The 230,686-nt window shown below is 60.7% G+C and carries 205 protein-coding genes, 1 tRNA gene and 13 pseudogenes (1 of these 219 cut by a window edge); 128 read left to right on the top strand and 91 right to left on the bottom strand.

Annotated elements, in window-relative coordinates:
• Both ABID59_RS01090 and ABID59_RS01085 read left to right on the top strand, forming a co-directional pair.
• Positions 1-255 carry the 3' end of a flavin reductase family protein gene (locus ABID59_RS01090; RefSeq protein ID WP_148755363.1) on the top strand. Its footprint begins 327 nt before the window's first position, so the window shows 255 of its 582 coding nt (coding positions 328-582); its start codon lies off the left edge, out of view; it ends in the stop codon at positions 253-255.
• 97 nt (positions 256-352) lie between these two features.
• The gene (locus tag ABID59_RS01085; RefSeq protein ID WP_354082175.1) at positions 353-508 is read left to right on the top strand and encodes a hypothetical protein; all 156 of its coding nucleotides are present in this window, start codon (positions 353-355) and stop codon (positions 506-508) included.
• Positions 509-541: 33 nt separating this feature from the next.
• On the opposite strand, the gene ABID59_RS01080 is transcribed toward ABID59_RS01085, so the two are convergent.
• The 9 genes from ABID59_RS01080 to ABID59_RS01040 form a co-directional block, all read right to left on the bottom strand.
• On the bottom strand, positions 542-1,690 hold the full coding sequence (locus ABID59_RS01080; protein WP_354082174.1) for a M20 family metallopeptidase: 1,149 nt from the start codon (positions 1,688-1,690) through the stop codon (positions 542-544).
• A gap of 175 nt (positions 1,691-1,865) precedes the next feature.
• Entirely contained in the window at positions 1,866-3,251 is a 1,386-nt protein-coding gene (gene flbD, locus ABID59_RS01075; RefSeq protein WP_148755365.1) for a sigma-54-dependent transcriptional regulator FlbD, read from the bottom strand.
• A 53-nt stretch (positions 3,252-3,304) separates the two neighbouring features.
• Positions 3,305-3,655, bottom strand: a complete 351-nt coding sequence (fliN, locus tag ABID59_RS01070) for a flagellar motor switch protein FliN (protein WP_148755366.1) — start codon at positions 3,653-3,655, stop codon at positions 3,305-3,307.
• A gap of 3 nt (positions 3,656-3,658) precedes the next feature.
• Entirely contained in the window at positions 3,659-4,279 is a 621-nt protein-coding gene (locus ABID59_RS01065; protein WP_148755367.1) for a FliH/SctL family protein, read from the bottom strand.
• Positions 4,279-5,370 (bottom strand): flagellar motor switch protein FliG, encoded by a 1,092-nt coding sequence (gene fliG, locus ABID59_RS01060; protein WP_148755368.1) that lies wholly within the window; start codon positions 5,368-5,370, stop codon positions 4,279-4,281. The genes ABID59_RS01065 and fliG overlap by 1 nt, the downstream gene beginning before the upstream one ends.
• A gap of 18 nt (positions 5,371-5,388) precedes the next feature.
• Positions 5,389-7,002 carry a flagellar basal-body MS-ring/collar protein FliF gene (gene fliF / locus ABID59_RS01055; protein WP_354082173.1) on the bottom strand — a complete coding sequence of 538 codons (1,614 nt, stop codon included), beginning with the start codon at positions 7,000-7,002 and terminating at the stop codon, positions 5,389-5,391.
• 188 nt (positions 7,003-7,190) lie between these two features.
• Entirely contained in the window at positions 7,191-7,466 is a 276-nt protein-coding gene (gene sciP / locus ABID59_RS01050; RefSeq protein WP_002714638.1) for a CtrA inhibitor SciP, read from the bottom strand.
• 229 nt (positions 7,467-7,695) lie between these two features.
• Positions 7,696-8,415 carry a flagellar hook assembly protein FlgD gene (locus ABID59_RS01045; RefSeq protein ID WP_354082172.1) on the bottom strand — a complete coding sequence of 240 codons (720 nt, stop codon included), beginning with the start codon at positions 8,413-8,415 and terminating at the stop codon, positions 7,696-7,698.
• 13 nt (positions 8,416-8,428) lie between these two features.
• Positions 8,429-10,057 (bottom strand): flagellar hook-length control protein FliK, encoded by a 1,629-nt coding sequence (locus ABID59_RS01040; RefSeq protein ID WP_354082171.1) that lies wholly within the window; start codon positions 10,055-10,057, stop codon positions 8,429-8,431.
• 348 nt (positions 10,058-10,405) lie between these two features.
• Between ABID59_RS01040 and mnmA the strand changes: the two genes are divergently transcribed.
• From mnmA to ABID59_RS37375, 5 genes are all read left to right on the top strand, one after another.
• Positions 10,406-11,587, top strand: a complete 1,182-nt coding sequence (gene mnmA / locus ABID59_RS01035; protein ID WP_148755372.1) for a tRNA 2-thiouridine(34) synthase MnmA — start codon at positions 10,406-10,408, stop codon at positions 11,585-11,587.
• A gap of 20 nt (positions 11,588-11,607) precedes the next feature.
• Positions 11,608-12,246, top strand: coding sequence for a class I SAM-dependent methyltransferase (locus ABID59_RS01030; protein WP_148755373.1), 639 nt, complete (start codon positions 11,608-11,610; stop codon positions 12,244-12,246).
• 46 nt (positions 12,247-12,292) lie between these two features.
• Positions 12,293-12,655: a hypothetical protein gene (locus ABID59_RS01025; RefSeq protein WP_148755374.1), complete on the top strand. Its 363-nt coding sequence runs from the start codon at positions 12,293-12,295 to the stop codon at positions 12,653-12,655.
• 278 nt (positions 12,656-12,933) lie between these two features.
• Positions 12,934-13,010 (top strand) — tRNA-Met (locus ABID59_RS01020).
• Between the two features lie 238 nt (positions 13,011-13,248).
• Positions 13,249-13,449 (top strand): hypothetical protein, encoded by a 201-nt coding sequence (locus ABID59_RS37375; protein ID WP_502916768.1) that lies wholly within the window; start codon positions 13,249-13,251, stop codon positions 13,447-13,449.
• Positions 13,450-13,542: 93 nt separating this feature from the next.
• Here the strand turns inward: ABID59_RS37375 and ABID59_RS01015 are convergent.
• The 3 genes and pseudogenes from ABID59_RS01015 to ABID59_RS01005 form a co-directional block, all read right to left on the bottom strand.
• Positions 13,543-14,625, bottom strand: a pseudogene (locus ABID59_RS01015) (recombinase family protein); the annotation flags it as partial.
• A complete protein-coding gene (locus ABID59_RS01010; RefSeq protein ID WP_354032223.1) occupies positions 14,534-14,740 on the bottom strand; it encodes a hypothetical protein in 207 nt (68 codons plus the stop codon). The gene ABID59_RS01010 and the pseudogene ABID59_RS01015, both read right to left, overlap by 92 nt.
• 618 nt (positions 14,741-15,358) lie before the next feature.
• Positions 15,359-16,873, bottom strand: coding sequence for a T6SS phospholipase effector Tle1-like catalytic domain-containing protein (locus ABID59_RS01005; RefSeq protein ID WP_354082170.1), 1,515 nt, complete (start codon positions 16,871-16,873; stop codon positions 15,359-15,361).
• Positions 16,874-17,052: 179 nt separating this feature from the next.
• On the opposite strand from ABID59_RS01005, the gene ABID59_RS01000 reads away from it, so the two are divergent.
• Positions 17,053-17,250, top strand: coding sequence for a hypothetical protein (locus ABID59_RS01000; RefSeq protein WP_354082169.1), 198 nt, complete (start codon positions 17,053-17,055; stop codon positions 17,248-17,250).
• Positions 17,251-17,746: 496 nt separating this feature from the next.
• Here ABID59_RS01000 and ABID59_RS00995 read toward each other — a convergent pair whose 3' ends face one another.
• The 6 genes from ABID59_RS00995 to ABID59_RS00970 form a co-directional block, all read right to left on the bottom strand.
• Positions 17,747-18,619 carry a DUF3800 domain-containing protein gene (locus tag ABID59_RS00995; protein WP_354082168.1) on the bottom strand — a complete coding sequence of 291 codons (873 nt, stop codon included), beginning with the start codon at positions 18,617-18,619 and terminating at the stop codon, positions 17,747-17,749.
• Positions 18,620-18,691: 72 nt separating this feature from the next.
• The gene (locus ABID59_RS00990) at positions 18,692-20,638 is read right to left on the bottom strand and encodes a hypothetical protein (protein WP_354082167.1); all 1,947 of its coding nucleotides are present in this window, start codon (positions 20,636-20,638) and stop codon (positions 18,692-18,694) included.
• Positions 20,639-20,646: 8 nt separating this feature from the next.
• Positions 20,647-22,602 carry a DUF7380 domain-containing protein gene (locus ABID59_RS00985; RefSeq protein ID WP_354082567.1) on the bottom strand — a complete coding sequence of 652 codons (1,956 nt, stop codon included), beginning with the start codon at positions 22,600-22,602 and terminating at the stop codon, positions 20,647-20,649.
• 151 nt (positions 22,603-22,753) lie between these two features.
• On the bottom strand, positions 22,754-23,818 hold the full coding sequence (locus ABID59_RS00980) for a CBASS cGAMP-activated phospholipase (protein ID WP_354082166.1): 1,065 nt from the start codon (positions 23,816-23,818) through the stop codon (positions 22,754-22,756).
• Positions 23,805-24,284 carry a type II CBASS E2 protein gene (locus ABID59_RS00975; protein WP_354082165.1) on the bottom strand — a complete coding sequence of 160 codons (480 nt, stop codon included), beginning with the start codon at positions 24,282-24,284 and terminating at the stop codon, positions 23,805-23,807. The genes ABID59_RS00980 and ABID59_RS00975 overlap by 14 nt, the downstream gene beginning before the upstream one ends.
• Positions 24,281-25,537, bottom strand: a complete 1,257-nt coding sequence (locus ABID59_RS00970; protein ID WP_354082164.1) for a nucleotidyltransferase domain-containing protein — start codon at positions 25,535-25,537, stop codon at positions 24,281-24,283. Before ABID59_RS00970 ends, ABID59_RS00975 begins: the two co-directional genes overlap by 4 nt.
• 270 nt (positions 25,538-25,807) lie before the next feature.
• On the opposite strand from ABID59_RS00970, the gene ABID59_RS00965 reads away from it, so the two are divergent.
• Together ABID59_RS00965 and ABID59_RS00960 are read left to right on the top strand one after the other, a co-directional pair.
• Complete coding sequence (locus tag ABID59_RS00965; RefSeq protein WP_354082163.1) at positions 25,808-26,332, top strand: helix-turn-helix domain-containing protein; 525 nt, start codon at positions 25,808-25,810, stop codon at positions 26,330-26,332.
• Positions 26,333-26,341: 9 nt separating this feature from the next.
• Positions 26,342-26,896 (top strand): hypothetical protein, encoded by a 555-nt coding sequence (locus ABID59_RS00960; RefSeq protein WP_354082162.1) that lies wholly within the window; start codon positions 26,342-26,344, stop codon positions 26,894-26,896.
• A gap of 188 nt (positions 26,897-27,084) precedes the next feature.
• Here ABID59_RS00960 and ABID59_RS00955 read toward each other — a convergent pair whose 3' ends face one another.
• The gene (locus tag ABID59_RS00955; protein WP_354082161.1) at positions 27,085-27,357 is read right to left on the bottom strand and encodes a hypothetical protein; all 273 of its coding nucleotides are present in this window, start codon (positions 27,355-27,357) and stop codon (positions 27,085-27,087) included.
• A gap of 188 nt (positions 27,358-27,545) precedes the next feature.
• On the opposite strand from ABID59_RS00955, the gene ABID59_RS00950 reads away from it, so the two are divergent.
• On the top strand, positions 27,546-29,018 hold the full coding sequence (locus tag ABID59_RS00950; RefSeq protein WP_354082160.1) for a helix-turn-helix domain-containing protein: 1,473 nt from the start codon (positions 27,546-27,548) through the stop codon (positions 29,016-29,018).
• Positions 29,019-29,249: 231 nt separating this feature from the next.
• Here ABID59_RS00950 and ABID59_RS00945 read toward each other — a convergent pair whose 3' ends face one another.
• Both ABID59_RS00945 and ABID59_RS00940 read right to left on the bottom strand, forming a co-directional pair.
• On the bottom strand, positions 29,250-29,591 hold the full coding sequence (locus tag ABID59_RS00945; RefSeq protein WP_354082159.1) for an ASCH domain-containing protein: 342 nt from the start codon (positions 29,589-29,591) through the stop codon (positions 29,250-29,252).
• Positions 29,592-29,615: 24 nt separating this feature from the next.
• Entirely contained in the window at positions 29,616-30,773 is a 1,158-nt protein-coding gene (locus ABID59_RS00940) for a hypothetical protein (protein WP_354082158.1), read from the bottom strand.
• A gap of 202 nt (positions 30,774-30,975) precedes the next feature.
• On the opposite strand from ABID59_RS00940, the gene ABID59_RS00935 reads away from it, so the two are divergent.
• Complete coding sequence (locus tag ABID59_RS00935; RefSeq protein ID WP_354082157.1) at positions 30,976-32,178, top strand: hypothetical protein; 1,203 nt, start codon at positions 30,976-30,978, stop codon at positions 32,176-32,178.
• Here the strand turns inward: ABID59_RS00935 and ABID59_RS00930 are convergent.
• The 6 genes and pseudogenes from ABID59_RS00930 to ABID59_RS00905 form a co-directional block, all read right to left on the bottom strand.
• Entirely contained in the window at positions 32,162-33,319 is a 1,158-nt protein-coding gene (locus ABID59_RS00930) for a hypothetical protein (protein WP_354082156.1), read from the bottom strand. The two genes, ABID59_RS00935 and ABID59_RS00930, sit on opposite strands and share 17 nt — an antisense overlap.
• A gap of 175 nt (positions 33,320-33,494) precedes the next feature.
• Positions 33,495-34,016: an ASCH domain-containing protein gene (locus ABID59_RS00925; RefSeq protein ID WP_354082155.1), complete on the bottom strand. Its 522-nt coding sequence runs from the start codon at positions 34,014-34,016 to the stop codon at positions 33,495-33,497.
• A 567-nt stretch (positions 34,017-34,583) separates the two neighbouring features.
• Positions 34,584-35,620, bottom strand: a pseudogene (dinB, locus tag ABID59_RS00920) (DNA polymerase IV).
• Positions 35,621-35,682: 62 nt separating this feature from the next.
• A complete protein-coding gene (locus ABID59_RS00915; protein WP_354082154.1) occupies positions 35,683-36,408 on the bottom strand; it encodes an SOS response-associated peptidase in 726 nt (241 codons plus the stop codon).
• 3 nt (positions 36,409-36,411) lie between these two features.
• The gene (locus ABID59_RS00910) at positions 36,412-36,861 is read right to left on the bottom strand and encodes a hypothetical protein (protein ID WP_354082153.1); all 450 of its coding nucleotides are present in this window, start codon (positions 36,859-36,861) and stop codon (positions 36,412-36,414) included.
• 46 nt (positions 36,862-36,907) lie between these two features.
• Entirely contained in the window at positions 36,908-37,303 is a 396-nt protein-coding gene (locus ABID59_RS00905; protein ID WP_354082152.1) for a hypothetical protein, read from the bottom strand.
• Positions 37,304-37,448: 145 nt separating this feature from the next.
• Between ABID59_RS00905 and ku the strand changes: the two genes are divergently transcribed.
• From ku to ABID59_RS00890, 3 genes are read left to right on the top strand one after another with little or no spacing between them, the layout of a single operon-like run.
• A complete protein-coding gene (ku, locus tag ABID59_RS00900) occupies positions 37,449-38,378 on the top strand; it encodes a non-homologous end joining protein Ku (RefSeq protein WP_354082151.1) in 930 nt (309 codons plus the stop codon).
• Positions 38,379-38,432: 54 nt separating this feature from the next.
• Entirely contained in the window at positions 38,433-38,936 is a 504-nt protein-coding gene (locus ABID59_RS00895; protein ID WP_354082150.1) for an NUDIX hydrolase, read from the top strand.
• Positions 38,933-39,397 carry a metallophosphoesterase family protein gene (locus tag ABID59_RS00890; RefSeq protein ID WP_354082149.1) on the top strand — a complete coding sequence of 155 codons (465 nt, stop codon included), beginning with the start codon at positions 38,933-38,935 and terminating at the stop codon, positions 39,395-39,397. The genes ABID59_RS00895 and ABID59_RS00890 overlap by 4 nt, the downstream gene beginning before the upstream one ends.
• Before the next feature lie 89 nt (positions 39,398-39,486).
• On the opposite strand, the pseudogene ligD reads toward ABID59_RS00890, so the two are convergent.
• Positions 39,487-40,387: pseudogene (ligD, locus tag ABID59_RS00885) on the bottom strand (non-homologous end-joining DNA ligase).
• 149 nt (positions 40,388-40,536) lie between these two features.
• On the opposite strand from ligD, the pseudogene ABID59_RS00880 reads away from it, so the two are divergent.
• Positions 40,537-41,152, top strand: a pseudogene (locus ABID59_RS00880) (cell envelope biogenesis protein TolA).
• Positions 41,153-41,178: 26 nt separating this feature from the next.
• Here the strand turns inward: ABID59_RS00880 and ABID59_RS00875 are convergent.
• Positions 41,179-41,442, bottom strand: a complete 264-nt coding sequence (locus tag ABID59_RS00875) for a hypothetical protein (protein ID WP_354082148.1) — start codon at positions 41,440-41,442, stop codon at positions 41,179-41,181.
• Between the two features lie 748 nt (positions 41,443-42,190).
• Here ABID59_RS00875 and ABID59_RS00870 point away from each other — a divergent pair.
• A complete protein-coding gene (locus ABID59_RS00870; protein ID WP_354082147.1) occupies positions 42,191-44,206 on the top strand; it encodes a ParB/RepB/Spo0J family partition protein in 2,016 nt (671 codons plus the stop codon).
• A 318-nt stretch (positions 44,207-44,524) separates the two neighbouring features.
• Here ABID59_RS00870 and ABID59_RS00865 read toward each other — a convergent pair whose 3' ends face one another.
• Complete coding sequence (locus ABID59_RS00865) at positions 44,525-44,653, bottom strand: hypothetical protein (protein WP_354082146.1); 129 nt, start codon at positions 44,651-44,653, stop codon at positions 44,525-44,527.
• Between the two features lie 259 nt (positions 44,654-44,912).
• Here ABID59_RS00865 and ABID59_RS37370 point away from each other — a divergent pair.
• The 9 genes and pseudogenes from ABID59_RS37370 to ABID59_RS00825 form a co-directional block, all read left to right on the top strand.
• Positions 44,913-45,179: pseudogene (locus ABID59_RS37370) on the top strand (DUF736 domain-containing protein); the annotation flags it as partial.
• Positions 45,180-45,686, top strand: a pseudogene (locus ABID59_RS00860) (TraG/VirB4 family ATPase); the annotation flags it as partial. It abuts the pseudogene before it with no gap.
• Positions 45,683-46,414, top strand: a complete 732-nt coding sequence (gene trbJ, locus ABID59_RS00855; protein ID WP_354082144.1) for a P-type conjugative transfer protein TrbJ — start codon at positions 45,683-45,685, stop codon at positions 46,412-46,414. The pseudogene ABID59_RS00860 and the gene trbJ, both read left to right, overlap by 4 nt.
• Entirely contained in the window at positions 46,414-46,794 is a 381-nt protein-coding gene (gene trbK-alt, locus ABID59_RS00850; protein WP_354082143.1) for a putative entry exclusion protein TrbK-alt, read from the top strand. The genes trbJ and trbK-alt overlap by 1 nt, the downstream gene beginning before the upstream one ends.
• Before the next feature lie 3 nt (positions 46,795-46,797).
• Positions 46,798-48,051, top strand: coding sequence for a P-type conjugative transfer protein TrbL (gene trbL / locus ABID59_RS00845; RefSeq protein WP_354082142.1), 1,254 nt, complete (start codon positions 46,798-46,800; stop codon positions 48,049-48,051).
• Complete coding sequence (gene trbF / locus ABID59_RS00840) at positions 48,051-48,734, top strand: conjugal transfer protein TrbF (protein WP_354033209.1); 684 nt, start codon at positions 48,051-48,053, stop codon at positions 48,732-48,734. Before trbL ends, trbF begins: the two co-directional genes overlap by 1 nt.
• An 86-nt stretch (positions 48,735-48,820) precedes the next feature.
• Positions 48,821-49,765, top strand: coding sequence for a P-type conjugative transfer protein TrbG (gene trbG / locus ABID59_RS00835; protein ID WP_354033208.1), 945 nt, complete (start codon positions 48,821-48,823; stop codon positions 49,763-49,765).
• On the top strand, positions 49,762-50,976 hold the full coding sequence (locus ABID59_RS00830) for a TraB/TrbI/VirB10 family type IV secretion system protein (protein ID WP_354082141.1): 1,215 nt from the start codon (positions 49,762-49,764) through the stop codon (positions 50,974-50,976). Before trbG ends, ABID59_RS00830 begins: the two co-directional genes overlap by 4 nt.
• 9 nt (positions 50,977-50,985) lie before the next feature.
• Positions 50,986-51,228 (top strand): DUF2274 domain-containing protein, encoded by a 243-nt coding sequence (locus ABID59_RS00825; protein WP_354033206.1) that lies wholly within the window; start codon positions 50,986-50,988, stop codon positions 51,226-51,228.
• Here ABID59_RS00825 and ABID59_RS00820 read toward each other — a convergent pair.
• From ABID59_RS00820 to ABID59_RS00800, 5 genes are all read right to left on the bottom strand, one after another.
• Positions 51,201-52,139 (bottom strand): LysR family transcriptional regulator, encoded by a 939-nt coding sequence (locus ABID59_RS00820; RefSeq protein ID WP_354033205.1) that lies wholly within the window; start codon positions 52,137-52,139, stop codon positions 51,201-51,203. The genes ABID59_RS00825 and ABID59_RS00820 overlap by 28 nt on opposite strands.
• 100 nt (positions 52,140-52,239) lie before the next feature.
• Positions 52,240-52,872, bottom strand: a complete 633-nt coding sequence (locus tag ABID59_RS00815) for an acyl-homoserine-lactone synthase (RefSeq protein WP_354082140.1) — start codon at positions 52,870-52,872, stop codon at positions 52,240-52,242.
• Positions 52,873-52,959: 87 nt separating this feature from the next.
• Positions 52,960-53,688 carry a LuxR family transcriptional regulator gene (locus tag ABID59_RS00810; RefSeq protein ID WP_502916774.1) on the bottom strand — a complete coding sequence of 243 codons (729 nt, stop codon included), beginning with the start codon at positions 53,686-53,688 and terminating at the stop codon, positions 52,960-52,962.
• A gap of 401 nt (positions 53,689-54,089) precedes the next feature.
• The gene (locus tag ABID59_RS00805) at positions 54,090-54,476 is read right to left on the bottom strand and encodes a RidA family protein (RefSeq protein ID WP_354082138.1); all 387 of its coding nucleotides are present in this window, start codon (positions 54,474-54,476) and stop codon (positions 54,090-54,092) included.
• Between the two features lie 158 nt (positions 54,477-54,634).
• Positions 54,635-55,177 (bottom strand): RidA family protein, encoded by a 543-nt coding sequence (locus ABID59_RS00800; protein WP_354082137.1) that lies wholly within the window; start codon positions 55,175-55,177, stop codon positions 54,635-54,637.
• A 231-nt stretch (positions 55,178-55,408) separates the two neighbouring features.
• Here ABID59_RS00800 and ABID59_RS00795 point away from each other — a divergent pair, with 231 nt between their 5' ends.
• Both ABID59_RS00795 and ABID59_RS00790 read left to right on the top strand, forming a co-directional pair.
• A complete protein-coding gene (locus tag ABID59_RS00795; RefSeq protein WP_354082136.1) occupies positions 55,409-56,302 on the top strand; it encodes a beta-keto acid cleavage family enzyme in 894 nt (297 codons plus the stop codon).
• Positions 56,303-56,561: 259 nt separating this feature from the next.
• Positions 56,562-57,308, top strand: coding sequence for a glutathione S-transferase family protein (locus ABID59_RS00790; protein ID WP_354082135.1), 747 nt, complete (start codon positions 56,562-56,564; stop codon positions 57,306-57,308).
• A 174-nt stretch (positions 57,309-57,482) separates the two neighbouring features.
• On the opposite strand, the gene ABID59_RS00785 is transcribed toward ABID59_RS00790, so the two are convergent.
• The 7 genes and pseudogenes from ABID59_RS00785 to ABID59_RS00755 form a co-directional block, all read right to left on the bottom strand.
• Positions 57,483-59,576 (bottom strand): methyl-accepting chemotaxis protein, encoded by a 2,094-nt coding sequence (locus tag ABID59_RS00785; RefSeq protein WP_354082134.1) that lies wholly within the window; start codon positions 59,574-59,576, stop codon positions 57,483-57,485.
• A gap of 358 nt (positions 59,577-59,934) precedes the next feature.
• Entirely contained in the window at positions 59,935-60,810 is an 876-nt protein-coding gene (locus tag ABID59_RS00780) for an amidohydrolase family protein (RefSeq protein ID WP_354082133.1), read from the bottom strand.
• A gap of 19 nt (positions 60,811-60,829) precedes the next feature.
• The gene (locus ABID59_RS00775) at positions 60,830-61,213 is read right to left on the bottom strand and encodes a RidA family protein (RefSeq protein WP_354082132.1); all 384 of its coding nucleotides are present in this window, start codon (positions 61,211-61,213) and stop codon (positions 60,830-60,832) included.
• Positions 61,214-61,242: 29 nt separating this feature from the next.
• Complete coding sequence (gene hpaH, locus ABID59_RS00770) at positions 61,243-62,046, bottom strand: 2-oxo-hept-4-ene-1,7-dioate hydratase (protein WP_354082131.1); 804 nt, start codon at positions 62,044-62,046, stop codon at positions 61,243-61,245.
• Positions 62,047-62,049: 3 nt separating this feature from the next.
• Positions 62,050-62,866, bottom strand: a pseudogene (locus tag ABID59_RS00765) (fumarylacetoacetate hydrolase family protein).
• Positions 62,867-62,913: 47 nt separating this feature from the next.
• Positions 62,914-63,219, bottom strand: coding sequence for a flavin reductase family protein (locus ABID59_RS00760; RefSeq protein WP_354082130.1), 306 nt, complete (start codon positions 63,217-63,219; stop codon positions 62,914-62,916).
• Positions 63,220-63,230: 11 nt separating this feature from the next.
• Positions 63,231-64,208, bottom strand: a complete 978-nt coding sequence (locus ABID59_RS00755) for a Bug family tripartite tricarboxylate transporter substrate binding protein (protein WP_354082129.1) — start codon at positions 64,206-64,208, stop codon at positions 63,231-63,233.
• 541 nt (positions 64,209-64,749) lie between these two features.
• On the opposite strand from ABID59_RS00755, the gene ABID59_RS00750 reads away from it, so the two are divergent.
• The 4 genes from ABID59_RS00750 to ABID59_RS00735 all read left to right on the top strand — a co-directional run bounded on the left by ABID59_RS00750 (position 64,750) and on the right by ABID59_RS00735 (position 69,068).
• Positions 64,750-65,958, top strand: coding sequence for an acyl-CoA dehydrogenase family protein (locus ABID59_RS00750; protein ID WP_354082128.1), 1,209 nt, complete (start codon positions 64,750-64,752; stop codon positions 65,956-65,958).
• 167 nt (positions 65,959-66,125) lie between these two features.
• Positions 66,126-67,463 carry an LVIVD repeat-containing protein gene (locus ABID59_RS00745; RefSeq protein ID WP_354082127.1) on the top strand — a complete coding sequence of 446 codons (1,338 nt, stop codon included), beginning with the start codon at positions 66,126-66,128 and terminating at the stop codon, positions 67,461-67,463.
• A 10-nt stretch (positions 67,464-67,473) separates the two neighbouring features.
• Positions 67,474-68,025, top strand: coding sequence for a hypothetical protein (locus tag ABID59_RS00740; RefSeq protein WP_354082126.1), 552 nt, complete (start codon positions 67,474-67,476; stop codon positions 68,023-68,025).
• Between the two features lie 164 nt (positions 68,026-68,189).
• Positions 68,190-69,068, top strand: coding sequence for an HpcH/HpaI aldolase/citrate lyase family protein (locus ABID59_RS00735; RefSeq protein ID WP_354082125.1), 879 nt, complete (start codon positions 68,190-68,192; stop codon positions 69,066-69,068).
• A gap of 221 nt (positions 69,069-69,289) precedes the next feature.
• Here the strand turns inward: ABID59_RS00735 and ABID59_RS00730 are convergent, their stop codons facing one another.
• Positions 69,290-70,105 carry a DNA-binding transcriptional regulator gene (locus ABID59_RS00730; RefSeq protein ID WP_354082124.1) on the bottom strand — a complete coding sequence of 272 codons (816 nt, stop codon included), beginning with the start codon at positions 70,103-70,105 and terminating at the stop codon, positions 69,290-69,292.
• A gap of 243 nt (positions 70,106-70,348) precedes the next feature.
• Between ABID59_RS00730 and ABID59_RS00725 the strand changes: the two genes are divergently transcribed.
• From ABID59_RS00725 to ABID59_RS00640, 18 genes and pseudogenes are all read left to right on the top strand, one after another.
• Positions 70,349-71,542, top strand: coding sequence for a M24 family metallopeptidase (locus ABID59_RS00725; RefSeq protein ID WP_354082123.1), 1,194 nt, complete (start codon positions 70,349-70,351; stop codon positions 71,540-71,542).
• 157 nt (positions 71,543-71,699) lie between these two features.
• Positions 71,700-72,206 (top strand): flavin reductase family protein, encoded by a 507-nt coding sequence (locus ABID59_RS00720; RefSeq protein WP_354082122.1) that lies wholly within the window; start codon positions 71,700-71,702, stop codon positions 72,204-72,206.
• A 133-nt stretch (positions 72,207-72,339) separates the two neighbouring features.
• Entirely contained in the window at positions 72,340-74,142 is a 1,803-nt protein-coding gene (locus ABID59_RS00715; RefSeq protein WP_354082121.1) for a gamma-glutamyltransferase family protein, read from the top strand.
• A gap of 66 nt (positions 74,143-74,208) precedes the next feature.
• A complete protein-coding gene (locus ABID59_RS37365) occupies positions 74,209-74,361 on the top strand; it encodes a DUF1028 domain-containing protein (RefSeq protein WP_502916767.1) in 153 nt (50 codons plus the stop codon).
• Between the two features lie 485 nt (positions 74,362-74,846).
• Positions 74,847-75,953: a hypothetical protein gene (locus tag ABID59_RS00705; RefSeq protein WP_354082120.1), complete on the top strand. Its 1,107-nt coding sequence runs from the start codon at positions 74,847-74,849 to the stop codon at positions 75,951-75,953.
• A 55-nt stretch (positions 75,954-76,008) separates the two neighbouring features.
• Positions 76,009-77,142 carry an HpcH/HpaI aldolase family protein gene (locus ABID59_RS00700; RefSeq protein WP_354082119.1) on the top strand — a complete coding sequence of 378 codons (1,134 nt, stop codon included), beginning with the start codon at positions 76,009-76,011 and terminating at the stop codon, positions 77,140-77,142.
• Complete coding sequence (locus ABID59_RS00695; RefSeq protein ID WP_354082118.1) at positions 77,132-78,049, top strand: cupin domain-containing protein; 918 nt, start codon at positions 77,132-77,134, stop codon at positions 78,047-78,049. Before ABID59_RS00700 ends, ABID59_RS00695 begins: the two co-directional genes overlap by 11 nt.
• Positions 78,050-78,068: 19 nt before the next feature.
• Positions 78,069-79,037, top strand: coding sequence for a DUF6282 family protein (locus ABID59_RS00690; protein ID WP_354082117.1), 969 nt, complete (start codon positions 78,069-78,071; stop codon positions 79,035-79,037).
• 25 nt (positions 79,038-79,062) lie between these two features.
• Positions 79,063-80,427, top strand: a complete 1,365-nt coding sequence (locus ABID59_RS00685; protein WP_354082116.1) for an MFS transporter — start codon at positions 79,063-79,065, stop codon at positions 80,425-80,427.
• Positions 80,428-80,617: 190 nt separating this feature from the next.
• A complete protein-coding gene (locus ABID59_RS00680) occupies positions 80,618-81,694 on the top strand; it encodes an Ldh family oxidoreductase (protein WP_354082115.1) in 1,077 nt (358 codons plus the stop codon).
• 863 nt (positions 81,695-82,557) lie between these two features.
• A complete protein-coding gene (locus ABID59_RS00675; RefSeq protein WP_354082114.1) occupies positions 82,558-83,316 on the top strand; it encodes a helix-turn-helix domain-containing protein in 759 nt (252 codons plus the stop codon).
• Between the two features lie 296 nt (positions 83,317-83,612).
• Entirely contained in the window at positions 83,613-84,782 is a 1,170-nt protein-coding gene (gene pobA / locus ABID59_RS00670) for a 4-hydroxybenzoate 3-monooxygenase (RefSeq protein ID WP_354082113.1), read from the top strand.
• A gap of 15 nt (positions 84,783-84,797) precedes the next feature.
• Positions 84,798-85,190: a protocatechuate 3,4-dioxygenase gene (locus tag ABID59_RS00665; protein ID WP_354082112.1), complete on the top strand. Its 393-nt coding sequence runs from the start codon at positions 84,798-84,800 to the stop codon at positions 85,188-85,190.
• A complete protein-coding gene (locus tag ABID59_RS00660; protein WP_354082111.1) occupies positions 85,183-86,034 on the top strand; it encodes a class III extradiol dioxygenase family protein in 852 nt (283 codons plus the stop codon). Before ABID59_RS00665 ends, ABID59_RS00660 begins: the two co-directional genes overlap by 8 nt.
• Positions 86,035-86,325: 291 nt before the next feature.
• On the top strand, positions 86,326-86,781 hold the full coding sequence (locus ABID59_RS00655) for a nuclear transport factor 2 family protein (protein WP_354082110.1): 456 nt from the start codon (positions 86,326-86,328) through the stop codon (positions 86,779-86,781).
• Between the two features lie 41 nt (positions 86,782-86,822).
• Positions 86,823-88,427, top strand: a pseudogene (gene mdlC, locus ABID59_RS00650) (benzoylformate decarboxylase); the annotation flags it as partial.
• Positions 88,428-88,484: 57 nt separating this feature from the next.
• Complete coding sequence (locus ABID59_RS00645) at positions 88,485-89,936, top strand: aldehyde dehydrogenase (protein ID WP_354082566.1); 1,452 nt, start codon at positions 88,485-88,487, stop codon at positions 89,934-89,936.
• A gap of 138 nt (positions 89,937-90,074) precedes the next feature.
• Positions 90,075-91,460, top strand: a complete 1,386-nt coding sequence (locus ABID59_RS00640; RefSeq protein WP_354082109.1) for an MFS transporter — start codon at positions 90,075-90,077, stop codon at positions 91,458-91,460.
• Here the strand turns inward: ABID59_RS00640 and ABID59_RS00635 are convergent.
• From ABID59_RS00635 to ABID59_RS00600, 8 genes are all read right to left on the bottom strand, one after another.
• Positions 91,440-91,955, bottom strand: a complete 516-nt coding sequence (locus ABID59_RS00635; protein WP_354082108.1) for a DUF4238 domain-containing protein — start codon at positions 91,953-91,955, stop codon at positions 91,440-91,442. The two genes, ABID59_RS00640 and ABID59_RS00635, sit on opposite strands and share 21 nt — an antisense overlap.
• A gap of 354 nt (positions 91,956-92,309) precedes the next feature.
• Complete coding sequence (locus ABID59_RS00630; RefSeq protein ID WP_354082107.1) at positions 92,310-92,699, bottom strand: site-specific integrase; 390 nt, start codon at positions 92,697-92,699, stop codon at positions 92,310-92,312.
• 475 nt (positions 92,700-93,174) lie between these two features.
• A complete protein-coding gene (locus ABID59_RS00625; protein ID WP_354082106.1) occupies positions 93,175-94,290 on the bottom strand; it encodes a TQO small subunit DoxD in 1,116 nt (371 codons plus the stop codon).
• An 18-nt stretch (positions 94,291-94,308) separates the two neighbouring features.
• Complete coding sequence (locus ABID59_RS00620) at positions 94,309-95,046, bottom strand: substrate-binding domain-containing protein (RefSeq protein ID WP_354082105.1); 738 nt, start codon at positions 95,044-95,046, stop codon at positions 94,309-94,311.
• Positions 95,047-95,296: 250 nt separating this feature from the next.
• On the bottom strand, positions 95,297-95,764 hold the full coding sequence (locus ABID59_RS00615) for a hypothetical protein (RefSeq protein WP_354082104.1): 468 nt from the start codon (positions 95,762-95,764) through the stop codon (positions 95,297-95,299).
• A gap of 9 nt (positions 95,765-95,773) precedes the next feature.
• Entirely contained in the window at positions 95,774-96,079 is a 306-nt protein-coding gene (locus ABID59_RS00610; protein WP_354082103.1) for a hypothetical protein, read from the bottom strand.
• A 318-nt stretch (positions 96,080-96,397) separates the two neighbouring features.
• A complete protein-coding gene (locus tag ABID59_RS00605; RefSeq protein ID WP_354082102.1) occupies positions 96,398-99,511 on the bottom strand; it encodes an efflux RND transporter permease subunit in 3,114 nt (1,037 codons plus the stop codon).
• Entirely contained in the window at positions 99,508-100,692 is a 1,185-nt protein-coding gene (locus tag ABID59_RS00600; protein WP_354082101.1) for an efflux RND transporter periplasmic adaptor subunit, read from the bottom strand. Before ABID59_RS00600 ends, ABID59_RS00605 begins: the two co-directional genes overlap by 4 nt.
• A 60-nt stretch (positions 100,693-100,752) precedes the next feature.
• Here ABID59_RS00600 and ABID59_RS00595 point away from each other — a divergent pair, with 60 nt between their 5' ends.
• The gene (locus ABID59_RS00595) at positions 100,753-101,532 is read left to right on the top strand and encodes a hypothetical protein (RefSeq protein WP_354082100.1); all 780 of its coding nucleotides are present in this window, start codon (positions 100,753-100,755) and stop codon (positions 101,530-101,532) included.
• Positions 101,533-101,673: 141 nt separating this feature from the next.
• Here the strand turns inward: ABID59_RS00595 and ABID59_RS00590 are convergent, their stop codons facing one another.
• The 5 genes from ABID59_RS00590 to ABID59_RS00570 are packed head-to-tail and all read right to left on the bottom strand — an operon-like array spanning position 101,674 to position 106,992.
• Positions 101,674-103,875: a molybdopterin cofactor-binding domain-containing protein gene (locus ABID59_RS00590; RefSeq protein WP_354082099.1), complete on the bottom strand. Its 2,202-nt coding sequence runs from the start codon at positions 103,873-103,875 to the stop codon at positions 101,674-101,676.
• A 12-nt stretch (positions 103,876-103,887) separates the two neighbouring features.
• Complete coding sequence (locus ABID59_RS00585) at positions 103,888-104,868, bottom strand: FAD binding domain-containing protein (protein WP_354082565.1); 981 nt, start codon at positions 104,866-104,868, stop codon at positions 103,888-103,890.
• Positions 104,865-105,515 (bottom strand): 2Fe-2S iron-sulfur cluster-binding protein, encoded by a 651-nt coding sequence (locus ABID59_RS00580; protein WP_354082098.1) that lies wholly within the window; start codon positions 105,513-105,515, stop codon positions 104,865-104,867. Before ABID59_RS00580 ends, ABID59_RS00585 begins: the two co-directional genes overlap by 4 nt.
• Before the next feature lie 56 nt (positions 105,516-105,571).
• A complete protein-coding gene (locus tag ABID59_RS00575) occupies positions 105,572-105,979 on the bottom strand; it encodes a cupin domain-containing protein (RefSeq protein WP_354082097.1) in 408 nt (135 codons plus the stop codon).
• On the bottom strand, positions 105,976-106,992 hold the full coding sequence (locus ABID59_RS00570; protein WP_354082096.1) for an aldo/keto reductase: 1,017 nt from the start codon (positions 106,990-106,992) through the stop codon (positions 105,976-105,978). The genes ABID59_RS00575 and ABID59_RS00570 overlap by 4 nt, the downstream gene beginning before the upstream one ends.
• Positions 106,993-107,422: 430 nt before the next feature.
• Between ABID59_RS00570 and ABID59_RS00565 the strand changes: the two genes are divergently transcribed.
• Complete coding sequence (locus tag ABID59_RS00565; RefSeq protein WP_354082095.1) at positions 107,423-107,725, top strand: hypothetical protein; 303 nt, start codon at positions 107,423-107,425, stop codon at positions 107,723-107,725.
• Positions 107,726-108,041: 316 nt separating this feature from the next.
• Here ABID59_RS00565 and ABID59_RS00560 read toward each other — a convergent pair whose 3' ends face one another.
• Positions 108,042-108,287 carry a hypothetical protein gene (locus ABID59_RS00560; RefSeq protein WP_354082094.1) on the bottom strand — a complete coding sequence of 82 codons (246 nt, stop codon included), beginning with the start codon at positions 108,285-108,287 and terminating at the stop codon, positions 108,042-108,044.
• A 348-nt stretch (positions 108,288-108,635) separates the two neighbouring features.
• Entirely contained in the window at positions 108,636-109,685 is a 1,050-nt protein-coding gene (locus ABID59_RS00555; RefSeq protein ID WP_354082093.1) for an NAD(P)-dependent oxidoreductase, read from the bottom strand.
• A 275-nt stretch (positions 109,686-109,960) separates the two neighbouring features.
• Here ABID59_RS00555 and ABID59_RS00550 point away from each other — a divergent pair, with 275 nt between their 5' ends.
• Positions 109,961-110,641, top strand: coding sequence for a response regulator transcription factor (locus tag ABID59_RS00550; protein ID WP_354082564.1), 681 nt, complete (start codon positions 109,961-109,963; stop codon positions 110,639-110,641).
• Positions 110,642-110,701: 60 nt separating this feature from the next.
• Complete coding sequence (locus ABID59_RS00545) at positions 110,702-112,087, top strand: sensor histidine kinase (RefSeq protein ID WP_354082092.1); 1,386 nt, start codon at positions 110,702-110,704, stop codon at positions 112,085-112,087.
• Between the two features lie 191 nt (positions 112,088-112,278).
• On the opposite strand, the gene ABID59_RS00540 is transcribed toward ABID59_RS00545, so the two are convergent.
• Complete coding sequence (locus tag ABID59_RS00540; RefSeq protein WP_354082091.1) at positions 112,279-112,650, bottom strand: hypothetical protein; 372 nt, start codon at positions 112,648-112,650, stop codon at positions 112,279-112,281.
• A 287-nt stretch (positions 112,651-112,937) separates the two neighbouring features.
• Positions 112,938-113,873 carry a winged helix-turn-helix domain-containing protein gene (locus ABID59_RS00535; RefSeq protein WP_354082090.1) on the bottom strand — a complete coding sequence of 312 codons (936 nt, stop codon included), beginning with the start codon at positions 113,871-113,873 and terminating at the stop codon, positions 112,938-112,940.
• 1,150 nt (positions 113,874-115,023) lie between these two features.
• Between ABID59_RS00535 and ABID59_RS00530 the strand changes: the two genes are divergently transcribed.
• The 3 genes from ABID59_RS00530 to ABID59_RS00520 are packed head-to-tail and all read left to right on the top strand — an operon-like array spanning position 115,024 to position 118,896.
• Entirely contained in the window at positions 115,024-117,738 is a 2,715-nt protein-coding gene (locus ABID59_RS00530) for a PAS domain-containing protein (protein WP_354082089.1), read from the top strand.
• Positions 117,735-118,394, top strand: coding sequence for a response regulator transcription factor (locus tag ABID59_RS00525; protein ID WP_354082088.1), 660 nt, complete (start codon positions 117,735-117,737; stop codon positions 118,392-118,394). The genes ABID59_RS00530 and ABID59_RS00525 overlap by 4 nt, the downstream gene beginning before the upstream one ends.
• 43 nt (positions 118,395-118,437) lie before the next feature.
• The gene (locus ABID59_RS00520; protein WP_354082087.1) at positions 118,438-118,896 is read left to right on the top strand and encodes a response regulator transcription factor; all 459 of its coding nucleotides are present in this window, start codon (positions 118,438-118,440) and stop codon (positions 118,894-118,896) included.
• 509 nt (positions 118,897-119,405) lie between these two features.
• Here the strand turns inward: ABID59_RS00520 and ABID59_RS00515 are convergent.
• The 6 genes from ABID59_RS00515 to ABID59_RS00490 all read right to left on the bottom strand — a co-directional run bounded on the left by ABID59_RS00515 (position 119,406) and on the right by ABID59_RS00490 (position 123,577).
• Positions 119,406-120,239: an ABC transporter permease gene (locus ABID59_RS00515; RefSeq protein WP_354082086.1), complete on the bottom strand. Its 834-nt coding sequence runs from the start codon at positions 120,237-120,239 to the stop codon at positions 119,406-119,408.
• Positions 120,229-120,996, bottom strand: a complete 768-nt coding sequence (locus tag ABID59_RS00510) for an ABC transporter ATP-binding protein (protein WP_354082085.1) — start codon at positions 120,994-120,996, stop codon at positions 120,229-120,231. Before ABID59_RS00510 ends, ABID59_RS00515 begins: the two co-directional genes overlap by 11 nt.
• Positions 120,997-121,123: 127 nt before the next feature.
• On the bottom strand, positions 121,124-121,339 hold the full coding sequence (locus tag ABID59_RS00505) for a hypothetical protein (protein WP_354082084.1): 216 nt from the start codon (positions 121,337-121,339) through the stop codon (positions 121,124-121,126).
• Between the two features lie 33 nt (positions 121,340-121,372).
• Positions 121,373-121,534, bottom strand: a complete 162-nt coding sequence (locus tag ABID59_RS00500; RefSeq protein ID WP_354082563.1) for a DUF2158 domain-containing protein — start codon at positions 121,532-121,534, stop codon at positions 121,373-121,375.
• Positions 121,535-121,781: 247 nt separating this feature from the next.
• Positions 121,782-123,131 carry a PQQ-dependent sugar dehydrogenase gene (locus tag ABID59_RS00495; protein WP_354082083.1) on the bottom strand — a complete coding sequence of 450 codons (1,350 nt, stop codon included), beginning with the start codon at positions 123,129-123,131 and terminating at the stop codon, positions 121,782-121,784.
• Positions 123,128-123,577: a DUF2231 domain-containing protein gene (locus tag ABID59_RS00490; RefSeq protein ID WP_354082082.1), complete on the bottom strand. Its 450-nt coding sequence runs from the start codon at positions 123,575-123,577 to the stop codon at positions 123,128-123,130. Before ABID59_RS00490 ends, ABID59_RS00495 begins: the two co-directional genes overlap by 4 nt.
• Before the next feature lie 249 nt (positions 123,578-123,826).
• Between ABID59_RS00490 and fdhD the strand changes: the two genes are divergently transcribed.
• From fdhD to cydB (ABID59_RS00475), 3 genes are all read left to right on the top strand, one after another.
• Positions 123,827-124,654 carry a formate dehydrogenase accessory sulfurtransferase FdhD gene (fdhD, locus tag ABID59_RS00485; RefSeq protein ID WP_354082081.1) on the top strand — a complete coding sequence of 276 codons (828 nt, stop codon included), beginning with the start codon at positions 123,827-123,829 and terminating at the stop codon, positions 124,652-124,654.
• A gap of 156 nt (positions 124,655-124,810) precedes the next feature.
• The gene (locus ABID59_RS00480) at positions 124,811-126,208 is read left to right on the top strand and encodes a cytochrome ubiquinol oxidase subunit I (protein ID WP_354082080.1); all 1,398 of its coding nucleotides are present in this window, start codon (positions 124,811-124,813) and stop codon (positions 126,206-126,208) included.
• A 2-nt stretch (positions 126,209-126,210) separates the two neighbouring features.
• On the top strand, positions 126,211-127,200 hold the full coding sequence (gene cydB, locus ABID59_RS00475; RefSeq protein WP_354082079.1) for a cytochrome d ubiquinol oxidase subunit II: 990 nt from the start codon (positions 126,211-126,213) through the stop codon (positions 127,198-127,200).
• 331 nt (positions 127,201-127,531) lie between these two features.
• Here the strand turns inward: cydB (ABID59_RS00475) and ABID59_RS00470 are convergent, their stop codons facing one another.
• From ABID59_RS00470 to ABID59_RS00435, 8 genes are all read right to left on the bottom strand, one after another.
• Positions 127,532-129,007, bottom strand: a complete 1,476-nt coding sequence (locus tag ABID59_RS00470) for a cytochrome-c peroxidase (protein WP_354082078.1) — start codon at positions 129,005-129,007, stop codon at positions 127,532-127,534.
• A gap of 11 nt (positions 129,008-129,018) precedes the next feature.
• The gene (locus tag ABID59_RS00465) at positions 129,019-129,471 is read right to left on the bottom strand and encodes a hypothetical protein (RefSeq protein ID WP_148742332.1); all 453 of its coding nucleotides are present in this window, start codon (positions 129,469-129,471) and stop codon (positions 129,019-129,021) included.
• A gap of 53 nt (positions 129,472-129,524) precedes the next feature.
• Complete coding sequence (locus ABID59_RS00460) at positions 129,525-130,487, bottom strand: GlxA family transcriptional regulator (protein ID WP_354082077.1); 963 nt, start codon at positions 130,485-130,487, stop codon at positions 129,525-129,527.
• A 57-nt stretch (positions 130,488-130,544) separates the two neighbouring features.
• Positions 130,545-131,588, bottom strand: coding sequence for a ferrochelatase (gene hemH / locus ABID59_RS00455; protein ID WP_354082076.1), 1,044 nt, complete (start codon positions 131,586-131,588; stop codon positions 130,545-130,547).
• 57 nt (positions 131,589-131,645) lie between these two features.
• Positions 131,646-132,947 carry a 5-aminolevulinate synthase gene (gene hemA, locus ABID59_RS00450; protein ID WP_354082075.1) on the bottom strand — a complete coding sequence of 434 codons (1,302 nt, stop codon included), beginning with the start codon at positions 132,945-132,947 and terminating at the stop codon, positions 131,646-131,648.
• A gap of 89 nt (positions 132,948-133,036) precedes the next feature.
• Entirely contained in the window at positions 133,037-134,500 is a 1,464-nt protein-coding gene (locus tag ABID59_RS00445; protein ID WP_354082074.1) for a catalase, read from the bottom strand.
• A 204-nt stretch (positions 134,501-134,704) separates the two neighbouring features.
• Positions 134,705-135,685: an agmatinase gene (locus ABID59_RS00440; RefSeq protein WP_354082073.1), complete on the bottom strand. Its 981-nt coding sequence runs from the start codon at positions 135,683-135,685 to the stop codon at positions 134,705-134,707.
• A gap of 60 nt (positions 135,686-135,745) precedes the next feature.
• The gene (locus ABID59_RS00435) at positions 135,746-136,387 is read right to left on the bottom strand and encodes a glutathione S-transferase family protein (protein WP_354082072.1); all 642 of its coding nucleotides are present in this window, start codon (positions 136,385-136,387) and stop codon (positions 135,746-135,748) included.
• On the opposite strand from ABID59_RS00435, the gene ABID59_RS00430 reads away from it, so the two are divergent.
• A complete protein-coding gene (locus ABID59_RS00430; protein ID WP_354082071.1) occupies positions 136,363-137,511 on the top strand; it encodes a LysR substrate-binding domain-containing protein in 1,149 nt (382 codons plus the stop codon). The genes ABID59_RS00435 and ABID59_RS00430 overlap by 25 nt on opposite strands.
• A 145-nt stretch (positions 137,512-137,656) precedes the next feature.
• On the opposite strand, the gene ABID59_RS00425 is transcribed toward ABID59_RS00430, so the two are convergent.
• Positions 137,657-138,904: a cupin domain-containing protein gene (locus ABID59_RS00425; protein WP_354082070.1), complete on the bottom strand. Its 1,248-nt coding sequence runs from the start codon at positions 138,902-138,904 to the stop codon at positions 137,657-137,659.
• A 237-nt stretch (positions 138,905-139,141) separates the two neighbouring features.
• On the opposite strand from ABID59_RS00425, the gene ABID59_RS00420 reads away from it, so the two are divergent.
• Entirely contained in the window at positions 139,142-141,457 is a 2,316-nt protein-coding gene (locus tag ABID59_RS00420) for an FdhF/YdeP family oxidoreductase (RefSeq protein WP_354082562.1), read from the top strand.
• 23 nt (positions 141,458-141,480) lie between these two features.
• Positions 141,481-141,888, top strand: coding sequence for a thioesterase family protein (locus ABID59_RS00415; RefSeq protein ID WP_354082069.1), 408 nt, complete (start codon positions 141,481-141,483; stop codon positions 141,886-141,888).
• Positions 141,889-141,985: 97 nt separating this feature from the next.
• Here ABID59_RS00415 and ABID59_RS00410 read toward each other — a convergent pair whose 3' ends face one another.
• Both ABID59_RS00410 and ABID59_RS00405 read right to left on the bottom strand, forming a co-directional pair.
• Positions 141,986-142,663 (bottom strand): helix-turn-helix domain-containing protein, encoded by a 678-nt coding sequence (locus ABID59_RS00410; RefSeq protein ID WP_354082068.1) that lies wholly within the window; start codon positions 142,661-142,663, stop codon positions 141,986-141,988.
• Positions 142,664-142,721: 58 nt separating this feature from the next.
• Positions 142,722-143,096 carry a DUF305 domain-containing protein gene (locus tag ABID59_RS00405; RefSeq protein ID WP_354082067.1) on the bottom strand — a complete coding sequence of 125 codons (375 nt, stop codon included), beginning with the start codon at positions 143,094-143,096 and terminating at the stop codon, positions 142,722-142,724.
• Between the two features lie 293 nt (positions 143,097-143,389).
• On the opposite strand from ABID59_RS00405, the gene ABID59_RS00400 reads away from it, so the two are divergent.
• From ABID59_RS00400 to ABID59_RS00390, 3 genes and pseudogenes are all read left to right on the top strand, one after another.
• Positions 143,390-144,292 carry an RNA polymerase factor sigma-32 gene (locus ABID59_RS00400; RefSeq protein WP_354082066.1) on the top strand — a complete coding sequence of 301 codons (903 nt, stop codon included), beginning with the start codon at positions 143,390-143,392 and terminating at the stop codon, positions 144,290-144,292.
• A gap of 226 nt (positions 144,293-144,518) precedes the next feature.
• Positions 144,519-147,697, top strand: a pseudogene (locus ABID59_RS00395) (efflux RND transporter permease subunit).
• 141 nt (positions 147,698-147,838) lie between these two features.
• Positions 147,839-148,957 (top strand): efflux RND transporter periplasmic adaptor subunit, encoded by a 1,119-nt coding sequence (locus ABID59_RS00390; protein WP_354082065.1) that lies wholly within the window; start codon positions 147,839-147,841, stop codon positions 148,955-148,957.
• Positions 148,958-149,319: 362 nt separating this feature from the next.
• Here the strand turns inward: ABID59_RS00390 and ABID59_RS00385 are convergent, their stop codons facing one another.
• Positions 149,320-150,339, bottom strand: coding sequence for an IS30 family transposase (locus tag ABID59_RS00385; protein ID WP_354082064.1), 1,020 nt, complete (start codon positions 150,337-150,339; stop codon positions 149,320-149,322).
• A gap of 217 nt (positions 150,340-150,556) precedes the next feature.
• Here ABID59_RS00385 and ABID59_RS00380 point away from each other — a divergent pair, with 217 nt between their 5' ends.
• Positions 150,557-150,778, top strand: a complete 222-nt coding sequence (locus ABID59_RS00380; protein ID WP_354082063.1) for a hypothetical protein — start codon at positions 150,557-150,559, stop codon at positions 150,776-150,778.
• Positions 150,779-151,202: 424 nt separating this feature from the next.
• Positions 151,203-151,877: a hypothetical protein gene (locus ABID59_RS00375; RefSeq protein WP_354082062.1), complete on the top strand. Its 675-nt coding sequence runs from the start codon at positions 151,203-151,205 to the stop codon at positions 151,875-151,877.
• Between the two features lie 903 nt (positions 151,878-152,780).
• On the opposite strand, the gene ABID59_RS00370 is transcribed toward ABID59_RS00375, so the two are convergent.
• Complete coding sequence (locus ABID59_RS00370; protein ID WP_502916773.1) at positions 152,781-153,023, bottom strand: hypothetical protein; 243 nt, start codon at positions 153,021-153,023, stop codon at positions 152,781-152,783.
• Positions 153,024-153,320: 297 nt separating this feature from the next.
• Between ABID59_RS00370 and ABID59_RS00365 the strand changes: the two genes are divergently transcribed.
• From ABID59_RS00365 to ABID59_RS00355, 3 genes are all read left to right on the top strand, one after another.
• The gene (locus ABID59_RS00365; protein ID WP_354082060.1) at positions 153,321-153,611 is read left to right on the top strand and encodes a hypothetical protein; all 291 of its coding nucleotides are present in this window, start codon (positions 153,321-153,323) and stop codon (positions 153,609-153,611) included.
• 22 nt (positions 153,612-153,633) lie between these two features.
• Positions 153,634-154,041 carry a CidA/LrgA family protein gene (locus tag ABID59_RS00360; RefSeq protein WP_354082059.1) on the top strand — a complete coding sequence of 136 codons (408 nt, stop codon included), beginning with the start codon at positions 153,634-153,636 and terminating at the stop codon, positions 154,039-154,041.
• A 70-nt stretch (positions 154,042-154,111) separates the two neighbouring features.
• Positions 154,112-154,780, top strand: coding sequence for an LrgB family protein (locus ABID59_RS00355; protein WP_354082058.1), 669 nt, complete (start codon positions 154,112-154,114; stop codon positions 154,778-154,780).
• Between the two features lie 107 nt (positions 154,781-154,887).
• Here the strand turns inward: ABID59_RS00355 and ABID59_RS00350 are convergent, their stop codons facing one another.
• Both ABID59_RS00350 and ABID59_RS00345 read right to left on the bottom strand, forming a co-directional pair.
• Positions 154,888-155,220: a c-type cytochrome gene (locus ABID59_RS00350; protein ID WP_354082057.1), complete on the bottom strand. Its 333-nt coding sequence runs from the start codon at positions 155,218-155,220 to the stop codon at positions 154,888-154,890.
• A 10-nt stretch (positions 155,221-155,230) separates the two neighbouring features.
• Positions 155,231-156,472 (bottom strand): molybdopterin-dependent oxidoreductase, encoded by a 1,242-nt coding sequence (locus ABID59_RS00345; protein WP_354082561.1) that lies wholly within the window; start codon positions 156,470-156,472, stop codon positions 155,231-155,233.
• A gap of 154 nt (positions 156,473-156,626) precedes the next feature.
• Here ABID59_RS00345 and ABID59_RS00340 point away from each other — a divergent pair, with 154 nt between their 5' ends.
• Positions 156,627-156,902 carry a hypothetical protein gene (locus ABID59_RS00340; RefSeq protein ID WP_354082056.1) on the top strand — a complete coding sequence of 92 codons (276 nt, stop codon included), beginning with the start codon at positions 156,627-156,629 and terminating at the stop codon, positions 156,900-156,902.
• 81 nt (positions 156,903-156,983) lie between these two features.
• Here the strand turns inward: ABID59_RS00340 and ABID59_RS00335 are convergent, their stop codons facing one another.
• Positions 156,984-157,874, bottom strand: coding sequence for a LysR family transcriptional regulator (locus ABID59_RS00335; RefSeq protein ID WP_354082055.1), 891 nt, complete (start codon positions 157,872-157,874; stop codon positions 156,984-156,986).
• 2 nt (positions 157,875-157,876) lie between these two features.
• On the bottom strand, positions 157,877-158,935 hold the full coding sequence (locus ABID59_RS00330; RefSeq protein WP_502916766.1) for a YeiH family protein: 1,059 nt from the start codon (positions 158,933-158,935) through the stop codon (positions 157,877-157,879).
• A gap of 281 nt (positions 158,936-159,216) precedes the next feature.
• On the opposite strand from ABID59_RS00330, the gene ABID59_RS00325 reads away from it, so the two are divergent.
• The 7 genes from ABID59_RS00325 to ABID59_RS00300 all read left to right on the top strand — a co-directional run bounded on the left by ABID59_RS00325 (position 159,217) and on the right by ABID59_RS00300 (position 165,451).
• Positions 159,217-159,753 carry a DUF305 domain-containing protein gene (locus tag ABID59_RS00325; RefSeq protein ID WP_502916765.1) on the top strand — a complete coding sequence of 179 codons (537 nt, stop codon included), beginning with the start codon at positions 159,217-159,219 and terminating at the stop codon, positions 159,751-159,753.
• A gap of 9 nt (positions 159,754-159,762) precedes the next feature.
• Positions 159,763-161,217: a YncE family protein gene (locus tag ABID59_RS00320; protein ID WP_354082053.1), complete on the top strand. Its 1,455-nt coding sequence runs from the start codon at positions 159,763-159,765 to the stop codon at positions 161,215-161,217.
• Between the two features lie 39 nt (positions 161,218-161,256).
• The gene (locus ABID59_RS00315; protein WP_354082052.1) at positions 161,257-161,781 is read left to right on the top strand and encodes a sigma-70 family RNA polymerase sigma factor; all 525 of its coding nucleotides are present in this window, start codon (positions 161,257-161,259) and stop codon (positions 161,779-161,781) included.
• Complete coding sequence (locus tag ABID59_RS00310; protein ID WP_354082051.1) at positions 161,778-162,551, top strand: anti-sigma factor family protein; 774 nt, start codon at positions 161,778-161,780, stop codon at positions 162,549-162,551. Before ABID59_RS00315 ends, ABID59_RS00310 begins: the two co-directional genes overlap by 4 nt.
• 122 nt (positions 162,552-162,673) lie before the next feature.
• On the top strand, positions 162,674-162,967 hold the full coding sequence (locus ABID59_RS37360) for a hypothetical protein (RefSeq protein ID WP_502916764.1): 294 nt from the start codon (positions 162,674-162,676) through the stop codon (positions 162,965-162,967).
• A 694-nt stretch (positions 162,968-163,661) separates the two neighbouring features.
• Entirely contained in the window at positions 163,662-164,672 is a 1,011-nt protein-coding gene (locus tag ABID59_RS00305) for a bile acid:sodium symporter family protein (protein WP_354082050.1), read from the top strand.
• Between the two features lie 197 nt (positions 164,673-164,869).
• On the top strand, positions 164,870-165,451 hold the full coding sequence (locus ABID59_RS00300) for an NADPH-dependent FMN reductase (RefSeq protein WP_354082049.1): 582 nt from the start codon (positions 164,870-164,872) through the stop codon (positions 165,449-165,451).
• An 81-nt stretch (positions 165,452-165,532) separates the two neighbouring features.
• Here ABID59_RS00300 and ABID59_RS00295 read toward each other — a convergent pair whose 3' ends face one another.
• Both ABID59_RS00295 and ABID59_RS00290 read right to left on the bottom strand, forming a co-directional pair.
• Positions 165,533-166,492, bottom strand: a complete 960-nt coding sequence (locus tag ABID59_RS00295) for a tyrosine-type recombinase/integrase (RefSeq protein WP_354082048.1) — start codon at positions 166,490-166,492, stop codon at positions 165,533-165,535.
• Positions 166,493-166,795: 303 nt separating this feature from the next.
• On the bottom strand, positions 166,796-167,698 hold the full coding sequence (locus ABID59_RS00290; RefSeq protein WP_354082047.1) for a LysR family transcriptional regulator: 903 nt from the start codon (positions 167,696-167,698) through the stop codon (positions 166,796-166,798).
• Between the two features lie 108 nt (positions 167,699-167,806).
• Between ABID59_RS00290 and ABID59_RS00285 the strand changes: the two genes are divergently transcribed.
• From ABID59_RS00285 to ABID59_RS00240, 10 genes and pseudogenes are all read left to right on the top strand, one after another.
• On the top strand, positions 167,807-168,547 hold the full coding sequence (locus ABID59_RS00285; protein WP_354082046.1) for an SDR family oxidoreductase: 741 nt from the start codon (positions 167,807-167,809) through the stop codon (positions 168,545-168,547).
• 47 nt (positions 168,548-168,594) lie between these two features.
• A complete protein-coding gene (locus ABID59_RS00280; protein ID WP_354082045.1) occupies positions 168,595-169,497 on the top strand; it encodes an SDR family oxidoreductase in 903 nt (300 codons plus the stop codon).
• 100 nt (positions 169,498-169,597) lie between these two features.
• Positions 169,598-170,239: an SRPBCC family protein gene (locus tag ABID59_RS00275; RefSeq protein ID WP_354082044.1), complete on the top strand. Its 642-nt coding sequence runs from the start codon at positions 169,598-169,600 to the stop codon at positions 170,237-170,239.
• An 84-nt stretch (positions 170,240-170,323) separates the two neighbouring features.
• On the top strand, positions 170,324-170,824 hold the full coding sequence (locus ABID59_RS00270; RefSeq protein WP_354082043.1) for a lipocalin-like domain-containing protein: 501 nt from the start codon (positions 170,324-170,326) through the stop codon (positions 170,822-170,824).
• A 26-nt stretch (positions 170,825-170,850) separates the two neighbouring features.
• Positions 170,851-171,750 carry an NmrA family NAD(P)-binding protein gene (locus ABID59_RS00265; protein WP_354082559.1) on the top strand — a complete coding sequence of 300 codons (900 nt, stop codon included), beginning with the start codon at positions 170,851-170,853 and terminating at the stop codon, positions 171,748-171,750.
• A 68-nt stretch (positions 171,751-171,818) separates the two neighbouring features.
• Positions 171,819-172,631 (top strand): annotated as a pseudogene (locus ABID59_RS00260) (aldo/keto reductase).
• 191 nt (positions 172,632-172,822) lie between these two features.
• Complete coding sequence (locus tag ABID59_RS00255) at positions 172,823-173,695, top strand: AraC family transcriptional regulator (RefSeq protein WP_354082042.1); 873 nt, start codon at positions 172,823-172,825, stop codon at positions 173,693-173,695.
• A 119-nt stretch (positions 173,696-173,814) separates the two neighbouring features.
• Positions 173,815-174,276, top strand: a complete 462-nt coding sequence (locus tag ABID59_RS00250; RefSeq protein ID WP_354082041.1) for a (2Fe-2S)-binding protein — start codon at positions 173,815-173,817, stop codon at positions 174,274-174,276.
• 2 nt (positions 174,277-174,278) lie between these two features.
• On the top strand, positions 174,279-176,459 hold the full coding sequence (locus ABID59_RS00245) for a xanthine dehydrogenase family protein molybdopterin-binding subunit (RefSeq protein WP_354082040.1): 2,181 nt from the start codon (positions 174,279-174,281) through the stop codon (positions 176,457-176,459).
• A gap of 205 nt (positions 176,460-176,664) precedes the next feature.
• Positions 176,665-177,435 carry an alpha/beta fold hydrolase gene (locus ABID59_RS00240; protein WP_354082039.1) on the top strand — a complete coding sequence of 257 codons (771 nt, stop codon included), beginning with the start codon at positions 176,665-176,667 and terminating at the stop codon, positions 177,433-177,435.
• Between the two features lie 679 nt (positions 177,436-178,114).
• Here ABID59_RS00240 and ABID59_RS00235 read toward each other — a convergent pair.
• Positions 178,115-178,753 (bottom strand): alpha/beta fold hydrolase, encoded by a 639-nt coding sequence (locus ABID59_RS00235; RefSeq protein ID WP_354082038.1) that lies wholly within the window; start codon positions 178,751-178,753, stop codon positions 178,115-178,117.
• A 555-nt stretch (positions 178,754-179,308) separates the two neighbouring features.
• On the opposite strand from ABID59_RS00235, the gene ABID59_RS00230 reads away from it, so the two are divergent.
• On the top strand, positions 179,309-179,860 hold the full coding sequence (locus ABID59_RS00230) for an arsenate reductase ArsC (RefSeq protein ID WP_354082037.1): 552 nt from the start codon (positions 179,309-179,311) through the stop codon (positions 179,858-179,860).
• A gap of 636 nt (positions 179,861-180,496) precedes the next feature.
• Here ABID59_RS00230 and ABID59_RS00225 read toward each other — a convergent pair.
• Positions 180,497-182,002, bottom strand: coding sequence for a CYTH and CHAD domain-containing protein (locus ABID59_RS00225; protein ID WP_354082036.1), 1,506 nt, complete (start codon positions 182,000-182,002; stop codon positions 180,497-180,499).
• 662 nt (positions 182,003-182,664) lie between these two features.
• On the opposite strand from ABID59_RS00225, the gene ABID59_RS00220 reads away from it, so the two are divergent.
• The 7 genes and pseudogenes from ABID59_RS00220 to ABID59_RS00180 all read left to right on the top strand — a co-directional run bounded on the left by ABID59_RS00220 (position 182,665) and on the right by ABID59_RS00180 (position 192,972).
• Positions 182,665-182,838 (top strand): hypothetical protein, encoded by a 174-nt coding sequence (locus ABID59_RS00220; RefSeq protein WP_354082035.1) that lies wholly within the window; start codon positions 182,665-182,667, stop codon positions 182,836-182,838.
• Entirely contained in the window at positions 182,819-183,547 is a 729-nt protein-coding gene (locus tag ABID59_RS00215) for a recombinase family protein (protein ID WP_354082034.1), read from the top strand. The genes ABID59_RS00220 and ABID59_RS00215 overlap by 20 nt, the downstream gene beginning before the upstream one ends.
• Complete coding sequence (locus tag ABID59_RS37355; protein ID WP_502916763.1) at positions 183,514-184,476, top strand: recombinase family protein; 963 nt, start codon at positions 183,514-183,516, stop codon at positions 184,474-184,476. Before ABID59_RS00215 ends, ABID59_RS37355 begins: the two co-directional genes overlap by 34 nt.
• The gene (locus tag ABID59_RS00200; RefSeq protein WP_354082033.1) at positions 184,442-184,873 is read left to right on the top strand and encodes a helix-turn-helix domain-containing protein; all 432 of its coding nucleotides are present in this window, start codon (positions 184,442-184,444) and stop codon (positions 184,871-184,873) included. Before ABID59_RS37355 ends, ABID59_RS00200 begins: the two co-directional genes overlap by 35 nt.
• A gap of 133 nt (positions 184,874-185,006) precedes the next feature.
• Positions 185,007-185,411, top strand: a pseudogene (locus ABID59_RS00190) (IS91 family transposase); the annotation flags it as partial.
• Positions 185,412-185,938: 527 nt separating this feature from the next.
• Complete coding sequence (locus ABID59_RS00185) at positions 185,939-186,271, top strand: DUF3551 domain-containing protein (RefSeq protein WP_354082032.1); 333 nt, start codon at positions 185,939-185,941, stop codon at positions 186,269-186,271.
• 470 nt (positions 186,272-186,741) lie between these two features.
• Positions 186,742-192,972: an AAA family ATPase gene (locus tag ABID59_RS00180; protein WP_354082031.1), complete on the top strand. Its 6,231-nt coding sequence runs from the start codon at positions 186,742-186,744 to the stop codon at positions 192,970-192,972.
• On the opposite strand, the gene ABID59_RS00175 is transcribed toward ABID59_RS00180, so the two are convergent.
• Positions 192,919-193,236, bottom strand: a complete 318-nt coding sequence (locus tag ABID59_RS00175; protein ID WP_354082030.1) for a response regulator transcription factor — start codon at positions 193,234-193,236, stop codon at positions 192,919-192,921. The two genes, ABID59_RS00180 and ABID59_RS00175, sit on opposite strands and share 54 nt — an antisense overlap.
• 341 nt (positions 193,237-193,577) lie before the next feature.
• Here ABID59_RS00175 and ABID59_RS00170 point away from each other — a divergent pair, with 341 nt between their 5' ends.
• From ABID59_RS00170 to ABID59_RS00130, 9 genes and pseudogenes are all read left to right on the top strand, one after another.
• A complete protein-coding gene (locus ABID59_RS00170; RefSeq protein WP_354082029.1) occupies positions 193,578-194,213 on the top strand; it encodes a response regulator transcription factor in 636 nt (211 codons plus the stop codon).
• Positions 194,214-194,761: 548 nt separating this feature from the next.
• Entirely contained in the window at positions 194,762-195,406 is a 645-nt protein-coding gene (locus ABID59_RS00165; RefSeq protein WP_354082028.1) for a helix-turn-helix domain-containing protein, read from the top strand.
• A gap of 464 nt (positions 195,407-195,870) precedes the next feature.
• The gene (locus ABID59_RS00160; protein WP_354082027.1) at positions 195,871-196,800 is read left to right on the top strand and encodes a DUF5050 domain-containing protein; all 930 of its coding nucleotides are present in this window, start codon (positions 195,871-195,873) and stop codon (positions 196,798-196,800) included.
• Positions 196,718-197,779, top strand: coding sequence for a 3-hydroxyacyl-CoA dehydrogenase NAD-binding domain-containing protein (locus tag ABID59_RS00155; RefSeq protein ID WP_354082026.1), 1,062 nt, complete (start codon positions 196,718-196,720; stop codon positions 197,777-197,779). The genes ABID59_RS00160 and ABID59_RS00155 overlap by 83 nt, the downstream gene beginning before the upstream one ends.
• 83 nt (positions 197,780-197,862) lie before the next feature.
• Positions 197,863-199,083 (top strand): acyl-CoA dehydrogenase family protein, encoded by a 1,221-nt coding sequence (locus ABID59_RS00150; protein ID WP_354082025.1) that lies wholly within the window; start codon positions 197,863-197,865, stop codon positions 199,081-199,083.
• Positions 199,084-199,242: 159 nt separating this feature from the next.
• Positions 199,243-199,989: an enoyl-CoA hydratase-related protein gene (locus tag ABID59_RS00145; protein ID WP_354082024.1), complete on the top strand. Its 747-nt coding sequence runs from the start codon at positions 199,243-199,245 to the stop codon at positions 199,987-199,989.
• A gap of 36 nt (positions 199,990-200,025) precedes the next feature.
• Positions 200,026-201,252 (top strand): CaiB/BaiF CoA transferase family protein, encoded by a 1,227-nt coding sequence (locus ABID59_RS00140; RefSeq protein ID WP_354082023.1) that lies wholly within the window; start codon positions 200,026-200,028, stop codon positions 201,250-201,252.
• A 168-nt stretch (positions 201,253-201,420) separates the two neighbouring features.
• Positions 201,421-202,893: a catalase gene (locus tag ABID59_RS00135; RefSeq protein ID WP_354082557.1), complete on the top strand. Its 1,473-nt coding sequence runs from the start codon at positions 201,421-201,423 to the stop codon at positions 202,891-202,893.
• Positions 202,894-203,368, top strand: a pseudogene (locus ABID59_RS00130) (VOC family protein); the annotation flags it as partial.
• A 166-nt stretch (positions 203,369-203,534) separates the two neighbouring features.
• Here the strand turns inward: ABID59_RS00130 and ABID59_RS00125 are convergent.
• Together ABID59_RS00125 and ABID59_RS00120 are read right to left on the bottom strand one after the other, a co-directional pair.
• Positions 203,535-203,984 (bottom strand): hypothetical protein, encoded by a 450-nt coding sequence (locus ABID59_RS00125; RefSeq protein WP_354082022.1) that lies wholly within the window; start codon positions 203,982-203,984, stop codon positions 203,535-203,537.
• A gap of 57 nt (positions 203,985-204,041) precedes the next feature.
• The gene (locus ABID59_RS00120; RefSeq protein WP_354082021.1) at positions 204,042-205,376 is read right to left on the bottom strand and encodes an NAD(P)/FAD-dependent oxidoreductase; all 1,335 of its coding nucleotides are present in this window, start codon (positions 205,374-205,376) and stop codon (positions 204,042-204,044) included.
• Between the two features lie 711 nt (positions 205,377-206,087).
• Here ABID59_RS00120 and ABID59_RS00115 point away from each other — a divergent pair.
• From ABID59_RS00115 to hemA (ABID59_RS00085), 7 genes are all read left to right on the top strand, one after another.
• Positions 206,088-207,488 carry a cytochrome ubiquinol oxidase subunit I gene (locus tag ABID59_RS00115; RefSeq protein WP_354082020.1) on the top strand — a complete coding sequence of 467 codons (1,401 nt, stop codon included), beginning with the start codon at positions 206,088-206,090 and terminating at the stop codon, positions 207,486-207,488.
• Between the two features lie 2 nt (positions 207,489-207,490).
• The gene (gene cydB / locus ABID59_RS00110; protein ID WP_354082019.1) at positions 207,491-208,471 is read left to right on the top strand and encodes a cytochrome d ubiquinol oxidase subunit II; all 981 of its coding nucleotides are present in this window, start codon (positions 207,491-207,493) and stop codon (positions 208,469-208,471) included.
• A gap of 83 nt (positions 208,472-208,554) precedes the next feature.
• Complete coding sequence (locus tag ABID59_RS00105) at positions 208,555-210,513, top strand: FUSC family protein (protein WP_354082018.1); 1,959 nt, start codon at positions 208,555-208,557, stop codon at positions 210,511-210,513.
• Entirely contained in the window at positions 210,510-210,713 is a 204-nt protein-coding gene (locus ABID59_RS00100) for a DUF1656 domain-containing protein (protein ID WP_354082017.1), read from the top strand. The genes ABID59_RS00105 and ABID59_RS00100 overlap by 4 nt, the downstream gene beginning before the upstream one ends.
• 10 nt (positions 210,714-210,723) lie before the next feature.
• A complete protein-coding gene (locus ABID59_RS00095; RefSeq protein WP_354082016.1) occupies positions 210,724-212,010 on the top strand; it encodes an HlyD family secretion protein in 1,287 nt (428 codons plus the stop codon).
• A gap of 416 nt (positions 212,011-212,426) precedes the next feature.
• Positions 212,427-212,588: a hypothetical protein gene (locus ABID59_RS00090; protein ID WP_354082586.1), complete on the top strand. Its 162-nt coding sequence runs from the start codon at positions 212,427-212,429 to the stop codon at positions 212,586-212,588.
• A 753-nt stretch (positions 212,589-213,341) separates the two neighbouring features.
• Positions 213,342-214,664: a 5-aminolevulinate synthase gene (hemA, locus tag ABID59_RS00085; protein ID WP_354082015.1), complete on the top strand. Its 1,323-nt coding sequence runs from the start codon at positions 213,342-213,344 to the stop codon at positions 214,662-214,664.
• A gap of 846 nt (positions 214,665-215,510) precedes the next feature.
• On the opposite strand, the gene ABID59_RS00080 is transcribed toward hemA (ABID59_RS00085), so the two are convergent.
• Positions 215,511-216,092 carry a PepSY domain-containing protein gene (locus ABID59_RS00080; protein WP_354082014.1) on the bottom strand — a complete coding sequence of 194 codons (582 nt, stop codon included), beginning with the start codon at positions 216,090-216,092 and terminating at the stop codon, positions 215,511-215,513.
• Between the two features lie 553 nt (positions 216,093-216,645).
• On the opposite strand from ABID59_RS00080, the gene ABID59_RS00075 reads away from it, so the two are divergent.
• The 15 genes and pseudogenes from ABID59_RS00075 to ABID59_RS00005 form a co-directional block, all read left to right on the top strand.
• Positions 216,646-216,786, top strand: a complete 141-nt coding sequence (locus ABID59_RS00075) for a hypothetical protein (protein ID WP_354082013.1) — start codon at positions 216,646-216,648, stop codon at positions 216,784-216,786.
• Positions 216,787-217,076: 290 nt separating this feature from the next.
• The gene (gene fumC, locus ABID59_RS00070; RefSeq protein WP_354082012.1) at positions 217,077-218,483 is read left to right on the top strand and encodes a class II fumarate hydratase; all 1,407 of its coding nucleotides are present in this window, start codon (positions 217,077-217,079) and stop codon (positions 218,481-218,483) included.
• 172 nt (positions 218,484-218,655) lie between these two features.
• Positions 218,656-219,399 carry a (Fe-S)-binding protein gene (locus ABID59_RS00065; RefSeq protein WP_085403727.1) on the top strand — a complete coding sequence of 248 codons (744 nt, stop codon included), beginning with the start codon at positions 218,656-218,658 and terminating at the stop codon, positions 219,397-219,399.
• Positions 219,396-220,949, top strand: a complete 1,554-nt coding sequence (locus ABID59_RS00060; RefSeq protein ID WP_354082011.1) for a lactate utilization protein B — start codon at positions 219,396-219,398, stop codon at positions 220,947-220,949. The genes ABID59_RS00065 and ABID59_RS00060 overlap by 4 nt, the downstream gene beginning before the upstream one ends.
• Positions 220,946-221,557, top strand: a complete 612-nt coding sequence (locus ABID59_RS00055; RefSeq protein WP_354082010.1) for a LutC/YkgG family protein — start codon at positions 220,946-220,948, stop codon at positions 221,555-221,557. The genes ABID59_RS00060 and ABID59_RS00055 overlap by 4 nt, the downstream gene beginning before the upstream one ends.
• A gap of 17 nt (positions 221,558-221,574) precedes the next feature.
• Entirely contained in the window at positions 221,575-223,215 is a 1,641-nt protein-coding gene (locus ABID59_RS00050; protein WP_354082009.1) for an NAD-dependent malic enzyme, read from the top strand.
• Positions 223,216-223,331: 116 nt separating this feature from the next.
• Positions 223,332-223,871 carry an FUSC family protein gene (locus tag ABID59_RS00045; RefSeq protein WP_354082008.1) on the top strand — a complete coding sequence of 180 codons (540 nt, stop codon included), beginning with the start codon at positions 223,332-223,334 and terminating at the stop codon, positions 223,869-223,871.
• 102 nt (positions 223,872-223,973) lie between these two features.
• On the top strand, positions 223,974-224,687 hold the full coding sequence (locus ABID59_RS00040; protein ID WP_354082007.1) for a YoaK family protein: 714 nt from the start codon (positions 223,974-223,976) through the stop codon (positions 224,685-224,687).
• Positions 224,687-226,108, top strand: a complete 1,422-nt coding sequence (locus ABID59_RS00035; protein ID WP_354082006.1) for an FUSC family protein — start codon at positions 224,687-224,689, stop codon at positions 226,106-226,108. Before ABID59_RS00040 ends, ABID59_RS00035 begins: the two co-directional genes overlap by 1 nt.
• Positions 226,051-226,752 (top strand): FUSC family protein, encoded by a 702-nt coding sequence (locus ABID59_RS00030; protein WP_354082005.1) that lies wholly within the window; start codon positions 226,051-226,053, stop codon positions 226,750-226,752. Before ABID59_RS00035 ends, ABID59_RS00030 begins: the two co-directional genes overlap by 58 nt.
• Entirely contained in the window at positions 226,739-226,942 is a 204-nt protein-coding gene (locus tag ABID59_RS00025) for a DUF1656 domain-containing protein (protein WP_354082004.1), read from the top strand. The genes ABID59_RS00030 and ABID59_RS00025 overlap by 14 nt, the downstream gene beginning before the upstream one ends.
• An 8-nt stretch (positions 226,943-226,950) precedes the next feature.
• Complete coding sequence (locus ABID59_RS00020; RefSeq protein WP_354082003.1) at positions 226,951-227,370, top strand: HlyD family secretion protein; 420 nt, start codon at positions 226,951-226,953, stop codon at positions 227,368-227,370.
• Positions 227,371-227,392: 22 nt separating this feature from the next.
• The gene (locus tag ABID59_RS00015) at positions 227,393-227,839 is read left to right on the top strand and encodes an HlyD family secretion protein (protein ID WP_354082002.1); all 447 of its coding nucleotides are present in this window, start codon (positions 227,393-227,395) and stop codon (positions 227,837-227,839) included.
• A gap of 599 nt (positions 227,840-228,438) precedes the next feature.
• The gene (locus ABID59_RS00010; protein ID WP_354082001.1) at positions 228,439-230,391 is read left to right on the top strand and encodes an adenylate/guanylate cyclase domain-containing protein; all 1,953 of its coding nucleotides are present in this window, start codon (positions 228,439-228,441) and stop codon (positions 230,389-230,391) included.
• An 11-nt stretch (positions 230,392-230,402) separates the two neighbouring features.
• Positions 230,403-230,591: pseudogene (locus ABID59_RS00005) on the top strand (transporter substrate-binding protein); the annotation flags it as partial.
• Between the last annotated feature and the right edge of the window lie 95 nt (positions 230,592-230,686).

Genomic DNA, 230,686 nt, shown 5'->3' with positions numbered 1-230,686 from the left:
GCCCAGTGGGTCACGGCTGTCTCCGGCGTCCCGCTGCTGGTCGGTGCCTTGTCCGCCGTCGATTGCGAGGTCGAGGAGATCGTCGAGCGCCATTCGCACGGCATCGTCATTGGCCGCGTCAGGGACATCAAGAATTCGGCCCGGACCGCGGCGCTCGCCTATTGGCACGGCCAGTATGTGGCGGTGGATCAGGACGAGGATGCCGCAAGGCTCGCCGACGTCAGCGTTCCCGCGCGCGGCCGCCGCGGCGTTTGATCACCGCAGGCATTAGGCTGCGCAGGCTGGCCTTTTCTCCCTCATCGCTCTAGAAGCGCCTTGAGCCTTCTATCCGGGACGGCCATGGAGCGGAACGATGAAGCGCGTCGGGACCTGGGCCTTCTACGCCGTCGGCGCGCTGGCGATCGTTTATCTCGCGCTTTACGCCTATGCGACGCTCCGCGGCCAGCCGTTCGTGCCGGGCGATCCCATCCATATTTTTCGCAAGCCCGACGCGCCGAGTTATTCGTGACGGATTTGTCTAACCCACCTACCGCACCAACATTCACCCCCGCAAAATCGCCAGCGCCAGCGCCTGAGCGCGCGGCACGATGCTGTCGAGCTCGAGATATTCCTCCGGCGAATGGGCGAGGCCGCCCACGGGGCCGACGCCGCAGATGGTCGGCGTCCCGACCGCGGCGGTGAAGCCGGAATCGGCGCAGCCGCCGGAGAACTCGCCTTGCAGCGTGGTGAGGCCGGCCTGCTTTGCGGCGGCCTGATAGTTTTCGAACAGCGCCTTCGAGCTCTCGCTCTGCACCACCGGAACGAATTCGCCCTTGATGGTCAGCACAGCACTCGTGCCGGGCACGTAAGGCGTCGCGACGATCCGTTCGATCTCGGCCATGACAGTGGCACGGTCCTTTGGATCGACGTAGCGCATGTCGATCTGGCCCTCGGCGTAAGGCGCCGTCGTGTTGACCGACTGGCCGCCCGCGACTAGCCCGACATTGAGCGTGATGCCCTTGGTGAGGTCGGTCAACGCATGAATCTGGATGATCTTGTGCGCGAGCTCGCCGACCGCACTGATACCCGCGGCGAAATTGGCGCCGGAATGCGCTGCCTTGCCGGTGACGGCCATATGCATGAAGATGCCGCCCTTACGGCTGGTGACGACATTGCCTGTTGGCCGGCCCGGCTCGGAATTGAACACGGCGCGCGCAGAGCGCCCCTCGCGTTCGATCACCGGCCGCGACGAGGGCGAGCCGATCTCCTCGTCCGAGGTGATCAGCAGCTTGATCGGATGCGGGTTGCCGCCGAATTTATGGAAGGCGGTGGCGACGAAGATGTTCATCACGACGCCGGCCTTCATGTCGGCGACGCCGGGTCCATAAGCGCGCTTGTCCTTGATGGTGAACCGACGACGTCCGGCCTCGCCCTTGCCGAACACGGTGTCGCGATGCCCCATCAACAGCACCGGCTTCTCGTTGCTGCCGGGCTTTGCCACCTCGGCATGGATCGCATCGCCAAACGTGCCGTGGCTCTCCCTGCGCGAGGGAAGGCCGTGCTCGGCAAAATGTCGCTCGAACCGCGCACCGACCGCATCGACGCCTTCCTTGTCATAGGATCCGGAATCGATGTTCACGACATCGCGCAGCAGATCGATCATCGCCTGCCGCTGCGACACCAACCAATCCGTGATTTGAGATTCAGACATCTGGTTCCTCGCGTGGGTCACGTGCGGGGTTATAGGGCCTCGCGTCGTCATGGCCTAGTCGCGTGGCGCGGCCCGGTCATGCGAAGGATGCTGTTGAGGTTGGCAGCCTGCCCTAGAAGCAAAGACGCCCGGGACCAGCCCGGGCATTTGCATTCCCTCGCTATCGACTGGAGCCCTACGCTCCCACCATCGGCATCCGCGGATACTCACCTGGCGTGCCCGCCGGGGTGATCGGGATGCCGCCGTCGGAATATTCATTGAGCTTGTTGCGCAGCGTGCGGATCGAGATGCCCAGGATGTTCGCGGCATGGGTCCGGTTGCCGAGGCAGTGTTTCAGCGTCTCCAGGATCAGATCGCGTTCGACGTCGGCGACGGTGCGCCCCACCAGCGCCCGCGTCACCTGCTCGGCGGCCATGGTCGCGTGCGCCACCGCCGGCACTGTCTTGGCGAGATCGAGGCGATCGCCGTCCGGGGTGAGGATCGCATCGGGTCCGATCTCGTCGCCCTGCGCCATCAGCACCGAGCGGTGCATGGTGTTCTCGAGCTCGCGGACGTTGCCCTGCCAGCGGTTGGTGGAGAGCACGCGGCGCGCTTCCGCCGAGATCGGCCGCACCGGCACGCCGTTGGCTTCGGCATATTTCTTCACGAAATGCTGGGCGAGCTCGAGAATGTCGGCGGGACGCTCGCGCAGCGGCGGGATCTTCAGGTTCACGACGTTGAGGCGGAAAAGAAGGTCCTCGCGGAACGTGCCTTCGCGCACGGCTTCCACCAGATTGCGGTTCGAGGTCGCGATGATGCGGATGTCGACCGCAACAGGCTTGGTGCCGCCGACGCGGTCGATCACGCGCTCCTGGATGGCGCGGAGCAGTTTTGATTGCAGGCGAACGTCCATCTCGGAGATTTCGTCGAGCAGCAGCGTGCCGCCGGTGGCTTCCTCGAATTTGCCGATGCGGCGGGCGATCGCGCCGGTGAAGGCACCCTTCTCGTGGCCGAACAGCTCGGACTCCAGGAGATGCTCGGGGATCGCGGCGCAGTTGATCGAGATGAAGGGCCGCTTGGCGCGGGCCGAGCGGGTATGGACGTAGCGGGCCAGCACTTCCTTGCCGGTGCCGGATTCGCCGGTGATCATCACCGAGGCGTCGGAGCCCGCGATCTGCTGGGCAAGCTTGACGACGCGCGCCATGGCTTCGTCGCGATAGATCAGCTCGCGGGAATCATTGGCCACAGCGGCCAGCACCGCCGCGATCAGCTCCGGATCCGGCGGCAGCGGGATGTATTCCTTGGCGCCGGCGTGGATCGCGGCGACCGCGGCGCGGGCGTCGTTGGTGATGCCGCAGGCGACGATCGGGGCGTGGATGTGCTCGGCCTCGAGCCGCATCACGAGGTCGCGGATGTCGAGGGCGACGTCGACCAGCAGCAGGTCGGCGCCCTTACCGCCGCGCAGCACGCGCATCGCCTGCTCGTGATCCTCGGCGTGGGTCACGGTGGCGCCGTTCTCCATCGCGATCTTGGTGGCGGTGGTGAGCTGGCCCTTCAATGTGCCAACGATGAGAAGCCGCATGTCAGTCTCCTGTCCGTCTGTTCGCGCTATCGCGCGTCATTCCTTTGCAAGCGCTAGCTGCGTTCGGTCCTGATGATTTCAGTCATGGTGACGCCGAGCTTGTCCTCGACCAGCACCACCTCGCCGCGGGCGACGAGCTTGTTGTTGACGTAGATGTCGATGGCCTCGCCGACGCGGCGGTCGAGCTCCAGCACGGTGCCGGGCCCGAGCTTCAACAGCTCGCCGACATCCATCTTGGAGCGGCCGAGCACCGCCGAGACCTGCACCGGCACGTCGAAGACGGCCTCGAGGTCGGCGGCGACGCGCGAGGCATATTCGTCCTCGCTGTAGCTCACATCGGTGCCGGTCGGCGGCAATGGGCCGTTGAGGTCGGGCAGCGGGACCTGTCCGTCGTTGTCGCTCATGGCTTAATTCCCCCTGCGGGACGCGATATAGCGTCCGACCATGTCGTCGATCTTGGCCGCGATGGCGCTGCGCTCCAGCACGACGCCGCCATCGGCCCATTCGATCCGGCAGTCGCCGGTGGCAATGTCGGGCTCGGCCAGGATCACCAGCCGTCCTTCGAATCCGCTCTGCTTGGCGAGCCGCTCGATCTTCTCGCGCGCGCTGTCGTAGAGCGCGTCGTTGATGCGGACCACGAGATGCGGGGTGGCGACCAGATGCGAGAAGCAGTCCTTGACCAGCGCCATGATCTCGCCGAGCGGCTCGGCGGCGACCAAGTCGGCGCACAGCTTGCGGGCCACGGCGACCGCGACGTCAACCGCCTCGGTCTCCATCTTGCTCTCGATATTGCCGATGCCCGACGCGATGCCCCGGATGCCGATGTTGATCTCTTCCATGGCGAGCGCGACGCGGCGGTCGCTCTCGGCCTTGGCCTCGCGCTGGCCTGCGTCAAAGCCGTCCTGATACGCGCGCGCTTCGGCTTCCGCGAGCTTCTGCGCGATCTCGGCCACGGTCGCGGCCTTCTCGCGCGTCCGGTCGGGTGCGGCGAAGTCGGTGTCGAACAGGAATTTGGCCGGAGCGCCCATCAATACACCAGCTCGTCGTCGGCGCGGTTCTTGGTCAGCATGATCTCGCCCTTGGCAGCGAGGTCCTTGGCGAGGTTGACCAGCAGTGCCTGGGCCTCGTCGACGTCGCGCAGGCGAACCGGGCCCATCGCCGCCATGTCGTCCTGGAGCATCTTGGCCGCGCGCGAGGACATGTTGCCGAAGAAGAAGCTGCGGACGTCCTCGTTGGCGCTCTTCAGCGCCACGCCGAGCTTGTCCTTGTCGACGTTGCGCATCAGCGTCTGGGCCGAGCCGGAATCGAGCTTCACGAGGTCGTCGAAGGTGAACATCAGCGCCTTGATGCGCTCGGCCGATTCCCGGTTGTCCTCTTCCAGCGAGGTGATGAAGCGGGTTTCGGTCTGGCGGTCGAAATTGTTGAAGATCTCCGCCATCACCTCGTGGGCGTCGCGGCGACGGGTCTGCGAGAGGTTGGACATGAATTCGGTACGCAGCGTCTTCTCCACGCTCTCGATTACCTCCTTCTGCACCGCCTCCATCTTCAGCATGCGGTTGACGACGTCGAGGGCGAGGTCCTCGGGGAAGATGCCGAGCACGCGCGCGGCATGCTCCGGCTTCAGCTTCGACAGCACCACCGCGATGGTCTGCGGATATTCGTTCTTGAGATAGTTGGCGAGAACCTCTTCCTGCACGTTGGAAAGCTTCTCCCACATGTTGCGCCCCGCGGGGCCGCGGATCTCGTCCATGATGCCGTTGACGCGCTCGGGCGCCAGATATTGCTGGAGCAGCCGCTCGGTGGCGTCGAAATTGCCCATCAGCGCGCCGGACGCCGACATGCGTGAGACGAATTCGAGCAGCATGTCCTCGACCGTATCGACCTCGACGGTGCCAAGCGTCGACATTTCCAGCGAGAGCTGGCGCACCTCGTCATCGTCGAGCAGACCCCAGATCTTGCCGCCATATTGCTCGCCGAGCGCCAGCATCAGGATCGCCGCGCGTTTCGGCCCCGCCACCGCTTCGGTCTTGGCGCCCGCGCGGCTGCCGGCACGCTGACCGAGCGTGGAGATCACGCTGGTGATGTCGTTCGAGTTGGCGTTTTGCCGGTTGCCGGCCATGTCAGTTCACTTCTCGAATCATTTCGCGGGTTCGGTCAGCCATTGACGGATGATGGCGACGGTTTCGTTAGGGTTGCGCTCGGCGAGCTCGCCGACACGATGAACGGACTGGGCGTGGACCTGGCCTTGCACGGTGGCGACGTCGATCGCGCTCGCGGCGCCGCTTGGCAGCAGCGCCTGGCCGCCGGCCGGTGCGGTCTCGTCCAGGGCGGCGGGGCCGGTGAGGGCACCGGAGATGGCGGCGGCAACCTCCTCGGAGGCGAGGATGCGCTTCACCAGCGGGCGGATCACCATGAACATCACGATCAGGCCGAGCAGCATCATCACGCCGAGCTCGACGAAGTACATGACGTCGTCCTTGGTGAACTGCAGCATGCCGAGGAAGCCGCTTGGCTCGGCGATCGGGGCGGTGGAGGGGGCATCTGCAAAGCGCAGATTGACGACCTCGACCTGGTCGCCGCGCTTCTGGTCGAAGCCGATCGCCGAGCGCACCAGGGTGGCGATGCGGTCGAGCTGCTCCTTGGTGCGGTCGGTGTAGGCGAGCTCGCCCTTGTCGTTCTTGGTGTAGATGCCGTCGACCAGCACCGCGACCGAGATGCGGTTGACCCGGCCGGCCTCGGTCACTTCGGTCTTGGTGGTGCGGGAGATCTCGTAATTGTTGGTCTCTTCGGTCTTCTTGCTCTGGTCCTTCGCTGCCGGGCCGCTGTTCTGCTGCTGGCCGGGGAGCTCGTTGTTGACCGTGACCTGGCCGTTATTGTCGGCGGTCATGCTCTGCTCTTCGCGGGTCTGGCTCGAGCGCAGCACGCGGCCTTCGGGATCGAACTTGTCCGAGGTCTGGGTGACCTTGTTGAAGTCGAAATCGGCAGAGAGCTGGACGCGGGCGCGCCCCGAGCCGACCACGGAGGAGACGATGTCCTCGACCTGCTTGCGCATCCGCTTCTCGTAGGCGGTGCGGCGCTCGTCGCCGACCGCCTGCTCCGGATCGGTCTGGGCACCATCGGCAAGCAACGAGCCGGCTTCGTCCACGATCGAGACCCGCTGCGGCTTCAAGCCGTTGACGGCGGAGGCGACGAGGTGGCGGATGGCGCGGATCTGCTGGGCTTCGAGCGATCCACGGACCCGGACCACGATCGAGGCCGACGGCTCTGGCGCCTCGCGCGAGAACAGCGGACGCTCGGGCAGCACGAGGTGGACGCGGGCGGCCTGGATCCGGTCGATGGCGCGGATGGTGCGGGCGAGCTCGCCCTCCAGCGCGCGCAAATGATTGATGTTCTGGACGAAGGAGGTGGTGCCGAGCGCGTCGGACTTGTCGAACACTTCGTAGCCGACCCCGCCGCCCTTGGGCAGGCCGCCCTCGGCGAGCTTCATCCGCAGCCGCGTCACCTTGTCCTTCGGCACCATGATGACGCTGCCTTCATTGCGCAGCTCGAACTGGATGCCCTGGCGCTCCAGGTCCTTGATAATGCCGGAGGAATCCTCGACGCTGAGGTCGGTGAACAGCGTCGTCATCTGCGGCGTGGTGACGCGCATGATGACGAAGGCAAAGAAGCCGATGAGCGCGGCGGTGACCGCGATCATCGCCCCGAAGCGGGCGGCGCCGATACCTTTTAAAAAGTCCGCAAGACCTTGCAAGCAACCGCCCCGAAGCTTCGACCCGCAACTGAGCGGCCGAGTGGGCAATTATTGCCTAGGTGATGGTTTCGATATGGTTAACGAAGGTTAAGAGCTCGGACAAAAGTAGCGCCAAAACGAAACATGAAAAAAATCGGCCTCGCACAGCGGGGCCGATTTTCGTCAAAAGCAGCAGATTTCCGGGTTGCTTACTGGCGATATTGCTGGATGCGGGTGGTGCGAAGGCCCGCCAGACCGTGCTGGTCGATGGAAAACTGCCAGGAGAGGAATTCGTCGACCGTCAGGGTGTACCGGCTGCAGGCCTCTTCGAGCGAGAGAAGTCCGCCACGAACTGCGGCAACGACTTCAGCCTTGCGGCGGATGACCCAGCGTTTGGTGCCGGGGGCGGGCAGATCTGCAATCGTCAGCGGACTGCCGTCCGGCCCGATGACGTATTTTACCCTCGGGCGATGGGGTTCTGTCATGGCGTACTCACAAACTCTCAACCACTGAACTCACTTCGCAACCGTACGCATGCGGGCTTAAAAATCCGCTAAGCCTAAGGCTTCAATACAATTCTCGTTGAAACTTGCGGGAACACGACCGGCCCGGCGGGCAGAAAACGCAATTTCAGCCGGCCGAGCGGGGTCTTCGTAAATACTTTACTAAGAAACAGGGCGCGCAAATCGCGCGTATCGGCGCAAAGCGCGAGGTCTAGCTGCCGCTGCTGCTGCTGGCGGCGACGACGCTCTTCACCTGGTTCAGCGTGTAGCTCTGGCCGTCGATGGTGAGCAGCGGCGGCGACTGGGTCAGGTCGACTGACGACACCGTGCCCTGCACCTGCGCCGAAATGCCGACATTGTTGTTCGAGGCGTCCTTGCCGGTCGCCGAGATCGTGTACTTGCCGTCGGGCCATTGCGTGCCGTCATTGCCCTGGCCGTTCCAGGTGAAGGGAATGTCGCTGCCGGCACCCGCGGAATATTGGCCGGTGAACACGGTCTGGCCGCTGGAGTTGGCGATGGAGATGTTGACCGTGGCGCTGGAGGGCACGTTGAGATGCCAGGTCGCCGACGAGCTCTTCATGGTCGCGGTGGTGCCATCGACCACCGCGGTCTTGCCGACGAAATCCAGCGCCTGGGTCGCCTGCGTGGTCTGCTGCAAGGTGACGAGCTGCGACAGCGAGTCGTTGGTCTTGAGCTGCTGCTCGACGCCGGCGAACTGCACCAGCTGCTGGGTGAACTGGTTGGTGTCGAGCGGATCGAGCGGGTTCTGGTTCTGCAGCTGGGTCGTCAGCAGCGTCAAGAAGGTCTGGAAGTTGCCGGCGAGCGTCGCGCCCGTGGACGAGCCCAGGCTCGAGCTCGACGAGGAGGACGACGACGTTTGCGTCGTGCCGGAGACGACGGCAGGTGCGGTGGCGGAATTCGTGGTGGTCATTTGCGAATACTCCTCACACTCTGATGTCGACGCCGCTGCTCGATCCGAGCATGCGGCCATAGCTGCGGCTCACGGGCGCGGCCGCGGCAGAATCGTCTTCACTGATGATCAGCCGGCGGGAATTGCCGGAATTGTCGTTGTTCTGGCCGGAGTTCTGTCCCGACGAATTCTGGTCGCGCAGGCTGAAGGAGAGTCCGTTGCTGCCGGTCTTGAGGCCGGCATCGTCGAGCGCGCGCTGCAATTGTGGCGCGTCCTGCCGCAGCATCTGCAGTGTCTCCGGCTTCTCGACGGTGAGATGCGAGGTGACCTGGCCGTTGCGGTCGACATTGATGCGGACGTCGATGCGGCCGAGATCGATCGGATCGAGGCTGATGTCGAAGCGCGTCTTGCCGGAGCGCGCGGCGGCCGCGATCTCGACCGGGATGCCGCTGATCGGCACGGCGTTCGATGTCGCCGCGGTCGCTGTCAGCGTCGCGGTGGAGGCGGTGGCCGCCGACGTCGTATTGGTCAGCGGCGCCTGCACGGCGGAGGCGGCTTGCGCGCTGGCGTCGGTCGTCGCAGCAGCAACGGCTTGCGTATCGGCATGGGCGTGCGTGGTCGGCGCGGCCGGCGTCGCATCGGCCGTGCGATTGGCAGCATCGGCCTTGGCGTCGGTCGCGGCGCTGTCGGCCTGCGGCTTGGCGGCTTCCGGATGCGCGGCGGCGTTGGTCGCCGTCGCGGCATTTTGCGCAGTGGTCGCGGCCTGCGCGGTCTTGCCGGTATCCTGGCCGATATTGGAGACGTCGGCCTGGCCTTGCGCGGTCGCTGCAGCCTTGAACGACGTTTTGGGCGTGCCCTGGTCGACCGCGGTGAGCTGCGCGGCGTTCGCCGTCGCATCCGTCGCGGTGCCGTCGGTCGTTGTAGCAGCCGCATCGGCGAGCGCGGACTTCGCATCGGCGGTCTTGCCGTCGGTCTTGGCCGTCTTGCCGGTCGCATCGGTCTTGGCGCCGGCGATCTGCGCCGCGGTCGAGGCGCTGGCGGCGATGCCGGCGGCTGCGATCGTCAGCGGCGAGGAGGCGGTGTTGGCGGCCTGGCCGGCTGTCGCATTCGGATCGACCGGAACCACGGCCGCCGCGACGGGGATAGTGGCCGGATCGGGCGTCGCCGCCGGCGTCGCGGCGGCCTGTGCTGCGGCAGAGGCGTCGACCGCGGCGGCGAGGCCGTCGGTGGTGCCGTCGGTCTTGTCGCCCTTGGCGTCCTTGGTCTCCTGCGACTTGTCGCCCGACTTGGACGCATCGCCCTTGTCCTTGGTATTGGCCGTCGCCTTGGTCGGATCGGCCGGCGTATCGCTCGTGGCTTGCGTCGAGGAATCCGTGCTGTCGCTCGCGGCGCTCTGCGAGGACTGATCGGTCGAGGAAGAGTCGCGCGTGCTCCGGTCGGACGAGGAGGACGACGACGACGAGGACGACGAATCGGTCCGTCTCGGTGTGCTGTCCTGGCTCGCGGACGAGGCGCTGTTGCTGATGGCCTGGGTGTTGCTGTCGACCAGCGCGCCGAAGGAGTCGCTCGGCGTCGAGTCCTTGGTGCTCTGCGACCGGGCAGGCTTCTGCTGCGCGCTGGAAACCTGCGCGCTTGCCGCTACGTCTGACGTGACACCGACCACAGGCGACCCCTCGAAAACATCTTCGGGCTAGAAGGTCAGCAAGGAGCGGGCCAATCCTTCGAATTGTCATTTTATGTAGCGATATCAATATCTTGTGGAATCTGCAGCACCCCCGCCATCTGCGCGAAAACCCCGTCATTTCTGCCGCCCCGGCAAGAATTGCCGTAAGCTTGGGGCGGCCGCGATTGCTTCACCGGAATGCGGCCTATATTAAAGGGTGCTCTCAGCCGCTTTCGACCGGGCAGGCCGTGCCCTTCGGGAACTCTTGGTTCCCGGGGACCGCCAGTGTCCCGGCCAAAGGCACAGAAATCGCGGATCGCGAACGTCGCCGTCACAACTGCTAGGCCCATGCTCAACAGTCTGGATCTCGAAGGCCGTCCCGAGGACACCAGGGTCGTCGTTGCCATGTCGGGCGGCGTCGATTCCTCGACGACGGCTGCGCTGTTGAAGGCGGAGGGCTATGATGTCGTCGGCATCACGCTGCAGCTCTACGACCATGGGGCGGCGACCCACCGCAAGGGCGCCTGCTGCGCCGGCCAGGACATTCATGACGCCCGCGACGTCGCGGCCAAGCTCGGCATTCCCCATTACGTGCTCGACTACGAGGACCGCTTCCGCGAGTCAGTCATCGACAATTTCGCCGACTCTTATGCGCTTGGCGAGACGCCGGTGCCGTGCATCGAGTGCAACCGCTCGGTCAAGTTTCGCGACCTGCTGAAGACCGCGCGCGAGCTGGGCGCGCAAGCGCTCGCCACCGGCCATTACGTCGCCTCGCGCCGCCGCGATGACGGTTCGCGCGCGCTGGTGTGTGCGGCCGACAGCGACCGCGACCAGAGCTACTTCCTGTTCGCGACCACGCAGGAGCAGCTCGATTTCCTGCGCTTCCCGCTCGGCGACATGACCAAGCCCGAGACGCGCGAGCTTGCGCGCCGCTTCGGTCTCTCGGTCGCCGACAAGCACGACAGCCAGGACATCTGCTTCGTGCCGACCGGCCGTTACACCGACATCATCACCCGCCTGCGTCCGAACGCGATGGACCCCGGCGACATCGTCGATCTCGACGGCCGCGTGCTCGGCCGGCATCACGGCATCGCCAATTTCACCATCGGCCAGCGCCGCGGCCTCGGCATTGCCGCCGCCGCGCCGCTGTTCGTGGTGCGGCTCGAGGCGGCCAACCGTCGCGTCGTGGTCGGCCCGCGCGATGCGCTGAGGATGCACCGCATCGCCTTGCGCGACGTCAACTGGATCGGCGGCGGCGACATCGACCGCGCGATCGGTTCTGGCCTCGAGCTGTTCGTCCGCGTCCGCTCGACCCGCAGCCCCCAGCCGGCGTGGCTGCGCGGCGCTGATGGCCATTACGAGGTCGAGCTCGTCGCCGGCGAAGAGGGTGTTTCGCCCGGCCAGGCCTGCGTGTTCTACGACGCGCCCAGTGGCCAGGCCCGCGTGCTCGGCGGCGGCTTCATCCAGAGCGCTGCCGCGAAGGTCGCGAGCAACACGGCGCGGCCGCTCGTGGAAGCGGTGCGCGGCTAAAAGATATCCGGGGCAGGGGCATGGCAGCAGACATCTCGCGGGCCGGGGTCGAGAAGGCCTATGGCCGCTGGGCGCCGGTCTACGATCTCGTGTTCGGCAAGGTGTTCGACGCCGGCCGGCAGTCGACCATCGCCGAGGCCGACCGCATCGGCGGCCGTATCCTCGATGTCGGCGTCGGCACCGGTCTCTCGCTGTCCGATTATTCGCGCACCACAAAGATCTGCGGCGTCGACATTTCCGAGCCGATGCTGCGCAAGGCGCAGGCGCGCGTGCGCGCGCTTCGCTTGAGCAATGTCGAAGTGCTCTCGGTGATGGACGCCAAGAACCTCGCCTTCCACGATGGCTACTTCGACGCGGTGGTCGCGCAATATGTCATCACCGCCGTGCCCGATCCCGAAGGCACGCTCGACGAGTTCGTACGCGTGCTCAAGCCCGGCGGCGAGCTGATCCTGGTTAACCACATCGGCGCCGAAAAGGGGTTTCGCAAGCTCTCCGAGCTCGCGTTTGCGCCGTTCGCCCGCCGCCTCGGCTGGCGTCCGGAATTCCCGTGGCAGCGCCTGGTCGACTGGGCTGCAAAGCACGGCGGCATCACGCTTGCCGAGCGCCGTCCCATGCCGCCGATGGGCCATTTTTCGCTAATCCGCTACCACAAATCGTAATGTTCAGAGGCTGGAACAGAGCGCGCGCTTCGCGCGTTTCCTGTCCATGCGCACGACATCAAACATCATCCTGGCTAGCCTCGTGATTGCAGCCGCCGGCGCCGCGGTCGCGCAGGCGCCGCCCGCCCCGGCGACGCCGCCGCAACAGACCGCGCCGCCATCCCCGCAGCACGCGGCCGACTGCACGCCGCAGGACCGCCCGAACCGCGCCACCACGCCCGACGGCACCACTACCGGCCAGGCCCGGGAACCGCTCGGCGACAAGCTAGCAAAATCCGACGGCGTGCTCTGCCCGCCCGCTGGCGTCGATCCCGAAATGCACGCCCCCGCACCGAGTACGGATGGCAAAATGCCCGTCATCCCGCCCCCCGGTAGCCCCGGCGGCGACCCCACGGTCAAGCCGAAATAGGCCGTAGTGCCGTACCCCAAAACGTCGTCATGCCCGGGCTTGTCCCGGGCATCCACTTCTTGGGACCGCAGATTAAGGCGTGGATGGCCGGGACAAGCCCGGCCATGACGGATTCGGCGGGGAGTTCGGCCCAAAACAGGCTGATCTGTCCCCACGCGGACCTGTCCCGCCGAAGCTTTCGCGAAAGCGGAAGCGAAGGCGGATTGACTTCCCGCCGCCCCCTTCATTATATGCCGCGCGTTCGCGAGATCGGCCTTATCAGGCCTTCGCGACCCTGTGGCGGGGTAGCTCAGCTGGTTAGAGCACGGGAATCATAATCCTGGGGTCGGGGGTTCGAGTCCCTCTCCCGCTACCACCTTTCCCCACACTCCCGTTACTCGGTTGGGGTAGGCGGCTTCTCCGAGCAGGGCATTTAGGCGCCCGGCTATCTCGACCGCTACTCCGCCTGATCTGGCTGGATCCCGAAACACCGTGACCGTATCGACAAGGTCTCGAATGGCTTCTGCGGCCTCCGCGTCGCCGGTTGCGACACTTTTCCCCAATGCGTCTTCCAGCCGATTGAGCTGTTCCTCATACCGGTTCAGGACAGCCGGATGCAGCGCGACTTCTTTTGGGATAGTTGGTTCGTTCTGCAGCGCTTGGATTATCCGCTTTCGTTCGGCATCCAAAGCAGTCGACCGTGGTCCGAGAACAGAGGGATCGCCGTGCCCTTTTGCGATCGCATCTACCAGTCGTTCGATTTCCCTGTTGATTTGACCAAGCTGCTGCTCAAGGCGTTGCCGTTTTGCATTTGATGTTGCCGTGAGGCGCTTCCGCTCCTCGAGATATGTCCTTACGTACTCCGCAATAACCTTCGGCGCGCGCAATTCGGCCTTCAGTCCGCTGAGAACCGCACTTTCGACGGTGTCCAAATAGAAAGTCTTGGCATCAGGACACATGCCGCTCTCGGTCGCAGCCGAGCAGCGAATGCGAACACGCCCCGATTTGTCCCGCCCATTCGTTGCCATGCCCGAGCCGCATGAACCGCAGCGGAGCAAGCCAGACAGCATTCGACGGGGACGACGTTGATGACTCGGATGCGTGCAACTGCGCTCCTGTTTGCGCTGCTGAGCAGCCCTGAACAATTCTGAATCGATAATTGCAAGATGGGGCACTTCGGCTACCTGCCAATCACTCCTTGCATTTGGTCGCGACAGTCGCTTTCCCGTGTCAGGGTCTTTCACCATCCTAACTTTGTTCCAGACGAGACGGCCGACATAGAGCTCGTTCTGCAAAATTCCGGCAGCTCTCTCACGATTGCCGTTGATGGTTGATGCATTCCATGCGCGTCCTCGCGGAGCAGAAACCCTTTCCTTATTCAAATCGTGGGCAATTTCGCGAGGCGTTCGGCCACTCACGTATTCCTGGAAGATGCGTCGGATGACTTGTGCTTCGGCCTCGAGGATCACACGTTCACCGCTTCTTCCCGCGACTGCGGCGTATCCGTACGTCAGGCCGCCGCCGGCCAAACCTTGCTTGACCCGTCCCGCTAGACCGCGACGCACTTTGTGCGCGTTGTCCTCACGATAGAGTTGCCCGACCAGACCGCGAAGGCCAACCAGTACGGTGTTAACGACGCCTTCGTGTACCGCTCGGATCTCGATTCCGAGAAAAGAGAGCCGTTTATGGATACCGGCGAGGTCTTCCATGTCGCGAGAAAGGCGATCGAGCGCCTCGACGACCACTACGTCAAAGGATTCCTCTCGCGCGTGATCCAACATCCGCAGAAGGCCTTCGCGTCCCATGATCGACCCGCCCGAACGTGCACGATCTTCGTAGGTGCGGATAACAGTTAAGCCCTCGCGCTCAGCGTAGGTTCGACAAAGTGAAAGCTGATCTTCAATCGAACGCTCGTTCTGAAGATCCGTCGAAAACCGAGCATAAATCGTTGCCCTTCTCCCCTTCGTTTCGATTGGCGAGTTCTCTTTCATGATCTTCCCTCGCGGCCAGACGGGCAAGTACGCGCGCGAGGCGTAAGATCGCCTCGTCTGGATTTGTCTGCAAGGGCAATTTTCGATTCACATCGGCAGTCATCTCGAGCATCATGCTCGGGCGCCCCTTGAGCGGAAAGGCGACTATGCGTTCGGCGCGGAATCGGATGCTGGAGCGAAGTAAAAGGGATGAGCTCGTAAGAGCGTCGAGGGCCGGAGAAGTCGGTGGCGACATCCCTACAGGCAGCTCTCGGCGATCTTGCAAACCCAGGGAAACGCCGGCACCGTCACAAGCACTCTCTTTTGGTCGATTCACGCTTGGCGCCAGTTCGCTATGAACGGCTGACTATCGATAAGCTCGCTTGCCATCCTCGTGATTGAATCGACCGTCCGTCACGATTCAGTCGGACCACACTGGTGCCGACGCGGCTCGCTGGCTTAACGAGCCGGAAATGTCATCCCCGAAGGTCTCGCTGACTCTCCTGACGAAGCAGCTGACTCTTAATCAGCGGGTCCCAGGTTCGAGCCCTGGTGCGCCCACCAAATAAATCAAGACCTTAGCCAGAGAAACCGTTTGAGAAGGCCGAACTAAAACGGTTTTTCAAACGGTGTTTTTGACGGCCGGGCGGCGAGTGCACTCTCGGCATTGTGATGTGCTCTCCTCGTCTCCGCGGAGGCCAAAGGCGTCTCGAAGGCCGCCCGACAGAACTGCTTCCTCAATGTTGTATCTGGGTCAGAGCCGCCCGACATGGCCGGCATCTTCCCACTTCTGTTCAATGTCATCGGCGACGCATTGGGGCAGCCGCGCCGCGCTCCCATCGAAGTAATGCTTGAAGTCGACGTGGACCCTCATGTTGTCCGGGCGGTAGGCCGCCATGCGGTCGTAGAGGAGAACCGATCCAGCCTCGAAGCGCCGATAGACCGATTTGTGCATCGGTGATCTCGATTCTTCTGTCTCGGGGTCGATCGGCAGGTCACGAACCCCGGCCTTGAGGAAGCCTCCCGCCTGCTCATTGTGCTGGGGACCCGCGGGATTGGGCGACAGCCGTAGCACATTGCCGTCGTGTTTCAGGCCGCCCGGGATGAGCGAAGCTCCGGCGAGCAGCCAGTTCAGCGCCACATCCGACAAGCGGGCCTCGTTCTCAAGATAGCCGCCGCCGACATCAGCATGCACGCCCGGAAACCAGACCTGTTCGAAGTAGAGATTACCGCGTGCGTCGCGTTCGTCCTGCTTCTCGGCCGTGGGCGACCAGCCGACACGTTTGAAGTCGGCGCGGTTCTCGTCGATCGAGATCGCATGTTTGGCGTAGCCGACATTCGGATTCAGCGTTGTGTCATAGAATTTGTGCTTCGGCGGGGCGAAATGCACCGTCAGGAGGCGCTTCAAGAACCCGTAGCCGGGCAAGAATGGCGCGATCTTGAGATAGTTCATGAGAAAAACGATCAGAGCGGTGGCGACGCCGAGGTAACTCAGAATCCAAGCGGCCCATCCCGCCCACGGAAAGACCGGCTGCAGGAAGCCGCCGAGCCAGTGCAGCCCGATTAGTAGCGGAATGCCGGAGGTCACGAGCGCCGTGCCGAGATATTTGTGCCCGAGTGCGGCGACCGTATCGAACACGCCGATGAAGTATGGAAACACGTTCGCCCGCTCGGCGCCGTTGATGGTGGTTGTGCTACCGTACTGCTGTCTGAATTGAGCGGCGATTGCGTCTCGAGTCTTCAGCAGAAACTGCCGGTATCCAAGAATCTTGCGCGAGTAGGATGGGCAGAATTGATAAACATCCTTGACGGCATGCTCGGCCAGCTTGTGGATGCTCTTTGGATCACGGCGCAGGGGCGAGCCATCCGGCATATGCTGCGGGACGCCGCAATAGGTCATGACGCCGGCAACGGATCGGACCGTGTAGGCCCCTCGGCTGAATCCGATCAGAAAGACGCGGTCGCCTTCCTCATAAAGGGCAATGATCGCGGCGTAGCAGTCAACGATGTTCCGAGTGATTCCGAGGCCCGTCGCCATGCTGGCGAGATTGTACAGCCACCGCATCCAGCCAATCTTGAAATGACCGCCATCGGACGCAGAACCGAGACCGGCATCGTAGAAAGCGACCTGTTCGGATGGTTCGACCTTCGTGTCCGGGCCGACGCGGCAGGCGCGGTAGAGCTTGTAAACGTTCGTCCGCGCTTCGTCGAAATTGATGCCGCCGGCCTGGCCTGTGCCGTCGGAAAAGATCACAATATTCTTCGACATTCACACCATCCCCCAAAGTGCGCCAAAAGCCAATCTATATCACAGATTGCGTGAGCCCAACTGTGAGCTGACCCACTTGCGTAGAGCGCGCCCGGACCAGGATATAGAGTCAACTGATCGAGAGTTGCGCCTCAATGCGGCTGTGCTAGTACGCCCACTCTCGAATCGAGGAGCTAAAAGTGGCGAAGAACGCAAAGAAGTCGGCTACAAAGAAGATTGTGCGTCGTGAATACTCAAAGGCTGACGTGAAAGAGCTGCGCGCTCATTCGAAAGCAAAGACGCCCGTTGCAAAAATCGCGAAGCTCACAAAGCGCTCCGAAGGCTCACTCCGCCAAAAGGCCCTCAAGCTCGGAATCCGGCTCGGTCACCAGCGCTAGAGGCGGCATTATGACACTCTTCAATAGAGCGTTCTCGACCAGAACGCTGTTGCAAATCATCTGCGTTCTCGTCGCTGTTGTCGCAATGAAGTTGTTGAGCGCTCACTACGACTTCAGCTGGGCAACTGCAATTGGCGGTTGACCAGAGGAATATCCTGGAAGGCTGAGCAGAAAAGAAGCCCATCTAGTGGCGAGCTATCACGCGGCGTTCAAGCCTACGGCGTAATGGCGCCTTCAAGGCCGCAGGGTAAGAGAGGCTAGTCTAGTCGAAAATCGAGGGCGAACGATTTCCTGATGTGTGCGGCACGCCTTCCAACCAGCGACCAGACCGTTATGAGCGGCCGAATATTAGCTGCCGTCGTTGATTTTGCTGCGTTTCTGTTTGATTTCGATCGCGTTTGCGGTGGTTCGTTCAGGTTGTTTCTGGTGCGAAACTGGTGCGGCGGCAGCCGCTGTCGCTTTTGGCGGCAATCAAACTTCGCGGCAATCGGCCTGTCTATTTGTCGTCCGCGCCTTCGGGATAATAAATGCCTGGCCCTCTGATTTTTGATGGATCTATCCCAGCATCCTGAAGCCGCTTGATCTCGCTTTTCAGAACCTTCCACTGGCCTTTCGATTGAAGGAGCGGCAAACCGGGAAGTTTGCTGTGATGGCCGGCCCATCGGCGCATCATGTCGTCGGGAATTTCTTGAACGAGATGGACGTCCTTGTTGATTAAGCTATTGGTCAAGCCCACTCTGCTTCCTGTTTCGTGCTCACGCCGGATATGCCAGGCCAGCAAATCTGCCGCCTGTAACGGCGCATAGGCGTCGTCACGATCGCTCTTAAAATGTGGGTCGCCGCTTATGAGACGTTGCGCCTCGATCGGCAGATCTTTCCTTAGTGCAGAGAAGAAAAGCCCAATATCAGCATCGACGCCCTGTTGCTCATCGAAAATAAACTCGATCGGAGTGTTCATGCCTTGTTGAGCCGCAAATTGGGCCAGTCCAGCGACCACAGCGAAACACAGGGTGAAATGGGGACGTCCCAATCCGTAGGGAGAAGCCGGCTTCAGTTCGTCCTCGAAGACTTGGCGGTTGAGGGAAAACTCAAATGAGATTGGCCGAAAATGGTCAATGATGGCCGCAAGCTTGTTGACCTTCGCATTCCTCAGGGCTTCGTCCCAGCGCGTGTGATCGAATTGCCCGGTGAGATGATTGGCCTCGGAAGCCTTGAAATATTCAATGGCAGGCCAGGAGCGCAGTTCCGCGCGCCAGATCTCGGAAAAGCGCGTCCACACTTCGGTGCGATGCAGGTAGCCAGTCAGAAACAATCGACGGTCGCCCGTCTGGGCTGCTGAGTCGTCGGCGAATGCTTGCAAGACCGCCAAATCTGGACTCCCTGTGATATCTGGCGCCGATTTGCTGGAAGCAATACAGAGGCGTACTTAAGAAGCCGACGATCAGCGAGCCCAAGGCACACGCCGAGCAACGCTCTGCGGCGGTTGGTTCCCTGTCTTAGGGGCACTATGTCGCGCGATGTGAGCGCCGAGAGCCTTTTTCATTCCCGATGTCACGCGCTCATACTGGCTGAGCATCGTGCCTGACGCGGGAGCCGCGCAGAACACGCTGATGGCCTTTTCACCGAGAATGAGGCTATTTCGCACTTGCTGCATCAGCCCATTCCAGGCGTTCACGTCAGTCGTCGGCCATTGGTCGATATAGCTATCTATCGTGTCGGTGACTCCCTGGAGCGAATCATAAAACGCAACCAGCAAGGTCGCGTCCTTTGCCGGCAACTCGCGAAACTGGGATGCGTCGGGATAAAGCACGGGTCGCGGCGGCTTGAGCGACGCCCAGCTGTCTCCTGGCAACGGTTGTTTGGTCGAGGTGCAAATGAAGTTTACCGTTATTCGTTCCAGCGTCCGGATCTGTTGCCGAAAGATACGAGCGAGCTCGGGCGCGAAGAATTCGTGCAGCGCAAGATCTTTTTCGGGAGGCGCTGCGGGTGCTGCTTGATAGAGCCTAAAATCAGTCGTCACGGTTCGCACCGACGGCATCGCGTTCCAGCCGACGTCGGTGTTGATGAAAACCTCAGCGGCTCCCGGTGCACTGCCGCCGTAGACGCGAAGCAGCATTTTGGTCGGATCGGCCGGGATTAAGTAGTTTCGACCGTTCTCATCGAACAGAAACCACTCGTTAGCGCGCTGAGCCGAACGAAAGGCGAGCGGAACGATGGCCTGCTGCCCGGCAAATATCGCAAACGGACCACGCTCGCCATTCCTAATCTGCTCGTCTGTTCGCAGCGTCAACGGCATGGGCATGCCATCCGGCGTCGCGCGACTGAGTTCGGTCATTTCCACGACGCAGCGGTCGAATTCACGCCGACTGGTATTCGTAACGACTAGGCAGCAGACCGGCTGGTAATCGCCTATTCTTGAGCCTAGGTATTTGATGCCCACCGCGATCTCCGCCGATGGTGGCGGGGCGCCGGCTGCGGTAAGCCATGCCTGAGCCTGATCGGCATCGACGTGAAGATCGCGAAAAATCTGCCCCTTCCATTCGCCCGGGCTGCTCCCAAGCTTCGTTGTGAACAGGTCGTAGTTGTCGACTTGCGCGAGCGCGGTCGGATCGAATTCAAATGTAGCGAAATGTTCCTTCGGGATTTCGACAAGCGCCTCCGTGTCCAGGGCTTGTCCGAAGTCGGCCACATAGCGCCGACCCCAGAACTTGATCGTCCCATCGACTGCGGCTTGCCGGAGGCGGACCGCGAAAGTCCACCAGTCGTTATCGCCGATCGTCGCCGAATGAACGTCGCTGCACCATCCGGCTGCGGTTGCCCATTCGCGCAATTCGGTCAAAGGAACCCGCTTTGATGGGGGAGGCGCGAGGGAGCCGAGGCAAGCGCGAAGGGCATCAGTAAGTTTGTTCGTCAGGGCCTTTCGTTGCCCGGCGCGGACCTCTTGTGTTGAGCCTTCCGGGAGATCGTAAGTCATAGGCCAACGCACGTGCTGCAAATCGAAGGGCAGCGTTTCGTGCGAGGGCTTTCCGTGGGCGATATTCATGACGCAGATGATGCGTTCGTAAGAGAGGCTCCGAAGCGCCCAGCCGTACTCGATCAATACATTTGGATTCGGTGAAGGGCGCCCATCGGGTCGCTTCGCCACAAATGTCATGTCGGCGACGAAAATCTTGGCCGCATCTATCTTTCTAAAGATAGTTTCGACAACAGGCGGTTGGCCCGCGACGCCTTGGGTGTCACTATCGACCGCAAGATCACGATGGGCTTCGGCTATCGACGCATCCTGCCCCAGTTTGGCGCAGGCGTCTTCAAGCGCCTTCCGCACAAAATTGCGCCCAACGTCGTTTGGTGTATCGGTTTGCCAGGAGAAAAAGACCGTTGCAGCCATAGCAGCCATCACGTCGCTTCAGGGGTTGGTGCGTTTGCATCATCTTGCGGCAGGTCGTATGGAATCGTCAGCTGGGTCCTTACCGGAAATAGCGGCAACATGCATAAGTGAAAAGCGAGCCAGCAGCCGTAAATCGCGTCCGCGCCGTAGGCCGCCCCGTCGGGCAACAGGCCGTGCGCCAGCGAATGCCTCAGATGAGGGCCTGATTTCTTAAGAAAGACGTTCTCGATGTCGGTCGTGATCGAACGACCAAAAATCGAATACAGTTCCGGTCGCATTTGCTCAAACAGCACAGAAATCGTTCGATCCTGTTGCGTCATCGTGGCGTCGTCGAAATTCGTCACGTCATGACCGTGGCTTTTCAGAACGTGGCGTAGAGAGTTTTCGATCAAGGGGGTCAGGATATAGAGGCCGCTGACGAAATCGCCTTGGAAGAACCTTAAGAATCCGCGGCTGTAAGTGGCGACCGCGTCCCTTGGGACAAACGCGCTGTACAGCAGCAGGGATACAAAAACGTCGTCCAAAAGGTAGTGCTCGGCTGCAATGGCTAGTCTTGCGGTCTCGATCTTCCCCGCTGCAACGACGTGACGGCGGACGCGCTCATCTTCCGCAATTTGCCGCTCGATCGCGGACGCATTCTCGGCATCGCCGAATCCGGCACCCTCGCTGCGATGAATGACCTTACCTTCACCGTCATGGTGCGTGGCCGCAAACAGCGAGGCCAGCGGATGCTCCCGGATCGATTTGGCCGCGGTGTCTGTCAATTTAGCAGGATCGGGAGACCGTTCCAGCGCCGCGAAGACAAATAACTTGTCCCGCAGGCTGAGCCTTTGCTGTATCTCTTGCTGCACCAGATTCACGATCTCTTCGAGATTGATCGGTATCGTGAAGGGTGACATCTCATCGGCGATTCCCGATTGGACGTCGACGAGGCGATGGCGCAATTCCTTGCGGCGTTCCTTCTTGCCAGGAACGCCATGAAGTTCAGCAATAGCCTCTGAAAGCAAGCTGGCCGCCAGCATTGCGAGCGGCTGTTGTTCGGCCATCCGAGCGAGTTGCTCCGCAGCTTCCGCCTGAGAGCGGCGCTGATCGCTGTCCTTCTTGCCGAGATGAAAAGCGCGCGATGCCAACCGCCGGAGATTGACGATGGTGTGCCCGTCAGTGTCCGAGGCCAGGCCTGGAATAAGAGACTCGACACTTGAGCCGATCTCGGCCGGCTCCGAAACGCCAAAATCCAAATCTAGATGGGAGAACCACAACACAGGGATCGGCGACCGCTGTTCAAGCGACCTTTTCCGAAGGTCGGCGACAAGGTCTCGCGCTGCCGCGCCGGCAGACGGGTCTATCCCTCTCCCCCGGGCAATGGAGAGGGCCCGGCGCAGCAGATCGCGCGCCTCGTGCTTAAGCGCGCCTTTCTCGCTATCGAACCGAAATCTAAGCGCGCCGGCGGCGACCTTTTTCACGATCTCGACATAGGCAGAAATGGCGGCCGTGCCGAGTTGCACACGTTTCCGGTCGAGCAACCAGCAAATGTCAGCAAGACGCGCGCGCAGTACCGGGTGCTTCGCATGAGTCGCTATCTCGGCAAGCACGTCGAGCGGTTCTCCGCGAAAGTCGACAGGCGCCGCCGACCTCCGCCCGTCAGCCCAAGCGACCATAGGACCGAAGGGCTCATTTGGTTCTTTGGCCTTGAGATGCATCCCCATCACGGCCGTCAGCATGCTGAAGACGCGGGCGGCTGGCGTCTCGGGATCGGTGGGAACAGCACTATATATCGCAGCCCGAAACTGCTGGCCGAGCTCATCACTGTCGGCAGATTGCGATCCAACGATTGGCGCCTCGATGTCGAGGCCGAAAAGATCCGTCAAAGATGCGCGCAGCCAGACCGGCGAACCTTGAGGCTCGCTTACGGCGGCCGAGTCATCCGCGACGATTTTTTCTTCCGCATCTTCTGTTGTGTTCATCATGTCGGCCCAAAAAGAACGAAATTCGCACCTGACTCTTCAACCGGCGGCAAAGCCCAGCTGTGCCTATGATTTCAGCCTCTTACATCATGCACGAAAATGGCGAAATTCGCTTAGCGGAGGCTATAGCGGAGATGACCAATCACGTGCGTTATGTTGCGGCTTTTGACGCAGCATTATCGGATGCACGGGGACCATGATACGCCTTGTACGGATCGGCCTTCTCCAGCAGGAAGCGATCTCGGATCATCTGGCCATGTGCGTCCACTAGTTGCGCAGCGATCGGCGGCAACAGTTCTTGCGCGCGATCGTAGTCGTCGAGGCCAATGGGGTTGTCCGGCATCGGAGGAGCATTCAGCCGTACCAGTTGATCTCGCCCAATGAGCAGCCCCGCTTGCCCGGTCGCATTTTGGCTCTGTAGGTGCATCGCCGAGGAAATGATCTCGTACCAGTCGATGACCCCGCCGTGTAAAATCTGGTTTTCTGAGAAGCGAATTTCGGTGTCGCCTGTCCCCAGCGATAGGATGTGCACTTGGCGGCGTTCGAGCTGATAACAGATCAGAGCATCAACGAGCCCAATCATCACGGGATTGTTGGCCCAGACACCGCCATCTGCAAAGAAACGGCCGCCATTTTTATAAACTGGGAAATAGGCCGGTGCTGCGGCGGTGGCCATCGCAATGGTGAGGAGCTGCTCCTTCCAGTCCATTCGATAATCGAAATGATGCGGTGTCTTGAAGACATTGACCTCGGTGAACCCATCGAACGATGGAACGCATAGACGCCGCTCTGCCTCGCCCAGCGTCTTTTCTTGAAAGACGGATTTGAGAAGGCCCTCAAGGATCTTCGGCTCATACCGATAGTGCTGTAGCGCTTGCAGAAACCGCCAGCGTTTTCGTATCTTGAAAATGTCCCAACGCACCGGCGGGAAAACCTTGTCTCCATGGTCGACGTACAAGTCGAGAATGGATTGGGCAGTCTTTCCGATTGAGAGACCCAAGGCGATAATGCCGCCGGTGGACGTCCCGGTTATCAGATCAAAGTAATTGCCGGCTGACTGACCACCAAGGTAACGCTTTTCTAATTCCGCGAGAATGGCGGCAGGCAAGACGCCACGGATGCCGCCGCCGTCAATCGACAAGATGCGGAATGGCTTTCCTTCGGGCCAGGGCAGTTGCTCCCGCAAACCCTGAAGAGTGCCGCTAGATCGCTTCAAGTTCTTTGGCTCCATCGACGACCGGAGTCAGGTGACGACCGCCACCTCGCCATTTCTTTGTGACGAGCCAGCCTTCGTAGAAATAGAGCCACTCGTTGGCCCAAAAAATCGTCGTGTCGGCGATGAGGTCGTCCATGCTCCATTCACGAAGCGAGGGACTGAACAAGCACAGATAGGGAAGTGTTGGGTCGATCTCGCTTCGATAGACGTGCGGGATCGGCCCTTCTTCGTAATCCAGATGGCGCTCCAGTTTTGGCTTGAGCACCTGAACTTTTGGTTGGACGTCGCGCAGGCTATAGTCTTCCAGCACCATCGGTATGCGGTAGCGAACGCGAACAAGATGCTCGCGCTTGTCTGGCGCTAAAATTCCTTCCCAAGTGGCGCTCTGGTCGTATTGCTCAGTCAGCTTGAAATCGGGCCACTGGAAGGCCATGGCCTCGATTTGCTGCTGGATCGATTTAGTCATTCCTTCAGCGTGCCTCCGCCTTCGCGAGTGGCCGCACGGACGGGCGAAGTTCGCAAGCCGGCGGCTACCGCAGGCGCTGCAACTGATGCCGCGATCTTGCCATGCCGTCCAGCGTGAAGCTGCCCGGCTTCCATCTCATGGCGCTGTGCGTCAAGATGGCTCTCGATCGCGTAAGCGGCTGCGGTCTCGCCGAACAGCTTTTTCAAGAGTTCGCTCTTCTCTGCCATGCTCAGCACTTCATTGCGCAGGCGATATAGCTCAGCGATGAGGCGCCGAAGATCAGCATCATACATGTCCTGTGCTTGTTCATTCTCCGGCCAGCGGTCGGTGAAGACATCGGGATGATAAGCTGGATTTCGAACCTCGACTGTTCGACGAGCGCCAAACTTCTGCTGCAATCGAACGCGGATGGTGTTGGCGACGCTGATCGCCTCGTCAATGAGGCTGGTCTTTACGGGACCTGCATCTAGAGAGATTGCTGCCAGCACGACCGAAGGCGGCTTGCGCATTCCACTGCGAGTACTCGACCGAAAGGCGATATCGCGATTGCGCTTGATCAACTGCAGCGCGACAACGCGCGGCGATTTCTCTTCGATGGGGACATGTTCGGGCATCGGCTGCGTCTCAGCCTTGATTTCAAGCGTTCCCTCGACGAGGAGGCGCCGGCCCCTGAATGAGTCATAAAAGGCCTGATCGAATTCGACGCGCTTGTTGAAGTCGTCCGCGAATGCCCACGGGTTGACCGCCTTATGAAAACTCTCGCCCGACTCCTTCTTGAAGTGGAAAAGGTTGCCTGCGCGATCTGGCTCTCCCGCGAGGCGGGCGACCGGCATGAGATCAACAGTCGTGCCGTCCTCGTACTTGACCGTGATGCAGCGGCTGTTCTGCGTCACCATGCCATGATAGCGGCTGCTGGGCGATCCATTGATGGCTTCGAACAACAACCCGAGCATGGTCTTGGGCTCGGAGTGCGGATGGACGTCTAGCTCAATGACGACGTCGACATCATGCTGATTTTTCGCAACCCTCGAAGCGATAGCAGTTCCAGTGGCAAAGCTGCCGCTCGGATAGCATTCGAGCACCTTCTTGTGGAGCGGACTGCCCTCCCGGTCGACATGACCACAGAGGGCGCGGAAGTTTGTTTTCGCGGTTTCGTGTTTAGTTGGGCTCAATTGAATTCGACGAGCGACGTCCATTAGGAGGGCGTCGGCTTGAGAGATCTGGGCCCACGGCCCAGGAAAGGGAGCGTTCATGACCAATCCTCGTGAGTTCCCGGGTTCGGGGTTTGTTCCCACATAGGCGGGCCGTAATGTTTGAACAAGACTGCGCCAATTTGTTTCTTTCTCTCGCGTTGCCTTGACTTTAGGCGCTTTCCGAGTCCCCGAGGTTGCGCCGAGTCGATCCGCAACTATGAGGACACCGGCGCACGTCGTGGGCGCGATAGCAGCCCGCCCACGACGGCTTGACTTTTTGCATGAGGTTAGTCATTTTGCATAACTTTATTCAAAATGACTGGATTTCCCATGCCTGTTGATACCATCTCCGGAACTCAGTGCGCGGCCGCGCGGGCGCTGCTTGGCTGGAGCCAAGATGACCTGGCCCGCAATGCCCAGGTCGCCCGCGCCACCATCGCCAGCTTTGAGGGCAACGGCCGTATCGAGCCCATGCGCAAGAACTTGCTGGCCATCATCGCCGCGCTCGAAGCCGCCGGCGTCGCCTTCATTCCGGAGGATGTCGAGAACGGGCTGGGCGCCGGCGTTCGCCGCCGCAAGCTGGAGCTTCAATACTCGAATACTGTCCGGCCCGTCGGTTGGGACGTAATCTTTCCTGTCCGGTACAAGGGCCAACCATGCTCCGTCACCATCCCGCGCGCGATCATCGACGACATCGACAACAGCAATGACCACACCGACGAGGGCAGGGTCAAAGTGGTGCAAAATGCTCTGCCGCGCTTCCTGATCGCGGTCGAGCAGTTGCTCGGCAACCTTGGCGAGGTGCCGTCCGAGATCACGCTCGATCATGGTGCTTTCACGCGCGGTACCTTCTGAGGGGCCGCCATGTACGAGCCCCCGACCAAGGCCGATCTCGACCGCAATCTCTCATTCATCATGCATGACGCGCGCAAGCGCGCCATGGCTGAGCGAGACCGGATTATCAGCGAAGCAGCTGCGCAAGGTGGGTTGAATAGCCGAGTGCCGATCACGATCGCGGCAGTCGTCGACCCCATTCACCGTGACGCCATCGTGGAGGCCGTCAGGGTCATCCGGGATTTCGTCGAGCGTTTGGAGATGCCGCCGAAGGAGGTCACCGGATGGGCGCGCCCGCATCTCGAAAATCTTGGCAATGTCGTTCTCAGCGCCATTCATCCAGCGCGATATCCAGGCGAGCACCAGCAGGCTGTCCGGCAATATCAAGCGGTGTTCCAGCAGCGCCTCGACGGCGCGCTTCGTGATGTCGAGATTGGATTTATCAAGGGCGCCGGCTTCTCTGCCAAGACCGCAGCTCAGCCGAGAGAGCTGGTTTCGCTAAAGCCCACTTGGCTCGGGATGAGCATTGATCTCAAGGAAATGGGGCGCCGATTTCGGTCACGCTGGCTCAAGCGTCTCCACTAAAGCGAGCCGCCGCTGGGAGCCGGGGAGCGAGCGGCGGCTCTTTTGCCTGCCGCGCCCTGAAAGGAGATTGGGCCGCAGGCTGACGGTGTTGTTCAAGGCGGACACTGACCATCTTGTCCGCCCACGGATCGTGGTCATCTGCAATCCGGGTGCCGCCATCGTAAGACACCACGATCGGAGGGTGTTCGCTAAGCTGCTCTGATGCGCTCCGGCTTCGACTTCTTGGCGCTAGCAATCGCGACGCCGAGCACTGCGCGCGAATCAGGTAGCGCGGCCTCTCCGCTTTCGGGGTCCGGGAACACGTCGGCGCCATTCGGATAGTAATGGCCGAGTTTGAAGGTCTTGGTCCGGTGGTCGACGTAGTAGATGGCGACGGAGGTCTTAGCGCCGCCGTAAACCTCACGCGGAGCACCAGCCCTGGCAGCACGGCATCGATATATTCGACGAACGACCTGGTCCATGGTCGCCCTGAAGATCCCCTCACGGGGCTTTTTCTGCTTTTGAGCCCACGGCAGTCACGCCGCTTGCTTCAAATCTAGCCCGACGCTGTCGTTCTGCTTATGCGCCGGCGCGATCCACGCTGACCTTGCGTCGACTGCGCAAATTGCGTACTACGCAATCTGCGTAGTCGTCAAGTGCGCGGGGCGCGATGTCCATCTCGACCGAAGAACTGCGAAGGTTGCTGCTGTCACCGCCGACGCGCGACATCGCGGCTGTCTTGAAGGAATGGCGGGCCCATCACGGGTTCTCCCAAGCCGATGCCGCGGTCCGTCTCGGAATTCCGGTCCGCACCCTGCAGGGCTGGGAGGCGGGTCGGCCGATGCCCTATCCGTCGTTGCTGCAGCAACCCATCGATATCACCGCCCGCGCTAACGGCGACTTCGGCTTCGTTCAGTCCCAGTTTCCGAGGGAGTTCGCCTCGTTCATCGATTTCGTAGGCCCCGAACGGCTCGACAAGACCTTGGCCAAGGTCGCGCGAAAGCTCGGTACGCTTTCGGTGTCGGTCCGCGCGCTCTACCGCGACCGCTTCTATTTCCACGAACAATGGGGAGCGTTTACGGACGGCCCGAACGCATTCCACCTCGATTTGCGCGATCTTCGCGCGGTGCGGGCCGCGACACTGATCGCGGGGGTCAACAAGATCCGACAGACGTTGTCGCAGAAGGGATCGGACCGGCTGCGATCGATGTTGCTCGACAATCTGCAGCCGGATCGCGACGTCCGGCAGCTTGAGCACGAGATCCGCTGTTACGCCCATTTCACGCGCAAGCGTTACCCCACCAGGTTCGCCGATCTCGAAGAACTCGGAAGGTTCGATCTGCTGGTCGAGACGCCGTCTGGGCCGATCGAGGTTGAGTGCAAGACGGTCACCGAGGACACGGGAAACCAGATCAAGACCGATATGACCGTCGATCTTTCGGAGACGTTCCGGCAACGTGTGCTCAAGAGCCCGCCAGTCCAAGAGTCCGGCGTATTCGAGTTGACTTTCGACAAGCCGACCTCGGTGTGCAGGCACGTCGGCAGCCAGCTACGCGACGCGCTCGGCCCGGATGGCGCGACCTCCGACGCAAAGAGGGACTTCTCGCTTCGATTCGTCCCAAGGACCGATTGGCAGGCACTGCTCGAAGCCGGAAACTTCGAGGAATTCCGCCGGCGCGTCGCGGGCGATCCGAAACTTTCCGAGAACGCGCACTGCATCGTGAAGGCTGACCGTCTCGTGCTCGGTCTGATCCTGATTCCCCACAAGCCGCCGACGATTTCGGCGCGCGTGGTCGACACGATACAGGCAGGTGCATCGCAATGTTCGGGTAGTCGATCCGCGGTCGTGTGGCTTCACTTCATCGGCCTGGCCGAACGCGAATTCGTCAAGCTCGCACAGTTCTCCTCCGATGGGCGTGGCGCTGGTCTCAATGCCCTTGTCGCGGACGCTCTGCATCCGAAGGCCAGCGCGACGGACCGTAGCCACGTCGAGCGAATCCTTTTCAGCGCCATTCCCGACGAACTCACCCGTCAGCCCGCGTTCGGACCGACGCTGTTGCTCGAAGAGTCAGTGTCCCTCGGCGGAAAAGTTTACGACGTGCCGAATCCGTTCTGCAAATTCTCGTCCAATGCGGATCTTTAGGACGCGGTGGGGCAGCATGATCTTCGACGACAAGACGCGTACGCGGACCGACCCAAAAAGCCGGGCGAGGACGAATTCGCTTTCTACGATTCAGCCGCGGACCCCGCCTACTCACCTACAGGGCGCTGTTGTGCGGACGGATGGTCGACTATCCGGAGGTCGTTCTCGAAAGTCCTGAGAGCGCGAATACGATACGGAAAAGCCTATTATCGGTCCGCGAACGCGACGGCATCACTTATCGATGAGCCGTTTAAATCGAATGATCGTGACCGGTTGGTCGGGATCGATCTGCGGATAATAGGTCCTGAGATCGGTCCGAAGTTCCTCGACCGTCGTGAACCCTTCGCAGCGGGCATGCTCTTCGGAAAGGTCGCGGAAGCGCTCCGTGGAGACCGACTTAATCTCGACCCTCAGCGAATTGGCGCCGTCCGTGAGATCGATCGTCGGTTCATCCACGTGTGCGACGCCCAATCTGATGGTGCACGTCTTCCTGCCTTTCTCGGCGGCGGCGAGGTCGCCTCGACTGACCTTTATCCGCCGACGGTAGGTAAACTCCCGGTTCACGATCGCCACGGCGTCGCCTCTTCGTCCGTCGAACTACTTCGAACCTGGCAGCCGAACGCGTCCCGTCCAGAAGTAAAGAGCCAAAATGCCGAGGAAACCACCGGCCACCAAGAGAATGACTCCCGCTGCAAGGTTGTCCTTCAAAATGCCGCCGCCGACGGCCAGCACGACCGCGGTCACAATCGCGGTCATTATTGCCCAATAGCTGCGCCATCCCGTCTTCGACACCTGAAATTTGAGGTTCAATTCCGGGCCGATCGGATAGTTGCCGGACTCTGGTCCGGTCTTGAGCTTCATTTCGCACGATTGCGCATCGATCCTGTCGCTCCCTGCAATATCGGCATCGATCCATTCGTAGGCGTAGCGACGAATATCTAGTTCTCGTCCGTTGAAGGCCCCTAGCGGACCGGTCGCGGTCGCCTCGAAGCGGACCCTTCTCGCCGACGTCGTTTCCTTGCCAGCGGGCTCCTGACCGCTCTCGGGCATGCGGCTTTGGATCTGAAGTCCTATCGCATCGAGCTCGTTGACCGGGAAAAATGCTTGAACGCCCTGGCCGATTCCGGCCGTAGCCGGAGGCGCCTCGAAGACGGGAGCGATCGCCGCGCGCTCGGACCCGGTCGCGACCTGCGCAAGACGCCAAAAGGTGTCGCCGGCGAATTGCGATGGGAAATTGCCCAGCCTGTCGACGACGGCAGCCCAATTCGCCGCGAGTTCGCCCGCACCCAGCGCGGCGTAATCCGGATCGCGGTTGCAGATCGCGATCCATTTCTCGAACGGGACTTCGTTCCGGGCCGCAAGGTCTTGTGCGATGGCGGCGAAGCTCGCTTCATCGGGTGCGGGATATCCGGCCATCTCCAGGTCGAAGTAGTACCGGCCGTCCGCCACCTGGACATGCTTGAGGACGGCAAGCCGGGTAGGGGTCCAGAAGCCGCCGGCCACGGGAATCGCACCTTTCGGGTCAGCATCGCCCTTCTTGAAGGTCTTGGTCTGTGCGTAGGCCAGCAAGACCGGGTTTCCCGCGACACCGGCGCGCTTCGCCGCGTCGACTGCCGCCGTCGACATGTCCTTTTCGCCGTAATCGTAACGGATCGTCGCACCGGGCGGCAACGCGAGAATGTTGTGCACATCGCGGTAGTAATCGCGCTTCGTGCTGGTGTCGAATATCACCCAAAACATAGCTGCTCCGAACATGACCTCCGTGGCAGCCTACCGCAATTTTCGGACCGGAGCGAACCCGTCCGGGTCGATGATGCGCCCGCAGGGAAGCGTTTTTCCGTTGCTTTTCACATGGACGTCGCGAAGGACTCGTTGAGATCGTACCGACTTCGCCGGCAACGCGAGACCGACCGCCGGCGGATGCGAACGTCGAGATACCGCTCTCCGGGAGACCGCCATGGCCGATCCGACCCCGCCCTTCCTCATAGTATTCGATACCAGCACGCATGCGCGCTACTACGGCGACGTGCACGAGGTGCTCGCGCTGCCTGCAGGCGCCATCGTTCGGTACGAATACAAGCGCTCGCTCTGCAAGGCCACGGCCGCCGCGGCCATCGATCGTCTTGCGGCGGATCCCGGCCAATTGCCGGTCCCAGCGCTGCTCATGTACGGTCAGAAGCGGGACTACCAGCAGAGCCAACCCGACCCGGCCGAGATGCTGCGTTGGCAGGACAGCGTCTTCGTGCCGACCCGTTCGGCCAGGATTGTCGCGGTGGCGATCGCGCCGGGCGCGGATGCGGCCTCGGACGTGCTCTACCTGCATTTCGAAGTGCGGGGCTTCGTCGATCCCGATCTGGACGCGATTCCCCGGCTGATCCAGGCACTCGAGGCTGAAGATGCGCTCCCCTTCGGGGACCGCGCGCAACAGCATTGCTGGGTTTCCTTGTTGCCGGCGGCGTCGGCACCGGACAGGGAGAGCCTCGCGAGCGACGATCCTAAATTCTGGTCCAAAGTCGTCGACAAGCTGATCACGCTTCCGACCCAATTCGCGAACGACGTGTTCTGGCGCGTCGTACGGATAGCGAAGGCGGATCGACGCGACGACGTCCAGTTGCCCTTGACCGACCGACGGAGCAACGCGCGCGTCCATACGAACCGCTGGCACCGCGATTACGCGCTCTCCGAAGGCGGCCGGTATGAGATCTTCGTCCAGACCCATTCGCCCGATGCGCACGGGCACCAGATTCCCGGCAACGCGACGGTCGTCCTGACGTCGAACGACGACGACGAGGGGCTCATCAAACTGTCGGCGCGACCTCTCGACATCGTGCCGAACGAGACGTCCTCGCAGCATTTCTCGATTGCCACCGACGACACGATCGACGCGCGCTATTCGGAGATCCGCCTCGAGACCCAGACTCCCGATCATGCGTCGGCGTATCCGGCCGGCTCGATGTGCACGCTGACGTTCGCGATCAGGAAACAACGGTGGCGGCTGGCGGCCGGTTTGATCCTGGTGCTGGCGGGAACGGCATTGGCCGGTTATGCCGCCGCAGCTACCGTTGCCCCCCTAGCCAAAGGAGCGATGGCGACGCTGACGGCGCTCTTGGTGGCGACCGGCGGGTGGATCCTGACGCGGCAGTTCAAGGTCCTGAAGTGAGTTCGCTTCGACCGGACGCCGTCGCGGATTCGTCGGCGGTACGCGACGAATGTTCGGCAAGCAGGTGCGAGAGCTTCACCTTGCTCTGCGGATAGGCGCACGCGTCGTCGTGTTTCTTGCGACGGGCCCTGTTGTGTTCCGCCAGGGAAGCCTGCGTCGCGGTTTCCGGCGCGCCGGTGGAGACCGGCAGGAATTTCTTTGTCCACACGGCGACCACCGTTTCCCAGGAGAGCCGCGGTCGCTTGTTAGTCGGTCTCGGGGTACCCGCGGAAAGATGCTGGCGCGTCTCGCGGCCCAGCATGCCGACATGGATCCCCATCTCGTTGCCGGCGAAGACGCTCCTGTCGATGCCGAGCTTCTTGAGAGCGAACGCCATCGCGCGGTCGGGATCAGTCTCGGATATTGATCCTTCCTCGATGCCGAGGAGATCGCATGCGAGCCGTTTCGTGGTCGTAGACGCGAGCCCGTCGAAATAGGCTCGAAGCGTCGCGCTTCCTTCGCCCGGTTTGACCCGCGCATAGACGTCTCCCTCCGAGCCCGGAGCGGCTTCGATCGATCGGTTCGAAAGCTGCACCAGCCGATGACCCCGGAAGGGCGCGCCGCTGACGCCTTTGCCGGTCGTGGTCACGACGGCGGCAAGGTCGGGGTCGGGCTCGTTCCTGACCGCCCGCCGGAACGCCTCCTGTCCGACGGCGGTGAAGGGTGCGAGCGCCGCCAACCATGCGCCCGAGAGAAGGTTGTAGGGCGGTAGCGCGCACGCGACCGCGAGCTGCATCATTCTGGCCAAGCCGGCCAGTCTAACCGCGCGCGCCGCTTCGTCAAAATTCCGGCTCGTCCGCGGATAGTCCGGCTCCCAGCCGAACGAACCGTCACGCAAGCGCTGGGAGAAGCGGGGGCTTGCGAGAATCGCCGCCCCGATGAGCGGCGTGTGCCCCGTCTGGCCGGCATCCCACAGGAGCAACCCCATGCGCCGGCCGACCAGCTTCCGCGACGTCACGGATTGGCAGGAGCTCAGATAGCGAAGGATGGCATGATGGCGCCGATCGGTGAAATCGACGATTTCCATCACCGGCTGGATGGCGCTCGGCTGGAATAACGCCATTTGCGCGAACACGTCGGGATGATCGGACTCGAACGCCAAAATCTCGTCCGCGCGCTCGAGAAGAAGCTTCCTGTGATGCGCTTCGTGGGCGAGGTGCCAGAAGTCGGGATCGCGTTCGGCGGGATCCGAAATGGCGACGGTGATGCCGCCGTCCGGCGATTTCCCGATCGTGTGCCCGAGGGGCGCAAGATCGAGAAAGAACGAATGTATGAAATCAGACCAACTGGAGTTGAGCGGCGTGATATCGAGGCAGCGCATACCGGACGGCCTCAAGATTGATCTCGGGCAACCTGACCCACGTGACGGCGCCGCTCGGATGCCGGTACGGGATCGGCTTCTCGAACCATTTCGGATCGCTGAACACATACGCGTACGTCTTCGCGTACGGCATCCCTTCGCGCCGGAACAACTCGCGTTCGTCGCGAGGAAGTTCGGACGCCAACGTCAAATCGTCGAGTTCGAGCGGGCCGAGGACGCGGATGAGCTTCGCGGTGCCGTAAGCGTGACCCGTACCGGATTTGATGATGACGACCGGCCCACGAATCTGGGTCGGCTTGCCCCGGATCTCCCAGATCTTTTCGCCGTTCAGAAGCTGGCTCGCGTAGGGGTCCCGTATAAGGAGACCGCGCGGGCCGAATTCCGCGTTTTCTTGATTTTGATGAGCCATCTGCTCATGACCGGACATTACGGACATCTCGTTGGCAGCTAATCCAAAACCAGTCAGATACCGTGTCATGCCCGTTCTCGAAGGTCGGCGTACGGACTACCATAGTGCCCCGCCCGAAGGAGCCACCTTGCAGCCAAACACGGCGCAAATAAAGTCGTCTCGACGAATCGCTCGTACTTATCTGCAGCTTCGCGAAACGTAGCGATAGCCGTCCGCAAGCGGAAGCCCGGTCGGAAGGCAAACGGATTGGAAAATCGAGTTCGTCGAGCCAAGTGCGACCAAGCACTGCCTTTAAACTATTGATATAACGTGGGTTTCGCTCAAGCCCGCTTTCAAGGCCGAATGCAGCCGCTTTTCGCGACCCGCAGCCTAGACGATGTGGACAACACCGACAAGTTAAGCGTCCGAGGGCATGTCCCCAGATTATCGGTGTCCGTGGAAACGACGACGCGCAGCGGACTTTCGGCCGATCGCGATCCGCGCTTCGGTTCGGGACATCGCGCGCCAGTCGCAAAATGAGAGGACCGTTCGAGCGGGAGCGGAAACGACGACGGACGGGCGATGGTCGGAGGCAAGTCTTCGAAGCCGCGCCAGTGCGCGTCCGTCTCCGGGGGGACCCGCAGCGACGTGACGCGACTACATCGGAAGCGCCAGCTGTGGTTCCGCGTCGTCGACATGCTGCAACGCCGATAGTGAGACTCCCAGAAGCCGGACCGGCTTGGGGACCGGCATCTCGTTCTGCAGCAAAGCGATCGATAGGCGCTCCAGTTCGCTACGGCTCGAAACCGAGACGGGCACAGATCTACTGCGCGTGATGATCTCGAAATCGTTGAACTTCATTTTAAGCGTCACCGTGCGTCCCCGGTTACCGGCACCTTCGCAGTATCGCCAGACTTGTCGATGAGCGGCTCGAGTTCGACGACCATGGCCTCGAAGTCGGTGAGGTCGGTGGAGAACGTATTTTCGGCGCCGACAGATTTGCGGATCCGGTCGGCGCGGACCTCACGATTGTCGATGCCCCGCGATATCCAGTAGTAATAGGCGCCAGCCTTGCCGAAGTTTGCCCGCATGAATTCGAGGGACTGGTTACGCATGTCGAGGCCGGTGTTGAGACCGAGGGAGTTCATCTTGGCGCTGGTCGCCGGCCCGATGCCGTGAAACTTACTAACCGGTAAGTTCTCTACGAACGCCGGCCCCGTCTCCGGTGTGATGACGTACTGGCCGTTGGGTTTACGGTGGTCTGAGGCGAGCTTTGCCAGGAACTTGTTGTAGGAGATGCCGGCCGAAGCGTTGAGGCCCGTTACCTCCTTGATTTTCGCACGGATCGCCAACGCGACGTCCCGCGCCAATGGTATGCCTCGCAGATTTTCGGTCACATCGAGGTAGGCCTCGTCCAGCGACAGCGGTTCGATGATCGCGGTGTGCTCGGCGAAGATCTCGCGTATTTGCTGGGAGACCGCCTTGTAGACCTCGAAACGCGGCTTCACGAAGATCAGGTCTGGGCATTGCCGCTTCGCGGTAACCGATGGCATGGCCGACCTGACGCCGAACTTGCGCGCTTCGTAGCTGGCCGCCGCCACGACGCCGCGCTCCCGGGATCCTCCGACGGCGACTGGCTTGCCGCGGAGATCCGGATTGTCCCGCTGCTCCACGGATGCATAGAAGGCGTCCATGTCGATGTGGATGATCTTGCGTTGGCGGTCGGATGGCGCTGCCTGTTCGTAGGGTTCGTCGGTCACGTCGTCGGTCCGGCCTGGTCTTCCTTCACTCCACGGGCGACAATCCGGAGCGTGTCGTTTGGAAGCGGCCGCTGCAGTTTCAGGGCCTCGTCCAGAGGGGCTGTCATCCAGGCTTCGACTTCGTCCGGCGTCGTCAGGATCACGGGCATCGCCTTGGGGTGGATGACGCCGACCTCGGCATTCGACTCCGTCGTGAGGAACGCGTAAAGGTCGTTAGTCGTCTCACCTTCCTTGACCTTCCGGACGGACGTCCAGTTGGTCCAGATACCGGCGAAGCAGGCGAGGGGACGGGTCTCATCGAATGCGAACCAGTTATCACCGCCCTCGCCCTTGTTGAACTCGCTGAAGGAGTTGAATGGTACCACGCACCGGTTTTCGGCTCCCAGCCATCTCGTCCAGTGTTTGCTCTTCACGTTTCGGATGTTCGTCGTGCCGCCGTCCGGCTCCATCCGCAGCAGTTCCTTGAAATCGACGGTCCTGCCCTTGGCCTGCAGCTTCTCGGCCCGTTTCTTCGTGGCATCCATCAGCGCCTTTGACGACGACGGCATCCCCCACCGCGCCCTGGTGAGTTCGCGGCCCTCGGCCCCGTTGCGCACGATCGGTGCCTTGTAATCGGGAAAAACCCCGGGCATCGGCTCCAGATTGCCGACGTATCGGTTCACGACACGAAACAACGCGCTGATTGCGGCCTGGTTGGTCGTGATCGAGTAGAGATTGCACATCGGTCAGGCTTCGGTCCGAGGGTGGCGCGGCTGCCAAGCCAGTTGTAGCAGAGTCGCGGAAGGACGCCGGCCCGCCTTCGCGCATTTGCGGCAGCGCAGCCGGCTGGCGAGATCGTGCACAAAGGTGGTCGGCGGATGCTTCATCGCCGCGAGGTCAACGTCGCTCGGCGTCTTGCAGCGAGCGCACTGGATCTCCAGCCAGGGGAAGCCGCCATTCACCGCTTGATCGATCGTCGGGGATGGATCAATCGGTTCTCCGTCTGACCACATGCGTTCGTTCCAACTCTCGCATAGCAGCTTGTCAGCCTGCTGGATGAGCGCTTCCCCCTTCGCCCGCGTCTCCGCCGATCGGGTGGCCAGGATATTGGCCATCGCGCGCGCCTTACCGAGCTCTTTCGCCAGAGTCTTGCGGTCGCCGCCCGACAGGGGCGTAGGGTGATGCTTCGGGGCCATCCGGACATCCAGGCGCAAAGAGATCGGAACGGCAATCCAGAGCGGGCTACGGCGTCTCGAACGCCGGCCAGCACCCGTCTTCTTCATGCCTGCCGGTGCGCTGCTGGCAGGTGTTGTCGAGCAGTCGCTGCGCGACGTCCTTCCAGACCGCCTTGCCGCCATACAATCGAACTGCATCGGCGGTCTGGATTTCCACGGTTCGCTCGCAGCGGCGGCAGGAGATGCGCAGGACGTGGCGTTGAATTTCCGAAAGACGACGCTGCCGCATCTCGGCCCCGGTCGCGCCGGCGCGAGGATCTTTGAGGACCGATTCCCAGTATTCGGCCGGGAGTGGCGCATCTGGAGCCGCGGCGGAGGGAGCCGGCCTGCGCGCGGCGTCAGCGGCCAGTTTTTCCATCTGCTTCGGGGTCGGCATGCGCCAGCTCGCGGGTCGGTCGGTCATTCCGAATTAGAACATAAAGTGAACAAAAGTCGAGTCCGCTCAAGCCCGCGCCGAGAAAAAATCATCCTTTTGGTAGGGGCGCGGTGTCGGAACCAAGCCGAGCCATTCGTCTTGAATCCGGCATCAGTATCGGAGTTCCCCCGCCATGGCCCCCCGCGCTAACTGGAAAGGCTTCCTGCGTCTTTCCCTCGTCACCTGTCCGGTCGCGCTCTATCCGGCCACGTCGGATTCCGAGAAGGTCTCGTTCAACCAGCTCAACCGGAAGACCGGCCACCGGATCAAGTACGCCAAAGTGGACGCCGACACCGGCGAGGAGGTCGCCAACGAGGACATCGTCAAGGGCTACAAGGTCGACACCGACACCTTTATCGAGGTGACGAAGGAGGAGCTCGAGAACGTCGCGCTGGAATCGACGCGAACCATCGAGATCGACGAGTTCGTCGACCGCAGCGAGATCGACCCGAGGTATCTGATCCGTCCCTACTACCTGGTGCCGGACGGGAAGGTCGGTCACGACGCCTTCGCCGTCGTCCGTGAAACGATCCGTGAGATGAACAAGGTCGCGATCGGACGGGTGGTGCTGACCAACCGCGAGCACATCATCGCCCTCGAACCCATGGACAAGGGCCTGATGGGAACGCTGCTGCGCTACCCCTACGAGGTGCGGTCTGCGGACGAGTATTTCGACGACATCCAGGACGTCAAAGTCACCAAGGACATGCTCGATCTCGCCAAACACATCGTCAATCAGAAGGCGGGCCATTTCGAGCCGGACAAGTTCGAAGACCAGTACGAAACCGCCCTTCTCGATCTCATCAATCAGAAGCGCGCGGGCAAACCGATCACCGCGAAAGTGCGTCCTCGAGGTGAGAACGTCGTTGACCTGATGGACGCGCTGCGCAAGAGCCTCGGACGAGACGCGACGGGCCCGACAGAGGCGCCGAAGAAGACGGCCAAGAAGCCGCGCAAGGCGGCGGTTGGGCAGAAGGAAATGCTGATGCCGATTGCCGGCAAGAAACCGGCCAAGGAGGCCGCGAAGAAGCCGGCGGCTAGATCGCAGCGGAAGTCAGCCTAGCGTGTGGCTAAGCATCCAGTGACGCCAGACGGCCGTTACGCGGCAGGGAGCGATATGGCTGCGCTGAAAAAGACTTCCAGGAGATCGATGTTAAGCGCGGGCATTCTCGCCTACCGCAAGGGCGCTCGCGGGCTTGAGGTCCTGCTGGTTCATCCCGGCGGTCCGTTCTGGCGCAAGAAGGACGACGGCGCCTGGTCCATTCCGAAGGGCGAAATCGATGCAGCGGATGCTCCGGAGCAGGTCGCGCGGCGTGAGTTTGCAGAGGAGCTCGGCCCGAGCGCTTCGATTGGTCGACTCCAACCGCTGGGGGAGGTCCGACAGCGAGGAGGCAAGCGCGTTATCGCATTCGCTGGAGAAGGCCATTTTGACCCGGCGGCGCTGATCAGCAATACTTTCGAGATCGAATGGCCGCCACGAAGCGGTCGACGGCAGACCTTTCCTGAAGTCGACCGCGCGGAATGGTTCGATATCGAGTTCGCGCGGACGAAGATGCTGTCCGCACAGGTAGAGCTTCTCGATCGTCTTTTGGAGATCGCGGTTGAGAGCGGCGGGAAATGACGTTCAGGATCGGAATCATTTCGGACACGCACGGCCTGTTGAGGCCCGAGGCGGAGCGAGGCCTGACGGGCGTCGATCACATCATTCATGCCGGCGACATCGGGCGCCCCGAGATCGTCGACGCGCTTCGCCGGATCGCGCCTGTCACCGCCATCCGTGGAAACGTGGACAGCGGCGAATGGGCTCGCGAATACCCCGACACGAACCTTGTGCGCTTGGCGGGAAAGTCGATCTACGTTCTGCACGACCTGAAGACGCTGCAGGCCGATCTTGGCGCCGACATCGATGTCATCGTCTCCGGGCATTCCCACGTGCCGAAGATCGACACGGTCGGTGGCATTCTCTACCTGAATCCCGGCAGCGCGGGACCGCGGCGGTTTAAGCTGCCGATCACGCTTGCGACGCTCGAAGTCACTTCTGAGGACTTGCGACCGGAAATCCACGAGCTTGGAGGCGACTGAGCGCGCCACCGCGCAGGGCATTTACAGCGGAGGAGGCGAATGCGTTAATTCAATTCGTTTCGCTGGCCGGTTACGCTCGAAGGGAAGCGCTATTTGCGCGGACGTTCTCGCTCGCGCACGACGTCCTTCGCCCGCTTATCGGACCGGAGCCCGAGGTAGACGGGCTGGCGCAGCTCGCCCTTGCTCGTCCACTCCGCGAATTTGACCTCGGCCACCAACGACGGCCTGACCCAGGTTGTGACGGCCTCGTCCTTCACTTTGGCGGAAAGGGTGATTTAGAGACCGTCAGCTTCACTAGCTTGGCATGGAGGTCTTCAAGGACCTTGTGGCTGAAGCCAGTGCCGACATGTCCGATGTAGCGCCATGTATCGTTTTCCCGCACGGCGAGGACCAGGGCGCCGAAGAATGGCCTGGTGCGCCTGGGTGCCGTGAAGCCGGCGATCACCACTTCCTGCCGCTTTGCCGTCTTGATCTTCAGCCAATCCGCCGTCCGGACGCATACGCGCTGTCGGCGCGCTTCGCCATGACGCCTTCCAGACCCTTCCGTTCGGCCTCCGCGAAGAATTTCTTGCCGTACCCCTTGCGGTGAGGACTGAAGGCAATCAGCTTGTCGCGCGGCAGAATCGCCTTCAGCCGCTTCTTGCGCTCGAGGAGAGGCTGCTTGCGCAAGTCTACAGCATTCTCGAACATGAGATCGAACGCGCAATACTTGAGCTTCGCTTCATGACGCAGCGCGTTTTGAAGCAGCTGGAAATGCGAGACGCCATCCTTGCCGATCGCGACAAGCTCACCATCGATCACCGCGTCGCCCTTCACGCCCTCCAGCGCCTTGGCGATCTCGATATAACTGCGGCTGATGATCTTGCCGTTGCGGCTGTAGAGTGCAACCTTACCCCGCCGGATTTCCGCGATCATACGGAAGCCATCGTACTTGTCCTCGAAAACCCAGCCGGGGTCGTCGAATGGCGCGTCGGTGAGCGTAGCGAGCATCGGCTGCAGGCGCTTAGGCAGGGTCGTTAAGAGCGCGTTGCGAAATGCATGGACGTCCTTCAAGGATTAGGGAACGCTTGGGAGCAGCGTCGTGTTCCGCAGGCGCCGCGGCGTGCGCTAAGATCGATCGGGGAGGGCGGATCAGACCGATGGCCAAAAAACTGAAAACCTATCAGACGTCGCTGGGCTTCTTCGATCTGGCGATCGCCGCGCCATCGATGAAGGCGGCGCTGGAGGCGTGGGGCGCTGACAGCAATCTCTTCCATCAGGGCGCGGCGAAGGAGAGCGACGACCCGGACGTTATCGCCGCGACTATGGCAAAGCCCGGCGTCGTTCTCAGGCGCCCGGTTGGAACCGACCGACCTTTCAGCGAACACGCCGAGCTGCCGACCGATCTTGGCGGCGGCGGACCAAAGAAAGCCGCCCGCAAGTCGAATGGCCCAAAGGCGAAGAAGCCTTCCTCTCGCCCCGTCGACAAGGCTACGGAGCGGAAGGCCGCTCTCGCCTACGAACGGGAGCAGACGCGCCGCGAGCTTGAACGGGCGAAGGAAGAGGCCGCCAGGGCAGAAGGACCGTGAACGCCGTCAGCAGGCGGTCGACAAGGCGCAGGCTGCGCTGGACAAGGCTGAGCAAGAGCACGCGAAGCGGGCCGCCGCCATCCAGGCCGAGGTCGAGGCTCTCGAGAAGAGATCGCAAGCCGAAAAAGCCCGCTGGGATAAGGAGAAGGAGCGATTGGAAGCTACGCTGCGGCGCGCGCGGGGTTAGTTTCCGTCTGCTCGGCGCCGGTCCTTCTAATCGGGCGGGCATTCTGGGCAAGTATCACCGATCGAGTTCAGCACGTCGCGAACCTCGGCCGCCGCTGCATCAGGGGAGACGCCTGCGGGCGGTTCTGCGCGGGCGATATCGAAGGCCCGCTCCCTTGCATGCGGATCGGCGCGGTCCTGCATCCAACCGTGCTCCTCGCACTCGCGGATGGCGCCAGCTTCCTGGAGCACGTCAATCGCCCATCCGCGCATCGTCCGTATCGCCGGTCTTCGTTCACTTGTCATCAGCATAGGAATAGCTCCTGAACGGCGAATCGTTTTCTCTATCATTCGTTCCGGCTGCTAGCACATGGCTGGGATTCGCAATGGCGGAAACTCAAGGTTTGGAGTGGTACGCCCCCGCGAACCCGCGAGGAAATCCAAAGCCTCAGCTAGCGCTTCATTTCCGTTTGTGCGCGTCCGGCAAGTGCCGGACCGGGCTCTCGTGAACCGAGCCGCGTAGCGTCTCGGCCGTGCGGCTTCGATCCCTCGCGCACAATAATGTGTCGCTCGCCGGAGGCACTCGCCCTCGGTCCCGCCGTCACTTCGTTCCGGCGTCGCTATCACTGCCCTTCGTTCGGGTGCCTTCTTAACCGGTCTCGCGACTGCACTCGGTCCCGGGTCCCGTCGCTATCGCGTCGGCGCTATGCTGACCCTCCTGCGGGTGCCTTATTCTCTGCCGGGCACGGCTTACACCACCCACCATGCCCCATCTTCTAGACCTAAGGGGGCTCCGCCCCTCGCGCGCGCCAGGGTAAAGCGCCGGCTGGCGCCGGCGCCGATCCGAGCGGTCTCCCCGGTCTTCCGCGCTTTCTCAGATTCTCAACACCGGAAATCCTGGCACGCGCTTGTGCAGACCCGCTCTTCGAGCGGCCCTCTCGGGCGGGCGATCCCCCTCCGCTCGGGTCGCCCTGGCACTTGCTACCCCTGGTCTCGCCGACGGGCAGGGGCGCAGGCGCGGAGTGCGCCCTGCACCCATGAAAGCAAAAGGAGATCGATCATGTCGGCCAAGCAGATTGAACAACTCCCCGAGAACGGAACGCAAGTTCTCATTCCGCTCAACAAGCTCAAGAAGTCCCCGAAGAATGCGCGCAAGACGCCGCACAGCGATGCGGCGATCGAGGCCTATGCGGCGAGCATCGCGGCCAAGGGTATTCTGCAAAATCTGGTCGTCGAGCCAGAGGTCGATGGCGAGGATGCGCCTACCGGGTTCTATTTCGTGACCATCGGCGAGGGCAGGCGGCTTGCCCAGCTTCTGCGGGTAAAGCGGAAGGAGATCAAGAAAACCGAGCCGATCCGGTGCATCGTGGACACCGCGAACGATCCGCACGAAATCAGCTTGGACGAGAATGTCACCCGGGAAAACATGCATCCCGCTGACCAGTTTGAGGCGTTCAAGAAGCTGGCGGAAGAGCGCGGCTTCGGCGCCGAGGAAATCGCCGCCCGCTTCGGCGTGACGCCGCATGTGGTGCGGCAGCGCCTGCGGTTGGGCGCAATTTCTCCGAAGCTGATGCAGGTTTATCGCGAGGGCGATCTGGCTCTTGAGCAGTTGATGGCCTTTGCTATCACCGATGATCATGCCCGGCAGGAAAGTGTTTATGAGCGGCTATCCTATAACCGGGATGCCAGCACCATCCGTCGCATGCTCACCGAAACCCATGTGGCCGCAACCGACCGCCGCGCGCGCTTTGTCGGTATCGAAGCGTACACCGAAGCAGGCGGCTCGATCCTTCGGGACCTCTTCACCGAGGATCGCGGCGGCTATCTGGAAGACGTGGCGCTGCTTGATTTGCTCGTCACGGCAAAACTTGGTCGCGAAGCAGATGCGGTTCGGGCGGCCGAGGGATGGAAATGGACGGAAGCTCATCTTGATTTCCCGCACACGCACGGCATGAGGCGGACCTATCCGCATCCGGTCGAGCTTTCGGCGGAAGACAAGTCCGCCCTTGAGGCGGCGCAGACGGAATTCGACCGCCTCACCGATCGGCACCAGACGGCCGATGAACTTCCTGATGATGTGGACGCCCGGTTCGGCGAGCTTGAGGCCGAGATCGAGCGGCTGGAAGCCAAGCGGCAGGCGTACGACCGCGACGACGTTGCGCGTGGCGGTGCATTCGTGATCCTCAATCACGACGGTGCTATCCGGATCGAACGTGGTTTCATCCGGCCCGCGGACGAAAAGCCGCAAGCCGAAGCGGAGCAAACCACGCAGGCGTCAATGGCAGGCAATCCAGAGGGAGCAGACGGTCAGGCAGCGCAGGATGAGAGCGGGGAGGATGCAGGTGCCGCCGACGAGGAAGAGGACGACCGCCCGCTGTCTGACGTTCTCGTTCGGGACCTCACCGCACATCGCACCTTGGGACTGCGCCTCAATCTGAGCGAACAGTCCGAAACCGCGACCGTGGCAGTGACGCATGCGCTCGCGGCGCAAATCTTCTATTTCGGCGCGGACGCCCATATTGTCGGTATCCAGCCTATCAAGACGGATTTGGCTGGGCATGCGGACGGGATCGAGGACACGCCCGCCGGCAAGGCATGGGCGGACCGCCACGCCAATTGGGCAAGGCAGATGCCTCGCGATGTTGCCGGCCTTTGGACTTTCGTGGCCGAACTCGACCACGATAGCCGCTTGGCCTTGTTCGCCCATTGTGTCGCGCTGACCGTCAACGCGGTCAAACTGCCGTGGGACCGGAGGCCCCGCGCCCTCGCAACAGCCGACCGGCTGGCGGAAGCCGTTTCGCTCGACATGACCGGCTACTGGCGGCCGACGGTGCGCAGCTATCTCGGCCGCGTCACCAAGGCGCGTATTCTGGAGGCGGTTTGCGAAGGCGTGAGCGGTGAGGCGGCCGAGCGTATGGTGGATATGAAGAAGGTCGATATGGCGGAAGCCGCCGAACAGTTGCTGGCCGCGACCGACTGGCTGCCGTCTTTGCTCAGGACGGCCAAGCCCAAGGATCGGTCAGATGAGCAAGTCCAGACGCAGAGCGATGATGCGTATTCGCAAGCCGCAGAATGAGGATTGAGCCGGGGCCGCGCGAGCGGCCCCGGCCAGCTCAAAATTCTCGGCCGCGCGCCTGACCGGCGCGCGGTCGCTTCTTTTTGCGCACAGCGGCGATCGATGCATGGAAGGCCCGTCACGATCCAGACTTCGATCACTCTGATCTACGCCGTCAGCGGCAGCCGAAGGTCACCGCTCTGTCGTGCTCGCCAGTCAGCAGCAGGTGATGAGGCCGACTGCTTTGATCGTGTGTTGACCGGAGTATCGAGATCGCTGCCTGACGGATCATTCCCAAGCATACCTTCGCCGCCGTACGCGAGAGTGCGATCAGGATCGCTAGCGTTTGCCGGGACGCGCCCTTTTTGCCGTTGATGCGCTGGTGTCAGCAGGTGCCCGATTGATCCGGCTGTGTCCTTGTGCTGCGCCGATGTCGGCCGCCATGGTGGTCTCCGTCAGTTCATTCATGGCGCGTCCAACGCAACCTCGAATGGGCTGATCAGGCCCGAGGGCCGGCAAGAGCCTCGATCGCCTTCCCGCAACGGCTGCGCCTGCTTTTTTCCCCTGCCGCGAAGTGGCGGCATTCCTCGCGGAAGACAAAAAAGCAGGCTATCGCCGTCCTCTGCTGTCGCTGCGGGCCTGAAGGCTGCGGGCCGATCGCTCCCCGGGCCAAGGATCGCCATCGAGGCTGCGACGGGCGCGGCCCGAGCAACAAACGGAGACCACCATGGCTACCATCGGCACCTTCACCGCTTCGGACAATGGCTACATCGGTTCGATCAAGACGCTGACCCTGAACCTCAAGGCAAAGTTCGCGGCATCCGAGAAGGACAACGACAAGGCGCCCGACTACCGCATCTTCGCCGGTACGACCGAGCTCGGTGCCGCCTGGAAGAAGACCGCCCGCGAGACCGATCGCGAATACCTCTCGGTCAAGCTCGACGATCCGACCTTCCCGGCCCCGATCTACGCCTCGCTGGTGAAGGTCGAAGGCGACGAGGGCTGGCTCGCGCTCGATGACGAGGACTTTGCCGGGCAATTGCGCGAATGGCTGAAGACGTTGCGCAAAAAGAACGCCTCCGTCATCTTCGCTACGCAGTCACTCTCCGACATCGACGGCTCATTGATTGCGCCTGCCATTATCGAGAGCTGTCCGACCCGCATATTGCTGCCGAACGAACGCGCGATCGAGCCGCAGATCACCGCGATCTATCGCCGCTTTGGTCTCAACGACCGGCAAATCGAGCTTTTGAGCCGGGCAACACCGAAGCGCGACTACTACTGTCAGTCCCGCCGCGGCAACCGAATGTTCGAACTGGGTCTGGGTGAAGTCGCGCTCGCCTTTACGGCAGCTTCTTCTAAGACCGATCAGGCGGCGATCGAGCGGCTGCTCGCAGAACACGGCCGCGACGGCTTCGTGCCCGCCTGGCTCCGACATCGCGACGCTTCGTGGGCCAGTGACCTGATCCCCAATCTGAGCAATCTGGAGACATCGTTGTGAGACGTCTTTGCGTTCTTGTGGCGGCGAGCGCCGTCGCCTTGTCGCTTGCTGTCACGTCGCCGGCATCTGCGCAGTGGATCGTCTTCGATCCGAACAATTATGCCCAGAATGTCCTAACAGCGGCGCGAGAGCTGCAGCAGATCAATAATCAGATCACGTCGCTGCAGAACCAGGCGCAGATGCTGATCAATCAGGCGAAAAATCTGGCCAACTTGCCATATTCGTCACTGCAGCCACTTCAATCGTCGATTCAGCGCACCCAGCAGTTGCTCGCCCAGGCGCAGCGCATTGCCTACGACGTTCAGCAGATCGACCGCGCGTTCTCGACCAATTATGCGCCGGCGACGAGCAGCCAATCCAATCAAGCACTCATCACCAACGCGCAATCGCGCTGGCAGAACTCGGTCGCTGCGCTGCAGGACTCCTTGCGCGTGCAGGCCGGCGTTGTCGGCAACCTCGATACCAACCGTACCCAGACGTCGGCGCTTGTAACATCGAGCCAGGGCGCGAGCGGCGCACTGCAGGCGACGCAGGCCGGCAACCAGATCCTTGCGCTTCAGGCTCAGCAACTCGCCGATCTCACGGCGACCGTTGCAGCGCAGGGCAGGGCGCAGAACCTTGAATCGGCTCAACGCGCGGCGGCGCAGGATCAAGGCCGCGAGCAACTGCGGCGGTTTCTGACCCCGGGCGAAGGGTATCAATCCTCAAACGTGCAGATGTTTCATTGATGAGCGCGTTCAGCAGGTTCAAACGACTGACAATTGTCGCAGCAGCCGGATCCATGATGTTGGTGATGGCGGCATGCGCCATTCAGCTCCGCGGTGATGGCGACGGAACGGCGTCGAACTCGGCGGACCCACAGACCACGGGCGCGCTCGCTTCCGGCCTCGCCGGCTGCCGAAAGGTTAAGCCGGAGCAAACAGCAACCTACGACGATTGTCGCCGGATCTGGGCTGAGAACCGCCGTCGTTTTTTCGGTCAGAAGGGAAATGCCACGGCTCCCGCTGGCAGTGACGCGCTTTCCGGCCAATCGTCTGAGTTGCCGCCAAAGGATCAGAGCCGGATGCCGCAAGGTTATCCGTCGGTGGCCCTCCCGGAGAGCGAGTAAGCCATGACCGGCACCGGCGTGATCGATCAGTTCCTCGATACCTATACCCGCTATATCGATTCTGGCTTCGGTCTTCTGGGCAGCGAAGTTGGCTTTCTTGCAACGACGTTGGCTGCCATCGATATTACCCTCGCGGCGTTGTTCTGGAGCTGGGGCACCGATGACGATCTGATCGCACGGCTCGTCAAAAAGACTCTGTTCGTCGGCGTCTTCGCCTACCTGATCGGCAACTGGAATAATCTTGCCCGTATCGTGTTCGAGAGCTTTGCCGGTCTCGGGCTGAAAGCCTCCGGCACAGGCCTGTCATCCGCGGATTTCCTGCGGCCAGGGCGGATCGCCCAAGTTGGCCTCGATGCCGGCCGGCCGATCCTCGACTCGATCTCAGGTCTGATGGGTTACATCAGCTTCTTCGAAAACTTCGTCCAGATCGTCGTCCTGTTATTCGCCTGGGTCGTTGTGCTGCTCGCATTCTTCATTCTGGCAATCCAACTCTTCGTGACCCTGATCGAGTTCAAGCTGACAACGCTCGCCGGCTTTGTGTTGATCCCCTTTGGCTTGTTCGGGAAGACTGCATTTGCGGCTGAGCGTGTGCTCGGTAACGTCGTCTCGTCAGGCATCAAAGTCCTGGTTCTTGCAGTCATTGTTGGCATCGGCTCGACGCTGTTCTCCCAATTCACGTCTGGGTTCAACGGCGGACAGCCGACCATCGAAGACGCTATGGCGCTGGTGCTCGCGGCATTGTCGCTGCTCGGTCTCGGCATTTTTGGCCCTGGGATCGCCAACGGCTTGGTGTCCGGCGGACCTCAGCTCGGCGCGGGTGCCGCGGTCGGAACGGGCCTTGCTGCCGGTGGCATTGTTGTCGCGGGCGCGGGCTTGGCTGCGGGCGGAGCCGGGCTTGCCGGAGGAGCGATAGCAGGAATCGCGCGAGGTGGCGCCGCGCTCACCAGCGGTGCGTCTGCGGCTTATCGCAGCGGCGGCCTCAGCGGTGTCGCCGATGCCGGGCTCTCGGCAGTGGCAAGCCCGCTACGTCGGGCCGCGGCAATTCTCAGTAACAGCGCTCAATCGGCTGGGCAGGTGCCAACCACAGGCGGTGCCGAAACGGGGAACACCGCGCCGGATAGTCCGCCCGATTGGGCGCGGCGCATGAAGCGTGCCCAGACCATCAGCCATGGCGCATCAGCCGTCACCCATGCCGTTCGCTCGGGCGACCATGGTGGAGGCGGCGCATCGATCGATCTCTCTGAAGGAAGCCGCTGATGTTCAAACGTCCATCTGTTCACTACGGCCGCACGCCCGAGCCGGTCACTCCCTATCAAAAAGCAGCACAAGTCTGGGACGACCGTATCGGGTCAGCCCGCGTGCAGGCAAAAAACTGGCGATTGATGGCATTTGGATGCCTCGCGCTGTCGACGGGTCTTGCCGGCAGTCTCGTCTGGCAATCGACCCAAGGCACGATCACGCCTTGGGTGGTCGAGGTCGATCGTCTTGGCCAGGCCCAGCGCGTGGCGCCGGCCAATACAGACTACCAGCCGACCGACCCCCAGATCGCCTACCATCTGGCGCGATTCATCGAGGATGTCCGGGGCCTGCCGGCTGATGCCATCGTGCTGCGTCAGAATTGGCTGCGCGCCTACGACTTCACGACCGATCGTGGTGCTGCCGCTCTCAATGACTACGCCCGAACCAACGATCCCTTTGCCAGGCTCGGTAAGGTGCAGGTCTCGGTCGAGGTATCGAGCGTTATTCGCGCGTCGATGGAGAGTTTTCGGGTGGCGTGGGTCCAACGGGCTTACGACAACGGATCTCTCAGTTCAACCGAGCGCTGGACTGCCATTCTCAGCGTCGTGATCGAGACGCCGCGCGATGCCGATCGGCTGCGCAAGAACCCCCTCGGCGTCTACGTCCACGCCATCAACTGGTCGAAGGAGCTTGGGCAGTGAATACGCTATTTCGCAATAGGACTTCTCTGCGCGTTGCTTCATCCAGTCGCTCCATCTCGTTCAGATCAGATGGTCTGGCGCTCCGAATGGCGATACTTTCAGCACTGCTGGTGTGTGCCTCGGCTTTGGGTGGTTGCTCCACGTTCAAGCCACCCGAGATCAGCTACGACAGTGATGTTCCGCAATTGCCTCAACCGCCCGTAGCTGCTGACGACAAGCTGCGGCCGCTTCATGTTCCCCCACTGTGGAAACCGGCCCTTGGCGGAAAGTCAGGTAGCAAGGAGGAGACCGAGCCGGTGAGCCGGGTCGAGACGGCGAACAGCGCGGCTCGCGTCGAACCACGCAAGAGGGGATATTTCAACGCTGCGCAGATCTACGCCTACAGTCCGGGTGCGTTGTACCAGGTTTATGCCGCGCCCGGACAAATCACCGATATCGCGCTTGAGGAAGGCGAACAACTCACGGGATCGGGTCCAGTTGCAGCAGGCGACACCGTTCGTTGGGTGGTCGGCGATACCGAAAGCGGTAACGGAGATACCCGCCGCGTCCATATTCTGGTGAAGCCCACGCGCGCTTCGATCGAAACCAATCTCGTCGTCAACACCGATCGGCGCACCTATCTGATCGAGCTACGCGCCCGTGAAAAGCCCTATATGCCTTCGGTCGCCTGGTACTATCCCGAGGACCGACGGGGCAGGGTGCGGTCCGTTCCCTTGGCTCCGGTGCTACCCGATCCGACGCAGCGTCGTTTCCGCTATGCCATTGAGGGTGACAGCCCGCCCTGGCGGCCGCTGACCGCTTATGACGATGGTCGCAAGGTCTATATCGAGTTCCCGCAAGGAATCGTTCAAGGCGAGATGCCACCTCTCTTCGTCATTGGCCATGACGGCAAGACCGAGATTGTGAACTACCGCGCCTATGGCAACGTCCTGATCGTCGACCGGCTCTTTGCGGCCGCGGAGTTGCGGCTCGGTGGCGAGCATCAGCAGAAAGTCCGGATTGTCCGGACCGACGGGAGGCCGTCGTCATGAGCACACTTCAGAGCAATGACAGTAACGGGCAGCCCGGCGAACCGAACAGGTCGGAAGAATTGGCGCAGGACTTCCGGTTAAGGGCAGATCATCCACGCGTCACGCGGCTGTCCCGTAAGGTGCTGGCGGGAGGGACCGCCGTTGCATTGGTTCTTGTTGGGGGGGCCGTGCTTTGGGCTCTCCAAAACAACCGCCCGCGCGGACCCGCGCCGGACGAACTCTACAGCACCGATCACCATAACGTCGCTGATGGCCTCGCCGGTTTGCCGCGGGACTATACTGGTGTTCCGCGCCAGGTGCCCTCGCTGGGGCCGCCGCTTCCTGGTGATCTCGGCCGCCCAATCCTCGCCGCTCAGGGACAGCCGCCAACCACAGCCGCGACAGGCTTCGATCAGGAGCAGCAGCGTCGCGACCAGGAGATCGAAGCCGCGCGCATTAGCCGTTTGTTCGCCTCCACCAATATTCGCGAGACGACGCCTGCTGCAGCCCAGACCTCAAGCTTTGATCGAGCCGCCCCATCGTCCATGCCGGGAACTGACGATGGCTTTGCGCAGAACGGCCAGGACCGCAAACTTGCCTTCGTCAACGCGTCAGTTGATCGCCGTACCACAAGCCCGGATCGCGTCACGAAACCAGCTTCGCCCTATGTGGTTCAGGCAGGAACGGTAATTTCTGGAGCTCTCATCACCGCGATCCGCTCAGATCTGCCCGGGCAGATCACGGCGCAGGTGACCGAGAATGTTTTTGACACGCCCTCCGGTCGCTTACTGCTGATCCCGCAGGGAGCTCGTTTGATCGGAACCTATGACAGCCAGATCGCATTCGGTCAGTCACGCGTGCTGCTGGTCTGGACACGCTTGATCATGCCGAACGGTCGTTCGATCGTCCTGGAGCGACAGCCGGGCGCGGATGCGGCAGGATATTCAGGGTTGGAAGATGAAGTCGACAACCATTGGGGCGAGCTGTTCAAGGCTGCAGCCCTTTCGACGCTGCTGGCTGTCGGCAGCGAAGTGGGAGCCGGCTCCGACACCGGCAACAACGGTGACATCATCCAAGCCCTTCGCCGCGGATCGAGCGATAGCTTAAACCAAACTGGCCAGAAGATCGTTCAACGCAATCTCAATATCCAACCAACGCTAACGATCAGGCCGGGGTTTCCGGTTCGCGTGATCGTCAATCGCGACCTCGTACTTGAGCCTTACAGAGGGTGAGGAACGAAGATGGCCAAGCTTAAGATCGGGGCGCTTCCAAATGACAAGCCCGTCAAGGTCACCGTTGAATTGCCGGCTGACGTGCATCGAGATCTGGTTGCTTACGCGGCAGCCCTTGCCCGAGAAACGGGTCAGCCGGTCATCGATCCGAGTAAGCTCATCGCGCCCATGCTGGCGCGGTTCATGGCTACGGATCGTGGATTTACAAAACGGCGTCGTATGACTCAATCACCGGACGTCAGCGAAGGATAGCGTTCGGCCAAGAGTTTGAGAAAGCCTTCCATAGTTGGATTTTCATTGTCGGCTCGCCAATGGGCCGAAAAACCAAAGCGCGTTGCTCCGGTCCCGTCGCGCAATTCGCGATAGACTAGCCCAGCGAAGCTTGCGCCAACTTCTGATTCCAGGACCAAGCTGATTCCAAGATTCATGCTGACAAGACTCTTAATAATGCCTCGATTGACGTCATGCCGCTCGATCCTGGGGCGACCTTCAGCAGGAGCAAGCTTTGATACCAGGAGATCCTCGAACTCTCGTCCGGGATCGTGCTGGCTCAATAGAACGGTCTCGTTCCGAAGGTCCGTCCAGTAGATTACGTTGCGCTCGGCCAATGGATGGGTATCCGCCAGAGAGACCAAGATCCGCTCACTCCAGAGAGGACGAACGTTGTTGTCCGTCAGCGGCACCTCCCCAGTTACGATCAGAATATCGACCGTGCCGTTTCGCAGTGCCGTTGCCAGACGTGTTCGCGACCGCTCAATCGTTGCGAGTTCTATCCGAGGAAACCGGCTCCTGAATTCCATCAGCGTCGCTCGCAGGTTCCCCGCGGAAATGGAGGTGCAAAAGCCGATCGAAAGACGGCCAGCTTCCCCTCGGCCATTCGATCTCGCTGTTGCCACTAGTATGTCGACTTGCTCCAAAATTAACCCGGCCATCCTCAGGACGCTTCGCCCAGCCGGCGTTGGCTTTACTCCTCCGCCTGAACGTTCGAATACGGTGACACCGATCCGGTGCTCAAACTGACGAATAGATCGACTCAGGATCGAGTGTTGAATAGAGAGCAACTCGGCGGCTTGCCGAATACTCCCATGGTTAGCGGCTGCGATCGCAAACTGCAGCTGCTGCAGGTCAACAGCGAGCACTCGGGACATGCGTAGCTTATTCATTTTCTCGTTTCTCACAGCCCCGAAGCAGACAGCCGCATACGCTACGGGGCAGCGATGTCGCTTAGGAGCTAACAGAACTGTTCGTCTTATGATAATGACGTCAGGCGACAGCGAGAACGACCGGCTCCCAAAGAACGGGTCCGGCGAAACCGCCCGCATTACGAATCCTAGTCAGCACCTCAGTGGATATCTCGAGATAGCCTGCAACCGCCAACGTATTTCCAAGATTGCAGGGGTTGCCTAGGCGTCGTAAGGGCCAGCCGGCCCGGCGCAGGATTCGCTCCATTCGAGCGTCGGTTACTGTGACGATATCAGTAAGTCGTCGCGAGAGGCCGAACTCGATCATGCCAGCGAACATTTCATATGTTGCGCAAGCTATAGCGTGCTTCCCCTTAGGAGCATCTGTAGCCACGTCCAGTGCGAATCGACTGCTTTCCCATATTGAGCGTTTTGATGGTGCACTTTGACCAGCTAGAAGCACAGGAAAAAGTTCACTCAGCATAGTAGGCCCGACAGATGGAAGTAGTCTAACGCAGCCCTGTAGCCGGCCGTCGGTTGCTAGCTGCACAAGATACGTAGGATGGAGGGCGTCGAAGCTGTCAACTTCCATATCTCCGCTGGTGTGGACTTCCCAGTCCAACCGCTCTTTGAAAACTCGATAGCGGAGTTGGTGCATTGCGATAAGAATTTCCGCAAAATTGCCGTAGCGCCGCTCTGTGATGAGCTGAATCATGATTGCCTCCTAGCAGCATTTGTCGTGCCTCATGGAAGCTCGTTTCGTGATCGGAGGCATCACCCTTACCTACGGGGGATGCGCGCCTTAATTGTGCGAATTTCCTTTTGCAGCCGCCATGCGTGTCGCCGCTTGCACGATCGTACGCACTCCCAGCTTTTCCTTCGCACTATCAAGATATGAGGCCACGGTATGACGTGAGATGCCAAGGATGTGTCCGATTTCCCAAAAACTCTTGCCTTCTGCAGCCCAACTCAAGCATTCGAATTCGCGAGGAGAAAGGAGCACCTCACCGAGCCTCCGATCGCCCGAAAGCTTACGTCGAACGTGCGCATGGAAGTACATTGCCATGAGTTGAAGGACGCGCGCGTGCGAATTGATGCAGCTTTCGAACTGCGGCCGCTTTTCGTCTGTGGAGAAGGTCAATGCAGCGATGGGACCGTGACCATCGTGAATAGGAACTGTAAAGCCAAATCGAATTCCAAACCCGGAAGCTTCAGAAAGTAGCTTGTGCTGCGCCGAAGAGAGGTGTCTCGCGGCTAACCCCAAGCCCCACCGGAAGGGCTCTGGATCTTGGAGCGCTTGCATAACGACCGGATCAAGGCGGTCGTAATGGCGGCATAAATAGTGCTTAACCCAATCAGTAGGATATGTGGAAATTACAAGAGGTTCTTTGCCTTGCCGAAGTGGCAGCGCAAGATATGCAAAGCAGGACAAATCCATCGCGGCTGCTGCCGTAGCGATTGCTTTGGAAAAGCCTTCGGCATCTCCAGCGCTTGATAGTAGATCAATGAAACTTTGAAAAACGCGGTGCATCAAGGTCTCCGCACTTCCTGCCCCTAATGAACTGACGGTGTTCTTCACACCATGCTCAGATTGCCGCGAAGCGCCGGTCTGAATGTGTTGGTGGTCGCTTCGGCCCGAGGTGTCGGGCTGCGCGGACGGTGCTGCCGCGAAGAGCGGTCTCTCAGTCCCTTGCGGCAATATCGATCAAACCACTTTCGTATGGTTCGCGGGCAGACACCTAGGGGCGGCCTGCTGCCCCTACCCACTCTGCACCGGCCGAACAATTTGCTCTCGACCACGCGGCGAGAGCCGGACATTCTCATGGACGTCTATTCGGTTTCGCTCGGAGATCGCAAAAGCTTCGACAACTTCAGCCTCCCTGATCGGGACCTAATGGACAGCTTATTGAAAGCTCCGGCTGATCCACGCTACTATTTCTTCAACTGCACCACGCATTCGATCTCGATCAGCATCTTCGGATCTGGCAGTGCGGCCACCACGCAGGTGGTGCGTGCCGGATACGGCGCGGGCCCGAACGCGGATGCATACAGCGCGTTCATCGCGGCGAAATCGGAGGCGCGAGTCAACAGCACGTTGACCTTGACCAGGTTGCGGAATGTCGCCCCGGCCTCGTCGAGCACGCGCTTGATGTTGTCGACGACAAGGCCGAACTGGGTCTCGAAGTCTTCGGCCAGCGCGCGATCCGCGTCGAAGCCGGGAATGCCCGAGACGAATAGCAAATCGCCGGTGCGCGCGGCAAAGGATAGCGGCGGTGACTTGACGCCGGGCGGCGGGGCGAAATGCTGGATCTCTGACATCGAAGCTTCCTCATTTTGTAGCGCTGGTCTGTCGAATGAGACCACTTTGCCGCTCTCGGCTAACGCGTGATGTCGTCAACTTGGCTGCTGGTGAGGATGAGCCTCAGCGGATCACCCAGGCGATCGACGATCAGTTGGATTGCGCGCGCAGCGTTCGCTCATTCGACCTCGATAATCATTTCGACTTCCACGGCGCTATTGACCGCAAGTCCTGCCACCCCTACGGCAGAACGCGCGTGTTTACCCTTGGCTTCTCCAAAAACGTCGACCATCAAGTCGGAAAATCCATTGATGACACGCGGCTGATCAACAAACCCGTCAGCTGAGTTGACCATGCCCAACACCTTGACGACGCGTTTTACGCGATCAAGGCTACCAAGCGCGTCTCGGACTTCCGCCAGCATGATCAACCCGACCTGCCGCGCGGTGTCATAACCTTCCTGTACGGTCAGGTCTTTCCCGACCTTGCCCTTGAATTTCCATCCCCCAGGAGCGTATGGCGTGTTTCCCGAAAGAAACAGCAAATTCCCCACTTGCACAGCGTTTACATAGTTGTAGAACGGCGAAGGTGCTTGCGGCAGCGTAATGTTCTTTTCCTTTAGCCGTGCCTCGGGGTTCGTGGCCCCCTGCGCGAGCGCGTATCCTGACGCCGCAATCAATGCCAGCATTGCACTGGCAGACACATTCAATACCGTTCTCATCTTTATCCCTCCCGTTATTCGCAGGTCGAGATTATCTCGACACGAATAGGAAACGGGAGTCATGAAACGCTATGCCCTCGTTCGCTTTACCGTTGTTCCGACTGTCGGAATGATCGTTAATAATGATTGCGGTTTATCTCGCGCCAACTTCAGGTCGGATGACTGGGGCGCGTTCGGCCGAATTGTCTCCGCTCGGCAGCCTCCAATACTCATGAGTGTTTCGAGAGAGCCATGCGGAATCCGACGGACAAAGTCATCATCACCTGCGCCGTCACGGGCAATCACACCACGCCAGCGATGACGCCTCATCTGCCGATTACCCCCGAGCAGATTGCCGATGCTTGCCTTGGTGCGGCAGAGTCGGGAGCCGCGATCGCACACGTCCATGTCCGCGATCCTTCGACGGGAAAACCTTCCATGGAACTCGAATATTATCGTGACGTGGTCGAACGCGTCCGCGGTAGGAACAGGGATCTCATCCTTAACGTCACAACGGGGCCTGGCGGCCGGTTCGTACCTTCCGAAGAGGACCCCAAGATTGCCGGTCCGGGTACGAATTTTCTCCGACCCGAGCTTCGGGTTACCCATATTGCTGCATTGCGCCCGGATATATGCACGCTCGATCTCAACACCATGACCTTCGGCAAAGAGGTCGTCATCAACACGCCGTCCAACATTCGCAAGATGGCCACCGTCATTCGAGGGGCTGGCGTCAAACCGGAAATCGAACTGTTCGATTCGGGCGACATTGCTCTATTGGCCGATCTGGTGAAGGACGGGACGCTCCCGGGACCGCATTTGGTCTCAGTTGTGATGGGCATCAAGTATGGGTTCCAACCTTCGCAGGAGACCGTACTTTACGCGCGCAACCTTCTGCCTGCTGGAACATTTTTCACGGCGTTCGGAACAGGCCGGTGGAGCTTTCCGGCCGTGGCTATGTCCTATCTCGCGGGGGGGCACGTTCGGGTCGGCCTCGAGGATGCAGTGCTGATGAAGCGGGACGTTCTTGCAGAATCGAATGCGCAGATGGTGGAGAAGGCAAGGCATATCGTCGAGGAGCTTGGAGGGCAGATCGCCACTGCTTCGGAGACGCGCGCACTTCTTGGATTGCCATCGCGGGCCTAGGACAGAGAGGCTACGGCATGACGATTGGGACTTTGGTGCTGGTGCCGACGGCCGCGCGCAATTTCTTTCGCGACTCATTTAGCAGGCCGTCTTGTCCGACCGCGGGGTAACGGCAAATGGCGGATGCATCTCGTCGATGCGGATCTGGTCGCTGTGCGGTCTCACGGATTGCTGCTGTACGTTCCGGGTGGACGTACCGCGAGCGCTCGCCAACCTATAATTTGTAACGTCCTGTAAAAGAGCACAGAGAGGGGACGGGATGTCACTGGAGCTTCATCACGCGCTAACTTCCACTTGCAGTCAGAAGGTGCGGTTGGTCTTGGCCGAGAAGCATCTGGATTGGACGAGCAAGGTCGTCAATTTATCCAAAGGGGAACATCTGGCCGAGACTTATCTGCAAATTAATCCGAATGGTCTTGTCCCCACACTTGTGCATGACGGCGCTCCAATCATCGATAGCTCCGTCATCAACGAGTATCTCGAAGATGTTTTTCCGGAGAGGCCAGTGCGGCCGAGGGAGGCCAGAGCGGTTGCTCACATGCGAGCCTGGCGCCAATACATCGACGAGGTTCCTACGCCGGCGATCCGTGTGCCGTCGTTTAATGCCTATTTCGTTCCGGCATGGTCGAAGATGACCGAGCAGCAATTCTTCGAGTATACGGAGCAGCTTCCACTAAGAAAGCACTTCTACCGAAAAATGGGCAGGAAAGGCTTTAGTGAATCGGATGTGAGCGAGGCGCTGGATAAGCTCCGCCAAACGCTGGATCGGATGGAACAAACGCTGGGAGATGGGCCATGGTTGGTCGGGTCGCAATATACGATCGCCGATGCCAGCATAACACCTACCATCTTACGAATGGACGATTGCGGGCTATCACATATGTGGCGCGAGCTTCCTCGCGTGAGCGATTGGTACGATCGTATTCGCAATCGTCCAAGCTTCATCGCGGCTTATCTGCCCGGATCGCGCGATCTTGGACCAGGTGGCGAACTTTCTCGAGACTAGTTTAGCCGCCTTTGTCATCGTTTCAGGCCGTGGCCAGTGGTAGCCCCTCCGAACAGGAATCTTTTCCCCCTCATTTCGCTCGGGACGTAACGCTCCGAAGGGCGCCTTGCGGCCGTGACAACAGCCGAAGCGCAGCCGTGGGGTGGTAAGGCCCTCTCAGCGCCCCAGCGGAAGTTACGCCGCGCGGATCTTGGTCAAGAACTCCGTCACTTGCTGTCCCAGATGCTGGCTTTGGGTCTCGAGCGTCTCGGACGCCCGTTTGACGTTCTCCGCGACGGAGGCCGAGGCGTCGGCGTCGGCTTTGACGCCCATTATATTTTCCGAGACGTTCTTGGTGCCCTGGGCGGCGAACTGGGTCGAGCGGGTGATTTCCTGGGTCGCAGCTCCCTGTTCCTGTACGGCAGCGGCGATCGCGGTTGCGACCTCGTTGACCTCACCGATGATGCTGCCGATCCGCTTGATGGCGTCGACCGCATCGCCCGCCACCTTTTGGATGTCGGCAATCTGCTCCGAGATTTCGTCGGTCGCCTTCGCGGTCTGGCTTGCCAGCGACTTGACCTCGGAGGCAACCACCGCAAAGCCGCGGCCAGCTTCGCCAGCACGCGCGGCCTCGATGGTGGCGTTGAGTGCGAGTAGGTTGGTTTGGGCGGCGATGCTGTTGATCAGGCCGACCACCTCGCCGATCCGGCCAGCCGATTTGGCAAGCCCCTGCACGGTGCCGTCGGTCTGGCTCGCCTCGTTCACGGCGCGGCTCGCGATGCCTGCGGCATGCGCGGCCTGCTGGCTGATGTCGTTGATGGATGCACTGAGCTCCTCCGACGCCGACGCGACGCTCTCGACGCTGAGCGAGGCGTCGCTGGAGGCTTTCTGCGCGAACTCGGCCCGCTCGTTGGTCTTGCGCGAGACTGCCGTCAGGCTCGAGGAGGTGTTGCGCATCGCGCCCGAGGCCTCGCTGAGCTGTTGCAGGGTCCCGCGCACCAGGCTCTCGAACTCGCCGACATAGTTCTCGATCGCGCGCTGGCGTGCCGCAGCGCCCCCATTGCGCTCGCGTTCCTGCGCCTCGATCTTCAGCTTGTCCGCAGCCTGCTGCTTGAAGGTTTCCAGCGCGCCCGCCAATGCACCGATCTCGTCCTCGCGCTCACCATAGCCGGTTTCGACGGCAAGATCGCCGCCGGCTACTTTCAGCATGGCGTCGCGGATGTGGTTGAGCGGCTGGATCACGCGGCGGCCGACCATCAGCGTGGCGCCGCAGGAGAAGGCGATTGCCGCAACCAAGAAGAGCAGCTGAAGGGTCAGCGAGCGCCGCGCTATCGAATGCTGCTCCGTGACATGAGTCTTGGCGGCCTCGAGCGCGGCGTCCGCAACGGCGACGGCGGCATTGAGGTGGCCGACCGTGAGCGGGGTCCATTCCTTGGCCTCCATCTCCGGCTTCTCACCGGTGGCGAGCGCATTGATCAGGCGGTCGCGCAGCGCGGTATATTGCGTGTCGAAATAGTTGGTTTTGGTGCTCTCCATGGCGGCCGAGAGTGCTGGCGACGACTTCATGCTTTCAATGGACAATTGCAGGGCCTTGAAGGCCGCTTCCGCGCCGCCGACGAATTTGAGGTAGGCCAACCGGGCCTCCGGCGTGATCTTGCCGCTCGCAAGGCTGGCGGATACGACCTGCGATGCCTCGGAGGCCGCGTTGCGCAACATCCAGGCGGACTGCTTGATCAGGAGCAACTGATCGACGACGGCATCCTGATGGTTCACTTCGCTTGCGAGTAACCTTGAGATCTTGTCGAGCAGCGCGAGCAGCGTCGTCTCTGTATCAATATATTCCTTGCCGAGCGTGATGCGGCGCGAAGCCTTCGGTTTGGCCATCTCCTGGAAGAATTCGGTCTGCTGTGCGGTCACCGTCTTGAACAGGCGGTCGAACTCCGGAACCAGCGTGTCTTGCTGAGCAAATCCGATGGTCGGCAGTACCTCGAGCGCATGGGCTATGGCCTGCATCTGACTGTCGCGCATGCTGCGGATGAAGCGCTCCACCTCGCCGTCGAGCTTGTCTTCGTTGAGGAGGATACGGTTGCTGTTCGTGCCGGAACCGCGCGTGCGAGTCATCGCCTTGAACATGCTGGCTGAGGCGTCGGCGACTTGCGCGATGCGGTTGGTGGTGTGGAGGCGCTGCCAGGAGTCCCAGGCGCTGAAAGAAAACACCAGCAGAATGATGAGCGCCGCAGCGAGGACCACGGCCAGAAGCAGCGCGGACACGGTCAAACGATTCAACATGCTGATACTCCTAATTCTCGCATGCATTTGAACCGTAAACCCTAAAAATTTACCCGAGCCCCAGCGGACGGAAGTTCGACCGTGTCACTTTTTGGGTGCATATTGCGCGCGTTCCGCATGGTGGAACGGAACGACTTAGCTAATGGCTCAAAGGCTGTCGCTCTGCTATGGTCGTTTGAAACTTTGATTGCGGTGTTGCGCTGATGGTCGCTGCGGGAGCCGGCATTCATTTTGCGATGTGCAGAATCCTGCTCAGTTCAACCTGACGCTGCTGCAGTTTCTGCTCAGCGGGATTTAGCAGGACTTGCCCGAAATGCCGGACGAGGTTCGCCGGAAGCCCTTGACCTAGGCAGCGCTTTCAATCGTGAAAGCGGAACAGCTCGGCCGGATTGGTCACCAGAATTTTCCGTAGCTCCGCGTTATCGGGCGCGTAGCGATACAGTAGCTCCAGCAAATCCGCATCGTTGGGCGGCTGGACGATGGAGACCGGATGCGGCCAGTCGCTTGCCCAGATGCAGCGGTCGGGAGCGACTTCAATATAGGCACGGGCGATAGGAATGACGTCGTCCCACGGCGCGCCGGCCTTCGAAGTCTTTTCGCCGAGCGACAGCATCACCCAGAAATTGCCCTGCGAGAGCAGATCGAGCACCGCGCGCAAATTCGGGTCGCCCTTGCCGCGCAGTGGATCCGGCCGGCCCATGTGATCGATCAGTACAGGCACGTCCAGCGCACGGATCTTGTCGAGATTGCCGACGATACCGTCCTTTTCGGGCTGGAACTTCGCATACCAGCCAAGCTCCCGTATGCGCGCAATGGCGCGCTCAAAATCCTTGTCCGACAGCACCGCGCCGAGCTCTTTTCGGAAACTGAAGCGCGCGCCGCCGACGCCTGCGGCATCGAGCCTCGCAAGATAGGCGTCATCGGCTTCGGCAAAGACGAGGGCATTGGCGCAGCCGCGATAGTTCGGCCCCATGGCGGCCAAGCCGTCGAGCACGACGGAGTGATCGGCACCATAGGTCGTGGTTTGCACGATGATGCCGCGCTCGACGCCGAGCGCCTTGTGGACGCACAACGCCGCTTCCCAGGTCGCGGTCGGCATCTGATAAGCCGCGCCCGCCCGTATCGGATATTGTTCCACCGGCCCCAGCACGTGAAACTGGCTGTCGATGCTCTTCGGCGGCGGCCGTTTTGATGGACGGCGCGGGCTCGGATCGAACGGAAGGTAACTCGGCATGGCGCTTCTCTTTTCGGGCTCAATCGATCACGGCAGTGAAATCGCACTGCACCAGCGCGCCACCTTCCATGTTCATCTGCAGCGCATGACGGGCGGGACGCGAATGTTCGTCCGGAAACATCTTCAGCCATTCGGCATTCACCGGCGCACGCTGGGTGCGATCCTGCAGCCACACCGTCATCTTGATGATGTCGTCGGTGCTACCGCCGCCCGCTTCCACGATGGCCTTCATATGGACGAACATGTTGGCGCACTGGTCCTCGATGCGCTTGGGCATGGCGCCGGTCGCGGGATCGCGACCGAGGATGACGCCCGACATCATGAGATTGCCGATCCGGGACGCATTCGGAATTGGGTTGGCATGCTTGAACTCGCCGATATGGATGCTCTTGCGTCGTGCCATTTGCACACCTCGTTTTGATAATTATTTGCTCAGACGAATTGGCAGGAGACCGATCCGAACGGGCCGTAGTCGGCATGAAACGTATCGCCTCTGCTGATTTCAACCGGGCGCGTAAAGGATCCCGCCAATACCACCTCGCCTGCGGCCAGATGCTCGTCGTGGAGCGCCAATCGATTGGCGAGCCACGCCACGCCATTGGCCGGGTGGTTGAGGACGCCGGCCGCGATGCCGGTCTCTTCGATCGTCCCGTTGCGAAACAGCAATGCGCCGATCCAGCGCAGATCGACCTCCAGCGGCCGGAACGGCCGGCCGCCGACAACCAGCGCGGCGTTGGCCGCATTGTCGGAAATCGTATCCATCACCTTGCGCGGCGCCTTTGTCTCGGGATCGATCCGGTGCATGCGCGTTTCCAGAATTTCAAGCGCAGGGGTGACGTAGTCGGTGGCGTTGAGCACGTCGAACAGCGTGCAGTCCGGTCCCTTCAGCGGAGCCTTCAGGACGAACGCCAGTTCGACCTCGATGCGCGGGGCGTGAAACCGATCGAACGGAATAGTGCCGGCGTCCGAATAGAACATGTCCGCGAAAAGCACGCCGAAATCCGGCTCGGAGATCCCCACCGCGTTCTGCATCGCCTTCGACGTCAGGCCGATCTTGTGGCCCTTGATGCTCCGGCCGCGTGAAAGCTGGAGCCTGGTCCACGCTCGCTGGATCGCATAGGCGTCCTCGATCGTCAGTTCCGGATATTCCGGCGTGAACGCGCGGATCAGCGATTTGCTTCGTTCGGCCTCGTCGAGGCGCTGCGCCAGGCGGTCGATAGTGTGCGGGTCGAGCATGATCTAGGCTTCTGCCGCGACGACGTTGCGCAGGACACCGATGCGCGAGGATTCCACCTCGACTACGTCGCCGGGCTTGAGCCAGCGCGGCGGATCGAACCGCGCACCGGCGCCGGTCGGCGTGCCGGTTGCGATCATGTCGCCCGGTTTCAGGGTTGCGAAGGTGGAAAGATAGGCGATCAGGAAATCGAACGGAAACATCAGCCGCTCGGTGGAATCGTTCTGACGCACCTCGCCATTGACACGGGTGACGATATCGTGCTGCCCGCGCGGATCGCATTCGTCGGAACTGACGATCCACGGCCCGATGCTGCCGGAGCGGTCGAAATTCTTGCCCTGCGTGACGTTGAACTTGCCGTGATGCAGCCAGTCGCGCACGCTGCCTTCGTTGCACAAGGTCATGCCGAAGATGTGGTCGAAGGCGCGCTCGCGCGGGATATGTCGCCCCGCCTTGCCGATCACGATGACGAGTTCGCCCTCGTAATCCAGTTGCTCGGATATTTTCGGCTTCTCGATCGGCTGGATATTTCGAAAGGTCCGAATTGTCTTTGTATTCGGCGTTGCGATCCCGGTAGTTGACGCCGATACACCACAGCTTTTCCGGCGCAGGGATCGGCGACCGCAGGGTCAGGTCGTCGAGTGAATGATCCGGTGTTTGCCCGACAGCTGCCGCATGCGCAGCCTTGAGGCCATCGCCGGCAATCAAGGTCCGCAAATCGGGAAACTTGGTGCCAATCCGAGTGCTCAGGTCGACAACACCGCCGGCAATGGCCGCGCCGTAGCACGGCCGTCCGTTTGCATGATAGCTCAGAAGACGCATATATGGGTTCCTTCAGGAATCGGATTTCGAGGTCTGAAACGCGGGCTTCAGGGTAAATATCTCGCCGAGCCGCGCGTAGCGTGCACCGCCGTCGTCAGGCTTAAATCCGCGATGTGTACGACGGTTTTCTCGTTGTTGAGGATGTTGTGCGCGGTGTCCTTGTAGACCCCGGCCTTGCGGCCGACGCTGATCGCCAGCATCGGCGAGACAAAGTTGAAGGCGCTGAACGGCGCCAAATTGACGGTGCCGCCGTCCGACAGGGCAGTGACCCAGGCGGTCGGACGCGGTACTACGACGCCGGTGATCAACCGGTAGGCTTTTTCCGCATCGAGATCAGACGGATCGATCCGCATCGCGAGGTCCCTTAATCGGCCTTGATATTGGCCTTGCGAACAATGGGAAGCCACTTGCCGTCCTCCGCTTCGAGGTAGCTCCTGTACGCCGCCGGTGTCATCGTGACGGCCTCCGCGCCCAGCGCGTTGAACTTTTCGACGATCGAAGGATCTTTAAGGATGGCCGCCATCGTAGCGTGCAGCTTGCCCACGATCTCGGCCGGAGTGCCGGCCGGCGCGAACAGGCCGGTAAAGGTCTGGCCATCGAACTCCTTGTAGCCCAATTCGGCGAAGGTCGGCACATCAGGTATCCATGAGGCGCGGTGGCTGCCGGTGACCGCGAGCGCGCGCAACATGCCGTTCTTGATGAACGGCAATCCGACCGAAATCTGGTCAAAGGCGAATTGTACCTGGCCCCCGATCAGATCGTTGATGGCGGGCGCGTTGCCGCGGTAATGCGCCGTCACCCATTGCACGCCGAGCGTCGACTGCACGAGCTCGCTGAGCAAATGATTGGTGGTGCCGGCGCCGGGCGAGGCCATCGTCAGCTTACCGGGCTCACGACGGGCGAGGTCGAAAAATTCTTTCAGGTCCTTTGCTGCGACTGACGGATGTACCTCGAGCACCAGGGGTGTCATCGAGATCGAAGTGATAGGGAGGAAGTCCCGCTTCCAGTTGTAGGCGTCGCGCTTGGCGATCTCGGGAGCGAACATCACCGGTCCGTTGGTGCCGACGAACAGGGTGTAGCCGTCGGGCGTCGACTTCGCGAACGCCTCGCCGGCAATCAGACCGCCGGCGCCGGCCTTGTTCTCCACGATGAAGGGCTGCCCCAGCATCGTTTGCAGCTTGTCGGCGATGATGCGCGCAGCGCCGTCGACATTGCCGCCGGCCGGATACGGTACGATCAGCTTCACAGAGCGTGCCGGCCACTGCTGGCCTGCGGCCGCAATATTCGACAGGGCCGTGAGCAATGCCGTGACCGCGACGCCTGCGATAGCGAACAACCTCATTGCATCCTCCCGAAAGGCCTAAGCAGTTGGAGCCATCCGCTACTTTGTTGTCGCGCGCGGGCCGCAGCCCTCTCAGGACGATGCGACCGCGCGTCAGAGGATTGGACAGGCCGGCAAGAAACTCGTTAGCGCTAGTGCCACAATGACGAGACTGAGAGTTGATCGCGCACGGTTGGCAAGTGAAGGACAAAAGGCTGGCTTGCTGCCGAACGCAAGTTAGCTATTGCCAAGGTTCCACTCAGCGGAATGCATAGGAATAGCTATGGCAAATGGCCGGGGCGGCCGTCATCTTCCAGCCGATTGCAGTCGATTGTTCGCAAACAGCCGATGCGCAAGCAAATAATGTTTGGGAGCCATCGCGTGGTCCGGCGAAGTCAGACCACATTATTCAACATCCCGCAGTCGTTTTTCGGGTGGTCAGCACCTGGTCGGCGTCTTCATAAAGGCGCCTGCCGCGCATTCCACGGAGATCGATGAGCTAGAAAAAAGTGTTCACTCCAGAATGGATCCAGGTGCCGCGATGATATTTGAGAGTGAGTGCATGAGTAAACCGTCGAGTGAGTTGGTGCTTTCGGCGCGCGAGCGGCGCGCGGTGGAACTGATCGGACGGGCTCGTGAACTAATCCCCATGCTCGACCGTGCCGGCGAACGTGTGGAGTCGTCGCGACGCGTTCCTGACGACGTGCTCGACGCATTGCATGACGCAAGTCTTTTCCGTCTTCTAATCCCACGTTCCTTAGGCGGCGAGGAGGTTGAACCGGCCACTTATTTCCAGGTGCTGGAGGCGATCGCGCAGGGAGATGCCAGCGTCGCCTGGTGTGTCGGTCAAGCGTCCGGCGTATCTATCGCGGCGGCCTATCTCAAGCCAGAGGTCGCCAGTGCCGTGTTCAGCGATCGCCGTGCGGTAGCGGCTTCAGGGCCCAATAATCCAAAAGCGACCGCTGTGGTCTGCGATGGCGGCTATCGGGTGAGCGGCGACTGGACCTTCGCCAGTGGCTCGAAACATTCGACGTGGTTGTGCGGCCACTCCACCATCTGCGAACCGGATGGGCGGCCGCGGGTCGGGCCGGACGGCGAGCCGCTCGATCTGCTAACCGTGCTATTTCCCAAGTCGAGTGCGGTCGTCACCGATGTCTGGGATGTCATGGGATTGCAAGGCACCGCAAGCGACAACTACTCAACCAGAGACTTGTTCGTGCCTGCAGACTTCAGTTTCACGCGCGAGTCCGACAAGGACAGGAAGGAACAGGGTCCGCTCTACCGATTCAACATCTTCAATCTCTTCGGGCTTGGCTTTTCTGCTGTGGCGCTTGGCGTTGCGAGTCGTGCCCTGGACGAGTTCATCAAGCTCGCAACAAAGAAGACGGCCTCTGGCAAGACCTCACCGCTTAGCGACAACAACGTCATCCAATCGCAGGTCGGCCTTTCGGATATGCGCCTTCGTTCGTCGCGCACTCACGTGATCGACGTCTATCAGACGGTCTATCGAGCGGCGGAACGGCGCGAGCGCTTCGACCAAGCAACCCGCGTTGCCCTTCGGACGGCAACATGTCACGCCATCCATCAGGCGCGCGAGGTGATGAATTTCGTTTATCACGCGGCTGGCGCGACCGCGATCTTCACGAGTAATCCGTTCGAGCGTCGGTTTCGCGATCTGCACACGCTCACCCAGCAAGGTCAGGCGGCGTTCTCTAATTTTGAATCGCACGGCAAGATTCTGATGGGCCTGACCTCGAAAGACTGGCTGTAATCCGATCGCGGCGCCATCATCGAACGCAGATTGGTTTTGAACGGAGTGATGGAAGCATGTGCGGTCGCATCAAACTCGCAGCCTGTTTGTGGGTCTCGTTTCTCATGTGGTCCTGCTTTGCCCACGCGCAAAGCCCGGTGATCGGCGCCCCGCCGGAAGCCTCGAATATGAGATTGGTCGGAACCAGCGACCTGCAGGCGCGCAGCGCCTATCAACCGACCATCCATCATCAGGGCGATCGCTGGATCGCCTATATTGGCCATCAGGGAGGCACCGTTGCCGTTCCCGATCCCGTCAATCCGCTTACCGGAAAGGCGGAGCCGAATGGCACCTCGATCGTCGACGTCACCGATCCCGCCCATCCGAAATATCTGCATCACATCCCCGGACAGGAAGGCAAATATGAATCCGGCGGGGCGCAGATGGTGCGCGTCTGCGACGGCAAGACCCTGCCCAAGGGCGATCGCAACGCAGTCTACATGCTGCGTGCGGTTGGAAGCCAAGGCCACGAGATCTGGAACGTCGCTGATCCCGAAAATCCGGTTCTCGTCACCCGGCTCGGAGAAGGCTTAAAGGACACCCACAAGAACTTCTGGGAGTGCGACACCGGTGTGGCCTACCTAGTGTCGGGTGCGCCCGACTGGCGGGTGAAACGCATGGCGCAAGTGTATGATCTCTCCGACCCTGCGCATCCCGTGAAGATCAGGGATTTCGGCCTGCCCGGACAGGAGCCGGGATCGACAGGCCCGGTGCCGACCGAATTGCACGGGCCGATCTCGACCGGGCCGCAGGGTAACCGGGTCTATTTCGGCTACGGCACCGACAAGGGCGGCATCCTGCAGATCGTCGATCGTGACAAGCTGCTGCACGGTCCGGCGGCGCCGACGGCGGAAAACCTGCGCTATCCAGAAATCTCACGGCTGATGATGAGTGCTTTCAACGGCGCGCACACGACATTTCCGATGCTAGGCATGCCGATCGCCGAATACGCCCATGACAAGGACGGAAATAAACGGGATATCGTGATGATCGTGGACGAGGCGATCCAGAGCGAATGCCGCGAGCCGCGGCAGATGGTGTGGTTTGCCGATGTCACGACGGAGAGCCGGCCGATGATGATCTCGAGCTGGACGGTGCCGGAGGCGAGCGGCAATTTCTGCGAGCGTGGGGGTCGGTTTGGCTCGCATTCCTCGAACGAGAGCATGGCGGCGGTCTATTATAAGAAGCTCGCCTTCATCACCTTCTTCAATGCGGGCGTGCGCGCGCTCGACGTCCGCGATCCCTATCACCCGAAGGAGGTGGGCTATTTCATCCCCGCGATCACGGCCGCGACCGACAAGCGTTGCGTGAAGCTCGAAGGCGTCGAGCGCTGCAAGGTCGCTATTCAGACCAACAATGTCGAAACCGACGACCGCGGTTATATCTATGCCGTCGACCGCGCCAACACCGGCCTACATATCCTGGAATTGACCGGCGAGGCGCGCGCCATCGTCGGGTTGCCATGATGGGCAAGCAATGCGCCGGGTGATCGCCATCGCGATCACAGCGTCGGTGTTCGGCGCCCTGTCCGGTGTTGTCGGCTACCAGAAGACGCGCCCGCTAACTGTCGGTGGCGACGCTCGCGACTGGCAGGAAGTCGCGTGGCCCTATCCGCGCGACGGCTGGCCCGTAGGCCGCGCCTTCCGCTGTGACGGCTGCGCCGAGCCGATCGAGCTCTACGTACGGCCGAAGATCGGCTTCTGCAATAGCGACAGCGGGGTCGCCGATGACGACGAGGTCGACCGTGTCGCCGATCTCGATTTGATAAGTCAGCGCTTCGCGCCGCTTGAACCCGGTCGTGTCATCCGCGTCGCCGACATGCCGGGGCGTGTCAGAACTTATGATCTCGCCATGCCCGATGGCTCCCGGCGCACCGCTGTTGGCATCGCCGTATCACGTCGCAGCGATCTTCTGGTCGCGGTCGCGCAAGGGAAGGGCACGGCGTCGCAGGTCCAGCGCGCGGCGCTGGACTATCTCGCCTCGCCCGACATTGCGCACTGGATGGTGGCAGCGATGGAGGGCAAGTAGCGCGGTGCTTGGCTCAACTCGCCCGCGTGCGGCAGGGCTGTCACATATGAAAGCCGCCGACCATGTGCCGATGCAACGGGGCCCAGTCCGGTCCTGGACGCAAAACGACCGTTCCCCTTCAATTTCAATTTGTGTGGCTCAAAAATGCCCCGAGGAACTCGCCCATGATCCGTCCGCGCCGAAGTCTGTTGTTCATGCCGGGATCGAATGCGCGGGCGCTGGAAAAGGCGCGAATTCTGCCGGCCGATGGCATCATTCTCGATCTCGAGGATTCGGTGGCTCCCGACGCAAAGGCCATGGCGCGCGACCAGATAGCCGAGGCTATCGCGGCCGGCGGCTTCGGCAAGCGCGAGGTGTTGATCCGGGTTAATAGCCTCGACACGCCCTGGTGGGTCGACGATGTCGGCATGGCCGGTAAGGCCAAGCCCGATGGCATTCTGGTTCCCAAGATTTCCGCCGTCGATGACCTCAATACCATCGCCGATCGTCTCAGCGAAATCGACGCCGACGCCTCGATTCGGGTCTGGGCCATGATCGAAACCCCGCGCGCGGTGCTGGATGCCCATAAGCTTGCCGCGGCGGCCAAGAACGAGAAAACCCGCCTGGCCGGCTTCGTGTTCGGACCCAATGATATCGCGCGGGAGACACGGATCCGGACGCAGCCGGGCCGCGCCACGATGATCCCGATGATCACCCACTGCATCCTGGCGACACGCGCGCACGGGCTCGAAATTCTTGATGGACCCTACAGCGACATCGGCAATATCGACGGTTTCACGGCTGAATGCGTGCAGGGCCGCGATCTCGGCTTCGACGGCAAGACGCTGATCCATCCGAGCCACATCGAGACCTGCAACGCCATCTTCACGCCGGCGGCGGAGGAGGTTGCGGAAGCGCGCAAGATCATCGCTGCGTTTGCGAAACCGGAAAATGTCTTGCGCGGCGCGATCCGACTCGACGGCCGGATGGTGGAGCGGCTACACGCCGACATGGCCGAGCGCACGCTCGCAATTACGGATGCGATCACGGCGATAAGAAACTAGTACCCGAAATCAGAGCTTTCGTTTGAGGCGTAACCACGCCAGGAACGCGCCAAGGTGGGCAAATCCAAAACCGCTCGGGGGCGACGTGCGGGTACACGGTGATAGCGTGACGTCTGCCCGGCAAATGGACGGCGGAACGATCGCAGACGAAGGGACAATCTCGCTGGATTGAACGGCCCTGCGGCGGAGCTTGGTGTCAAGGAGCACTTGGGCTGACCAGACTAGATCTTCCGCAGTGTCGCGACGCTGGCGCCGATGTTGTCTGCCAGGGTCTTGATGAGCGGTATATAGCGGTTCTGCACATCGTCTTGGCTAACGGCAGATACGAAGTAGGTCATTCCGACGGTTGCCTGCACTTCACCGTCTTCGAATATCGGAACGGCGATCGTATTGGATGATTTCGGCTCGACGGTAGGGTCGCGCTCGGCGAAGCCTTGCCTGCGGATGGAGCCCAGTAACGCTAAGGCGCGCTTTCTGTCGGTTGCGAGAGCGTCTTCCGGCCTACGGCTCTCGGCCAGCCTGTCGAGAAGCATCGAACGCTCCTCGGTTGAGCAGAACGCAATATAGGAGCGCCCCAACGCCCTGCAGAGCAGACTGAGCCGCGTGTTGATTACGCTGTGAGAGGGGGAGACAGGACTATCGGGAATGGTGCTGAACCGAACGAGCATCGATGTGTCGTCAAGGACAGCGATCGCCACAGGCCATCGATATTGTCGCGTGAAACTTATCGCCCACAGACGAGCGGCCTCGACAACCATTGGATCTCCCTGGAAACCAGTACTCAGCGACTTGACACGCGAGGCGACCGAGTAACCGCCCTGGCGAGGGTCGTTCGTCGCATAACCCATCGCACAAAGCGTCTTCATCAGTCGCACAATCGTCGATTTCGGAAGGCGGGTCGCGCGATGCAGAATCTCGATCGACACGACGGCGTGGCGATTGAGCTCTTCGAGCAGGAGAAGAGTACGGGCTGCTGCTTCGACCTTGTCGTCTTTTGGGTGCATCTTGGGTGCGTTCTGCGTGGTGGAACGGAACATCTTAGCTATGGCTCATAGGATGTCACCCTGTAATGGTCCACCCAAGACCTTGATTGCGGTGTTGCGCTCGTAGTCGCTGCGCCGCAGGAGTACGCCGAGGGAGCGAGTATTAGAAGGTCTCCGCGCGAATGGGAGGTCTTCGGCTGAACTACCTTTCGTATCGGTCATCCCGATTGTCCTCGTCTCGGCGACACCGACCTTGGCGCTGGCCATCATGTGAGTGAAACCCTCAGGAACGCCAAAATGCTTACGTCTACTAGTTCGCTTGCACCATCGATCCCGTTTGACACCGAACTGCTCGACGATCTCATGGAGGAGGCTGGCATTGACGTGCTGCTAACTACGTCAAAACACAATGTACAGTACCTGCTCGGCGGTCATCGCGCGTTCTTCTTCGACTACAAGGACGCTATAGGAACCAGTCGCTATCTGCCGATCGTGATTTATTTTAGGGGCGAGCTGGAAAAGACGGCATTCTTCGGTACCGGTCTCGAGAGTCATCAGCGCGACGTGAAGGCGTTCTGGACGCCAGAGCAGAATTTCAAGTCAAGTGGCTCGGTCGATGTAACGAGAAAGGCGGTCGAGTATATCAAGAAGATCGGAAATGTGCGTCGCCTCGGTGTCGAGATGGCGTTCTTGCCGATGGACTCCGCTGCAACGTTGAGTGGCGGGTTGCCGGATGTGGAAATCGTCGATGGGCTGTTCGTGCTGGAGCGGCTACGCGCGCGCAAGTCCCCGGGTGAATTGGAACTGCTCCGCATCGCGTCTGAGAGCGTGATTGCGTCGATGGAGGCGGTGTTCGCAAAGCACGGCGCCGGCACGACAAAGCAGGAAATTGTGGACACGTTGAAGGTCGAGGAGGTCAGCCGCGGGCTGACGTTCGAATATTGCCTGATTGCTGCTGGCACGAGCTACAACCGCGCGCCTTCCGGACAGCGCTGGGAGGAGGGGGACGTGCTTTCCCTCGACTCGGGCGGAAACCTCGACGGCTATATTGGCGATGTCTCGCGCATGGCTATCTTGGGCGAGCCGGACGCTGAGCTTGTCGATCTTTTGGCGCAGATCGAGGACGTTCAGCGCGCCGCCATGAAGCCGGTAAGGCCTGGCGCGATGGGCGGCGAGATCTATGCGTCCGCCGAGGGGTGCCTCGCCAGGTCGAAGCAGCGCAGTTGTATACAATTCCTGGCGCACGGCATGGGGCTCGTCGGTCACGAGGCGCCCCGGCTCACCGCGACTGGGCCGGTACCCTATGACGCGTACGACGCAACGCGGCCACTCGAGTCAGGCATGGTCGTGTCGATTGAGACTACGCTGATGCATCCCAAGCGCGGCTTCATCAAGCTCGAAGATACGGTTGCCGTTACCGATACCGGGTTTGAGATCTATGGTGAAGGTGCGCGCGGTTGGAATCGTGGTGGCACCGCGCGACCTCGGTAGAGCCTTGCAATCCCTTGTTTGCCGATAACCATCTCGCCCCGGATTGGATGATCGTCTTTCAGGGGCCGATGACGACACATCGCGATTTTCTCAAGTGCGCCGCCGCCGCCGGCTTCGTGTTCCGTGGCCGCGGCATAGAGCAATAGGATTCGGCAAGATGCTAAGCAGTGTAACGATTGATCCATCCCTTTTCCGCAGGACGCTGAGCCACTTTTGCACCGGTATTGTCGTCATAGCGGGCTACGACCGTGGGGGGCCGGTCGGCTTCACGGCGCAATCGCTTGTTTCGCTTTCCCTCGATCCCCCGCTAATAGGTTTCTCCCCCTCCAAGACAAGCGAAACCTGGTCGCGGCTGCGCAACGCTAAGCGATTTTGCGTCAGTATACTCAGTGACGATCAGCACGACGTTTGCCGGACATTCTCGCGTCGTGCTGATGATCGGTTCACAAATGTAGGCTGGAGCAACTGTGCATCGGGTCTCCCGGTACTCGACGGTGCGTTGGCATACATTAGTTGCACGCTCGAGGCCGAGCATGACACTGGCGACCATTTCTTCGTTGTAGGCTGTGTAGACGAACTGGAAGTTCTGCGATCGGAGAACGAGCCTCTGCTCTTCTTCAGGGGAGAGATCCGGCCAGGGTTGCGTGCCAACCATCAAGGCTAGAGCGTATCCTAAACAGAACCGGATCGTCGAGGCGGAGAGCTTCTCGAAATGGTTCATCCGGATGATCCCGAGCAGGCCAAATGATCGTCGTTGCCGCTGGCAACGTCGCCCACGCAGAGGAAATTTGACCCAAATGGGCAACATCAATCGTGATCCGTTCACCACCCGGCCCGAAATCGAGGGCACTTTCGGCGTCGTCACCTCGACCCACTGGATCGCCACCGCAGTCGGCATGGGCATGCTGGAAAAAGGTGGCAACGCCTTCGATGCCGGCGTCGCAACCGCCTTCACCTTGCAAGTGGTCGAGCCGCATCTGAATGGGCCGGGCGGCGACGTGCCGATCATCGTGCACGATGTGAGACGCGGGCAGACCGAAGTGATCTGCGGGCAGGGCCCGGCACCGGCCGGCGCCACCATTGCGCACTATCGCAGCGAGGGCTTGGAGATGGTGCCGGGAACCGGATTGCTCGCTGCCTGCGTGCCCGGGACGTTCGAGTCCTGGATGCTGCTGCTGCGCGACTACGGCACGTTGCGGCTGCGCGAAGTGCTGGAGCCGGCGATCGCCTATGCGCGCGACGGCTATCCGTTGGTCGAACGCGCTTCGGCGACCATTGCCACCGTCGAGCAATTGTTCCGCAAGCACTGGCCGACGTCGGCAGCGGTTTATCTGCCAAACAATGAAGTCCCAAGACCCGGCACGCTGTTTTCAAACAAGAAGCTCTCGGAAACTTATGCGCGCATCCTGCAGGAAGCCGAAAGTGCTGGTGCCGATCGCGTCGCGCAGATCGAGCGCGCCCGCAAGATGTGGTCGCACGGTTTCGTCGCCGAGGCGATCGATGCGTTCTGCCGCAACCAAGAGATCATGGACGTTTCTGGGGCGCCGCATCGCGGCGCGTTGCGCGCCGACGACATGGCGCGCTGGCAGCCGACCGTCGAGGCGCCGCTGACGTATGATTACGGCCGCTATACCGTCTGCAAGCCCGGTGTCTGGAGCCAGGGGCCGGTGATGCTGCAGCAACTGGCGCTGCTTAAGCGCTTTGAGCTCGACGGCCTCGATCCGACCGGGCCGGAGTTCATTCATTTGCAGATCGAATGCGCCAAGCTGGCGTTCGCCGACCGCGAGAAATTCTACGGCGATCCAAAATTCACCGAGATACCGATCGAGACGCTGCTATCCGACCAATACAACGACGAGCGCCGCCAGCTGATTTCGGACAAAGCCTCGCTCGACTTCTTGCCCGGCTCGGTTGAAGGGTTTGGCTCGGTGATCAAACTGCGCCGCCAGGAGGGCAGCCGCGAAGCGGTCGGTGCCATGGGAGCCGGTGAGCCGACCGTCGGCAGGTTCGGCGAGGTGCGCGGCGACACCGTGCATTTCGACATCATCGACCAGGCCGGCAACATGATCTCTGCAACGCCGTCGGGCGGTTGGCTGCAGTCGTCGCCGGTGATCCCGGATATCGGCTTCTGTCTCGGCAGCCGCGCCCAGATGTTCTGGCTCGAGGAGGGCCATCCGGCGGCCTTGGCGCCGGGCAAGCGTCCGCGCACCACGCTCAGCCCGACGATGGCGCTGCGCGATGGCGAGCCTTACATGGCCTGGGGATCGCCGGGCGGCGACCAGCAGGATCAATGGACCACACAGTTTTTTCTGCGGCATGTTCACGCTAACATGAATCTGCAGGAGGCTATCGACGCCCCGGCGTGGCATTCCGAGCATTTCCCGATCTCGTTCTGGCCGCGCACCGCGCGGCCCGGCGTGATGGTGGTCGAAAATCGGATTCCGAAGGTCACCCTCGAGAATCTGCAAAGCCGCGGGCATATCGTCGAAACTGGCCCCGACTGGTCGGAAGGCCGCCTCACCGCTGCGTCGAAACTCGGCCGCCGCCGTCGCGCCGCCGCCAATCCGCGCGGCATGCAGGGCTACGCGGCCGGGCGATAGATAGATGACCTGATCGATCATCACCAAGGACAGCAAGACCGGTCAGTTCGGCTTCGTTGTCGCCACGTGGCTTTTGCGGTTGGTGCGAGGGTGCCGTTCATCGCCGCGAGCGTCGGAGCCATTGCAACGCAGGCGTTGGTCAATCCCCATTACGAGATGAATGGGGCAGGCTGTTGCGCGAGGGCAATCGCCGCGCAGCATCCTGAAGGCCGGAGATAGAGGTCACGCCTATCGCCAGTTCCACATCATGGACAGCGCGGGCGACATCTGCTGCGCAGACCGGTGCGGCCGCTTCTTGCCAAACCGAGTCAATCCGGCATGACCTACGGGGCCGCGATCGAACCCGCTATCAAAAACTGCCAACACGGGCTCGAAACGACGACAGAGATTTCGCCAATCGAAATCGAGAGTCTGCCGGTGGTCGTTTGAACCTGCGGTTATCCGTCTCTGCGATCCAACGGTCACGATCATAATCGACAGTGTCGATCAATCGCCATCCCGAGACGGATCGTCGGCGACACCGCCGCGCAGCTATTTGCCAAGGTGCCGCTCTGCGGAACGCTTTGAAATAGCCATGGCAAATGGCGGGGTATTCACATTTCATTGATCCACTGCAAATCGGTTGGCGCTCTTCGCACATGTATCGATCGGGTGAACGGGCGGCCTATCGCCCGCGGGGCTTCGAATCGACAATTGGGGGATCTATGAGAGTTTCTTTACGTCAAACAGCATTCGTAGCTGCGGTATTGTCACTTGCCGCGTTAGCATCAACGGGCTCAGCCGGAGCTGCGGATCTCCCGGCCAACGGCGCGGATCTGCCGGTCAAGGCTAAAGCACCGGCCGAGCTTCCGTTCTTCCGGGTGATCGATGACCGCGTAACCTTTGCCTACGCGCCCGACGCCGTCTTTGCAGGCCAATATGCGCGGAATCCGGACGGCACGTACAACGCCAAAACCTCCAAGCAGACCTACGCGTTCACGCACTTCGACGTGTGGGCCTACGGCACCAATCGCGTGAACATCACGTTGGACAAGTACGGTCATGGCGTTGCTGCAAATCCCTGCACGAATGTCGGTGTGATTCGTGGTGTCGCTACAACACCAGATTGTGCCGGCGCGAGCTTTGGATCAGGGTCGTTGCGCTCGACTTTTGACTGGAATGAGATCTTCAACACCAAGGCCTTTACCATCGGGCCATTGCACAACATTTCGTTCGTGGTCGGTGCTGACGCCACTGTAAGTAATATTTACACCGCGCACGCTAAACGCGCTTTCATGGGCGGCCTGCAATTTGCCTTCGACCTTCCTTACAAGGGCTACGTCAACGTGGCTCCCATGGTTTACAAGGATTTTGGTCACAACGCCAATCTCCAGTGCGGTGTTACAGCTGCTACCGTCAATGTCGGAGTAAACTGTACGGAGAACGGCAACACGGATTTCCCAACCACCTGGGCCCTTGAGACCAGCTATTACATGGATCTGGGCTTCCTTCCCGAGAATATGCGGTTCTGGTCCATCAGCGGCCGAGCAACCTGGATTGGAGGGAACGGAAACCAAAACTCGCCGCTGTTAACCGGCGCCAATAGGGCCACCAGTTTCGATACCGAGCCGCTTCGCCTTACCCTTGATGCCAGCAAGGCATTTATGGGACCGAAATACTCCCACTTGGTTGACGTGTGGGTCTCCTATCGCTATTCGCAAAACAAGGCCAACTATGATCATAACGTGAGTTCGCTTTGTGTCGTCAATGGCGTGAGCGACCACAGCTGCACCGAAAGCACTCTCTACACGGGCGTTACGGTCAAGTTCTGATCGCCCAATCTGCGTTTGCAGGCGCACAGGTCATGGCACCGCGGAGGGATCCGCGGTGCCATTTCTTTATGGTTTGAATCTTTACCACAGCGCGTTTTCATCTCGCGAACCGGCATCCACGTCGTTCGAAAGCACTATTGCAACGACGCTGAACGGATTGTTGGCCGGGCGACCGCGCAGCTTCGAACGATTGGGGCGCAATATCCGTTGTCCGGCGCGAGGGCAGCGAAAGGAATTTGCCTTTGCGTTCTGCGTGGTGGAACGGACCTATTTAGGTGTGGCTCAGGGAGCGTTGCGCTGCAATGGTCCGTTAACACCCAATTGCGACGCCCTTACGAATATTGCCGCGTTGCGAAGAAACTCCACGGAGGCAACCTTGCCGGGAAACACGAGTAGGTCCCACTTCTCCGAATTCCGCCGGAGATTTTCGAGTTTGAGGCCGCTGGTGGGCGCCTTCATCAAAACCCAGACAACGCATGCCACTGAAATCTTCGGGGCGCTCGGTTATGATTTCGTCGTGATCGACGAAGAACACGCGCCGTTCGACCGTGCCGCGACCGACATGGTTGTCCTGGCCGCTCGCGCCTCCAACGTGGCGAGTATCGTTCGCGTGTCCTCCGACGATCCGGCAAAGATACTGTCTTGCCTCGATTGTGGCGCCACAGGCGTGCTGGTCCCGCACGTCTTTTCGGTCGAAAAGGCGCGAGCGATTGCTGCGTCAGCAAGATATCGCGGCGGCCGTCGTGGCTATTCAGGGTCTGCCCGGGCGGGCGGATACGGCGCCACGCCGATGTGGGATCTTGTTGAAGAACAGGATGCATCCGCTTGCGTGATTGCGATGATCGAAGACCCTGAGGCGCTCGATCGTATTGATGAGATTGCCGCTGTTGAAGGTATCCACGGACTGTTCATCGGCCGCGGAGATCTGACTGTTTCGTTGGGTGTCAAATCGGCTGCTGACCCAAAAGTACAGGACGCGGTCAAGCGCATCGTGGCGGCATCGAAACGGGCGAGAAAGCCGGTTTGTGTCATGGTTGGCAGCGCCACGGAGGCGAAAGACTTCGCCGATCTCGGCGCAAGCGCGTTTATCATTTCATCCGATCAGGGGCAGATGCGACGTGCCGCCTCGCAGACCCTTGTCGACTTCCAAAAGCTTGTGACTGTGCCCGGAGAATCCCATGTATCATAGTACTGACCCACGTGCCGCGCTGACCGCGGCACCAGCCAAGGATGCATCCAACCCGACCCAGTTCGCGGGCGCGGAGTATGCAAAATTCTACGAGACGTCACCGGTGGAAGAGAAGGATGGCGCCAAGAGTTGGTACGCCAGAGGCCAGAACTTCATCATTGCCTACAGCGACGCGCATAAAGGCGCGGTCTTCAACCGGACCGGCCAAATCGATGAATACGTCTTACTGCTTTCGGATCCCGGCGCCGGCGCGGAAATAAGTTGGGGCAACCAGCGGATCGCCGTCGGCGGCCATTCCATCACCTTCGTACCTCCGGGCAACAGTTCGATCTTACTTCTTGGTCCGGCTAAAATCATTCGCATGTTCACAACGAAATCAAAGGATCTCGCGGCGCTCTGCTCGAATGCTGAATCCTACGCGTCTGCCCACCCCAATTTGCCCGCCTTTGAACCGTGGCCGGAGCCGTCTGCGGGACCGAAGATTCGAAGCTATAGCCTCGACGTGCCGCCTTCACCCGGCCGCTTCGGTCGTATTTGGCGAGGCTCGACATTCATGGTCAATTTCCTCGATCCCAAGAATGGCCCGCGCGATCCGAGCAAGATGTCGCCGCATCATCACGATGATTTCGAGCAGTGTTCGCTAGCGCTCGCGGGCACCTTCATCCACCACATGCGATGGCCCTGGACGCCGGACATGGGGAAGTGGCGCGAGGACACACACGAGAGTTGCGGATCGCCGTCCATCGCTGTGATTCCGCCACACGCCATCCATACCTCGCAAGCTATGGATCCCGGCCTCAATCTGTTGGTCGACGTGTTCTGTCCTCCGCGAATGGATTTCTCGACCAAGCCCGGCTGGGTCCTAAACAGCGACGAGTATCCACTTCCTCCCCAAGACCAGAACTAACTAAAAAAAGGCAGTCGCCATGGCCGATAATCCCGTTGCCTATCCGGACACGGTTTCTCTTCCACCGCTCTCTCGTCCTAAAGAGGTCGAGGAACTCCTGATCGGCGCGATCGATCTTCACTGTCACAGCGGTCCAGCCGCGATGCCGCGGATTCTCGATCATCATGACGAACTGCTCGACGCCGCGGCTGCGGGATTCCGTGCGGTATTGTACAAGGACCATTTTTATCCGGGGATGGCGCATGCCATCATCCTGGAAAAATTGTTCCCGCAACTCGGCGTTCGTTTGTACTCCGGTGTGGCGCTCAACAATGCATCGGGTGGCATCAATCCACATGCAGTGGATCACGCGATCAAGCTGGGCGGAAAAATTGTCTGGATGCCAACGCTCTCGGCGGCCAACCATATCAACGTCCAGGCCAGCGGTCAGGCCAAGACCTTTCCAAAGACATCGCAGAAGATGCTGGATCCGATGCCACTCTCCGCGCTGGATGCAAACGGAAAGCTGACCGACGATGCCAAAAAGGTCATCGATCTGGTCGCGGAAGCAGACATCATCCTGGCTGGCGGTCATCTTCATGTGACCGAACAGCATATCCTCTTCGAGGAAGCCGCTCGCCGGGGCGCAAAGAAGATGATGGTCAACCATCCCACATACGTTGTCGGATTTTGCGATACCGATATTCGTCAGATGGTCTCGCTAGGCGTGATGATGGAACATTCGATTTGTATGTTCATCGAAGGGAAGCCGAAGAAGTTCAGCTCGGACGATCTGGCTCATCTCATTGATGTCGCCGGCGTTGAGCACACAATTCTTTCATCCGACCTCGGGCTGCTCGGTTCGCAGCGTCCGGTCGACGGCTTCCGAAGCATCACGCAAATGCTGCTCGATCTCCAAATGCCGTACGCCAGCATTAGAAAACTTATTGGCGAAAATGCTGCGAGACTACTGATCCTGCCGGCGAAGCCTGTGATCGGCGCCGCTTGATAAAGACGACCAACAAGGCCAAAAAATGCGCCAGTCGAACGGGGAAAATATGAAGCCAAATCGTGAGAGCGGCGATGCGCTAATGAACCGCATCATGTGGCACATCATGCCAGTGCTGATGGGCCTGATGATGCTGTCAGTGATCGATCGGTCAAACGTCGGCTACGCCAAGTTGCAAATGGTAGGTGGTCTGGGCATGTCCGAGACCATGTACGGGCTGGCGTCATCGCTGTTCTTCATCGGTTACCTTCTTTTCGAGATTCCCAGTGCGCTGGCAGCCCACAAGTTGGGCGCGCGTCTCTGGCTAGCCCGTATTTTGCTGACGTGGGGTGTACTCACGGTGGCCCTAGGCTTCAGCATGAACGGATCCGTGTTCGCTGGACTGCGTTTTCTGGTTGGCTCAGCGGAAGCGGGGGCCTATCCAGTCATGATCTTCTATCTCACGCTCTGGTTTCCGAAACGACGGCGGGTACAGGCTGTCGCCCTCCTCACCATCGGTAGTCCGCTTGGCAATATGTTCGGATCGCTGTTTGGAGGTATCCTCTTGGATCTTGACGGCATGCTGGGCCTGGCCGGATGGCAGTGGGTCTTTATCGCAACCGGTGCGCCTGCTGCTATCTTGTTTTTCCTGGTTCTGAAGTATCTTCCCGACAATCCGAGTGCGGCCAAGTTTTTGTCTGCCGAGGAAAAGACGTTGCTTGCCGAAGAACTCGGCCGTGACGAAACGGCATCCACCATCCATACCAATCCTCTGCGTGTTCTGATTGATCTGCGAGTGTGGTGGTTCGCAATCGTCTACACCATGATCATACTGTCGCTCTACGGAATCATCTATTGGCTTCCAACGGTAGTGAAGGGATTTGGCGCCACGGGCACGCAGAATGGCATGCTGAACGCGCTGCCTTGGGGCGTTGCTGCTGTTTTTCTTTTGGGTTTGCCGCGACATTTGCGCGAGCATCGCACGGTACTCGTCGGAATGGCGGGGATCGCGCTTTTCGGAATGATGTCGTTCTTTACATCAACGCTCCTGACGCAAAACTGGATGCGCTATGTGGCCCTGGCGGTCGGAACGCCATGCGTGTCGCTAATGTTCCCGTGTTTCTGGTATCTCCCGTCGCAAATCTTTAGAGGCGCGCACGCGGCGACGGCAATTGCAGCTATCAGCACGATCGGCAGCCTTGGTGGATTCGTAGCCCAAAATCTCATGCCGTGGGTTGCGAGCTGGTCTGGCAGCGCGCTCGCGGCGATGGCGGTGCCGGCGATAAGTTTGGGATTCTTGGCCGTCAGCGCGCTCGGAATGTTAGCGACATGGCGCGTCCTGCCGAAGGCTGATTTGGAAAGCGGCATCATTCTTCGAGAGGGGTCCGTTCAACGGCAAGCCATATCGTGACGGACCTGCCGTTGCAGTGCACGCCGTCAGGATTTGGCGGTCCGGAAATTCTGTTGCTCGCGCATGAGCCATTGCCAACGTGTGCATCACGGCGAGGTGCTGGTTCGTGTCGTAATTGCAGGGGGGACCCGAGCCGACGTCCAGCAGGGATGCGGGCTCTTTACCGATGCAGACAACGAAAGAAACTGCGATGACCGACCAAGTTACGGTGCAAGTATCGAAGGCTGAGAGTTTCCTGGCAGGCCTGTTCGAGCGCGTAGGTCTGCCGGCATCCGCATCTGCCAGGATGGGGCGTGCACTGGTCGATGCCGATGTTGCGGGCCTTCCGTCGCATGGACTGTCTCAGGCCGAGATGTACATCCGACGGCTTCTGATTGGGAGCGTATCGCTGGCGATTGAGCCGGTCGTCGTTGAGAGCCGTGAGGCGATTGCGGTGCTGGATGCGCAGGGAATGTTTGGCCATCTCGTGGGCGATGAAGCCATGCAGATGGCCATCAAGCGCAGCAAAGCGTTTGGTGTCGGCGTCGTTGTCGTCCGTAACAGCTTTCATTTTGGGACGGCGGCCCGGTACACCCAGCAGGCGAGTGTCAGCGATTGCATCGGTATCGCCATGTGCAATACCAAACCGATGATGCCGGCTCCGGGTGGTCGCGAAAAGCTGGTTGGCAATAACCCGCTCTCGATCGCTCTTCCGGCATCCGAGGGGCCGGATTTTGTGCTCGACATGGCATTGAGCGAGGCGGCGCTCGGCAAGATCCGTGTTTATGAACGGGAAGGCAAACCGATTCCGTCGACGTGGGCTGTCGATCGGGACGGCAATCCAACGACCGATGCAACGGCAGCGATTGAAGGCATGCTGTTGCCGTCAGGGGGCGCAAAAGGCTTCGGTCTATCCCTGGCGATCAACTTGATTTGTAGTCTTCTGTCGCAAGGGCCTGGAGGTGACGATGTCGCGTCGCTCTATGGTGACCTGTCGAAGCCCTTTCTATGCTCGTTGCTGTTTCTTGCGATTGACATCGGCCACTTCAGGCAGCCGGAGGAGTTCCGTGCGGAATCGTCAGCCGAACTCGTGAAGGTCCGTCGATCCAAATCAACGCAATCGTCGCTACATACACCGGGTGAGCGCAGTTGGCGCAAACGTCAGAGCGGAAGCAAGCAGATTCAAATCCCTCTCGCCTTATCCGCGTCGCTGAATCGATTAGCCGATGAGGTCGGCTCGGCGATACGGCTGCCTTGTGCGACTGACGCGGCTCCTGCGTTTGAATGACAGAAACCAGCCCGGTCAGATGCCGAATGGAGCAGAACGTTCCAACCCTTCTACCGGCCGGGCACCTTATTGAGAGGAGCGTTGCCTCGTGCAACTGGTCTTGCGACAGATGGCCTGCATAGGTTTTGGAGACTTGAGCCTATTCACGCAAGGGCTAGGCCCGTCTCGTTGCTCTGCTGCCGCTTTGCGGTCGCGATCACCGAAGAAGAATCTGAACATGAGACACGAACACGGAGTTGTTTCCACGATCTAACCAAAGAATCCTGCGCGGAATTTCGAGCGATCAGCTCGTAACAGATGCTGTCTACCTGACAGCAGCCACGCCGCGAGGCGGCGTTTCCTCCCAGACTTCCCGGTGGCTGCGTGAGCCACCGGGATTTTTGGGACGTTGCACCCAATGTTAAAGTAGCAGAAGGAGCGGAATGTTCGTCGCGGGAGCGAGCTGATTGCGATCGTCATCGGTGATCATCAACTCCAGGCTGGTCATAGCGCCGGCTGAGGAAGAAGCGATCAACTTTTGACGCCGATCCCCCCGCTCAGGGGACAATGTTGCAGGCCGAATGACATCTTGGTGTCCATCATTTCCTGTCCTCGAAGTCCACTAGGACTAGTCTAGAGTGCTCACGTTGTCGGCCTAAGATGGACGCACCAAGCGTCGACGGCAATGGAAGTGGAGATGCGCTGTTTTTTTGGCGTAGGCAGCGTCGCCCGCGCCAAGCGAAGTTTGTCGGAGGTGCATCAAGCTCGGCGGAAGTCGTTCGGTCGTCGCGACTGGAGGAAGCTCGCGGCCAGCGCTGCCGTTGCAACGGCGCGCCTCCTGTGAAACATAGAGTATTGGTCTCTAGCACAGCGGACGCTGCCACATGCAGGATTTACTTGCCACCGATGGCCCGACCGGGGCACTGGCGCGCGGTCTGCGGCTGTTAGCGGCGCTGAACGATCTGGAAACGGCCACCGTCACGGGGCTTGTCAAGGAGACGAACTTGCCCAAGGCGACCGTGATCCGACTGCTCCACGCCCTCCAAGCCGAAGGCTATGCCGCCCAGGATCCTGAGACGCTCACCTATCGGGTCACGCCGAAAGTCGCCTCTTTGTCGCGTTCGTTGATCGGCAAGAATCAAACCGAGGGACTAATCCAAGTGGCCCTGGACCTCCTGGCGGATGAACTCAAATGGCCGGCCGAATATCTCGTCCAGGACGGGGGGGCGATGTTGATCCAGGCGAACAATCGCGAACGCGCGCCCATCAAGCTGAAGTTGTTCGAGCGGCGACGGTTTCCAATTCTGGATAGCGCAGCCGGAGTGGCTTACCTGTCCAGCTTAAGCGACCTCGAGCGGGGCAAGTGGCTTAAGCGGCTCCTCAAACACCAGTCGCAGATCGCGTCGACGAAGCGGCGGATCGAGGCAGCGGCCCAGGCAGGTTACGCGACGCGCTCGCTTCCCGAGTTGGGTCCGAACATGCGGGTTGCCGCGGTGCCCGTCCCCGGAGGCGGCGGCGCTATTTCCATGATCTATTTCGACGATGTCGTCACCCAGAAGCACCTAGATGCCGTTTTGTTGCCGATCGTCAAGAAGACCGCGATGAACGTCGCCGGCGCCCTGCAAGGCAAATATCCCTCGTAAGTCTCTCTCCGGAAGACTTCCATCATCCCGCCGTACCAAGCCTCGATCCTCCTTGCGCAGCGAATCCTTCGCTAGTCGCACGTTGCCGTCTCTCCGACGGTCATAGGGCCGCTCGGGCCTGCGCCACGGCGCGCTGCCGTTCGTTTCGAGCCAGTGAACCCGTCGGATCAGGACATCGGATTCGCGTGCTGCGTGCCAGCAAGACCGGTCCAACATACGGACCGTGGTCCACTTTTCATTGACATGCCTGCTGGGAGGTGCGACTAAGGTCAAAATCATCTTGGGAGGGACCCTAGTTGCGTACTCAGGTTGCCATCATCGGCGGTGGGCCTTCGGGGCTGCTGCTGTCCCACATCCTCGAGCTCAACGGGATCGGCAGCATCGTCCTCGAGCGCAAATCCAAGGCCTATGTGCTTGAGCGCATTCGCGCGGGCGTGCTGGAGGCCGGGACGGTCGAGCTATTGAGGCAATACGGTCTTGGAGCGCGAATGGACCGGGAAGGTCACGTCCATGACGGGATTCGCATCGAGTGGCCGGGATACGACACCTTTCTGATCGATGGACGTCGTTTCACCGGCAAGACGATGATGGCGTACGGCCAGACGCAGATCACCGAAGACCTCTATGCCGCTCGCGAGAAAGCTGCCGGCCAGATCGTGGAGGAGGCCGAGGAAGTTGCATTGCATGACCTGAAGTCCGGGCGCCCATACGTGACCTATGTCAAGGCGGGCAAGACGCACCGCGTGGATTGCGACTTCATTGCGGGCTGCGATGGTTTCCACGGCGTGTCGCGACAATCTATGCCGGCGGAAGCTCGCCGGGCCTACGAACGGGTCTACCCGTTCGGCTGGCTCGGAATCATGTCCGAGACGCCGCCTCTGCACGATATCATTTACGCCTACAGTGAGCGTGGGTTCGCTCTTGCATCTCAGCGTGGACCCAGGCTCAGCCGGTACTACGTGCAGTGCTCCGCGACTGATAGCCCCGAAGATTGGTCCGACGAGCGATTTTGGCGCGAGCTGAAGGCGCGCTTTCCCGTGGATATCGCGGCCCAGATCGTTACGGGTCCCTCGATCGAGAAATCAATCGCGCCGCTTCGCTCGTTCGTTTCCGAGCCGATGCAGTACGGCGCGCTCTACCTCGCGGGCGATGCGGCGCACATCGTGCCGCCGACCGGCGCGAAAGGACTGAACCTGGCGGTCTCCGATGTCTTTTGTCTCTCCCGGGCCTTGTGCGCGTTCTACGCCGATCGGCGATCCGATCTGCTGGAGTCCTATTCTGAAACCGCACTCAGGCGCGTGTGGAGCGCCGTGCGGCTGTCCTGGTGGCTCACGACGCTTCTCCACGTCTTTCCAGGTGAAGATCCTTTCCTGGCCAAGATCCGCTCCAGCGAGTTTGACCACCTCACGCGATCGGAGCACGCCCAGGCCGCACTTGCCGAGCAGTTTGTTGGACTTCCGTTCTAGAAGCCGGAGACGATCATGGCTGACGACGTATCGGCAAGAATAGAGCACGACAAGGCGACGGCGCGCTCGTTGCAGGGTACCTATCTCTTCGACGGCGAACGGGCTCGCAAGAACTTTGCGCTCAACAAGATGTGCATGTCGCTGACGAGCCCTGAGAACCGCGCTGCCTTCGCGGCTAACGAGCAGGCCTACTGCCGCAAGTTCGCGCTGGATGACGAGACCACGAGATTGGTCATGTCGCGAGACTGGATCGGCATGGTTCGCTCCGGCGGCAACATCTATTACGTCTACAAATTGGCCGCCATCGACCACGTTTCGATGCAGCATGTCGGCGCGCAGCAAAACGCGATGACGCTGGAGCAATTTCGCGCAAAGCTCAATTCGCACAAGGAACTCGACAATGGCTGAGATCATCGGAGCGGTGACCACCTCCCATGTGCCCTCGATCGGCATCGCCATGGATCAGGGGCTGACCCAGGACGCCTATTGGAAATCGCTGTTCGATGGATATCTTCCGGCCAAGGAATTCGTGAGGAAGCTCGCGCCCGACGTGACGATCGTCGTCTACAACGATCATGGCCTCGAAATATTCCTCGACCGCGTCCCCACTTTCGGCGTCGGCGCGGCCGCGGAATATCGCTCGGGCGATGAAGGTTGGGGACCGCGCCCAATTCCGCCGTTCGAGGGCGATCCCGAATTTTCGTGGCACCTGATCGAGCATCTGGTCGCGCAGGAATTCGACGTCACGATGTATCAGGAGATGGGCGTCGACCACGGCTTCTCCGTGCCGATGAGTATCGCCTTCGGAGGGCCAGCAGGCGAAATCGAGGCCTGGCCGACCAAGGTCATACCCGTCATGGTCAACACCATTCAGTTTCCGCTGCCGCAGCCAGCCCGCTGCTTCAAGCTCGGTCAGGCGATACGAAAGGCCGTTGACGCCTATCCCAAGGATACGCGCGTGCTGATCTTAGGGACGGGCGGCATGTCGCATCAGCTCCAGGGTGAACGCGCGGGCTTCATGAAGCCGCCTTTTGACCGCATGTTCCTCAAGAACTTGGTGGACGACCCGATCGCCCTGACGAACATCCCGCTGGGAGAGTACATGAGAGAGGCGGGCCACGAGGGCGCAGAGCTGATCATGTGGCTCGTGGCACGCGGCGCATTAAACGCGAAGGTGAGGGAAGCGTACCAGCATTATCACGTCTCCGCTTCGCTGACGGCCGCGGGGCTCGGCTGCTACGTCAACGCCTAATGGCGCCAATGGATTACGTCGCGCCCCTGTTGGGCCCGATCCTTGCGGCAGTCACGAAAGCAAATGGAGACTATTGCGATATCCGTTCGATTGTTGGCCTGCCGACCGATGCGCGGCGTGAGCATCAATAAGATGGACATGACAAAGCTTCGGGTATTCAGCGCTTCGTATGTTCAGGAAGTTGCCCACCTGGAGTGCTCTGCAACGTTCTTCTTTAAACCGCTGTGATGCGTGTTGGGCGGCAAAAAGTGCAGCAAAGCAGAAGACGACTTTGAAAGAAGGAAACCGAAAATGAATCGCGTCGTCACCACCGTAGTCGTCGCTCTCGTTTTGGCTGGCAGTGGTTCGTTGGCCATTGCGCAAGAATCGGCCGCGGAAACGCAGAACAAGCAGATCGTTCTGGATTTTTACGAAAAGGTGCTCAATGGCAAAAATGTGGAGGCCATAACCTCCTATTTGGGCTCGCGTTACACTCAGCATAATCCGGGGGCTGCCGATGGCGTCGAAGGCTTTCGCAAGTTCATCGAGTTTCTCCGAAAAAGCTATCCTCAGGCACATTCAGAACCAAGGCACGTATTCGCGGATGGAGATTACGTGATCGTCCATTCGCATGCGATTCGAGATCCGGGGACACGGGGATCGGCTATTGTCGATATCTTTCGACTGGAGGATCGGAAAATCGTGGAGCACTGGGACATTATTCAGCCAGTTCCTGAAACGGCAGCGAACGGCAATGGAATGTTTTGAAGGACAGCGAATGAAGCCGATTTGAAAGCCGGGTTGCGCCTATGCAGGAAGCCATACGCTCTGCGACCGACAGACCACACTCCGAGGCGACGCGCCCTACCGTCAGGGGCGCCGTCTGCGACCTGATGCGCCGGTTCGGCATGACCACGGTGTTCGGAAATCCGGGGTCGACGGAATTGCCGCTGTTCCGGAATTTTCCGGACGACTTCCGCTATGTTCTGGGCCTGCAGGAAGCCGTCGTGGTTGGAATGGCCGATGGCTACGCGCAGGCAACGCGCAACGCCGCATTCGTCAACCTGCATTCGGCAGCCGGCGTCGGCAACGCGATGGGAAACATCTTCACCGCGTTCAAGAACCGCACGCCGATGGTCATCACAGCCGGGCAGCAGGCGCGGTCGATGCTGGCCTTCGATCCGTTTCTCGCCTCGCGCGAGGCAACGGAGCTTCCGAAGCCGTATGTGAAATGGAGCGTCGAACCTGCGCGTGCTGAGGATGTGCCGCATGCGATTGCACGCGCTTACTATCTTGCAATGATGCCGCCGCGCGGGCCCGTGCTGGTTTCGGTTCCAGTCGACGACTGGGATCGCCCGGCGGAATATCTGCCGGTCCGCCTCGTCAGTCAGCAGACCAGGCCCGATCCGATCGTGCTTGATCAGATTGCGCAGGCCCTTGATGGCGCAACGAGCCCGGTGTTCGTCGTCGGCGGTGCGGTTGACCGGGACTCGGCGTTCTCTGAAGTGGTCCGTCTGGCGGAAGCGCATAACGCGCGGGTCGTCGTGGCCCCGATGTCAGGCCGGTGCAGCTTTCCGGAGGACCATCGCCTGTTCGCCGGATTCCTGCCGGCCATGCGGGAGAAGATCGTCGGTCTGCTCAAAGGTGCCGATCTCGTATTCGCGATCGGCGCGCCGGCGTTCACTTATCACGTCGAGGGCTTCGGCGCACACGTGCCTGCCGGTGCCACGCTCGTCCAGTTGACCGACGATCCCCAAACCGCCGCCTGGACGCCGCTGGGCATGGCCGCCGTCGGCAGCATACGGCTCGGGCTCATCGATCTGCTGGCACGGGCGAAGCCGCCTGCGCGTATTGCGCCGCCTCCGCGTGCGGCCGCACCGCGGGCGCGGCCGACGGCACCGCTATCCACGGCTTATCTCTTGCAATCGCTCGCCGAGAGGCGGCCGGTCGACAGCATCATCGTCGAGGAAGCGCCCACCAGCCGGCCGGTGATGCACGCCCATTTGCCCATCCTTCGCAGCGAGGGCTTCTACACGATGGACAGCGGCGGCCTCGGCTACGGCATGCCGGCGGCTGTCGGCGTGGCCTTGGGAAAGCGGGGCACGCGAGTGATCGGAGTGATTGGCGACGGCTCGAGTCTTTATTCGAACCAGGCCGTCTGGAGCGCGGCTCAACTCTCGCTTCCGATCACGTTCGTCATCGTGAACAATGGCCGCTACGCTGCGCTGCAGGACTTTGCTTCGGTTTTCGGATTTGGATCGCAGGAGCCTGTTCAGGGCACCGACCTGCCCGGTCTCGATTTCGTGGCGATCGCAAAGGGAATGGGCTGTCCCGCAGTCCGTGTCCGCGATGCCGAGACGCTGCACGACGCGCTGGACAAGGCCTTCGCGTCAGATGGACCGATGCTGATCGACGTTCAGGTCGACGACTGCCCTGCGTCCAAACAAATCGATAAAAACGGGGAGAAAACCATGAATGCGATTTCCATGCTGATCGACGGACAGCCGCGGCCGGCTGCGGCCGGCGCAACCTTCGAACGGAAGAACCCGCTCGATTCGACCGTTGCAACGCGGGCTCCGGCAGCAACGCCGGCCGACGCCGTCGCGGCGGTGCGTGCTGCAGCGCGCGCCTTTCCGTCCTGGTCCACCACGGGACCCTCCGAGCGGCGCGCGCTTCTGACCAAGGCGGCGCATTGCCTTGAAGCCAAGGCCGATGCCTTTGCGGCGGCGATCGCCGCCGAAACCGGAGGGTCGGCGCTGTGGAGCGGGTTCAATGTCCATCTTGCCGCCGGCATGCTGATCGAGGCAGCCGCCATGACGACGCAGATCGGCGGCGAAATCATTCCGTCCAACGTACCGGGAAGTTTGGCGATGGGCGTGCGCCAGCCGGCCGGCGTCGTCCTCGGCATGGCGCCTTGGAACGCACCGGTCATTCTTGGCGTGCGCGCACTCGCATTGCCGCTGGCCTGCGGCAACACGGCGGTCCTGAAGGGATCGGAGCTTTGCCCGGCGACGCACGGTCTGATCGTCGAGGCGTTCCGGGAGGCGGGCTTTCCTGCCGGCGTCGTCAACTATGTCACCAACGCCCCGACGGATGCCGCCTCGATCGTGGCGGCGATGATTGCCGAGCCATCGGTTCGCCGCGTCAATTTCACCGGCTCGACCCGCGTCGGCAAGATTATTGCTGGGGTCTGCGCCAAATACTTAAAGCCCGCCGTGCTCGAGCTCGGCGGCAAGGCGCCGCTCCTGGTCCTCGACGACGCCGATCTCGATGCTGCGGTCAACGCCGCCGCCTTCGGCGCGTTTGCCAATTCCGGGCAGATCTGCATGTCCACGGAACGGATCATCGTGGACGAGAGCATTGCCGATGACTTTGTCCAGCGGTTGGCCGACAAGGCCAGTCAGCTGCCCCTGGGCGATCCGCGGAGGGGCCCGGTGGTGCTGGGCTCCGTTGTCGACATGGCGACGGTCGATCGCTGCAATGAGCTGATCGACGATGCGCTCGCCAAGGGAGCGAGGCTGTTGTGCGGCGGCAAGGCGGAGTCGACGCTGATGCCGGCCACTCTGCTCGATCAGGTGACCGCGGACATGCGGATCTACAGCGAGGAATCCTTCGGTCCGGTCAAGCCGATCGTCCGCGTCAAGGGCGAGGAAGCGGCGATCGCCTGCGCGAACGACAATGCTTATGGCCTGTCGTCGGCCGTCTTCACCGGGGACTCCGCAAGAGGGTTGCGGGTCGCTGCGAAAATCGAGTCCGGCATCTGCCATATCAACGGGCCCACCGTCCATGACGAGGCCCAGATGCCTTTCGGTGGCGTCAAGGAGAGCGGCTTCGGGCGATTCGGCGGCAAAGCCGGCATCGCCGAGTTCACCGAGCTTCGCTGGGTCACTATGCAGACGACTCCGCGTCACTATCCGTTCTGACAGCGACGTCGGCGACGAAGCGTGCCGACGTGCTCAAGGCCGATCTCGGCACGCTGCATCGCGTCCCCGGCGCCATCCGGGGCAGCATGCGGATGGCGGCGCACGATGCAAATTCCTCGTTCAAGAGAAGCCCAGATCATGAATCTCTCCGCTCCACGCACGTCCGCTGCAATCGATGTCGGCGAGTTGCTCGATGAGGGGCCGTTCACGGGGTTCCAGAAGGTCGTGGTCCTGCTGGCCGCGCTGTCGATCGTGATGGACGGCTTCGACGGTCAGCTCATCGGATTTGCGATTCCCGTGATCATGAAGGAATGGGGCGTCACCCGCGGGGCCTTCGCGCCGGTGGTCGCAGCCGGCCTGGTCGGCATGGCGGTTGGCAGTGCTTGTGCGGGGCTGTTTGCGGATCGGTTCGGGCGCCGCTGGGCGGTGATCGGCAGCGTGCTGGTGTTCGGCACGGCGACCTCTGCGATCGGTCTTGCGCCGGATCTCTTGACGATCGCCTGCCTTCGCTTCATCGCCGGGCTTGGCATCGGCGGCGCCCTGCCGACGTCGACCACGACGACCGCGGAGTTCACGCCGCTGCGCCGCCGCACATTGGCGGTGACGGCAACCATCGTCTGCGTGCCGCTGGGCGGGATGCTCGCGGGACTGTTCGCCAGCGCCGTGCTGCCCTCGCAGGGTTGGCGCGCGCTTTTCTTCATCGGTGGGGCGCTGCCGCTTGCCCTGAGCTTCCTGCTCCTGGTCGGGCTGCCCGAATCCCCGCGCTTCCTGGTCCGTCGCCCGGCGCGCTGGCCGGAATTGTCGCGCTTGCTCGCGCGCATGTCGCGGGCGAGCCCGGCGAATGCCGTGTTCAGCGACAGGACCGAGCAGAATGCCGAGCAGCGCAGGGGTGTGACGGCGTTGTTTGAGACTGGACTCGCACACGACACCATCGCGATCTGGTGCGCGTTCTTCATGTGCCTGCTTGCGGTGTATAGCGCCTTCAGCTGGCTGCCCACGATGCTCGCTTCTGAGGGCCTCGACGTGGCAGTCGCAGCCTCCGGGCTGACCGCCTATAACATGGGTGGCGTGTTCGGCGCGCTGTTCTGTGCAGTGGCTATTGCACGCTTCGGATCTCGTTGGCCGCTGCTGGCATGCTGCGCCGGCGGCGCCGTCAGCGCTCTTTTCCTCCAGCAATTCGGCGCCAGGGACCATACGTCACTGTTCATCGCCGGATTGGGTGTGCACGGGTTGTTCGTCAATGCGGCGCAGGCGACGATGTTCGCGCTGTGTGCATACGTCTACCCAACCGCCGTGCGTGCGACGGGAACAGCGGCTTCCCTCGCATTTGGACGATTTGGTGCGATCCTGAGCGCGTTCGCGGGAGCTGCCGTGATCACCTCGGGGGGCGCGTCGGCCTATTTGATGATGCTTGGCGGGGGAATGGTCCTGGTATTCGTCGCGCTTGCGGCCGTCAGGCGCCACATTCCACCGCTTGCCAAGCCTCAAGCGGTCGCGGTTGTCCTACCAGCAAGCGAGCCTTAGCGAAGGTGATAGGCAATCTGCTTCTGACAGATCAACCCCGAACCGATTTCTGATGTCCTGAATAGATTGACGATCGTCTTTGCACTCCAAGATGCTCGCAAAGGCTGCCGCCAGTTCTTTCATGCGTTGATGACCACGCCTCATCACCCACGGGAGACGACATCCCGATACCGCAATCGCTTCGCATAATTTCTCTTTCAGCAGAGGCGACAACGTTGACGAGACGTCGTCAACCGCAGCCATCACGGTCGCCGCTTCGCCCTCGTAGACTGACAGAGCATCCTCCAACTTGTCGGCCGGGCGCCACCAACCGTCGAACAGCGTATACGTCCAGTCGCTAGTCATAACATCGCCGGCCGCGACCTGGAATGCTCGGGCCTCGCCGCGCCTTCGACCTAAAATACGCCCGTTGGATCCGGCAAATCGCTTTATCCAGAACCGCGGCACGAAATGCTGATTGTCCTTGGAAAACCTGGGCGCCGGACTTGCATTCATTTGGCCTCACCGAGGGATGTTGGCAAAACTCGCAGATCCAGTCTGCGGTAAGGTTCAACTATTGCGCGACGTTGCGCTCCGAACCAGGGACTCCACCGCCCAATGTCTTAGAATGTTGCAAATTTCGCAGCATGGCGCACCCGACAAGATTCGAACGTGTGACCTTTGCCGTCGGAGGGCAAGCCCCAACCAACCCCGCTGTCCAGCGCCGACGGAATTGAAGGGCTGGGCCAGTGGTCACGATAATTCTCTCGTCGCCAATGGTGTCCCAATGTCCTCGAACAGCCGTTGCAGCGCGCTGCCGTACCGGCGCCGTCAGACGAATGAATTCGAACAAGACCGCAGGATGATCCCTTACGCGCGTTTTCCCATCGGCACCACGTTTCCATGACTCCGCGGCACCAGGGACACGACTGCCGCCCTTGCGAGGTCTTCCAATGCGGTCGCAATGTATTTCGCGTAGTGCCGCTCGATCATTTTGACTGAGGTGTTGTGCAGTTTGGCGACCTGTTGGATGGGCAAGCCCTTTCGGAGACCGCGCACGATGCTCGAGTGCCGCAGAGCATAGGGAATCACCTCCGGCATACCGGCGCGCTCGCGAATGGCCTTCCAGGGACGTGCAAGTTCGCCTCTTTTCCACGAACCGCGTTCAGACTTCTTCCACGCGATACCCCCCGGCTCCTGTTCATGGATCCATCGCTCGAAAAGAGGTGCATCGCTTGGCCGGCCGGTGATTGCGGGCAAAAAGCACCTCAATCACATCGTCGCCCACTGGGATCGGGTCAGAGCCGCCATTGCCGCCGCGCCCCTTGTAGGAGCCCGGCACCATCAAACGTCGTGCAGAAACCTGTACGTCGCCCACGCGCATTCGCCTGACCTGGGCATACCGCGCGCCGGTCGCGGCCAGACATACGACGACCCGAGATGCAGCGGTAGAGCAAGTTTTTTCTAGATTCTCTCCTCCGCCAGTGCCAGTTGATTCTAATAATATTCTTGAGCTGTTTTGCCCCCCGGATCGGCCCCGAAAGATGCGCTATTTGCTATGTTTCTTTATCTTCACGCTATGAGATGCAGCGCGCGGATCGATTGTTGCAGGTCGATCCGACGCGCGTCGTAAGATAGGATATCCGGGCGAGCAAAACGGACTCCCGAGGAACGTATCAACCTGGAGCTGAAATCGTCGTTCGGACGAGGAGAGTAGCCTGCTGAATCACTGGAATTAATCCGTGACTGCCCCGTCGAGCCTCGCCGAGAAGGTTCGTCCATCGACGTCCGTGAGCCGGAGCGATCTCGCCCGAACAGCGGCGGCAGAGGCAGGCGGGGGCAGTGTTACCGACGCGGCCGCTCCCATCGGTGCCCGGATCCCAAAGGGACCAGGCGCGAACTTGTTGTAGGCGTAATCGTTGGCGAAAGCGGCGTTTGGCAGGGCCGAAAGGGCGGCGTCGTCGTAATGCGCGACTGGCTGATTGCTTGCGTCGAGCAGATCGGCCGCAACGACATGCACAGGCGCTTCCGGCGTGCCGGCATCGAGATAGACGTGAAAGCGAACGGAGCCATCAGGCAAAAATCTGGCATCGCTAACGGTGAGATGATGTTTCGTCGGGCTGACCGGCCCGCCATGGAATGGCGTCACCACCGAGCCGCGATAGTGGCTGTATGTACCGATGTTGAACACCAGGACAAAACCAAGCACGGCGAGTGCGAGTTTGCGGAACGCGATGTCCTTGATCGGCAACGGCAGGCTTCCGGCCGTCCACCGAAACCAGCGTTTCCCTGCGAGCGCGGGATCGCGTCGGATCAGGACGTTGTCGATGGAGTAAGCGCCGCTGCCGCCTAGCAGCAGGGTTGCGCCCATCGCGAGATTGCAGGCGGCCATGGTCCATTCGTCGATGCAGGTCGCGCCCTGCCAACCGAACATTGCCATCAGCAGCACCGAAAACCCTATCGACACCAAAGCAGCCGCGCGGGTCATAAGTCCCGCCATCAGCATCGCGCCGACGATCAGTTCGGCGGCACTGAACAGGATCACGCCGGTATAGAGCAGCCAGAAGTGATGCAGCATGAAGCTGATCAGATGATCGGTCCCGAACAGCGCCCCGAGCATTGCGGTCTGAAACTTATTTGCCATCCAGGTGGGCGCGTCCGGGTTGAGCTTCGAGGGCGCGTAGATGAAACGCCGGGATCCGCCGCCCCAGTAGATGAAGCCCTGGATGACGCGGATTGACATCATGGCGAGCGACGCCGTTCGCCATGAGCGCTGCGCGTCGGTCAGGCCCGCGTCCGTGTCAACCGGACGCGCGATGGTGGAGGCAGATGTGAGGGACAGAGTGACCATGAGTGCATCTCCTTTCGATCAGCCCGCCGATGTAATGCCAGTGAACGGCTTGAATCCGTATCGCTCGAAGATCGAGATCGCCGCGGGCGAGCGGATGAACGAAAGCCAAAGCTGCGTCGCCTCCGGGTGCGGCGCGTTCCGCACTTCGGCGCCGGCATAGATCGCCGTTGTGTTTTGCGCCGGGGGAATGTCGACATGGGTGATCGGATTGCCAGCCTGCTCCTGGAAGGCCGCTTCCGATTGCCAGGTCACGCCCGCCTGCGCGCGCCCCTGCATCAGGAGGAGCGGCGTCTGCCGATGATGGATCTGGGTCAGAACTGTGCCGCCGTCGGCGACCTTGGTCTTGTATACGGTCGTCGCCAATGCGTCGCCGCCCGTCTTCTTCAATGAGGCTTCGATCTGGCGGCCGATACCTTCAAATTCAGGATTTGGCATCACGACAAGAAGGTCGGGCCGCGCCAGATCGGAGAGAGTCTTGACACCACCGGGATTGCCGGACGGCACCATAATCGCGAGGGAATTGGTTACGTAGGGAATGGCCGGGCCTGTCAACAGGCCCCTGTCGACGAGACTTTGGACCTTCTTGAGCCCCGCAAGATAGGCGTCCGGTTTCGCCATCCAGGTCATGTTGCCGGAGGTAACGGTCCCGCCGGCCTCGATCTGCTTTTCGAGGACGCCGGGCGGAAGAGTTTCCCAATAGATCCTGCCTTTGAACGCGGGATGCTGTTGCTCAAACGCCGCCACCAGCGGCGCCATGGCGAAGAAGTAATTGCCGCCGACATATAGCACGAGCTTTGGGTCGGATACGTCGCCATGGAAATCAGCGAGATCGTCCACCTGTAACCGTAAACGAAAGCCCGCGTTGCGCGGCGTCGTTGTTCTCCCCGTGTTGCCAGGGAGGAAAGATGGAGTCGCGCTGGACCCGCTCGGTGGCCTGAGCGGCGAGCGGCAGAAGCAGGGCGGTGGCAAGTGCGGTGGCGAGGGCTGCTTTGCGCATTTGATCTGCTCACGTGGCGTAGTGGAAGCCGGCCTGCTGCAGTTCCGGAATGGTCGCAACTATTCCGGGGGTCAGCACCACGCCATCGACGAGATGGTTGGTCAGCTCGGCGGTCACCGCCTCGTGCGAGGCATGATCCGGATTCTTGCCGGATGCGATCAGCTTTGCCGTGACTTCCCAGATCGCGTTATGGCAAGCCAGGAAGACGACGCCGCGCTCCTGCAGCGCAGGGATGGTGTCGCCAACGGGCCCGAACACGCTATTGGGATCCTCGCTCCGCGCGAAAGCACTCGGGGCGGGCTTCGGCATCGCCAGCGTGTTCGTCTTGAAGCGGTCGCCGGTCAGCGTCGCGAGTTCATACTTCTCCCACATCACTTGGTCGAACAATGCCAGGTGCGCCGTACCATGCGTGGCGGAGACGGCCAGAAAGTCCTTGTGTCCGAAGGAAAAGATCTGCGCATTGATCGAGTTACGCATCAAGTTGAGTCACGGACCCGCGAGATTGGTGTTGTCCCACACCTGCTTGTGCGTGCCGCGATAGGCGGTGATCTCCTTGAGCGCGTCGTTGTCCCAGAAATCGGATTGCTGGAGAATCATCGGCACCGTCTTGAAATCACGTCGGCGCGGCGCGCGGCGCAGCCGGCTCATCAAATCGCCGAGCTCTTGGGCGCCGGGCGGGATGGTCTGCGCGGTCGTGGCGGCATGCGAGGGACCGGCTGCAAGCGCAGCGGTTCCGACTGCCAACGCGCCTAAGCTGACAAGGGCGGTGCGCCGTGGGCTATCGAGCGTCATTCAGTATCTCCTAAATTGGCCTGCTGGTGAACCGATCGACGTTGCTCGAAAGGTCCCCCTTGCTGCTAATGAGGTAGGAGCGTCACGATGGCACACCAACGCAATTGTCAGATCGATCCGATCACGAAATCTGATGACTACGATACGATTGAGCGGCTGATGACTAGCTTCCACTGGCTGGAAGACGCTGTGTGTGAGCCAGTTGCTGAGCACTGGCCTCGCGGTGGCCCGTGGTGATGCCCGACTGCTCGCTATCGGCGACCAGCCTTCGCGACAGTCAACCGTTCACCGCGATTCCAGGATAGGCGTTGCCCTCGCTCATTCGGCAGGCGCCGGATGGACGTCGCGTGATATCGCTTGATGTCGTCGCGCACCGAATAGCCAATTCTGCAGCCGATCGAGGTAAAGGTAGACGACAGGCGTTGTGTAGAGCGTGAGGATCTGCGACAGAGCCAGCCCACCGACGATCGCGTAACCCAACGGTTGACGGATCTCCGATCCAACGCCGGTGCCGACCATCATCGGCACGGCGCCAAGGAGCGCTGCCATTGTCGTCATCAGGATTGGCCGGAAGCGCTTGATACAGGCCTGGTAGATCGCTTCCTCCGGCGTCAGACCTTCGGCTTGTTCGGCCTGGATGGCGAAATCGACCAGCATGATGCCGTTCTTCTTGACGATGCCGATGAGCAAAACGATCCCGACCACTGCGATCACGCTCAGGTCGAAATGCGCGGCCATCAGGAGCAGCAGTGCGCCAACGCCTGCGGAAGGGAGTGTCGAGATGATGGTGATCGGGTGAATGAGGCTTTCGTAGAGCACCCCGAGGATGAGATAGATCACGAACAACGACGCCGCGATCAAAACCGGCGTGCTTTTCAGTGAGGCGCCGAAGGCCTGCGCATTACCCTGGAAGCTCGTCTGCAGCGACAGCGGCGGATGCAGTTCCTTTTCGATGGACTGAATACCGGCGACCGCCTCGCCGATTGCGGCTCCGGGCGCCAGATTGAACGAGATCGTCACGGACGGGAACTGCCCCTGGTGATTGACGACAAGGGGCGCGACCTTCACGACGGAATCGACCAGCGTCGATAACGGCACCTGCTGGCCGCTTGATGACTTGATGTAGATGCCATTGAGCGCTTCAGGCCCGTACTGGAACTTCGGATTGACCTCGAGAACGACGTGGTATTGCTGCAGCGTCGTGTACATGGTCGAGACGATGCGCTGGCCAAACGCATCATCGAGCGTGTTGTCGATCGTGTAGGGCAGGATGCCATAGGACGAGGCGACCTCGCGCTTGATCGTGATGTCGAGCAGCGGCCCCGCATTGAGCTGGTCAGTCGTCACGTCCGCGACCGTGGGTAGCGCCTTGATCTTGTCGAGGAACATGCCTGCCCAGTGGTTGAGCTCGCCCGGATCAGCATCGTTCATGGTGTACTGGAACTGGGTCTTGTTCAGCCGCGCGCCGACCGTGATGTCCTGCGCGGGCTGCATGTAAAGGGTGATACCCTGGATCTTGGCGAGGTTAGTTCGCAATCGTCCTATCACTTTGTCGATCGGGTCGCGCTGGTTGGCCGGCTTGAGCTGGATGAACACGCGGCCGTCGTTGACGGTGGAGGTACCTCCGCCAGCGCCGACGGCCGAGCCAATCGATGCCACGGCGGGGTCACGCATAACCCCATCGAGCATTGCTTGCTGGCGCTCGGCCATCGCCTGGAACGAGATATCCTGGGCAGCTTCCGATTGACCCAGGATCAGGCCGGTATCCTGCTGAGGGAAGAAGCCCTTGGGAATGATGACGTACAGATACCCGGTCACCATGATGGTGCCGATCATCACCATCATGGTGACGAAGCGATGCCGCAGCACGACCTTCAAACCTGCCTCATAGGCGTTGAGCAGCAGATCGAATCCGCGCTCGGACCAGCGATAAAGGGGGCCGTGCTCATGGCTCTCGGGTTTGAGCAGGTAGGCGCACATCATTGGCGTGAGCGTTCTGGATATCACCAGGGAAAGGACCAGCGCCACACTCACGGTGATTGCAAACTCGCGGAACAGCAGGCCGACGTAGCCGCTCATCAGGAAGAGCGGAATGAAGACGGCGATCAGAGAGAACGTGATTGCCATGACGGTGAAGCCGATCTCGCCGGATCCCTTCATTGCGGCGTCGTACGGGGACAAGCCTTCCTCGATGTGCCGCGTGATGTTCTCGATCTCGACGACGGCGTCGTCGACGACGAATCCGACGGCGATTGAAAGCGCCATCAACGACAGATTGTCGAGGCTATAGCCCATTTCATAGAGGACCGCGAAGGTGCCGATGAGCGAGAGTGGCACGGTGACGGCTGGAATGATGGTTGCCCAGAAACTGCGAAGAAAGATGAAGATTACCATCACGACGAGAGCAACGGTCAGCAGCAACGTGAACTGGACGTCCGCAACCGAAGCCCGGATTGTCTGGGTGCGGTCCGAAATGACGTTGATCTTGATGTCGGCAGGAATCGACGCCTGCAGCGTCGGCATCATCGCCTTGATGCGCTGCACCGTCTCGATGACATTGGCTCCGGGCTGACGCTGTACGGCAAGAATGATGGCGCGGTGGTTGTCGTACCAGCCCGCGATCAGATCGTTCTCGCCCGCGCTGATCGCGCGTCCGATGTCTCGAATGCGGACCGGCGATCCGTTGCGATAAGCAATGACCAGATCCGCGTATTGCTCCGGGTGAAACAGCTGGTCATTGGTGTTGAGCGTGTAGGTCTGTCGCGGGCTGTTCAGCGTACCCTTGGCCAGGTCCACATTTGCTTGGCCAAGGACGGTTCTTACATCCTCCAGATTGATTCCGCGCGCAGCCAGAGCCTGTGGATCGACCTGTACGCGCACCGCGGCCTTCTGCTGGCCGCCGATCCCGACAAGACCCACGCCCTGGATCTGCGAGATCTTCTGCAGCAGGATGTTCTCGGCATACGCGTCGATCGTGGTGAGCGGCAGGCTGTCCGAGGTAAGCCCAAGCACAAGGATCGGCGTGTCGGCCGGGTTGACCTTCCGGATCGTCGGCGGATAGGGCAGGCCAGTCGGCAGATACGGGCTTGCCGCGTTGATGGCCGAAAGCGTATCGCTGACGGCGCCGTCAATCTGGCGGTTCAAGTCGAATTGTAGCGTGACCTGGGTGTAGCCGAGCGCGCTCGCCGACGTCATCTGCGTCAGGCCGGGTATTTCCCCGAACTGGAGTTCGAGCGGCGAGGCGACCGACGAAGCCATCGTCTGCGGGTCCGCGCCAGGCAGCTGGGCGGTGACCGTCAGTGTCGGATAGTTCACGTTCGGCAGTGCGGCCACCGGCAGCAACGGATAGGCGATCAGTCCGGCAGCCAGCAATCCGACCATCAGTAGTGCGGTCGCGATCGGTCGCCGAATGAAGGGCGCGGAGATGTTCATGGGATCGGTGCCTGTAATGCGTCTTGAGCGACGGCTTCATCTGCGGCCTTGCCGTGCAAGGGGACGACATGCGTTCCCGGCCGCAGCTTATATTGCCCGTCGACCACGACCTGCTCATTGGCTTTCAGACCGGAATCAATCAGCGCCTGGCCGTCACTGACCTGGGCAACCTTGATCTGGCGGAGAGAGACCGTGCCGTCCGAATTGACGACATAGGCATATGGTCCGTTCGGTCCTTGCTGGACGACAGAGGCGGGAACGGTCAGGCCGTTGTGTCGCGTATTGAGCAGCAACCGTGCATTGACGAGTTCGCCCGGCCACAGGCCGTTCTTCTTATTGGCGAAGTTCGCCTTGAGCTGGATCGAGCCGGTCGTCTGCAGAATCTCGTTGTTGACGAGCCCGAGCTGTCCCTCGCCCAGGCGGATCGTGTTGTCCTGATTGTAGGCGAGAACAGATAACGGTGCCTTCGTCTCCCGCTGCTGTTGCTGGATCTGCGGAAGAACGGTCTCGGGCAGGGTAAAGATCAGCGAAATCGGGTCCAGCTGTGTCACAACGCAGAGGCCGTTGGTATTTGACGGGCTGATGATGTTGCCAACATCAATCTGGCGAATACCCACCACGCCCTCTATTGGAGATGTAAGTCGCGTAAAACTCAGCTGCACGTTTGCAGCGTCGATCAGCGCCTGGTCCGCCTTGATCGCCGCCTGCAGCTGGCTGACCTGCGCATTCTGCGTCTCAATCAATTGAGGCGTGGCCCAGCCCTTGTCGCCGAGCTGGTTATAGCGGGCCTGATTCGCTCGCGCATTTGCGAGCTGCGCCCGATCGCGTTCGAGATTGGCGGCATATTGATCGATCAGCGCCTGATAGGGCCGTGGATCGATCTGTGCGAGCAGATCACCAGCGTGGACCTGCTGCCCTTCGGTAAAGTTGATGCTGGTGATCTGACCTTGGATTTGGGCCCGTACGATATCCGTATTGTAAGCAATCACCGTACCGACGCCAGTCAGATAGATCGGAACGTCATGCTGGGTTACGGACCCGGCAACGATTGGAACAGCGGGCGCCGGAGCCGGTGCAGCCGCGGCCTCCTCCATGGGGTGGAAATGCGTAAGGTGCAGCAGGCCGGCACTCGCGGCGACTGCAGCCAACACCGCGACAGAAATGACGATCTTCTTTTTCATAGAGGGTTGCTCCGGAGGGCAGAAGTTCAGCAGCCGCCTGCTAAGCCTGTGGATGTCGACGTGCCGAGGGATGAGCATCCAGGTGTGACAACCGAAGCGGATGCCGCAGGCGGCGTCACGATCGGCATAGCCGGTAGGATCGGCGCCAGGCTGCCTGTCACCAGCGGGACTGCCGGCGTGGGAAGCAGCGCCGCAGAACTGACACCGAGATTGCCGATCTCTGTTGAACCGAAGGGGAGTCCGGTCTTAGAACTGCCGCCGGCCGTTGTCGGCACGGTCGAAGTCGGGCCGGAGGATGCGGCGATGCTGCTCGAGCCGGAGCCGCACATGCCCGACATGCCGGCAGTATCGAGCGCGCCCGAGATAGGGCTCTGCATCGTTGTCATCGACATTGGCGAGGTCGTTCCTATTCCGGACGACGTCGATGCCGCTGTGCTCCCAACTTCGCCCGTTGCTGGAGTTGACCCAGCCATCGCCATTCCGCCGCCATCATATGTCGACGTCGAGCCGTACATTCCGCTTGGCGAAGACCCAAGGGTGGAGCATGCAGTCCCGGTCGTAGGTGTGGCGATGCTACCATTGACAATAGGGGCGGGGCTGAGGCCGGCTGAAGGCAGCTCGGTTGCGCCAAGGCCAATCCCTTCAGGCGAGATCGCTGCCCCTGCGGTGTTGCCCAGAGGGGAGGTCATTCCCACCGTAGGCGTCGGAAGGGCCATTCCGGTCACCTGTGCAATTGCGCCGCCATCCGCGAAGAAGGCAAGACAAGCAAGGACAAAGCAGTATCTCACGGGTATCCCCCATTGCAGACGAAGCGGATACACTGAATTTGTTCATGGCTAGGCGCATGACCTTGCGATTTTGCACGATGATCACGTGAACTTCCTTGCGACGAGCACGCTCCCTATGACTAAAAGGAAGGACCCGCCGAAGCGGGTCCAACTTCCTTCGGGATACCGAGTGGCTCTAAGGCGTGGCAAATGCTCACGCCTGCTTCGGCAAGCTGGCGAGCACCTTGTCAAGCGTGATCGGATAGTTCCTGATCCGAGCGCCGCACGCGTTATAGATCGCGTTGGCGATCGCGGCTCCGGCGCCGCAGATTCCGAGCTCACCGATTCCCTTGCTCTTGAGCGGATTGGATCGCTCGTCCAGCTCGGGAACGAACACCGCCTCCAGGCTGGCGGGAATATCTGCGTGGACCGGCACGTGATACTCGGCCAAGTCGTGGTTGACGAAATAACCAAAGCGGGGATCGAGCACGAGATCTTCGTGCAGGGCTGCGCCCACACCGAATACCATTCCGCCAATGGCTTGCGATCGCGCTGTCTTCGCGTTCAAGACGCGACCCGCTGCAAACACTCCGAGCATTCGCCGCAAGCGCACTTCTCCGGTGTCCTGGTCAACGCCGACCTCGGCAAAATGGGCGCCGTAGGACTGCTGAGAGAAGTCCTGGTTGTTGCGGCCCGGCTTGATCTCGCCACCGGCTTCAACTCCCGTCCCGACAAGTTCCGACAGGCTCACAGAACGCTCCCCCGTTGCAATGTGGTCGTCGCCAAAACGTGCTGTATTGGGGTCCATGCCGGCGAGTCCCGCCAGTTTCGCGCGCAAGACCTGGCATGCTTCGAACAGTGCCGATCCAGAGCTCGCTGCGCCGTACGAACCGCCTGAGCCGGCCGCCTCCGGAAAAATCGTATCGCCGAGATCGACGCGCACTCGTTCTATTGGCAAACCCAGCATTTCGGCGGCGATTTGTGCCAGGATCGTGTAAGTCCCGGTGCCGATATCGGTCATCGCCATTCTCACCGTAGCTATGCCGTCAGGATCAAGCCGCACATTGGCTCTCGAGAACCGGAGGGGATTGCCCCGGGTTGCCGCTGACATCCCTATTCCGACCAGCCATCGTCCATCGCGAACCTGGCCGGGCGTCGAATTGCGCTTGTGCCAACCGAACCGACGGGCGCCCTCCTGCATGCAGGCAACCAGGTGACGACTGGAGTACGGGATGTGCCTTTCGGGATCGTCGGCAGGCTCATTCCGGATCCGAAGCTCGATCGGATCGAGCTTCAGTCTGTCGGCAAGCTCATCCATGGCGCACTCCAGCGCCATCAATCCGACGGCCTCGCCGGGCGCGCGCATCGAGGATGCGACAGGGATATCGAGCTGCACCAGGCGATGCCGCGTGAGCCGATTGGGGCCGGCGTACAGTGAGCGGGTCTGCAGCGCGGCAGCCTCGTAGACCTGTTCTGACGGCAAGTTGCCCGAGAAAACGTCGTGACCGATTGCGGCAATCCGGCCGTCGCGATCGGTGCCAAGGCGGATACGCTGGATGGTGTCCGAGCGATGGGTCGTCACATGGAAGATCTGCTGCCTCGTGAGAGCAACCTTGACGGGCCGCTTGAGGTATCGTGAAGCGATTGCGGCGAGAATGGAATCGGCGTTCACCCACAGCTTCCCGCCGAAGCCGCCGCCGATGAAGGGGCTGATCAGGCGCACGTTTGCGAGGGGGATATTCAATGTCCTTGCGATGACCCGCTGGCCCTGGCTTAGCATCTGGTTCGCCGTATGCAGGATCAACTTGTCGCCGTCCCACCTCGCGAGTGTCGCATGCGGCTCCATCATCGCGTGGCTTTGCAACGGCGTGCCATAGGCCACATCCATCTGCACGGGAGCGTTGGCGTAGGCCTCCGAGAAGTTTCCAACCTCGCTGTCCGCCGGCGCACCGTCCGCCTGGTGTGGAACGCGAGCCTGAGCAAGATGATGAGGCAGGGCATAATGTCCCGTCTCCCGATCGTACTTGACGTCGACCAGATAGGCAGCGGCCCTCGCCTGTTCGAACGTCTCGGCGACCACAAACGCGACCGGTTCGCCGTAGTGGGACACGACAGGACCCGTGAGCACAGGATGCGCTTCACGATGATTGCCGGCGCCCTGTTCGGGAACGTTGCGATAGGTCAGGACGAGCTTGACACCGGGCGATCGCTCGGCCGCGAGGGTCTCAATCGAGGCGATCCCGCCCTTTGCGATCGAAGCTTCAACGACGAACCCGTAGAATGCGTCCTGTTGCATCTCGTAGGCATAGCGTGCGCCGCCGGTGACCTTTAATCGTCCATCGATGCGATCAACCGGTTTTCCGACAATCTTCTCGGCATCCAGCGCGTTCGCCCCAACAGGTCCATCCATTTCCATCTTGATGTTCTCTCAAATGCGGGTGATTTCACAGAGTACGGCATGCAGGGTGCGGCGGGTCAGCAGGATCTTGAAATCATTCGAGCCATATCCACGCGCGCCCTCGAGAACCGCGTCCGCGGCCGCATCGAACGAATTAGTGGTGGCAGCTGTATTCATGAGACTTTGCTCGGCGGCGGCGACGCGCCACGGCTTGGGAGCGAGACCGCCGAAAGCGAGGCGCGCCGAGCGGATTCGACCGTGCACGCTGTCGACGATGGCTGCCACCGAAACCAGCGCAAAAGCGTAGGACGCGCGGTCGCGCACCTTTCGGTACACCTGAACGCCTGGAAGTGGTGGGGGCAATGTGACAGCCGTGACGATCTCGCCGGAGTTCAGCGCCGATTCGATTTCCGGCGTTCGGCCCGGGAGCTTGTGGAAATCGGCGATCGGAATAGTGCGGGCTTTTCCTTCACGATCGATCGCCTCGACGTTTGCGTCGAGTGCGCGCATCGCAACTGCCATATCAGACGGATGCGTCGCGATGCAGGCCTCGCTCCCACCCAGGATCGCGTGGATACGGTTGAAGCCGGCGAGTGCCGAACAGCCTGAGCCAGGTACGCGCTTGTTGCAGGGCTTTGTGACGTCGTAAAAATAGTAGCAGCGCGTCCGCTGCAGCAGATTGCCTGCCGTGGTCGCCTTGTTCCGCAGTTGGGCGCTCGCACCTGCCAGCAGGGCACGGCTTAGCACCTCGTAGTGCTGCCGCACCCGCGGATCTGCCGCGAGGTCGCTATTGCGGACCAACGCGCCGATACGCAAGCCGCCTTCCGAGGTCTCCTCGATTTTGTCGAGCGGCAGCCGGTTGACGTCGACCAGGGCCGATGGTGTCTCCACCTGCAACTTCATGAGATCGAGCAGGTTGGTGCCTCCCGCAATGATCTTGACGCCGGGATTGGTTGTGGCACTAGCCGCATCCGCGACCGATCGTGCGCGCTGATAGGAGAAGGCTTTCATATCTGTTCTCCCAATGCCTGCTTGATTGCCGCGACGATGTTCGGGTAGGCCGCGCAACGGCAGATATTACCGCTCATCCGCTCACGAATTTCATCGTCGCTCAACTTTGCTGCCGGTCGCGTCAAATCCGCGGTCACATAGCTCGGCATGCCTCCGCGGCTTTCGGCCAGCATGCCCACTGCCGAGCAGATCTGCCCCGAGGTGCAATAGCCGCACTGAAACCCGTCGTGCTCGACAAACGCCGCTTGCATGGGATGCAGATCTTGGCCAAAGGCGAGCCCCTCAATCGTGGTGATCGAGTGGCCATCATGCATCGCTGCGAGCGTAAGGCACGAATTAATGCGGCGTCCTTCGACCAGAACGGTGCAGGCACCGCACTGGCCGTGATCGCATCCCTTCTTCGAGCCGGTGAGCGCCAGATGCTCACGCAACGCGTCCAGCAGGGTTGTACGAGGATCGAGCGTAAGATGGTGCAGATTGCCGTTCACCCGAAGGTCGATGGAGACCTGGGATAGTTCCGCCTGATCGCTCCCGGCAGCAAGCGCGCCACGTGGAAGGCTACTTAACACGAGCGCGGTGGCGCCGGTCTCGATGAGCGTACGGCGCGTCACTTCCAGGGTAGGAAACTTTGATTGTGTATCTTCCATATCTGTTCCCTAGTGTTTCAGGGCAAATCAAGGATGTCGGAGCAGCCTCACACGGCTCATGACCAGAACGCGTCGGGTAGATTGACAACAATGGGCACGGGCGTGCTGCGCACCACGACCCACCGGAAGGGTAGGAGTTGGGAGGGATTGATCTCCATGTGCGGAAGAAAAGCAGGAACATGAATGAAGTCTCCCGCCTTTGCGCGCGCAGAGAACTCGCCCTTGTCGCCCCACTGCACCTCGCAACGTCCTGACAGAACAAATGCGATCGTGTCCTGTTCGCCGTGGTGGTGGATTCCAGTACGTGCACCCGGCTCGACTTCGAAGAGGCCGCCCCAGATTGCCGAAGTGATGCCCAGCGACGGTCCGATCGCGGCGAAACGATGGGAGCCCGATGTCTGAGCGGTCGTCGTGTCGAACCGATCCCGGCTCACGATCTGGATTGCGGATCGTAGGACCATCATGCCGCCTCCCGATGCGGAGGCGCCATGAATTCGGGGCCCACCGGGTCCCTAATCGTCTCCAAAAGAATTCGGTCGATTTCGGCCATGGCGGCATCGTCGATGCGCCAGCCGAGCACGTCAGTAATGGGCGCGAGTTGTTCCGCGCGCCGGGCACCCCACAATGCAATATCGCTCTCGCCACGATCCAGGACCCAGCGTACTGCCAGATGGATCACTCCCCTGTCGAACCGTTCGCGTGCGAACCGATCGAGCCGCCCAACAGCGTTGAGATATTGCTGGAAGCGTGGTGATTGAAACTTGGGGTCGCTCTTCCGCAGGTCGTCGCCGGTGAAGCTCGTCGACGTGGACATGCTGCCGGATAGCAGGCCTCGGCACAGCGAGCCGTAGGCGAGCAGCGCGATCTTGTTCTCCTGGCAATAGGGGAGGACGTCCTGCTCGATTGCACGCTCGAACAGGTTATAGGGCGGTTGAGCCGTGTGAAGTGGCGCGACCTTGCGGAATTCATCCATTTGCTCGGGGCTGAAATTGCTGACGCCGACGGCCCGAATTTTGCCGTCGCGGTGCAGCGTGCGGATCGCCTCGGCAGTTTCGGCCATCGGCGTTAGGGGATCGGGCCAGTGAACCTGATACAGATCGATGACATCCGTCCGGAGCCGTCGCAAAGAGCTCTCGGCTTCCTCGATGATTCGGGTCTTGCGCGCGTTGCGAAACGGTTGATCGTTTTTCCAGTCGAGCCCGGCCTTTGTGGCAATGATGGCGTCCCAGCGCCGACCGTTGGTAAGGGCCTTTCCGACGATTTCTTCTGAGCGGCCGAATCCATAGACCGGGGCTGTATCGATGAGATTGATTCCGCGATCGAGCGCTTCCTGGATCGTCCTGATGGCATCGCTTTCGTCGGTTCCGCCCCACATCCAGCCACCGATCGCCCAAGTCCCGAGCGCAATACGGGACGCGCGGATGGATGTGCCGGGAATGTCGATGTATTCCATGGTCTGTTTCGGGGCGATCTTCATTGTTTACTCCTGTGTGGTCGACGCCTGATTGCATCGGACGGCGCGCGGGGATGATCGCGCGAACCAGTCTCGGTGCTTTGATCGGACGCTGTCTCTCTCTGAAACTCGCGGCTGCCATTCAGAGCCGGCGTTGGGTGAACGAGCTTGATAGGTCCGAGGTATCGCCGCTATTGAATTGGACTTCAGAGTCGTCACTATGAATTGACGTTCTCGATCGGGCCCGCCATCGGTCTGGAAGACGCGAACGGATCCAGACCGAACGCGAGGAACTGCAGGTGGGCTAACTGCAGCTCAGCGGCAGCGGCTGATCGGGATGCATCGCGTACCAATCGTAACAGTCGGGCTCACCGTAGTAGTACCCGTATCCGGGCCGGTATCTGCCGTAGTGATTCATGGCGTGGTCGTGGATACCCGTGCCATACGGATGGGAATGATCGGCAAGGCCGAGATGATCACCCCCGATGGGACGCATGTCGCCACGCATTGCCATGCCGCCCACATGAACGCCCCCGCCGATGCCGCCGATGTGTGCGCCACCTCCGAAACCGCCCATGTGTCCGCCCCCACCGAATCCTCCGCCGTGGCCGCCACCGCCGAAACCGCCGCCGTGACCGCCGCCACCTCCGCCGCCTCCGCCCCGCGCATCCGCTGCGCCGACAGCCAATGCGGAGGCAAGAGCGGCCGTGGCCAGGATCATCATCACTCGTTTCATCAGAACACTCCTTGTATTTGATTTTATCGGCCGGCGCGGCATCCGTACGTGGCTGCGGGCCAGGCTTTCGTGATGCCTGATAGAGTAGGGATGCTCGACAGCGGCGCCGTTCAAATTGCCATCACAAGGGCCGGAGCAGTGTCTGCTCGCCGCAAGTTGAGGAATTTCGAGACCATAGAGGCGCCCAGTTGTTGCTCACTGCCGTAGACAACAAACAATAGAAAAACGGGCTGGAACGGAATCCAGCCCGTTTTTTGTCTGTGCGCTGATCGACAAACGGTCACAAGAGCCAAGGCGCAAGAAGAGCAGTCGATTCAGCCGAACCGCAATAAGCAGACTAGAACGCGCCCGTGCCCGGTTCGCAGGGGACGTTATTGCCGGTCCACGGTGCCGTCGCAAATGCGCCGACGCGCGGCGGCTGAACGCAGGCACGGTCACCCGAATAGAACGGCGCTTCTGGTGCGGCGGCGTTGGCTTCCATGGCGGCCCGCCGGGAGGCGACGCCGCTTTCGCGGGCCATGGCCGGCGTTGCGAGCATTGCGACCGCGATGAGTCCAGTCGAGAGCAGTTTGAGATTCGTCATTTGAGCTTCTCCGTTGAAAATAGCGGGCCAGGTCAAGGGATGGCCCGTCTCAGCAGATGCGGTGGATCACGGATCAGCCAAACGCACGAAAGGTTCACGCGGCTTCAATGGCGCGTGAGTGAGAACTGGGAGAAGCGGGACCATTCTGTCTCAGTGCGCGCGCAATCGCGTCTGTGAACGTCGGTTGCAAGGCTGTGTAAGTTTGTGTTTTGGAGACGCCAAGTGACTGCGCAAACCGCTTCACGGTCGCAGTTCGCAAACGGTGCAGAGAGGCCTGCGTGCGGCGCTCCGTTGGGTGCCCGGCGTTCTTGAGCGTTGAGGCGCGTCCTACCTCGTTGCACGACCGGTCTAAAGTCCCGCTTCCTCCGAAGCCACCAATCCGAGCGCCGTCCAGTCGAGCCCACCGTGGCCACGCGCGATTCCCGTGATCAGGCGGTCGCGAACGACACCCACCGATGGCATTGGAGCGCCGGCCAGCTCTGCCTCGGCCAGCGCCAGGCGGACGTCCTTGAGGGCCAGCGGCATCGTCAATCCCGGCTTATAGCTGCCAGCAATGAGCCGGCTGCCGTAGTTTTTGTGGACGCGACTGTCGAACATCGTGCCAGTCATGAGATCCACAAATTGCTGAGGGTCTTGTCCGCACTTGCGCAGAACAGTCACGATTTCTCCGAGGACCTCGAGAGCTGTCGCCGTCATCATGTTGCCGAGCAGCTTGACCAGATTGGCCTGTGCGGGGTCCGTCCCGATGACGAAGGTCTGCCCTAGCGAATCCGTCACCGACCGGCAACGTTCACAGGACGTCGGCTTGCCTGCCACGATCACGGCCAGCTGGCGCGCTCTGGCGGCGTCGGGGTTTCCGAACACGGGGGCTGCAACGTACGCTTGCCCGTGACGCTCGTGCTCGAGCAGGAGCGCTGTCGAGGCCCCTGTGCTGATGGTGCTCATTGACAGATGGATCACCCCGGGCCGTAACGACTCTGCGATCCCGCGTGGTCCAAAGAAGATATCTCGCACGGCAGCGTCATCGGGCAACATGGTGATGATGATGTCGCTGTCGAACAAGTCCGGCCGATGAGTTGTGGCCGAAACGCCGACCGCCCGGAGGTCGTTGATGCGTTCCCGCCGGCGTACATAAGCGCATACGTTGCGACCGTCGGCCGCGAGATTGGCCGCCATGGCCGTACCCATCAGGCCGAGCCCGATGAATCCGATTTTGGAGGACATCCGCGAATCCACCTGCGGATTGCCATTCGTGTTCCGTTCGTCGACGTCATCCAGCATGGCGGCTCGCTCTCCTGATCGCGTACCCGGGAACGTAGGCAGCCGGCCGAAGATGTCGTCTAAAATCGATTTCAGTGTTGCGGGATACGAGGCGGCGAAGCCGCGCGGCGCGACCATGCGCTGGGTGGTCCCCAATCCGCTAAGCCCGTTAAATTGCTATTTAATGGCGCCGCGTCGGCGAAGAGTTTATGTCGTTCCTCGAGGGCCCTGCCGCGCTTTTTGTCAAGGCGGCGTGCTAGTCCGAAGCGGGCGGCGCTAAGCCAATTCGTTGGGTAGCGCGGTCCGGCCCATTCCCAGTCGGCTATTTGGACGTGCCTATGACTTTGCCAACGAGCGAGCATATGATTTCCCGCCGGCCGGCCGGGCACTTTGGCACACTTGAGATCGAGCTGATGATGAAGGTTCTACTGATCGAGGACGACGCCGGAACGGCCGAGGAGATCGTGGCCGAGCTGAGCGAGCTTGGGTTTGAGGTCGAGTGGGCCTCAAACGGAATTGAAGGCCTCGACAAAGCCCGAACGCTACATCCCGATGTCCTGATCGTCGATCGCATGCTGCCCGGCATGGACGGGCTTACAATCATCGAGGCGCTACGGAAGGAGCAGGTCAGCACTCCGGTCCTGGTGCTGAGCGCGCTCGGCGCCGTCGACGATCGGGTGCGAGGCTTGCGAAGCGGCGGAGACGATTACCTGACAAAGCCTTTCGCAGTCGTGGAGCTCATAGCAAGAATAGAAGCCCTGCTTCGTCGTCCCACGGACAGCCGTGGGACGACCTTGCGGGTCGGTCCTCTTGAACTCGATTTGATCGAGCGTACCGCGTGGCGCGGCGAGCGAAAGATCGATTTGTTGCCACGCGAATTCCGCCTCCTCGAATACATGATGCGGCGAAGTGACCAGTTGCTGACCCGTGCAATGTTGCTCGAAGAGGTCTGGAACTACAAGTTCGTCCCGGCCACAACCAATCTGGTCGATGTGCATATGGGCCGGCTGCGACATAAGGTCGACGGCGCTGGGGAACCGCAGTTGATTCACAATGTTCGGGGCTCCGGGTTTATTCTGCGACCCCAGCAATAGGCGCTGGCAGCGCAGTTGCATGGCGATCGAATGAGGTACGAACACCAACCGGCGGGATCGATGCGCCAGCTTCAATTGATACGCTCGAACACCTTCCGCTGGGCCTCGGCGGTGGCCGCTGTCTTCGCCCTGTTCATGATCGTGGTGTTCGGCTTCATCTACTGGAAGATCGACGGCTACCTAATTGCGCGATCCGATCGCATGATCGCTCAACAGCTCAATTTCATGGCAACGCTGCCGCGGGATCGCCGCGCCGATGCAATCTCGGATCACCTTGGCCAGGATTCCCGCGGCGTTCAATATGCGGGATTGTTCGATCCTGCCGGCAATCGGCTCGCCGGCAACCTCAAAGAGCTGCCACGGGACTTCACCGTCGGTGGAGCGGCACAGGCCGTGAGGGTAGCGCCGGTTGGCCAACCGTCAGGTGGCGATCCACTGATTCGGGCGATAGGCCGGCGCCTGGAAAACGGCGATGTCCTCGTGTTAGGGCGAAACGTCGACGAGACCCGCGAGATATCGAGCGTCGTCGGGCAAGCTCTCGCGCTCGGGCTCTTGCCGGCGCTCTGCCTTTGCTTACTGGCCGGAGCCTGGCTGAGCGTGCGCGCGCAACGGCGGGTGGAAGAGGTAAACCAGCGCGTTCAGCGCATCATCGCGGGCGACCTCCGCGAGCGCCTTCCGCATCATAACGTCAATGATCCGTTCTCCAGACTGGCCGTGATTGTGAACAGCATGCTCGATGAAATGGAAACAATGATCAACGCGCTCGCTGGCGTTGGCAACGATATTGCGCACGATCTACGAACGCCGTTGACCCGCGCCCGATTGTCCCTGGAGCGCGGGCGTACACATGCAACCACCCTGGAGCAGCTTCAGAGCGTCACGGACAAGGCGATCGGAGGCATTGATCAGTCGCTCGCGATCGTCACCGCTCTCCTGCGACTGACGGAGATTGAGAACAGCCGGCGTTCGGCAGGGTTCGGCAATGTTGCGCTTCATGAAATCTTACGAGAGGTATGTGACGTCTACGAGCCGATCGCCGAGGACAAGAGTATCAAGCTTGGTGTGGATATCGACTGCAAGCTGCACGTTTGGGGTGACCGGGATCTTCTCTTCGAAGCCGTGGCGAATCTCGTCGACAACGCGATCAAGTTCACGCCGGCAGGCGGGAAGATCGGCCTGGAGCTTTTGCGGGGTGACAAGGAAACAATCGTGCGCGTGACCGACACGGGGCCGGGAATCGGCGAACAGGAGCGTGAAGCCGTGCTGCGGCGGTTCTACCGTTCTGACAAGATGCGCAACACGCCGGGTGTCGGGCTCGGACTTAGCCTGGTGGCGGCCATCATCAAGCTGCACGGCTTCCGGCTGGTCATCCATCCCGGCTCTGGAGGGCGGATCGAGATCGTCTGTTTTGACAAGGCAAATGGACCGAATTCGTCGCAGAGATGATTGATGCAACGGGCAGATGCGGCGCTACCGCCCAGCTTTGTCGAAAATCAAGTCTGATTGGGACGCGCCGCTCAGTCGGCCAATCATGATCGTGCCGTGGTTCAGCGCCTGGTGACAGGAGTTGCAGGCGTCGCTGAGCTCGTCATAGGCCTTGCCAAAATCGGCGTCGTCCCTCCGGTCGATCGCAACCTTCAGGTCCCCGAGCGGCTTTTGGATAACTGACCGATCATGTCGGGGAACGGAGTGCCCTCTTCCACTGGATGCGCGCGTCCGAGTCGGCCGAAGGCACCGCGGAGATTGCCTAGCTCGTAGGCGGCAAAATTCCAATCGCCGGTCTGTTCGGCTCGCCATATCCGCTCGTGCCTGGGTTGAATTGTGCCGATCATCATGTCGCTGATGCTCGGCAGGTACATTGTCGGTTGCGCGGAGGATGCGCCTGTCGCGCCGGCATGAGCGCCGGGCGGGCTCACAAAGACGGTTGTCAGCGGGATCACAATGGCAGCCGACAGCAGGCCAAGCGCCAGCGAGCTCTTCGAGATGGCAGAAAACGGACCGAATTTCATCGCGGCTGTTCCGAACGGGCAGGCCGATTGAAAGTGGGTCGGGGCCGGCACCATTTTTGGCCGGGAAACCCGCTCTGTTCGGACCTACCTGCCTCTTAGGTGCTGGCCTCTGGCGAGTGGCCGCTAACGAACTTCCCGTGGGTCATGTGTATGGCGTGATTTCAAAGCTCGCGCCGGCAGCGGCGAGGCTGTCAAGATATGGATCCACATCCAGGCGGTCATGAGGGGTAGGAGGATCATCTGCTCACCTCGCGGATTGTCATTGCTGAAGAACCAGAATTGGGCGTTCAAAGAGCTGAAGCCTTTCGCAATGGCACGATGCCATCGACAATTTGAAGGCTCTTCGAACTCGCAAGCTCGGTGGCTCCGTGGGCGGCGCTGGGCGCCTGGCGTGATTGTTCGCAATTGCACCGCCGTTGTTCCGCCCGAGAAGATTTGACTGACGGCGAGATCGCCGCACCGTCGGAAATGTTCACCGTCGAGTGTTGCGGAAATGGTGCCGCACTCAGAACAAAGCCGGCACCGCGCAGGTTCCGGATGAGAGGTGTCTCATTGGGGCCGTCCACCTTGCGCCGGAGCTTGCTCATGTAAACGTCGACGAGATTGGTCTCCGGCACGAATTTGTAGCTCCAAACCTCCGTCAAGAGAGTTGCCCGCGTAAGCAGCGTGTCGCAGCGTTGCATCAAGTACTTGAGCAGCTGAAACTCGCGCGGTCTCAGATCGATCCTGCGGTCGCCACGTTTCGCCGTGCGCTCAAGGAGGTCGAGCTCAAGCGGTCCCACTCGTAGCACGGTATCATTTAATGGCGGAGTGCGAGCCGAATGTTCCGCGCTCGATGCCGATCCACCGGTCGCGAGCGCCTGTCTCGAGGGGGCGTGATGTTGCAGCAGCGAGGCGCCCAACGTGTCAACCAGCTTCACGACAACAGCCGACAGTAGTGAATGAAGATCCGCCTCCTCGTCGGGAACAAAACGGGATTGTAATTCTGCGAGTATATCCGCGATGAGAAATCGTGCCGGCTCCGATAGGCCGTCGATATCCGTCGGAATCCCTTCGGCTTCATTCCGCAGCCTCGGCGCGGCCTGTGGGGTTGAGACAGAGTGACGATGTCGGCCTCGAGCACTTGGATAATGTCTCGACCTCGACTGCGTGAGGAACTCAACACCAGTGAGTGTCGTTTCCTCGCAGCCGGGCCGGCTGTGGATCGTGGCGTGAGTTCTCATGCGATGTCCTTTTCCGCCGCCCGTTGGCGGGCAAATTTTCACGAAACCGCTCCCTGACTTTCAAGTAACCGAATCGCGCTATTGCAGTGTTCTGCGTAGCAGTCGTGATTGCAGTAGGTGAGGTGCGTCCGGATTTCCCGCAGGTAGCCCGGGGAGATCGGCTTCTCGCACATCACGCAGACAGGCTGAGCGCAGGGCACTCGACCATTGACCAGAATGAATCTCATGTCGCGCCTCTCCACAGGATGAAGTGCTCTCAGGCCGCTCGAGGCCAGCACAACCACTTGCGGTCGGCCTCCTGACGGGCTTTGAGCCGCTCGACGCACCGCTTGGAACAAAGCGCAGTTTGCCAGCAATGGTGCCGGATCAGGCCAAATCGGCCATTGCAGATAGGGCAACGCTTGGCGGTGACGTCCTGACGATGTTGAGAGTTGCTGCGCATCTATGCCTCCTCTTCGTATCGCGTGGATGGTGGTTGCTCTGGTTCGTTCGCCGCTGGCTTTCGGTACGGGCGCTCGACTGATAGCGAGGCTAAGGGGAAACGAATGCCGCCTCAATCATGCGCGGGTAAGCGTCCGATATTCAAAAAGGGTCGGAAGAATTATACGCAGGGTTATGATGTCCTTCCCTTCCCGCCATCTGATGCGTGGCACGGTCGAGAGCACGCGCAAAAGGTTCGGGAGCCACCGGTCCGGCCATTCGCGACGAGCCAGCGGGAAGTGGGAAGAAAATCCGGGAGGCGCGCGCTAACAGCTCCGCCCAACCGGAAAAGAGGCGGACGGTTTCCCGCCGAGGGCCGGGGGAGGCGGCGTGAGACCGTCCGCTGGCAGACAGGCGATCCGCGCCAGGGAGGGAAACGCGGCCATGCTGCTCGCGCTGAGGCTAGGTTCGGCCAATCGGCATTTCAATTAAACGGAGGTTTAGCTGGGTTACCTCGCGGTTGGGGTGGATTGCCATCGCGATATCAACCTGGGTCGACGCCGAATTTCGCCGGACTCCTTCGCTGAAATGTACTAATATTCGCTTGCCAGGAGACCCGAATGCGCAGGAACGCCGCGCAGCCGGATCACGGAATTCCAGAAGGCGGCCGCAGCGTTCGATCTTCTGCAAGATGCTGTCCGGATCAACTGGAGCGGGACGAGCAGGCAGAATGACAAGATCTGATGTTCCCCGACCGTGGTCGATCTCGTTCGCTAGTGCGTTAGCGCTCTCGGTCTCGTCCGTTGGCGCTGCAATCATCGCTGCCGAGTTCCTGACACGTTTATTGAATGCCGAGGCCATCGTATCTTCGCTGTTTTGCGCGGTCATTTTCGCCGCCTGGTTCGAGGGGCTCGGCGCCGCGTTGTTAGCGGTCGTTCTCGGCGTATTGGCCTTTCATTGCTACCTTGCGCCACCGAGCAGTGCGTCGCTCTGGAAACACGAACTGTTCGTCGCAACCGTTCCCGGAGAGGTGCCTCGCCAAGTTCTCTTCTTCATCACAGCCACCGTCGTAGCAATTGTCATCTCGGCGCAGAGGAAGACTGCAAATGATCTCCAACGTTCGGGCAATGACCTGCTAGTGGCGATTGAAGATCAAGCGCGGACTGAAGCCGCGCTGCGACGCAGCGAAACATATTTGACCGCGGCGCAGAAGCTGAGTGCAACCGGAAGCTTTGGCTGGGATGTCAAAAGCGGAGATATTGTCTGGACCGATGAGACCTTTCGAATCTTTGGATGTGATCGCACGACGAAGCCGACCATCGCGTCTATCGTTCAGCGGACCCATCCGGAAGATCGCGCTGCTGTGCAAAGGATCATCGATCGCGCCTCTCGAGACCGCGAAGAGTTCGACTTTGAGCACCGCTTGCTGATGCCGGATGGCACGGTGAAGTATGTTCGGGCTGTCGCTCAGGCCGAGAAGGGAGCATCGGGAGGTGTCGAGTTCGTCGGCGCCGTGACGGATGTCACGGCTGCAAGGGAAACGGAACTGAAGCTTCGACGCAGCGAAACCTACTTGGCCGAAGCCCAACGTCTGAGCCGAACGAGCAGCTGGGCCTGGGATGCCCGCCTTGAAGAGTTCGTGTATCGGTCCCAGGAGGTGTACAACCTGTTTGGACTCGATCCGAAGAGCGACACCGTGTCTCCGCAGCCCTTCTACGATCGGATACTGCCGGGGGACAGGGAGCGGGTCATCGAAAAGGTGCACCAGGCGGTTCGAGGGAAAGCAGACCTCGAAGTCGATTTTCGCATCGCACTCCCGGGCGGATCGATCCGACACATACATTCCGTGGGACATCCGTTCCTCGGAGAAGACGGCGAAGTGGAGCAGCTGGTTGGTACGCATGTCGACGTCACCGAGCAGTACCTCGCCAAAGAAAAGCTGCAGACAGCCTTTGACGAGATCAAGAGATCGGAAGATCGCCTTCGACTGGTCGTCGATACGATCCCGGCGCTGGTTTGGCGCTCCACCCCGGAAGGCATCCCCGACTTCCTCAATCAAACGGCCCTCGACTACACCGGCCTCGCCCTCGACCAGGCCGAGACCGGCTGGCCACGTGCCTTTCACCCTGAAGACAAGAAAGGTATGCTGCAGAAATGGAGTGCGATACGTGCCTCCGGCACGCCAGGCGAACTCGAAGCTCGGCTCAGGCGGCACGACGGTGAATATCGCTGGTTTCTGTTCCGCGCCGTGCCGCTGCGCGACGAGTCCGGCAACATCGCCAAATGGTACGGCTCGTCCACCGATATTGAGGACCGCAAGCGGGCCGAGGAAGAATTGCGGCGAAGTGAGTCCAAACTGATCGAAGCCCAGCGGGTGAGTCAAACCGGAAGCTTCTTCTGGAATATCTCCACCGGCGAGCGCGTGGGGTCCGAGGAATTATTCAGAATTCTTGGATATGACCCGTCGCGTGTTCTCACGTTCGAAATGATACTAGAGCGCGTTCATCCGGAGGATCGCGCGCTCGTGGCGCAGGCACGCGAGCGCGCGCTGCGCGAGTGCCAGGATCTCGATTACGAGCATCGATTCCTGATGCCCGATGGGTCGGTGAAGTTTGCCCGTGTTGTCGCCCACGTTGGTAGAAATCGCGCCGGAGAGTTGGAGTACGTTGGCGCCGTGGTCGACGTCACCGAGACCAAACGAGCCGAGGAAAAGCTGCAGAAAGCACAGATGGAACTCGCGCATGTGACGCGCGTGACGATGCTGGGCGAAATGACGGCGTCGATCTCGCACGAGGTGAACCAGCCGCTGGCCGCCGTCGTCAATGCCGCCAGCGCCTGCCTGCGTTGGCTCGATGGAGCAACGCCAAATCTGGACGAGGCGCGCCGAGCTGCCGAATGGATTATCAAGGAAGGGAACAGGGCGGCCGAAGTGATCCGACGCGTTCGCAATCTCGCGAAGAATGCCGAGCCGCAAAAGGAGCTGCTCGATATCAACGGCATCATTGACGAGGTGATCGCGTTGGTGCAGCGCGAACTAACCACGCGCCAGGTTGGCTGGAGGCTGGAGCTGGCGCCGGCCCTTCCCGTTGTTCTGGCCGATCGTGTTCAACTGCAGCAGGTGATCATCAATCTGGTCATGAACGGTGTTGAAGCAATGCAGCCGATCGTGGGCCGGGCGCATGAGCTGGTCATCCGGTCCTATCAGGACGAAGCACGAAGGGTCGTGGTCGACGTCACCGACTCGGGCGTTGGAATAGCCGCCGACAGTGCCGATAGATTGTTCAATGCATTTTTCACGACCAAGTCCGGTGGAATGGGCATGGGACTTTCGATCTGCCGCTCGATCATCGAGGCTCACGGCGGACGGTTGGCGGCTGCTAACAATGCCGGCCCGGGCGCAAGATTCCAATTCACGTTACCAACGTATCAGGAGGAGGCTGCGTGACCGATAGCTCCAGATCGCAACGCGACCCCGCAGCCGCGCCCGAGCATGTCGTGTTTATCGTCGATGACGATGTGGCGATGCGCGAAACCCTAGGCAGCCTCTTCCGGTCCGTGGGGCTGCGCGTGGAGCTCTTCGGCTCCGCCCGCGAGTTCGCGCAGATCAAGATGCCTAATGCCGCAAGTTGCCTGGTGCTCGATATCAGGCTGCCGGGGGTCAGCGGCCTCGACTTCCAGGCCGAATTGGCGGAGGCCGGCATTCGCGTCCCGATCATCTTCATGACGGGGCACGGCGATATCCCGATGTCGGTCCAGGCGATGAAGGCTGGAGCCATCGACTTCCTGACCAAGCCATTTCGCGACCAGGAGATGCTGGATGCCGTCGCCAGAGCGCTCGAGCGGGATCAAAAACGACGCGACAGCGAGATGGCTATTGCAGAAATCCGGGTTCGGCTCGACTCTCTGACATCACGCGAACGGGAGGTGATGGCGTTCGTCGTCGAGGGTTTGATGAACAAACAGGTCGCGGCAAAACTGGGAGTCAGCGAAATTACGATCAAGGTCCATCGTGTCAACATGATGCGGAAAATGAAGGCGCGATCGGTCGTCGATCTGGTGGGAATGGCGGACTCGCTCGGAATCCGGCGCCCAAAAGCCTGAAGGCTGGAATATATACTCGGGTATCGTATTACGATCTCGATCAATGGTGCAATCTGAAGTCGCCGTGACGGGGGCGCTCCAGACCCTGTCTCCGCACCAAGGAAAGATCGTTGTGTCGAAGCCCCCACTTATCGCCATCATTGACGACGACGAATCCGTGCGCGTCACGACCGATAGCCTCGTAAGGTCGCTCGGATATGTCGTGCGTACATTTGCGTCGGCCGAGGAGTTCCTGAGGTCGGAGCGTGTCGACGACTTCGCGTGCGTTATCACGGATGTCCAGATGCCGGGTATGAGCGGTGTCCAATTGCAGGATCACTTGCGCGCCCAGGGGAGTCGCGTTCCTTTCATTTTCTTCACCGCGTTTCCTGATGAGAAGACCCGCGCGCAGGCGCTTGCGGCCGGGGCGATCTGCTACCTGACCAAACCATTCGACGGCGCCGGGCTTATCAGGTGTTTTGATGCAGCTCTGAAGACCCATGACGGTGGAGCCGAAGGCTGAGATCTCTCTGTCGGGCCACGGAACGGCCAGAAAAGTGCATCGAGGTCTCCGAGAGAACGGCGATACTTGGGTAGCAGTTACCCCAACAAAGAATTTATTCAATCGAAACGGCGGCAGAATGGAGCATCGCATAGCTCCAGCTATTCTCTATCGTACGCACCGGGCTATCGACAGAAGTGCAGAGGGCTCAAATCGATCCGTCGGCTGCGTTGCGGCCGTGAATTCGCTCGCAAGCAAACTGAGGTGACTATGCTCATTACACTTGTCGCCGTTCTCCGCAGGGCCACGCGGGCCTGGAGAAAGTCGTGAATCAATCATGTTGATCAAGGACCATTTTCCGATGGCGCGGGCCTTTCGCGCTGCCCGATATGCCGTTGATCAGGCCGTTGCATCCGGGCTTGAGGTGCTTGCCGAAGACTGCGAGCGCCTGAGCAGGTCGCGCATGTTGATCTGGCTGATGCCCAACCCTGCTGGGTGGTGCGGCAAGAATCTGCCGAGAGATGGGTTAATCAGCGTGCTTGCCCGGACGCGCGGCTCGAGGCCGTCGTCTCCGCCGGTCGAATCGTGAGTTGGGCCGCGGCGGAAAACGCGCGCGATCGCATGAGAACCGTTGCAACGAGACCCGTGATGCCGGAGGCGGCGAGGATCATTGCCACGATGATGAATTGGTAGATGCCCGCATAGACCGGACTGGCGCCCGAAACCACCATGCCGGCCATAACCCCCGGGATCCACACCAGCCCCAGAGATTTCATCATGTCGAGGCGGGGCAGAAGGCTCGCATACACGGCACTCTGGAGATAGGGTGCAACGATGACGGCGGGCTCCGCGCCGAGCGACAGGCCCGCCTCGATCTGGCCGACATGGGCAAGGAGCTCGGATCGTAGACGCTCAATTGCCTGTGCGCACGCATTCATCGCGTTGGCGATGATCATGCTGCCGACCGGGACGAGCATTGAAATGTCCGGCTGAAGACTACGGGTCGCGAGCATGGCTGCGATGACGATGCCTGCACCTGCGGCAATCGACCAGAAACAGAGCGGAAGTGCACCAGCCATTCCCTTGAGACGTTGGGCCGCCGTGATCGCTGCGGCGATCGTCATCATAAAGAGGATGAGGCAGCCGATCAGCAGGCGGCCGTGCAGCAGCAGGGCCAGTACCAGGCCGACCAGAACCATCTGCACGAGGCCGCGCGCCATCGAGATGACCGCCTCGCGCTCCACATGCACGGATTGCCAGCGACACAGCGCGACGACGGCCGCGCACAGCGCGATCGCCCCGCCGGCCTGCGCGAGGCCGGTCAACACGTCGTTGCCGATACTGTTCTGGAGTTCAGCCAGCATGCAGAACCTGCTCCGTGGGGCCGATCGTGACCAGCCGACCCGCTTGCATGACCATCGTCCGCCCCGCGAGCCGCTCCGCCTGGGCGCGATTGTGCGTGACGATGAGGCACGTCATTCGCTGTTCCCTGACGATGCCGAGAATGAGCTCCTCGATGCCGCGCACTGACGTCTCGTCGAGGGCGGAGGTCGGCTCGTCCAGCAACAGCACTTCGGGCTCGTTCGCAAGGGTCCGCGCCAGGGCGACGCGTTGCGCTTCGCCGCCGGAGAGGTTGCTGACGTCGCGATTGGCAAGTCCGGGCATGCCGACGCGCTCCAGAAGACCCCCGATTTGTGCAGGCGCCAGCATCCTGCCGTGTTGGTGCGGCCCAAACGCAATGTTGGCGGCGATGGTGCCTGGGAAAAGATACGCCGTCTGCATCACCATGCCAACCCGGCGCCGCAATTCCCGCGGGGTGATGGAACGGTAATCCTGCGACTTGAGCAGGACGGTTCCGGACGTAGGCTCGTCGAGACGATTGAGCAGCCGGAGGAACGATGACTTTCCGGCCCCGCTCGGTCCAACGATGGCGAGTATCTCGCCAGCCAATACCTGCACACTGACGTCCTGAACGAGAACGCGCCCAGCCACCTCCCGTGACAGATGTCTGGTTTCGAGGTCGGTGATTGCGGCAGTAGGCTCGGGCTCGATTGTGGCCTGATGAGAGGCGTCCGCTACTGTTCTGATGTCATTCGCGGCACCGTTCGGCCTTGTTGTCACGGAATGTACTCTCGACAGGCGCCACTACGAAAAGCCGGGGAGGTCCAACAACCACGAGACGGGGGATAGCCCGGGTCGCATAGGTCGGGTCAGAATAATATCATCATAGATGGCGAACACGAGACGTCTAGGCCGCACGTTTGGGAGTATACGGTCCAATCACGCATTTGTAGCCCTGTAACTTCCACTGGCTGTAAGGGCCATGCGAGAGCCAATCGGCGATTCCGGTCTGGGCACTGGTCTCGCATGCGCTCATGGTGATGCCGGATTGCTCGCTATTGGTGACGACCTTTTCCAGGCAGAGCGCTCCGTTGCAGAGAATTGCCACTAGAGTAATCAACATTTTCGCCTCCAGGATGATTGCAAAACAGCTCGATCAGAATTTCTGCAGCACGTTGGCCGGGAAGGTGGCATCGTCGGGTTGGCCGCTATCGTCTGTCCAAATGCACTTGACCTGGTCGTCCTTGACCGCGGAGACGGTCATCATCGGTCCTCCCGATCGCAACCTGACGAGTTCGCCCCGCTCGAATTGGACCATCGCGCCGCCCTTCGGCGATAAAGGTGCTGTGGAAGCGAGTGCGGGACTCGATGTGCCGATCGCAAGAAGCAGCGTCGCAACAGCGATGCGTCGTTTGGTTCGCGGAGACATGCCAAGCTCCATCCGTCCTGGGTTCGAGATAGGCGCTTGCAGCGCAGATCCGACTAAATTCGATGACAGGGGTTATCCCACGAGGGGCGAGGCGGGCCTGTTCCCAGGCCGTCTCGACCACACGTCGGTCCGGTCGCTACGAGGCCGGCTTGGGCGCAGCCGGGACACCAGCCGATGAGACGCGCCACACCGCATTGCCGACGTCGTCGGCAATCAGCAGTGCGCCACTGCGATCCACGGCGAGGCCGACAGGTCTGCCATGGGTGTGGTTGTTCGCATCAAGGAAGCCAGTGACGACGTCCTGCGCCGGGCCGGAAGGTTTGCCATCCCTGAAGGGGACGAAGACCACCTTGTAGCCGTTGAGGGGTGTTCGATCCCAGCTGCCGTGCTCTCCGACGAAGGCGCCGCTCTGATAGTTCGCAGGAAGATTATGGCCGGAGGACATGGCAAATCCCAGGGGAGCCACGTGGGAGCTGAGCGCGTAGTCCGGCACGATCGCTTTCGCAACCAGATCGGGCCGTTGCGGCTGAACGCGCGGATCGAGATGCTGGCCGTAATAGCTGTACGGCCAGCCGTAAAACCCGCCATCCTGCACTGAGGTGAGATAGTCCGGGACGAGGTCGGGTCCGATCTCGTCGCGTTCGTTGGCAATCGCCCACAGCTTGCCGGTCGTCGGCTCCCACTGTAGCCCCGTCGGGTTGCGCGTGCCGCTGGCGAAGATGCGGTGAGCGCCAGTGGCGCGATCGACCTCCCAGATGGCGGCGCGTTCGTACTCGGCTTGGAGCCCGTTTTCCGCAATATTGCTGTTCGACCCGACGCCGACATAAAGCTTGGATCCGTCTGGGCTCGCCAGAAGGCTTTTCGTCCAATGGTGATCGATCGGGCCACCCGGCAGATCGGTCAGCTTGGTGCCCTTGGTGGTGATGCTGGTCTGCCCGTCCTGATACGGATAGCGCATGATCGCGTCCGTATTTGCGACGTAAAGATCGTGACCAACCAGCGCTACGCCGAACGGAGAATTGAGGTGATCCAGAAACACCGACCGTACGTCGGGAATGCCATCGCCATTGGTGTCGCGGAGCAATGTGATTCGATTGGCGTCCTTCGCCTTGGCGCCGGCGAGCGTCTCTACCACGCCGGTGACCAGATCCTTGGGACGGAAAATCGGCGCCTTTGGACCGTTGCTCTCGACGACGAGCACGTCGCCGTTCGGCAGGACGTAAACCGACCGCGGGTGCTGCAGCCCTGTGGCAAGCGCATGGACCTGCAGCCCCTGCGGGACCTTGGGTGTCTCGGACCCCCACCTCACCGGTGTCGCGATCCGGATCGGTGGCAGCAGATATTGATGCAGCGGGGGTAACACGGGATTTGCGCCGATCTGCAGTTTCGGATCACCTCCTGTATCATTGCAGCCGGCCAGACCCAATCCGGCGACAGCGGCCATAATGGCAGCAACCCGCGGCAAGCTCGTCTTGACTTCCGTCATGCCTTTGCTCCGATGCGATAGCGATGGGTCAACGTCCAGCCTGGGGACATCGCGAAAAGAAGAACAACGAGGACGACACCCGAGAGGGTTAGCCCCGTGGGAACGATCGCGGTATAGCCGTCCCGGCTATGGACAAGGACATTGAGAATGGACAGCACGACCGCGGCCGCGTAGGCAAGTGCGCGGATCCATGCCGGTCTTTGGTTACGAAAGAGATCGACCACCCCGGCCAGCGCGACAAGCGCAGCCATGACCAGTCCCCCCGCGATCAGCCAGACGGAAAACCGGTACCACATCACCTCGGCGGTCCTCCAATAGGCCAGGTCGGTCGCGAATGCCGCCGCAAAGTAAGCGACTGGGAATGGCACCAGGATCTGGTGAATAGGTCGTCTGAGTGCACCTGCCCGTGGTCGATTGGCGAGACCAGTACTTTCCGGCTTAGTCATGCTCGTACGCTCCGTGCATTTAGTTCGCTGTCCTTAAGCCCTGAATGTTCACGCGGCCCTATCGGCCCGGTTGGGCTTGCCTCCGATATCGTTGTCCACCACCGAATGATCTTTCGAATTCGCACGCAGCAGGGCGAACTGATCGCCTAGAAGCGCTGTCGTGCGATCAAGAAAATGCGATCGCGTTACGAAAACATCAGTCGGGAGGCGAGGCTATCTGAACGGGTACGGTACCTGGAAGGAGCAGCAATGATCGGCAATGGTCCGCTTCAGCAGCGTGCGAAGCTTCTCTGGCGTGGTGGAAACCCCACGCCTTCATCGAGATATGTGGCCGAGGAGAGGGCGATTGCGCTCACCTTTGGCGGATCTACCAACGCAGTGATGATGGCCACGCCGGCCGATCTGGAGGATTTCGGAGTTGGCTTTGCCCTGACGGAAGGGATCATCGAGCAGCCGGACGAGATTGCCAGCATCGAGATAGTGGAGAGCAGCCTCGGGATCGAGGTTCAAATGTGGCTGGCCCGATATCGGGCGGACGAACTCTCGGCGCGCCGCCGGGCCATGACCGGTCCGGTCGGCTGCGGATTATGCGGAATCGAAAGCCTGGAGCAGGCCTGCCCCACGCCGCGACATGTATCTAGCACGGCGACCTTTCGCGCGCGGGACCTGTTGAACGCCATGAGCGCGCTGGCGCCCTTGCAAGAGCTCAATCAGAAGACACGGGGCGTGCACGCCGCCGCCTTCTGGCAACCCAACAGAGGCATAGGTCTGGTGCGGGAGGATGTTGGCCGTCACAACGCGCTCGACAAGCTCGCCGGTGCGCTCATGCGAGAGAACATGGCGCGGGCAGGCGGTGCGGTCCTTCTGACAAGCCGCGTTTCGGTTGAAATGGTGCAGAAAACCGCCTGGATCGGCGCTCCTGTCCTCGTCGCGGTCTCGGCACCGACCTCGCTCGCAGTTGAGACAGCCGATCAGGCAGGCATCACGCTGATCGCGGTCGCCCGTGCGGATGGATATGAGATCTTTACCCATCCCGATCGCCTCATCTTTTCCGACTGTCCGACTATCGCAGCGTGAAGGCTGCTCGCGTACGCGGGATCATGCCGTCGCTTCGGCCGGATCCCGCGTGCAAATGCGCAAAATCCGTCCACTCCGGAAAAGGCCGCCGTGAGGCGGCTCCTACATGCACAAAGGCGGGATCACGCAAGGCCCGTGAGGGAAAGGATAGCTCACATGGATGCAACGGCGCTTCTGCTGTCGCGGATACAGTTCGGCTTCACCATCTCATTTCACATCATATTCCCGGCCTTCACGATCGGTCTTGCGGCCTGGCTGACCGTCCTCGAAGCAATGCACATGCGAACGGGCCGTCCCGTCTATCAGGCGCTGTTCGAATTCTGGCTCAAGATCTTCGGCGTCGCCTTCGGCATGGGCGTCGTCTCGGGCGTCGTCATGGGATTCCAGTTCGGAACCAACTGGAGCGTTCTGGCGAAGATGTCCGGGCCTATCCAGGGTCCGCTTCTCTCCTACGAGACCTTCACGGCGTTCATGCTGGAAGCCAGTTTCTTCGGCGTCCTCGTGTTCGGACGCAAGCGAGTGCCGCCAGGGTTCTATCTGTTCTCCACCGCGATGGTGTCGCTCGGAACCACGTTGTCCGCTTTTTGGATCATGGCTAACAACAGCTGGATGCAGGTGCCGGTCGGCTACGTCCTCCAGAACGGCTACTTCGTGCCGGACGATTGGACGAAGATCATCTTCAATTCGGTCGTATGGTCGCGCTTTCCGCACATGCTGCTGGCGGCCTATCTCACGGGGGCATTCTGCGTTGCCGCGACCGGCGCATGGTACGTGCTGCGTGGCGACAATTACGCCGAGTCCAGGGTGATGCTGCGGATGGGACTGTTCCTCGCAGCGCTCCTGATCCCCGCGCAGCTCGTGTTCGGCCATCTGGTCGGCGACTACGTTCACGACTACCAGCCGGCAAAGTTCGCGGCCATCGAGGGGCGCTGGCATGACGAGCAGCCTGCGAGCGAAGTGCTGATCGGGCTTCCCGATCCGGCGACTGAAAGCAACAAATACGAGATCAAGGTGCCGATTCTCGGAAGCATCATCGCCAGCTCGAGCCTGACCTCGAAGGAAGTGGGCCTGGCCGATTTCGCGCCGCAGGACCGCCCGCCGGTGCTGATACCGTTCGTGACGTTCCGCATCATGGTCGGCTGCGGGCTCATCATGCTCGCGACCGCGTGGTTCGGATCCTATCTGAGCATCAAGCGACGCCTGCGCCGGAACCGCCTCATGCTCTGGGCAATCTTTCTCAGTTTCCCGCTTCCGTTCATCGCCATTCTCACCGGCTGGTATGTTGCCGAGGTCGGACGACAGCCCTGGGCGATCTACGGATTGCTGCGGACGGCGGACGCCGTGACGCCGTTCCTGACAGCGCCGGCGGCGTTGACCTCGCTCGTGCTGTTCGGAGCGGCTTATCTCTTCATCTTTTCGTTCGGCACATTCTACGTCTATCGGCTCTTGCGCACCGGTCCGACGCGCCTCGTCGTCGAGCCGCCGCACGGCGCCTCTCCAAACCGCCCGATGTCGCTCGCCGACCCGGAACCCATTCAGAGCGCAGGAGAATAGAGATGGTCTTGTTCTGGGTTGCTCTTCTTGCCATCAGCATATCGATATATCTGCTGCTCGACGGATTCGATCTCGGGGTCGGCATGTTGTTCGCTCTCGCCGGCAGCGAGGCGGATCGCGACACGATGCTCGACACTGTCGCCCCGGTCTGGGACGGCAATGAGACCTGGCTCGTCGTTGCAGGCGTGATCCTGTGGGGCGCGTTTCCTCTTGTCTATGCCACGTTGCTGTCGGCCTTCTATCTGCCGGTCATCATCATGCTGCTTGGGCTGATCCTGCGCGGCGTTGCCTTCGAGTTTCGCCACAGGGCGGCGCGGCAGTTTCGCTGGATCTGGGATGTGAGCTTCATGGGCGGGTCGTTCGCTGCGAGCTTCATGCAAGGGGTGACGGTCGGTGCCCTGGTGCAGGGCCTGAAGTTCACCGACGGGGTCTATGTCGGCGGGGTTTTGGGCTGGCTGAGCCCGTTCTCGCTGTTGTGCGGCATCGGGTTGTGTCTGGGCTACGCTCTTTTGGGCGCCAGCTGGCTGGTGCAAAAGTGCGAGTCGGGCGTTCGTGATACGGCTCGGCGCCAGATACCTGGGCTGGCGCTCGCCGTCCTGGCGTTCCTGATCATCGTCTTCGCGCACGCCCTGATCGAGAACCTTCCGATCATGCATCGCTGGCTCGACAGACCCTATCTGTTTGTATTTCCAGCCGTCGGCGCCGTGGCCGCAGTCGTGCTGGCCACCAGCATCCTCCATCACAACGATCGTTGGCCGTTCGCCGCTGTCGCCGTCATCTTCGTCGCGGCGTTTGGAACGCTGGCGCTGTCCTTCTGGCCTTACATGATCCCGTTTGCCATCACGATCGACGAGGCGGCGGCGCCTCACGCCAGTCTTGCCTTCATGTTCTGGGGCGAGGGCCTCTTTGTCTTCCCCTTGATGGTGCTGTATGTCGCGATCGGGTATCGGGTGTTCAGAGGCAAGGTGGGGGGCACGGCGGGACATCATTGATCACGGCGAAATCTTCTCTAGCGATCCGCTCTCGCAATTGTGCACGGTCAATCAGCATGTGCTCCCTACCTCCATTTAGGACCATGTGATCACTGATACATGGATGCGAATTGTGAAATCGCTTTCGTTGAAGCGGATAACCGAAGACGATCAAAGATGCCGATAGACCTGTTTATCACCTGGATCGTAATGTTTGGGGCTCTCACCAGTTTGGCCGTGTTATCCCGGTGAACGTCGGTCTCTCGCACTCATGCTCTCCACTCGGGGCCTCGAGCGTCGGCTGAGGTCGAACAAGTCGGCGGCGTGACAACGACTTTCCTCAGTTTCCGGGCTAATTTTTCTGTGTGTACCCATCCGTCAGTGTCTGCATGAACGCAACCAACGCGTCCTCTTCCTGGTCGGACAAGCCCAGATTTCCGGTCTTGCTCTTATTCAAGTTCTCTGTGCTTTCGGGCGCCGGCCAACAGCCGGTCCCTTCGCGGGGGTCGTGAGGTGCGCAGCGCGGCAGCGCGTCGCGCGTGTTGTAGAAATGGACGATCTGCTTCAGGCTTTTGAAATAGCCATTGTGGCCAAAGGCCTTGACGAAATCAGGCGACGGTCGCTTGTCAACATTGCGCAGTGTAGGGACTCGGAAGCGCCCTCGATTGTCCGATGCCAATGTCTTCCAGCGGGCATCAACGGCGGATGGTTGGCTGAGCGGATGGCCGCCGGAAAGAAAGGCTCCGACACCGCCGTCCACGAACGATGAGCCATTGTTGTTGGCGACGTAGCCGCGCGCGTCAGGCAGGCCCTCAGAATAGTAGGGAAGCTGCGGATTGGCGGGCGTACCGATGTTGCTCGCCGTGAAGTCCGTGAAGAGCGGCTCTTCGCCGGGACCGCCGTCACGGTGACATTCGTTGCACCGGCCCTTGCCGCGGAAGACTTCGTAACCTTGTTGCTCCTGTGCGGTGAACTGCGCCTTTCCGGCGAGCACAGCGTCGTATTTCGAGGTAAACGCCGTGACTTCATGCGAGGCTTCGTAGCCAGCGATCGCCTGCGCCATCTGGTCGAACGTCGTGGCCGCGCGGCCGCGATCGACAGGGCTCAGATGCATCGGCGCTGGATCGCCGGGAGCCGGCGGGCCGGGGGTATTGCAGACGTCTTCAGCGTTTACCGGCCAGTCGATCGCAAAGGCCTGTGCACCCCAGACGGTTTCGAACAGGCCGCGATAAGGCCGTTGCGAAGCGCGGTACACGGAGCACGCAATGTCGGGCAGGCCCATCTCTGTCGGATTGATGGGTGGACCTTCGGCTTGCTCAGCTGCGGGATTGCCGAGGCGGCGACCGGTCGCGCGCATGTCCCAAAAGTTACCTCCAACGAGATCGCCCTGCGCCTCGTTGTAGTGCAGCACCGGAGCGAGAGGCGCATAAGTGTGCGTTTGGGGCTTGCGTTCGCTGGACCGCGTCCGAACCGATCCGGGATATGAGCCGGTGGTCCGGTTGAGTTCAGAAATCGGTCCGGTAAATCCTGTTTCTGGCATGTGGCAGAATGCGCAAGCCTCGTTGCGATTGACCGAGAGCTCCTTGTCGAAAAGCATCAGCTTTCCGAGCAATTCGATCTGCTGCACCTGGTTATCCGGGACGGAGGTGAGTCGCTTCAAAGTGTCCGCTTCGATGCGGTCTATTTCGGCTTCGACCCGGGCGATCTCGGCGAGGACCGCCGGCGATAACGGTGCGACGCTCTCGCGCGCGGGCGGAGTTGCTGCCGCCAGGAAGACTGCAGCGCCTATTCCAGCCGAAACCGCCAATCCCGTGTGCAACAATCTCATGGCAGAACCCCCTAGCCTTGATCAAATTCCCTTGGCAGTTTCGCGTACGACTGTATCGGTTTGCGTGCGTCAGCACTCGTTCGCTTGCGTGCGAAATCAGGCTGAAGAATGGAATTTCCAGGCTCGAAGGCCGCCTTGAAGTTTGAGCTGGTCAGCACGTATCTGCCGTGCGACTTCGCGAAGGTTTGCTGGAGGCAACCGGAAGACCTGCAGAGCCGCTGCGGCCGATCACATCGAAGCAAGGAATAGTCGAGCCGGACAACGTGCGAATTGTTGTCGTAAGTTGCGAAATAGTGCCTGGCCTCGGCATCGGGCCCGCAACGGGATACGACGGCCCGCCTTATCTCCTGCGGCAGCTGTTCGATGCGTTCGGCGCTGAAAGGGGGATCAACCGGCGCAACAGGGGTCCCGTTTGCTGGTGAAATCGATGCCAATATAGCGAAGAAGAGGTGCGGAATTTTCATCTTTTCTTCCGGGTGACAGAAAGTTGGTCGGTTGCATTGCCGGTGAAGCGGCCTTATCGGCGGAAACGTTCGCGATATTCACTTGGGCCCGTGCCAATCCGCCTCAGAAAGGCTCTGCGCATCACGTCGGGATTTGCAAAGCCGCAGCTCGATGCGACGCGCTGCAACGGCTTGTCAGTATCCTCGAGCAGACGCCGCGCCGAATCGACGCGCGCCATCTCGACGAAGTCGCCCGGCGTCATTCCTGCCTCCTCTTGAAAAACGCGGGTAAAATTGCGCACGCTCATCGCGGCCCGCGTGGCAAGCGTCTTCACCGTTAGGTCAAGGGGCAAATGATCGAGGATCCAATGCTGGATCATCTGAATGCGCCGTTCGGTCGCGACCTGCGCAGCGAGATGGGCACTGAACTGCGACTGGCCGCCCGGTCGCTTCAGGAAGACGACCAGGCGGCGGGCGACGGAGAGCGCGACATCGCGCCCGTGATCGTCCTCGATCAGCTTCAATACGAGGTCGATTCCGGCAGTGACGCCGGCCGATGTCCACAGGGGTCCATCCTCGACGAAGATCTGATCGGATACCACGTTTGCGGCCGGAAATCTCTCCGCCAATTCACCGGCGTGCTGCCAGTGCGTCGTCACGCTGAAGCCGTCCAGCAGTCCGGCGGCGCCGAGAAAGAAGGCACCGGTGCAGACGGAGCCGTGGCGGCGGCTGCGCGGCGCGTGCCGTCGCAGCCAGGCATGGAGAGGCGAGTCCGTGTAAGCGCGGGCGTAGTCGGGGGTGCCGGCGACCAGCAGCGTATCGATCGGTTGCTCGTCTTCGAAGATCGAGCGGTGGGTCAAAATCGACATCGCTCCAGCCGTCACGGCTCGATCCGGACCGATCGACAGCAGACGCACATCGTAGTTGCATCTGCCGGGAGCCTGCCGATTGGCTTCCAGAAAGGCATCCAGAGGGCCGGAAATGTCCAATGATTGCGCGTTCGGCGGCACAATAATCGCGATCGGCGTGCCAGTCATCTCGTTCTCCCCCATCGCAAGGCGTGGGCGTCCCACAGGTCGCCCTACCCATTTGCGTCAGACCCAGCCGCTCAATTCACGGCGTACAACCGCCTCGATCACGCGCATTCCATGGTCGCTGTCGTTCAAACAATCGACGCGAGCGAATGCTTCGCCGCCTTCGTCGAAGAAGTATTTCGCGTTTTCCTGTCCGATCTCCTCGATTGTTTCCAGACAATCGGCCGAGAACCCGGGAGTTACGACTGCGATTCGCCTGGCGCCCCTCGCCGCAAGCGCCTTTATGGTCTCGTCCGTATACGGTTTCAACCATTCCGCCCGACCGAAGCGTGACTGGAACGTGACGATGAGGCGTTCTTGCGGTAGCCCCAAGCGTGTCCGAATGAGATCCGCAGTCCTGTGACACTGGGCATAGTACGGGTCGCCCGCGATACGAGTACTGAGCGGCATGCCGTGAAACGATGCGACGATGACGTCCGGGTCGAAACCGGCGCTAATGAGACGTTCGGTTAGTGAGTCCGCAATCGCATCGATATAGGTATCCTGATCGTAGTAGGGCGCGGCGACCCGCAATGCGGGTTGATTTCGCATGGATGCGAGCACCTCGAAGAGCTTGTCGCATGCCGTTGCGCTCGTGGCGGCCGAATACTGCGGATAGAGCGGGACGAAGAGGATGCGCTCGCATCCCCTCGCCACGAGCCGCTCGGTTGCGGCTTTCAGGGACGGGTTTCCGTAACGCATTCCCCAGTCGACGATGACGTTGGATTTCGTATCGCCAAGAAGACCGTCACGGATAGATTGTTGCAGCTTCTCTGCCTGCGACCTCGTGATGGTTTTGAGCGGACTCTCGTTCCGGTCGCGGTTCCAGATCGCTGCGTAATCCTTGCCCTTTCGTTGTGGTCGCGCAGTCAGAATCAGCGCATTCAAAATGAAGAGCCAGAGTAGTCTGGGCGCTTCAATCACCCTTCGATCGGACAAGAACTCGGCGAGATATCGCCTGACGGACCAATAGTCCGTGGCGTCCGGAGTGCCGAGATTGCTCAGGAGCACCCCCATCTTTCGGGAGTTCGCCGACCCATCGACATCGGAGTGCAGGATGGTCATATCCACCTCCTCATAGACTGATCCCGCGCCGGGCAAGACGGCGCGGCGGCTTTGAGTTCAAAAGGTTCGAATTCGCGATGATGCCGACGCCGCCGAGTAACCGGCCGCGGCGACCGTCAATTCGGGCCGGTCCAAAGGCCGATGCCGTTTTGTGAGGGGAAGACCGAGCTGCCGCCAGACCCAGACCATGGAGTCGGCCAATTGCTCGACCAGCCGAGCATCGTGTGCCGGGGTCGGTGTAATTCGCAGTCGTTCGGTGCCTTTGGGGACGGTCGGATAGTTGATCGGCTGGATATAGATGCCGCATTGGTCGAGCAAAAGGTCGCTCGTCTGCCTGCAAAGCTCGGGATCTCCTACCATCACCGGGACAATGTGCGTTTCGGTCGGCATCAAGGGCAAGCCGGCTTTGCGCAACGCGGATTTGGTGGCTGCTACGGACATGCGCTGCGCGACGCGCTCGCAGTGCGATGCCTTGAGATGGGCGATCGACGCTGTGGCGGCTGCAGCGACGGCCGGCGGCAGTGCAGTTGTGAAAATGAATCCCGGCGCATGGGATCGCACCGCGTCGATGACGGCGCTCCGCCCTGCAATATAGCCGCCAAGCGTACCGAAAGCCTTGGCGAGCGTCCCTTCGACAATGTCGATCCGATCCATGATGCCATCGCGTTCGGCGATGCCGGCACCGCGCGGGCCGTACATTCCGACCGCGTGCACCTCATCGAGATACGTCATTGCGTCGTAACGATCTGCGAGATCGCAAATCTGCTTGATCGGCGCGACGTCTCCATCCATGGAGTAGACGCTTTCGAAGACGATCAACTTGGGGCGGCCCGGCGCTGCGCGTGAGAGCAACTGCTCCAGGTGTTCGACATCGTTGTGCCGCCAGATCTCCTTGGCACACCCGGCCGCGCGCACACCCTCGATCATGGAATTGTGATTGAGCGCGTCGGACAGGATCAGACAGTCGGGAAGAAGCCTCGCAAGCGTCGCGATGCCGGTTTGGTTCGAGACATAGCCCGACGTGAAAACGAGCGCGGCCTGCTTGCCGTGCAAGTCCGCGATCTCGGCCTCCAGTTCGACGAGCGCACGGTTTGTCCCCGAGATGTTGCGAGTGCCCCCTGCGCCGGCCCCCATGCTGCGCGCCGCCCGGCACATTGCTTCGATGACTTTCGGATGCTGACCCATGCCGAGATAGTCGTTCGAACACCAGACGACGACGTCTCGCCTGCCGTCCGGTCCATTCCAAACGGCATGGGGAAACTGTCCCGCCCGGCGTTCCAGGTCGACGAATACACGATATCGCTGCTCGTGCTTGAGAGCACTGATGGCGTGTTCAAAACTGCTGATGTAGTCGAACATCCTCGAAGTCCTCCTGAGGGCTTGCTGCGCCCGCGCCGATCGGCGCGGGCGACTGGTTTCAGCGAGGTCTCGCTGCCTTCCGACGATGGCTAGAGCTTGCCGTCGGCGAACCTGGCGAGAGCATCCGCAACCCCCTTGCCGTAGGCTGGGTCCGCCTTGGCGCAGTTGGCCACGTGGCGTTCCTGGATATGCCTTGCTGCCTGGCCCACCTGGCGTGCGGTGTTGTCGAACAGCGTCCCCTTCTGCGCCGGGGTCATCTTCCGGAACAGATTGCCCGGCTGCTGCCAGTGATCGTCGTCCACCCGGTGATCCCAGTGCGCGGCGGCGCCGGTGATCTCGAGAGGCGGCTCGTTCAACTGGGGCCGGTCCGTCCATTCGCTGCGGCTGTTCGGCCAGTAGGTCGGCGTGCGGCCAAGATTGCCGTCGGTCCGCATTGCACCGTCGCGGTGATAGCTATGGAACGGGCACTTCGGCGCGTTGACCGGAATGTGGTGGTGGTTGACACCGAGCCGATAGCGCTGTGCGTCACCATAGGAGAACAAGCGCGCCTGGAGCATCTTGTCGGGCGAATAGCCGATACCCGGTACGATGTTGGCGGGCGAGAACGCTGCCTGTTCGACTTCGGCAAAGACGTTCTCCGGGTTCCTATTGAGCTCGAAATAGCCGACCTCGGTCAGCGGATAGTCGGCCTTCGGCCAGACCTTGGTGAGATCGAACGGATTAAAGGCAAAGTTCGTCGCCTGCTCGTCCGTCATCACCTGGATGCACAGGGTCCAGCGCGGAAATTCGCTTCGCTCGATGCTGCCGAAAAGGTCTCGCTGATGGCTTTCGCGATCCTTGCCGACCAGGGCCTCGGCCTCCGCGTCGGTCAGGTTCTGAATACCCTGCTGGGTGCGGAAGTGAAACTTCACCCAGACCCGCTCATTGTTCGCGTTGAGCAGGCTGTAGGTGTGACTACCGAAGCCGTGCATGTGGCGGTAGCTCCTGGGAATGCCGCGCTCACTCATGACGACGGTGACCTGGTGCAACGCTTCGGGAAGCAGCGTCCAGAAATCCCAGTTGTTGTCGGCGCTCCGCATGCCCGTATAGGGATCGCGCTTGATGGCGTGGTTCAGATCAGGAAAGCGCAACGGATCGCGAAAGAAGAAGACCGGCGTGTTATTGCCGACCATGTCCCAGTTGCCTTCTTCGGTATAGAATTTGAGCGAGAACCCGCGGATGTCACGCTCGGCGTCTGCCGCGCCGCGCTCGCCGGCGACCGTCGAGAACCGCGCAAACATCGGCGTCTGCTTTCCGATCTCGGAAAAGATCTTGGCCTTGGTATAGCGGGTGATGTCGTGGGTGACTGTGAACGTGCCGTGAGCGCCCGAACCCTTGGCGTGCATTCGCCGTTCAGGAATGACTTCCCGGTCGAAATGCGCGAGCTTCTCGATCAGCCAGACGTCTTGCAGCAATGCCGGTCCGCGCGGCCCGGCCGTTTGGATATTGACGTTATCCGTGACCGGCGCGCCGGATGCGTGCGTCAGATACGGTCTTTGAGCCTTGTCGTTCATTGGGGTTCTCCTGCATTGGTGTTGTGAGGAAATCTTGTCACCCTCGGATCAATAGGAGAATGACAAGAGTGCTATCGGATTGAGAGGCTGTGCCTCACAATCCGAGGTTCGTGAGTCGATGGCGATCGCTCCAGGCGGCCGCCCTCAAGTAACCAGGCTGACCCGACCCGGATTGCCTGTTTGCACGACGACGCGTTCAGATCGTCAGCCGCGCCGCTTGGCGCGTTCGTGGAAGATCGAGCCGATGAAATCGAGACTGACCCGTGCCGCGAGCAGTGACGTGATTCCCGACGGGTCGTAGGGCGGCGAGACCTCGACGAAGTCGGCGCCGACCACCTCGAAGCGCCATGCGATCTCCTGGAGAAGATCCTTGGCTTCGTAGTAGGTGAAACCGCCATGGCTGATCGTTGCCGTCCCGGGCGCGATCGACGGATCGAAGCTGTCGATGTCGATCGAGACGTAGACCCGCTCGCCATCCGGAATGTGGGAGAGAGCCGCGGCCGCACCGATCGAGCGGAATTTGCGCAATGAGACGACGTGCGTGCCGTAGGCCTTTGCCGCCTCGTAGTCCTTTTTGCTCACGGAGGCCATGTTGTGCGGGCCGAGCGTCGTGATGCCCTTCACATGCGCCATCTCCGAGGCACGGCGCATCGGGCTGCCGTGGCCCCAGCTGATGCCGTTGCGCTGATCGATGAAGTCGAAATGCGCGTCGAGGTGGACGATGTGGATGGGCTTCTCGTTCGAATACGCCGCGACGGTTGCCATGGTGATGGCGTGGTCGCCGCCAAGGATATACGGCACCGTCTTGGCATCGAGCAGTGCCCGAACCGCCAGCTCGGCGTTCGCCAGGCTACGCTTGGTGTCGGCGTAGATGACGTCACTGTCGCCGGCGTCGACGATCTTGACTTCCTCGGCAGTGAGATAGGTCACCTCGTCCTCGAAATCGAATACACCTTCCGGACCAAAGCCGTGGAACATAGACGCTTCGCGAATCGCGCGCGGCCCGAAGCGTGTTCCGACGCGATAGCTCGAGGCCGTATCGATCGGAATCCCAAGCACGGCGACATCGGCGCCGTCGAGCCTATCCCAATCGGTGCAGGCAGGCTGACCGGCAAAGGTGGCGAGCCCTACGAAAGGCAGGTTCATCCGTTCCGGCATGTTGCGGCTTTTGAACTGCGTTGTCATTGAAGAATCCTTCTAAGACTTGGATGGGGGTGACGCGATCACCACGCGGCGTCGTTGCGTTCAGCAGATTTCACCAGTGACGCCTTCGTGTTCATAGGCACGGCGGACTGCGGGCAGCGCCGTCACCATGTCGAGCAGCCGCGCGATGTGCTGCCGTGAACGGGGTGGATTGGACATCGGGCGCGCCCAGCGGGCGAGCATGACGAGGTAGAAATCAGCCGCGCTTAACCTGTCCCCGAGGAAGAGCGGTCCGTTCGCTTCCAGATGCTGCTCGATGACGTCCAGATAGGCGCCGGCTCGCCGCTCCGCGCCATCCCTGACGATCTCAGTCGCGGCAGCCTCCGTGCCCGTCAGGCGATCGGGGTACTGCCAGATCATAAGCTCTTCCTGCAGCGAGTTCGTCAGGAAGATCAGCCACCGATAGAACTTGGCGCGCTCCGGGCTACCGATCCTGGGTGCAAGGTTGGCTTCAGGATGCTGGTCGACCAAGTGGAGAACTATTGCCGCCGCCTCGGACAGCACGAGTCCGTCGTCGACCAAGGTGGGAATGCGCCCGTTCGGGTTGATCGCCAGGTACCCTTCCGATTTTTGAGCATTCTTGGCGCGGTCTACAAGTACAAGCTCGTACGGCTGGCCGAGCTCCTCGAGCACCATGTGGGGCGCTGCGTTGGCATTGCTTGGATAGTAGTGAAGTTGGTACATCTTTCTCTCCGCACTTGTGTATGTCCACCTACGGAAAACTAGAAATCGGGGCGTTTGGCCGCAACGAGAGATGCCCGTCGATCTTGGCCAAAGGTCCGTCGATCCTGGCCATCGTGTCTGGCACAGGGGGACGACGTTTCAGCAGAGGACGTGCGCGCGGATTGATTGACGTCGGCCTTGTGACTATCTGGTACGATGTTGCCCTGGAGCTTCGTGTGATGAATCTTAGCGGTCTGTCGTTGCGCGATCTCGAATATGTTGTGGCTATTGCGGACCACGGCAGTTTCGTCCGGGCCGCCGAGCATTGTCGCGTTGCGCAACCGTCGTTGTCCGCGCAGGTCCGCAAACTCGAAGCCTTGCTCGGCATGGTGATCTTCGAGCGCACCACGCGGCGCGTCATCGTGACGGTCGAAGGCAAGTCCTTTGTCGACCAGGCCCGTCGTGTTCTGGCGGAGGCGCGGCTTCTCTTCACCATCGTCCAGCGGTCGGACAAGCCGTTCGGAGGTGTATTGCGGCTCGCCGCAATTTCGACGCTCGGTCCCTATCTCTACCCAAGGATATTGCCGGCCCTTCGCAAGAAATATTCCGGACTCGCTCTCGTTCTGAGCGAGGGCCTCACCGGTGAGCTCGTGCCGAAGCTGATCGACGGCGAGGTCGATGCTGTGCTTCTCTCGCTGCCGCAAACCGACGCCGCGTTGGCAAGTACCGCGATATTTTTCGAACCGTTCCTGTTGGCGTGCCCGAAGGGGCATCCCGCGTCCCGCAAGGGTGGCCCGACGTGGGACGCGCTCGATGCCGAGGAGCGGCTGCTGCTGGAGGAGGGACATTGCTTGCGCGAGCAGGCGCTCGCCGGCTGCTCTGCTCCAGGCCGGACCAATCGCCTCGCCACCAGTCTGGAGACGCTGAAATACATGGTCGCGGCAGGAGAGGGCTGCACGCTGGTGCCCGCCCTTGCCGTATCCGAGCGGGACGCGGTTGCCTATTCGCGGCTGCCCGGCACCACCTTTTCGCGAAAGGTTGGGCTTGCCTGGCGCAAGAGCGATCCACGCGCAATGGAATTTTCGGCACTCTCGGAATCGCTGAGACAGATCGCCAAATCGTTCGACGACGTGAAGGCGACTTGACGACAATTGCATAGTCAGCGTGCTCCGCTCATAACTCTTTGCGCTTCAGACGCCGTCGGGTGAAATGTCGACTGATGAGAAAGCAGCCGATCAGGATCTGCTGATCGACGGCTTCCAGCATGTAGGGCCGAGCGAGGCGTCTGGTTTATCGCTTCGGCATGACGCCCGGCGCGTTTTCGGGCCAGCTCGCGATCGTTGCCTCATCTACGTTGAGATGCTGCGCCACGAGTTTCGGCGGCGTGTGCGCGAGCCAGTTGGAGAGGGAGACTTCCTCGTAGTGCGGCGCGCGAAAGACTCCGATGAACTGGAGATCGGTATCGCCGACGTTCTCGACATAATGGCCGAGGTTGCGCCGGACATAGCCGATGTCGCCGGCATTGAAGTCCATCGTCAGCGCGTTCGGGCCGGTGTCGAACACGGTCATGCGCGCCTTGCCCTTGAGATAATACTGCCACTCGTCCGCATTGGGGTGCCAATGCATTTCCCTTATGCCGCCGGGACGAACCGTGACCAGCGCGGCGGCCACAGCGGTTGAAACCTTGAAGTTGCTGCTGTCGGCAACCCGGATGCTTCCCGTATCGGACGATTTGAACGGCTGGGATGATCCGAGCGGGAATATGAAGGGATGCGTGGCGATGGGCGCGTCCTTCTGAATTGCGGCGCGATCGCCGGCAAGGTCGCCGGGCACGGCGCCCTGGAAAATCCAGAGATTGTGCAGCGGGATCTTTGCGAATGCGTCTGCCGGAACGCCGAAGTTCTTGGCCAGTATCTCGGGCGGTGTGTGGGCAAACCAGTCCGACACGAGCAACGTGTTGAATTCGTCGGCATGCCCGTCGTCAAAGCAGATGACGAATTCGCATCCATCCGGGCCCAAGCCCTGCAGTGAATGCGGCGCGCCCGGGGGGAAGTACCAGAGGTCACCCTCCTTGACGTCTGCGACATAGGGACGACCGTGCGCATCGAGCACCGTCACACGGCAAGTGCCGTAGGTCATGATGGCCCACTCGGCGGCCTGATGCCAATGCAACTCGCGGATGCCCCCCGCCGTCAGGCGCATGTTGACGCCTGAGATCTCCTTGGAAATGGCAAAATCGGCAACGGTGACCTGTCGCGCCCATCCTCCATTCTGAATTCGCTTCGGTGCGTTGTTGAAGGAGGCCAACGGTGTCGGCATGCCGCCGACATCGGTTGCCGGGGGAGATTGCGCGGAAGGAAATTGATTGCCAAGAGCCTCACTCTGCGGGCCCGGATCGCGTAGATTTCCTGGACCCTTCGCGTTGATGGCGCCCTGGGGCGGCTCGTCCGGATTGCCGAAGGATCCAGCCTTCGCCGCGGATACCGTCATGGCCGCGCCCATTGCCGAGGCCGCCAGCAGGTTTCGTCTCGAAATCATGTTTGTATCTCCAGGCGGATTGCACTGCGAAGCCGTCAATAGCGGTCTCTCTCCGTGGAGTTAGGAAAGCGCCGTTGTGAGCCAATCCAGAGAGGACGTCAGCCTTTCCAAAATGCACTACGACATCTGCAGATCGGACCCTTCGGTCTGCCGCGCTGGCAGAATCCGGCAATTTCGAAAGAAAGCCCGCGGTTGAAATCGCAACTGTTTCGTATCGGTACTGCAGAGGTTCTCGCGATGTCGGAACGAAAAGAAATTCGCCCCTATCATCATCCGGCCGGCGGGTGGGGTGCGCTCAAGGCCCTCAGCGAGCACCTGATCGAACAGCGGATTCCGATCAAGGGGGCGAACACGCTCCGGTGCATGAACCAGCCCGAAGGGTTCGACTGTCCCGGCTGCGCCTGGCCTGATCCGAAGCACACCTCGTCATTCGAGTTCTGCGAGAACGGTGCGAAGGCTGTGGCGTGGGAAGCGACCGCCAAGCGTTGCGCGCCCGAGTTCTTCGCTGATCACACGGTAACGGAGCTGTGCACCTGGAGCGACTACGATCTCGAGATGGTGGGCCGGCTCACGCATCCCATGGCTTATGATGGGGGATCGGACCGCTATCTTCCCATAAGCTGGAGCGAGGCGTTCTCGATCGTCGGTCGCCATCTGAACGCGCTGCCGGACCCGAACATGGCGGAGTTCTACACTTCCGGCCGCACCTCGAACGAAGCCGCCTTTCTGTATCAGCTTTTCGTGCGGGAATACGGCACCAACAATTTCCCAGATTGCTCCAACATGTGTCACGAGGCGACGAGCGTCGGCTTGCCGCACTCCATCGGCGTGGGCAAGGGCACGGTCCTCCTGGAGGACTTCGATAAGGCAGACTGCATCTTCATCTTTGGTCAGAACCCCGGCACCAACAGCCCGCGCATGATGACCAACCTGCGCGACGCGGCCCGGCGCGGTGCTTCGATCATCTCGTTCAATCCGTTCCGTGAACGCGCCCTGGTGCGGTTTCAGGCCCCGCAGAGCCCGATCGAGATGGCGACGTTGAGCTCGACGCAGATCAGCTCGAGCCTCTACCAGCTGCGAGTCGGCGGTGACGTCGCCGTGATCAAGGGCCTCATGAAGGTTCTGGTCGATCAAGACGCTGCGGCGCAAGCAAGAGGCGAGCAGGCCGTTCTGGACTGGGATTTCATCCGTGACCACACCCAAGGCCTTGATGACCTGGTAAGTGACCTGAGGGCGACGCAATGGATTGATATCGAGCGATACTCGGGGCTCAGCCGCGAAGAGATCGAATATGCCGCGCAAGTCTACATGAAAGCCGAGCGCGCGATTGTCGTCTACGGCATGGGCATCACCCAGCATCGGCGCGGCGCCCAGAACGTTCAGCAATTGGCGAATCTCGCGCTTCTTTGCGGCCACATCGGCCGTGAAGGCGCAGGCATCTGCCCGGTTCGTGGCCATTCCAACGTGCAGGGAGATCGTACGGTCGGCATCACCGAGGCACCGTCCGGCGAATTTCTTGACCGGTTGGAATCCTGCTTTGGTTTCAAGGCGCCTCGTGAGCACGGTCACAACGTCGTCACGGCGCTTGAAGCGATGATACGCGGTGACGCCAAGGTATTTATCGCGATGGGTGGCAACTTTGCTGCCGCCGTTCCGGATTGGCAGCTTACGCAAGATGCGCTCAAGCGACTCGATCTTACGGTCCACATCTCGACCAAACTCAACCGCAGTCATCTGATCCACGGGCGCGATGCCCTGATCCTGCCCTGCCTCGGCCGCACGGAGATCGACATCCAGGCGACCGGGCCGCAGTCCATCACCGTGGAGGACTCCATGTCGATGGTGCACGCGTCGGCTGGCCGCAACCAGCCCGCGTCCGAGCACCTTTTGAGCGAGCCCGCGATCGTTGCCGGCATGGCCCGGGCGACTCTCGGGCAGTCCTCCGTCGTCGATTGGGACGGCTTCGTCGCCGACTACGATCGTATTCGCGAGGCTATCGAGGCCGTATTGCCGATATTCGAGGCCTACAACGCACGAATTCGCGTGCCCGGCGGCTTCCACCTCGTCTCGACCGCGCGCGAGCGCGTCTGGGCGACGCCCAGCGGCAAGGCCAATTTTCTGGTTTTCGGGGGCCTCGGCGAGGATCCGAACGACGATGACCCGGAGACGCTCTGGCTGAGCACGATTCGCAGCCATGATCAGTACAATACCACGCTCTATTCGCTGTCCGACCGCTACCGGGGCGTCTATGGCCAGCGCGACATCGTGTTCCTCAATCAGTTCGAGATGGAGAAGCGCGGTCTTGCGGACGGCGATCGCATTGATTTGGTGACCGCGTCGACGGACGGACTGGAACGGAGGGTGCGCAACTTCCGCGTGGTCGGATACTCGTTTCCGAACGGTTGCTGCGCGGCCTACTACCCGGAGACCAATCCGCTGGTGCCGCTCTATGCGCACGATCCCCTTAGCTTCACGCCGTCTTCCAAGGGTATCCCGGTTCGGATCGAGCGCACCAGCGCCTACGTCACGAACGAGTCCCTGCACCAAGACTAGAGCGACCCGAGGAGTTGAGCCAGATGAAGCCGAGCGCGAGCGTCACCATCGGCATGGCTGCGGCCGTGTCGATTGTGGTCACCCCCGACATGACGGTCGGGCATTTCGTTCCGGGCATGCCGCAGGTCTACGCGACCCCGATGATGATCCTGCACATGGAAATGGCCGCTGGCCTCGCGGTCGCAGCCGCCCTGCCGCCTGGTTACGTCAGCGTCGGCATGTCGGTCGATATCCGGCATCTGGCGGCCACGCCGATCGGCAGTCGCGTACGCGCGCTGGCGCGTGTCAAAAGCGTCGACGCAAAGAGCCTGCTTTTCGAGATCGAAGCGTGGAATGACCTCGGAAGGATCGGTGCCGGCACCCATCGCCGGGGGATCGTGAATGTCCCCGAGTTCGAGAAACGGTTCGGCGTTCACAAGGCCGTTGCCTGACGCCTCAGCGCATTGCTCGACCGCAAAGCGGCCATCCCACAGGCAAGGAGGCTCGACATCGACGGCCTCGCGTCCCGCAGAAGATCGAGAAGGGCTGTCACAGGATCTCTGTGGCAGCCTGCTCGAGCTCGGATCGCGGGAGCATATGATTGCCGAGGCGCCAGCTCCGGGGAGTGCATCCCGTGAAGCGCTTGAAGACGGTCGTAAAGTGGGCCTGGGTCTGAAAACCAACTGTGAGCGCGATCTCCATGATCGGCATTGTGCTGTCCTTCATCAGCTCCGTGGCTCGCCGAATTCTCCGCTGCAGCAGGAATTCGTGCGGGCGCAGGCCGGTAGCCACGCGGAATTGAGAGGCGAAGTGCATGCGGCTAAGTCCTGCGACCGCAGCCAGATCACGCGAGCCAATCTTCGAGGAAATGTCGGCATCGATGTAGTCGATGACGCGTTTGAGTCGCCATTTCTGCAACCCCTGGACATGGCGGCCGCGAGCAGAGACTCGATCGGTCCCCTCAACGACAGTCCGTAAACCAAACTTCCGGACCGCAATCGCGAGCCGAAGCGATTCCATACATTGACGATCATTGTTGTGCGTCGCGACCTTTAGGGCCTCAAACAGTGACTGAACGACTTCATCTCCGGACCCTATCTCAGCGGGGGCCGACGGCAAGGTCGACTGGTGACCACTTGCAATGGAAACTAAACGTCCCGCCTCGTTCCCGCTTAGGGCGGAATGCGCGAACAGCTGCCGAAGGGGATCGTGGGTCTGGACGGACATCTTGAGTCGCTCCGAGATAAGGAATGCTGTCAGGTCTTCACGATGTAGCGAGATGCCGTCAATTCGGCGCGCGCGCGGCAATCTCGGCGCCGATCGAGGGCGTCAAATTGGCGGCGGCCGGCAACGCATGATGCAGGGACGAGGGCTCCTGATCCTGCTCGCTCACCATCTTCCTTGCGAGCCGCCGAAGTTCGTCGTTCCGGCCGTACTTGATCTCCGCACGCGCCATGTCGATCGTGCCCTGATGATGAGGGACCATCACATTGACGAAATCGCGATCGATGTCGTCGGTCGGCGTCATCAGCGTGCTGCGATTCATGTTGCTCATCGCAAGATCGATATCGAACAGAAACTGCTGCTCGTCCTGGTCCGTCCCCGTATGGGCTTCAGAGTTCTGCTTCGGATCCTGCGCGAGAGCGAATGAGGTCGCCATGACCGACAGACTGGTTGCCAGCGAGATAGCGCGCCTGCGTACGAATCCGCGGGAGAACAAGGGCACATCGAACTCCATGGCAGCTAATGTGATCGGTGTCACGCAGACGAGTGCGTGTTGTTATGAAGATGCCAAGGGGGATCGATAAGCTCAATTAAAAATGGTTTTAAGGTTCGGCGAGCGCGACGCGTGCCGGCTAAACCCGAATTCAGATTTCTTAAGTCCAATTTAGTGGCCGCCCCATCCACGCTCTTCCTACAGTTGAGGTGCCGGACCCAACGTAGGAGCAGTCAATGCAGGCTCAAAAGGCCACCGCCAATGTCACCGGAGTGCCAGCACTGCAATCGGCTGGTATTCTCGCCTATTCCGCAGCCATCAAGCGCTTCGATCTGCTCGAGCGTGGCCGCGAGCAGCAGCTCGCGCAGCGCTGGCAGGAGTGGCGGGACAAAAGCGCGACGGACGAACTGATTACGAGCCATCTTCGCCTCGCCGCCAAGGTGGCACGGGGCTACAAGGGATACGGTCTTCCGATCGCCGACCTGATCGCGGAAGCCAATCTTGGACTCGTGATTGCAGCCTCTCGCTTCGAACCCGGTCGCGGCGCGCGGTTTTCGAGCTACGCCATGTGGTGGATCAAGGCGACCGTCCATGAGTACATCTTGCGCTCGTGGTCCCTGGTCAAGATCGGCACGACGGCCGCGCAGAAGAAGCTCTTCTTCAGGCTGCGCGGTGAAATGAGGAAGCTCGCGGGCGATACGGCGGTACTGACGCCGGAACTTGCGCAACTCATCGCCGACAAACTCGATGTGGCCGCTGGCGACGTGATCGAGATGGATAGCCGGCTCAGCGGTGATCTGTCCCTGAGCACCCGTATCGGCGACGGCGAGCGGTCGACGGAATGGGAAGCCACGCTTGTCGATGACGCCCCGGGTGCAGAAGAGATCGTCGCGGACCACGACGAGACAACCCGTAGGTCAACGGCGCTGCGCACCGCGCTGGATGTCTTGACCGAGCGCGAGCGGCGCGTGTTCGAGGCGAGACGGCTCGCAGAGCCCGCGGTGACCCTGGAGCAGCTTGGTTGCGAACTGTCGATCTCGAGCGAGCGGGTGCGGCAGATCGAGACGTCCGCATTCGCCAAGGTCAAGCGCGCGACGATACAGGGCACCAGAATGGGCAGCGACGGAATGGCTGCGTGAGGCCTACGAGCATCGAGCCTGTGCTGTGGTCTGCACAGGCTCGCTGCCAGGTGAACAGGAAGCCGTGTCTGATCACGGCTGCGCGAAGCCTGGCCAAAAGGTGAAGCTGGGCAATGGCTTTGTCATTTCCCGTTGGAGCGCCCGAATTCCAACTTGATAGCGGCGGCTGGCCGATCGACGTGATGCCCCGCCGCGTTCTGAACCAGCAGGCACGCAGGGGTCTCGAATGGGAATTGTTCGATTTGCACTGAGGTTCCCGCACACCTTCTACGTGGTGGCGGCACTGATCCTGTTTCTGGGCGGTGCGGCGCTGTGGTCGATGCCGACGGACATCTTTCCCGAGATACGCATCCCTGTGGTGACGGTAATCTGGCAGTACACCGGTCTGTCCACGCCGGAGATGGAGCAGCGCGTCAGCACCTACAGCCAGTATTCCATCAGTGCCAACGTCAATGGCATCAAGAACATGGAATCTCAGACAATGGTCTGTCGGTGCAGAAGATCTATTTCCAGCCCGACGTCAATCTCGACCTGGCCATCGCGCAGATCGTTTCCGCAACGAACTCCATTCGTGCGTTGATGCCGCCGGGCATCCAGCCGCCGATCGTCGTGCAGTTCAATGCGTCGAGCGTTCCCGTGCTCCAGCTCAGCCTGAATTCGGACAATCTCAACGAGCAGCAACTCTACGACTTCGGCATCTATCGTGTCCGGCAGCAGCTTGCGCCTGTTCCCGGCGTCACCCTACCCACACCGGCCGGCGGAAAGTATCGCCAGATCATGGTGGACATCGATCCCGACAAGCTGCTGTCCCGAGGGCTGACGCCGCTCGACATCGTCAACGCGGTCAACACTCAGAATCTCACGTTGCCCTCCGGCACCGCGAAGATGGGAGACATCCAGTACACGGTGCGCACCAACGCGACGCCGGCGACCATCGACGATATCAACAAGATTCCAGTGAAGTTCACGAACGGCGCCACCATTCTGCTGAAGGACGTTGCCCAGGTTCGCGATGCTTCGATGGTGCAGCAGAACATCGTCCGCGAGGACGGTCGTAGCTCGGTCCTTCTCAGCATCATCAAGAACGGCAACGCCTCGACGCTGGCAGTCGTCAACGGCGTGAAGAAGGCGCTGACCGCCGTTCGCGCTGCCGCGCCGCCCGGACTCAAAGTCACGGAACTATTCGACCAGTCGGTCTTCGTGACGAATTCGGTGAACGGTGTGCTCCGGGAAGGGGCGATCGCGGCGGGGTTGACCGCCATGATGATTCTCCTGTTCCTGGGCTCGTGGCGCTCGACCCTGGTGGTGATGATTTCGATCCCGCTGGCGATTCTGTCGTCGCTTGTGGTGCTCTACTTTCTCAGGGAAACGCTGAACACGATGACGCTGGGTGGCCTTGCCCTGGCGGTCGGCATCCTGGTCGACGATTCGACCGTCACGATCGAGAATACCCATCGGCTGTGGACAGAGGAGGGGATGTCGCTCGCGGATGCGACCTTGCACGGAGCGGCCGAGATCGCGGTGCCCACACTGGTGTCCACCCTTGCCATCAGCTGCGTGTTCACGTCGGTGGTGTTCCTCGAGGGGCCCGCCAAATACCTGTTTACGCCGCTGGGACTCGCCGTCGTATTTGCGATGCTTGCGTCCTACGGATTGTCGCGAACGCTGACACCGATCACGATTGGGCTGCTGCTGAAGGGCGAGCGCCGGCATGTCCACGGCGAGGTCCCAGCCGGGCTGTTCTCGCGCCTGTCCGACGCCTTCGATCGCAGCTTCGAGCGGTTGCGTGAGAGCTATTCCCGGCTTCTCGGGGTACTGCTTCAACGCCGCGCCGTGGTGCCGATTGTTGCGATCCTGATGCTCGGCCTGGGCGCGGTGATGCTGAGCCTCGTGGGAAGGGATTTCTTCCCGCTGATCGACGGAGGCCAGATCCAGCTCCATGTCCGCGCGCCGGCGGGTACCCGGATCGAAAGCACCGAAGCCATATTCCAGAAGGTCGAGGACAAGATCCGCGAAGTCATTCCCGAGAAGGATCGCTCGCTCGTCGTGGACAATATCGGGCTGCCGGCGCGGGCGTATAATTTGGCCTTCGCCGACGGCTCGACCATCGGCATCAATGACGGTGTCATCCTGGTCTCGCTCCGGGACGGCCACAAGCCGACAGCGGAGTATATCAAGAAGCTGCGTCAGGTCTTGCCGGCGTCGTTCCCAGAGGACACTTTCTATTTTCAGGCCGCCGACATCGTCACGCAGATCCTGAACTTCGGACTGCCAGCGCAGATCGACGTTCGAACCGTCGGCTATGGAGCGGACAATTTGGCGATTGCCAAGAAGCTGCAGAAGCGGCTGGCCGCGATCCCGGGTATCGTCGATGCCCATCTCCAGCAGGAGATCGACGGTCCGGCGTTTTATGCGGATATCGATAGGACCCGTGCCGCCCAGCTCGGGCTGAACGCCAGCACGGTCGCGACCAACATCAATGTCAGCCTCAGCTCGTCGGTGCAGGTCTCGCCGAATTTCTGGACCGATCTGAGCTCCGGCATTCCCTACTATCTCGCCGTGCAGACGCCGGAATACAAGATCGGCTCGCTGAATGCGCTGGCCAATACACCCGTGTCCACATCACTGGCCGCGAGTGGCCAGACGGTGCCTGGCATGCTCGGCAACATCGCGACCTTCAAGCGCGACACGGTGCCGACCAATGCGAACCAGAGCAACGTCCAGCCGGTCTACGAGGTCTATGCGAGCGTGCAGGGCCGCGATCTCGGTGGCGTGGCAGCCGATATCGGAAAGGTCACCGCCGATCTTCAAAAGCAACTCAAGCCCGGCAATTCCATCCAGGTCCTGGGCCAGATCCAGAGCATGAACGACTCGTTCCGGGATCTCGGCATCGGCCTCGTGTTCGGGGCCGTGTTCGTCTACCTGCTGATGGTCGTCAACTACCAGAGCTTTGGAGAGCCCTTCGTGGTTATCCTGGCGTTGCCCGCGACGCTGTGCGGCATCGTGACCATGCTGTTCATCACCGGGACCACGCTCAATGTCCCGTCGCTGATGGGCGCGATCATGTCCGTCGGCGTCGCATCGGCGAACTCCATCCTGCTGGTGACGTTTGCGCGCGAGCAGCAGCTGAAGGGCCATTCCGCCCTAGAGGCGGCATTGAGCGCCGGACGCACCCGTATCCGGCCGGTGCTGATGACAGCCGCCGCGATGGTGGTCGGCATGATCCCGATGGCCATCGGCGGTGCCGGCGAGGAGCAGAACGCAGCACTCGCCCGCGCCGTGATTGGCGGACTGCTGTTTGCGACGCCGACGACCCTGCTCATCGTCCCCTATCTGTTTGCCATGCTGCGCAAGGGCAATGATGGAAAGCCGCAGCATGGCGTGTTCAAGGAAACGCAGGCATGACTGAGATAGATGTGCGGCCCGATCGGCCACTCCACGACCTCGATCTTCCGGACGATGCGGATAGGCCTCTGCTGCGGGCCGAAGGCCGGCACAAGCGGCGGTCCGGAGCAGCCGTGTTCGGGTCAGCGGCGTTGCTCTTGCTTGCCGGAGGGCTCGCTGTGGGTGGCTGGCGCCACTATCAGGCCGCGCGCGCTGGCCGCGACGTCCGAACAAGCGCGTACGCTTGTCCCGGAAGTCCGCGTCGCGACCGTCCGCGCCAGTGACAGCAAGATAAACGTCACCTTGCCGGCGACGACGGCAGCCTTCGAAGCTGCCAATATATTTGCCCGGACCAATGGCTACATCGAAAAGCGCTACGTCGATATCGGCGATCGGGTGAAGGCAGGAGCGTTGCTGGCCGAGATCGTCGCGCCTGAGCTGGACCACCAGATCGCGCAGGCCCAGGCCACGTTGGCGCAGACGCAGGGAACCCTGCAGCAGACGCAGGCGAGCCGTGAACTGGCCGAGGTCACCAACGCGCGCGACAGCGGTCTCGTCAAGCAGGGATGGCTGACCGCCCAGCAGGGCGATAACGACCGTCTGACACTGCGCGCACAGCAGGCGGCCGAGGCCGTGGCAAAGTCGAACATCGCGGCTCAGCAAGCTCAGATCCAGGTCCTGGAGCAGGACAAGGCCTATCAGCGCGTGGTGGCTCCGTTCGACGGCGTGATCACCCAGCGCAGTATCGACAATGGCAGCCTCGTGCAGGCCGGTTCGACATTCATGTTCACGTTGATGCATGCGAATGTCATCCGCACGCAGGTGTTCGTGCCGCAGGACGAGGCGGTCGGAGTTCAGCCGGGTGTCGCTGCGGTCGTCCGGGTCCCGGAACTGCCGGGCCGGGCGTTTCCAGGAAAGGTCACGCGGATTGCCACCGCCCTCCAGCCGGGGAGCCGTACGTTGCTGACGGAGATCGACGTCCCCAATCCGGATGGCGCGCTTCAGCCGGGCATCTATTGTACCGTCGAGCTGTACATTCCGCGCAAGACGCCGTCGTTGATCGTACCGGCCGACGCCGTTGTCTTCGATGAGAAGGGCCTGCATGTTGCGGTCGTGGAAAATGGCGTCGTTCACATGCAGAAGATATCGATCGCACGCGATTTCGGCACCCAGGTCGAGGTGCACGATGGCGTCAAGCCGGGCGATCAGGTGATCCTCAACCCGATGCTGAGCTTGACGGAGGGTCGCCGGGTTTCTGCCCACGGGCCGCAGACGAGCTAACTCGCGGCCAAAACCCGACGAGGCGCCGATCGACAGCACGGAGTGCTGGATCGCGGCCTCATATTCCAGCCCGCGAGCATGCTTCCGCGAACCGTCAATGGTGACCGCCAGGTGATCCGGCGCGAGTGCCTCCGTATTCAATGTCACCGAGGGCGGTTTCACAAATGAAGTGCAACACGTTGGACTTTTGAGCCTGGCCATGGCTAGCTAGGCTTGCCTCGCCGGTCGTGCATTGTTTCATGATCGGCGATGCCGTCAAGGGCGACCCGCACGAGCGGGGCGCAAGAGCGCACCCTTGACCGCAGCACCGATCATGAAGATCGCCTCCCATGCGGAGATAAGCATTGGAGCGCTTCGGTCTCTCAGGTGATCGCACTCTCGAGCTGGGCGCATTCGGCCGCGAAGACCTCCATCGGCGTTTGAAAGCCGAGACAGGCCCTCGGTCGTGTGTTGAGGCTTTCTGCTATCGCGTTGAGATCCTTCTGCGCGTAGATCGACAGGTCGCTTCCCTTGGGCAGATATTGGCGAACCAAGCCGTTCATGTTCTCGTTGGACGGACGTTGCCATGGCGAATGCGGGTCACAGAAGTACACCTTCATCTTCAAAGCCCTGGAAAGTTCATCGTGGCGCGCCATCTCCTTGCCCTGGTCATAAGCCAAGCTGGTGCGCATGGCCGCCGGCACTTTGCCAAGCTCACGCTTGAAGCCGGTCAACGCGGCACGTGACGAGCAATCTTTCATCTTGACCAGGATCGTGAAGCGACTTTTGCGCTCGATCAATGTGCCGATCGCTGAAGCATTGCCGGCACCTTTAATCAGATCACCTTCCCAATCTCCTGGAAATTCCCGGCCCAATACGTCGGCTGGTCTCTCATGGATCGAAATCATCCCGATCATGCCGCCACGCTTGTCGGTGCGGCGGCGCAGAGGCAATCGCTGACTGTGATGTTGACGCAGAAAACTCACCAGCTCTCTGCGAATTTGACCGCGAGGCAATACGTAGATCGCCCGATAGATCGTCTCGTGAGAAACCATCGGCAAACGAGGACCCTGCTGCTGTTCGTCGTCACGCTGCCGGCGGAGCTTGCCGGAAATCTGCTGAGGTGCCCATCCGCGCCGGATATGCGCGAACACCCAGGCCCGCAACGCCGAGCCTTCCCGCAGCTTCACCATACCATGGCGACGACGCCACCGACGCGCATATCCTGCAACACATGCATCGTACTCTTCGCCATCCTCGCTATTGCGTGAGATCTCTCGCGATAGCGTCGAAGCTGCTCGACCAAAACTGCGGGCGATCGACCGCAGGCTTTCTCCGTTCAAGATCCGGCTATGAAGATCGTTGCGCTCCGTCGCGCTCAATTGGCTGTAGTGGCGTCCCATGCTCACCCTCGATATATGTACGGGGTGTTGCACTTCAAATTGGAATCCGCCGAGGCACTCCGTGCCTTGGCTTCACCAGGTTCGCCGGATTAAAGAATCGTAAGCGGCTCACAGCTCATTGAGCGCCTGTGAGCAAGTCTTGCATTCGGCTCCCCTGCATCGATCCCCACGTCCTTCATAGGGCAACACGTTCGTTGCATTTGAATGGAGAAGGTTGATGACGATGCTGAAGATCTTGTCGGCGGGACTGATCGCGACCGCGATGTTCACCACGGCCGCCAGCGCACGCGAGACTTACACGAACCAACGGCACATCACTGAGCGCGCTGGGCACGCGAGCGTCTTTCCGTTTGCACGACCTCTTGGCGCCTACACCGCAGCGCCCTCGGAGCAGCCGGGCGGCACTTGTGATCACGGCGACAATCCGGAGATTTGCTGAGGGGCAGACCAAGGAGGCGCGGCGGCATAAGCGGACTGCGCAGTCACCGGCGACGCGAGCGTCTCCTTGCCAGCCTCCACATATTCAGGTCGCGCCCGACCCTCATCCTCGGGGACGAGATTTTGTCCGCCAAAATCCTGGAATGCTTGACTCACTCCGCTCGACCCGGACCGGCGCAGCGCGCCATCGAACTCGACCACTGGGTTCAGTCGACCGGGTTGTCGAGGATTGCAAGAATTGCGCTTAGCAGCCAGCAGGCGGGGATGGGCCTGTCGTCGCAGCAGTGCCGCTGGTGAGGCAACTAGCCGGAGCCGGATTGCGGAGGTCCATCGAAATGCTTTCGGGACACGCGCTCGTGTTCGGGGTGGGCATTACGCTCGGCGCGGGGCTGATGGTGGTGTCGGCGTCGATCGCCGGGGGTTGAATGGTGCCGGGGGCAGAGGTTGACGGGATATCAGGCGTTGACGCCGGCAAAGCCGCAGCATTGGTCAAGGTGCTTCCGGGTGCCGACGTGCACGAGCTTCCGGGAGTGGAGCTGCCGAGTGCGGGCGCCGTCGCCACAGTGCCTGTCGTACTGCCAGTGACCGTGCCGACGATGGTCACGGGCATGGCCGCCGACAAGGTCGGCGGCAGGCTTGTAACGGTCATCGGCGGAGCCAGCCCCGACATGCCAGTGATGGTCCCCATTGCGCCCATCGGGCTCGTTGTACTCATCGCCACGGTGGGGCTCGCAGAAACGCCGCTGCTTGTGGCAGTGACGCTCGCCACGGAAGGCGAAAGCTCCACCTCGGTCGGCGCACAATTCACGCTCGTTCCTGGAAGCGTCGGGTCTTGTGCCAGTGGGGGCGAAGCCAGCGTGGTTGCCGGCGCACTGGGAATGGTCGCGGCCGAGAAAAGGCTCGTGAAGGGGCTCGGCCCTGCCAGCGCGGACGACACAATCGCGCCCGGTGTTGTCGGAATGGCCATTGCGGTCGTTCCCATGGTCGAGACTTGCGCCAGGCAGCCGTTGCCGCTCAGCAGGAGGACGGCTGTCGCGCAGATGAGCGTACGCATTCAAAATCCCAGGCGTTCGATGGTCGAGACCAGACGTAAGTGCTGAGGCCGGTAAATCCAATTCACGTTCGAGAGCGACGATTGATGGCTCAAAGCAGTCGGGTGCCGACAGCGCCCGTGACGCGGGATACACGTTAAGTTCAGTAACCTCGCACGAACTCTCGATCAGAGAGTTTCAATACACCGTCATGGTCCTTGCCGGAGCGTGTCTACCGCCTAGTCTTTATCCAGGGCGATCCAATCGTCGGAGATCCGCTTCCGAAAGAGCCGCTGTTTGCGAAGGTGCTCCATGCAACGAATTCCATTCATACTGATCTGCATGGCGGTCTCGGTGTGGTGGGCGCCGGGTTATGCGGTGCCGGTCGTTCAGCCTGATCCACCAATGAGTGCCGAGAGGATCGCTCAGCTTCCGTCCGAAATCAGGAGGATTTTTTTGTCCAGATGCGGCGCTGACGCCGAGGCTGGACACTACTTCGCGACATACGACGACAACTCAAACGTCGTTCGGCTCGACTACTCGCTCCTCCAATGTCCGAATGCCCCTGAACATTGCGCAGGCTCCCGCTGCGTCCAGACGTTTTTTCGCCGCGCTGGCCAGTATGTGCTGTCCAAGCCCAGCGGCACTCACTTTCCACGACCGCGTCCGCGACGTGATCTGCGGTTGAGGCTCCCTTCGCAGGTCTATGTGACAGGGCGATTGGCTGCCGTCGAAAGGTAACTGTGAGGGGAATCTCAAGGCCGAATTGGAAATCCGTCATTTGTACGGGGAAATCGACCACCTGATGTCCGAGAAAATTTGCGACGGCCGGCCGAACGACAGCAAACCAAAATCGAGTATCTACGCAGGATCGCGAGTGACCCAGGATCTGATGCAGGAACTTCGAATGGCAAACAGGGTGCGCCGCAGGTTGCGGCAGCACCCCGTATGACGCTTCGCGACGCCCTGCGCTCAGTGGAATCTCGGCCCGATATGGACGTTGCGGCGGGCGAACACGGGAGCCGCGCCGCCGGCGCGCTCGAGGCCCATCCTGCCTGCCGGCGTCAGGGCGCCGCCGTTCAGGACGTCCCGATTCGGATACATCGCCGCGTAGGCCGCAGGCTCCTGGTCCGCGAAGGACCACGCCGCAAATGCGGATGGGATTGACACCACCGAGATCAACGCCGCAGCAATCAGTGTCTTGAACACAGTCATCATCATTCTCCATTGTCTCATTCGTGCGGAGAATTCGCGGCTCGCGATCACTGCTGCTCTCCTGGTTGCGTTTCCCGAACTGGATGTTCTTGATGTGTCGGATGTAGGCATTTCCGCTGGCGACCGTGCATCGTCGCAGATCACCCTTCCGAGAAGACGAAATACGCTTGGAGCTGTGAACGCGCCGGTGTCGAATCTGTATTCTTTGTCATGATCGCTCTCGCCATCGTGCTCGGTGCCGGACGTGCCTGACGCCTACTTCGAGCTAAGGTCATCTCAACGCCGGGAGTATGAATCATGAGGCTGTTGTCCTTGCTTTGCTTCGCACTTTGTCTCGTCCTCTCCGCCACCACGGCGTTCGCCCGCGGCGGCATGGGATCGATGGGATCACACATGTCGATGGGTGGCGGCGCGCTCGGCACGAGTGCTGCGGCGCCGGGAACGAATTCCCTGGGCACCGCACTGCCCTCATCCGGTACCGCAGGTCACGCCATCAAAGGCCCACCGCTCGGTACGAACCCTGCGATCGCCAAGGAGGATGCGCGGGTTGAAAAGATGCTGGAGGGGTCGATCTGTCGCGGATGCTGAACCCGCGCAGGTTGCGAGGCAAATGATGGTACCCGCTTTTCTCGTTCTTCTGGCCTGTGAGCTCGCCGGCAACGTGCTCCACCAAACACTTGGGCTTCCTGTACCGGGACCTGTGATCGGCATGGCAATTCTGGCTGCCGCGCTGGCTTTCAGAAGGGAAGGCACGGGCCCCAGGTCGCCGATCACCGACAGCCTGCAGTACACTGCTGAAAGCCTGATCCGTCACATGGGACTTCTGTTTGTGCCGGCTGGTGTCGGCTTGATTGCGGAGATCGGAGTGTTGCGGTCGGAATGGTTGCCGATTGCCGCTGGCCTGATCGGATCGACGTTGTTGAGCCTGGCCGTCACCGGCCTAGTGATGCACTGGAGCATTCGCCGTCGCTCTGTGCGGCGGTCGCCGGACACCGTGCAGGGCCTTGAGACGAGTTAACTGACGTCGGGCTGTTGCCAATGGTTGTAATTGATCATCTCTGGAGTTCGCCTGGCGCGATGCCGGTGCTTTGGCTCGTGGTAACGCTGACCGCTTACGCCCTCGGCAACACGCTGCAGCGGGCCTGTGGTGGTTCGACCGTCGCAAGCCCGGTGCTCACGGCATCATTCTTGTGGCCTCCGTCGTCGTTATGACCGGGACCGATTACAGGGTCTATTTTGCGGCAACCCAGCTCATCAATTTCCTGCTCGGGCCGGCAACCGTCGCCTTGGCCGTTCCGCTGGCGCGAAGCGCTAGGCTCGTAAAGGAGAACCTCTTGGGTGTTGCACTTGCGCTGTTGGCGGGCTCCGTCACATCGATCCTCAGCGGCATCGGCCTGGTGTGGCTCTTCGGAGGTTCACGTACGGTTGCGCTTTCCATGGCGCCGAAGGCCGCGACCACTCCCATTGCCGCCGCGGTTTCCAGCCAGATCGGCGGCATGCCGGCCCTGACAGCGACGCTCGCGATCGTTGGCGGCATCGTAGCGGCAGTTGTCGGTCGGAAAATGTTGACCGCGTTGAACGTCAATGACTGGCGAGCCCATGGTCTCGCCGCCGGAATCGCTGGAAGCGGCATTGCGGCCGCACAGGTGGCGGCGTGCAACGAGCTTGGAGCGGCATTCGCGGCAGTTGGCATCGGATTGAACGGCGTCCTGGTTGGGCTCGTTGTGCCGCTAGTTGTGCAGCTCTGGAAGTCATGAGAGGAGATTAGCTCCTGAGCCCATGCGCGCTCTCTCGTCACGCGTGTGCTCGTTTGGTGGCCGCATTCTCCAAACCTGCCTCCAGGAGGTGAGTCGCAGGCCTGACGTTAGTTGGTGCCCTTCATGCTGGCGAGGTAGTCGACGATCGCGGGCACATCGCTCTCGTCTATGGGAGCTCGGTAGGCCTTGATCATCTTGCGGACCTCGGAGGCCCAAGCGGACCTGGAGAGAGCAGGCTGGTTCAGCACCATATCTGCGGAGTGACAGGCCAGACAGTTGTTGTTGATAGCGTCCGCGCTGGATCCACCGGGGAATAGAGCATCGCCCGCTGGAAGCTCCACGGTCGTCGATGTGATCGCCGGGGCGGGCTGGACCCGGGCGGAGGTGGGCGTCAGCAGGGCGGCGAACGAGGCGCCCAGAGCAATGATGGTGTGTCGCATGAAATTGTTCCTAGATGGCGGTGATGTGAGCCGTCTCAACGGCGTTGAGCATGAAACCGCTGTTGTTCCAGTTGGGCATTGCGGGCTGAATGTCGCCGCTCAGATTCGTGCAGCGGACCATGAGTGAATGCTGGCCCTTCATCAGCTGGGGGATGTTCACCTGCCAACGGCGAAAGCTGTACTTTCCAAAGTCATCACCCAGTGTCGCGAGTTGCCAGGTCCGGCCGTCATCCATCGAAAGCTCGACCTTGGCGACGCCCGTGTCGCCCCCGAAGGCAATCCCGCGGATCGCCGCGCTGGCACCAGCCGGAAGCGACGCACCTTCCGTAACATTGGTGAAGAAGGATCGCGGCACCATTTGGCTGATGGGAACCATTTTCACGCCAGTCTGGCCAGGCGTGATGTTGGCGTGCGGCGTGTCCGGGATGGTGTACGCGGTCGCCATCCAGTAATCGTCGTCCGGGCGATCGAGGACTTCGATGTCGCTGAGCATCTTGACCCAATAGGTCGAATACCACCCCGGCACGATCAGGCGCAGCGGGAAGCCGTTCAGCAGCGGCATCTGCTCGCCGTTCATCGCAAAGGCGATCATGACTTCGCCATCGCGAGCATGATCGATGTCGAGCGACTTGCGAAAATCGGGTGCTTCGGGCACCACGGGCTCGTCCAGTCCGCTGAAGCGGACCTGTATCGCGCCGGACTTGATGCCGGCTCGGTCCAGCACATCCTTGAGCCGTACTCCCGCCCATCGCGCATTGCCCATCGCGCCATGAGCCCACTGCGCGCCTGGGACGCGAGGTGAAAAGAAGCCGCGGGAGTTGCCCGAGCACTGGTTGACGGCAGCGAGCTCAACGCGAGGCATCTTGAGCAGATCGCCGATGGACAAGGACAGCACCTGGTTGACGTGGCCGCGCACGGCGAGTCGGAAGGCGTCCACATCGACCGACGTCGGGATCACAGCCCAGTGCCATCGCACATAGAACTGGTCGTTCGGCGTGAACACGCCGCGATCGAACACCTCCATCGGGGTTTCCAACAGCGGCGGCCGGGTACGCTGCAGGATCATGGGTCCCTTCTGTGGGAAGTCAGGCGTGATCGGCCGTTGCTGCGGGCCGCTGGCGAACGGAAGGCGCACCGACTGATCGGCCCAGGCCGATGAGCCGGCGAGCGCCATGCCCGCGACGCCGATGGTCTTGAGCACGGCGCGGCGGGACAGAGCTCGAACGTGTCGATCGTTGCGATGTAGTGGCATCGAGATCCTCATGCTTAAATGGGTTCGCGTTCGATGCAGGGCCGGTCATCCGAGGTTGATGTCCGCGAGGGGATCTTCGACCTGCCGGCGGGGTGGCGCCTGGCGAATGCATGGAAGAGGTCCTGTCGTAAAACGAAGGTGCTCTCGCGAGTGAATGTTACTCCTGTTGCCCGAAGAATGCATCGGGCTTCTGGCGTGCGCGAGGGGCGCGCCGAGCATCGAACCGGCGGTGACGAGCAAGGTGATCGTGAGGAAAGCGCGGCGGGAACCGATCATTGTGAATCTCCATCTGTTATGGCAAGCAGAGTGTTCGACGTGCTTGCCGCTTCTCAAGGAGGTAGACCGCAATACGGCGGCAATCCAACGAGATGATCAGATCGTTCTGATCGCCGGCCACGATCGAATGCGCAAAGACGCTGCCGCGCGCTGACGACGCCTGCAGCATTGCCGACGAGGCATCAGTTCAATTGTTGCAATGGAATAGACGTGCCGCCTGCGGGCGCAGGTCGTCCTACGCAGCAGGGCTCGCTGTGATGCTGGACATCAACGCGGCTTCGGCCTTGCTCACATGCCGCTCCTTGTGGCGCAAGGCGTAGAACGAACGCTTCGCCATTTCGCCTTCCAGCTGGAATAGCCGCTTTGCCGCGATCGCGTTTTCGACCACCAGATCGGAGATGGCCGCGGCGCAGCGGCCCGTCTCGACGGCGGTTCGAATGGCCTCGTTCGAGGCGAGCTCGAGCTGCACTTTGAGATCCGAAAGTCGTACTCCGCGCTTCTTCAGAGCCCTTTCGAACATCGCACGCGTTCCGGAACCCGGCTCGCGAAGAATCCATGGTGTCGCGGCGATCCAGTCCTGAGGGAGCTTTCTCTGGTTCGCCAGAGGGTGTTGTGAGCCCACGACGGCGACCAACGCATCGCCGTCGACGCGGCGGGCGGACAGAGCGGCGTCGTCGATGTCGCCTTCGATGAAGCCGAGATCCGCCATGCCCTCGCGCACGTCGGTCGCGACATGCTCGGTGTTGGCAATCTTCACGTCAAGTTCGATGCCGGGATAGGTCGCCTGGAAAGCCAATAGCCGCGCGGGCAGCCAATAGCTGCCGACCGTCTGGCTTGCGGCGATCACAAGCTTTCCGGCCTTGAGCCCGGCGAAGTCCCGCAGAACCTGCTCGGCCGCATGGGCGCGCGCCAGCACGGCACGGGCTTCTCCGAGAAACGAGCGGCCCATATGCGTGAGCACGATGCCGCGACCGACCCGATCGAACAACTTGACGCCATAACGGCCTTCGAGCGCGGCGATCGCCGCGCTCGTGGCTGATTGGGTCAGATTCAGTTCGCGGGCGGCCTGTGTCACGTGCTGCTTGTCGGCGACCGCGGCGAAGATCCGGAGCTGTTCGAGCGTCATGGTCACCCCATGAATTTGATGAGAGCCAGGCTGAAAGTTGCAATGAACAGGAAGGCAAGCGCGCCCAATATAGCCGGACGCAGGCCCTGCGCGTAGAGTTTCGAGATATCGGTTTCAAGGCCCATGGCGGCGAGAGCTATCGTGAGCAGGAAGGTGGACAGAGTGATCGTGGCGTCCCTCATTCCCGTCGGAATGGTCACGACACTGTTGACGGCAGTCACCGCGACAAAGCCGATTGCGAACCAGGGCAGGGGTGCCCTTGCCGCCCTGCCGGGCGCGCCTCGGGCCGCAAGCCGGGGCCCGACGCTCAGGGCCAGCACCACAGGCGCAAGCAGCATGACCCGCGCAAGCTTGGCGACCGTGGCAATTTCGCCGGCGCGCTGGCTGTTCTGAAAAGAAGCGGCGGCCACCTGCGCAATCTCATGGATGGATGCTCCGCTCCAGAGGCCGTAAGCGCCGCCATCGAGATGCAGAAGATGCGGCAATACAGGATAGACGAACATCGCGATCGAGCCGAAGATCGTGACGCAGGCAATCGCATAGGCGACGTCCTCGTCGGACGCCCCGGTGACGCTGTTGGTCGCGACAACTGCCGAAGCACCGCAGATCGAGGTGCCCGCGGCGATCAGTTCGGTGAGCTTTCGGTCGACGCCCAACGCTCGGCCGGTCGCGAGGGTAAATGCGAACGTGGCAACGAGCGTGCCGACGACGATAAAGAGTCCCTTTGCACCCACGGCTGCGAGCTGGGTCAGCGTGATCTGAAAGCCGAGGAGAACGATCGCGGCCCGAAGCAGACGGCGCATGCTGAAAGCAATTCCCGGGGCGGCGAAGGACGGCGTGCCGACCAGATTGCGCATGGAGATCCCGATTGCGATGGCGAGGATCATGGGGCTGAAGGTGGCAATCCCTGGAACGCCGTGAAGCAATTTGGCGACGAGCGCGATAGCTCCTGCCAGCGCCACCCCGGGGACGACGGCGCGGGCTGGATTCATCCGCGATACGATGGTCTCGCGGATGACGGGTTTGACTTGAGAAGTGCGGAAGTCGATGGCAGAGGTCATTGGCGTTACTCCGGGTTACGCCAAACGTGGTCTGCGTTGAAGAATTTATCCAACAGATTGATGTTTAAGTTATGATCGATAAAATCGATCAATTGTCTGGAGCGCATTGCTGGGCGGGACGCTAACGCGTCTGTGATCGGGCCGAAGATCCTGCCTTAGTCATTGTTGTCGTTGGCTTTTTTGAAGGCCATCTGCCCGCGGCAGAAGAACCTTTGCGGCCATTTGGAATAGAACGCGTGCCGCTCCGTCAAACTCGCATGCGATCAACATGGGAGTTCAGGATGCACCAGCAGTCGCGCAGATCCATTGCGACACTCGCAAGCAGGTGTCGTTTCCGAAGACCAGGGCTCGCCGCGATCCTGTTGGGTGGGCGGGTCCTGATTGCTTGCGCGATCCCGCCGCTCGCGTTCGCGCATGAAGCCCATCCGGCCGATGCTCCGGCAGGGCTGACCGCCGAGGAATCCGCGTTCCTGAAAGAGAACGACGCGGCGATGACCAAGATGATGAACGCCATGGCGGCGAAGCCCAGCGGCGATATCGATCGCGACTTCGTTGCCATGATGAACCCGCATCATCAGGGCGCCATCGACATGGCCGTGATCGAGCTGCGCTACGGCAAGAACGAGCAGCTTCGGCGGATCGCGCAGGAAATCATTGTCGACCAGATGCAGGAGATCGCCGCGATGAAGCTCGCAATCGGCGAGCCGGCGACCGACACGACGCCCGCGCCGACGCAACCGCAGGCTCTCCCTGCCGCACACGATCACCATCATCACTCGGGCATGCAGATGGACATGTCAGCCGGAATGAAACACTAGGAGCGAAACATGAAAACGTGGAAAACTGTCTTCCTGGCGGCAACGATGCTCGCAACGTGGTCCGCTGCGTGGGCCGGGCAAGCGCCCGGCGCACTGTCCTCGCCTGACATTCCGATCAGCCATCACGACCGGATTTACGCGGCCGAGCAGTTCTCGAACACGGTCTCGGTGACGGATCCCGTCGACAACAAGCTGCTCGGCGTGATCCGGCTGGGTGATCCGCAGCCGCTCAATTTCAGCCCGCTCTACAAGGGTCAGGTGCTCGTTCACGGTATGGGCTATTCGCCCGATCACCACACGCTCGCGGTGGTGTCGATCGGCTCGAATTCGGTCACCTTCATCGACACCGCGACCAACGCGGTCAAGCATGTGACCTATGTCGGTCGTTCGCCGCATGAGGCATTCTATACGCCGGACGGCAAGGAGGTGTGGGTGACGGTGCGCGGCGAGAACTACATCTCCGTGATCGATGCCAAGAGCTTTGAAGAGAAGACGCGCATCACGACCCCGAGCGGCCCGGGCATGCAGATTTTCTCGCCCGACGGCAAGTACGGCTACATTTGCTCGTCGTTCAATCCGGAAACCGATGTCGTCACGGTTGCCGACCACAAGATCGTCGCCAAAGTGAAGCAGGATAGCCCGTTCTGCCCGAACATCGCCGCGACGCCCGACGGCAGGCAGGTCTGGTTCACGCTCAAGGACGTCGGCAAGACGCAGGTATTCGACGCACGTCCTCCGTTCAGCCTCCTCAAGACCATCGACACCGGTCCGATCACGAACCACGTCAACTTCGCGCAAACCGCCAAGGGATCGTTCGCCTATGTCACGATCGGTGGCTTGAACGAAGTCAAGGTGTTCCGCACCGACGACTTCTCGCAGGTCGCGACCATCCCGGTCGGCAATTTGCCGCACGGCGTCTGGCCGTCGGGCGATGGATCGCGCGTCTATGTCGGCCTCGAGAACGCCGATGCGCTGGCGGCGATCGATACCGCGACCAACAAGGTGATTGCGAACATTCCGATCGGTCAGGCACCCCAGGCGATCGCCTATGTGCCCAATGCCGCGCCCAATCCCGACGACCGCGAGAACCTGCAGCCGCTTGGGGTTGCCGGCCAGGTTGCCCATCTCGCCCTCGCACCCAAGCAGCGGACCGGCGATGGCACGGCGCCGACCAGCGTGTCGCTGTTCGACCAGGGCCTGATCCAGATCCTCCAGGCCTCGGTGACGGGTCTCCAGCCCAAGCAGAAATATGTGCTGGCGCTTTCCGAGCATGAGGACGGCAGCGGCGCGTTGCAGCCGCTCGCAGCGTTCATGACGAACCCGGCAGGATCGGCTATCGTGAACGCCGTCGGCCCGATCCGGCAGATCGTCGATCAGGGGGCAAAGGCCGACAGGCGATACCTTGTGATCGCGCCCGGCGAACCGACCATGCCGGGCGAGGCGATTCTAATTGAAACTCGGTGACGTTCGCTGAAGCGACAAGGGACGCAGGCGGAGGACGAGATGAAGGATATGTTGGTTCAGGTCGAGCCGCTGATCCCCGCCCTCCGCCGCTATGCCCGCGCCCTCGTGCGCAACCGCGCGAACGCGGACGATCTTGTGCAGGATTGCCTGGAGCGCGCTGTCAGCCGCTGGCATCAGAGGCGGGACGGGAGCGTGCGCGCCTGGCTGTTCACGATCCTGCACAACCTCGCGGCGGATCAATTCCGTCAGGCGTCGTCGCGCGGCAGGCATCTGCCGATCGAGGAAGCGGGTGAGGGCGAGTTTCGCGGGGCTGCCGCGCAGGAGCATCGGCTCATGTATCAAGACGTACTCGATAAGCTTGCGAAACTGCCGGGGGAGCAGCGGGCCGTGCTGCTGCTGGTTGCAGTCGAGGATCTCTCCTATGCGGAGGCTGCGAAGGTATTGAAAGTCCCGATTGGCACCGTCATGTCGCGCCTGTCGCGGGCACGCGAGAGGTTACAGCAGGAGCTCGACGGCGTCGCCCGTGCGCCAGGGAACGTGGTGACGATGCGGAGGCTGACATGAACAACCGGCCGATCACGGAAGACGACCTCCATGCCTATGTGGATGATGTGCTCGAGCCGGAGCGTCGAGCTGAAGTCGGCTCCTATCTTGCCGATCATCCGGACGTCGCCAAGCGCGTCGCCGGCTTTGCCGATCAGCGCGAGCTGTTGCGCGCGGCGCTGGCGCCGATCGCTGACGAGCCGTTGCCACCCGAGCTGAACCTCTCACGCATTGTCGAAGGTCGGAGGCGTCGTTCTCCGCCGGCATGGTGGGCGATTGCGGCGATGCTGCTGCTGAGCGTGGGCGGGTTTAGCGGCTGGGTCATGCGCGGCTCGTTGGAGGCGCCATCTCGCGGCCTGGCCGCACTCGCGCAGGAAGCGGCTTATTCCTACAATGTCTACGCACCGGATCGGATCCGCCCCGTCGAGGTGCGAGCATCCGACACCACGCAGCTCGTCCAATGGATCTCGAGTCGGCTCGACCGGCCTGTCAAGGTGCCGGATCTGGCGGGTTCAGGCTACCGTCTGATGGGTGGGCGCCTGGTCGCGACCCAGCACGGACCAGCCGCAATGTTCATGTATGACGACGACCACGGCAGCCGGGTTGTCGTGCTGACGCGGCCGATGAACAGCGCCGACCAGAACGCACCAATGACAGCACAGTCAAACGGCGGCGCCACCGGGTTTGCCTGGGCGGACGACGGCATTGGCTATAGTCTTGTGGGCCCGGCGCCGACGAACTCGCTGAAGGCGATTGCGAATGAGATTCGCAGGCAGGCGCGCGCAATCTGAATTGGCGGCCTCACGTGTGGCAGACCGCCTCCCGTGCGATCACCCTTACTGAACAAGAATTCAGGATGTCGAGCCGTGCAGAACGGACGTTGCTCCCTATCTCTCACGAGAGAGGACCGATCATGATGACAACCAAATTTGTGACTGCCGCCTTCGTAACTGTAGGGCTCGCGATTGCGCCCTTTGCTGCGGAAGGGAAGAGTTACACGTATTTGAGGCACGATGTCTCGACAATGCAATCTGCTGCCTACGGGACGTCCGGACTGTCGACGCCGCCATCCGAGACCTATGGGACATCCGGAACGTCTGTCGGAACTGTCACCGCTCCCTCGGTTGGGTCGTACAACTGGCCTTCGGTAGGCGTGACAAACGCAGCGCCCACTTGGCGCAACACCAACCCTCCTCTTCGCAGGTAGCGAGACGTGCTGCCATCGATGAGCGCGGATCGGCGTTGAGCGACGGTCTGGCCGAGACGCGACGCCTCGCATGCCGTGTGGTGTCATCGCCGCGAGCTGAGTCCTCTCGTGAGTTCGGCCGCCGTGCCGGCGAATAAATTCGTATTTAATCGAAATCTGAGCGCGGACTCATACTTCCACTCTATCGACAACGTTGCGCGCGGTTATCGCGCCGTGCTGTAGGCAGCCCAGGAGTTCTGGCAATGTGCTCTTTTCATCAATTCAGTGCCTTCGCGGCATCGCGCGGCGAAGGCCTTCGCCCGAAATTGCGCGCGCTGCTCGAACGGGCGGCCGCATCGCCGATTTCGGAGGTCTCGCTGCGTCATGATGGTCTGGTTCAGGCTGGGCCGGATCCGGAGTCGGAAATCGCATCGTCGCGCGCCAAGGTAGTTCTGCCCTTACGACAGCCGGCCAATCAGTAAGCGCGCCTAAATCGAGTTTTAGTGGTAACGGGTTGGCCACTCTCTACTTCCAAATTGTTCGTACAATGTAAGGAGACGACCATGACCGCCACCACATCGACATCCGCGTTCGCGACCAACCACGACGAATGGATCAGTTGTTCTCACTGGGGCATGTTTGCGCTGCCCCGAAAGGCGCGCTGACTTCGCGATCGCGCTAGTTCAAGGCCGGTCCCGGCGAACAGATCATCAGCATGTCTCGACCCAAGTTCCTGCCTGAGAATTTCACCCTGGCGTTGATCGCGACCGTCGTCGCGGCGAGCGAGCTGCCATGCCGCGGCACGACGGCGCTGGTGGTGGATCACTTCACCAACCTCGCCATTGCCTTGCTGTTCTTCCTGCATGGAGCAAAGCTGTCGCGCGAAGCCGTGATAGCTGCGGCAGGTCACTGGCGGCTGCATGCCCTGGTGCTGCTGACGACGTTCGTGCTGTTTCCGCTGTTCGGCTTGGCCTTCAGGCCGATCCTGTCTCCGCTTGTGACGCCGACGCTCTATGTCGGCATCCTGTTCCTCTGCACGCTGCCGTCTACCGTCCAATCCTCGATCGCGTTCACCGTCATCGCGAAGGGCAACGTTCCCGCGGCGATTTGCAGTGCCTCGGCCTCAAGCATCATCGGCATCTTCGTCACGCCGCTCGTGGCAGGTCTCGTCCTCTCGAACCACGGCGGCGCTGCCTCGGGCTGGGACGCGATCGGACAGATCACGTTGCAGTTGTTCATGCCCTTTGTCTGTGGACAACTGCTCCAGCCGTTCATCGGCGGATGGATTGGACGTCATGAGGGCATCGTCGGCGCATTCGACCAGGGGGCAATCTTGCTCATTGTCTATTCCGCCTTCAGCGCGGCCGTCAGCGAGAGCTTGTGGCATCAGGTTCCGCCAACTGCGCTCGCGGGACTGGTCGTCGCCGACGGCATCCTTCTTGGCGCCGCCCTGATCGTGACCGCAGTTCTCGGCAAATGGCTGGGCTTCGATCGTGCCGATCGCGTGGCCATTGTCTTCTGTGGCTCGAAGAAGAGCCTGTCCCAGGGCGTTACCATGGCCAAAGTGATCTTTGCTTCCCACGGGGCGGGTGCAGTGATCCTCCCGCTGATGGTCTTTCATCAGATCCAATTGATGGTCTGCGCGGCGCTGGCCCAGCGATGGGGTCGTCGTGCCGAGCTCTCTGCACTCGCCCCGGCCAGCGCCAGGTCGGTTGTGATGCGCTGACGAAAGCCGTCCCGGCGGGTTTCACCTGCCGATGAACGGGATAGGGCCCGGCGTCTTTGGGCTCCTGGACGGATTCGGGCAAATTGAGAAGGAGGCCGCCGACCCGTGCCTTACTTCTTTGGGCGGTAGTCACAATCGAAAACTCCGGCAAGCGCGATTGCCGGTGTCGCCGATCAGTGCAACGCGATGGAGATCGTATGACGTCTGCAGTCCCGGCCCGTCTTGTTGGGCTACCTGGTAGCCTTCGCAAGGGATCTTTTTCGCGCGCAACCCTCGCCGGTCTGCGCGACAGCCTTGCAAGCAGGACAAGCCTTGAGATCTTGAGTCCGGAGCTTCCACTCTACAATGAGGATGATGATGGAAATCATGCTTCCCTCGAGGTGCGGCAGTTTCGGAATGCGGTGGCGTACAGCGCCGGCATGATCATCGTCACGCCGGAATACAACCACGGCATGCCGGGGGTCCTGAAAAATGCGCTGGACTGGGCGTCCCGCCCTTATGGGAAGTCCGTTCTGATCGACAAGCCAGTCTTGGTGATATCGGTGTCCCCAGCCTTCACCGGTGGTGTTCGCGCCCATGCGCAGGTCAACGAGACACTGCTTTCAATCCCCGCCCGCCTCGTTGGCGGAGCGCAGGTCGTCATCGGGAACGTCGCGGAAAAGGTGTCGGACGGGGTACTGGATCAATCGTTCCTCAGCTTTGCAATGCAGTCGGTCAATCGATTGATCGAGCTTTCACGAAGCGCCACGGCACTGGCCGCAATCGGGGCGGTTCAGTGAATATCCCGGGTCGCCAAGGCTATCTGGAAGAACAGTAGGTTGAAGCAGAACGAATCTGACCTTTGCCTTCGGGGCAAGCGCCTACGCTTCCAGTCGCGGGACAACGCATTTAAACCATCGCAAGGATAGGGGTTGCCAGTCCCCGGAAGCCGCTCCTGGCTCGCCTTTGGGCTCATTCTTCTTGGGCAGCACCAGCGGTGTGAGGCGGTCCAGCGGGCTCATGACCTCGCGGATGGTGTTGGTGGCGACGCGGGCATAGAGCGCCGTGGTGTCGAGCTTGGCGTGCCCAAGTAGGACTTGGATCACCCGAATATCAATGTTCTGCTCGAGCAGATGGGTCGCGAAGCTATGGCGCAACGTGTGCGGCGTCACACGCTTGGTAATCTCGGCCATGTGGGCCGCGGCGTGGCAGGCGCGCGTGAGTTGGCGCGTGGTCATCGGGTTGGCCGGATTCTGGCCCGGGAATAGCCAGCCCTGCGGCCGCGCAATGCGATACCAGTCGCGCAGAAGTTCGAGCAACACGGGGGAAAGCATCGCGTGGCGATCCTTGTGACCCTTGCCCTGCTCGACGCGCAGCATCATCCGTTCGGAGTCGATATCGGACACCTTCAGCGAGACAACCTCGGAGACGCGCAGCCCCGCACCGTAGGCGACACTGAGCGCCGCCTTGTACTTGACGCTCGGCGCCGCCTCCAGAAAGCGCGCAACCTCCTCTGGGCTTAGAACAACCGGCACCTTGCGCGGCTCGCGCATGAACAACAGGTGCTTGGCGAGGTCGGGCCGATCGAGCGTCACATTGAAAAAGAACCGCAGTGCCGAGACGGTGGCATTGATCTTTGGTGTGCCTGCGCCGTTCGACGCAAGATGCAGCCGAAACCGGCGCACCTCCTCCGATTTAGCCGTGGCGGGAGAGCGACCGAGGAACGCCGCGAAATCCTTGACCCTTTGGACATAGTCATGTTGGGTCTTCGGCGCTAACTTGCGGATCGCCATGTCTTCGATCATGCGCCGACGCAACGGGCTGATGGCCTGACCGGTCATTGGGGATGCTCCTGTCTTGAGTGAGGTTGTCGAAACCCCTCAATCTCAAGACAGGACGCCTCATCGCGCTATCCTGTTGGCCGTGTCGCCCGCCGCAGCGCCCTACCGCGCGAGCGGTTTAGTCCTTTGGCGCAAAGCGGCCGGTCGATAGCATTCGATCGGCGAAGGGCTGAGCGCTCAGCGGCACGAAGACAAATATGCAGCGTATTCATCTACGCACAGACAAGGGCCGATGGCTTTGTGCCATCGGCTTTTCACCGCCCGGTCGCGGCAGGCGACCAAAGGCATGGTCTCGTGCTCATGTCATTCAGTCGGTGAGAGCCGGTCTCGATATTGCTCCGCCATCCAGTCGATGAACACACGCAGACGCGGCGACAGTTGCCGCGTGTGCGAGTAGAGCACATGGACGGGCAGCGGCGACGGCGGAAAATCGGCGAGCACCTCAACCAGCGCGCCGCGGGCCAGCTCCGCGTCGACGCGATACCGCGGCGCCTGGATCAGCCCGAGGCCCATGCACGCGCAAGCCACGTTGGTCTCTGGACCGGTCACCGTCACCATCGTCGGCAATTTCAGCTGGTGCGCGTTGCCGTCGGCGCCGAAGACCAGCGGCACGATGTCGCCGCTGTCGGGCGATAGCAATCCGACCATCTCGTGACCTGCGAGATCGTCGGGCGTCTGCAGCGTGCCGAAGCGGCCGAGATAGTCGGGGCTCGCGAACGTCCCCCGCTCGAGCAGCGCCAGTCTGCGCTTGATCAGCGGACTGTCGCTCAGTTCACCGGCCCTTAGGATGCAGTCGAAGCCTTCGCGGATCATGTCGAGCGGCTGGTGCGCTTCGCTGAAGTGCAGCCGGATGTCGGGATATTGCTGCCGGAAGCGCGGCAGGCCCGGAAGCAGGAAATAGCGCGCCTGGGTGCCGTGAACGTCAACACGAACCAACCCCGACGGCTGGGCGCCGACGAAGGCGCCCTCCGCATCCTCCATGTCCGCGATCAGGCTCACGCAGCGCTGGTAATAGGCCTCGCCATCCAAGGTCGGACTGACCTGCCGCGTCGTGCGCTGCAATAGCCGTACCCCCAACCGCGACTCCAGTCCCTTCACGGCATCGGTCACCGAGGATCGCGGCAGGCCAAGATCGTCGGCGGCCAGGGTGAAACTGCGCCGTTCCACGATGCGGGTGAAGACGCGCATGGCGTCGAAGCGGTCCATTGTTCGAACTTTCGAATGATGATGTCGGATTTTGCATCATTATCCGCACCATTGGAATGGGCATGTTGTCTCCATCCAGTGCCGGTCCCAACCCAAAGGACAACGATCATGACCACCCAAACCAACAAAGTAGCCATCGTTACCGGCGCCTCCGGCGGGATCGGTGCCGCGGTCGCCGGGCGCCTGGCGAAGGACGGCTTCACCGTGGTGGTGAACTATGCCGGCAACAGCGCTTCCGCGGCGGCCGTGGTCGCCAGGATCGAGAGCGCCGGCGGCCGGGCCGTGGCGGCTCAGGCCGACATCGCCGATGTCGCCGCCGTGGCGCGCATGTTCGATTCGGCTGAAACCGCGTTCGGCGGCGTCGACGTGCTGATCAACAATGCCGGCATCATGAACCTGGCGACCATCGTTGACAGCAGTGACGCACTGTTCGATCGCCACATCGCGGTCAATCTGAAGGGCACGTTCAATACCCTGCGCGAAGCGGCCCGCCGCCTGCGTGACGGCGGCCGGATCGTCAACTTTTCCTCGAGCGTCACCAGCTTGCTGCAGCCGACTTACGGCGTCTATGCCGCCACCAAGGCGGCGGTCGAGGCCATGACCAGCATTCTCGCCAAGGAGCTCCGCGGCAGGAACATCACCGTCAACGCTATCGCGCCCGGGCCGACGGCGACCACGCTCTTCCTCGACGGCAAGCCGCAGGAGGTGATCGAGCGCCTCTCCAAGCTGGCGCCGCTGGAACGTCTCGGCCAACCGCAGGATATCGCCGACGCGGTGGCCTTCCTCGCAGGCCCGGACGGCGCCTGGATCAACGGCCAGACGCTGCGCGCCAATGGCGGGATCATCTGACCCGCATCCCCTTCAAACTTCAACACGCTGACAATGGAGATTCCATCATGAGCAAGAAGATCATTCTCATCACCGGCGCTTCCAGCGGCTTCGGCCGCCTGACGGCCGAAGCGCTCGCCAAGGCCGGAAACACCGTCTACGCCTCGATGCGCGATATCGCTGGCCGCAACGCCAAGAACGCGGCCGAGATGGCCGAGACTTCGAAGCGCGATGGCGTCGACCTGCGCGCGATTGAGCTCGACGTTCAGTCCGAGCCGTCGATCGATGTGGCGGTCAAGAAGATCATGGCCGAGAGCGGCAAGATCGACGTGCTGGTCCACAATGCGGGTCACATGATGTTTGGCCCGGCCGAGGCGTTCCTGCCCGAGCAATTCGCGGCGCAGTACGACGTCAACGTGCTCGGCACGCAACGCGTCAACCGGGCCGTCCTGCCGCACATGCGCGCGGCGAAACAGGGTCTGCTTCTCTGGATCTCGAGCAGCAGCTCCGCTGGCGGAACGCCGCCCTATCTCGCGCCCTATTTCGCGGCCAAAGCGGCGATGGACTCGCTGGCCGTCCTCTATGCGCGCGAGCTGTCGCGCTGGGGCATCGAGACGACGATCGTCGTGCCGGGCGCGTTCACCAAGGGCACGAACCACTTCGCGCATTCCGGGCGTCCGGCTGACGAGGCGCGGGTCGCGGAATATGAAGCTGGGCCCTACAAGGGCTTCGGCGAAGAGGTGTTGAAGGCGTTCGCCGCGATCGTCCCCGACGACGCCGAGCCCAGCGGCGTGGCCGACGAGATCGTTAAGGTCGTCGACATGCCCTTCGGCAAGCGCCCGTTCCGGATCCACTACGATCCGACCGAAGACGGCGCCAATGTCGGCTTCACCGTGCTCGACCGCCTGCGCGCGGAGATGCTTCATCGGGTCGGCCTCTCCGACCTGCTGAAGCCCAGTGTGCTCGTCTAGTCATCCCTGCGGCCGGGCCGGCTCGCACGAAGATCGTTCGTGGGCCGGCCCATTAGCAGCAGTGACGGTCATGACATTCCAGCACGTAGGGAGACAGACAATGCAGACGTCAATCGACGCGGCGCGCGAAGCGCGCAAACCGACAAAGTCGTCACGCCTGGCCAAGGCCGCAGCCCTGGTCGCGGCGACCACGCTCGCGACACTGGCCGGCACGGCGATCGCCGCCGGCCAGCCCCAAGGACAGATGGCAAGCGATCTTGCCACCCGCGATCGGGACATCCACTGGCCGGCCGGGTTTGAGCCAGAGAAGGCGGACCTGTTCGCTCACAACGAAGCCCGGCTGAACGCCTCGTGCGACACGGTCTGGCGGCATATCGTCGACGCGCGCGCATGGCCCACCTGGTATCCCAATGCGCGGGACGTGACGCTCCTCGGCAATGCTGAGGCGCTCGCGCCCGATGTCCGCTGGCGCTGGACGACGTTCGGTCTCGCGATCGAGAGCCGCGTCCATGAGTTCGTGTCCGGCCGCCGGCTCGGCTGGTTCGGCGGCGCACCGGGCGAGGCGCCGGCCTTCTACCATACCTGGCTTCTGAAGCCCGACGACAACGGCTGCCGGGCCATCATGGACGAGGCAGGCGTCGGTCCCGGCGCCGCCGCCTTCCGCGAGGCCGACGAAGGCCGGATGCATCGCGGCCACGCGCTTTGGCTCGCCACGCTCAAGTGGGTGTCCGAGGGGCGCTAAGCCTGCCCGGACAGCCTCTTTCCACACTTCCAATCCATCTCGCGGCAACCGGCTCTCCGAGACGCCAACAAGGAGTGCGTCATCATGAACTTGATCAATAGCAGCACTGTCATCGACCAAGGCGGCACGATCCGCTCGCTCCGCGAAGCGCTCGTCGGCGCCTGGCAACTCGTCGCCTGCGTCGAGACTGACGTGGAGACCGGCGAGATCTTCCTGCCAATGGATCCACATCCCGCCGGTTTCATCCTCTATACGCCGGACGGCTATATGTCGGCGCAACTCAGCAGCCCGGACCGCGCCGATTTCGCCAGCGACGACATGTATCGAGACACCCCCGAAGACTATGTCGCGGCGGGCACGTCATATCTCGCCTATTCCGGCCCCTATCGGGTCGACGAGGCGCGCCGCACGGTCGAGCACGGCATGGCCGTGAGTCTCTTTCCCAACTGGCAGGGCCAACGCCAGCTGCGCATGCCCGAGTTCGACGGCGACACGCTGGTGCTCGCCACCGATGGGCCTACCCTGTTCGCCGGCAGCCTCAAGACCGCCCGCATCACTTGGCGCCGGGCGACGCCGAACCTATGAACACCCCCCGAACCAGGAGACCCGCCATGTATGCGATCACAGGAATTACGGGCAACGTCGGCGGCGCGGTTGCGCGCAGTCTGCTCGCTGAAAGACTGCCCGTCCGCGCCGTTCTGCGCGACGAGGCCAAGGCGGCGGAGTGGAGGACTCGGGGCTGCGACATCGCCCTGGCCGAGATGGATGATGCGGCAAGCCTGACTTCTGCCTTCAGGGGCGCCGCGGGCGTCTTCATCCTGCCGCCGTCCGAGTTCGATCCGGAGCCCGGCTTTCCCGAGGCTAAGCGCGTCATCGCGGCCGTGACGGCGGCTTTGGCCGAGGCTCGTCCCGGCAAGGTTGTCTGCTTGTCGACCATCGGCGCCGATGCACCGCACGAGAACCTGCTGACTCAGCGCACGTTGATGGAACAGTCGCTGCAGCAGATCAGCCTTCCGGTCACTTTCCTGAGGCCAGGCTGGTTTATGGAAAATGCGCTTTGGGACGTTCCTTCGGCGCGCGACGAAGGCGTGCTGCGCAGCTTCCTGCAGCCGGTCGACAAGCTGTTCCCGATGGTCGCGACGCAGGATGTCGGAGGCCTGGCCGCCGCGCTTCTCCGGGAGAACGGGAGCGGGACGCGGGTCGTCGAGTTGGAGGGGCCCGCACGCATCTCGCCGAACGATCTCGCCCGCGCCTTCGCCACGGTGCTGAAGCGCACGGTCCGGGTCGAGACGGTGCCGCGCGAGAGCTGGGAGCAGATTTTCCGCTCTCAGGGAGCGCGAAATCCATTGCCTCGGATCCGGATGCTCGATGGCTTCAACGAGGGATGGATCGACTTCAGCGAGCACGGCCGGTCGGCGATAAAGGGCACTACGGCACTCGAAAGCGTCATCGCCGAACTCGTCAGGGCGAGCCAGGCCGAAGCATCCACCCTGACGCCGCGGTCCTTGTGATGGCTTGCCGCCTGACAGCGGCACAAAAGGACCAGCGCACCGAGCCGAAACCCGGAAAGGAAAACATCATGGAGACGATCACGACACAGGGTGTCGCGATTCCCCGCCTCGGCTTCGGCACCTTCCGGATGCCGGGAGCCGGTGCCGAGCTGGTCGTCGAGAGCGCGATTGCGCTCGGCTACCGGCATATCGACACCGCTGCGATGTACGAGAACGAGGCCGCCGTCGGCGCCGCCATCACGGCGTCCGGCGTGAACCGGAACGACCTCTTCATCACCACCAAGGTCTGGCATGATCAGCTTGCGCCGGATGCGCTCTACCGCGCATTCGAGACCAGTCTGCGGAAGCTGGGGCTCGACCATGTCGATCTCTATATGATCCATTGGCCGTCACGAGACATGGACATGGCAGCGACGCTGGAAGCGTTGATGTCGCTGCGGGAGCGCGGCCTGACGCGCGCGACCGGCGTGTGCAACTTCAACCTGCCGATGATCCGTGATCGGCGCGCCAATTGCCAGCCTCCAGGTCGAATACCACCCGTTCCTGTCGCAGACGCCGATACTCGCCTATCTGCGCGGCAAGGAGATTCCGCTGACAGCCTATGCGCCCCTCGCGCAGGGGGGGCGGCAAGTGATCCCAAGCTCGCCTTCCTCGGCCACAAGCACGGTTGTAGTGCCGCTCAGATGGCGGTCGCTTGGCTCCTCGATCAGGAGGGCGTCATCGTGATTCCGAAAGCCGCCCGTCCCGAAAGCCAGAAGGCCAATCTTGATGCGGTCGGCACGCAGCTCGATGACGAGGATCGCGCCGCTATCGCCGCTCTGCCGAAAGACGAGCGCTTCGTCCGGCCGCCCTTCGCGCCAGAGTGGGACGCTCTCGGATGAAATTCATCGGCGCAGCGGCCTTGGCGGGGATAGAACGCGCGCTAAGTGAGAATGTCGGCCTCCGTGGAGAAATTCGCGCAGCGGCGTTCATTAGGTGCCGGAGCAGAGTTGTATCCAGCAAAAACGAGAATGGACTTCATTCAGGTGGGAGTTGATCTATCCTACCGTCACTGCCGGTGCGGAGACCCGACTTGGAGACGATAATTTCTAGCCTCGATGCGCACAAGCACTTGCGCGCCACAATGACGGCCTGCAGCTGGCGAGCCGGTTGGCGCTCGCTGCTGATCCGGGCCTACGAGGATCCTGCAGAGGCCGAGGAATTCGTAACTCCCGCTACTCGCGATCATTTGATCGTTCTCGTTACCGGTGGCTCCTGCGACGTGGAGGTCCGCTATCGCAACGGTTGGCAGCACGCTCATTCCGAGCCGGGTCACATTGGTATGACGGCTCCGGGACAAGCCGCTACACTGCGATGGCGGGGTAACACGACACACAGCACCCTGCAACTCCATCTTCCGGGCGCGACCATCGAACGCGTCGCGCGAGAATTCAGGCGTAAAGGTCCCGCGGCCCCGACCTTGCCGAGCGGCCTCGGAAGCAGCGATCCCTTGGTGAGCCAGCTGATGCTGAGTCTGAGCGCTGCGTTTCAAGAATCCGCGCCAGATCTTTATGCTCAGACTGCGGGAGAGATGTTGGCCGCCCATCTCCTGGTCAGGTACGGCCGCTACGGGGAGCCACACTACCGCAATGCGAGCGACGGCCGGCTGCGCAAGGTCGAAGACTTCATGCGCGAGAATCTCGCGTCCGCAGTGAGTCTGGAGGATCTGGCGCGCGAGGCAGGAGTCAGTCGGTTCCACCTGCTGAGATTATACAAGAAGCTGTATGGGCAGACTCCCCTGAAGCGTCTGACCTTCCTTCGCATGGAAGAGGCGAAGAGCCTCTTGAAGGACCGGAACGAAACGATTCCGACCGTTGCCGCCAGATGTGGATATGAGAATCCATCGCATTTTGCGACAGCCTTTCGGCGGGTGGTGGGGGTAACGCCGAGGTCCTATCGCCGATAAATCCATAGCAGGATCGACGAAACTGGGGGCAATAACGCGGGCATCAAAGCAATCCCGCGAGCGACGATCCCTTTGGGCTGCAATATAGATCTCGTTCCTCAACACTCTATTGGTGCAGGATGACATACGTTCTCAAGATAAATGGGAAGTCGCATAAGGTGGACGTGGACGGCGAGACGCCCCTGCTATGGGTGCTGCGGGACGTTCTCAAGATGACAGGAACGAAGTTTGGGTGCGGTATGGCGCTTTGCGGCGCTTGTACGGTTCACATAGACGGCGCCGCGACACGATCTTGCATCACCTCGGTCGACAGTGTCGGGGAGGCCGCAGTGACTACCATCGAAGCCATCGGCGAGACTCCTGCTGGCCAGAAGGTGCAGCGGGCGTGGCTCGATCATGACGTCGTTCAGTGCGGATATTGTCAGTCGGGGCAGATCATGGCGGCGGCTGCGCTGCTGGCGAGCAATCCACGCCCGACGGACTCGCAGATAAACGACGCGATGTCCGGCAATGTATGCCGATGCGGCACCTACAATCGCATTCGAGCTGCCATAAAATACGCGAGCGAGGGAGGGCATTAACAATGCGGAAAACTACCGACATGCTCACGCGGCCAGTATCAGGCGCAGACGAAGCAAGAGTCTCTCGCAGAGCGCTCCTGAAGGTCGGTGCGACCGCGGCAGGGGGACTCGCCCTGACGGTTTCCCTGCCGTCCTGGTCCATGGCTGCTGGAAGCGATAGCGGCGCGGTCTTGAATGCGTTCGTGAGAATTGAGCCCGACGGCCGCGTACGCTTGACCATACCGTCCGTCGAGATGGGGCAGGGGGTCTATACCTCGCTCTCTATGCTCTTGGCGGAGGAACTCGAAGTCAAGCTCGACCAGATCGAGGTCGAACACGCGCCTCCGAATGACGCCCTCTACGCCAATCCGATCCTATATTCACAGACGACAGGATTGTCAGCCTCGGTCCGGGGTTTCTGGTTACCCCTTCGGCGAGCTGGTGCCGCGGCGCGCCTCATGTTGATCGCGGCGGCGGCCGGGCGTTGGAAAGTCGACCCGGCGGCCTGCACCGTCAAGGATGGAGTGGTTCTGCATCCGTCGGGCGCTAGGTCGCTGCCCTATCGGGACTTGCTGCGATCCGCGGCCGAATCGGAGCCTCTCGCTCTCGATCGCATCAAGCTGAAGGGGCAAGGACAGTTCAGTCTCATTGGAACATCCCCGAAGAGACTTGAGGCTCCCGACAAGATCAGTGGACGAACGCAGTTCGGAATCGACGTGATGCCGCCGGGCCTGAAGGTCGCGGTGATAGCGATATCTCCGGTGCTTGGAGGAAGACCTAAGGCCGTGAACCAGAGCGCGGCACTCGCGATCAAGGGTGTGCATCAAGTGGTCGCGGTCGATGAGGCGGTAGCCGTTGTTGCTGACCATATGGGCGCTGCTAAGAAGGGTTTGGAAGCCGCCGCGATACAGTGGGACGACGGTCCTAACGCCTCGATAGATAGTAAGAAGCTCGTCGAGCAGCTCAAGAAGGCATCCGAAAGCCCGGGGGTCGTGGCGAGAAACGAGGGCCACTTCGAGCAGGCGTTCTCCGGCGCGGCTCGGCGTTTGGACGCGGTCTATGAGTTGCCGTTTCTGGCTCACGCAGCCATGGAGCCGATGAATTGCACGGTGCACTATCGGAAGGACATCTGCGAAATCTGGGTCGGCACGCAGGTGCCCACCGTCACGCAGGCGGCGGCCGCGACGCTCACTGGAATGCCGAAGGAAGCCATTGTGATCCACAATCAGTATTTGGGTGGAGGCTTCGGCCGTCGGCTTGAGCCAGATGGTACCCTTCTCGCGGTCAAAATTGCCAAGCAGATCGACGGTCCCGTCAAGGTGATCTGGAGCCGCGAGGAGGACATCCAGCACGATGTATACCGACCCTACTACTACGATCGGATATCGGCGGGTCTCGACGAGGCGGGAAGACCTATCGCGTGGCACCATCGGGTATGCGGCTCTTCGGTCGTGGCCCGGTTTGCTCCGCCCCTGTTCAAAAACGGTTTGGATTTCGATGCGGTCGAAGGGGCTGCCGAGCCGCCCTACGCAATTCCCAACATTCTCGTCGAATACGTTCGGGCCGAGCCGCCCGGCATTACGACCGGGTTTTGGCGTGGTGTAGGACCGGTACACAACGTCTTCATCGTCGAGAGCTTCATGGATGAGCTGGCCTCCGCGGCCAGGCAGGATCCCGTCGAATTCCGCAGGAATCTTCTAGCTCACAATCCCCGAGCTTTGGCGGTCCTGAATCTTGCCGCGCAGAAGGCCGGCTGGGGTCAGCCGATGCCTCCTGGAAAGGGCAGGGGCGTCTCACTTCAGTTCGCCTTTGGAAGCTATCTTTCGCAAGTGGCGGAGGTGGCCGTCGACGAGAATGGAAATGTGAGGGTGGAACGTATCGTCTGCGCGGTGGATTGTGGATTGCCGGTCAATCCGAAGATGATCGACGCACAAATACAGAGCGGAACGATCTTCGGACTCACGGCTGCGCTGCGCGGCGCGATAACGATCAAGGACGGCCGAGTCGAGCAAGGCAACTTTGACTCTTATCCGCCGCTACGCATCGATGAAACGCCACCAATCGAAACCTATATAGTGGCGAGCACGGCTGATCCTGGCGGCTTGGGCGAAGCGGCTACAGCCGCTGTGGCCCCTGCGGTCACGAATGCCATTTTCGCGGCGACGGCGCGCCGCATCAGAAGGCTGCCGATACAGCCGGCCTAAGAGCAAGGCCTGAGGTTGGCGGAATCACGACCACGTGACGCCGCGTAACAATCATCCCTTCCTTGAGAATATATAGATGCCTGAACGGCTCCGGCGAAAAGAATCACGGAGCGATGTTGCGAACAGCGACATTGTTCCCGGCATTCTCGTATCCAAGCAGTCGGCTCAAACCGAGCAAACTGCAACTCCACGCATGAGGTAACCAATGAATCGACGCACTTTTGCGAGCATGGTGGCTGCGGGGGCGGCAAGCACTCTTATCCGAGGCGCGAAAGCCGCTGCAGAGCCGGCGCCGATTGCCCAAAACGTCGTCCTGGTGCACGGATTGTTCGCCGACGGGTCATCCTGGTCGGAGGTGATTGCACGGTTGCAAGCAGCGGGCCTCAATGCCACGGCCGTGCAAAACCCGCTGACAACGCTGCCTGAAGCGGTAGCCTCGGCCGAGCGCGTGCTCGCGCGGCAGGATGGTCCGACGGTTCTGGTTGGGCATTCCTTCTCCGGAATGATCGTGACAGAGGCCGGTATGCATCCCAACGTGTCGGCTCTTGTCTATGTGGCGGCGCGGGCACCGGATGCGGGCGAGGACTACACAGCGTTGGCCAAGACATTTCCGACGCCGCCGGCGTCCGCCGGGATTGTGTTCGACGGCGATGAAGGACGTCTCAGCGAGGCAGCGTTCTTGCACGATTTCGCGGGCGACCTGCCGGAAGCGAAGGCGAAGGTCCTCTATGCGGTCCAGCAGCCGTTCCACAAGGCTCTGCTCACGGCCAAGACGACGCATGCGGCCTGGCGGTCGAAGCCAAGTTTCTATGCCGTTTCGACGGAAGACCGGACGATCAATCCCGATCTCGAACGCTTCATGGCCAAGCGCATGGGCGCCAAGACCGTCGAAGTGAAGGCGAGTCACCTGTCGCTGATATCCCAACCCGACGAGATTACCCGATTGATCCTGCAAGCCGCCGGACAGCCCGCCTAGCAGGTGGGCGGCAGTTCTTGTGCACCGGCTGTCGATGTGTCGCGGCGACAGTCCGGACGACCAGTCCCAAATTAACGGTCGGTTGGGCCGCCGGCGAGACGCGGAATCGCCGCGCTCTCGACCGGAGCTATCTGCTCGAGGACGGTCTCTTTGAAGCCGACATTCGGAGGTGACGGAGCAGCAATGGGCCTGCGGGATAACGACCACATCCAGATGGGACGCATGTAGGCCAGTCCCGAGGCGGTGCAACATCAGCCTAGCTGAGTTAAGGGGTTGATCATCTTGTTTCTTGAGAGTCTATCCAGCTTCGCAGCCCGTCCAGGGTATGAAATCCGTCCGCAGAGTAGCATCGAATGGACGGCTGAAAGGCTTGCATCATCTCTCCAAGCGCATGTCCGGGACCCAAGTCCAGGACCCTGCTTACACCTAACTCAGCGAGAGCCACATTGAACTCCGGAGCCCATCCGCCGTCAGGTTGCGGTCCCACAGTGATTGATCGATACGCCCCTGAATCAGGCCGAGGCGCTTGGCATCGATGGCCGCTCTTGTCCGAACAGCCGGACCTCGCGTGCGGTCCGAAATGTGCCACCAACGGAAGTCGCGAGGCTATTGGATCACCCGTCGCCGTGAGCGACCATCGTTGGTGGCACGATAATGAGAAAGCCGCAGGTCCCAAATGTTAGACAGCCTGCAGCAGCACGTTAGTCAACCAATCCGGCTCGTTGATCATAATAGAGTGGCCCGATGTCGTGTTCTCTAGGACCGTCCAAGATTTGTCAGCCTTGCACTCCCCAACTGCCTTGTCTAAGGCAGCCAACGGAAATTTGGGTAAACGGATGTAGGTTTTTTTCGCGACCTTTTCGTGGGCCCCCGAGAGCTTCACCGGCTGCAGCCACGTGCCGATTGGTTGTGGGGTTACTTTCGACAGGACCCAAGCAGCGTCCTTCGGGTCGGTAAAGGCGGTTGGAGGGAACGCCTTGGGAGCTGGACGACTGATTGCGCCATCTTCCACTTGAAAGGGCACCTCGTCATGAAATGATTGACCGCCCGCGGGCTTCAATGCATCGACCCAGACGATGGACGAGACACGGCTTCCGATACGTTCCAGCGCGCCAGACGCCGGAAATCCCGCGTACGAATGGGCTACAAGGCAAATGTCTGCGAGGTCTTCCCACTCGACGAGATTGGCGATGTCTGTGATGTGCGTGTCGAGATTTATGTCCTTGCTAAGGAGGTGTGAGCGGTCTGCCAACCCTGTAAGCGTAAGCGCGTAGACTTTATGACCCTGCTTTTCGAGCCGTCGGTAGCGCGATGCCAACACCAAGCTCCGTAGAAGGCGCCGCCAATAAGAACAAAAGTCTTTTGCGCAGACTGGGCGCGCGCGCCGCTGATAAAAGTGTCCGACGAGATTACCGTGGCGGCGCTTACTCCGGCGGCAAAACCGCCGATCATTCCACGGCGGGTAACGTTTGACAAAGTCATGAAGTCATCCCCTCTGTAAGAAACGGCAAAATGCGATGGCGAACAGTCGCCCTCAAAAAAATGAGAGCGCGGCAGTGTAGCCATCCAAAGCCGACATCTGGAAGACGGTCGAGACCGGTCCATCCAAATTTCTTTGGAAGTTGCCATGTTGCCTGTGGGCCATTCGCGTCAATTTGCCCCGCGTCTTCCTGATGTCCGGTCTGGCCTCGACTGCCGACGTGCCGGACACGATGGCGAGCTTCGCCTTCGGGCCAACAAGAGACATTGCTGAATGCTACACAAGCCGCATCAGGGTTTCTGTTAGCTCCGTTCTCCAGCTTCCTGACGACGGGAAACCCACGCCGATGTCGAGTGTTGTACGGTCGGCTAGGATTCGCATAGGAGAATGGAGATGGACCGTCCATATGGCATGCTTTTCATTTCCCGCCGAAACTCCGCCCGCAGCCTGATGGCGGAAGCTGTCGTCAATCGTCTCGGTGGTGGTCACTTTCGCGCGTACAGTGCGGCGGTCGAGCCCTCGAAAGTGGCCGATCCCCTGGCGCTGGAGGTATTGCAGGAGGCGGGCTTCCAGACCGATGGCTTGCGGCCTAAACACTGGCGCAATTTCACAGGGCCTGAAGCCCCTGTCTTAGATTTTGTGTTCACGCTATCCAATACGGCCTCTCGCGAGGCGTTCCCTGATTGGCCCGGCAAACCTGTCTCATCACACTGGCACTACCCCGATCCGGTGGCGGTGAAAGGAGACGAGTGGCAGAAACGGCACGGGCATAGCGAAACCTTGTCGGCTCTGGAACGCCAGATGCGTGCCTTCATGCTGCTTTCGCTCGCCTCTCTTGATCGCATTGCGCTGAAGAAGCGCCTGGACGAGCTGGGCACACTTGATGTGGTGTCGCCCAGCGAACTTCACCCCAACCAGCAGGCAATTCACGGGAAAATAAGATAAGTCGTCCGGCTTGGCTCCGTTAGCCAACACTTTGTAGGACGTGGCAACACTCGCGCCGCACTAGACTAGTGGGCTTTGATCTTATTCAGAGGAAGCCGCAGCTCTGCGGCGCGTTCCTCGCGATCCCTTTTTCGGAACTCATTCTCGCGCCGCTCGAATTCAGCAAGCTCCTTCCGCGCCGCTTCGAGGAGACGGTCACGCCGCTCTCGCACTTGTTGAGTGTGTTCCGTCACTGACCTACCCCCCGTCTACTTGCCAAAGCCCTACGGCAAAACTGGAACCACAAAATGGTTCGATGCCGTAGAATTACGGATTTATGGCGGCATCGTGTCTCAGTCTAGTGCCGCGTGGGTTCACTTGGACGGCCCACCCAAGCATCCTTTGGTTGCCAAAAATGGGTCTGTCCGCAACGCGGGCATTTGAGAGGGATCGCAACATCGGGCAGGGTTTCAAAAATTACAGTCTCGGTGTTCAACCCGGTCGGTATAATCTGAGCCGCGACAGGACAGTGGGTCAAAATATCTGGCATACGAAATGCTCTGCGAAATCTTGTGCGGCTTAGCTGCTAAAAGCCCGCGCGGCTCCTACAGCCGCGTGAGAATGGATTGGCGACGCCAGCGTTGCGCGCGGGTCCCGCTAAAATGTCGGAAGCGCGCGCACTTCTTTCACTGCGACCTTCATCAGCGGCCTTACCGCCTGATCCTCGCGGCCAAGCACCACGCCGGACGCAAAGGCAAGGGCACGCCGATGCTGACGCGACGCCTTGAGCACCGCATTGACAACCATCTCCCGGTGCGCAACAAAATCGTTGAGCGCTCCCAAGGCATCCTGAATCTTTTTTAAGTGGCCGGACAAACGCGCAAGCTGCTTTTTCTCGCGCTTGGAAGGAAAGAGCGTCTCGAAAAATTCGGCCGCATACCTGATCTTCTTCACCCTGATTCGCAATCTATGCCGCGCAAGGGGAGACATCTCGTCGAGATCGCGCCCGTCCTTGCGCACGTTCCTGATGCGGCGATGGAGCACCTGGGCGGCGAATTTGCTGATCGGCATACTCGCCTGATCGGTCGCGATGGTCTGTCTTGATTCGATCCATTGCAGCGTATCGATCAGGAGTTTCCGAAAGCGCTCCGAGTTGACCGCCTGTCCTGCGCGCGCGAATGCCTGATCGCGCCTTTCGGAAAATTCCTGCTTGATGACCTGGCCGCCCCGGCGCAGCAGGGCGTCGCGCGTCGCTGGCTCGATATTCTCGTTCACAAACACGTCGAGCTCGCGTGCCGGCGCCAGCTCGCCCGTCAACCACTTCAGCTGCGCCTTGATCTTCTGCGCACTGGCGCCAGACAGAAGTTTTGAAAAGAGCGAGATCTCAGCGCGCAGACGCCGCAGTCCGACCCGCATCTGGTGAATGCCTTCCGGATCGGAGTTGCGGACCGCGTCGGCGTTTCCCGAAAAATGCCGAACAGCGGAGCGCGCAATGGCCCGGAATGCCTCGTCCACGGTCATGTCGCTGTTCAGCTCGATCGCTTCGGCGAAGACGACGTGCTGGTCGTTGCCACCGGCGAGATCATACCCCCGTTCGGCTTTTGACTGCAGATCGAGTTCGGCTCCCGACTTTCGCTCGATCGCCTTTGCAACCCGGAACAAGTCGATGAGGTGACCGCTTTTCAGTTCCAGCTCAAGCTCCTTGACCGGACTTGATCGGCGTCCGGCAATGATGCTGCCAAGGTCGATCGCAAGCTCAATCTCGCTCCGTTTGGTGCGGACAGGTACCGTGATGCGATGCACGGACGTCTTGAAGATCGGCTTCAGCGTGCGGCGCAGCTTTTTGGGGGCGAACAGCTCGAGCGGCGTGCCGTCGGCCTTGCCGAGATCGGGCACATCGTCCGCTATCTCCGTTTCCCATTCACCTCGGCCAAACTGCGCAGCGTTCGCCCACTTGACCGTCTGGATCTGTTTCTCGCCATCTTGCCGCACGCGAAGCGAAAGGCCATGGCGCTTCAGCTTGTGCTTTCCCGTATCGAAATAGGTCGACACCAGATCGCTCTCGGTCCGCTCACCGACCTTGCCGCCCGCAATCTGCGATTTCGGTAGTGCCTTCAGGCTGCGCGCCGGTATGCGGAATTTCAGTTCCGTTTCGACCGCCATAGTGCCCTCCGCAGGGCTTCGTCAGGTTGGATCATATCCCCTACATCGATAACGCACGAGAGCCATTCAGGAGGACCTGCATGACGACAATTTTGTTGGGTCAAAAGGAACGGTCGATGCCAGCGCAACCCCTAGTCCGGTTTACCCTCGACAACTGACGTGGCGGCAGTCAGCGCATACTTCGGCGTCAGGCCAATACGGGACTTCGATTCGCCAACTAAGTCGGCCTCCGATGCTCAATTATTTCTACGCCAATTCCCGGCAGCGAAAAAAAGGCCCCGCCGCCGCAGGGCCGCCAGGAAGGGAGGAAGTGACGCAACTCCAAAGAGAGGCGTAAGCGTACGCAAATTGTGTGCGGAAGCCGACCAGAAGCACTGTCCTAATTTGTTCTGGCAAGTGCTCTGACCAAGACAGTGCCCCAGCCTAAGACATATCCCGTCCTAGTTCGCCACCCCACTTGGCGTAGTTCAGTCCGGACTCAGAACAGGCGGAGCGGGCGAATGAAAAAGGATGATGTAATTTGTGCGGAATGCGGAGCCGGATTTTGCAGGCTCGAATTATCTTCCAAGAAGGGAGCGGAGGGCCTTGTTAGCTCGCGCTACCCGAAACTCACCTCTTTCCGTACTCTCTCCAGTCCGAATCAAAGATGGAGGAGACCGATAGTGCCGCGCCAATCCAAAAACCTCCAACCGAGCCTGTTCGAGGACGAGGCGCCCCGCGTCATTTTGGCGGCCGCACCGATGGGCGATCTGGCCGCCCTGGTGGAAGCCCTGCTGCGCGAGATCGCGACCGCCCTGGCAAACGTGGAGAGCGGCGATGAGCAAGATCACGACTGAGCATCTTGCGCGCGGCGCCTATGTTTACATCCGACAGTCGACGGCCGATCAGCTGACGCATAGTCATGAGAGCCGACGCCGGCAATATGGTCTCGTGGATCGGGCCCGTCAGCTCGGCTGGACCACGGTCGAGGTCATCGACGATGATCTTGGCCGTTCGGGCGGCGGCATCGCTCGGCCGGGCTTCGGGCGCTTGCTGGCTGCAATCTGCGAAACCCGCGTTGGCGCGGTGCTCGCGATCGAGGTATCGCGACTGGCGCGCAACGGCCGTGACTGGCATACGTTGATCGAGTTCTGTGGATTAGTGGGAACGATCATCGTCGACGAGGACGGAATCTACGATCCTCGGCGCCCCAATGATCGGCTGTTGCTTGGGATGAAAGGGACGATGAGCGAGCTTGAGCTGTCGCTGTTTCGGCAACGTTCGCAGCAAGCGTTGAAGCAGAAGGCGCGCCGCGGTGCGCTAGTCCTCGGTGTTGCTGCCGGCTATATCAAAGTCGGGCGCGACCGGATCGAGAAGAATCCCGACCAGCGCGTCCGTAATGCACTGCAGCTCGTCTTCGCAAAATTTGCCGAGTTCCAGAGCGCACGTCAGGTCCCCATCTGGCTTCGCGACGAAGGCATCGAGTTGCCCGTGAAGTCGCGCGCTGGCGAGGCGCGCGGTGTCGTCTGGAGGTGCCGGCCTACAATATCGTGCACAACATTCTGACCAATCCGATTTATGCTGGCGCCTATGCCTTCGGGCGCACGACGAGCAAGGTGAGCGTCGAGCAGGAGCGCAAGCGCGTGAGGCGTGGCGTGCATCGACCAATGGGCGAATGGGATGTACTGATCAAGGATCATCATGAGGCCTACATCACCTGGGAGGAGTTCGAGAGGAACCAGCGCGTGATCGCCAACAACGCCACCGGCAAAGGCAGCGCCACCGTCAAGGGAGCGGTTCGGCGCGGAGCTGTTGCTGCCAGGACTCCTGCGCTGTGGTCATTGCGGCCGCAAACTGCATGTGTCCTACAGCGGCAAGCTCGGCCGCTACAGTGCTACGGCGCTCGCACAAATCACGGCACGGCGCGCTGCATCTCGATCAGCGGCTTAAGCATCGATGCTGCCGTTGGCACGGAGGTGCTGCGTATCCTGAAGCCGCTCGGCACTGATGCCGCCGTCAAGGCGATCGAGACCCAGACGAGCGAGACATCGGCTGCGCAAAGGCAGCTTGAGCTGTCGCTTCAACAGGCGCGCTACGAGGCCGCGCATGCCCGACGGCAATACGACGCAGTCGACCCCGCCAATCGCTTAGTGGCCGGCGAGCTGGAGCGCCGCTGGAATGAGGCATTGCAGGCCGTGCACCGAATAGAAGGCGAGATCGCTGCCATCGTCGCGGCCAAGCCTCCACCGCTGGGCGAAAGGGAGCGACAGCAACTCCTGCAGCTCGGCGCCGACCTCGAGCTGGCCTGGTCGCATCCAGGCGCCACAGCCGCTACGCGCAAGCGGATATTGCGCACGGCGCTCAACGAGATCGTGGTGCGCAAGGAAGGCGCAGTTATCAACATGGTTCTTCACTGGCAGGGTGGCGATCACACTGCCCCACAGGTCAAGCTGAGATTGAATGCTGCCGGCTGGCCCCATTTGGCCGCTGCGTGAAGATACGATTGCGCTGGTGCGCGAGCTGGCGCGTTTAATGCCGGATCGGCAGATCGCACGCCTCCTCAATCGTTCAGGCAAGCCGACCGGATATGGCAACGGATGGACGGAGCAGCGCGTGCGCGGCTTCCGCAAACACCACGACATTGAGGTTTACCGGGATGGCGAATGGGCTGAGCGTGGCGAGATCACGCTCGATGCGGCCGCACAGATCATCGGCGTCGCCAAGATGACGGCACTGCGTATGATTCGAACAGGCGATCTCAATGGGCGGCAGGCCTGCAAGGGTGCGCTCTGGGTCATCAAGGCGGAGGATGTGGCCGCATTCGGTGGCCGGAAGCGATCAACAGGTTCGGTAACATCAAATCCCACGCAGCAGACCTTTGAGTTTCAGTGAGACACGAGGATGCGTATTATGACTCATGACTGCTCGGCCACGCCAAGCTTGAGACCACGGCGCTCTACACGCGGGTTGCAACCAAGACGATCCGCGACGTCATGGGCCCGTTGGACCGTCTCACGCCGCTGCATTCAAGGCTTCGGCCGAGACCATGCTGACGATCGCCGCCGATCCGAAGCATCTGGGCGCCAGAATCGGCATCACCTCCGTGCTGCACACCTGGGGCTCGGCGCTCACCCACCACCCGCACGTGCATATGATCGTGCCAGGCGGCGGCATCTCGCCCGGCGGGCGGCGCTGGGTGTCCTGCCGGCCCGGATTCTTCCTGCCCGTGCGCGTGCTCTCCCGCCTGTTTCGACGCCTGTTCCTGGAGAAGCTCGTTGCTGCCCACCAAGCCGGGCGCCTGAGCTTCTTCGGCGATCACGTCCATCTCGCCGAGGCGCAATCCCTCGCGGCTCGTCTCGCCCCGCTGCGCAAGGCCGAGTGGGCGGTCTACGCAAAGCGGCCGTTCGGCGGACCTGAAGCGGTGCTGGCCTAACGCGGTCGATGCAGACTCATCGAAGCGGACCGAATGTCCGCGGGCCCTAATGTTATCCCCTCGATAAATTCAGACCGCCTGTCACGGTAACCCCCGCGTGACTTGCTCAGCACCATCGGCCGGGTCCGGTCGACCTGGTCGATGTGGCCTTATCGCAGCTCGTTTCGGCGGCGAAGTTTTGCTCGCAGTCCCGAGGCAGGATGTGCTTCGTCTAAGGCCGCGATAAGGTGGCACAAACTGTCACCGGCCCTCTTTTTGGATCGACCGAAGGTTTCGATTTCAGCAGGCTGCGCTGCGCGAAAGACTTCCATTCTGACACGACATCGTGCCTCGCACAGCATTTTGGGCCGGGCCCGCGCATGGCGGAGCTTCGCCGACTCATAGAAGGAAGCAGCATGGGCGGGGCGGTGGTTTCATTGTCGGCCGTTTCGTCGGCCATCGAGGATTTGGGGTAGAACGAACGCGGTCGAGATCGTTGCCCGAGATCCTTAGGGATAAGGCCGGGCCATAGACCTTCGGTCTGCATGGCCGGCGGGTCCGACAATGCACTGCGCTGCGATTACGTGAATTTCGAAGAATGCCGCGCGACTGCGTCTGGTGGTTTGGGCTATTGCGTTGCGAATCCTGCATCCGTCTTCAATGCGCATGCGAGCTATCGCGGATCGGCGCTTCGGCGGCGGAGCTCCGGCTTGTCCGGCCCAGTCACTCGCGAAGATCGCTCAGCGAGCGTTTCCCCCACCGTCCGTTATATTGACGGCCGTGTCGGCATTCGAGCGCCGCGCGCCGGCGCATTTGCCACACGGCCCGCGGCTGGGGGAGTTTGGTGCGACGTCGGCGATAACCCGTTCATGTGCTGAATGGGCGTTCCCTGCGAGCGACTGCCCTATGCAGGTAGTTCTGCCGCGCGCCGTTTATTCGCTTCGGCCTCCAGGTGGTGAAGGGCAGTAGCGAGATGCGCGACTAAACCAAGGTTTAGGCTCGCACGCGGGGCCGCAGGCGTTATTGAGATGGAAAGGAAGTATTCACTGCTCAGATTGTGGCAGCCCTGGATTGTAGCGAACGAACCGCCTGCGGTCAGGTTGACTTCCTTGGCTAGCTCATTGCCTCAGCCCTTATGCAAATTACGAAGCAAAGAGACGAAGTCGATGGTAAACTAGTCTTGGAGCGCGCCTAGCCAGCCGAGGCGAACACCTCGTTCGCTCTTAGCAAAACGGCGGCCATCGGTCTGCGGAGTACGTCATTGGACGCGCCCTCACGATTTGCCTCCGGCCGGATCAGCAGTCCCCGGGTTCTCTTGGAGGACACCGAACGTGTCTTCTGCAGAGGAATGAGCCACGGCGACGAGACTACTTCCGTGTTGGTTGTGCTCCCCGCCAATGAGCATCCTGCACCTGCTGTTCTGGATCGACTTGCTCACGAATACGAATTGAGGGACGAACTGGACGCGGCGTGGGCCGCAAGACCGCTGGAGTTCGTGCGCGAGCAAGGACAGGCCATACTCCTGCTTCAGGACCCGGGTGGCGAGCCACTCGACCGTCTTATTGGTCCGCCCATGGGGCTCGAAGTATTCCTGCGCCTGGCGGTCGCGCTATCAGTTGCATTGGGCCGGCTCCACGGGCGCGGTCTCGTTCACAAGGACATCAAGCCGACCAGTGTTCTCGTCAATGCTTCAGCCGACCGAGTTTGGTTGACGGGCTTTGGCATTGCTTCGCGCCTTGCGCGCGAGCGTCAGGTGCCCGTCCCTCCTGAGTTTCTCGAAGGGACACTCGCCTACATGGCGCCGGAGCAGACCGGGCGCATGAACCGTTCGATCGATTCTCGGAGTGACCTCTATTCGCTCGGGGTAATGCTATACCAAATGCTGACGGGGTCTCTGCCCTTCACAGCGTCTGATCCGATGGAGTGGGTTCATTGCCATATCGCGAGGAATCCGACACCTCCAGGCGAGTTGCTGAGGAATGTTCCGGCGCCCGTCTCTGAAATCCTCATGAAGCTTCTCGGCAAGGCGCCCGAAGAACGCTATCAAACTGCCGCCGGCCTCGAGCACGATCTTCTGCGTTGTCTTAGCAAAGTGCGGGACCAGATCGATGCGTTCCCGCTCGGCGAGCGCGATGTCCCCGACCGGCTGCTGATTCCCGAGAAGCTGTACGGGCGGGAACGCGAGATCAGCGCCTTGCTTGCGTCTTTCGATCGAAGCGTCAAGCGCGGTGCGCCGGAGTTGGTGCTGGTCTCCGGATATTCCGGCATCGGCAAATCTTCAGTCGTCAATGAACTCCACAAGGTGCTGGTGCCAGCGCGCGGGCTCTTCGCATCAGGCAAGTTCGACCAATGCAAGCGTGACATCCCTTATTCGACCCTCTCGCAAGCCTTTCAGAGCTTGATCCGACCACTGCTTGGCAAGAGCGATGCGGAGTTGGCCGGATGGCGAGAGGCTATTCGGGAAGCATTAAGCCGGAACGGGCGGCTTATCATAGACCTGGTTCCAGAGCTGAAGCTCATCGTTGGTGACCAGCCGCCGGTCCCTGAGCTGCCGCTCGATGACGCGCAACGCCGCTTTCAGCTGGTTTTCCGGCGCTTTCTCGCCGTTTTCGCCCGGCCGGAGCATCCGCTGGCGCTGTTCCTTGACGATTTGCAATGGCTCGACTCGGCAACGCTGGACCTGCTGGAGGATTTGTTAACCCAACCGGACGTGCGGCATCTGATGTTGATCGGGGCTTACCGGGATAACGAGGTCAATTCGGCTCATCCTCTGATCCGCAAGCTTGAAACGATCCGCAAGGCGGGCGCAGTCGTGCACGAAATCATCCTTGCGCCCCTCGCTTCTGAAGACCTGGGACGGTTGATTGGGGATGCTCTTCACTGCGAACCCGGACGCGTCACCGCGCTGGCAGAACTGATCCATGAGAAGACGACGGGCAATCCATTCTTCGCCAATCAGTTGATTTCTGTACTTGTCGAGGAGGGGTTGCTCACATTCGATTATGTTGAAGGGCGTTGGTCATGGGACCTCAATCGCATTCGCGCCAAGGGTTATACCGACAATGTTGTGGACCTTATGGTCGGCAAGTTGAACCGCCTTGCTGTCGAAACGCAGCAAGCATTGCAGCTACTCGCGTGCATGGGCAACAGCGCGGAGTTCGCCCTGCTGGAGATGGCTTCCCAGCAGTCGACCGAGGAAATGCATCGCCAGCTGTGGGACGCTATGAAAGCGGGTCTCATCTTTCGCACGGAACAATCCTATAAATTCCTTCACGACCGGCTCCAAGAGGCAGCCTACTCGTTGATCCCGCAAGAGCAGCGCGCCGAGATCCATCTGCGGGTCGGGAGGTTGCTAGCATCTCATATTCCTCCTGCGAAGAGGGAGGAGAGGATCTTTGAAATCGTGAATCAACTCAACCGTGGCGTGGCGCTCGTCACGTCCGCAGCAGAGCGGCTCCAGATCGCGGAGTTGAACCTCATCGCCGGGCGGCGTGCACGGGCGAGCACTGCGTACAAATCGGCCCTCGTGCATCTGGTTGCGGGAGAGGCGTTGCTCTCCGAGGACCATTGGGAGCAGTACTATGGCTTAAGGTTCTCTCTGGCTCTGCACCGGGCCGAGTGCGAGTTTCTGACCGGCGAGCCTCTCGCAGCCGACGAGCGTCTGTCGAGATTGCAACTGAGAGCCATCGGCTCGACAGATCTCGCCGCCGTCGTCTGCCTGCGGATGGCGCTCTACACCACGGACCGCCCCGATCTCGCGGTCGAAGTCGGAGTGGAGCAACTCCGAGCATTTGGAATCGAATGGTCGGCTCATCCCAGTGCGGAGGAGGTTCGCGCAGAATACGACGCTCTCCGGCAACGCGTCGGAGAGCGTCCCATCGAGACTCTCGTCGATCTGGCGTCGACGAAGGACCCGGATTTGCTCGCGCTTATGGAAGTCTTGCGCGGTATCCTCTCGCCCGCGTTGCACACTGAGAGGAAGCTCCACGACCTCGCCCTTCTCCGCATGGCCAACCTCAGCCTGGAGCATGGTTACTGCGACGGATCACCCCTAGCGTTCGCCCAGTTGAGCATGGCGTTCGGTCCCCACTTCGGCCACTACCGCGACGGGTTCCGCTTCGGCCATCTGGGTGCCGCGCTCGTGGAGCGCGAGGACCTCGCGCGTTTTCGCGGGAAGGTCTATTGCGTCGTCGGCTACCACGTCCTGCCATGGACCCGTCCTATCCAGGCCGCGTCCACGATGGTGCAGCGCGCGCTCAAGCTGGCCGAGGAAACTGGCGACCTGCTGTTTGTGGCCTATTGTCAGGCTCACTTGGTCTCGCTGGGCCTCGCATCGGGAGCCCCGCTGGACGACCTGGAGGTCGAAGCGGAACGCTATCTTCAGTCCTCTCGTCGAATGCGCTTCAGCCTTCTCATTGAGATCATCACAACGCAACTCGCACTGATTCGGACGCTCCGTGGCTTGACGGCGAAATTCGGCTACCTCGTTGATGTGCATGCTGAGCTTCGGATGGAGCGTCATTTGTCCGGCGACCCGCCGCTGGCGATAGCGGCATGCTGGTACTGGATTCGTAAAATGCAGGCCAGGTATCTTGCGGGCGACTACGCGGCGGCCCTGGACGCGTCATCTGAAGCGCGACCGCTGCTTGGCATCTCACCGTCACATTGGGAAGCGGCAGAGTTTTACTTCTACAGCGCGCTTTCCCACGCGGCCTTTTCGAATCACGCTGGTCCAGATGAAAAGCGACAGCATTTCGAAGCTCTAAAAGCTCACCACGACCAGCTCGAGGTTTGGGCGCAGAACTGCCCCGAGAATTTCGAGAACGGCGCAGCTCTTGTGGGTGCGGAGATCGCAAGGACCGAAGGTCGTGCGCTTGATGCCGAGCACCTATACGAAGAGGCTATCCGCTCAGCCCGCACAACTGGCTTTATCCACAATGAGGCGATCGCTTACGAATTGGCTGCGCGCTTTTACGCCGCGCGTGGGTTCAAGCAGATCGCGGACCTGTATCTGCGGAATGCCCGCTACGGTTATCTCCGTTGGGGCGCCGTTGGGAAGGTGCGGCAACTCGACGAGATGTATCCAGACCTCAGACAGGAAGAGCAGCTTCACGGCCCGACAAGCACTATCGGGGCGCCGCTTGAACAGCTCGATCTTGCAACGGTGATCAAAGTTTCGCAGGCCGTGTCGGGCGAAATCGCGATCGAGAGTCTGATCGATGCGCTCATGCATATCGCAATGGGACAGGCAGGTGCCGAGCGAGCCCTGTTGATTGTGCCGCGCGGGAAAGAGCCCCGTATCGAGGCAGAAGCTACGACCAGCGGCGATACGGTGACCGTGCGTCGGGTGGACGAGGCCGCGACCGAGCGCGCGCTGCCCGAGTCGGTGCTGCACTACGTCCTGCGTACCCGCGAGATTGTTGTTCTGGACGATGCTGCGGCCCAATCCCCGTTTGGCGTCGATTCCTATATCCGTCAGCGCCGGGCCCGGTCCATTCTCTGCCTGCCGCTGCTCAATCAGGCCAAACTCATCGGCGTGCTCTATCTCGAAAACAACCTGACGCCGCGCGTCTTCGCGCCAGCCCGGATCTCGATTCTAAAATTGCTCGCCTCGCAGGCCGCCATCGCGCTGGAAAATGCCCATTTGTATCGCGACGTTGCGGAGCGCGAAGCAAAGATCCGGCGCCTAGTCGATTCCAACATCATCGGAATTCTCATCTGGGATTTCGATGGTCGCGTTCTTGAGGCCAACGACGAATTTCTTCGCATGGTGGACTACAATCGCGAAGACTTGGTTTCGGGCCGCATAAGGTGGCCGGACCTAACGCCGCCCGACTGGCGCGACAGAAATAACGCAAGAATCGAACAGCAAAAAAGTAGCGGCCGGTTCAATCCGATCGAAAAGGAATACACGAGAAGAGACGGTAGCCGTGTGCCCGTACTGAGTGGTGGGGCAACATTTGAACAGGGCGGTAACCAGGGCGTCGCATTCGTGGTCGATTTGACGGAGCGCAAGCGTGCCGAACAAGCTCTGATGCGAAGTGAGGCTTATTTAGCCGAAACGCAGAAGCTAACCCACACCGGTAGTTGGGCATGGGACGCCCGTAGCCAGAAGGTGCTCTACTGCTCAGAGGAAATGTTCCGAATTTTCGGATTGGATCCACAGGAAGATTTGCCAACCCGCAAAACCTTTCGGCAGCGAGTCCATCCGGAGGATCGCAACAGGGTAGACGAGAGATTTGCGAGGGTAGTTAACAAAGGAGTTGACAGCTTCGACGAGTATAGGGTTGTGCTGCCTGACGGAACGGTTAAGCACGTGAGTTCATCAGGACACCCGGTTCTCGATGGGAACGGAGAACTTATCGAGTTCGTCGGCACTGCGACGGACGTAACAGAACGCAAGCGCGCTGAGGAAGCATTGCGGGTGAGCGAAGCGAAGTTCCGTGACTATGCTGAAACCGCTTCCGATTGGCTTTGGGAAACCGATCCGGACCACAAATTTATGTTGCTGACTGAGAATGCATTTGGTTCAGACCCGACGCAACGGATCGGGACGATGTGCTGGGATCACGCTCTCGACGTTGAAACAGAACCGGAGAAGTGGCGGCTTGTTCGGGCGACTCTTGATGCCCATAAATCGTTTCGTGACTTCGTATATTGCACGCCGGACGGCAGCGGCGCTCCAATGTACGTGAAGGCCAGTGGCAAGCCAGTGTTTGACAGTAGCGGAAAATTCCGCGGCTATCGTGGCACCGGTACCGATGTAACAGCAATCGTGCGCGGGCAACGCGCGGAGGCATCGCTGCGGACAGTACAGGCCGAACTTGCCCATGTCAGTCGGGTGATGACTTTGGGTCAGCTGACGGCCTCGATCGCTCACGAGGTGAACCAGCCAATCGGCAGCGCGCGTAACAACGCACGGGCCGCTCTGAATTTTTTGGACAGAATCCCTCCGGACTTGGGCGAAGTCAGCGAAGCGCTCGCCTGCATCGTGGCTGATGCTGATCGAGCCGGAGGCATTATCGACCGGATCCGAGATCAAATCAAAAAGGCGCCTCCCCGAAGCGATCGCTTTGATCTCAATGAAGCGATTGAGGAGGTCATTGGATTAGCGCAAAGCACGATTGCCGAGAACCGCGTGTCGGTGCAGAGGCGATTAGCAAGCGGGATGGCCCCCGTTCATGGGGATCGTGTTCAACTTCAACAAGTCGTTTTGAATTTGATCCTGAACGCGGTCGACGCAATGAGCTCGGTTGAAACGGACGAGAGAGAGTTGTTGATTAGCACTGACCAAAACGAGGCAAATGGTACGCTCGTCGGGGTGCGTGATTCCGGGCCCGGCATTGATCCGAAGCGTCTTGATCTCGTCTTCGAGGCCTTTTACAGCACCAAATCCGGAATGGGGATGGGTCTGTCAATCTGCCGGTCAATTATAGCTGCTCATGGAGGCCGGCTGTGGGCGGCCGCGACCGAGCCTAGAGGCGCCCTATTTCAGTTTACGCTGCCCAGCGCAGAAGCGAAGTCATCAATCGCCAGGCCGTTCACGATGCTGGAGAGCCGCAAGAAGACAGCACTTTAAATGCTTCTCGTCCACCGGCTTTCGAAGGTAACAAAGAACGCCATCCTTCAGCGCGCGGGACCCGACATCATCGTCGGCGTAGGCTGTCACGAGAATTGTCGGAATCGAATGACCTGAATCTATAAGGTGTCTGTAGAGCTCAACGCCAGTCATCACCGGCATGTTGACATCCGCGATCAAGCAGGCAGTCTCGCCAAGGCGAGGGAATGCGAGGAAATCGGCTGCCGACGCGAAAGCCTCAACTTGATAACCCAGCGACCTCATGAGCCTTCTCATTGACTCACGAAAGAACTGATCATCTTCAACGACCGAGACCAATGACCCTTTCGGCATACGGCCTCCCGCAGTTCGTCCAAACACGTCATACAGGCCTTCTCGAAGACCGTGCCGCGGTCGCATGAGTCTGTATAGACGTGAACCTGCGCCAAAGCGCGCCGCGGGGCAATCGCAACCTCTATAAACTTTGGCTTATGCTGCGCACGGGTCCATTTAAGAACGGTACTGTTCAGGTTCGCGGTTTGGGATTAGGTTGGTCGTTACATGGCTAATCTTACGAATGGAGACTGGGGTTCATTTCGGCAGTCATCTAACTCTGAGCGGCAGCTATGCTTGACGCGACTTCCACAGTCCTGGTCATCGACGACGACGTCGATCTTCGTAACTCGCTTGGGCGCCTCTTGCGGTCTGTCGGCTTGAAGGCCAAGCTATTTGCGTCCGTTTCCGACTTTCTCAAATCTGCGCCGACGGAGGGACCCAGCTGCCTGGTACTGGACGTGAGATTGCCGGGGCAAAGCGGTCTTGAATTCCAACGCGAGCTCGCAGCTGCGGGCAGAGAGCTCCCAATCATCTTTATCACAGGGCACGGCGATATTCCGATGTCGGTGCAAGCCATGAAAAGTGGAGCGATCGAGTTCCTCACGAAGCCAATACGCGACCAGGCGCTTCTTGACGCTATTCAGTTCGGGCTGACGCGTGATCGCATCCGTCGAGAGAATGAAAGCGCGCTCGCCGACCTCAGAAATCGTTTCGCGACCTTAAGTCCCAGGGAGCGAGAAATCATGATTCAGGTCGCGCGGGGCCGCCTTAGCAAGCAGATTGCCGGCGATATCGGTATTGCCGAAGGTACAGTGAAGGTCCATCGCAGTAAGGCGATGCGGAAAATGAATGCCCGTTCGCTTCCCGAGTTTGGCCAAATGGCGGCTAAGCTCAACCTGATACCCGAGAAATCGCAACGCTCCTAGTGTTCTCACGCTCGACGACGCGGTCTGCCTACCACGGTAGCACGTCGTGAGTAGCTTGCCGTAACATGCAGCGGCAACTGAAATCATCAAAGAGTGCTTCGTAAGGCGCTGCGCATTGCGGCCTTAAACCTTATTCTTTAGGGGGCGCAGCAGCATGAGACCGGAAATCGGATAATGAACCCTCATTCGCTGGACTTCCTAATTCAGGATGCGTGGCCTCAGGGCAAGCCGGGCACATGAACCGTTCAATCGATTCCCGCGTCGATCTCTATTCCTACGGATACTGATACACGAGCGCAGCAGACAGGCAGAACATTTGTTGAAAAGCGCTGCGACTGCAGGAACCACCGCTATCCACTTTTTGACACCCTTTACCTTGGCTTAGCCCGAGAAACTAGAGACTACCTCCGAGCTACCCGCGAGCAATTCATTGCGGCACGCGAAATCACCAGATGGGTGTTGAGCGATGAAACGCGGAGCCGGTCGCTATGTGCGTCGCACTCCGCCTGACGTAGGAGCCAATGGTGTCAGCCCGACGGAACGGAAACATGAAATTCGTTGCAGATCAACTCGCAGAAAGCCTCCAAACCAATGCAACGAACCCGCCGGCTGGAGCCGGTTTGCCACTTCCTTGTTTGGCAAGAAGTCTGGCGAAGCTCCTTGAGACGGCGCGACGCGAACTGGACAGCGATCGTGAGGCAGCAAAGGTGTCGCTAGTCACGGCGTCATCCATTCTACAGTCGGAAATTGAACGCAGCTCGGGCGCCAATGGCTCCAGGCCGGGAGCATTGGCGGCCTGGCAGATAGCCCGTGTGCGCGCATTTGTCGAAGAGAATCTACACAGCAATATCGACGCTAGGAAGCTCAGTGCCGTAGCGAAGCTAAGCCGGGCGCACTTCTCGCGTTCGTTCAAGGAATCCTTCGGAGAACCACCCCATGCTTACGTGATTAAGCGGCGTCTCGAGCGAGCTTGTCATTTGATGGTAACAACCTCAGAACCGCTAGGCGAAATAGCTTTGGGAGTCGGTTTTTCGGATCAATCGCATTTATGCAAGCTTTTCCGGCGAGCCTTTGGTCAACGCCCATCGATTTGGCGGCGCGATCACAAGACCCGGGCTTCAATCTCCATGGCCGGTATTGGGAACGAGTGCTCAATAACCGGCCGCTCGGACGATCCGGCAAACACACCGTAACGACCGAGACCTGATTTGGTATCCAATCGTCCCTCCATTGCACTGACATCAGCGCATCTGACAGGCTGGACGGGGTCCTTAGCAAGCACTCCCGCATAGGGGCATTTTTGTGCGGCGTTGTCCTGGTGCCTCGCGCTCCACTGCCGTGAACATCGATCAGCGGCAACGGGACGATTCACAGAGGGGTTTTGCGGCTGCAGACATGCGGACCGCGCGATCCCCGCTCGACTCGCTCCCGCGGCGTCTTCCGTAACGCTAACCGGTCGTAGACCGGTGCCCAAAAATATCCTGCGAGCGAAATGTTTAAGTGCGCGGCAAGGGATTAACCGCGCCGTGCGACAGCGATGAAAAAGCACAACAATTCCACCGACCGGCACACCCATTCAATACCGTGGCAAGTATTCGTGGCACAGTCGCGGTCAAGCGCTGACCGACTTCGCAGCAGATCGCAATACAGGTGTCACATGTCTGAAGCCGTCAAGAAGAACTATCGAAGCGCTGGCGCCAGCGCCGTCGCTCCTCGTCTCTTTGTGCTTGAGCTCAACGCCGGCCGCATTCACTGCATGAATACGGACGGTTCCGACCGCAAGACTATCGTGTCGGATTGCCAGTTGCCCGACGGCATCGTCATCGATGTCGACGCTGGCCATATCTACTGGACCAACATGGGCATCCCAAACTTGAATGATGGGTCCATCGAGCGCGCCGACATCGACGGCAAGAACCGCAAGACAGTCGTCGCGCAGAGTGAGACCCACACTCCGAAACAGATCATCCTCGATAAGAACGGCGGCAAGCTCTATTGGTGCGACCGCGAGGGCATGCGCGTGATGCGCTGCAATCTCGACGGCTCGCAGCTGGAAACGCTCGTTGAAGCCGGCCGCGGCGATGCCGATCGCCGGGATCAGGCACGATGGCCCGTTGGGCTGGCGATCGACCCGAAATTGGGACAAATCTACTGGACGCAAAAGGGCCCAGACAATGCCGGGCTCGGTCGCATCTTCCGTGCCAATGTCGAGATTCCGGCCGGCCAAACTGCAGCAACAAGGTCCGACATCGAGATCTTCTACGACGGTCTGCCGGAGCCGATTGATCTCGAACTCGACCACAAGAACCGTATTCTCTACTGGACCGACCGCGGCGACCCACCGCGCGGCAACACAGTGAACCGGGCCTCGATCGACAACAAGCCTCCCGAACCGGAGATCGTGGTGACTCATCTCATGGAGGGGATCGGTATCGCGCTCGACGTTCCAAACGATCGCATGTTCGTGACCGATTTTGCCGGCTCGATCTACTCCGCACGGCTCGATGGATCCAGCGAACGAAATTTCCTCTACGCACAGGGCAACCTCACCGGCATTGCATACGCCGAAATCCCGAAGGAGAAGTGATATGTCGCAAAACAAACCCATTCGCCGCGTCGCCATTATTGGCACGGGCGTCATCGGCGCAAGCTGGGCCACGCTCTTCCTTGCCAACGGTCTTGACGTGGTCGCGACAGACGTTGCGCCGGGCGCGGAAGCGGCACTGAAGCGCTTTGTTTCAACGGCATGGCCCGCGATGCAACGATTGGGACTCGCTCCCGGTGCTTCCCAGAACAGGCTTTCATTCACCGCAGCCCTGACGGACGCCGTCAAGGATGCCGATCTGGTCCAGGAGAACGGACCTGAGAAGATCGAGTTCAAGAGGACGCTCTATCGCCAACTGGACGAGCTGTTGCATCCCAGCGTCATCATCGCCTCAAGTTCGTCGGGCTTGACCATGAGCGAAATCCAGTCGGCGTGCGAAATGCATCCCGAACGCTGCGTGATTGGCCACCCGTTCAATCCACCCCACTTGATTCCGCTGGTCGAGATCGTCGGCGGGGTAAAGACCTCGGAAGCAACAATCGGGCGCGCGGATGAATTCTACACCTCGATCGGGCAACGGACGGTGCGCGTCAACAAGGAAATGCCCGGGCATGTCGCCAATCGACTGCAGGCAGCGCTGAGCCGCGAGATTTATTACCTCGTCGCCGAGGGTGTGGTGAGCGCCGCCGATGTCGACACCGCCCTGTCCTGGGGCCCCGGCCTGCGCTGGGGCGTAATGGGCGGCCTGATGCTCAACCATCTCGGTGGCGGTCCGGGCGGCATCGAGCATTTCTTCCAGCAGTTCACCGGCCCGATGACGGCCTGGTGGAAGACTCTCGGCTCGCCGGTGCTGACCCCGGAAGTGCAAAAGAAGCTCATCGACAGCGTCCATGCCGAGGCCGGCTCGCGCACTATCGAGCAGCTGGAGGCGGAGCGCGACGAAGTCCTGCTCGGCCTGATCGAGCTGCGCAACAAGGTTGCCAAGTCGAGCCAAGCAAGATTGAAGGAGCCGGTCGCCTGAGGGCGCCACCGGCGAGATCGATCAACCATCCGACACGTCCTTCAAATCTTTCGGCCTCCAGGCCGCAGCATCAGGAGCCCCAAATGCCTACCGCAACCACAGCAAGCAAGACCACCGCCCCGAAGCCGCTACCGCCGCCAAATAGCGACTTCTATGAGGTCTACGAGACTTTGAGCGCCGACGAACTCGCGACGGTGAAACGGGTGCGCGCGTTCATGGAAACCAAGGTCGCGCCTGTCATCACAGATTATTGGGTGAAGGACGCTTTTCCCTTCGAATTGCTGCCGGCGATCAAGGAGTTGAACATCGGTGGGCTTGCAATGCACGGCTACGGCTGCGCAGGTGGAAGCTTGGCGCTGTTGGGCTTTGTTCAGATGGAGATCGCACGGGTCGACCCGTCGGTCGCGACCTTCATGGGCGTGCATGGCGGCCTGGCGATGGGCTCCATTTATATCGACGGATCGGAAGAGCAGAAGCAGAAATGGCTGCCGCAGATGGCGCGCTTCGAGAAGATTGGCTGTTTCGGCCTGACCGAGCCGCTGGTGGGCTCAGGTGCCAGCGGCGGCCTGCTGACCACGGCGAAGCGCGAGGGTGACACCTGGATCCTCAATGGCGAGAAGCGTTGGATCGGCAATGCTCCATGGTGCGATGTTTCAATTATCTGGGCGCGCGATATCGCCGACAACCAGGTGAAGGGCTTCATCGTCGAGAACAAGACCGCGCCCGGCTTCAGCGTCGAGAAGATCGAGAACAAGATCGCGCTTAAGGTGGTCCAGAACGGTCACATCACGCTGAAGGATGTTCGAGTGCCGGAAACGAACCGCCTCCAGGGCGGCAACTCATTCCGCGACACCGCGAAGGTGCTGAAGATGACGCGCTACGCCGTGGCGTGGATGGCGACCGGATGCGCGATGGGCGCCTACGAGGCTGCGCTGAAGTATAGCCAGGAGCGCTTGCAGTTTGGCAAGCCGATTGCGTCGTTTCAGCTAGTCCAAGACCTTCTCGCCAAAATGATCGCCAACATCACGGCTTCGCAGTGCCTGATCGTGCGCCAGGCGCAGCTGCATGCCGAAGGTAAGCTGACGGATGCCCATGCCGCGCTTGCGAAGGCGTTCGCTACGGCCAAATGCCGCGAGACGGTTGCCTGGGCCCGCGAGTTGATCGGCGGCAACGGAATCGTTGCCGACTACAAGGCGGCACGCTTCTTCGCGGATTGTGAAGCGCTCTACTCCTACGAAGGCACGTATCAGATGCAGAACCTGATCGTCGGCAAGGCTGTCACCGGCCTCGGCGCCTTCGTGTGACATCTCAGCGGCCGGCGCTCCGACGCCGGCTGTCCCCAAGCAGGAGATATGACTATGGATTCCGAAGTTGCATCATTCACGCCTTCGCCCGCAATAGCACCCAACTCCTTGCCCAGGGCGGCATTGGCGCTTGCGAACGTCCGGTACGAGAAAAAGGGTTTGATCGCCTACGTGACGGTCAACCGGCCCAAAGTACTCAACGCCCTCAACACACCGACCTGGACCGATTTGAAGTCCGCATTCGAGGATGCAAAGACTGATGCTTCGGTGCACGGCGTGATCCTCACCGGCGCGGGCGACAAGGCTTTCATCGCCGGCGCGGATATTAGTGAGCTCGCGCATGTCGACGCCTTTGATGCGGAGGAGTCCAGCCGGTTCGGCCAAGGTGTGCTCGATCTGGTCGAAAATCTTGGCAAGCCGGTGATCGCAGCCATCAATGGTTTTGCGCTTGGCGGCGGCTGCGAGACGGCGATGGCTTGCACGATCAGGATCGCGGTCGAGCATGCCAAATTCGGGCAGCCCGAGGTCAAGCTCGGCCTGCTGCCCGGCGGTGGTGGCACGCAGCGCTTGCCGCGCCTGGTGGGAAAGGGTCGTGCCTTGCAGCTGATCCTCACGGGCGAGACGATTTCCGCGCAGGAAGCCTATCGCATCGGCCTCGTCAATGAAGTCGTTCCTGCGGCCGGCCTGATCGATCGCGCCGAGACGATCCTGAAGCAGATCATGGCCAATGCGCCGATCGCCGTGAAGTTCTCGCTGGAGGCGGCGAACAAAGGGATGGACACCAGCCAGGCCGAGGGGTTTGCGCTCGAAGCGTCCTATTTCGGCATCTGCGCGGCAACGGAAGACAAGAAGGAAGGTACCTCCGCCTTCCTCGAGAAACGTGCACCGAAGTTCCACGGTCGGTGAAGCAGCCCGCAGGCGGCGATTTGAAAAGGACAGCTCATGGCAAGCGACAATATTTTCTCCGGACTGAAAGTGGTCGATCTGGCGAGCTTCATCGCTGGCCCCAGCGCCGCGGTGATCCTGTCGGACTTCGGCGCTGACGTCATCAAGGTGGAGCCGCCGAGCGGCGAGCTGTGGCGACACGCGAACCATATGCCGCCGCAGCCGGTCGCTGACGATGCCTATCCCTGGCATCTGGCCAATCGCAACAAGCGCGGCATGGCAATTGATTTGAAATCTCCGAGTGCCCATCAGATTCTCGAGAAGCTGGTCAAATGGGCCGACGTTCTCGTCGTCAACACGCCGCATCCGGCCCGCAAGAAATTGAAGCTCGAATATGAGGATGTGGTGGGGTGGAACCCGCGGCTGATCTACGCAGACCTCACGGGCTTCGGCGACAAGGGTCCGGATGCGGATCTCCCCGGCTTCGATATCACGTCGTACTGGGCCCGCAGCGGCTTGCTGTCGATGACGCGTGACGCCGGTGCGCCACCGACCTGGCCGGTGGCCGGCAGCGGCGACAATGCCACCGCCGTCGGGCTCTATTCGGCGATCGTCACTGCCCTGTATCGTCGCGAGCGCACCGGGCAGGGGGCGCATGTCACCACTTCGCTGCTCGCCGAGGGCGTGTGGTCCGCCAGCGTCTCGATCCAGGCTGCGCTTTGCGATGCGAAAGTCTTCGGGCTGCACGATCGTATGCACCCCGCAAATGCGGCAATGAATGTGTATCGCACCAAGGATGATACCTGGTTCGTTCTCATCATCACGCCCGACAAGGTGGCGGCCGTGGCGAAGGCGATCGGCCGGCCCGATCTCCTGACTGATCCGCGCTTCTCCGAGCCGGCCAAGCTGATGGCGAACATGACGGAGCTCACGGCGATTCTCGACCAGACCTTCTGTTCCGAGCCGATGGCACATTGGTACGAGGTGTTCAACGGCGCCCACGTGACGTTCGGTGCGGTGCGCGGCCCGCAGGAGGTGATCAACGATCCCCAGCTCCAGGCGAACGACATCATCGTTCCGCTCGAGGGCGCCGGCGGCAAGCTGACGTCCACGATCAGCAGCCCGATGCAGGTGCACGGTGTCGCCAAAGTGCCCGCGAAGCGCGCCCCAAAGATTGGAGAACACAACGACGAGGTTCTCCGGCAGCTCGGATTTAGCGCGACCGAAATCGATGGCTTGCGTGCGAGCGGTGCCATTCCGCAAGCAAAGGAATATGCGGTCTAGCATGACGACACTGTCGGGGGCGGCGGGAGCCGCCCCAAGCCTCGACTTGCATGAAATTCACCAAAGGGACCAGGACTCCAAGCTCGACCTCGCGAGTTCGTCAAATTCCCAGCGACCTGCAAAACTAGGTGGGATTGAGTCCCAACAACCCCGAGAACGAAAATGCTTATGGATAAATCGCCGACTATCACCACCTCGTCGGGCGCACCGGTCGCCGATAACCAGAATTCGCTGACCGCGGGGCCGTTCGGCCCGGTCCTGATGCAGGACTTTCACCTCTTGGAAAAACTTGCGCACCAAAATCGCGAGCGCATCCCTGAACGCACGGTGCACGCCAAGGGCTCGGCGGCCTACGGCACGCTGACGGTCACGAATGACGTGACTAAATACACCTGCGCCGATGCGCTTTCGAAGATCGGCAAGAAGACCGAGGCCTTCCTGCGCTTTTCGACCGTCGCCGGAGAGCGGGGTGCTGCCGATGCCGAACGCGATGTGCGCGGCTTTGCGATGCGTTTCTATAGCGAGCAGGGCAATTGGGACATTGTTGGCAACAACACGCCGGTGTTCTTCATCCGCGATCCCCTGAAATTCCCCGACTTCATCCATACGCAGAAGCGGCATCCCCGCAGCAATCTGCGGTGGCCGACTGCGATGTGGGACTTCTGGTCGCTATCGCCGGAAAGCCTGCATCAGGTCAGCATCTTGATGTCGGAGCGCGGCCTGCCGCAGAGCTTCCGCCACATCGATGGTTTTGGTTCCCATACCTATTCCTTCATCAATGCGGCTGGCGAGCGGCATTGGGTGAAATTCCACTTCAAGACCATGCAAGGCATCAAGAACTGGACCAATGCGGAAGCAGCCGAAAGGATCGCGAAAGATCGCGAGACCCATCAGCGCGACCTATACGAGGCGATCGAACGTGGCGATTTCCCGAAATGGAAATTCTCTGTGCAGATCATGCCGGAAAGCGACGTCGGCAAGCACTGGTACAACCCGTTCGACCTCACGAAAGTCTGGCCGCACAAGGACTATCCCTTGATCGAGGTCGGTATTCTCGAGCTCAACCGCAACCCGGAGAACTACTTCGCCGAAGTCGAGCAGGCAGCACTGTCGCCGGCCAACGTGGTGCCAGGCGTCGGCCATTCACCTGACAAGGTGCTGCAGGCGCGAGTGTTCTCCTATGCGGACGCGCATCGCTATCGCGTCGGGGTCAATGCCGAACAGCTTCCGGTCAACAAACCGCGCTGCCCGGTCCACCACTATCACGCCGACGGCAGCATGCGACTCGCCGGCAACGCAAACCCGGATGCTTATTACGAGCCGAATTCGTTCGGCGGGCCGGTGCAAGATCCAAGCGTGAAAGAGCCACCGATCAAGATCGTAGGCGACGCCGACCGGTACAACCACCGTGACGGAAATGACGACTATCGGCAGGCCGGCGACCTATTCCGGCTGATCTCGGCTGCGCAAAAGGAGCGGCTGTTCGACAATATCAAGGCGGCGATGGACGGGGTGCCGACCGAGATCGTCAAGCGCCAGATCTCGCTCTTCTATCGCGCCGATCCGGCCTACGGCGTCGGCGTTGCCACTCGCATGGGGCTTGCGGCGGGTGATTTGCCAACCGCGCGGGCCGCCGAGTGAGGTGACGAGACCGGTAGTCCTGGTACCATCCTGACTTTCATCCCCTGGACAAATGCTCCGGCAGGCCGGCGCGGTGTTAGCGAAACGTGCCAGACTGCCTTCCGCTTGCCGCTGCGCTCAATCGGCTACTGGAAGGGGCGTTTCGTCGAAAAAACGGAATTCCCCACCAACTGGAAAACCGCTTCGGTCGGTCCGTGCTGCCTTTCACGGATCAAGATGGGATGGCGCTCGCACTCAGGCATCGCCGATGCCGAAAATGAGTCGGGCTGGAGCAACGAGGACATCCCCTCCAAGCATGCGATCCGAGGCTTGCAGGGCGCGACGCTGCGACAGCGCTCAGAAAACGGCAGCGATCCTGACCGATGTGTTTGGATTCCGCGAGGTCGCCCGTGAAGGATCGATGATGCGCTTCGCTGCGGCGGGTGACGTAAAAGGCAGGGTGGTGAACATCCACGAAACCGCGGGAGCGGTGCGGACACGGCATCGATCGTCCAACCGGCGTAGGCGCGCGGCTTGGTAACCGAACACTTTGTTCTTCATCCGGAACGGCGTGTTTCTCGCTCTTCCAAAAATGGTGCCAGAGCGGCCCCGCAAACAGATTGCCTCGGCGATACGCTAAGCCTATGCAGCGTCCGGGAAGCTCAAAATTGGTTTGACCGCAGCTCTTCGAATTCGTCGCGGCACGCGTCGCTGAAGCCTCGCAACAGATCGATCGTGCCGTCTATGGCCATTTCACGCAGTTGGACGAAGCTCTTGTCCGGCTCCAAATAGGTATCCAGGATTTTTCGGGCAACATCTTCGGCACAATGGACCACCGGCTTTGAAGACAGGGCCCGCATCCTGCTCAGCTTGGCGTAAAGACCGACCAGACCCGGAATGTCGGCATCATCGTGCTGGAGCGCATCAATGTAGCACCTGGATGCCTCCTCGATGAAATCCCTGTAGAGGATCTGCTTGCGGTTCTTCTCGTGATGCAGCCACTGGGCGCGGACCTGACTTCGGTGGTTCAGCCAATTCGCAATTCCACTCGTCAAGCCGCCAACAGCTGCCCCGGTCAGGGCGGCGAGTGCGGAGATGATGGAGGCGTCCACGGGTGCAGTCCCCAACCAGCTGTAGAATCCGGCAGTGATGACTACCGGGCCTGACTACTACGATGATGCGGACGACCGCGGCCCTTCGGAAATCAGCCGTGAGCTCCGTTGCCCCGACAGATACGACCAAAACCATTGCGTTTGAACGCGGAACCGGTTCTGAAGCTGCGGCAGTGCGAGCACGTGTAGCGCGGCCCACACCAGCCAGGTCACAAAGCCGCTGCTGCGCAAATAACCGGCCTCTAGGACGGCGAAGTTCTTGCCGACGACGGCCATGTTGCCTTTGTTGCGATACCGAAACGGTCGACCATCCTTGCGTCCTCTGACACGGTTGGCAATCGCATGCCCGACAAATCGTCCTTGTTGAATAGCTGCCTGCGCCACTCCGGGGACGGGGTGACCATCCTGGGTCATCGTGGCGGCGTCGCCCGCCACAAACACGTTCGGCGCCTCGGGTATGTCCATGAAAGCGCCGACCAATGCGCGCCCAGCGCGGTCGGTCTGCGTCCCGAGCATTTTCACAACCGGAGAGGCGCTGACACCTGCTGTCCAGAGCACGGTGGCGCTGGGAATCCGCACGCCAGCCGCGATCACGCCCTGGTCGTCAACCTTCTCGACCTTTACGCCCGTCGAGACTTCAACGCCGAGTTTGGTTAATCGCTTGGCTGCCTTTTGTGATAGCGACTCTGCAAAGGTAGGAAGAATACGGACACCGCCGTCCAGTAACAAAATTCGGCTCCTGGCGGGGTCGATCCTGCGAAAATTGTTGCGCAGGGTCACGCAGACCAGTTGAGCGATCGAGGCGGCGAGCTCGACGCCGGTCGGGCCACCGCCCACCAGCACAAAGGTCATCTGGCGGGCACGCTCTTTCTCGTCATCGGTCGATTCAGCCAATTCGAACGCACTCAGGATTCTGGTTCGGATTGTTTCAGCGTCGTTGAGGCTCTTGAGGCCTGGCGCGAACTGCGCGAACTCGTCATGACCGAAATAGCTCGGACGCATTCCGGTGGCGATCACCAGGAAGTCGTACTCGAGTTTTCGACTGCCAATCCCCGGGCAAATGGCCTCGACGGTGCGAGCTCCGAGATTAATGCCCTTAACCTCCGCCAGCAACACGCTGAGGTTCTTCTGTTTCGCCTCAAGCTGTCGGATCGGCGCCGCAATCTCGGATGGCGCGAGAACGGCGGTCGCAACCTGGTACAGGAGCGGTTGAAAAATATGGTGATTGCGCCGGTCGATCAGCGTGATCTCGACATCGGCTCGCTTTAGCGCCCGCGCCGCCGCGATACCGGCAAAGCCGCCGCCGACGATCAAGACGCGCTTTTTGTCCGTTACTGCCTTCTTTGCAGGCTGCGTTGCCGGCGGGAACGATTTGGTCAGAACTGTAGTCATGGATGCACCCGTTGTTTCAAGGGCCAGCCGACCCGATTAGCACCAGATACATCGGGGCTTCGGGCGAGTCTTGGATGGCGCTGCGGTGCAAAGAACGTCTGTGCCGCTCTTCATGCTGGCACGGGCAATACGCGCTCGAACAGAAGCCCTCAGCGTCGAAAGCGAATTGTTAGAACTGCCGAGCTTGCATCTCTTCGAACTCTTCCCGGCAAGCCAGACTCAATTCGTACAGCAACTCGCCCCCTTATGCGCGGGCACCCGCGGTAAGCCGGCCGTAGATGAACTGGTCCGCTGTATGATGGGCGATGTTCTGACCACAAACTATGGGTCGGTGAAGGAGCGCTCGTCTTTCTTGAAGCGCCCGGCGAAGAACTCGAAATGCTTGGGCCAATCAGGGTCAGCTGCGGGTCCCCGTTTTCCTGCTCGATCTCCAACAGCGCGATCTTGGCTGACTTGACCGCGGGCGACCCTCGCCAGAAGTGACCTTTGCCAACTCGCGAAAAGCGCGGAGTGCGGAAGCTGCTTGGACCCGCAGGAATAGACAAGCCCGGCGCACGCCGATCAAATCAATTGCGGCTCGTTTCGATAGACTTCCTGCCGACCGCCGAAAGCACACAGAAAGCCGTTTTGGACGGCCGAGCCAGCCAACTCGTCGATGTAGCGAAGGTCAATCTCTCGCGTTGACCGGAGTCCATGAAAGGAAACGAACACATGATGTGGACCGCGCTTCTGTTATCCCGGCTGCAGTTTGCCTTCACGGTGTCGTTCCACATCATCTTTCCTTCATTCACGATTGGGCTTGCCGCGTGGCTGACGGTGCTCGAGATATTCCATCTGGTCACCGGCAAGCCGGTGTATCGCCGTGTCTTCCAATTCTGGCTCAAGATATTCGGTGTGACATTTGGCATAGGTGTCGTCTCCGGAATCGTGCTCGCCTTTGAATTCGGCATGAACTGGAGCCGGCTGTCGGAGGTGACAGGGCCCATTCAGGGCCCATTGCTGACCTACGAGAGCTTCACGGCCTTTGCCCTGGAGGCATCGTTCTTCGGCGTGCTGATTTTCGGGCGAAGCCGGGTCTCGCCGCCGGTCTACCTGTTTTCAACCATGATGGTGGCGCTTGGCACGACCTTCAGCGCCTTCTGGATCATGGTGAACAACAGCTGGATGCAGGCACCGGTAGGCTACGCGATCGAGAACGGCATCTTCGTTCCGACCGATTGGAACGCGATCATATTCAGTCCAGTCGCATGGGTCCGCTTTCCTCATATGCTGGTCGCCGCTTATCTGACCGGCGCGTTTTGTGTCGCCGCAACAGGCGCATGGTACCGCTTGCGCGGCATATACGCTGCGGAGGGCAGGCTGATGCTGCGAATGGGCCTATTCCTTGCGGCCATTCTCGTTCCGGTTCAGCTATTTCTGGGTCACCTGAATGGCGACTATGTTCATGAGAAGCAGCCCGCCAAATTCGCGGCCATCGAAGGCCGCTGGCACGACGAACAGCCTGCCAGCGAGGTCGTCATCGCTATTCCCGATGAAGCAAAGGAAGAAAATCAACTTGAGCTGAAGATCCCATACCTCGGCAGCCTCATCGCCTCGATGCGGCTTGACTCGAAGGAGATCGGGTTGACCCGCTTTCCGAAAGAGGATCGACCGCCCGTCGCGATTCCGTTCTTTGCTTTCAGAGTGATGGTCGGATGCGGCCTGTTAATGATGGCAATAGCGTGGCTGGGCTCGTTTCATCTCTTGGTTGATCGTAGGCGAGGCGAGAGGCTGTTGCTGTGGGCGGCCTTCCTCAGTTTTCCGCTTCCGTTCGTCGCGACGTTAACGGGCTGGTTTACTGCCGAAGTAGGTCGTCAGCCATGGAGCGTATACGGGGCGTTGCGCACGGCAGATGCCGTCACACCAACGCTCACGACGCAAGCTGTAACGATCTCGCTGATCCTCTTTGCAGTTGTCTACCTCGTCATATTCAGCTTCGGGACATTGTATGTCTATCGTCTGCTGAAGGCTGGGCCCGTCGAATCCGAGAAGTTGCTTCCCGTCAATCCAAAGCGTCCGCTCGGTGTCACTGGCGCCAGTCCGGTTCTGGGTACGACGGAAGGAGGGAACTGAACATGATTCTTTTTTGGGCGGGCTTGCTTGCCGTAACTACGTCGCTTTACGTACTGCTGGACGGCTTTGACTTGGGTGTCGGCATCCTGTTTGCCTTCGCTGACGAGCCGAACCGAAGGAAGATGCTGAGTGCGATCTCGCCTGTCTGGGACGGAAACGAGACTTGGCTCGTTTTGACCGGCACAGTTTTGTTCGGAGCCTTTCCGGCCGCGTATGCAGCGTTCCTGTCAGCCTTCTATCTCCCCCTCGTGCTGATGTTATGCGCCCTTATCCTGCGCGGCGTTGCATTCGAGTTTCGATACAAGTCGATAGGCTTTCGCTGGTTCTGGGACCTGGGCTTCGCAGGAGGATCGTTGATCGCGACCTTCATTCAGGGCATGACGGTCGGTGCGCTGGTAGAAGGTCTTCCCATGAAGGACGGCCACTATGTCGGTGGCACGTTCGGCTGGTTCAGTCCGTTCGCAGCGCTTTGCGGGTTTGGGCTGGTGCTTGGCTATAGCCTCCTCGGCGCAAGTTGGCTCGTGCGGAAGTGCGAGGGGCCGATCAGGGAGCGCGCTTATCAATTGCTGCCTGTATTGACCGTTGGCGTACTTGCCTTTCTGGCTACCGCCTTTGCTCTCGCTCTGGCCATGCATCTTAACCTGATGACTCGCTGGTTGGAGCGTCCATACCTTCTCGTCTTTCCGCTGATCGGAGCAGTTTCTTCGATCTGCCTCCTGAAGGGCGTACAACGGCGAGATGATTGGGCTCCCTTCAGGTTCTCCGCGTTGATCTTCCTGGCGGCCTTCGGCACTTTGGCCGGTTCATTTTGGCCATACATGATTCCCTTTGCGCTCACCGTCGAGCAAGCTGCTTCGCCGGCGGCTAGCCTGACCTTCATGTTCTGGGGGGCAGGTCTCTTCGTCATGCCGCTCACGCTCATCTACACGATCCTGGTGTACCGGCTATTTCGAGGAAAAGTCGCCGACGCGGGCTACGAGTAGGCTTCCCTCGTGCGGTCGCTTCCCATACGGGCCCACGCTCCAAAGGAGTACCACTCCCAGTTTTCTGAAGGTCGGAGAGTGCCGTGAGCACCGTGGTAGACAGACAGCCGATGGTCTTTGCGGGATTGCCGCGAAGTTCCTGGGCCTTCGCGATCCGGACCTGGTTGGCGATCGTATTGGCGCTCTACATAGGCTTCTGGCTTGAGCTGGAAGCACCGTCGTCGGCTGCGTTGACGGTTACCATCCTAGCGCTACCAACCCGAGGGCGGGTTCTCGAGAAGGCTGTCTTTCGACTGATTGCGACCGTCATTGGCGTGGCGGCATCGATCACCATCGTTAGTCTTTTCGTCCAGACCGGCATCGTCCTTCTGGTCGCATTTGCGGCCTGGCTCGGAATTTGCGTCTATATTGTGGGATTGCTGGACGGCAATCGTGCCTATGCGGCAGCGCTCAGCGGTTACACAGTAGCATTCATCGCCGTTCAGCAGATCGACAATCCCCAACATGTCTTCGAATCCGCCATGGCGCGGGGCGCCGCCATCATGGTTGGAGTTCTAACGGTTACAGTCGTGAACGATCTGCTCATCGCACCGGATGAACATCCGCATTTGGTGACTCAACTCGAAGCCCTTCGTCGCCGGGTAGCCGACTACGCGCACCGCGTTCTTCACGGAGAAGCGATGTCGGCAATGACGGCGGTGGAATTGTTGCGCGAAATCATCGCCCTTCGCCCCGAGGTTACGAGTCTCGTCGCCGAATTGAACAGCGGCCCGGCGAGGAGCGCGGCCGCTCGCAATGCGATGGTGGGGCTTGTAGCCGAGTTGTTCGCAGCCCGCGCCTTGGAAACATTGCCTGTGAACGCTTCACCGTCATTGCGCGCGCAAATCATCTCCGAAGCGGACGCGAGTTCCGACGCAATTGCCCGATCGTCACGCGAGGCGTCTGCGAGCGGGCGGGGCAGGGCCTCTCAGGACTTGTTGGCGACATCGCTGTCTTGGTTCACCGACCACGTTCTTCGAATAGATGACGAGGTGCGAGAAAGCCTCGCGGCGCTCAGTGCCGGCAGGCGTCTGCCGCGGGCATGGCGTGCCCCCTTGTATCGTTCTCGTCGGATCGCGGCTGAAACAGGCATCAGGGCAGCCGTCTACTTTTTGTTGGCAGCGACCTTCTTCGCAGTCAGCGGTTGGTCCTCGACAGAGGTTTCGCTGTCGTTTGTCGCGGTCATCATCGGGTTGGGCGCTACGACACCTGATTTGCGCGCCTTCACGATGATAGCAGTTGTGGCTGCGCCCATCGCATCACTCATGGCCGGCATACTGGAGTTCGTCGTTCTCGATGGCGCCACGGCGTTTCCCTTGCTGGCGATCGGCCTGGCACCGTTCATGATCGGAGCAGCACTCCTGATGACTTTGCCGAACCGGATCCTGTCGACGCTCGGCCGGCTTAACCTGGTCTTCATCCTGGCGCTTCTTGCCCCCAGCAATCCGCAAACCTACAATCCGCAGACATTTTTGTTTTCCGGTCTCTTCCTGCTGCTCGCGACAGGCCTTCTGTTCGCGGCGGAGATCTTCATTCCTCCGACATCGAACGATCGTCGTCGACATTGGTTGCTGGCCTCAGCGCGCCGTGACCTCAGCCGTCTGCCGTTTCACGCGAAACAGGACCTGGCCCCCGAGGAGGCCATGTTTCGCGATGCCGGTCGGGTCGCGCAGATCCTGGCCGCCGACGGCAACGTCCTTCAGCATCGCCCGGCAATGGAAGAGGCCATGGCGATCTTTGACCAGGCGGCGACTCTTCGCCTGTGCGAGGTCGAGCTGGATCGGCTTGCCGAGGGTCCGCTACGGCTTGAAGTCGGCGCGGCGTACACGTCGCTCGTGAAGCGGGACCCCGGTGCCATCGTCGCCTCGACCCGTGCACTGAACGAGGCGGCGTCCATCCGAGACATTTCCGTGGCCGGCGCCAGCGCAGCGCTTGTCCTCGCAAGCGTCACGTTCACCTCGCCGCGTCCCGGCGCGGAAGTCTTCGCGGAGAGAAGATCATGACGCATAGCTATCGAGAACTGGTGATTGGCGGAGTTCTGATCGCGCCCCTCCTTTCCTACGCCGTAGCGACGATCGTTATCGTCGTGATATTGCGACCGGTTCTGCATCTCGTTGGATTTTCAAATTTGTTCAGCAATCCGCCGATTGCGGAGCTCAGTCTCTACATTGCGATCCTCGGCCTGTTGACGCTGTTGTTCTAGAGAGAGAATCATGGAAACAACTGCTTCTGAGGATCATGTCCCGACGCTCGATGTGCAGCTTGCCAAAACACGGGAGCATGCGAGCGCCGACCCGGATTGGTCCCCGGCGTCAGAACCTGTTGCGCGCAGCGAGCCCGAAGTCGAGCCAGATCTGTCCCAGGCTTCGTCCGCTCCGATCCCTTTGGTGGTCCAAGGTTCCGTCCGACCTTTTCTCGTAGGGCTTGGTAAGCGTCTTTCCACGCTTGCGATCGCGCTCCTTGCCATCTTGATCGCCCTTCTGACCTGGCAACACTACGTAATAGCCCCCTGGACGCGGGATGGTACCGTGCGTGTACAGGTTGCGAGGGTCGCACCTCAGATATCGGGCCAAATCAACGATGTGCGAGTTGTCGATAACCAGTTTGTACACCGAGGTGACGTCCTTTACACGATCGAATCGTTTGATTTTGAAGTTGCTCAGCTCACCGGGGTCGCAACAATGCAGCAGCGAGCGGCTGACCTCCAGGTCAAGCAGCTTCAATCCGAGCGGCGTCAGCATTTATCTAACTTGGCAACGACCCCCGAGGAGCAGCAGATCTATGCCGGCAATGCCGTTCAGGCGAAGGCCGCGCTCGATGCCGCTCAACAACAGCTCGCTCAAGCGGAGATTAACCTTCAAAGGACCAAGGTACGCAGCCCAGTGAACGGCTATGTCACGAACCTGCTTATGCGGGTCGGCGATTTTGCGCATGCCGGAACCAGCAATATCTCCATCATCGATGCCGACAGCTTCTGGATCGACGGATATTTCGAAGAAACGAAAATGGCGGGAATCTGTGTTGGAGATCGCGCGGAGGCGAAATTGATGGGCTATTCTCAGCCTATCATCGGGCATGTTGGAACGGTCACCCGAGGCATAAGCACGTCGAATGCGGCTTCAGGTGCCCAAGGCTTGCCCAATGTTGATCCAGTCTACACCTGGGTGCGGCTCGCCCAGCGCGTGCCGGTTCGCGTTCTCATCGATACGGTGCCGGCAGATGTGCCGCTTGTTTCCGGAATGACCGCCACGGTGACCGTGCGGTCGGCATCAGAGACTGATCATCGAAGCTGGCTCGACCTCATGCGTACCGACGTCCTGGACCAGCTCTCTGAGCTATTCAGGGGGCCAGTGCTGCGTCCAAATTGCCTGCCCGTCTTCACCCCGCAGCGCGCACCGACAGATTCGATTCCTGCTGAGTCTGCAACGCGCGCTACATCGCCGGAGCAGATCAATCCCGGCCTCGCGCCCGGCATGACCCTATCACCGCGCATTCGATGATCTCGTCCAACGGAACGCGGGTGCTCCAAGCGTCTCTATCGGAGCGCTTGGGGCGCGCTAATGCTATGCCGCGCACGGACGCCGCGTCGTCATGGCTTATGGAATGATGGGCGCTCAGCAGGCGGAATTGAAGGATAAACAGTTGCCGTTGCTGCGCACGGAATTGCGCAGTTGCCGCCTAAATGGATCAGGACTGAACAAGATCGACCGAAGTACATCCGCTACTCTATCCACCATCAAGAGGAGCAAGGTCAGCTTCTCATAGACACGTTTACTGCCGCCGCGCGTCACGTTCAAGTGACACGCGCGAGTTAACTGACATCTCGCATTGGGAGTAGTCGTTGCATGACCGAATACCTAGTCGGAGGCTTCCAGAGTATGAATCATATCGATGCTCGCATAACTGACTGAATTTCTTGACCTACGTGAGCAGTGGATATGAGCAGTTTCATGGAATCGATCGTCTAGTCGCCACGCGCGCTGCGATCATCCTCTGGACCAGGCTTGCAGTGATGCCAGTCGAGATCCTCTTTGAAGCGATCGAAGCCGAATTAGAGCAGCGCGGCGTCAAGCTATAAGGGCTGTCTGAGGCCATTTGTTGTGCGAGCAATCTAGAACGCATTGCTATCCGAACGAAACCGCGGCGGGCGCTTAGGTTCAGTTTTAGCCAGAGATCGTCGGAATCCGAAATGACAAAACACATTGTACAGTCACCGAACCCCGACGGATCACTGCTTCTTCGCGAGTTGGACCACAGAATAAAAAACGAGCTCACCTCCGCCATATGGTCACGCCTATGATTCTCCTCGATGGATTGGGTGCCGACGAACAAGCCAAGGCCTCGGAAATTCTACGACGCAGAACGACGAGAACTCGACTCCCACAACATCGGTCGAGTAGTGCCAGGGCGGCGCCGGTGTTAATGCCGCCTGACCGAATGGCGATTTCGGAACGGTAAAGCTCGTCAACATTCCGACCTCCTACGCACTTTCGTCGTTCAGCAGGAAGCCTATCGAAACGAGCTGAAATTGATTTGATCGGCGTGCGCCGGGTGGTTGATTCTGCGGCGGCCTTACAGGGCGGCGAGCGCCAGTTCGGCCAGATCCCCGATCTCACGCAAACGACGTCGAGCGGCGCGCTCGGCCAGCCGCGACAGCGATGAAGAAGCACAACAATACCCGCGACGATTTTCTCATTCAATATCGTGGCAAATCTTCGCGGCATAGTCGCGGTCAAGCGCTGACTGGGTTCGCGTCAGATCGCCGTACAGGTCCTGATCGAGTGAACGGACTCGGAGACTTCGTCTGGCTCTTGAATGAATGGGTGAAATCATGAACGCGGACGTTGGCAGCATAAATTGCTTCACGGGCCCGGCCTTTCGCCGCTCAGACTATGACGCCTTGTTCAATTCTGCCCTGAACCAGCTTCGGGACGAGCGCCGCTATCGTAATTTCGTCGATCTGGAGCGCCTTGCCGGTCAGTTTCCGCACGCGATCTGGCATTCACCGGTCGGTCCCCGGCAGGTCGTGATCTGGTGCTCGAACGATTACCTCGGCATGGCCCAGCATCCCGACGTGGTCGGCGCGATGGTGGAGGCGGCTTCGCAAATGGGCACGGGCGCCGGCGGTACGCGCAACATCGCTGGCACTAATCATTCCCTCCTTGAATTGGAACGCGAACTCGCCAGCCTGCACGGCAAAGAGGCCGCCCTGGTCTTCACCTCGGGCTATGTTTCCAACCAGACCGGTATCGCAACGATCGCGAAATTGCTGCCAGACTGCCTACTGCTCTCCGATGCGCTCAATCACAATTCAATGATCGAAGGCGTCCGCCATTCAGGCGCAGAAAGGCACATCTGGCGCCACAACGATGTGCGGCATCTCGAGCAATTGCTTCGCGCGACAGCACCTGACAGACCGAAGCTGATCCTGTGCGAGAGCCTTTATTCCATGGACGGGGATGTAGCGCCGTTGCATCAAATCTGCGATCTCGCTGAGCGGTATGGCGCGCTGACTTACGTCGACGAGGTTCATGCTGTCGGAATGTATGGTGCCCATGGCGGAGGCATCGCCGAGCGCGATGGCGTGATGGACCGTATTGACATTATCGAAGGCACGCTCGCGAAGGCTTTCGGCTGTCTCGGCGGCTACGTTGCGGCCAACGCCAATCTGATCGATGCCGTGCGTTCCTATGCGCCCGGCTTCATCTTCACGACGGCTCTACCACCGCCGATCTGCGCGGCGGCAACCGCAGCCATCCGGCATTTGAGGACCTCCCAACGCGAACGGGATCGCCACCAGGACCGTGCTGCGCGCCTGAAATCAGTGCTCCACACGGCAGGCCTGCCCGTCATGCCGAGCGAAACCCACATCGTGCCGGTGCATGTCGGCGATCCCGAGAAATGCAAAATGGTCTCCAACCTTCTCTTGTGGAAACATGGCATATACATACAGCCGATCAATTATCCGACCGTGCCGAGGGGCCACGAACGGCTCCGCATAACGCCATCCCCTCATCACAGCCATGAGTTGATGGATCATCTCGCCGAGGCGCTGATTGACGTTTGGGATCAGCTTAAACTTCCGCGGCTTGATCGGACTGTATCTGTGACTAAACCGAGGGATAGTCGGATCCATGTCGACTCCGTAGCCTGAGCTTACCTTGGTACGGATTTGCAATACCCGCGTGCAATGGCGCGGGCCGGCACCAGGTGGTACCGATCAAGTTGAAAGCGGTATGCGACGGAACCGGACCCACGAACCGGCAGTTGCAAGGCAAGGTCGGCGGCGTAACGCCCGCCGGCCTTTCTCTTGACCGAGCGGCGAGCCGAGATCATCCATAGAGTGCCCGCAAGAATTGCAGACGTCGACACATGCTGGACAAGTTTAGCAAGAGGCGGTCAGCTTCGGCTCATGTGATCGTACTGGGAATGAGAAAGATGGGTCGGGCAAACGGATGATTGCATCGTCAATCGGCCCGAAAATCCGGATTGCTGATCGAAAACCGAAAGAGCAGCAAGCCCGTTGCGAAGGCGGCAAGCCTCTAGACCGTTTGCCTACCCTGGTGCGGATCAAACGCCCGTCGGGCTATCGCTAGATTTGTGTTTCGCCGTTGCCGATAAGATAGGAGCCGAGCTCAAAACCGAAAGGCTGGAGATCTTGTACGTAGCGGTCAACGCTTCAAATCTTATTCGCCTACCCACCCGCTGGAGCAGGACACCGATGTCCGCGTGATTCAGGTGCTGCTAGGTCATTCTAAGCTCGACACGACCGCGCTCTATGCCCGCCTCGCCACCTTCGCGTCGGAGACAGGCCGGTAAGGCCGGGGTGATCAAATGGACCGCAAAACGGCGCCGAAGCATGAACCGCCCAATGTCATGTGGATCAAAGATTTGTCGTGCCGATCTTCGTAGGGACCCCACGTCGACTAGCACTCGAAGGCGCGGAATGACCCAACATTCAACAGAACTTGCCGGCACGTAGATCGATCCGGCGCGGCGGTCATCGGCCTCGAACTCGAGGAGGCTCTAGAAGTACTTGCTTTAGACCATCGGCGGTATCCACAACAACTACAAAGTACAGTGTCCCATCCTCATTCATTAAACCTCCGCTAATTGCCTTTCCGCGCGTTGATCGCTCCGCGACGACGACGGCGTCCGACAGCTTTTGCCGAACGGTCCTTAACGCCAATAAGCTACGCCGATCCCGTGCTTCAAGATCTTTAACAGACAGCGCGTGTTTGCCGCCTGTACTGCTGCTCCCTGTCCCTGCATCGATAGCATTCTCCCAAATTTGATTCTTTTGAATGTTCTTCACTCTATAGACCGGTGGGTGTGATGCGCCATCGAAACTGATGTCTACAACTCTCGATCCGGTGTGCAATTTCTCGGAAATCAGTAACGCTTGCTGTAGGGATACTTGCGCGCTTCGGAACAGCTCCAGCTCGCGATCTACAGTCTCTTCAAGTGCGAAATTCTGTCCGTCTAGCGCGTTAAGAGTTTCACTCGATTTGGCAGCCGCGCCCAGTGAACCGAACGCCAAGGCCGACGAAATCACAAGCGAGGCGAGTCTCGTTTCAAACATCAGTCAACTCTCGCGATAGTTCGCTTTCGTGGGGGGCTGGCCGGCTATCTGGGTCACGGAGGTCACTGGCGATGGGCACGTTCGGCACCACCACCTGCGCGGAACCAGCACCAGTCCGAGCCCATTGCGTTGATCGCATTTATGGGAGGTTTCAGATCAGAGCGCTTGTCAAAATGTGCTCCGATTGGTCTGGATCATGCGAATTTACTGTTTGGTAGTCGAAGGCATCCACGAGCAACCGAAGCGCATCTTTCACCCAAAGCCTCGCGCCGTAACAAGTATCGCCCACCGCGAAGTCAATCTAATCGTCGAAGAACAGTTGCAGGCAGCGACGCCATTTTGATTCGATAGTTCACGGCGATTCCGGTGGCATGTGTCGCGCCAGTGGATCTTATCGTCACTGATTCGCGAAAGTTTGAGTATGTTTGGTCCAAATCAAAGGCAGCCGCGTACAAGCACGAGTCTCGTTGAAGATGCATTGTCGGATTCGCTGACGAACTTAGCCGAGACAGGCCCGTACGGCGAGCGGTTCGCATTTTAGCTGGAGAGCATCGTGGTGAAAGAAGTTGCTAGTCTCGGTATGGTCGTGGTCGCGGCCCTATTATTCCTGGCGTTCTTACCGACCTTAAGACCAAGCGTGATCGCCGCGGTCGAGGGCGACAAGGTGATAGATGTCGCGGCAGTGAAGCGCTGATTGGCGCACTCCGAAGCCTGCTCACGAGCAGGACCCCACCCAAAATGCCGGAATTGATCAGGCGGCTGAGATGAGCTTTGCCATGACCGGACCGCTGACCGCTAATGTCGGTTTGCCGCCTGCGCCGTCTGGAGCGGGATTGGGTGTCCTTCACTATTTGCGCAGTCAGATGCATGGGCTCGCAGCCCAATACAAGAAAGGTCTCGCGGTACGATGCATACTAGGACCCGAACAGTGACTCTTTGCTCATCTGGAGAGGTTAGCTCACCGGTTCTCTGAGAGAGTGTACAATGGAAAAGTTTCGAATCGAAAGCGATAGTCTCGGCGAAGTTCATGTGCCTGTTGAAAAGCTCTGGGGAGCGCAGACGCAACGTTCGCTCGAGCATTTCAGCATCGGTCACGATCTGATGCCGCGCGAGATGATAAGCGCGTATGCCATTCTCAAAAAGGCTGCCGCCAATGCCAACCATGCCGGCAAGCGTCTCGATGATAATGTTCACGAGCTGATCGTCCGGGTCTGCGACGAAATTCTTGTTGGCCAGCATTACGATATGTTCCCGCTGCACGTGTGGATGACGGGGAGCGGCACCCAATTCAATATGAACATCAACGAGGTGATCTCAAATCGGTGCACGCAACTCGCTGGCACGAAGATCGGCAGCAAGACGCCGGTTCACCCGAACGATCATGTAAACATGTCGCAATCGTCGAACGATTCATTCCCCTCGGCGATGTATGTCGCTGCCGCCGTTGCTGTGAACGATCGCCTTGTCCCCGCCGTGAAAGCGCTGCGCGACGCGTTTGCCAGCAAGGCTGTCAAATGGGCCGACATCGTCAAGATCGGTCGGACCCATATGCAGGATGCGACGCCGCTTACCCTGGGCCAGGAATGGTCAGGTTATGCGGGCATGCTGGACGATGATCTTGAGCGGATCGAGGACGCTCTCAAGGGCACTTATCGGCTGGCGCTCGGCGGCACTGCGGTTGGCACGGGTATCAATGCGGCACCTGGCTTTGCCGACAAGGCAGCCGCCGAGATTGCTAGACTTACCAATCTGCCGTTCGTAAGTGCACCGAACAAATTTTCCGTGCAGGGTTCGCACGACGCGCTCGTGCAACTCTCCGGCACGCTACGCACCCTGGCGACTTCGCTTTATAAAATCGGCAACGACATAAGATTGATGTCCTGCGGGCCGCGTGCCGGCTTCGCGGAACTCCTGATCCCCGAGAACGAACCCGGCTCGTCGATCATGCCGGGCAAGGTCAATCCGACACAAGCCGAAGCTTTGACCATGCTCGCCGTTCAGGTGATGGCGAACGATGTGGCCGTGGGCTTCGGCGGCGCCGGCGGTTATCTCGAAATGAACGTCTATAAGCCGTTGATGATCGCCAATACCGCCCAATCAATCACCCTTCTTACCGACGGTTGCACGAACTTCCGAAAGTTTCTGGTCGAAGGGACGCGGCCGAATCTGAAGAAGATCGCCGAATATGTCGAGTGCTCCCTGATGCTGGTCACGGCGCTCGCGCCGGTGATCGGCTACGACAAGGCGTCGAAGATCGCCCACCATGCGCTGGAGCACGATCTTACGCTCAAGGACGCCGCTCTTCAGCTTGGCTTCGTCAGCGCTGAGGAATTCGACCGCGTCGTCAATCCGAAGAAGATGGTGAAGCCCTATGTCGCCACAGCCTTGTAAGGCGCGTCGGTACGGACCGTGATGCACTAACGCTGCAATTTCTCGCCGTTAGTTGAGAGCAAGGACACGGCACTGACGCTAGTGCGTCAGGTCAAACAGATCGTGCGACCGGGGCCGAAGCTGCTTTGAACGGCGGAGCCTTCGGAAGTGCGAGACAGGAAAGAGGTGAATTATGCGCATCGGACTTTTTATTCCTTGCTTCATTGATGCCGTCTTCCCCGACGTCGGCATCGCTACGCTCGAGCTGCTGGAGCGGTTCGGTCACGACGTCGTGTACCCGCGTGACCAGACCTGCTGTGGCCAGCCGATGGCAAATGCCGGATTCAACGCCGAATGCGCTGATACCGAGGCGCTGTTCGTGCGCAACTTCTCCGGCTTCGATTGCGTCGTCTCACCGTCCGGTAGCTGCGTCCACCATGTGCGGGACAATTTCGACGCGATAGAGCAGACCGACGAAGTCAGGGAGGTTCGCGCGCGGACCTTCGAGCTGGTCGAGTTTCTTCACGACATCCAGAAGGTCGACGCCTTTCCATGGGCCAGGTTTCCGCATCGGGTCGGACTGCACAACAGTTGCGGCACGCTGCGCCGGCTTAAGCACGCGCTTCCGTCCGAGTTGCACGAGCCCTTCTTCTCCAAGCCCATCGATCTGCTTTCCAAGGTTGACGGCATCGAGTTCGTTCGACCGGCTCGCCCCGACGAATGCTGCGGCTTCGGGGGGACCTTCTCGGTGTTCGAAGAGGTGGTTTCCACCAAGATGGGTTACGACAAGGTCCGCGACCATGCACAGGCTGGCGCCGAATACATTGTCTCGGCCGACAGCTCGTGCCTGATGCATCAGCAAGGCTGCGCCGAACGCATCGGCGTTCCGGTGAAGTTCATTCACATCGCCCAGATCCTGAACGGAGCCAGCGCATGAGCATGATTCGCGAGCGAACCGATGACGCCATGCTGCATCCCGAGCTGCGGGCCGAGGGCGATCCCGATGCCATCGTCCGCGACGGCCGCCGCCTGGATCATGCCGAGGGAACATCGAAGCCGCTGCGGCCGGCTCCTGAGCCGCAACCGCGGGGTGCCAAGGTCCGCGGCAACCGACCTATTGACCAGCAGGAGGCAGCCGCTCGCTTCATCGCCGCTACCGAGCACGAGAAGATGCATGACGAGCGGCTCTGGGATCTGCGGCAGAAGCGCGACCGAGAAATGCATGGCATTCCCGAATGGGAGGAGCTTCGCTCCCTCGCTTCGGCTATCAAGGAGCACACGCTCACCCATCTCAACGAGTATCTCGGTCAGTTCGAGGCCAATGCGAGATCGAACGGGATTCACGTGCATTGGGCACGCGACGCCGCCGAGCACAACCACATTGTGCACGGCATCCTGCGTGACCACGGCGCGAAATCGCTGATCAAAAGCAAGTCGATGCTGACCGAGGAGTGCGGCTTCCGGCATTACATGGCTTCCGTCGGAATCGAAGTGATCGAGACCGATCTCGGCGAGCGCATTCAGCAGCTTGACAACGAGGATCCAAGCCATGTGGTGGTGCCCGCCGTGCACAAGCTGCGCACCGATGTGGCGGGAGTATTCTCGCGTACGATCGGCACCGACCCGGACAACAGTGATGTCCACTATCTGGCGGAAGCACAGCGGGAGGCGACCCGCCCGCTGATCCTCAATGCCGATGCGGGTATGACGGGGGCCAATTTTGTGGTCGCCGAGACCGGGACATTCGTGGTCTGCACCAACGAGGGCAACGCCGATTTGTCGGCCAATGTGCCGAAGCTGCACATCGCCTCGATTGGCATCGAGAAGATCATTCCCCGCCTGGAGCACTTGGCGGTGCTCGTCCGCCTCTTGTCGCGCAGCGCCCTCGGGTCGCCGATGACGCAGTACACCTCCCATTTCCGCGGACCTCGGGCGGGGGGCGAGATGCATGTGGTGCTCGTAGACAACGGCCGGTCAGCCCGCCTGGGTCTGGACGAGTTCTGGACGTCCCTGAAGTGCATCCGCTGCGGCGCCTGCATGAACACGTGTCCGGTCTATCGGCGCAGCGGCGGCCTGAGCTACGGCGCCACCTACTCCGGCCCGATCGGCCTCATCATCGATCCGACCTTCAACGCGCGGAAATACAGCAACCTGCCATTTGCGTCGTCGCTCAATGGCAGTTGCACCAATGTCTGCCCGGTGAAGATCAACATCCACGAGCAGATCTATGCCTGGCGGCGCGTTCTCGTGAACCAGCATGAGGTGCCGCTTGCCAAAAAGGCCGCCATGAAGGCCGCCGGTGCATTGTTGTCCCGGCCGGCGGCCTACCGCGCCGCGATCGCTACGGCCGATACGGCGCTCGCCCATCTGCCGCGTTTCGTCATCTACAACGGCCTTAACGCCTGGGGGAAGCATCGCGAAGTGCCGCATCCGCCTAAACAAACTTTCCACAGTTGGTATCACGCGAGCCGGGGAGTGAAGGAATGAGCAGCCGCGACGACATCCTCGCTTCAATTCTAGCCAACCTGCCACGTGTAGACCGGCCGCTGCCGCACGTACCCCTCTTTGACAGCGACCCGCCGGCGTCGCTTCTGCCGGCTTTCAAGGACAGTCTGCACCGGATGGGCGGCAACTTCCTCGATCCGCCAGCTTCCGGCGACATGCTGGCGCCGGTCCGGGCGAAGATCGCGGACGCCAAAGTCGTGTGCTCTACCGTGCCGGAGATCGCGGGAAATCGGGAGGTCGCCGATGTGCGCGCGCCGCGAGATCTGGCGGATGTCGATTTTGCCATCGTCCGAGCAGCATTCGCCGTTGCGGAGACTGGCTCCGTGCTCTTGAGCGATGCGGACCTTCACGTCAACGGAGTCGCTTACCTCGCGCAGCACCTGATCGTGCTCCTCGATCCCGCCGACATCGTCGTCAACCTGCACCACGCCTATCGCCGACCTGAGTTTCGCGACAGGCACTATGCCAGCTTCCACACCGGCCCATCCGCGACTGCGGATATCGAGGGTGTGCTCATCCACGGCGCACAGGGCGTACGCTCGCTTTCCGTCCTGCCAATTGCTCGCGCAGTCGGCAGCCCGACCCACTGAAACAGAGGAAAACGTCTATGATGCAGATCACTAAGACCCATTCTCACAATGCTCTGCATGGAGTCGCGCTGCTGAATGATCCCGTTCTTAACAAAGGTACGGCATTCAGTTTGGAAGAACGCCGCCAACACGGGCTTGAAGGTTTTCTGCCGCCATCGGTGGAGAATATCGACCGGCAAGTCGAGCGTGTCATCGAACACCTGGAGGCGAAACCGAACGACCTTGAACGCTACGTTTATCTCACCGGGCTGTCGGACCGAAATGAAACGTTGTTCTATCGCGCAGTAATGTCCGATCCGGCGCGCTTCATACCAATCCTGTACGATCCGACGATCGCCGACGCGTGCCTCGCCTTCGGCCACATCTATCGCCGCGCGCGCGGCATGTATATCACGCGCGCAATGAAGGGACGGATTACCGAAGTGCTGCGCAACTGGCCCGAACGGGATATACGCTTCATCTGCGTTTCGACAGGAGGCCGCATTCTTGGCCTCGGCGATATCGGCGCCAACGGTATGGGAATCCCGATCGGCAAGCTGCAACTCTATACCGCGTGTGCTGCCGTGCCTCCAGACTGCCTGCTGCCGGTGTTGCTCGATATCGGCACGACAAACGAGTTGCTCCGCGCTGATCCGCTCTATCTTGGCTCGCGCGAGAAGCCTCCGTCCGACCAGGAACTGGACGAACTCGTCGAAGAATTTGTCCAAGCGGTGCAGCAGGTTTTCCCCGATTGCTGCATCCACTTCGAGGATTGGAAGGGCACTGATGCGATCCGATTGCTGAACCGCTACGCCGACAAGATACTTTGTTACAACGATGACATCCAGGGTACAGCCAGCGTCACGCTTGCTGGACTAACGACGGCATTGCAGATCATCGGCGCTCCGCTGGTTGACCAACGGATTCTGTTCCTCGGCGCCGGCTCGGCCGGGATAGGCATCGCAAAGCTGATCGCCGTGGCGATGCAGGCAAAAGGACTGTCCCAGCATGAAGCGCGCAGCCGCATCTCGATGTTCGACATTGACGGGCTGCTGGAGCCATCTCGCGCCAACCTGTCGGAAGCGCAGAAGGTTTACGCGCGCAAGGCGGCGCCGTCGAAGGATCTCGTGAAAACGATCGAGACCCTGAAGCCCACGGTCCTGATCGGCGTCAGCACCAAGGGTGGCGCGTTCAACCAGCGTGTTGTCGAGGCTATGAGCAAACTAAATGAGCGGCCGATCATCTTCGCGCTATCCAATCCCACGGATAAGGCGGAATGCACGGCTGAGCAGGCATACACCTGGTCGAAAGGCAAAGCGCTGTTCGCGGCTGGCGTACAATTTCCGGACGTGACGCTAAATGGCAGAACTTACCATCCCGGTCAGGCCAACAACTTTTACATCTTTCCTGCGGTCGGACTCGCAACGTACGCGGCGCGGCCGCGGCTGATCACCGACGAATGTTTCATCGTCGCCGCCCAGGCCTCCGCCGATCAGATTGGCCCGGATCTCAGCGCAAAGGGCATGCTATTTCCGGGCCAGGACAACATTCTGGAAACGGAAACCACAACGGCAACCCGAGTCGCCGAGTACATGTTCGATGAGGGTTTGGCTCAGGTGGAGCGGCCGCGGGATATCCGCGCATGGATCGAACGTCACCTCTACAAACCTCAATACTGAAACGCGTCGCCAGGGCGGCCCAAAGTGGCCGCCCTGGTTCTCGCGGAGGGCGAACTCAAGTTTCGACTCCGCGAAACACGCGGGAAGCCGAAGACCGATCATTGCGGAGCGACCCAGTGCGAGACGAAGCCACACCGGAAGTGAAAAGCCCGAGGCTGTCTTCATGGGTTGTCGCCTATGCCTTGAACATGGCGATGACGTGTCTCATCACTTATTGGGTAATGACCGATGCCCTGTCTCGATTTGTTGACGACTCTTTCGACTTCCTGGGCGGGATGTGGGCGGTAGTCGCCACCGTGTTCGTCTTCAGAGAAACCCGTCCCGGGAGCCTGTCCGCTGGTATCGCACGCCTAATAGCCACCTGCGTCAGCTTCGCGCTGTGTTTGCTCTACCTCTCGCTCTTCCCGTTTATACCGGTGGGGATGGCAGCATTGATAGCCATCGGCACATTGGTAATGGCGCTGTTGGGTCGGCGTGAGGACATTGTCACCGTAGGAATAACGACGGCCGACATGGTCGTTGCAGCAATGAGCCCCACGGACGCCTGGCAGCAGCCGTTGCTCCGTCTTTGCCGACACTGCGGTGGGGACCGCATTAGGTGTCGTATGTCAATGGACAGGCTCGCACCTGTTTCAACGCGTTATCCGAACGCCTAAGGCACAATGAACCTCCTCATTGGCGCAGACGTACCGAGTCCTATCGCTATCCCGTGGGGGCACGACGTTGCAGACAGGTCTGATGTTCCGCGTGCTTGGCCCTTGACGCCTTCGGTCGACACCTCGCTCGGCATGACGTTGCTGCCGTTCGTGCTCAGCGTGACCGCAGGAAGCGTCGATGTCATCACCTTCCTGAGGCTTGGCAGACTGTTCACCGCTCACATTACCGGCAATATGGTCATTCTGGCCGCGCATTTAGTCGACGGCGGGACCGCCCCAATGGCGCCGATACTGTCCGTTCCCGTCTTCATTGCGGTACTCGGCCTGACAAGGCTGCTGGCTGCGGGCCTGGAGATAATGCAAACCGATTCGCTGCGGCCGTTACTGGCGCTACAAGCCGTACTGCTTTCGGGCATGTTGCTTCTCTGCGTCACGGCAGGTGCTGAAAGAGATCCAAACGCGCGCATAATGATAACCGCAGGCATGCTCGGCGTTGCCGCCATGGCGGTGCAGAACGCCCTTGTGCAGATCTCGCTACGAGGTGCTGCACCGACAGCTGTGATGACCAGCAATATCACGCGGTTTGCAATGGATATCGGAACCGTGGTTTTCAGGCGCGATCCGCGCGACGTGGCCGCAGCCCGCAATCGAGCGCTACATACGTGGCCAACCATTCTCGGCTTTGCCGTTGGGTGCGGTGTTGGCGCCGCGTGTGAGGCTGCGGTCGGTCTCCTCTCCCTGGCGCTGCCCGCCAGCACCGCGTTGATCGCATTCGCATTGGGCTTTTCCTTCCAACACGGCGGGAGCGCGGGCTGATGGGGCCGGTTCCGCTTTCGCTGTCTGCAACGACCGCGCGGCCGGAGACTGGTCAGTCGCCGCGGCGGATACCGTCGCTGCTCTCTAATCTGCTCTTTGGCCTGCGCGTCTGGGCCGCAGCCTGCCTCGCCCTCTACATCGCATTTTGGCTCCGGCTTGATAACGCCTACTGGGCGGGCACGACGGCCGCGATCGTGTCGCAACCAAGTCTCGGGGCCTCGCTACGGAAGGCGCGGTTCCGCCTGGTCGGCACGGTGCTTGGTGCCGTGGCGATCGTGATCCTCACCGCTTGCTTCCCGCAAAGCCGTGCCGGCTTCCTCCTGGGTCTTGCTTTCTGGGGCGCTGCATGCGGCTTCGTCGCGACTATTCTGCGCAACTTTGCCGCCTATGGCGCCGCCCTTGCCGGCTTTACAGCCGTGATCGTCGCGAGCGACGAGTTCGGCGCGACCGGCGGGCCGAGCGGGGACATCTTCTTGTTGGCCCTTACACGGGTCAGCGAGATCTGGATCGGGTTGGCCTGCGCGACTGTGGTCATGGCTAGCACCGACGTTGGTCGAGCACGGCGTCGCCTCGCGGAGTTGTTCGCCGTTCTGCGGTCGGAGCTCACCCACGGATTGGCCCGCGCGCTCGCCGGAGCGGGTGGTGACGAGATGCGCATGAGACGCCGCGATCTCATTGAACGGACCATAGCACTCGAACCCGTGATCGACGAGGTGATCGGCGAAGCGCCGGATTTGCGACTACGTTCGCAGGAATTGCGGGCGGCGGTGCAAGGGCTGTTCGTTGCCCTTTCAAGCTGGCGCATGGTTTCCAATTATCTGGAGTTGGTTCCGAGGGAGCACCGCAGGCATGAAGCCGAAGCTGTTTTGCTAAGCTTACCTACGGCATTGCGCTCAACGTCTGTCGAAAGCGATCTGGCAAGCTGGGCGACCAATGCCGCCTACTTGCGGCGCACCTGTGCCGCCGCGGTGAAGGTTATGATGGCACTGCCGGTCCACACACCTTCAGTGCGGATGCTGGCCGATGGGGTCGCCGAAGCGCTGATCGGCATCACACGTACGCTCGACGGCATTACAATGATAGTTGGTCGGGGTCGATGCGAGCGGAAAGCTCGTACGGCGCAGCTACCGATTCCCGATTACCTTCCTGCACTGATCAATGCGGTGCGCATATTTGCGACCGTCTGCTGCGTCGAGTTTTTCTGGATCATCACAGCATGGCCGAGCGGAGCCATAGCGATCGCCTGGTCGACAATCTTCATCATCAGTTTCTCGCCCAATGTGGACCAGGCTTATGCCACCGCCAAGAGCCGCTGGCTCGGCGTTACAATGGCCGCCGTCTGCCTGCGGTCATCAAATTCGCCGTGCTGCCCGGCTGCGAGACTTTCCCTAGCCTGGCGATTGCGATCGGAGTGGTGCTGATACCGGCGGCGGCGCTGTCCACGCTCCCCTGGCAGCCGGCAATGTTCGGAGCCATCGCCTCATGGTTCCTCCCGCTCGTGAACCCGGAGAATGTGATCAGCTACGACTCGGTACAATTCTACAACTCCGCGCTGGCCATCATTGTTGGGGCGGGAGTGTCTACGCTTGCGTTCCGCCTGATGCCGGCAGCTTCACCAGCATTCCGTGCTGCCCGCCTCTTGGCTCTCACTCTTCGTGATCTGCGCAAGATGACGACAACAGGGACAATAAGAACGCGAAGTGCATGGGAAAGCGCAGTATACGCTCGGCTATCAGTTTTTCCCCAGCAAGCCGACTCGCTGCAGCGCTCCCGGCTGCTCGTTGCCCTTTCGGTCGGATCCGATGTTATCCGGCTTCGCCGTATCGCGCGCCGGCTTGGCGAGAGTGCGCAGATCGATGCCGCGCTTAAGCCCCTAGTGTGGGGCGAGAGCGCCCTTGCAAGAGAACGGCTCGAGCATCTCGACAACGCGCTCTCGACGCTTCCAGCTGCCGGCAGGAAACGCACGTTGGTGCTGCGGGCGCAAGGCTGCATCCGCGCCATCTCCGACGAGCTCCTTCGACACGCAGTCTACTTCGACTCGAAGGTTATCCATGAGCTTTGTTGAGATCGATTTGTTCGGCGTCTACTTGGCGCCGATCTCGGTGATGATGGTGGTGGCTTGGCTCATCCTGCTGCCGCTCCGCTGGGCTGCCGACAGAGGCGGCATCCTGCGGCTCGCTTGGCACCCGGCGCTTCTAGAGTTTGCCGTCTACGCTATCATCCTCTCATGCATCGTTCTTTTCGCAGCAAATTGAGCCTGCCCATGTTGGAAGTTGATTATAGCCGTGACGGAGCGCGCCGCCGAATCACCCGAACAGCTGTCACCCTCGGGGTGTTGGGGCTTGCGAGCCTGGCCGTCTGGGCGGCATGGAACGCTTATATGGAGACCCCTTGGACGCGTGACGCCACTGTACGCGCCTATGTCGTCGCCGAGGCGCCTGAGGTTGCAGGACGGATCGTTGAGCTTCCCGTAGCCGACAATCAGTTTGTGCGCAAAGGCGATCTTTTGATGGTCGTCGATCCGACGGACTACAAGATCGGCGTTAGCCTTGCGGAGGCGGCCGTCGAACAGGCTAGGGCGACCGCACAGAACGCGGAGGCGGAGTTCCAGCGCCGGCAAAGGCTGGACGATCTCGCAGCCTCGACCGAGGAAAAGCAGACCTTCGCCGCCAACGCAAGCTAGCTATCGGCGTGCCTCTGCCAATTTGGATCAGGCCAATGTGAATTTGAGGCGGACGCGGATCCTCTCGCCGGTTAACGGCTATGTGACTAACCTGCTGGTGCAGCTCGGCGATTACGTCAACATCGGACAGAAGAGGATTTCCGTAGTCAACGCCGACTCCTTCTGGGTCGATGGCTATTTCGAGGAGACCAGTCTGTCGAAAATTCACGAGAGCGACCCGGCGGCGGTCAAGTTGCTGGGCTATCGCCAAGTCCTTCGAGGTCATGTCGAAAGCACCGCACGGGGCATCACCGTCGCGAACGCGCAACCTGACGCCTCGGGCCTCGCATCCGTAAACCCGATCTTCACCTGGGTCCGCCTTGCCCAACGCGTGCCTGTTCGGATTCGTATCGATCACGTGCCAGATAATGTGCGGCTCGTGGTTGGGATGACGGCGACAGTGGAGATCAATTCCCGTTTTCAAAAATAACTTGTGAGATAATTCGCTCCCGACCTCTTACGAAACGCTGATCGTTGCGGGCCGCGACGGCCGCATTCCCGGTAGCTGGCTGGCGAAGGTCATCAGCGAAAACGCCGCAAAGGACGCGCTGTTCACGGCCGACGATGGAACTCCCGCCGCCTAGGCCTATCGTCATGTCGAAGCGAACGGCCAGCGCCGCATTTTTGCCAGCCTGCTGCACGGAACGATGGCTAATGGCATGTCGTCGCCGATGGGCTTTGCAAGTCTCTCGGCATAGATGCGCGCGCAATCGCCAAGTGGCGATACGATCATGAGCGCGGGCTATTTGCCCGGTGCCTTGTGATGAAGCGCCTTTCTTTGAGATCGGATTACAAATGAAACGGCGCACTTTCAGTAAAGAAACGGCATAACTGACCAAGACCGCGAGCGCGATATTATGGAATAGTCAGACAAAGGAGCATGAGAAGATAGCGCTTTAGAATTCTCGGAACGATCGCACTCCTGACGATCGGCGGTGAATGGACTCTGAGCAATTGAGCCTCCTGCCTTAGCACGGCCGGCCGTAACCAAACCGGCCGGGCGAACGAGCTAACAGAGATAAAGCAGGTATGGCGACCCAGGAGATTGAACTCAAAGCACTAATCCGGCCGAGTGGCCGGTGGAGGTTGACATTTCGAACCTCAATTACCTCCGCGGTGATGGTGTTTATCATCGCTCTAGCCGCGCTGCTGATTGCTATTCAGGTCCGGGCTCTTCGTTCTGCAACGCAGGAAGCTGCATCTGCCTATATGGACGCGACCAGCGCGAAGGCGTTGGGAATTCTTCAGACGGAGATAACCACTTTAGCATCGTTGGTGCGTGTGCTGGCAACCAGTTCCAGCGTAGCCGATTCAAATGAGGGGACCGAGACCGGCCCGGCGATTGCACTATTCAAAGCCGCACTGCAGGAACTGCCCCAAATGGACAGGATCTCTGTCGGCTTCGAAACTGGCGCTTCGTTGCAGGTGCGGCGCACCAGTGACCTCAGCGAGGAGCAGCGCGAGAGGTTACGTGCGACACCTCGCGCTGCTATTGCCATCGATTTGGTCCGCCCCAACCCCGGTGGCGAGCTGCCCCTGCGACGAATTTTTGAAGATCGGCAAGGCAACGAGGTTGGACAACTGGATCTATGGAAATACGGATACGACGCCCGCCAGCAGCCCTGGTATCACGAGACGATGAAAGCCGACCGGTCGCTTGTCTCCTTGCCTTATCTTTCGTTTAGTTTCCGCGTACCGGTGATTACGATTAGCGCACCCCTGCGAGGCAAGGTGCCGGGCGTCCTTGCCGCCAATCTCAAGCTCGACACCTTCAGCGATTTCGTCCAGACGCAACGGCCTGGAGAACATGGTATCGTCTTGATTTTCGACTCGACCGGCTCGCTCATCGCCCACCCCGATTTTGCACAATTCGTTACCAGCGCGATGACACATCCATCCCAACCGCAATTGCCCAACATCAAGGAGATCAACTCGGGGGTCGTAGCGGCCGTGTTGCGAGGGGCGCATGGCCGCGACCATTACGATGGAAATATCCGTGACGACCAAGGCAACGACTACCTGTTCAGGTTAGCGAAATTCACTCTGGGTGAGCAGCACAACGCTAACATATTGTTGCTGGCGGCCCAAGGAGACTTCGTCCAAGGTGTTCGGAGGCTCCAGTTCATCGGACTAATCCTCGCAACTATTGCCGGTGCTGCCTTTATTCCGATCGTTTGGATATTTGGTAGCGGAATGTCTCGTTCCTTGAAGGATATTACGGCGCAGGCAATCAGACTCCAGAAGCTGGCTGCACCCGACCCCTCGCCGGTCGCATCACGCATTAGGGAAATTCACGAACTTGGCAGTACGGTGAATCTCGCGCAGCGCACCATACGGTCGTTCGCTCGCTTCGTCCCTAGGGAGATCGTCCGAGGGGTGATGGACAATTCCGTATCTACAGAGCTAGGCGGAGTCAGGGAGGAGGTTACCGTCGTTTTCACCGACATTAGGGATTTTGCGACTATCGCCGAGTCCGCCGACCCCGACATGCTCATGCACCAAATGTCGCGGTATTTCTCGGTGCTGACAGAGGCCTTCCTCGCCGAAGGCGGAACAGTCGACAAGTTTATTGGTGACGCCGTGATGGTGTTCTGGAACGCACCAAATCCACAGCCCGACCATATCGAGCGGGCTTGCCGCGCGGTTCTTGCGGGCAGAATGGCGTGCGAAAAGCTCAACGCTCAGTTCGAAGCCGAGGGTCTGAAACCATTCTTCACACGGTTTGGCATTCATGTCGGGGAAGCCATCGTCGGCAATCTCGGCTCGACGGAGCGCATGAACTACACGGCCCTCGGCAATACGGTGAATCTGGCAGCGCGCCTCGAAAGCCTGAACAAGCAGTTTGGGACCGCTATCCTTGTGAGTGAGGACGTCTATTTGCGGGTCCAGCATTACTTCCAGTTCAGCCCCCTCGAGTCGGTCATTGCCAAGGGCATGACAAAGGGGATCCGCATTTTCGAACTGGTCGGGGCAGCGACATGACATCAACTTCAATGCCACGAGGTGTCATGCCGAGATTGTTTGGTTTGTGGCTTGTGTTCGTCGTTTCAACGGCTCACGCAGGGGAAGGCACCATCAAAATCGGAATTCTCCATTCTTTGTCGGGCACCATGGCAATCAGCGAGTCGGTGCTCAAGGACACCGTTCTCATGCTGATAGAAGACCAAAACAGGAAAGGTGGGGATCGTGTCCCGTAGCGTGGTGTAGCTGGCGGTGGATCACCGCGTTCGCCGGCGAGAGCCGGGCTGGTCAGCTGGCGATAGCCGTGAGGCTGACG

The organism is Bradyrhizobium sp. S3.3.6 (genome assembly GCF_040546905.1).
Lineage (GTDB): Bacteria > Pseudomonadota > Alphaproteobacteria > Rhizobiales > Xanthobacteraceae > Bradyrhizobium > Bradyrhizobium cytisi.
Note: the sequence above shows the minus strand (reverse complement) of the source record. Positions and strands in the feature narration are given on the sequence as shown.

Bases quoted from the DNA above. Each gene is read 5' to 3' on its own strand.
- ABID59_RS01080 (WP_354082174.1), bottom strand. From the start codon at position 1,690: ATGTCTGAATCTCAAATCACGGATTGGTTGGTGTCGCAGCGGCAGGCG.
- ABID59_RS00370 (WP_502916773.1), bottom strand. From the start codon at position 153,023: ATGACTGTGTTCAAGACACTGATTGCTGCGGCGTTGATCTCGGTGGTG.
- ABID59_RS00340 (WP_354082056.1), top strand. From the start codon at position 156,627: ATGTTACTCCTGTTGCCCGAAGAATGCATCGGGCTTCTGGCGTGCGCG.
- ABID59_RS00960 (WP_354082162.1), top strand. From the start codon at position 26,342: ATGTACGAGCCCCCGACCAAGGCCGATCTCGACCGCAATCTCTCATTC.
- trbK-alt (WP_354082143.1), top strand. From the start codon at position 46,414: ATGAGCGCGTTCAGCAGGTTCAAACGACTGACAATTGTCGCAGCAGCC.
- ABID59_RS00305 (WP_354082050.1), top strand. From the start codon at position 163,662: ATGTCTCGACCCAAGTTCCTGCCTGAGAATTTCACCCTGGCGTTGATC.
- ABID59_RS00910 (WP_354082153.1), bottom strand. From the start codon at position 36,861: ATGGCCCCGAAGCATCACCCTACGCCCCTGTCGGGCGGCGACCGCAAG.
- ABID59_RS01005 (WP_354082170.1), bottom strand. From the start codon at position 16,873: ATGTCGAAGAATATTGTGATCTTTTCCGACGGCACAGGCCAGGCCGGC.
- fliG (WP_148755368.1), bottom strand. From the start codon at position 5,370: ATGGCCGGCAACCGGCAAAACGCCAACTCGAACGACATCACCAGCGTG.
- ABID59_RS00425 (WP_354082070.1), bottom strand. From the start codon at position 138,904: ATGATTTCGAGACGAAACCTGCTGGCGGCCTCGGCAATGGGCGCGGCC.
- ABID59_RS00625 (WP_354082106.1), bottom strand. From the start codon at position 94,290: ATGGTCACTCTGTCCCTCACATCTGCCTCCACCATCGCGCGTCCGGTT.
- ABID59_RS00580 (WP_354082098.1), bottom strand. From the start codon at position 105,515: ATGGAAGATACACAATCAAAGTTTCCTACCCTGGAAGTGACGCGCCGT.
- ABID59_RS00385 (WP_354082064.1), bottom strand. From the start codon at position 150,339: ATGGGACGCCACTACAGCCAATTGAGCGCGACGGAGCGCAACGATCTT.
- ABID59_RS01030 (WP_148755373.1), top strand. From the start codon at position 11,608: ATGGCAGCAGACATCTCGCGGGCCGGGGTCGAGAAGGCCTATGGCCGC.
- ABID59_RS00055 (WP_354082010.1), top strand. From the start codon at position 220,946: ATGAGCAGCCGCGACGACATCCTCGCTTCAATTCTAGCCAACCTGCCA.
- ABID59_RS00375 (WP_354082062.1), top strand. From the start codon at position 151,203: ATGGTGCCGGGGGCAGAGGTTGACGGGATATCAGGCGTTGACGCCGGC.
- ABID59_RS00935 (WP_354082157.1), top strand. From the start codon at position 30,976: ATGGCCGATCCGACCCCGCCCTTCCTCATAGTATTCGATACCAGCACG.
- ABID59_RS00940 (WP_354082158.1), bottom strand. From the start codon at position 30,773: ATGTTCGGAGCAGCTATGTTTTGGGTGATATTCGACACCAGCACGAAG.
- ABID59_RS00705 (WP_354082120.1), top strand. From the start codon at position 74,847: ATGAGAGTTTCTTTACGTCAAACAGCATTCGTAGCTGCGGTATTGTCA.
- ABID59_RS00800 (WP_354082137.1), bottom strand. From the start codon at position 55,177: ATGAGAACGGTATTGAATGTGTCTGCCAGTGCAATGCTGGCATTGATT.
- fdhD (WP_354082081.1), top strand. From the start codon at position 123,827: ATGATCGGCAATGGTCCGCTTCAGCAGCGTGCGAAGCTTCTCTGGCGT.
- ABID59_RS00610 (WP_354082103.1), bottom strand. From the start codon at position 96,079: ATGACGCTCGATAGCCCACGGCGCACCGCCCTTGTCAGCTTAGGCGCG.
- ABID59_RS00660 (WP_354082111.1), top strand. From the start codon at position 85,183: ATGGCTGAGATCATCGGAGCGGTGACCACCTCCCATGTGCCCTCGATC.
- ABID59_RS00185 (WP_354082032.1), top strand. From the start codon at position 185,939: ATGGCCGGCGGGTCCGACAATGCACTGCGCTGCGATTACGTGAATTTC.
- ABID59_RS00490 (WP_354082082.1), bottom strand. From the start codon at position 123,577: ATGACTAAGCCGGAAAGTACTGGTCTCGCCAATCGACCACGGGCAGGT.
- ABID59_RS00445 (WP_354082074.1), bottom strand. From the start codon at position 134,500: ATGAACGACAAGGCTCAAAGACCGTATCTGACGCACGCATCCGGCGCG.
- ABID59_RS00500 (WP_354082563.1), bottom strand. From the start codon at position 121,534: ATGGTCCAATTCGAGCGGGGCGAACTCGTCAGGTTGCGATCGGGAGGA.
- ABID59_RS00150 (WP_354082025.1), top strand. From the start codon at position 197,863: ATGCCTACCGCAACCACAGCAAGCAAGACCACCGCCCCGAAGCCGCTA.
- ABID59_RS00915 (WP_354082154.1), bottom strand. From the start codon at position 36,408: ATGTGCAATCTCTACTCGATCACGACCAACCAGGCCGCAATCAGCGCG.
- ABID59_RS00895 (WP_354082150.1), top strand. From the start codon at position 38,433: ATGGCTGCGCTGAAAAAGACTTCCAGGAGATCGATGTTAAGCGCGGGC.
- fumC (WP_354082012.1), top strand. From the start codon at position 217,077: ATGGAAAAGTTTCGAATCGAAAGCGATAGTCTCGGCGAAGTTCATGTG.
- ABID59_RS01045 (WP_354082172.1), bottom strand. From the start codon at position 8,415: ATGACCACCACGAATTCCGCCACCGCACCTGCCGTCGTCTCCGGCACG.
- ABID59_RS00875 (WP_354082148.1), bottom strand. From the start codon at position 41,442: ATGCTGATGACAAGTGAACGAAGACCGGCGATACGGACGATGCGCGGA.
- ABID59_RS00470 (WP_354082078.1), bottom strand. From the start codon at position 129,007: ATGAGATTGTTGCACACGGGATTGGCGGTTTCGGCTGGAATAGGCGCT.
- ABID59_RS00755 (WP_354082129.1), bottom strand. From the start codon at position 64,208: ATGAGGTTGTTCGCTATCGCAGGCGTCGCGGTCACGGCATTGCTCACG.
- ABID59_RS00265 (WP_354082559.1), top strand. From the start codon at position 170,851: ATGTATGCGATCACAGGAATTACGGGCAACGTCGGCGGCGCGGTTGCG.
- ABID59_RS00465 (WP_148742332.1), bottom strand. From the start codon at position 129,471: ATGAAAATTCCGCACCTCTTCTTCGCTATATTGGCATCGATTTCACCA.
- ABID59_RS00795 (WP_354082136.1), top strand. From the start codon at position 55,409: ATGCGGAATCCGACGGACAAAGTCATCATCACCTGCGCCGTCACGGGC.
- ABID59_RS00760 (WP_354082130.1), bottom strand. From the start codon at position 63,219: ATGCGGATCGATCCGTCTGATCTCGATGCGGAAAAAGCCTACCGGTTG.
- ABID59_RS00080 (WP_354082014.1), bottom strand. From the start codon at position 216,092: ATGTTTGAAACGAGACTCGCCTCGCTTGTGATTTCGTCGGCCTTGGCG.
- ABID59_RS01010 (WP_354032223.1), bottom strand. From the start codon at position 14,740: ATGATGCTCGAGATGACTGCCGATGTGAATCGAAAATTGCCCTTGCAG.
- trbF (WP_354033209.1), top strand. From the start codon at position 48,051: ATGTTCAAACGTCCATCTGTTCACTACGGCCGCACGCCCGAGCCGGTC.
- ABID59_RS00970 (WP_354082164.1), bottom strand. From the start codon at position 25,537: ATGAACGCTCCCTTTCCTGGGCCGTGGGCCCAGATCTCTCAAGCCGAC.
- ABID59_RS00550 (WP_354082564.1), top strand. From the start codon at position 109,961: ATGATGAAGGTTCTACTGATCGAGGACGACGCCGGAACGGCCGAGGAG.
- ABID59_RS00320 (WP_354082053.1), top strand. From the start codon at position 159,763: ATGAAAACGTGGAAAACTGTCTTCCTGGCGGCAACGATGCTCGCAACG.
- ABID59_RS00100 (WP_354082017.1), top strand. From the start codon at position 210,510: ATGACGCATAGCTATCGAGAACTGGTGATTGGCGGAGTTCTGATCGCG.
- mnmA (WP_148755372.1), top strand. From the start codon at position 10,406: ATGCTCAACAGTCTGGATCTCGAAGGCCGTCCCGAGGACACCAGGGTC.
- ABID59_RS00615 (WP_354082104.1), bottom strand. From the start codon at position 95,764: ATGCGTAACTCGATCAATGCGCAGATCTTTTCCTTCGGACACAAGGAC.
- ABID59_RS00975 (WP_354082165.1), bottom strand. From the start codon at position 24,284: ATGACTAAATCGATCCAGCAGCAAATCGAGGCCATGGCCTTCCAGTGG.
- ABID59_RS00545 (WP_354082092.1), top strand. From the start codon at position 110,702: ATGCGCCAGCTTCAATTGATACGCTCGAACACCTTCCGCTGGGCCTCG.
- ABID59_RS00600 (WP_354082101.1), bottom strand. From the start codon at position 100,692: ATGAAAAAGAAGATCGTCATTTCTGTCGCGGTGTTGGCTGCAGTCGCC.
- ABID59_RS00250 (WP_354082041.1), top strand. From the start codon at position 173,815: ATGACATACGTTCTCAAGATAAATGGGAAGTCGCATAAGGTGGACGTG.
- ABID59_RS00820 (WP_354033205.1), bottom strand. From the start codon at position 52,139: ATGAATAAGCTACGCATGTCCCGAGTGCTCGCTGTTGACCTGCAGCAG.
- ABID59_RS00740 (WP_354082126.1), top strand. From the start codon at position 67,474: ATGCGCCGGGTGATCGCCATCGCGATCACAGCGTCGGTGTTCGGCGCC.
- ABID59_RS00335 (WP_354082055.1), bottom strand. From the start codon at position 157,874: ATGACGCTCGAACAGCTCCGGATCTTCGCCGCGGTCGCCGACAAGCAG.
- ABID59_RS00035 (WP_354082006.1), top strand. From the start codon at position 224,687: ATGGGGCCGGTTCCGCTTTCGCTGTCTGCAACGACCGCGCGGCCGGAG.
- ABID59_RS00955 (WP_354082161.1), bottom strand. From the start codon at position 27,357: ATGGACCAGGTCGTTCGTCGAATATATCGATGCCGTGCTGCCAGGGCT.
- ABID59_RS37360 (WP_502916764.1), top strand. From the start codon at position 162,674: ATGATGACAACCAAATTTGTGACTGCCGCCTTCGTAACTGTAGGGCTC.
- ABID59_RS00730 (WP_354082124.1), bottom strand. From the start codon at position 70,105: ATGTTCCGTTCCACCACGCAGAACGCACCCAAGATGCACCCAAAAGAC.
- hemA (WP_354082015.1), top strand. From the start codon at position 213,342: ATGAACGCGGACGTTGGCAGCATAAATTGCTTCACGGGCCCGGCCTTT.
- trbL (WP_354082142.1), top strand. From the start codon at position 46,798: ATGACCGGCACCGGCGTGATCGATCAGTTCCTCGATACCTATACCCGC.
- ABID59_RS00440 (WP_354082073.1), bottom strand. From the start codon at position 135,685: ATGACAACGCAGTTCAAAAGCCGCAACATGCCGGAACGGATGAACCTG.
- ABID59_RS00160 (WP_354082027.1), top strand. From the start codon at position 195,871: ATGTCTGAAGCCGTCAAGAAGAACTATCGAAGCGCTGGCGCCAGCGCC.
- ABID59_RS00750 (WP_354082128.1), top strand. From the start codon at position 64,750: ATGAGTAAACCGTCGAGTGAGTTGGTGCTTTCGGCGCGCGAGCGGCGC.
- ABID59_RS01085 (WP_354082175.1), top strand. From the start codon at position 353: ATGAAGCGCGTCGGGACCTGGGCCTTCTACGCCGTCGGCGCGCTGGCG.
- hemH (WP_354082076.1), bottom strand. From the start codon at position 131,588: ATGACCATCCTGCACTCCGATGTCGATGGGTCGGCGAACTCCCGAAAG.
- cydB (WP_354082019.1), top strand. From the start codon at position 207,491: ATGATTCTTTTTTGGGCGGGCTTGCTTGCCGTAACTACGTCGCTTTAC.
- ABID59_RS00785 (WP_354082134.1), bottom strand. From the start codon at position 59,576: ATGTTGAATCGTTTGACCGTGTCCGCGCTGCTTCTGGCCGTGGTCCTC.
- ABID59_RS00330 (WP_502916766.1), bottom strand. From the start codon at position 158,935: ATGACCTCTGCCATCGACTTCCGCACTTCTCAAGTCAAACCCGTCATC.
- ABID59_RS00715 (WP_354082121.1), top strand. From the start codon at position 72,340: ATGGGCAACATCAATCGTGATCCGTTCACCACCCGGCCCGAAATCGAG.
- ABID59_RS00635 (WP_354082108.1), bottom strand. From the start codon at position 91,955: ATGAATGCAAGTCCGGCGCCCAGGTTTTCCAAGGACAATCAGCATTTC.
- ABID59_RS00170 (WP_354082029.1), top strand. From the start codon at position 193,578: ATGCTTGACGCGACTTCCACAGTCCTGGTCATCGACGACGACGTCGAT.
- ABID59_RS00270 (WP_354082043.1), top strand. From the start codon at position 170,324: ATGAACTTGATCAATAGCAGCACTGTCATCGACCAAGGCGGCACGATC.
- ABID59_RS00620 (WP_354082105.1), bottom strand. From the start codon at position 95,046: ATGGCGCCGCTGGTGGCGGCGTTTGAGCAACAGCATCCCGCGTTCAAA.
- ABID59_RS00560 (WP_354082094.1), bottom strand. From the start codon at position 108,287: ATGACGAATCTCAAACTGCTCTCGACTGGACTCATCGCGGTCGCAATG.
- ABID59_RS00215 (WP_354082034.1), top strand. From the start codon at position 182,819: ATGAGCAAGATCACGACTGAGCATCTTGCGCGCGGCGCCTATGTTTAC.
- ABID59_RS00295 (WP_354082048.1), bottom strand. From the start codon at position 166,492: ATGACCGGTCAGGCCATCAGCCCGTTGCGTCGGCGCATGATCGAAGAC.
- ABID59_RS00780 (WP_354082133.1), bottom strand. From the start codon at position 60,810: ATGCCGAGTTACCTTCCGTTCGATCCGAGCCCGCGCCGTCCATCAAAA.
- fliN (WP_148755366.1), bottom strand. From the start codon at position 3,655: ATGAGCGACAACGACGGACAGGTCCCGCTGCCCGACCTCAACGGCCCA.
- ABID59_RS00870 (WP_354082147.1), top strand. From the start codon at position 42,191: ATGTCGGCCAAGCAGATTGAACAACTCCCCGAGAACGGAACGCAAGTT.
- ABID59_RS00230 (WP_354082037.1), top strand. From the start codon at position 179,309: ATGGACCGTCCATATGGCATGCTTTTCATTTCCCGCCGAAACTCCGCC.
- ABID59_RS00720 (WP_354082122.1), top strand. From the start codon at position 71,700: ATGCTAAGCAGTGTAACGATTGATCCATCCCTTTTCCGCAGGACGCTG.
- ABID59_RS00805 (WP_354082138.1), bottom strand. From the start codon at position 54,476: ATGTCAGAGATCCAGCATTTCGCCCCGCCGCCCGGCGTCAAGTCACCG.
- ABID59_RS00590 (WP_354082099.1), bottom strand. From the start codon at position 103,875: ATGGAAATGGATGGACCTGTTGGGGCGAACGCGCTGGATGCCGAGAAG.
- ABID59_RS00735 (WP_354082125.1), top strand. From the start codon at position 68,190: ATGATCCGTCCGCGCCGAAGTCTGTTGTTCATGCCGGGATCGAATGCG.
- ABID59_RS00275 (WP_354082044.1), top strand. From the start codon at position 169,598: ATGCAGACGTCAATCGACGCGGCGCGCGAAGCGCGCAAACCGACAAAG.
- ABID59_RS00865 (WP_354082146.1), bottom strand. From the start codon at position 44,653: ATGAATGAACTGACGGAGACCACCATGGCGGCCGACATCGGCGCAGCA.
- ABID59_RS00890 (WP_354082149.1), top strand. From the start codon at position 38,933: ATGACGTTCAGGATCGGAATCATTTCGGACACGCACGGCCTGTTGAGG.
- ABID59_RS00725 (WP_354082123.1), top strand. From the start codon at position 70,349: ATGCTTACGTCTACTAGTTCGCTTGCACCATCGATCCCGTTTGACACC.
- ABID59_RS00315 (WP_354082052.1), top strand. From the start codon at position 161,257: ATGAAGGATATGTTGGTTCAGGTCGAGCCGCTGATCCCCGCCCTCCGC.
- ABID59_RS00325 (WP_502916765.1), top strand. From the start codon at position 159,217: ATGCACCAGCAGTCGCGCAGATCCATTGCGACACTCGCAAGCAGGTGT.
- ABID59_RS00605 (WP_354082102.1), bottom strand. From the start codon at position 99,511: ATGAACATCTCCGCGCCCTTCATTCGGCGACCGATCGCGACCGCACTA.
- ABID59_RS00300 (WP_354082049.1), top strand. From the start codon at position 164,870: ATGACGTCTGCAGTCCCGGCCCGTCTTGTTGGGCTACCTGGTAGCCTT.
- ABID59_RS00025 (WP_354082004.1), top strand. From the start codon at position 226,739: ATGAGCTTTGTTGAGATCGATTTGTTCGGCGTCTACTTGGCGCCGATC.
- ABID59_RS00585 (WP_354082565.1), bottom strand. From the start codon at position 104,868: ATGAAAGCCTTCTCCTATCAGCGCGCACGATCGGTCGCGGATGCGGCT.
- ABID59_RS00350 (WP_354082057.1), bottom strand. From the start codon at position 155,220: ATGCGACACACCATCATTGCTCTGGGCGCCTCGTTCGCCGCCCTGCTG.
- ABID59_RS37375 (WP_502916768.1), top strand. From the start codon at position 13,249: ATGCAGCGCGACTTCTTTTGGGATAGTTGGTTCGTTCTGCAGCGCTTG.
- ABID59_RS00925 (WP_354082155.1), bottom strand. From the start codon at position 34,016: ATGACACGGTATCTGACTGGTTTTGGATTAGCTGCCAACGAGATGTCC.
- ABID59_RS00095 (WP_354082016.1), top strand. From the start codon at position 210,724: ATGGAAACAACTGCTTCTGAGGATCATGTCCCGACGCTCGATGTGCAG.
- ABID59_RS00020 (WP_354082003.1), top strand. From the start codon at position 226,951: ATGTTGGAAGTTGATTATAGCCGTGACGGAGCGCGCCGCCGAATCACC.
- ABID59_RS00530 (WP_354082089.1), top strand. From the start codon at position 115,024: ATGACAAGATCTGATGTTCCCCGACCGTGGTCGATCTCGTTCGCTAGT.
- ABID59_RS00745 (WP_354082127.1), top strand. From the start codon at position 66,126: ATGAGATTGGTCGGAACCAGCGACCTGCAGGCGCGCAGCGCCTATCAA.
- ABID59_RS00640 (WP_354082109.1), top strand. From the start codon at position 90,075: ATGAATCTCTCCGCTCCACGCACGTCCGCTGCAATCGATGTCGGCGAG.
- ABID59_RS00280 (WP_354082045.1), top strand. From the start codon at position 168,595: ATGAGCAAGAAGATCATTCTCATCACCGGCGCTTCCAGCGGCTTCGGC.
- ABID59_RS00120 (WP_354082021.1), bottom strand. From the start codon at position 205,376: ATGACTACAGTTCTGACCAAATCGTTCCCGCCGGCAACGCAGCCTGCA.
- ABID59_RS00495 (WP_354082083.1), bottom strand. From the start codon at position 123,131: ATGACGGAAGTCAAGACGAGCTTGCCGCGGGTTGCTGCCATTATGGCC.
- ABID59_RS00950 (WP_354082160.1), top strand. From the start codon at position 27,546: ATGTCCATCTCGACCGAAGAACTGCGAAGGTTGCTGCTGTCACCGCCG.
- ABID59_RS00400 (WP_354082066.1), top strand. From the start codon at position 143,390: ATGCAGGCTCAAAAGGCCACCGCCAATGTCACCGGAGTGCCAGCACTG.
- ABID59_RS00415 (WP_354082069.1), top strand. From the start codon at position 141,481: ATGAAGCCGAGCGCGAGCGTCACCATCGGCATGGCTGCGGCCGTGTCG.
- ABID59_RS00695 (WP_354082118.1), top strand. From the start codon at position 77,132: ATGTATCATAGTACTGACCCACGTGCCGCGCTGACCGCGGCACCAGCC.
- ABID59_RS00405 (WP_354082067.1), bottom strand. From the start codon at position 143,096: ATGGCGACCTCATTCGCTCTCGCGCAGGATCCGAAGCAGAACTCTGAA.
- ABID59_RS00285 (WP_354082046.1), top strand. From the start codon at position 167,807: ATGACCACCCAAACCAACAAAGTAGCCATCGTTACCGGCGCCTCCGGC.
- ABID59_RS00505 (WP_354082084.1), bottom strand. From the start codon at position 121,339: ATGTTGATTACTCTAGTGGCAATTCTCTGCAACGGAGCGCTCTGCCTG.
- ABID59_RS01065 (WP_148755367.1), bottom strand. From the start codon at position 4,279: ATGGGCGCTCCGGCCAAATTCCTGTTCGACACCGACTTCGCCGCACCC.
- ABID59_RS00575 (WP_354082097.1), bottom strand. From the start codon at position 105,979: ATGATGGTCCTACGATCCGCAATCCAGATCGTGAGCCGGGATCGGTTC.
- ABID59_RS00345 (WP_354082561.1), bottom strand. From the start codon at position 156,472: ATGCCACTACATCGCAACGATCGACACGTTCGAGCTCTGTCCCGCCGC.
- ABID59_RS00685 (WP_354082116.1), top strand. From the start codon at position 79,063: ATGCGCCAGTCGAACGGGGAAAATATGAAGCCAAATCGTGAGAGCGGC.
- trbG (WP_354033208.1), top strand. From the start codon at position 48,821: ATGGCGATACTTTCAGCACTGCTGGTGTGTGCCTCGGCTTTGGGTGGT.
- ABID59_RS00570 (WP_354082096.1), bottom strand. From the start codon at position 106,992: ATGAAGATCGCCCCGAAACAGACCATGGAATACATCGACATTCCCGGC.
- ABID59_RS00115 (WP_354082020.1), top strand. From the start codon at position 206,088: ATGATGTGGACCGCGCTTCTGTTATCCCGGCTGCAGTTTGCCTTCACG.
- ABID59_RS00965 (WP_354082163.1), top strand. From the start codon at position 25,808: ATGCCTGTTGATACCATCTCCGGAACTCAGTGCGCGGCCGCGCGGGCG.
- ABID59_RS00515 (WP_354082086.1), bottom strand. From the start codon at position 120,239: ATGCTGGCTGAACTCCAGAACAGTATCGGCAACGACGTGTTGACCGGC.
- ABID59_RS00180 (WP_354082031.1), top strand. From the start codon at position 186,742: ATGAGCCACGGCGACGAGACTACTTCCGTGTTGGTTGTGCTCCCCGCC.
- ku (WP_354082151.1), top strand. From the start codon at position 37,449: ATGGCCCCCCGCGCTAACTGGAAAGGCTTCCTGCGTCTTTCCCTCGTC.
- ABID59_RS00985 (WP_354082567.1), bottom strand. From the start codon at position 22,602: ATGAACACAACAGAAGATGCGGAAGAAAAAATCGTCGCGGATGACTCG.
- ABID59_RS00245 (WP_354082040.1), top strand. From the start codon at position 174,279: ATGCGGAAAACTACCGACATGCTCACGCGGCCAGTATCAGGCGCAGAC.
- ABID59_RS00645 (WP_354082566.1), top strand. From the start codon at position 88,485: ATGAATGCGATTTCCATGCTGATCGACGGACAGCCGCGGCCGGCTGCG.
- sciP (WP_002714638.1), bottom strand. From the start codon at position 7,466: ATGACAGAACCCCATCGCCCGAGGGTAAAATACGTCATCGGGCCGGAC.
- ABID59_RS00810 (WP_502916774.1), bottom strand. From the start codon at position 53,688: ATGCACCGCGTTTTTCAAAGTTTCATTGATCTACTATCAAGCGCTGGA.
- ABID59_RS00790 (WP_354082135.1), top strand. From the start codon at position 56,562: ATGTCACTGGAGCTTCATCACGCGCTAACTTCCACTTGCAGTCAGAAG.
- ABID59_RS00310 (WP_354082051.1), top strand. From the start codon at position 161,778: ATGAACAACCGGCCGATCACGGAAGACGACCTCCATGCCTATGTGGAT.
- ABID59_RS00135 (WP_354082557.1), top strand. From the start codon at position 201,421: ATGGATAAATCGCCGACTATCACCACCTCGTCGGGCGCACCGGTCGCC.
- hpaH (WP_354082131.1), bottom strand. From the start codon at position 62,046: ATGCTCGACCCGCACACTATCGACCGCCTGGCGCAGCGCCTCGACGAG.
- ABID59_RS00830 (WP_354082141.1), top strand. From the start codon at position 49,762: ATGAGCACACTTCAGAGCAATGACAGTAACGGGCAGCCCGGCGAACCG.
- ABID59_RS00825 (WP_354033206.1), top strand. From the start codon at position 50,986: ATGGCCAAGCTTAAGATCGGGGCGCTTCCAAATGACAAGCCCGTCAAG.
- ABID59_RS00520 (WP_354082087.1), top strand. From the start codon at position 118,438: ATGGTGCAATCTGAAGTCGCCGTGACGGGGGCGCTCCAGACCCTGTCT.
- ABID59_RS00165 (WP_354082028.1), top strand. From the start codon at position 194,762: ATGAAATTCGTTGCAGATCAACTCGCAGAAAGCCTCCAAACCAATGCA.
- ABID59_RS00775 (WP_354082132.1), bottom strand. From the start codon at position 61,213: ATGGCACGACGCAAGAGCATCCATATCGGCGAGTTCAAGCATGCCAAC.
- ABID59_RS00990 (WP_354082167.1), bottom strand. From the start codon at position 20,638: ATGGCTGCAACGGTCTTTTTCTCCTGGCAAACCGATACACCAAACGAC.
- ABID59_RS00435 (WP_354082072.1), bottom strand. From the start codon at position 136,387: ATGTACCAACTTCACTACTATCCAAGCAATGCCAACGCAGCGCCCCAC.
- ABID59_RS00410 (WP_354082068.1), bottom strand. From the start codon at position 142,663: ATGTCCGTCCAGACCCACGATCCCCTTCGGCAGCTGTTCGCGCATTCC.
- ABID59_RS00535 (WP_354082090.1), bottom strand. From the start codon at position 113,873: ATGAGAACTCACGCCACGATCCACAGCCGGCCCGGCTGCGAGGAAACG.
- ABID59_RS00555 (WP_354082093.1), bottom strand. From the start codon at position 109,685: ATGGTCGCGCCGCGCGGCTTCGCCGCCTCGTATCCCGCAACACTGAAA.
- flbD (WP_148755365.1), bottom strand. From the start codon at position 3,251: ATGCGGCTTCTCATCGTTGGCACATTGAAGGGCCAGCTCACCACCGCC.
- ABID59_RS00665 (WP_354082112.1), top strand. From the start codon at position 84,798: ATGGCTGACGACGTATCGGCAAGAATAGAGCACGACAAGGCGACGGCG.
- ABID59_RS00360 (WP_354082059.1), top strand. From the start codon at position 153,634: ATGATGGTACCCGCTTTTCTCGTTCTTCTGGCCTGTGAGCTCGCCGGC.
- ABID59_RS00690 (WP_354082117.1), top strand. From the start codon at position 78,069: ATGGCCGATAATCCCGTTGCCTATCCGGACACGGTTTCTCTTCCACCG.
- ABID59_RS00200 (WP_354082033.1), top strand. From the start codon at position 184,442: ATGCTGCCGGCTGGCCCCATTTGGCCGCTGCGTGAAGATACGATTGCG.
- ABID59_RS01025 (WP_148755374.1), top strand. From the start codon at position 12,293: ATGCGCACGACATCAAACATCATCCTGGCTAGCCTCGTGATTGCAGCC.
- ABID59_RS00010 (WP_354082001.1), top strand. From the start codon at position 228,439: ATGGCGACCCAGGAGATTGAACTCAAAGCACTAATCCGGCCGAGTGGC.
- ABID59_RS00680 (WP_354082115.1), top strand. From the start codon at position 80,618: ATGACCGACCAAGTTACGGTGCAAGTATCGAAGGCTGAGAGTTTCCTG.
- ABID59_RS00365 (WP_354082060.1), top strand. From the start codon at position 153,321: ATGAGGCTGTTGTCCTTGCTTTGCTTCGCACTTTGTCTCGTCCTCTCC.
- ABID59_RS00155 (WP_354082026.1), top strand. From the start codon at position 196,718: ATGGATCCAGCGAACGAAATTTCCTCTACGCACAGGGCAACCTCACCG.
- ABID59_RS00380 (WP_354082063.1), top strand. From the start codon at position 150,557: ATGACGATGCTGAAGATCTTGTCGGCGGGACTGATCGCGACCGCGATG.
- ABID59_RS00175 (WP_354082030.1), bottom strand. From the start codon at position 193,236: ATGAGGTCGCTGGGTTATCAAGTTGAGGCTTTCGCGTCGGCAGCCGAT.
- hemA (WP_354082075.1), bottom strand. From the start codon at position 132,947: ATGTTCGACTACATCAGCAGTTTTGAACACGCCATCAGTGCTCTCAAG.
- ABID59_RS00675 (WP_354082114.1), top strand. From the start codon at position 82,558: ATGCAGGATTTACTTGCCACCGATGGCCCGACCGGGGCACTGGCGCGC.
- ABID59_RS00815 (WP_354082140.1), bottom strand. From the start codon at position 52,872: ATGATTCAGCTCATCACAGAGCGGCGCTACGGCAATTTTGCGGAAATT.
- ABID59_RS00480 (WP_354082080.1), top strand. From the start codon at position 124,811: ATGGATGCAACGGCGCTTCTGCTGTCGCGGATACAGTTCGGCTTCACC.
- ABID59_RS00065 (WP_085403727.1), top strand. From the start codon at position 218,656: ATGCGCATCGGACTTTTTATTCCTTGCTTCATTGATGCCGTCTTCCCC.
- ABID59_RS00905 (WP_354082152.1), bottom strand. From the start codon at position 37,303: ATGACCGACCGACCCGCGAGCTGGCGCATGCCGACCCCGAAGCAGATG.
- ABID59_RS00060 (WP_354082011.1), top strand. From the start codon at position 219,396: ATGAGCATGATTCGCGAGCGAACCGATGACGCCATGCTGCATCCCGAG.
- ABID59_RS00565 (WP_354082095.1), top strand. From the start codon at position 107,423: ATGATCGGCAAGGCCGAGATGATCACCCCCGATGGGACGCATGTCGCC.
- ABID59_RS00050 (WP_354082009.1), top strand. From the start codon at position 221,575: ATGATGCAGATCACTAAGACCCATTCTCACAATGCTCTGCATGGAGTC.
- ABID59_RS00140 (WP_354082023.1), top strand. From the start codon at position 200,026: ATGGCAAGCGACAATATTTTCTCCGGACTGAAAGTGGTCGATCTGGCG.
- ABID59_RS00460 (WP_354082077.1), bottom strand. From the start codon at position 130,487: ATGACTGGCACGCCGATCGCGATTATTGTGCCGCCGAACGCGCAATCA.
- ABID59_RS00420 (WP_354082562.1), top strand. From the start codon at position 139,142: ATGTCGGAACGAAAAGAAATTCGCCCCTATCATCATCCGGCCGGCGGG.
- ABID59_RS00225 (WP_354082036.1), bottom strand. From the start codon at position 182,002: ATGGCGGTCGAAACGGAACTGAAATTCCGCATACCGGCGCGCAGCCTG.
- ABID59_RS00655 (WP_354082110.1), top strand. From the start codon at position 86,326: ATGAATCGCGTCGTCACCACCGTAGTCGTCGCTCTCGTTTTGGCTGGC.
- ABID59_RS00540 (WP_354082091.1), bottom strand. From the start codon at position 112,650: ATGAAATTCGGTCCGTTTTCTGCCATCTCGAAGAGCTCGCTGGCGCTT.
- ABID59_RS00290 (WP_354082047.1), bottom strand. From the start codon at position 167,698: ATGGACCGCTTCGACGCCATGCGCGTCTTCACCCGCATCGTGGAACGG.
- ABID59_RS00240 (WP_354082039.1), top strand. From the start codon at position 176,665: ATGAATCGACGCACTTTTGCGAGCATGGTGGCTGCGGGGGCGGCAAGC.
- cydB (WP_354082079.1), top strand. From the start codon at position 126,211: ATGGTCTTGTTCTGGGTTGCTCTTCTTGCCATCAGCATATCGATATAT.